The sequence below is a fragment of the Pseudomonas parafulva genome, assembly GCF_002021815.1.
GTDB classification, from domain to species: domain Bacteria; phylum Pseudomonadota; class Gammaproteobacteria; order Pseudomonadales; family Pseudomonadaceae; genus Aquipseudomonas; species Aquipseudomonas parafulva_B.
This window is the reverse complement of the sequence record NZ_CP019952.1, coordinates 4394826-4618973: the sequence shown is the minus strand read 5'-3', so window position 1 is coordinate 4618973 and position 224148 is coordinate 4394826. Positions and strand designations below refer to the sequence as shown.

The window sequence follows — 224148 nt, the reverse complement described above, 5'->3', positions numbered from 1 at the left end:
GGATCACGCGAATGTCGCGTGCCATGGCCATGGCCATTTTCTGGAAGTTCTCGGCTTGCGCCTCGGCCTTGGTTTCGAAGTTCATCTGGGTCAGCTTGCTGACGCCGTCCACCAGCTCGGCAACCGTCTCGCCAAACTGCTGGCTGAGGGCTTCCTTGGCAATGCCGGTGTCTTCGATCACGTCATGGAGCATGGCTGCCATCAGGCTTTGATGGTCCATGTGCATGTCGGCAAGGATGCTGGCCACGGCCAACGGGTGCGTTACGTAGGGCTCGCCACTGCGGCGACGTTGCCCATCGTGCGCTTGTTCTGCGTAGAAGTAGGCACGCCGTACCAGGTTGACCTGTTCGGGGCCCAGGTAAGTCGACAGCCGTTCGGCCAAGGCCTCTATACCCGGCATGGCTTAGCCTCCTGCCGAGATAGGGGGCCTTGCGCCTTGCGACGTCGACCGGGCATCAATCAGACAGCCTCGTTCGACTCGTCCTCGAACGCGGCAAAGACCGGATCCTCGGTGACAATTTCTTCAGCGGCGATGAATTCGTTGGTCACGATGCCTTCGGCGATTTCGCGCAGGGCAACGACGGTGGGCTTGTCGTTTTCCCACGCAACGCGTGGCTCTTTACCGCCGGTCGCCAGCTGGCGAGCGCGCTTGGTCGAGAGCATGACCAGCTCAAAACGGTTATCCACGTGTTCCAGGCAGTCTTCAACAGTTACGCGGGCCATGGTCTTCCTCAGTAGCAAATGCGGTAGGCGTGCAGCCCATTAGTGGGCAGGCGGACTCGATAGTATAAAAATTCACCAGCCAATAGGGAAGCGCTGTTTTGTCGAGCGCCGCCGTGCGGTGCGGTGCGAGTCATTCAGGTACTGCGGTGCATGCCCGCGTTTGCCAGGCCTGACGATACCTCTGGGACGCAGTGCAAGGACCGCCATAGACGCCTTGCAATGGCCCCGACAATAACCTCAGAGCATTGCGTCGCGCAACCGCGGGGTGAGCTCCTCGAAAAGGGTTTGGACCGAGCGCAGCGCGCGGCAGTCCGGTCGGGTCAAGAGCCACAACTGGGTGTCGCAACCTGGCAGCGGCCCGCTGAGTGCATCGACCCCTGGCAGGCTATGCACCATGTAGTCCGGCAGCGCTGCCACGCCCAGGCCAGCGGTGACCAGTTGGGCAATGGTGGACATGCTGCTGCACTGGTAGCGCGGGCTTAGGCCAGGGTGTTGCTGGTTGCGCCAGACCACCGTCGGATGGTCCTGCATGGCGTCATCCGGCGCGATCCATGGCACCGCGCTGGCGCTTTCACCGAGGCGGTCGCGCCACTGAGGTTGGCCACATATCACGTAGGACGTTGACCCCAGGTTGCGCCCCACCAGGTGTTCGGGAGGCGTGTTGGTCAAACGCAGGGCGATGTCTGCATCTCGCCGGCTGAGGTTGGCGAACACGTTTGAGGTGCCCATCTCCAGCGACAGCGCGGGGTAATTCTGCATGAAGTCGGCCAGTGCAGGCAGCAGCAGGCTGTGCATGACGGCCTCAGTGCAGGTCAGGCGCACGGTGCCGCTGACGACCTGTTCACCGCTGGTCATGGCAATGCGCGCCGCCTCGAGTGCTTGCTCGGCGCGCTCGGCCTGCTCGGCGAGGGCCTGTGCAGTATCGGTAGGCAAGTAGCCTTTGCGGCTCTTGACGAACAGAGCCGTGCCCAGCGCCGACTCCAGGCGGCGTATCGACCGGAAAACGGTCGATACGTCCACTTTGAGCAACTCGGCCGCCTTGGCCAGAGAGCGCCCGCGTTCCAACGCCAGAACCAGGGAAAGATCGGCATGGGTAATTTGATATTGCATTGGTGCACGCTCTCGTTGCCGAATTGCCAATTTCTGTTGCGTCAGAGCCATTTTATAGTGAAACGACCCCCGGGAATCAATGCGCCCGCTGCGGTTACCAATCCCCACGATGGGAAAGTGAAAACAACAACAGCTGCAACCATCGTCGCCTACCAGGCGCCAGCCGTCTCTCCACATCGCCGCAGCCCAGCAAAGGATGTACAGCCATGACGTCGGTAGCCCCGTGCGCCCGTTCCTCACGCGAGATGAATGACTTCCTGCAGGCACACCCCGACACCCAGTACGTCGACTTGCTGATTGCCGATATGAATGGAGTCGTGCGCGGCAAGCGCATCGAGCGGGCCAGCTTGCACAAGGTGTATGGGCGAGGCATCAACCTGCCGGCATCGCTGTTTGCGCTCGACATCAACGGCGCCACCGTAGAAAGCACCGGGCTGGGCCTGGATATGGGCGATGCCGATCGCATCTGCTACCCCATTGCCGATACGCTTGCGCACGAGCCCTGGCAGAAGCGTCCCACCGCCCAGTTGCTCATGACCATGCACGAACTGGACGGTCAGCCGTTCTTCGCTGATCCGCGCGAGGTCTTGCGTCAGGTCGTGAGCCGGTTCGACGCGCTGGGCCTGTCCCTGTGCGTTGCGTTGGCGCTCGAGTTCTACCTGATCGACCAGGACAACCTCAATGGGCGACCGCAGCCGCCGCGCTCGCCGTTATCCGGCAAGCGTGCCCATTCGACCCAGGCCTACTTCATCGACGACCTGGACGAGTACGCCGACTGTTTGCAGGACATTCTCGAAGCGGCAAAGGCCCAGGGCTTGCCGGTGGATGCCATCGTCAAGGAAAGCGCACCTGCGCAGTTCAAGGTCAATCTGCATCACGTGGCTGACCCTCTGAAAGCTTGTGATCAAGCGATCCTGCTCAAGCGCCTGATCAAGAACGTTGCCTACGACCACGAAATGGACACGACATTCATGGCCAAGCCCTATCCCGGCCAGGCGGGCAGTGGTCTACATGTTCACCTGTCGCTGGTGGAAAAACACAGCGGCAGGAACCTCTTTGCAAGCGAAGACCCAATGAGGTGCGACGCTCTGCGCCATGCTATCGGCGGCATGCTGCAGACGCTCCCTGCGTCCATGGCCTTCCTGTGCCCGAACATCAATTCGTATCGCAGGTTCGGCGCCCAGTTCAATGTGCCAAATGCCCCAGGCTGGGGCTTGGATAACCGTACCGTCGCCCTGCGTGTACCGACAGAAAACAGCCGAAGCACGCGCCTGGAACATCGCGTGGCAGGTGCAGACGCCAATCCCTACCTAATGCTTGCTGTGATTCTTGCTGGCGTTCACCATGGCCTGACCCACCAGATCGAGCCGCAGGCGCCCATTGAAGGCAATGCTTTCGAGCAACTGGAGCAGAGCCTTGCGAACAACCTGCGCGACGCGTTGCGTGCGCTGGAAGACAGTGACGTACTCAGGCAATACATCAGTGCGCACTACATCGATGTCTTCGTGGCCTGCAAGGACAGCGAGCTGGCCGAATTCGAGGCGTCGATTTCCGACCTCGAATACAACTGGTACCTGCACACGGTGTAGCGCCAAGGCGCCTGCATGAGGCCAGGGGAAGGTTTCGCAGCGGGCTCTGAGTGGGCAGGCCTTGGCGAGAGGCTTGTTAAAAACAATTCCAACATCTACGGCTGATACTCATGAGCGATTACACAGAAGCCGGCCGCCCACCCGATGTGGCGGCTGGCGAAAGCATCCAACAGGGTAGCAAGGGCCTGGCCAAGGGCCGATTGGGGCTGTTGGCCAGCGTGGTGCTGGGCATCTCCACCATTGCGCCGGTCTACACCCTTACCGGCGCCTTGGGCCCGACCGTGCGCGAGGTCGGGGCTCACCTGCCGGCGGTGTTCATCGTCGGGTTCCTGCCTATGCTGCTGGTCGCCCTGGGCTATCGCGAGCTGAATTCGGCCGAGCCGGACAGCGGTACGTCGTTCACCTGGTCGGCGCGAGCCTTCGGCCCGATGATCGGGTGGATCGGCGGTTGGGGGCTGGTGGTGGCGACTACTATCGTGCTGTCGAACCTGGCCGGTGTGGCGGTGGATTTCTTCTACCTGTTCCTCGGCCAGATCACGGGCAACCCTGAACTGGCGGCGCTTGCCGACAACTTGCTGATCAACATCGTGACCTGTTGCGTGTTCATTGCCTTGGCCGTATGGATCTGTTGCCGAGGCATGACCACGACCATGACCGTGCAGTACGGTCTGGTGGCGTTGCAACTGCTGGTACTGGTGGGCTTTGCCTTCGCAGCGTTCGGCGAAACAACGGCACCACCGCCTCTGGCGTTCGATTTCGCCTGGTTCAACCCGTTCGGGGTTGAATCCTTCTCGGCGTTCGCCGCCGGCCTATCGTTGTCGATCTTCATTTTCTGGGGCTGGGACGTATGCCTGACCGTCAGTGAAGAGTCGGTAGGCAGCGAAGAGGTTCCGGGCAAGGCAGCCACCTGGACCGTGCTGTTGATTCTGGGCCTGTACCTGCTGACGGCCATTGCCACCTTGCAGTTCGCCGGCATCAGCGAGTCGGGGCTGGGCCTGAATAACCCGCGCATCCAGGAAAACGTGTTCGCTCACCTGGCCGGCCCGGTCATGGGGCCGCTGGCAATCCTGATGTCCATCGCGGTACTGGCCAGCACTGCCGCTTCCTTGCAATCGACCTTCGTCTCGCCTGCGCGCACCCTGCTTGCCATGGGCTACTACGGGGCGGTACCGCAGAAGTTTGCCAAGGTCTGCCCGCGCTCACAGACGCCGCGTTACGCCACGATCTGCGCCGGGGTGGCCGCCGGACTTTTCTACGTCACCATGCGCACGCTCAGCGAGAACGTACTGGCCGACACCATCACCGCCCTGGGCATGATGATCTGCTTCTATTACTCACTCACGGCCTTCGCCTGCGTCTGGTATTTCCGCAGCAGCCTGTTCGGCAGCCTTCGGCATTTACTCATGCGCGGGCTGTGCCCTTTGGTGGGCGGGGTGATTCTGTCAGTGATCTTCGTGCGCACGGCCATAGACAGCGCCTCGCCGGACTTCGGCAGTGGCTCGCACGTGGGCGGGGTCGGGCTGGTGTTCGTGATCGCGGCGATCATCTCTGTCCTGGGGATCGTGTTGATGCTGATGTCCCGGCTGCGAGCCCCGGCCTACTTCCTGGGGGCTACGCTACGTCAGCACGCCACTTTGCCGTTGCAGGACTGACCAGGGCCAGGGCCTTGCCTAAGACGTGCTGAAGGTTATGCAAGGGCCTCCCAGGAGGCCCGTGCACATCAGCCGATCAACTGCTCGAGCAGTGCCCCATGACGGTGTTGCTGCTTCTTCAGGAGCAGCCGATTGGCACGGAACACGGCCTTCAAGTCCGCCAGTGCCGTATCGAAAACATCGTTGATGATCACGTAGTCGTACTCGTTGTAATGCACCATCTCGCTGACGGCCTCTTTCATGCGCCCAGCGATGATCGCGTCACTGTCCTGGCCTCGGCCATCAAGGCGCTCGCGCAATGCGGCCTGGCTTGGCGGCAGGATGAAGACCGACAGCGCCTGTGGCATCAGCTTGCGCACCTGCTGCGCGCCTTGCCAGTCGATTTCCAGGATCAGGTCGAAGCCTTGGTCCAGCGTCTGCTGCAGGGCGCTGCGCGAGGTGCCATAGAAGTTGCCGAACACCTCGGCATGCTCCAGAAAATCGCCCTGTTCGATCAGTGCCCTGAACGCATCATGCTCGACGAAGTGGTAGTTCACACCATGCTGCTCGCCAGGACGCATGGCGCGGGTAGTGTGCGAGACGGAAACACGGATCTGCTTGTCGTCCTGGGTCAGGGCGTTGACCAGGCTGGTCTTGCCGGCGCCGGACGGAGCGGAAACGATATAGAGGGTGCCGCTGGTGTGGTTCATGGTCGGTGTGGCCTTACTCGATATTCTGTACTTGTTCACGCATCTGTTCGATCAGTACCTTCAAATTGACCGCCGCCTGCGTGCTGCGGGGATCGAAGGCTTTGGAACCGAGCGTGTTGGCTTCGCGATTGAGTTCTTGCATCAGGAAATCCAGACGACGCCCGGCGGCACCTGCACCCTTGAGTACGCGTCGTACTTCGGCTACATGGGTGTCTAGGCGATCAAGCTCCTCGGCCACGTCGCTCTTCTGGGCCAGCAGGACCATTTCCTGTTCCAGGCGCTGCGGGTCGATTTCAACCTGAAGGTCGTTGAAGCGGTCCAGGATCTTCTGACGTTGCGCGGCCAGCATCTGCGGCACCAGCGCTCGCAGCGTCGTGACCTCTTCAGCCATGCTGTCCAGGCGCTCGTTGATCAGACGGGCCAGTTCCTGGCCTTCGCGCTGACGCCCGGCCTTGAGTTCGGCAAGCGCGTCGTTGAACAGTGCCATGGCCTGGGCATTGAGTGCCTGTGGGTCGCTGGCATCAGCGACCAATACGCCCGGCCAGGACAGCACTTCCAAGGGGTTGAGCGGCGCCGGCTGCTGGATCAACGCCGCCACTTGCTCGGCGGCGGCCACTAGCTGCGCAGCGCGCTCGCGGTCGACCTGCAACGGCTTGCCGCTGCTGTCCTCGTTCAGGCGCAGGGTGCACTCCACCTTTCCTCGGGAAAGGCCTTGGCGCAGGCCTTCACGCACGCCACCTTCAAGGTCGCGCAGGGCGTCGGGCAGGCGCAGGTGCGGCTCCAGGTAACGGTGGTTGACCGAGCGCAGCTCCCAGACCAGGGTGCCTTGGCTGCCGGCGCGCTCGACCCGTGCGAACGCGGTCATGCTGTGCACCATGGGGGTACCTCGCGTATAGGTTGGACATTGCAGCCTGCTGGCTGCGAGGCGCAGGATTGTAGCGCACTGGGGCCTTGCGGCCCAATGCGCCGCTGCGCCTGAGCGACGGACAGGACCGCCGCAAATGCAGGCGCGCTGGACCGTCAGCGACGATAGGCGTGTCCTCACTAGGCTACGGGCTCTATAATGCCTGCCAGATTCAATGTCCCAGTACAGGTATCCCAGATGAAACGTCCAAGTGGTCGCGCCGCCGATCAGCTCCGCTCGATCCGCATCACCCGCAACTACACCAAGCACGCCGAAGGGTCGGTACTGGTCGAGTTCGGTGACACGAAAGTCATCTGCACGGTCAGCGTGGAAAACGGCGTGCCGCGCTTTCTCAAAGGCCAGGGCCAAGGTTGGTTGACCGCCGAATATGGCATGCTGCCACGCTCGACGGGTGAACGTAACCAGCGCGAAGCCAGCCGTGGCAAGCAAGGTGGTCGCACGCTGGAGATCCAGCGCCTGATCGGCCGTTCATTGCGTGCGGCACTGGACATGAGCAAGCTCGGTGACATTACGCTTTACATCGATTGCGATGTCATCCAGGCCGATGGCGGCACCCGTACAGCCTCCATTACCGGTGCCATGGTTGCCGTCTGCGATGCCCTGGCCGTGATCAAGAAGCGTGGTGGCCTGAAGGCGGGCAATCCGCTCAAGCACATGATCGCCGCCGTGTCGGTGGGTATGTATCAGGGTGAAGCGGTGCTCGACCTGGACTACCTGGAGGACTCGGCAGCCGAAACCGACCTGAACGTGGTCATGACCAGCGCTGGCGGGTTCATCGAGGTGCAAGGTACGGCAGAAGGTGCGCCGTTCCAGCCAGAAGACTTCAACGCCATGCTTGCCCTGGCGCAGAAGGGCATGGACGAGATCTTCCAGCTGCAGCAAGCCGCGCTGGCAGACTGAACCTGATCAGGAGGGTGCAGGCATGACCGATCCGAATCTTTCGATCATCCCGCCCAGTGCCGAGGTCAGGCAGTGGGCGATGCTCTGCCACCTTTCCGCGCTCCTTGGCCTGGTGATCCCGCTCGGGCACCTGCTGGGGCCGTTGGTGCTGTGGCATCTGAAGCGCGAGCAGGACCCATTCATCGATGCGCAAGGCAAGGAAGCGCTGAATTTCCAGATCAGCGTGACCGTGGCAGGGTTCATCTGCCTCCTGCTGATATTCGTGGTGATCGGGCTGGTGCTGTTTGCCGTGCTGTCAGTGGCGGTGATGATTCTGATCGTCATTGCTGCGGTACGGGCCAACGAAGGCAAGCCTTACCGCTACCCCATGATCTGGCGACCGATCAAATAGCCAGGTGGGGCTGCAAGGCAGCCCCACTGGTTGCTCAGATGGTCAGCGTCCAGTCGTAGTCGACGATCAGCGGCGCATGCTGGGAGAAGCGCGGCTGGCGTGGCAAGCGCGCGTTGCGCACGAAGCGGCGCAGGCCGGGGGTAAGGATCTGGTAGTCGAACCGGTAGCCCAGGTTCAGCATTTCGGCCTGCTCGTTGTCCGGCCACCAGCTGTACTGGTCACCCTCACGGCTGACTTCTCGCAGGGCATCCACGTAACCCATCTCGCCGGTAATGGCATCCATCCAGGCACGCTCTGGCGGCAGGAAGCCCGGCGACTGCTGGCTGTCACGCCAGTTCTTGATGTCGAGCTTCTGCTGGGCCACATAGAACGAGCCGCAATAGATGTACTCGCGGCGCTTGCGACGCTGCTTGTCCAGGTACTTGGCGAAGTCGTCCATCAACTTGAATTTCTGGTTCAAGTCTTCATCCCCGTTCATGCCCGAAGGCAAGAGCAGGCTGGCAATACTGACTTTGTCGAAATCTGCTTGCAGGTAACGCCCGTAACGGTCGGCTGTCTCGAAGCCCAGGCCGGTGATGACTGCCTTGGGCTGCATGCGCGAATAAAGGGCCACACCACCTTGGGCAGGCACCTCCGCGTCGCAGGCATAAAGGAAATAGCCATCGAGCTGGAAAGCTGGGTCATCGAGTTCAAAGGCCGAGGCGCGGGTATCCTGAAGGCAGATGACGTCGGCATTCTGGGCCTGTAGCCAGCTGAGCAAACCACGCTCGGCCGCAGCCTGAATGCCATTAACGTTCACACTGATGATCCGCATAAATGGCCCCATAAATCTCGTGCGTGTATGATACCCGAGCTCAACCCATTTAGCTAAATCCGTGGTGTCCGGGACTTTCCATGCAGCCGTATCAGCGCGACTTCATCCGTTTTGCCATCGATCGCGGGGTCCTGCGTTTCGGTGAATTCACTCTCAAGTCCGGGCGTACCAGCCCGTACTTCTTCAACGCCGGCCTGTTCAACACAGGTTCGGCGCTGGCCGAGCTGGGGCGTTGCTACGCCGCCGCCATCGTTGACAGCAAGATCTCGTTCGACGTGCTGTTCGGCCCGGCCTACAAGGGTATTCCCCTGGCCGCGACCACTGCCGTCGCGCTGGCTGACCAGCATCGGCAAGACGTGCCCTGGTGCTTCAACCGCAAGGAAGCCAAGGACCACGGCGAAGGCGGCAGCCTGGTCGGTGCGCCCCTGGCAGGCGATGTGCTGATCATCGACGACGTGATCACTGCCGGTACCGCCATTCGCGAAGTCATGCAGATCATCAAGGCGCAGCAGGCCAACGCCGCTGGCGTGCTGATCGCATTGAATCGTGAAGAGCGTGGCAATGGTGAGCTCTCGGCCATCCAGGAGGTAGAGCGCGACTTCGGCATACCGGTGGTCAGTATCGTCTCGCTGACTCAGGTACTGGAGTTCCTGGCTGACGACCCGCAACTCAAGCAGCACCTGCCGGCGGTTGAGGCCTATCGGGCGCAGTACGGGATCTGACCCAGGGCCTTGAAGCGAAAAAGGCGACCTCGGTTTGAGGTCGCCTTTTTTTGTGTCGCCAGTTTGGCCCTGTTACCGGCTGCCGGCGACAGGGCCATGCAGGTCAGGAAAGCGACTTGTGGTTGGTGATCAAAGTACCTACGCCGCTGTCGGTGAAGATTTCCAGCAGCACCGCGTTCGGCACGCGGCCGTCGATGATGTGTGAGCTGTTCACGCCGCCTTGCACCGCATCCAGGGCGCATTTGATCTTCGGAAGCATGCCACCGTAGATGGTGCCGTCGGCGATCAGCTCGTTGACCTGCTCTGTGGTCAACCCGGTCAGGACCTGGCCCTGCTTGTCCATCAGTCCGGCGATGTTGGTCAGTAGCATCAGCTTCTCGGCCTGCAGCGCTTCGGCGACCTTGCCTGCTACCAGGTCGGCATTGATGTTGTAGGACTCGCCATTGATGCCGACGCCGATGGGGGCGATCACGGGAATGAAATCACCCTTGACCAGCATGTTCAGCAGGTCGGTGTTCACGCTCACCACTTCACCCACATGGCCGATGTCGATGATCTCGGCGGTGGTCATTTCCGGCGTCTGGCGGCTGACGGTGAGCTTGCGTGCACGGATCAGCTCCGCGTCCTTGCCGGTCAGGCCGATGGCGCTGCCGCCATGCCGGTTGATGAGGTTGACGATGTCCTTGTTGACCTGGCCGCCCAGTACCATTTCCACAACGTCCATGGTCGCCGAATCGGTCACGCGCATGCCGTCGATGAAATGGCTTTCGATGGAGAGACGCTTGAGCAGATCACCGATCTGCGGGCCGCCACCGTGCACCACCACCGGGTTGATGCCCACGGCCTTCATCAGCACGATGTCGCGGGCGAAGCCCGTCTTGAGCTCCTCGCTTTCCATCGCGTTGCCGCCGTACTTGATCACCAGCGTCTTGCCGACGAAGCGGCGAATGTAGGGCAAGGCTTCGGACAGCACTTCGGCTACGTGGGTGGCGGCATCGCGATCGAGGGTCATGCAGGGCTCCTGTGAGGGCCAGATAGTCGGTCAGAACGGCAGTTGCAGGTCAGGCTCTACCCGCAGCAACTGCGTGCGAAAAACATCCTTGATACGCTGCAACTCGGCCTCGCTGTCGGCCTCGAAACGCAGTACCAGAACCGGCGTGGTGTTTGAGGCACGCACCAGGCCCCAGCCCTGTGCATAGTCCACTCGCACACCGTCGATGGTGGTCAGGCGCGCGTCACCCCAATCGGCGTCGCGTTGCAGTGCATCAATGATGCTGAATTTACCTTCGTCGGTCACATCAATATTGAGTTCCGGCGTGGAAATATCGTTGGGGAACGCGGCGAACACGGTTTCGGCGCTCTGCTCGGTCTTGCTGAGGATTTCCAGCAGGCGCGCAGCGCTGTAGATGCCGTCGTCGAAACCGTACCAGCGCTCCTTGATGAAGATATGACCGCTCATCTCGCCTGCGAGCAAGGCGCCGGTCTGCTGCATCTTCTTCTTCATCAACGAATGACCGGTCTTCCACATCAGGGTACGACCGCCCAATCGTTCGATCAGGGGGATCAGGCGTCGGGTGCATTTGACGTCGAAGATGATTTCGGCGCCTGGGTTGCGAGCCAGGACATCCTGGGCAAACAGCATCAGCAAGCGGTCGGCGTAGATGATGCTGCCGGCCTCGGTTACCACACCGACGCGATCCGCGTCGCCGTCGAATGCCAGGCCGAGGTCCGCCCCCGTGCGCCTGACTGTGTCGATCAGCACCTGAAGGTTCTGCGCCTTGCTGGGGTCGGGGTGGTGGTTCGGGAAGTTGCCGTCCACTTCGCTGAACAGCGCAATCACCTCGCAGCCCAACGCTTCTATCAGTTGCGGTGCGATCACGCCAGCGACGCCATTGCCGCAGTCCACGACCACCTTGAGCTTTCTGGCCAGCCTCACGTCACTGACGATCCGCTGGAAATAGCGCTCCAGAATCGCTACCTGTTGCACATGCCCTGTGCCAAAGGTCAGGTCATTGGCCTGCAAGCGGCTCAGCAGCGCCTGGATCTGCTCGTTGGCCAGGGTGTCGCCGGCAATGACGATCTTGAAGCCGTTGTAGTCCGGGGGGTTGTGACTACCGGTGAGCATCACGCCCGACTTGCCGCCTAGTACGTGGGTGGCGTAGTACAGCGCCGGCGTGGGGACCAGACCGAGGTCGTTCACATGGCAGCCTGCCTCGACCAGGCCGCGGATCAGAGGCTCGACGAGCAGTGGGCCGGACAGGCGACCGTCGCGGCCCACGCTGACCTGGGGTTCGCCCATGGCCAGGCTCTGTGCGCCGACGGCGCGGCCTATCCAGTAGGCGGTATCGGCGTGCAGTGTCTTGCCGACGATGCCGCGGATGTCGTAAGCGCGAAAGATACCTGGCGGCAAGTGGGCGTGAACCGCCGGGGCCATGTCGTTCATCTGGAAAACCCCATCAGTCAGAAGCGCTCGGTTGCAGGCGCACGCAGAGCGCTTGGACGAAGGTTGCGGCCCGGAGTTCGCCATCCGTGGCGATTTCGCTCATGTCCGGTTCAACGGGTGCCGGAATGACCAAAGCCACCGGCGCCGCGCTGGCTCTGGTCGAACGACTCGACGATCTCGAATTGCGCCTGTACCACGGGCACGAGCACCAGCTGGGCGATACGCTCACCGACTGCGATGGTGAAGGTGGTGGTGCCGCGGTTCCAGCACGACACCATCAGCTCGCCCTGGTAATCCGAATCGATCAGCCCAACCAGGTTGCCCAGCACGATGCCATGCTTGTGGCCCAGGCCCGAGCGCGGCAGCACCAGTGCGGCAAGACCCGGGTCGCTGATATGGATGGACAGGCCTGTCGGAATCAGCACCGTCTGGCCGGGTTCGAGCACCGTGTCTTGCGCGAGCAGGGCGCGCAGGTCCAGGCCGGCAGACCCCGGCGTGGCGTATTGCGGCAACGGAAATTCGGTACCCAGGCGTGGGTCGAGGATCTTGGCTTGTAATGCGTGCATGTAACTTATTGAACCTGGTTGAGCCGTTCGGCGATGAAGGCAACCAGCTGGCGGGCGATCTTGCCCTTGCTGGTCTGCGCGAAGAGGGTCTGGTGCTGCTGGCGATCGATCACGGTCAAGGCGTTCTCTTCACTGTTGAAGCCGATGCTGGGGTTGGCCACATCGTTGGCGACGATCAGGTCGAGGTTTTTATCCTTGAGCTTGCGCGTGGCGTAATCGAGCAAGTGTTCGGTCTCGGCGGCGAAGCCGACACTGAAAGGGCGGTCGGTGCGACCGGCCAGGGTGGCAAGGATATCGGGATTGCGCACCATCTGCAGCAGCATGCCATCGCCAGTCGTGGGATCTTTCTTCAGTTTTTGTGGCGCTATCACCTCTGGGCGGTAGTCCGCCACCGCCGCCGACGCGATGAACAGGTCGCATGGCATGGCCGCCTCACAGGCCGCCAGCATGTCCCGCGCGCTGACCACGTCGATACGGCTGACCCGGTCGGGGGTAGGCAGGTGCACAGGGCCGGTCACGAGGGTCACCCGAGCCCCGGCTTCGGCGGCCGCCTCGGCTAGGGCAAAGCCCATCTTCCCGGAGCTATGATTGGTGATGTAGCGCACCGGATCGATGTTCTCCTGGGTGGGGCCGGCGGTGATCAGCACGTGCTTGCCGGTCAATGCCTGGCGCTTGAAGCTCTCGGCGGCGCACCAGGCCAGGTCGGTGGCCTCGAGCATGCGGCCCAGGCCTACGTCGCCACAGGCCTGGCTGCCCGAGGCAGGGCCGAACACCTGAATGCCGCGGCTCCTGAGCACTTGGAGGTTGGCCTGGGTGGCAGCGTCACGCCACATGGCCTGGTTCATGGCCGGGGCGACGGCAACGGTGGCATCGGTGGCCAGTACCAGGGTCGTCAATAGGTCATCGGCCATGCCCTGGGCCAGGCGTGCCATGAGGTCGGCGGTGGCTGGAGCGATCAGTACCAGGTCAGCCCATTTGGCCAGCTCGATATGGCCCATGGCCGCCTCTGCTGCCGGGTCGAGGAGGTCCAGGTGCACCGGGTGGCCGGACAGCGCCTGCAAGGTCAGCGGCGTGATGAATTCAGCGCCACCGCGGGTCATGACGACACGCACCTGGGCGCCGTGCTCCAGGAGTCGGCGGATCAGTTCGGCGCTCTTGTAGGCGGCGATGCCACCACCGACGCCAAGAACGATGCGCTTGCGATACAGCCGCTGCATAGGGTTGCCTTTTTCCAGTGAAAGCGGGCGGCGACAGGAACTGCGTGCGGCAGAGCGTCGCATGTACGAGGGCAAATAGATTAACACAGGGCCGAAATGGGCCGCAGCAGGGGCAGGGCAGCGATGAACATCAGGGAATGGCCGGCTCAGGATCGGCCAAGGGAAAAGCTACTGCAGCGTGGGGCGGGGGTGCTGTCTGACGCCGAACTGCTGGCTGTGCTGCTGGGGTCAGGCGTTGCAGGGCGCAACGTGCTCGACCTGGCGCGTGGCCTGTTGGTGCGCTTTGGCGGCTTACGGCCGTTTCTCGAGGCCGATCGGCGGGCGGTCTTGCGCGAGCCTGGCATAGGGGAGGTCAAATACGCACAGCTGCAGGCATTGCTGGAAATCGGTCGCCGCTACCTCAATGAAGGGATCACCCGCGCAGCGGCGTTGGAGGAACCCCAGGCCGTAAGGCGCTACCTCAAGGCCATGCTGCGCCATGAACCCAGCGAGGTGTTCGGTTGCCTGTTTCTGGACACCAAACACCGACCGTTGGCGTTCGAGATCCTGTTCAGGGGTACCATCGACCGAGCCAGTGTCTATCCGCGGGAAGTGGTGCGGCGTGCATTGATGCACAACGCCGCGGCGCTGATCCTCTGTCACAACCACCCTTCGGGCAACAGCGAACCCAGCAAAGAGGATGTGCACCTGACCCTTTCGCTCAAGCGTGGGCTGGCCTTGATCGATGTACGCGTGCTGGATCACATCATCATTGGCGACGGGGAGCCGCTGTCCATGGCCGAGCACGGGTGGGTCGTAGCTTAGGGCACGCCACCGCGAGCGCGGCGCAGTTCAGGATGACCTGTCATGACCGGGGGTAAGGGTGGCGCCTTCCCCGATCACCGCAACGCTCAAGCGTGATCGAGGCCTACTTGGTCACGCTCACTTTGCTGAAGTCCAGCCGGCCGAACGGGTTGACCTGATAACCCTCGACACCCTGACGCAGCAGGGCCGCCGCCGTCGGATGCGCCAATGGCACCCACAGCGCCTGCTGCTGGATCAGGGTCTGCGCCTGCTGGTACAGCCGGCTGCGCACGCTCTGATCATTGGTGGTGCGACCGGCACTGATCAGCTGATCCAGGCGATTGTCACAGAACCGCGCGAAGTTGGTCCCGGATTTGACCGCTGCACAGGAGAACTGCGGGGTGAGGAAGTTATCCGGGTCGCCGTTGTCGCCTGCCCAGCCCATGAACAGCAGGTCATGCTCGCCGGCCTTGGCGCGGCGGATGAGTTCGCCCCATTCGATCACCCGAATTTCAGCCTTGATGCCCACCTTGGCGAGATCAGCCTGCAGCATCTGCGCGCCCAGGCTAGGGTTGGGGTTGAGCAGGCTACCGGAAGGGCGTGTCCAGATCGTTGTGCTGAAGCCGTCCGCCAGACCGGCCTTGGCCAGCAGGGCCTTGGCTTTCTTCACATCCAGTGGGTAACCGGGCAGGTCCTTGGCATAGCTCCAGGTATTGGGCGGATACGGGCCATTGGCCGCAATCGCCGAGTCTTCGAAAACAGCTTTCACGTAGGCCTGTTTGTCGAAGGCCAGGTTGATGGCCTGGCGCACCTCTGGCTTGTCCAGTGGTGGGTGCTGGCTGTTGAGCGCGATGAATGCCGTCATGAACGCTGGCGTGCTGGCCACCTTGAGGCTGCTGTCCTGGCTGGCCTCGGCAATGTCCAGTGGCTTGGGCGACAGGGCTACCTGGCACTCGTTGCGCTTGAGTTTCTGCAGGCGCACGTTTGCATCGGTGGTGATGGCGAAGATCAGTGGGTCGACGGCTGGCTTGCCGGCAAAGTAGTCAGGGTTGGCGCGATAGCGCACCACCGCGTCCTTCTGGAACCGCTGGAAGACGAATGGCCCGGTGCCGATGGGTTGGCTGTTGAGTTTCTCGGGCGTGCCTGCCTTGAGCAACTTGTCGGCATATTCGGCTGAATAGATCGAGGCAAAGCCCATGCTCAGGGTGGCCAGGAAGGTCGCATCCGGGTGGGTAAGGGTAAAGCGCACGGTATTGGGCGCCGGCGCGTCGATCGTCTTGATCAGGCTGCCCAGTTGCAGCGACTGGGCATGGGGGTAGCCGCCGGGCGCTGTCTTGTGCCAGGCGTGAGCGGGGTAGAGCATGCGCTGGAAGCTGAACAATACGTCGTCGGCATTGAGCGTACGGCTGGGCTTGAAATAGGCAGTGGTATGGAATTTCACGTTGTCGCGCAGGGTGAAATCGTACACCAGGCCATCGGCCGACACCGTCCAGCTGGCGGCCAGGCTCGGCACCACCTTGCCTTTGCCTGCGTCGAATTCCACCAGGCGGTTCATCAGCACATCGGCCGTGGCATTGGTGGTGGTCAGCGAGTTGTACTGCACCACGTCGAAGCCTTCGGGGCTGGCTTCGCTGCAAACGCTCAGTGGCGCTGCCTGGGCTGCACCCACGGCAAGCAGGGAGGTGAACAATAAGGAAAGGGCGGCGGCACGCATGGTGGCTCCTTGGCTGTCAGTGGCCCATCTGCCAGTGCAGTCTGGAAAAGGCCTACCCTAGTGTGACTGCCAGAAAATGACCACACTCTTTTTTACAATATTGGCGACGAACGGTCGGCACCTGATAGGGCCTTCGGTCATGCTGCTCGCGGCGGTTCGCCTCGGCTCGAATGTTGATCAGGTATTGTTGCAATCGAGTCTTTCTGGTATAAAGCAGCGCTCTTTTCTAGGGGCTCGGCCTGTCGCATCAGCGAATCCGGTCGATAAGACCTCCAGAATCACGGCGCCTCGGCGCCAAAGACTGAGAGATTAAGCGGCCAACCCATGCCGGGTTGGGCATGTGGTTTTAGAGGGCTGAGTCATGTCGAGAGTCTGTCAAGTTACTGGTAAGGGTCCAGTAACCGGGAACAACATTTCCCACGCAAACAACAAAACCCGTCGTCGTTTCCTGCCAAACCTGCAGCACCACCGTTTCTGGGTTGAATCCGAGAAGCGTTTCGTGCGTCTGCGCGTTTCCGCCAAAGGCATGCGCATCATCGACAAGCGCGGCATCGATGCCGTACTGGTTGACATCCGTAAAGCTGGCGCCAAGGTTTAAGGGAGAGCATCATGCGTGAATTGATCCGTCTGGTTTCGAGTGCCGGTACCGGCCACTTCTACACCACCGACAAGAACAAGCGCACCACCCCGGACAAAATCGAGATCAAGAAATACGATCCCGTTGTTCGCAAGCACGTGGTGTACAAGGAAGCCAAGATCAAGTAATTGATCGGCGACCTGAAAAAAACCCGCCTCTGAAGAGAGGCGGGTTTTTTTATGTCTGGCCGAAAGGGTCAGCTGGCCAGGGATCACTTCTGCTCGAACAATGCATAGATCTTGCGGCAAGGCTCCAGCACTTCCCATGTCCCTTTGAATCCGGCGGGGATGACGAACCGATCACCCGCACGCAGCGTCTTGCTGGCGCCCTGTTCGTCGCGCAGCACCGACACGCCCTGCACGATTTCGCAGTACTCATGCTCGGTGTAGTTGACCTCCCACTGGCCCACTTCCCCCTCCCAGACGCCAGCGGCAAACTGCCCGCAGGGGCTTGCATAGTGGTTGTACACGGCCTGGTCCGGCTCGCCTTTGAGCACTTTTTCGGCTGCGGGGCGATAGCGCTCGGCCTCGGTAATGGCCTGGGCGAAGTCGATGATACTTTCGATACTCATAAAGAGGCTCCTGCATGTTCAATAAAATTAACATCACTGGGCGTTTGAGCTGATAGTGTCAAATATATTGATAGTTTGAAAGCGCTGGTTTAGGGTATCGCATGCCTGTGTGCGCCTGTCGCACGCCCGGACCCCGACAACGCCTGCAAGTCCTCAGTGCAGCGTTGCACCTAAACAAGAGGAGGAGTTTCGTATGACCACCCTGACTCGTGCAGACTGGGAACAACGTGCCCAGCAACTGAAGATCGAAGGCCGCGCCTTCATCAACGGCGAATACACCGATGCCGCATCCGGTGAAACCTTCGAGTGCCTGAGCCCGGTCGACGGACGCTTCCTGGCCAAGGTTGCCAGCTGCGACCTGGCCGACGCCAACCGCGCGGTCGAAAACGCCCGCGCGACCTTCAACTCGGGCGTATGGTCACAGCTGGCCCCAGCCAAGCGCAAGGCCATCCTGATCCGCTTCGCCGACTTGCTGCGCAAGAACGTCGAAGAGCTGGCGCTGCTCGAAACACTGGACATGGGCAAACCGATCGGTGACTCCTCCAGCATCGATATCCCAGGCGCTGCCAATGCCATTCACTGGACAGCCGAAGCCATCGACAAGGTGTACGACGAAGTCGCTCCGACGCCGCACGATCAACTGGGCCTGGTCACACGCGAGCCAGTGGGCGTGGTGGGTGCCATCGTTCCCTGGAACTTCCCGCTGCTGATGGCGAGCTGGAAGTTGGGCCCAGCGTTGGCTACGGGCAACTCGGTCGTGCTCAAACCTTCCGAGAAGTCGCCGCTGACCGCTATTCGCATCGCTCAGTTGGCAGTGGAAGCCGGTATCCCAGCAGGTGTGCTGAACGTGCTGCCTGGCTATGGCCACACCGTGGGCAAGGCCCTGGCCCTGCACATGGATGTCGACACCCTGGTATTCACCGGTTCGACCAAGATCGCCAAGCAGCTGATGGTGTATGCAGGCGAGTCGAACATGAAGCGCATCTGGCTGGAAGCCGGTGGCAAGAGCCCGAACATCGTCTTCGCCGACGCGCCAGACCTTGAGGCCGCCGCCCAGGCTGCTGCCAGCGCCATCGCCTTCAACCAGGGTGAAGTGTGCACCGCAGGTTCGCGCTTGCTGGTGGAGCGCTCGATCAAGGACACCTTCCTGCCCATGGTGGTCGAGGCCCTCAAGGCCTGGAAGCCCGGCAACCCGCTGGACCCGCAGACCACCGTGGGTGCACTGGTCGATACCCAGCAGATGAATACCGTGTTGTCGTACATCGAGGCGGGCCACAAGGACGGCGCCAAGCTGCTGACCGGCGGCAAGCGGACGCTGGAAGATACCGGCGGCACCTACGTCGAGCCGACCATCTTCGACGGCGTGACCAATGCCATGAAAATCGCCCAGGAGGAAATCTTCGGCCCGGTACTGTCCGTGATTGCCTTCGACACGGCCGAGGAGGCGGTTGCCATCGCCAACGACACACCCTATGGGTTGGCGGCGGGCATCTGGACTTCGGACATTTCCAAGGCGCACAGGACGGCCCGTGCCGTACGCGCCGGCAGTGTCTGGGTCAACCAATATGATGGCGGCGACATGACCGCGCCATTCGGTGGCTTCAAGCAGTCGGGTAACGGCCGTGACAAGTCGCTGCACGCGCTGGAGAAGTACACCGAGCTCAAGGCCACCTGGATCAAGCTGTAAGCCCAGCGGCCCCTCGGCAGGTCGGCTTCCAAGGCCCTGGCGCGCTTTCGCGAGCTGAGCCGGGACTGAGCAAGCTCGACTGCCAGGGGCCTGACATTCCAATACTGGCCGGGGCGGCGCATACCGTCCCGGCTTCGTCATTTCTGCCGTACAAGAATGCTGCCTGGGAGGCCGTCATGCGTTGGGGAACCTATTTTGCCGTGCTGGCATCGGTGCTGAGCGTCGGGCTCGCATTGGGTGTGAGCATGCCGTTGGTGTCCTTGCGTCTGGAAGCCTGGGGTTATGGCAGCTTCGCCATTGGCGTCATGGCCGCCATGCCTGCCCTGGGCGTGCTGGCCGGCGCTAGCCTGGCCAGCCGGCTTGCCGGGTGGGTGGGCGTGCCTGCGGCCATGCGCCTGTGCCTGTGGGGCGGGGCATTGTCCATTGGCCTGTTGGCCCTGCTGCCAAGCTATCCGCTTTGGCTGGTGCTGCGGCTGTTGATCGGCATGGCGTTGACCGTGGTGTTCGTGCTGGGTGAGAGCTGGATCAATCAACTGGTGGTCGAGCAGTGGCGCGGACGGCTGGTGGCTCTGTACGGGAGTAGCTATGCGCTGAGCCAACTGGCGGGTCCGTTGGTGCTGGGCATGCTGGGCTCGGATGACGACTTCGGCTTCTGGGCGGCGACCGGCCTGCTGCTGGTATCGCCCTTGCTGTTGCTGGGCCGCGGGGGCGCACCCTCTACAGAGGCTTGCAACGTCACCTTTGCCGACCTGTTCGCCTTCTGCAGAAGGCTGCCCGTAATCGCCTGGGCCATTGCGTTGTTCGCTTCGTTCGAAGCCATGATCCTGACCCTGCTGCCGGTGTACTGCCTGCAACAGGGCCTGAGCACGGCAATCGCGTTGTTCATGGTCAGTACGGTGGTGGTCGGCGATGCGGTGCTGCAGTTGCCCATTGGCGCACTGGCGGACCATATATCGCGGCGCGCGCTGTTCACCGGTTGCGCGCTGGCATTGTTGGGGTCGAGCCTTGCCATCCCCCTGCTGTTGCACACCTGGGCCATCTGGCCTGTGTGGGTATTGTTCGGCGCTAGCGCTGGGGGGTTGTTCACCTTATCGCTGGTGTTGATCGGCGAGCGCTATCGAGACGATGCCCTGGTGCGGGCCAATGCCCACGTGGCCCAGCTGTGGGGCATCGGTTGTCTGCTGGGGCCGTTGCTGGCCGGCGCAGGCAGCCAGTGGATCAGTGGGCATGCCTTGCCGCTGCTGATGGCAGCAGGCGCCGCTGGGCTGGTGGTGCTGACCCGGCGGCGCGGAGCGTTTGAGCCAGCGGCTGCGTGACGGTGCAGCGCTAGAGCATCTTTTCCAGCCCGACCGCCTTGCTGATCCAGGCATTGAATCGTCGCCACAGGCTACCAGGCTCTGACGTGAGCACCCGCCGCTGTCCGTCTTCCTCGGTCACCCAGACCAGCTTGCCGGCCACGAGCTCAGGCTGATAGCTCAGGGCCGGTGCCATGCCCTGCACCGCCAGTGCACGGGTGTATTCGGCAAGTTCGGGGCTGTCGACCAATACGCCGACTTCGGTGTTCCACAGCACCGAGCGTGGATCGAAATTGAACGAGCCAATGAACGTCTTGTGACGGTCGAACACGATCGCCTTGCTGTGGAGGCTGGAGTTGGAGCTGCCATGGAAACTCAGTTTGCCCGCGCTGGGATCTCCGGGCTGGCGGCGCATTTCATACAGCTTCACCCCGTGCTCCAGCAGCGCCTTGCGGTAAGGTGCATAACCGCCGTGTACGGCAGGCACATCGGTAGCCTCCAGTGAGTTGGTCAACAGCTTTACCGAAATACCCGCGTCGGCACTCTGGGTGAGGTAAAGCAGCCCCGGTTCGCCGGGTACGAAATAAGCGGAGACCAGAATCAGCTCGTGACGCACATCGCGCAGGTCGGGGCCGAGTTGTCGGGTCAGCAGTAGCTGTGGATCAGGCTCGTCATCGGCCAGCACCTTGCTGGGGGCGTCCCACAGCGCCTGGGCATGAGCCCAGATGAGTTCGTTGCGCCAGGTGTCCAGTCGCGGCTGGGATTGGTAGGCCATCAAGCGGTCGTACAAGACCTTGCGCCGGGTTCTGGCTTCGGCCAGCGAGACTTCCAGCCGATGGCGGCTGGTGCGCAGGTCGCTGGCATTGGGCTGGTGCCAGAGGAAATCGGTGATCGGGCGGCTCAGGGCGCTGTTCCAGTACTGATCGAAGCTGTGTCCCAACTGTTCTGCTATAGGGCCCACACCCAGCAGATCGATGTCGGTGAAGTTCAGGTTGGGCTCGGCATCGAAGTACTCGTCACCCAGGTTTCGCCCGCCGACGATGGCCATGCTGTTGTCCACCAGGAACAGCTTATTGTGCATGCGCCGGTGCTGACGCGACAGGTTGAGCAACCGGCCCATGGCGCGTGTGACCCCAGTGGCGCGCCCCAGGTGCAGGGGGTTGAACACACGGATCTGGATGTTCGAGTGAGCGGCGAGGGTGCCCATGATTGCATCCAGGCCGTCACTGGTGGTGTCGTCCAGCAGAATGCGCACGCGCACGCCCCGGTCGGCCGCCCGCAACAGCTCATGGACCAGGGCGCGGGTGCTGAGTCCGTCATGGACGATGTAGTACTGCACGTCGATGCTGGCCTGCGCATTGCGTATCAGCTCGGCGCGCGCCCGGAAAGCCTCGTTGCTGTTGGGGAGTAGGCGAAAGCCGGAACGGCCTTCATAAGGGGCTGCCTGGCGCAGCACCGAGCGGCCGAACGATGAGCCATCGGCGGGCAGGGCTTGACTGGTTTGGCGCGGCGTATCGACGCTGGCGCAGCCGCAGACGCCGAGCAGCAGCGTCAGCAGCAAGGGTAGGGCTCGCTGGAGTTTCAACGGTGGATCGTCCTGTGCAGCAGGGCTTTGGGATTGGACAGTGGAGGGCAACGCAAAGTTACGTCGCGATGATGTCCTCGTCCAGCAAGCGTTGGGCGGTCTCACCAACCTTGCGCACCGCCGCCTCGATTTGCGCAGTGGGCCTGGCGGCGAAGTTCATGCGCAGGCAGTGACGGAACTTGCCGGAAGCGGAAAAGATGCTGCCCACGGCCACTTGTACGCCTTGCTCCAACAAGGCGTGATTGAGCTGCAAGGTATCGAAATGTTCCGGCAATTCCACCCATAGCATGAAGCCGCCTTGCGGACGGCTTACGCGGGTGCCTTGCGGAAAATACCGGGTCACCCAGTCGCTCATCAATTCACGGCTGCGTTGGTACTGGCTGCGCATGCGCCGCACATGGGGTTGGTAATGCCCGTTGGCGATGAAGTCCGCCACCGCCAATTGAGGCTGACTGGCGGTGCTGCCCGTGCTGATGTACTTCATGTGCAGGACCCGCTCCAGGTAGCGCCCAGGCGCTACCCAACCGACGCGCAGGCCAGGGGCAAGCGTCTTGGAAAATGAACTGCACAACAGCACGCGGCCTTGCGTATCGAATGACTTGACCGTCCGTGGCCGAGGGTAGGTATAGGCCAGGTCACCGTAGACATCGTCCTCGAGAATGGCTACGTCGTAGCGCTGTGCAAGGTTCAACAGGGCCTTTTTACGAGCCTCAGGCATGATGTAGCCCAGCGGATTGTTGCAACTTGGGGTGATCTGGATGAGCTTGATCGGCCACTGCTCAAGGGCCAGTTCGAGCGCCTCGAGGCTGATGCCTGTCACCGGGTCTGTGGGGATCTCCAGCGCCTTCATGCCCAGGCCCTTGAGCGTCTGCATGGCGCCATGGAAGCTGGGCGAGTCCACCGCAACGATATCGCCAGGCTCGCACACGGCGCGGATGCTGCACGACAGGGCTTCGTGGCAGCCTGTCGTCACCACCAACTCAGAGGGCGAGAGCCTGCACCCAGAGTCCAGGGCCAGGCGTGCCACCTGTTCACGCAAGGCCAGGTTGCCGTGGATATTGTCGTAATACAGCCCGGGCATGTCCTGGCGACGGCTGAGCCTGGCGAGGCTGCGCAACAGCGGCTTGAGGGTAGGGCTCTCGATGTCCGGCATGCCCCGTCCAAGCTGTATCACACCCGGTTGCGGGGTACTGCGCACCAGCTCCAGAACCTGCTCCCATTGGGAAATGTCCACCGGGCGCTGGGCGGGCCGGCTGACCGCCGGCAAGGCCGGCAGGTGGCGATGGTCGCTCACGAAGTAGCCGGACTTTGGCCGTGGCGAGACCATGCCACTGTCTTCGAGCATGCGGTAGGCCTGCTGCACGGTGCTCAGGCTCACCCCGTGCTCCACGCTCAGTGCCCGCACCGATGGCAGCCGCTGGCCGGGCCGATAGAGGCCCTGTTCGATACGCGCGCCGAGTACCTCGGCAAGGTTCAGGTAGAGCGTCACGTCATACTCCTGAGCTGCGCCGGTCAACGCACCATACAGATTGGCAGAAAAGGCAGCATTCAGTTACCTGCAAGCCCGATCTGTATCCAAATAATAACGCTTTTTTGGATCTGTATTGTCAGGCCGTGCACCCGGCATGCTGTCCCCACATTGTCATCGAAAGGGAGACAGCAGCAATGGGAAGCTTGAGCGATGTGCGCATCGAACAGTCGGTAGGCGAAAAAGAGGCCCTGCAGCGAAGCAAAACCCACGCTGCGCCCCAGGCGTTGAGCCGCTGGCGGCTGATGCTGCGCCGCTGGCACACCCGCAGGGCGCTGTTACAGTTGAGCGACCATGAACTGCGCGATGTGGGTCTCAGCTGGCAAGAGGCGCGCTCAGAAGGCTGCAAGCCTTTCTGGAAGCCGTGACTGCTTTCACACCAGCTCCTTGAGCCTGTGCCACAGCATGCCCAATGCCAGTAAAGGTGAGCGCAAGTGCTTGCCGCCTGGGAACGTCATGTGTGGCACCTTGGCAAACAAGTCGAAACGCCCGCTTTGCTGGCCACTGATGGCTTCCCCGAGCAGGCGGGCGGCCAGGTGAGTAGCGTTCAGCCCGTGGCCTGCGTAGGCCTGGGCGTAGTACACGTTCGGCTTATCAGGCAGGCGGCCCACCTGGGGCAGGCGGTTGGCGCCGATCCCGATCATGCCGCCCCACTGGTAATCGATGCGTACGTCGGCCAGCTGAGGGAACACGCGCAGCATCTTGGGCCGCATGTAGGCGGCGATATCCTTTGGATCGCGCCCGGAATAATGGCAAGCGCCGCCGAACAGCAGCCGGTGATCTGCGCTCAGGCGGTAGTAGTCCAGCGCCACTCGCTGGTCGCACACGGCCATGTTCTGTGGCAACAGCGAGCGTGCACGCGCTTCACCCAGCGGCTCGGTGGCGATGAGGTAACTGCCGGCGGGCAATACCTTGCCGCCCAGCTCACCGTTCAAACCATTGAGGTAGGCGTTGCAGCACAGGACCAGCGTTTGCGCCCGGACCCGGCCCTGGGCGGTGTGTACCTGCACCTGCGGGCCATAGTCGATGCGGGTCACCTCGGACTGCTCGTGGAGTTTCACACCCAGGCGCGCGGCTGCCGCGGCTTCGCCCAACGCCAGGTTAAGGGGGTGCAAGTGGCCAGAGCCCATGTCCACCAGCCCGCCTGCATAGCGCTGCGAGCCCACCACATCGTGAATGTCATCCTTTGCGACCAGCCGCAGTTCGTGGGCGTAACCCAGGCTGCGTAAGTGTTCGGCCTCTTCGGCCAGGCCCGCCATTTGCGCCGGCTTGTTGGCCAGGTCGCAATAGCCCCAGGTCAAGTCGCAGGCGATGGCGTGCCGCGCTACACGATCGCGCACGATCTGCACGGCCTCCAGCCCCATCAGTTGCAAGTCGCGAACGCCCTGCTCGCCGATGACCGGCAGGAACTGCTCCAGACCATGGCCGACCCCGCGGATCAACTGCCCACCGTTGCGCCCACTGGCGCCCCAGCCGATCTTGCGCGCTTCGAGCAGGATCACCGAGAAGCCACGCTCGGCCAACTCCAGGGCCGTGTTCAAACCGGAGTAGCCACCACCGACGATGCACACATCGGCGGTGTGCTCGCCTTGCAGATAGGCATGATCAGGGTGAGGCGCGCTGCTGGCGGCGTAGTAAGAAGCGGCATGCTGCGCGCTGTGGATCATTGGACGAGTCCTAGTGCGTGGGCTGGAACGGGAGAATAAGCCGCAGGCCCAGGGCGGGCAACCGGCCTATAATGGGCGGACCTTTTCAACCTGTGCCTCGTCATGTCCTGCGACCGCCACAAGATCCACTTCCTGCGCGAACTCATCCCTTCGTTCGAATGCGAGCCTGGCTGCCATGACTGCTGCGGGCCGGTTACCACCTCGGCGCAAGAGATGGCTCGGCTGCCGCGCAAATCCCAGGCCGAACAGGACGCTGCCCTGGAGCGCCTGGACTGCGTGCATCTGGGGCCCCAGGGCTGCACGGTATATGAAGAGCGGCCACTGATCTGTCGCCTGTTCGGTACCACCCCACGACTGGCCTGCCCGCGTGGTCGTGGGCCCGAACCCATGATCGACCCTGCGGCCGAGCAACTGGTGCACCAGTTCATTGCCACCACCCGGCAAGTGCTGGTCTAGGCGTTTGCGGTAGGGCCCGGCGTCAGTCCGGGATCGGCAGGCAGAGACTTTCCTTCACCTCCTCCATCACGATGTAGCTTTTGGACTCACGCACGTGGGGCAGCTTGAGCAGGATGTCGCCAAGCAGCTTGCGATACGAAGCCATTTCCGAAATGCGCGCCTTGACCAGGTAGTCGAAGTCGCCGGAAACCAGGTGGCATTCGAGCACGTGCGGCAGCTTCAGGACTGCCCGGCGAAACTCCTCGAAGGTATCGCCAGACTTGTAGTCCAGGCTGATTTCCACGAAGACCAGCAGGCTGCCCTTGAGGTGCTGTGGGTTCAGGCGGGCGTTATAGCCCATGATGATGCCTTCACGTTCCAGCCGGCGCACGCGCTCGGTGCACGGCGTGGTGGAGAGGCCGACCTTCTCGCCCAGTTCGGTGAAGGAGATACGCCCGTCGCTCTGCAGGATGCGCAGGATGTTCCGGTCGATCTTGTCCAGCTCACGCTTACTTTGATGCTGGGTTCTCATAGGGGATGCCCCTCCGTAAAAGGCCATTGTGCCGAGAATTCTCGCCAATAATAGGCTTTTATATAGTGAATTGCACTGCTCTCGAATTCCTATACTTCGCCCATCAATGGCAGTCCAACAACACACCGCGGCAGGCCGCGAGGGGAAAGAAACGATGCGAGTTCTGGTACTTGGTAGCGGCGTGATCGGAACCGCCAGTGCCTATTACCTGGCCCGGCAAGGGTTCGAAGTGACGGTGGTGGACCGCCAGCCAGCGGTGGCCATGGAAACCAGCTTTGCCAACGCCGGCCAGATCTCGCCTGGCTATGCCTCGCCGTGGGCGGCGCCGGGGGTGCCTCTGAAAGCCGTTAAATGGCTGCTCGAGCGCCACGCTCCGCTTGCCATCAAGCTGACCGGTGACGTAGACCAGTACCTGTGGATGGCCCAGATGCTGCGCAACTGCACGGCCAACCGCTATGCCGTGAACAAGGAGCGCATGGTGCGGTTGTCCGAGTACAGCCGCGACTGCCTCGACGAACTGCGCGCCGAAACCGGCATTGCGTACGAGAATCGTAGCCTGGGCACCACCCAGCTGTTCCGCACCCAGGCCCAGGTCGATGCAGCTGCCAAGGATATCGCCGTGCTTGAGCAATCAGGCGTGCCTTATGAATTGCTCGACCGCGATGGCATCGCCCGCGTCGAACCTGCCCTGGCCAGTGTGAAGGGCATTCTCGCCGGCGCCCTGCGCCTACCCAACGACCAGACCGGCGATTGCCAGTTGTTCACCACCAAGCTGGCAGAAATGGCCCGCAACCTGGGCGTGGAGTTCCGCTTCGGGCAGGACATCCAGCGCCTGGATCATGCAGGTGACCGCATCAACGGTGTCTGGATCGATGGCAAGCTCGAAACCGCCGACCGCTATGTGCTGGCATTGGGCAGCTATTCGCCGCAGATGCTCAGGCCCCTGGGCATCAAGGCGCCGGTCTATCCGTTGAAGGGCTACTCCCTCACCGTACCCATCACCAACGGTGACATGGCGCCTGCCTCCACCATCCTCGACGAAACCTACAAGGTCGCCATCACCCGTTTCGACAACCGTATCCGTGTTGGAGGTATGGCTGAGATCGCCGGCTTCGACCTGTCGCTCAACCCCCGCCGACGTGAAACACTGGAGATGATCGTCAACGACCTTTATCCTCGCGGCGGTGATTTGAGCCAGGCCAGCTTCTGGACTGGGCTGCGTCCCGCGACGCCAGACGGTACCCCCATCGTGGGTGCAACCGCCTTCCGTAACCTGTTCCTCAATACAGGTCACGGCACGCTGGGCTGGACCATGGCCTGTGGCTCGGGTCGTCTGCTGGCTGACCTGATCGCGCGCAAGAAACCGCAGATCAGTGCAGAGGGGCTGGACATCTCGCGCTATGGCAGTAGCCGCGAAGTGGCCCGTCACGGGCATGGTTCGCCCGCTCATCAGCAGTAAGCCGTCCATTGGGGTATTCGCCGGTGACCTGCGAATGCCCCAGCTTCGATTTCAACCCGTATGACTTTTAAGGCAGCCGCATGCGCCCCGCCCGTGCCCTGATCGACCTCCAGGCCCTGCGCCACAATTACCGTCTCGCCCGCGAACTGACCGGTGCCAAGGCGCTTGCCGTGATCAAGGCCGACGCCTACGGCCATGGTGCTGTGCGCTGCGCGTTGGCGCTCGAGCCCGAAGCGGACGGGTTTGCCGTGGCCTGCATCGAGGAGGCGCTGGAGCTGCGTGCGGCCGGCATCAGGGGCCCGGTCCTGCTGCTGGAGGGCTTCTTCGAGGCCAGTGAGCTGCCGTTGATCGTCGAACATGACCTGTGGTGCGTCGTGCATTCGGCCTGGCAATTGGAGGCCATCGAGAAAAGCCCGCTGGCCAGCCCGCTCACCGTCTGGCTCAAGCTCGATACCGGCATGCACCGTGTAGGGCTGCATCCCAAGGACTATCGCGATGCCTATGAGCGCCTGCTGGCCTGCGGCAAGGTAGGGCGCATTGTGCTCATGAGCCATTTCGCCCGTGCCGATGAGCTGGGTGCGCAGGCCACGGCCGAGCAGATTGCCGTTTTCGAAACCGCACGCCAGGGCTTGGCAGCAGAATGCAGCCTGCGCAACTCTCCAGCCGTGCTGGGTTGGCCCCAGGCAGCCGGTGATTGGGTGCGCCCAGGGCTGATGCTCTATGGCGCAACGCCGTTCGATATGCCTCAAGCTCAGGCCCAACGCCTGCAGCCGGTCATGACACTGCAGTCGCGGGTCATCAGTGTGCGGGAGCTGCCGGCCGGCGAGCCGGTGGGTTACGGCGCCACGTTCGTCAGCACGCGGCCCACCCGTGTAGGCGTGGTCGCTATGGGCTACGCCGACGGTTACCCTCGCCAGGCGCCCAACGGTACGCCGGTCATGGTTGCTGGCAGCCGGGCCCCGCTCATCGGTCGCGTGTCGATGGACATGCTGAGCATCGACCTGACCGACGTGCCGCAGGCGACCGTCGGCAGCCCAGTCGAACTATGGGGCAAGCAGGTCCATGCCGCTGAGGTGGCGAGCCAGGCCGGTACCATTCCTTACCAGATCTTCTGCAATCTCAAGCGGGTACCCCGGGAATACATTGGGGACTAGGGCGTCAGGCGGGTGGTGTGTTGTAAATACTGAACGGCGTTGCCATGATATCGTTCACATCCACCCGCATAACCCGTCTCAGGAGGCTCCAGCTTTGGACGTCGGCGAACGACTGCAAGCCATCCGCACGCTCAAGGGCCTGTCTCAGCGTGAACTCGCCAAGCGCGCGGGGGTTACCAACAGCACCATCTCCATGATCGAGAAAAACAGTGTGAGCCCGTCGATCAGTTCGCTGCGCAAGGTACTGAGCGGCATTCCCATGTCCATGGTCGAGTTCTTTTCCGTGGAGCTCGAACCCGAGAGCCCTGCGCAGATCGTCTACAAAGCCCACGAACTGATCGACATCTCCGATGGTGCGGTGACCATGAAGCTGGTTGGCAAATCGCACCGCAACCGTGCCATCGCTTTTCTGACCGAGGTGTACCCGCCCGGCGCCGACACCGGTGCCGAAATGCTGACCCATGATGGCGAAGAGACTGGCATTCTGCTTGAAGGCCGCCTGGAATTGGTGGTCGGTACCGAGCTGTTCATTCTCGAAGCAGGCGACAGCTATTACTTCGAAAGCACCCGCCCGCACCGTTTTCGCAACCCGTTCGAACAGCCAGCACGCTTGATCAGCGCCGCCACCCCCTCGAACTTTTGATCCAGCGCAGTGCATTGACGCGTCAATACCCCTTTCCTGTGTAGGGTCGTTTCCCGGCTTCGGGCTTGCCGTTATACTTTTCGGCGCTCGAGGATCCGTGGCCGCGAGCATGATTAGCCACCATGAGGGTGTTCGCGTGAATCAAGTCAAGAAGATGCTGGCCATCCCGGCCGCCGTACTGGCCCTGTGGGCAATTACCGCTACCGCTGCGACCAATGACGATATCGCCAAGCGCCTGGAACCGGTCGGTAAGGTGTGTATCCAGGGCCAGGAATGCAAGGGCATGGCCGTGACCGCCAGCGCTGGCGCCGGGTCTGCCAGAACGCCCGACGACATCATCGCCAAGCATTGCACGGCCTGCCATGGCACGGGCCTGCTCGGCGCGCCGAAAGTTGGCGATAGCGCAGCCTGGAAGGAGCGTGCCGACCACCAGGGCGGGTTGGATGGCATCCTGGCCAAGGCCATCACGGGCATCAACGCCATGCCGCCCAAGGGCACCTGCGCGGATTGTTCGGATGATGAGCTAAAGGCCGCTATTGAGAAGATGTCTGGCCTGTAAGTTACTGCAATGTGCTGCGTAGCAGTCCCAGTCTTCTAGCTTCGCATCTTGCCTTGCCGGGGCCGCTTCGCGGCCCATCGCGGCGCGAGGCCGCTCCCACACGGGGGGCGCTGGCCCTTAGAGGCGGTGAAAGGCAGTTGCTCCTGCAATCGCGCTACTTCAGCCATCCCACGATCACAGGAGCGGCCTCGTGCCGCGATGGGCTGCGCAGCAGCCCCGGAGATGTGAGCACTATCGCTAATTGCCGGGGCCGCTCCTACAGGCACCGCGTACGCTTATACCTTCGCTGAGCCTGAAGGCCACCGAATTGTCGAGTGGCTGCCAGTGCTTGTCCAATTGTCTGCGCCTTCCGCTTCCCGCCCAGGCAACCAACCATTCCACCTGCCTGTCGAACCTCCTGAACCCAAGCACGAACCAGGAGGCCTCGATGCACCTCAGTTCCATCGACCAGGCCGTCGAACAGGTCCTGTCCCGCCTGCCAACCCATATCCACATGGGCCTGCCGCTGGGCCTGGGCAAACCCAATGCGTTCGTCAACGCACTTTATGCCCGCATCCGTGAGTTGCCCGAACGCCGTCTGACCATCTATACAGCCCTCTCCCTGGGGCGACCAGCGCTGGGTGATGGCTTGCAGCAACGCTTGCTCGAGCCCTTCGTCGAGCGCGTGTTCGGCGACTACGAAGAGCTTCACTATCTGGCCGACCTGCGCAATGACAGCCTGCCGCCGAACATTCGCGTAGAACAATTCTTCATGCAGCCCGGCAGCCTGCTTGCCAGTGAGTCGGCTCAACAGGATTACGTCAGCAGCAACTACAGCCATGCCGCGCGAGACATCAATGCCAAGGGTCTGAACCTCATCGCCCAGCTGGTGGCGGCTACGCCGGAGCGGCCTGTCCATCTGAGCCTGGCCTGCAACCCGGACATCACCCTGGACCTGTTACCCATGGTCGAACGCCGCCGTGCCGCCGGCGAGACCATCCTCATGCTGGGTCAGGTGCATGCGCAGCTGCCCTACATGCCCGGTGATGCCGAACTGCCAATGGATGCGTTCGACCTGTTGCTGGACGAAGCCGAGCAGCGCCAACTGTTTTCAACGCCCAACATGCCGGTCACCATACAGGACCACTGCATCGGCCTGCATGCCAGCAGCCTGGTGCGCGACGGCGGCACCCTGCAGATCGGGATTGGTGCCATGGGCGACGCGGTTGCCGCCGCGCTGCTCGCCCGCCAGAGCGATAACGTTGCCTACCGTGCAGCGCTCGACGGCCTTGGCGCGGGCACCACGCAGGCACTGATCGAGCGGGAAGGGGGGCTCGCGCCCTTCGAACAGGGGCTGTATGGCTGTAGCGAGATGTTCGTCAACGGGCTGTTGGCGCTGGCCGAGGCGGGCGTGCTGCGGCGTGCTGTGGATGACCGGGGAGTGATCCTGCACGGGGGGTTCTTCCTCGGCCCGCAAGCGTTCTACCAGCGCTTGCGCGACATGCCCCTTGAGCAGCGCGCACGGTTTGCCATGACCGGGATCAATTTCGTCAACGAGCTCTACGGTGACGAACAGCTCAAGCGTCGCCAGCGACAAGACGCACGCTTTATCAATACGGTGTTCGGCATGACCCTGCTCGGTGCGGGTGTGGCCGATCAGCTCGAAGACGGGCGAGTGTTGAGCGGGGTAGGTGGGCAGTACAACTTCGTCGCCCAAGGGCACGCGCTGGAAGGTGGCCGCTCGATACTGCTGCTGCGCAGTTGGCGCGAAGCGGGCGGCGAGGTGTCGTCGAACATCTTCTGGAACTACGGCCATTGCACCATTCCCCGCCACCTGCGCGATATCGTGGTGACCGAATATGGCATCGCCGACCTCAGGGGGCAGACCGACAGCGAGGTCATTGCGCGATTGCTTGCGGTGTGTGACGCCCGGTTCCAGCAGAGCCTGATCGTGCAGGCCAAAAACGCTGGCAAATTGGCGGAAGATTTTCAGCTCGACAGGCGTTTTGCCGATAACACGCCGCAGCGCCTGGCCGCGGTCCAGGCACAGCACCCACAGCTGTTCCCGGAATACCCCATGGGGACCGATTTCACGGTTGAAGAGCAGGACTTGCTACGGGCACTGAACTGGTTGAAAAGCAAGTTCAAGCTCAGCGAGGCGCTCGAACTGGGCAAGGCCACGCTGGAGGCGCCAGAGCCGCAAGGGTATGAGCGGCATCTGGCACGGATGCAACTTGACCAGCCTCAGGGGCTAAAAGAAGCGCTGTACCAACGGTTGCTGTTGGCGGGCCTGGCGGCGACTTGAAACCGGCAGGGGGCTGCCACGCAGCCCCCTGTGCCCGGATGCGAGCGAGCCGGTGCCGCATCACTCGATGAAGCTGACCACACCGCCTTCCAGCGATTTCACTCGCGCCAGCGACTCCACGCGATAGCCTTGGCGATCCAGCTCAGCGCGCCCGCCCTGGAACGATTTCTCGATCACGATCCCCAGGCCTACCACGGTCGCCCCGGCCTGCTTGATGATCGATATCAGCGCCTGGGACGCCTTGCCGTTGGCCAGGAAGTCATCCATCACCAGCACCCGATCGCTGCTGCTCAGGTGGCGCGGCGAAATGGCCACGGTGTTCTCGGTCTGCTTGGTGAACGAATACACAGAAGCCGTCAGCAGGTTTTCGGTGAGGGTCAGCGACTGGTGCTTGCGCGCGAAGATCACCGGCACGCCCAGCTTCAACCCGGTCATCACCGCAGGCGCGATGCCCGACGCCTCGATGGTGACGATCTTGGTCACGCCGGCATCGGCGAACAAGCGGGCGAACTCGTCACCGATCAGCTGCATCAGCGCCGGGTCGATCTGATGGTTGAGAAACGCATCGACTTTGAGAACCTGGTCGGAAAGCACGATGCCTTCTTCGCGAATCTTCTGATGCAGTGCTTCCACTATGGTATTCCTCGGAACAGAAATGGCCGCAAACAGCGGCAGTGTTTAAGAGTAATGGTTGATCAGCGTTTGAGCATCGCCCGGATGTCGGCCAGGGCATTGTTGCCGCGTGCGGCCTTGACCTCGACCGGTGCATCGTCCAGCCCTTCCCAGGACAGGTCTTCGGGGGGCAGTTCGTCGAGGAAGCGACTGGGCGTGCAGTCGATGATTTCCCCGTATTGCTTGCGTTTGGCGGCGAACGTGAACGCCAGCGTCTGGCGTGCGCGGGTAATACCCACATAAGCCAGGCGGCGCTCTTCCTCGATGGTGTCGGCCTCGATGCTGGAGCGGTGAGGCAGGATCTCCTCCTCCATGCCCATGATGAACACGTAGGGAAATTCCAGGCCCTTGGACGCGTGCAGGGTCATCATCTGCACACCGTCGGCGTTTTCTTCCTCTTCCTGCTGGCGCTCGAGCATGTCGCGCAGCACCAACTTGCCGATGGCGTCCTCAATGGTCATGTCACCCTCTTCGTCCTTCTCGAGGGTGTTCTTCAGCGCTTCGACCAGGAACCAGACATTGCTGATGCGAAACTCCGCGGCCTTGTCGCTGGCGGTCTGCTGGCGGATCCAGTTTTCGTAGTCGATGTCGCGGATCATTTCATGCAGGGCGGCTATGGGGTCGTCCAGCGCCACCTTGTGGCGCACACCGTCCAGCCAGTGCTTGAAGCGCTGCAAGCGCTCGGTGTAGCGCGCATCCAGGTGCTCGCCCAGGCCCAGTTCCTCACTGGCGGCATACATCGAAATGCCCCGGCCGGTGGCATAGTTGCCGAGCTTTTCCAAGGTGGTCGAGCCGATTTCCCGGCGCGGCACGTTGATGACACGTAGGTAGGCGTTGTCGTCGTCAGGGTTCACCAGCAGGCGCAGGTAGGCCATGAGGTCCTTGACTTCCTGACGGCCAAAGAAGCTGTTGCCGCCGGAAAGACGGTAAGGCACCTGGTGGTGCTGCAACTTCAGCTCGATCAGCTTGGCCTGGTAGTTGCCGCGGTACAGGATGGCGAAATCGCTGTAGGGACGGTTGGTACGCAGGTGCAGCGTGAGGATTTCCATCGCCACGCGCTCGGCCTCGGCATCCTCGTTCTTGCAACGTATCACCCGGATCTCATCGCCCACGCCCATCTCGCTCCACAGCTGTTTCTCGAACGCGTGCGGGTTGTTGGCGATCAGCACGTTGGCGCAGCGCAGGATGCGGCTGGTGGAACGGTAGTTCTGCTCCAGCATAACCACTTTCAGTGAGGGATAGTCCTCCTTGAGCAGCATCAGGTTCTCGGGGCGCGCGCCGCGCCAGGCATAGATCGACTGGTCGTCGTCGCCCACCACGGTGAACTGGTTGCGCATGCCGATCAGCATCTTCACCAGCAGATACTGGCTGGCGTTGGTGTCCTGGTATTCGTCCACCAACAGATAACGCACGCGATTCTGCCAGCGCTCGAGCACCTCGGGGTGTTCCTGGAACAACTTGACCGGTTGCAGGATCAGGTCGTCGAAGTCCACGGCGTTGAACGCCTTGAGCGTGCGCTGATAGTGGGTGTAAACGACCGCAGCGGTCTGCTCGCGCGGGTTGCGTGCTTTCTCCAGGGCCTCGGGAGGCAGGATCAGGTCGTTCTTCCAGGCACCGATCATGTTCTTGATTTCGTCGATGCCGTCGTCGCCGGAGTACTCCTTCTGCATGATGTCCGACAGTAGGGCTTTGATATCCGACTCGTCGAAGATCGAAAAACCAGGCTTGTAGCCCAGGCGTTCGTGCTCCTTGCGGATGATGTTCAGGCCCAGGTTGTGGAACGTGCAGACCGTCAGCCCTCGGCCTTCGCCCGGACGCAGCAGGCTGGCAACCCGCTCCTTCATCTCGCGGGCGGCCTTGTTGGTGAAGGTCATGGCCACGATGTACTGGGCGCGAATACCGCAGTTCTGGATGAGGTGGGCAATTTTGCGCGTAATGACGCTGGTCTTGCCCGAACCTGCACCGGCGAGCACCAAAAGAGGGCCGCCGACATAGTCACGGGCTTCCTGCTGCCGGGGATTGAGTCGGGACATGCTAGAAACCGGGGGTCGCCAGAAAATAGCCGCGCATTCTAACAGGCATGCGTGTTCATGGCGTGACCGTCTGACGTTCGAGTCAGACTTTCGAAACGATCATTAGCGCCGCTAATGCTTGCGCCTGAAAAAATCGTATTTGCTGGTCTGTCTGCTTTCGCGCAGGATGCACGACAAAATACGTCGGACCAGGCTGTTAAAAGGCGCGCTCACAAGTGAAAATCATTTCCATTAGATGCGCCGGTTTGTTCATCGGTCTACGTTGCATCGTCGAGCCTTAAGGAGCCGTCTTGTCCGCGCCTGTCGAACCTATGCGTTTGCTGCTGTTGGCCAGTGAGCCCGAGTGGGCGGCCTTGCTGCACGCGTGCATGCCTGCCTTGAAGGGCGCGGCCGTACTGCTCACGGCACCCGACTGGGATGCCGTCGACAGTCTGTTCAGCCGCGACCGGCAGGCCGTGGTGCTGACCACGCCAGCGTTGCAGCCAGCACCCGGTCGTTGTGAACTGCCGACCATCCTGCTGTTGCACAGCGAGCCAGAGGCGGCGCCCAGCGGCGTCAGCGACTGGCTAGTGAGCGACCAAGTCAATGTCGACAGCCTGCGTCGCTGCCTGCGCCACGTGCGCGAGCGAGGTGTACTGGTAGCCACCCTGCAACGCTTGGCCGAGCAAGACCCTTTGACCGGCATCGCCAACCGCCAGGGCTTCCAGGCCTTGCTGGCCACGCGCCTGGCCGACCATGACGGGCGCGGCGTCGCCCTAGGGCATCTGGACCTGGACAACTTTCGCCATGTCAATGACGCCCTGGGGCACCAGAGTGGGGATCGCCTTATCCTGCAGGTTGTACTACGTCTGAAGCATCAACTCGAAGCAGGCGACCAGCTGGCACGCCTGGGCAGTGACGAGTTCGCCTTGCTGATCGACACCCGCCGCGACCCAGGGCGTGCCGAGTGGATGGCCGAGCGCATCGTCGAGGCATTGGCCGAGCCCTACTGGGTCGATGGCGAAAGCCTGCTGCTCGGTTGCAGCCTGGGCCTGGCCCACGCCCGCGCCCAGAGTGGCGCCGACCCGCTGATGTGGCATGCGCACATCGCCATGCGTCAGGCCAAGGCCACCCAGGGCTGTACCTTCCATGTCTTCAACGAGCGCATCAATCGCCACGCACGCAGCCTGGCCGATCTCGAAAGCGAGCTGCGCCGGGCCTTGCGCCGTGACGAGCTGGAGCTTCACTATCAGCCGCGCTTGAACCTGGCTGATGGGCGGATCGTCGGTCTCGAAGCGCTGGTGCGCTGGCGCCACGCCGAACGGGGCTTGCTGCCGCCCAGTGAGTTCGTGCCATTGGCCGAGCAAAGCGGGCTGATCGTGCCGCTGGGTTACTGGGTCATCGCCCGTGCCCTGCGCGACATGCAGGCCCTGAACACACAGGGGCTTGCGCCGTTGCACATGGCGGTCAATCTCAGTTTCCGGCAGTTTCAGGACAGCCAGTTGCTGGCAACCTTGAGCCGGCTGATCGCCGAGTACGGTGTCGATGCCCACTGGCTGGAATTCGAGCTGACCGAAACGGCCGTGATGCGGCGCAATGAGCGGGTGCGGCAGACCATGGATGCACTGGGCCGCCTGGGCGTGCGCTTCTCGCTGGACGACTTTGGCACAGGGTTCTCTTCGTTCGTGCACCTCAACAGCCTGCCGATCACCTTGCTCAAGGTGGACCGCAGTTTCGTTGCGAAGATGGATATGCGCGAAGAGAACCGCAAGCTGGTGCATGCCATGATCAACCTGGCCCACAACCTCAACCTCGAAGTGGTGGCCGAGGGCGTCGAAAGCGAAGCGCAATTGGCCTTGCTGCGCGGGTTTGGCTGCAACCAGGTACAGGGTTTCCTGGTCAGCAAGCCCCTGCCGGTAGACGCGCTGATCCCGTTCCTGCTGCAGTCGTCACACCGCCAAGTGGGGGTTGCAGGCTAGCTGTCCGCCCCCTCTGGCCAATGCGCAAAGCCACCTCAATGGGTTGAAATCAGGCAGATGTGGCCGTTGCGGCGCGTGTTCCGGCGTGGCGCAACAGCCGCCGCATCCGCCATTCGAAGCCGAAGGTCAGCGCCACCGAGGCGCACGCCAGCCCCAAGGCCAGCCCCCACCAGACGCCCAGCGCGCCCCCGCCAAAGACGAAAGTGAACAACCAGGCGCTGGGTGCCCCGATGAGCCAGTAGCACACCAGCCCGATCAGGAACGTAGTCTTGGCGTCTTTCAGTCCACGAATAGAGCCCATGGCGATGGTCTGCACGCCATCGAACAGCTCGAACCAGGCGGCTACCATCAGCAGCTGGACCGCCAGCTGGAAGATGGCGGCAAATGCCGGGTCGGCCCTGTCGATAAACAGCCCTACCAATGCGTCTGGCAGCAACCAGAACAGCGCAGCGAAGGCGAACATCAGCATGGCCCCGAAGCCGATCCCCACCCGGCCAGCGCTGCGCGCGGCGAGCAAGTTGCCCGCACCGTAGTAATGGCCTACGCGCATGGTCACGGCATAGGACAGGCCAGTGGGCACCATGAAGGCGGTCGACACGATCTGCAGGGCGATTTGGTGCGCGCCCAACTCGGTACTGCCCAGTACGCCCATGCACAGCGCCGCAAAAGCGAACAGCCCTACTTCCACCATGTAGGTGCCGCCGATCGGCAGGCCCAGCCGCCACAGCTCGCCCAACGCTGGCAGCGATGGCCGCGACAGGCCCTTGCGCAGCGGGTAGGCGGCATAAGCCGGGTGCCAGCGGATGTACAGCGCCAGGGCAATGGCCATGCCCATCGAGACCACCGCAGTGACCAGGCCGATGCCCATCAGACCAAGCTTGGGCAGGCCGAACATGCCTTCGATCAGCGCAACGTTCAGCAAGTAGTTGAGTACGGTGCCTACCAGGCTGATGACCATCACCGGCGTAGAGCGGCCCAGGGCGCTAGTGAAGCCACGCAAGGCCATGAAGGTCAGGTAGCCCGGCAACGCCAGCGGCAGCAGGGTGAGAAACTCGGCCGCCGAGGCGACGTTGTCAGGCTGCTGCCCGAAAAGCAGCAGCACAGGTTCGAGGTTCCACAGCACCAGCGCCGCGAACAAGGCCAGGCCCCAGGCCAGCCACAGGCCGCTTTGCGCCAGCCGTGTGGCGCCCTCGATGTCATTGGCGCCTCGGCGGAAGGCTACAAGGGTGCCGACCGCCGCGATGACGCCCAGGCAGAAGATGGACACGAACGAATAGCCCGCCGCGCCCAACCCGCCACCGGCCAAGGCCTGCGGGCTGATGCGTGCCATCATCAGGGTGTCGGTCAGTACCATGAGCATGTGCGCCAGCTGCGAGGCGATCAGCGGGCCTGCCAAGCGCAGTAATGCCTTGAGCTCGTGGGTAGGTGCGACGTGCATGGATGTGATCCTTGGCGAAGACGGTGGCGGACGAAGGGCGATTCTGAGGCCTGGGTCAGCTTTTAACAAAAGGATAAATGCGATCATTGGCATGAGTTTTAATCATGGCGATATGATGCGCAGTTCGCCGTTTCTCCACTGAACAAGGAACCTCATGACCCGCAAGCTACCGCCCCTTTATGCGTTGCGTGCATTCGAAGCTACGGCGAGGTTGAACTCATTCACCCGTGCTGGCGAAGCGTTGTCCATTACCCAAAGCGCGGTCAGCCGGCACATTCGCACGCTGGAGGATCACTTTGCCTGCCGACTGTTCGTGCGCAGTGGCCGCAGCCTGCAACTGACCGAAGCTGCACGGGTACTGCTACCGGGTGTGCGCGAAGGCTTTGCCGCGCTTGAGCGTGCTTGTGACACGTTGCGCGGTGAAGACGAGATGCTGCGCATGAAGGCGCCGTCCACCCTGACCATGCGTTGGTTGCTGGCCCGGCTGAGCCGCTTCCGTCGGCTGCAACCTGGCAATGAAGTGCAACTGACCAGTGCCTGGATGGACGTCGACCATGTGGACTTCAACCAGGAACCTTTCGATTGCGCGGTGCTGCTGGGCGATGGGGTGTTCCCGGCGGAGTGGGAGGTACGCAAGCTGTTCCCCGAACTGCTGGTGCCGGTGGGTGCACCAGGGCTGTTGGATGACGGGCCCTGGACCGCGGCGCGCCTTGCGAGTAGCGAACTGCTGCACCCTACAATGGACAAGCGTGACTGGCGGGTATGGCTGGAGCGCCTGGGCCTGAGTAGCAGGGTTTCGCTCAAGGGCGGGCAGGTGTTCGACACGTTGGAACTGGGCATGATTGCAGCGGCCCGAGGCTACGGTGTTTCAATTGGTGACCTGATGATGGTGGCCGAAGATGTGGCGCAGGGGCGCATGAGCCTGCCATGGCCGACAGCAGTCCCCAGCGGCATGGACTACTACCTGGTATGGCCGCGGACCCGGCCGGGCGGCGAGCGCCTGCGCCGCCTCAGTGCCTTCCTGCAAGCCGAGGTGAATGCCATGGCGCTACCCGAGGTGGTGATCCTGCCAGCCCTTTGATTGCGAGCGCTATATCCCGGTCCGGCACTCAAGTATTCAGCGCCGACGCCGATCAGATGGCACCAGCGTCCCGGAAGAGGGCGCGCTTTCCGTCAAATAAAAGCGGGCGGTCAGCGTGATCAGGATGATCCCGGCCTCTTGCCAGGAGCTTGCCCATGCCTCAACCGCGTGCCCGGATTGCCTCGCAACTCGGTATCGCCCTCGCCATCGTGCTGGCGCTGGTGATTTCCGGCAGTACCCTTTTTGCCCTGCGTTCACTGGACGATGCCAACCTCGCTACGCGCCAGGCCCACCTGGCCAGTGAGGCGCGCTTGCTGGGCGACCAGCTTGACACGTTCCACGGCTCGCTCAAGGACAATACCCAGCGCTTGAGCGGCTTGTTCGAGCGACGCTTCGCATCAGGGCTGTCGCTGCATGCAGGGCAGACCGTGCAGGTAGCAGGGCAGGCAACGCCGGCCCTGTACCTGGGCGATCAGCTATTGAACAACGACTTCCAGCAAGTGGACGACTTCCAACAGATGACTGCCGGTATCGCCACGGTATTCGTGCGCAGTGGTGACGATTTCGTGCGCATCAGCACCAATTTGAAAAAACGGCAGCCGCGCCATCGGTACCCAGCTCGACCGCCAGCACCCCGCTTACGCCAAGTTACTGGCCGGGCAGATGTACGTTGGCCGTGCCGTGTTGTTCGACCGCAACTACATGACGCGCTATGTGCCGATGACCGACGGTAATGGCCGGGTGATCGCGGTGCTGTTCGTGGGTTTCGATTACACCGATGCGCAGAACGCGCAGTTCGCCAACCTCAAACGCTTGCGCATTGGCCAAACCGGTTCGTTGGCACTGCAGGATGAAAAGGGCCAGTGGCTGGTGCCGCCGGCCAATGCCGAGCAGCCGCTGTACAGCGCGACGGCGCCCTTCGCCGAAGGGCCTTGGACGGTGGTAGCGAGCATGCCCCTGGCGGAGATCCGCGAGGTAACCTGGAGCGTGGGGCTGCGCCTTGCCGTCGGCAGCGTGCTGGCCATGCTCATGGCCGTGGCTGCCACGCTCTGGTTGCTCAGGCGTAAGCTGCGCCCGCTGGATGATCTGGTACGGCAAGCACAAGCGCTCGGAGCGGGTGACCTGAACGCACGGCTGAACGTGACCAGCCACGATGAAATCGGACAGTTGGCGCGCAGCTTCAACACGATGGGTGAAGCCCTCTCGAACATGGTCGAGCACATCCGCAGTGCCTCCGAACAGGTCAGTACCCGCGCCCACTCGCTGTCAGGCCTGTCGGCTGGCGCCTGTGTGGGCATGGACCAGCAATCAGGCGAAATCACCAGCATGGCGGGCGCGGTGGAAGAGTTCAGCGCCACGTCCATGAACATCGCCGACAACATGGCTGGCACCGAGCGCATGGCCCGCGACAATGCGCAGCAGACCCGCGTGGGCCGCGGCGCCATGGACGAAGCATCGCACTCGCTCAAGCAGATTGCCGATGCCCTGGGTGACACAGCCACGGTCGTGAACAGCCTGGGTGCACGTTCGCAAGAGATCGGCAGCATCATAAGTGTCATCACCGCCATCGCTGAGCAGACCAATCTGTTGGCTTTGAATGCTGCCATCGAAGCGGCCCGTGCCGGTGAGCAGGGGCGTGGCTTTGCAGTGGTGGCTGACGAGGTGCGTGGGCTGGCAGCGCGAACCCGACAGGCCACCGATGAGATATCCGGCATGATCACCAGCATCCAGCAGCAGACCGGGCATGCCATCACCACGCTGGAGCAGAGTAACCAGCTGATGCAGGACGGCCTGGAGCGCAATGGCAAGGTCGCGCAGGCACTTGCCCGCATCGACGAACAAAGCCGTGCGGCGGGTGAGCAGTTTGCCGTGATCAGTATGGCGACCCAGGAGCAGAGCAGCACAGCGACCGTGCTGAGCCGCAATTTGCAGAGCATCGCCCAGGCCAACGGTGAGCAGCGCGAGGTGGCCAACGAGCTGGCATTAACAGCGCGGGAGCTGGAACGGTTGGCCGCGCAGTTGCGTCAGGAAGTGGACCGTTTCCGCTGACACGGTGGGGCACCCAAGTGCCCCTTCAACGTGTCGCTTTACAGCGATATCAGGTTCAGTGCCTGCGCGCACGCCTGCAGCGAGCGGCGCTCGCTTTGCGCATAGAGCGCCAGTTCATCCTGCACCTGCAGCCCCAGCGCCGCTTCGAAGGCCGCGCGGTTGGCGTTGCTGCCGTACTCGGCCCGGGCATCGTCGCCCAGGTTGGACTGGAAGATCCCTGCGGCGCTTACCGGCAAGAAATCTTCGTACACCAGTGCCTCGAAATGCACGTGGTCTGCGTCGATTAGCCCCTGCAGGGTAGTTGGCCTGCCTTGTTCACCGCGCGCGGCCAAGCCTTTCTCGGTCGCGAAGTAGCGAAAATACGCCAGGCCCTGCTCACGCATCTGCACCAGGTCGTCCGGGAAGGCGGCGAAGGTGTCTGTGAGCATCGCCATGTACTGTGCGGCATTGGCTTCGGCGGGTGCACCACCCAATGCGACGCGAGTCCTGTCGAGCAGCTTGTCATAGAGCTGGCGCCCCTTCGGCGTCAACGCCGCGCCACGTTGCTCGATTTCCCCAAAGCGCGCGGTGTGGCTACCTTCGCTACCGTGCTGACCGCAGAATACGACCTTTTCCTGCAAGGCCTTGAAGCTGGTCTGGCGCAGTAGAATGGGGTGGCGGCGGGGAGGGGGGCCTTCGACCACGGCCTTGGGCGTGATGCCCTTGGCCGGCATACCGAGCTGGATGGCATCAATGTCCAGGGTGCGCGGAGTGAGGTGATTGATGTGCGGGCCCTTGAACGCGACAACATCGGCAAGCAGGCGGTGCTGGTCGTGCAGCTGCTGGTACTGCTCGGCGGTGACGGTAGCGTCGCGGTGCCAGCGGAAGGTGTGCAGGGCTTCCTGTACGAAAGTCTGGGCATCTGCGGTATTCAAGCCGCCATCGCGTTCGCGCTGCTCGATCAGATGGAGTACGCGAGGGGTGAAGATCTGGCGTTTGGCCAGGATATCCTTGGCCATTTCCCGCAACTGCAGGTTGTCGATCAGCTCCAAGCGCAACAGCGAGGTGAAGACACGGAACGGGCTGACGTGCAGCGACTGCTCATGCACGGCACGGAACGCGGTGGAGTGCACCGGGACCCCAGCACTGCTGAGGTCGTAGTAGCCCACTGGCTGCATGCCCATGACCGCAAAAAGTCGCGCGATGGTCGCCAGCTCCTCGGCCGTACCCACGCGGATGGCACCATGGCGTTCATGGCCCAGCCGCTCGAGTTCCCCTGTCCAGCGCAGCGCCTGCGCCACTTCTGGTTGCTCGGCCATCACCTGCTGGTTGATTTCGCTCACCAGCGCCAGCAGCTTGCCGTACAACGGCACTTCCTGTTTGTACATGAGCGACATGGCGGCAGAAAACTGCGCACGGATGCTGTCGGGGCTGACGAAATCATGGGCGGGCATCGCTGGATTCCTGGTTAATGGCTGACCCTTACATGAAAGCGGGGAATGCACCCGGGCCACAAGCGAAAAAAAGTAGGCGTGTCATTCCTTTTTTGATCGACCTAGACAGGCGTAGGGTGCTCCTCCTGTCGAGGGCTTCATGCCTGCAGCTGCTCACCGATCCAATCCACCAGCGCCCGCACCTTGGGCACTTCCGCGGCATGTTCGGCATACGCCAGGTAGTGCGCGCCGGCACTGCGCATTGCATGATTCCAGGGCACGACCAGGCTGCCCTCGGCCAGCTCCTTCGCCACCAGGTAACGCGGCACCAGCGCCACCCCGCAACCGGCCTGGGCAGCGCTCAGGGCCATGTAGAACGTGTCGAAGCGCGGGCCGTGGTACGCGCTGACGCTTTGCAGGCCCTGCTCCAGGAACCATTCGTGCCAGGCTTCTGGCCGTGAAGTGCTTTGCAGCAACACCAGGTCGGTCAATGCCTCGGCACTCGGCAGGTCACGGCCTGCCAGCAGCTCTGGCGAACACACCGGCACGACTTCTTCACCGAACAGCTCGATGCAGCTGGCCCCCGGCCAGGTGCCCTGGCCGTAGAAGAACACGACGTCAGCCGAGCCCTGCAACAGTGAAAAGGGCTCCATTTCGTTGCGGATGTCCAAGTGAATGTTGCTGTGCCGCCGGCCGAAGCCCTTGAGGTGGGGGATCAGCCAGCGCACGCCGAAGCTTGGCTGCGTCGCGACCTTCAGGATCTCGGTCTGCTCCCCGTACGTCAGCACGTAGCGGCTGGACATATCGACCTGCGTGAGGATCTTGTTCACCTCGGCCAGATAGAGGCTGCCGGCTGGCGTGAGCTGTAAACGTCGGCGAATGCGCAGGAAAAGGTGGTGACGCAACAGGTCTTCGAGCTGCGCCACCTGCTTGCTGACCGCACTTTGGGTCAAATGCAGCTCTTCGGCGGCTCGGGTGAAGCTCAAGTGGCGGGCTGCAGCTTCAAAGCACTGCAGGGCGGTCATGGACGGCACCAGACGTTTTGACATAGCGTTCTCACGGGCTCAAATCATTACCTGACGGAATGATATGCGGAATAAAGGTCGTTTGTTGCGCTTAACTGATCGGATTAATACTGATCCACATCATATCCAACCTGTCTAGCCATGTAGGAGAACACCAATGGTTGCTGGATTGCTCGAGCGTCTGGGCGTTGCTGCCCAGGCTTACACCCAAGGCGATTACGCTGTACACACGCCAATCGACGGCAGCCAGATCGCTTCAGTGACGCTGCTCGGTCAAGCCGAGACCACCGCGCGTATCGAGCAGGCCCAGCAGGCGTTCGAGGCGTGGCGCAGCGTGCCTGCCCCACGCCGGGGTGAGCTGGTGCGCCTGTTCGGCGAAGTGTTGCGCGAGCACAAGGCAGACCTGGGTGAACTGGTTTCGATCGAAGCAGGCAAGATCACCCAGGAAGGCCTGGGCGAAGTGCAGGAAATGATCGACATCTGCGACTTTGCAGTGGGGCTGTCACGTCAGTTGTACGGCCTGACCATCGCTTCCGAGCGCCCTGGCCACCACATGCGCGAAAGCTGGCACCCGCTGGGTGTGGTCGGTGTGATCAGCGCGTTTAACTTCCCGGTGGCGGTCTGGTCCTGGAACACCGCCCTGGCTCTGGTGGCCGGCAATTCGGTGGTGTGGAAGCCCTCCGAGAAAACGCCATTGACCGCCCTGGCGTGCCAGGCGTTGTTCGACAAGGCGTTGAAAGCCTTCGGTGATGCGCCGGCAGGTCTTGCGCAGCTGGTCATCGGCGGCCGTGAAGCAGGCGAAGCCCTGGTCGATGACCCCCGCGTGGCCCTGGTGAGTGCCACCGGCAGCACGCGCATGGGCCGTGAAGTCGGGCCGCGTGTAGCGGCACGCTTTGGCCGCAGCATCCTGGAACTTGGCGGCAACAATGCAATGATCCTGGCACCTAGCGCCGACCTGGACCTGGCCGTGCGGGGTATTCTCTTCTCGGCAGTCGGCACTGCCGGGCAGCGCTGTACCACGCTGCGCCGCCTCATCGTGCACCGTTCGATCAAGGATGAAGTACTGGCTCGGGTCAAAGCCGCCTACGGCAAGGTGCGCATTGGTGACCCGCGCAAGGACAACCTGGTTGGGCCCCTGATCGACAAGGCCTCGTTCGATGCCATGCAAGGCGCCCTGGCCAAGGCTCGCGACGAAGGCGGCCAAGTGTTCGGGGGTGAGCGCCAGTTGGCCGACCAATATCCCAATGCCTATTACGTATCGCCTGCCATTGCCGAAATGCCTGGGCAAAGCGAGGTGGTGCGCCATGAAACGTTCGCGCCGATTCTCTATGTGCTGGCCTACGATGACTTCGACGAAGCCTTGCGCCTGAACAACGAGGTCCCCCAGGGCTTATCGTCCTGCATCTTCACCACCGACCTGCGCGAGGCTGAGCGTTTCCAGAGCGCGGCTGGCAGTGATTGCGGTATCGCCAACGTCAACATTGGCACCAGCGGTGCTGAAATCGGCGGGGCGTTCGGGGGTGAGAAGGAGACCGGTGGTGGCCGTGAATCCGGTTCCGATGCCTGGAAAGGCTACATGCGCCGTCAGACCAATACCGTGAACTACTCCCGTGAGTTGCCACTGGCGCAGGGCATCGTGTTCGACTGACTAGCGTGATTGTGTAGAACCAGGGGCACGCCCCTTGGTGGGCGACCAAGCCCGCCTCCATCGGGATCGGTGCATATGCCTCGATGCCTGGGGACGCGGGCTTGGCTGCGAAAGGCCGCACGGCGGTCTCGAACAAGAATAAATTGCGGGAGCCGGGCCATGTCCGAACTGCGTCAAGAATGCTTGTGGGAATGCGTCACCGTGCCAAGCGTGACCGTCCAGGCCCTGGCGGGGGAACACCACGCCGATGTCTGCGTGATCGGCGGCGGCATTACCGGGTTGTCAGCGGCCATTCACCTGCTCGAGCAGGGTAAGTCGGTGATCGTGCTGGAGGCCTGGAAGGTGGGCCACGGCGGCTCTGGCCGCAACGTCGGGCTGGTCAATGCCGGTACGTGGATTCGCCCGGACGACGTTGAAGCCACCCTGGGCCAGAAGCAAGGCAGCCGGTTGAATACGGTGCTGGGGCAGGCCCCGGCCGATGTGTTCGCCATGATCGAACGCCTGGGCATCGACTGTCAGGCACGGCACCAGGGCACCCTGCACATGGCACATAACGCCACCGGCATCGCCGATCTGCAGGCCCGCCACGAGCAGTGGCGACGGCGCGGTGCCGATGTCGAGCTGCTGACCGGCGCACAGTGCCAGGAATATTGCGGTACCGACAAGATCGCCGCCGCCTTGCTCGACCGCCGTGCCGGCACCATCAACCCGATGGGCTACACCCAGGGCCTGGCAGCTGCCGTGGTGCGCCTGGGCGGCAAGCTGTTCCAACAGTCCGCAGTTCAGGGCCTGACGCGCGAGGGTGACGGCTGGCGTGTGCAGACCGCACGCGGTTCGGTTCGCGCCGAGAAGGTGGTGATCTCCACGGGCGCCTACACCGAAGGGGACTGGAGCAACCTGCAAAAGCAGTTCTTCAAAGGCTACTACTACCAGGTCGCCTCCAAGCCATTGCAGGGCGCGCAGGCCGACAAGATACTCCCTCACGGCCAAGGCTCCTGGGATACCCGCACCGTGCTCAGCAGTATTCGCCGCGATGACCAGGGCCGTTTGCTGCTCGGCAGCCTGGGCCGGGTCGACAACAAGCCCGCGTGGTTCGTGCGCAGTTGGGCCGACCGTATCCAGCGTCACTACTATCCTGCGCTTGGCAAGGTCGAATGGGACATGCACTGGACCGGCTGCATCGACTTTACGCCCGACCACCTGATGCGTTTGTTCGAACCCGCCCCTGGGTTGGTGGCGGTCACCGGCTACAACGGGCGTGGCAATACCACCGGCACCGTCATTGGCCGGGCGTTCGCAGAGTTTCTGTCAAAAGGGGAAGCAGCCAGCCTGCCGATACCGTTCTCGACCATGAAAGGCGTGAGCGCGACGTCACTGCGCACGGCGTTCTATGAGTCCGGATTCTCGCTGTATCACGCCGGCCAGTGCCTGCGTGTGGTGCTGTGAGGCAACGCCCCACACCGGCAGGTGACGCGTCATTTGTGCAGCCAGCTCAAGAAACCGCCTTTCCTGATGGAAACAGGCTTGTGCAAGAGTAGCGATTCGCGACCCTGACGCCGGACGCGTTGCAGTTTGCTCAAGGCGGTCTGCACATCGCCATGTTGCTGCAGATACGCTTTGACCCGTTGCTTGTCGATGCGATACAGCAGGCAACTGGTCAAGGTTCTGAACTCCACCAGCGAGTCGTCTTCGTCAACGAGCCCGTCGATGCCCAGTACTTCACCTGGGCCCATGCGTCCGGCCTCCAGGCGCTTGCCATCCTCCAGCACCGCCGCCGATACGACGCCTCGCCCTATGATCAGCACGTGCTCGGACTGCTTGCCCACCTCCAGAATCGTCGTATCAGCCAGGTACTCGACGGCGGTCATGTGCTGGCTCAGTGTGTCACGCTCTTCATCACTCAGGGCGCGGAACACCCGTACCTCGTCCAGCACCTCCCGTTGACGACTGCGCGGCGGCATCGTCAGGTCCTGGTTCCAGAGCACCCCGTTCGCTTCCAGGTGCCGGTGGGCCAGGTCGAACAACTGGTTGCGCGTAGCGTTCTTGCCACTCATGTCGGCGATGAAACCGCTGGCTTCGTATTCCACCGAATCGAGCGTCGAGGTTTTCACGGCCACCTTGGAGGCGGGTGCGGAAAGAATCGCACGGGTACCGCGCAGCGCCTTTTCCAGCGCATCGAACACCTTGCCAGGGCGCACGCTGGCAGGCACGACCACGCTGATCGACACCCCATGCACATCAGCCGGACGGCTATGGTTGAGTAAGCGGGCCTTGGCAGCCACGGAGTTCGGGATGACCGCCAGGCTGCCGCTGCTGGTGAGCAGGCGGGTAGCGCGCCAGTCGATGTCCAGCACCTTGCCCTCCGTGCCATCGATGGAAATGGCGTCACCAATCTGATAGGGCCGCGTGGTGTTGAGCACGATGCCGCTGAACACGTCCGCCAGGGTGCTCTGCAAGGCCAGGCCGATAACGATGGCCATCACCCCCGATGTGGCCAGCAGCCCCTTGACGGGCAATTGCACTACATAGCCGGCCGCCGCCACCACGGCAGCGATGAAGATCAATGCGCCGAGCACATCCTGCAGCAAGCGTCCACCGTGGCTGCCGCGCGCCACCAACAACAGGCCGAAAACCACCGTGACGGTGCGCGCGCCAAACAGCCACCAGGCGATGGCAAGCACGGTGGCCAGCAAGTTGCGGGCAACGTCGGCGACCCAAGGGGCGGGCTGCAGCGGGCTCATACCCGCAGCCACCAGCACCAGGCTGAAAAGCAGGAACAGGGTCAGCCGCGTGGCTATTCGCCAGGCATGGCGCTGGGCCGGAATCAGGTGCCAAACGATCAGGTCAAGCAGCAACAGGGTGGTACCGAGCAGCAGTGGGGACGACTGGATGAACGCCAGCATGGTGGTCTCGGGGCAGGGATGGGCTGCGGGTAGTAATAGAGCAGGTTCATGCAGGAGGCAATGGGCACGGCGCTGCAGTTAATGGCGCTGAACCATCGTTCACAAAATAGAACGCTAAAGCCAAAAAACACTATCTACCGCCTAAAACTGGATGGTTTTAATCTTCTCCCATCAACGCGAAACACCCCACCTACTGCAAATCACGACTACTGGAGCAACCGCCATGACTCAATTCAAATACAACCGCCTGAACAAAGACGACGCTGCCGTTCTGCTGGTCGATCACCAGGCTGGGCTGCTGTCGCTGGTGCGCGATATCGAGCCCGACACCTTCAAGAACAATGTGCTGGCCCTGGCGGACCTGGCCAAGTTCTTCAACCTGCCGACCATCCTCACCACCAGCTTCGAGCAAGGCCCTAACGGCCCATTGGTGCCGGAGCTCAAGGCCCTGTTCCCGGACGCGCCTTACATCGCACGTCCTGGCCAGATCAACGCCTGGGACAACGAAGACTTCGTCAAGGCGGTCAAGGCCACTGGCAAGAAGCAACTGATCATCGCAGGTGTGGTCACCGAAGTGTGCGTGGCCTTCCCGGCCCTGGCCGCCCTGGAAGAGGCGTTCGAGGTGTTCGTGGTGACCGACGCGTCCGGCACTTTCAATGCCATGACCCGCGATGCCGCCCACGACCGCATGAGCCGTGCTGGCGCCCAGCTGATGACCTGGTTCGGCGTAGCCTGCGAACTGCACCGCGACTGGCGCAACGACGTCGAGGGCTTGGCCGCGCTGTGCTCCAACCATATCCCTGACTACCGCAACTTGATGACCAGCTACAACGCCTTCAACGCCAGCAAGTAACCCCACCGCCGCGGGCACCCCGGCCGGTGCCCGCAGGGCCGCACACCTCGATAACGTTCAGCCCGTCCCCTGTTGCCCAGCGGATGCGGGCAGGCTCAGCCCAAGGAATGCAGATGAACACCGCCGCCCAAGACAACCGCAATGTGGTTACCCTGGTGATCCAGCACAAGGTCCGCGCCGCGTCACTGAGCGACTACGAAGTGTGGCTCAAGCACGCGGTCGGCACCGCCCGCCGCCAGGCGGGGCACCTGGACGTCAACGTCATTCGACCCGACCAGGGCGGTCTACACTTCACCACCGTGGTCCGGTTCGCCAATGCCGAATTGTTGCAGGCGTGGGTCAATTCAGCAGAACGCCAGGCGATGATCCGGGACGTGCTGCCGCTGCTCGACGGTGGTGACAGCCCACAGGTCCATGAGGACCCGGAGTTCTGGTTCACCCCACCCGGCACCGGCGCCGTACCACCGCCGCGTTGGAAACAGGCGGTGCTGACGTACCTGGTGATCTGCCCGATGACGTTGGTGGTCCCGCACCTGCTGGTCCCGCTCTTCGAACGTTTTCCACAGCTGGCTGGGCCGGTCAGAGGCACCCTGATCGGTAACCTGTTCGTCATCCTGCCTGTGGTGTTCTACATCATGCCCTGGGTCACCCGCCGTTGCGCCCATTGGCTGCGCGGCTGAACAAGCCCTTTTCCACGTACCGCTAGGAGATACCGATATGAGCACGTTCCAAACGCGTGATGGCACCTCGATCTATTTCAAGGACTGGGGTACTGGCAAGCCGGTGCTGTTCAGCCATGGCTGGCCGCTGGATGCCGACATGTGGGACACGCAGATGGAGTACCTGGCCAGCCGCGGCTACCGGGCCATCGCCTTCGACCGCCGTGGCTTTGGTCGGTCGAGCCAGCCGTGGACCGGCTACGACTATGACACCTTCGCCGATGACATCGCGCAACTGATCGAGCACCTGGACCTGCATGAGGTCACCCTGGTGGGCTTTTCGATGGGAGGCGGTGATGTCAGCCGCTATATCGGTCGCCACGGTACCGGGCGGGTGGCCGGTCTGGTGCTGCTGGGAGCCGTGACGCCTGTGTTCGGCAAGCGCCCAGATAATCCGGACGGGGTGGATCTGTCGGTGTTCGAAGGGATCGAGGCCGGGTTGCGGGCCGACCGCGCTCAGTTCATCGCCGACTTCGCTGCCCCGTTTTACGGGCTTAACCAGGGCCAGCAGGTGTCCCAAGGCGTACAGACGCAGACCTTGAACATCGCGCTGCTGGCCTCGCTCAAGGCGACGTTGGACTGCGTGACGGCATTCTCGCAAACCGATTTCCGTCAGGACCTGACCCAGGTCGATGTGCCGACCTTGGTGATTCACGGCGATGCCGACCAGGTCGTGCCTTTCGAGACCACCGGCAAGCGCGCGGCGCAGCTGATCGCCGGCGCCGAGCTGAAAGTGTATGCCGGTGCGCCGCATGGGTTTGCTGTGACCCATGCGCAACAACTGAACGAAGACCTGCTGGCGTTTCTCCAGCGTTGAGCCAGACGGGCAGGCGGCGTCGCCACGCCGCCGCTGCGCCTGACGTATGAATTTGCTACCCATTCCAAGGAGGCCCCATGGGCGCTGATCTGATTCTGTTCAACGGCAAGCTGCACACCGTCGACCGCGAGAACCCCAACGCCACCGCCGTAGCCATCAAGGACGGTCGTTTCATCGCCGTGGGCAGCGATGCCGAGGCCATGGCCCACAAAGCAACGGCCACCCAGCTTGTGGACCTGCGCCAGCGCACCGTCATTCCCGGGCTCAACGACTCGCACCTGCACCTGATCCGCGGGGGCCTCAACTACAACCTGGAGCTGCGTTGGGAAGGGGTTCCGTCGGTGGCCGATGCCCTGCGCATGCTCAAGGACCAAGCCGCACGTACGCCGACCCCGCAATGGGTCAGGGTCGTGGGTGGCTGGAATGAGTTCCAGTTCGCCGAAAAACGCATGCCCACCCTTGAGGAAATCAACCAGGCTGCGCCTGATACCCCGGTGTTCCTGCTGCACCTGTACGACCGGGCATTACTCAATCGTGCAGCGCTCAAGGCTGTGGGCTATGACAAGACCACGCCCAATCCACCTGGGGGGGAAATCCAGCGTGACAAATTCGGCAACCCGACGGGCATGCTGATCGCGCGGCCGAATGCCATGATTCTCTACGCCACGCTGGCAAAAGGCCCCAAGCTGCCTCTCGAATACCAGGTCAACTCCACACGCCAGTTCATGCGCGAACTGAATCGATTGGGGCTGACCAGTGCCATCGATGCCGGTGGCGGCTACCAGAATTTCCCGGACGATTATTCGGTGATCCAGGAGCTGGCCGACAACGGTCAGCTGACGGTGCGCATCGCCTACAACCTGTTCACCCAGAAGCCCAAGGAAGAGCTGGACGATTTCCGCAAATGGACGGCCAGCGTCAAGTTGCACAGCGGCACCGATTTCCTGCGTCACAACGGTGCAGGCGAAATGCTGGTGTTCTCGGCTGCCGACTTCGAAGACTTCCTGGAACCGCGCCCGGACCTGCCGCAGACCATGGAGCAGGAACTGGAGCCGGTGGTGCGACACCTGGTCGAGCAACGCTGGCCGTTCCGCCTGCATGCGACCTATGACGAGTCGATCACGCGCATGCTCGATGTGTTCGAGAAGGTCAACCGCGACGTACCGTTCAATGGCTTGCCGTGGTTCTTCGACCATGCCGAAACCATCACGCCCCGCAACATCGAGCGGGTACGCGCCTTGGGTGGCGGCATTGCCATTCAGGACCGCATGGCCTTCCAGGGCGAGTATTTCGTCGACCGCTATGGCGCCCAAGCGGCGCAGCAGACGCCGCCGATCAAGCGCATGCTGGAGATGGGTGTGCCAGTAGGGGCGGGTACCGATGCGACCCGCGTGTCCAGCTACAACCCGTGGACTTCGCTGTACTGGCTGGTCAGCGGCAAGACCGTTGGCGGCATGGCGCTGTATCCCGAAGGACTGAGCCGGGACACGGCCTTGCAGCTGTTCACCCAGGGCAGTGCCTGGTTCTCCAGTGAGCAGGGCAAGAAGGGGCAGATCAAGGTCGGTCAGCTCGCCGACCTGGCGGCGCTGTCGCTGGATTTCTTCTCGGTGGAGGAAGAGGCGATCAAGGGTATCGAGTCGGTGCTCACCGTGGTGGACGGCAAGGTCGTGTACGGCGCCGCCGAGTTCGACACGTTAGGGCCACCCCAGGTGCCGGTGTTGCCTGAGTGGTCACCGGTCGCCAAGGTGCCTGGCCACTGGCGCGTGGGCACCCCCTCGCTGGTCGGCATGGCACACCAGTGCTCGGGCCCGTGCGGTGTCCACGCCCACAGCCATGAAAAGGCCCGGCATTCCAGCGTGCCGGTCAATGACTTCCAGGGGTTCTGGGGCGCGCTGGGTTGCTCGTGCTTTGCGTTCTAGGCCCGATTCTGAGGGCTGTGCAGCAGCCCCAGCATTTCAGATACAACGCGCAAGGTTTTGAACGGCTTAGCGTCCCATGGCGACATTCCGATAGACAGGTTGTGGGCCAAAGCATCCGGTTACCCGCAGCCGTTCACTGCCTTGTAACTGAAGCGGCGGGACAATGTCGCGCGCCCGCCATGAACCTTACCGGTTCGAACCTCAAGCCATGTCGCAAAGCGCAAATTCGTCCGCCAGGTGATCGATCAATGCACGCACCGAGGGCAGCAAGCCGCGTCGTGAGGGGAAGATCGCATGCACGATGCCACTGCGCGGGTACCAGCCTGGCAGCAACTCCACCAGGCGGCCTGCTGCCAGGTCGTCACGCACAGCCACGCGTGGCAGGTGCGCAATGCCGATACCCGCAACCACGAAGTGGCGCAGGGCAAACAGGTCGTCGGTGACCATGCGCGGCGTGTGCGGGATGACGATGCTCTGGTTGTTGTCACCGCCCTGGGACAGCTCCCAGTGATACTCCCGCTGGGCGCTGCCCCAATGCAGGCTGGGCAGCGCGCCCAGCAACTGAGGATCGAAACCGTCTGGCAATTGCGCCAGGTAGCAAGGATGGCCCACCAGACACTGGGTGCTGTCGCTCAGCACCTTCATCACCATGTCCGTGTTTTCCAGCGGCGGAAAACGAACACGCAGGGCGATGTCGAAGCCTTCATGCAAGAGATCGACGCGCCGGTTGGTGCTTTCGATGAACAGCTCCACCTGCGGGTACTTGAGCATGTAGCGCGTCAACATCGGCCCGACCCAGGCGTTGAGCAGGGTGGTCGGGCAACTGATACGCACCAGCCCTCGGGGCTCGCTGCGGTTGCGCTCGATGATCTCGGCAGCACCCTCGGCTTCGACGCGCATGGCCAGGCAACGGTTGTAATAGGCCTGGCCGATCTCGGTCAGTGCGAAGTGGCGGCTGGTGCGCTGCAGCAAGCGCACGCCCAGACGCTCTTCGAGGTCGGCAATGCGTCGGCTGAGTTTCGACTTGGGCATGTTCAGCGCCCGACCCGCCGGGGCGAAGCCACCGTGCTCGACCACTTGGGTGAAGTAGTAGAGTGAGTTGAGGTCTTCCAAGAATGCGTCTCCACAGAACCCGCCAAGGGCGGCCTGCGCAGTTTAACGTTCCTGGCGGCTGGATGGTGGATCTGGCGCTTGGGGCGCGGAGCGCGCTCGGGCCCGCCCCGGCCCGAGCGCCCGTGCTGGTTCAGTTCTGGACGCTTTGCACCGAGCCGCCATCGACCCGCAGGTTGCTGCCATTGATGAACGAAGCCCGCTCCGAAACCAGCAGCGCGATCGCGGCCGCGACCTCTTCAGGCTTGCCTCGACGCTTCTGCACGATGCCGGGCCGTTCCTCTTCCAGGAAGCTTTCGATGGCCTCCTCGAAGCTCACGCCTTTCTCTTCGGCGCGCTGTTTCATCATGCCATCGGTCATGTTGGTTTCGATGAAGGCCGGCGACACCGTGTTGCACAGCACCCCATGCGCCGCCTCTTTGTAGGACAGGTTCTTGATGAACGCGGCCAGTGCAGCCTTGGCGACGTTGTACACCGCCTCCTCCCAGTAAGGCTGCACGGCGTTCTCGGAGGTGATGCACACCAACCGTCCCCAGCCTCGCTTGCGCATCGCCGGAAGGGTGGCCCGCGCCACCCGCACGGCGGTGAAGAAGTCGGTATCCCAGGCTTCCTGGTAATCCTCGTCCTTCATTTCCAGCGGGTCACCCTTGGCGCCTGTTACCCCCGTGGTATGCACCACGATGTCCACCTGGCCAAAACGCTCTTCGGCTTGCCGGACCAAGTTGTTCACCTCGTCCTGGCGGGTCATGTCCGCCGCGATGAGCAATGGGTCACCACCCAACGCCTTGACGGCATCTTCGAGCTTACCTCGGTCGATATCCGTCAACACCAGCTTCACACCTTCCTCGGCCAGTAGGCGAGCGGTGGCCAGGCCAATACCGCCAGCTGCGCCGCTGATCAGGGCCACACGGTTTTTCAAACCTAAATCCATCAACGATCTCCCAGGGAAAGTTCAGCAGCGATAGGTCTTGCGAAATCAAGCATCGGCTCGGCCAATGCCTGAGGGGTCTGGTAAGGCATCAGGTGCCCCGCACCAGGCAGGGTAAGCACAGTGCTGTTAGGGAAGTGCGACAAGGTCGTCCGTTGCTGCTCTTGGGCGTCGGGCACCTGCTGGTCATCGGCGCCGCAGATCAGCAGGGCCGGATAGGGCAGCAGGCCGATGCGATCGCTCCAGTCCTCGCGGCTGCCGTGATCGACCCAGGCACGCCAGGCGTCGAGGTTGACGGCCTGGGCGTCGGCGATGGCGACTTCGCGCAGGGCATCGGGCAGCCTGTGGTAGCTCGAGTCGTCGACGAAGGCTTCGGCTTGCTCCCGGCTGGCGGTGTAGGCCCGTTGCTGGTCGCGGTCTTCATCGCTCATCGGCTGGGGGCCAGGGGGTGATGGGGCGACCAGGATCAGGCCCTGAAGGTAGTCCGGGCGGCGAGCGGCCAGCACGACCGCGACTTTTCCGGTCATCGAGTGGCCAACAAGGATGCAGTGCTTGAGCCCAAGCTCCCGGATGCTGGCATCGACCTGGTCGGCCATTTCGTCGACGGTATAGCCGGTGACGGCATTGGCATCGCCGTACCCGGGTGTGTTCAGGGCGACGCAAGCATGCGCTCGGTCCAGGTAAGGGAGGGTGGCGGACCATGTTCGGTGCGAGCCGCCCAGAAAATGCATCAACACGAAGGTAACGGGACCGCGGCCTTGCTGGCTGTATGGGAGCATCGAGCACCTGAAGTCGTTCGCTTTATAGATGGAAAGCGAAGCGGGTGGGGAAGTTCATTCAGGCGCTGCGGGCACTGGGCAGCATTGTTTCTGCGGGGTGGGCATCCAGGTTTCCTTTCAGCCACCCCCAGGACGGTACTGCAGGGCCTCGGCCAGATGCGCCCGGCCAATCGCCGTGCATCCCTCAAGGTCTGCCAGTGTCCTGGCGACCTTGAGCAATCGGTGTGCTGCTCGCAGCGACAGCGTCAGCCGTTCACAGGCGCCTTCCAGCCAAGCCTGATCAGGTGCTGCCAAGCTACAGTGCTGGCGCAGCCCGTCCAGGTCGAGGAATGCATTGGCGCACCCTTGCCGACGCTGTTGCACGTCCCGGGCGTGCGCGACCTGGAGGGCGACGTCGGCACTGCTTTGCCCGCAGGGCCGATTGTTGAGTGTGGTGCTCTCGCGCGCCACGGTCAGGTGCAAGTCGATCCGGTCCAGCAGCGGGCCTGACAGTTTATTGCGATAACGGGAGATTTGTTCGGTGCTGCAACGGCATCGCCCTGTGGGGTCGCCCAAGTAGCCGCAGGGGCAGGGGTTCATGGCGGCGACTAACTGAAAGCGGGCAGGGAAGCGCACTTTATCCCGCGCCCTGGCGATCACGATCTCGCCAGATTCCAAGGGTTCACGCAGCACTTCAAGTACCCGGCGCTCGAATTCGGGCAACTCGTCCAGAAACAGCACCCCGTGGTGGGCCAAGGTGATTTCCCCGGGCTGCGGCCGGCTTCCGCCACCCACCAGCGCAGGCCCGGAGGCGGAATGGTGAGGATGGCGAAACGGTCGCTGTGGCCAGCTGCTCAGCGGGGTGTGGCCGCTGACCGACTGGATGGCGGCGACTTCCAGGGCTTCATGCTCATCCAGCGGTGGCAGCAGGCCCGGCAGGCGGCTGGCCAACAAGGTTTTGCCAGTGCCCGGCGGCCCGGTGAAGAGCAGGTTGTGCGCCCCGGCAGCGGCCAGTAGCAGCGCGCGTTTGGCGGCCAGTTGCCCCTGCACCTCGCTCAGGTCGGGATAGGGGCGAGGGTCCAGGAGCAAGCCATTGGCGGCATAGGCAGGTAGCGGTACCTGCCCGTTCAGATGGGCCACCAGCTCCAATAGATGGCCGACGGCATACACCACCAAACCGCTGGCAAGGCTGGCTTCCTCGGCATTTTCACGGGGTACTACCAGCGCTCGGCCAGCCTCGCGTGCGGCGAGTGCTGCGGGCAAGACGCCCTGCACCGGCCGCAACGTGCCCGACAGCGCCAGCTCGCCCAGGCATTCGAGCTCGGTCAGGGCACCAACGGGCACCTGGGCGTCGGCCGCCAGGATGCCCAAGGCGATGGCCAGGTCATAGCGGCCACCGTCCTTGGGCAGGTCGGCGGGTGCGAGGTTTTGCGTGATGCGCCGCGCAGGGTAATTCAAGCCACTGTTGACGATGGCACTGCGCACGCGGTCCTTGCTTTCCTTGACCGTGGTTTCGGGCAAACCGACTAATGTGAGATGAGGCAAGCCATTGGCCAAATGGGTTTCGACGCTGACGGCCGGGGCCTGTACGCCTACCTGGGCGCGGCTGTGGACAAGGGCTAAAGACATGGGCGCTCCATTCGCTGCCAAGACCGCTTCCTGCGGATGGACCAAGCATAGCGAGCCAGGATGGCGGTGGGGGTACCAGTGTGCTTCTGATCATTTCCGCCTAAGTAGCGCCTGGAAATGGATCCAATAGCTTTGCGCAGCGACCTTCTTTGGCTTAGTGTTGTTCAAGCAAACCACCGATGCCATGGGATGGCACCGCTTCGACCTTGAAATGGACTTGAGGTATTGCGCTGTGCAAACGCTCACCCACACCCGTGAGGTTATTCGCGAACTGGTTCAGACCAATGCGTTCGTCGAGCTCAACCGCTATTTCGATTCCCTGGAGGCCCGCTGGCACCAAGCCCCTCCGGGCGAGTTCCCGGCTTACCTCTCAGCTGTCGAGCGCCATCTGCTGATCGACCCGGACCAGGGGGACAGGGCGCTGAGCCAGGTCCTTCGGGCCTGGATCGATGCCTGCCCCAGAGCCTATCACCCGCAGGTCGTCATGGGCTTCTATTGCCTCAACCGTGCCTGCCAGGTGGACCAGGGCGGCGCCCGCACACCGGCACGCTGGCTGGCGATAGAGCAAATGTGCGAAACCGCCACTGCCCATTTACTCAAAGCCCTGGCCCGTTCGGAGCGACCGGTTGCGGCCTCCATAGGCTTGCAGTTGCTCAGTGCCAGGTTCCGCGAGCCGGGCTGGCTGATGGAGCTGTTCAATGAACAGCCTGCCCGCTTCAGGCCCAGTGCACGTGCGGATGTAGAGGTGCAGGAGGCTGCGGCGCCGTATTTGGTCAGGCATGGGGTGATGCCCTTGGCCGAGCTGCCTCGGATGTTGCCCGATGGGCTCGCGCCGCGCACCGAGCGCCAGGAACCGCAGGCCTATTGGCTGAGCCAGGCATTGGCCGCACGGCCGGGCTGCTTCGAGGCCATCAAGGCCCATGCGTTGTATCTGTTGCAGGACCGGCGTGGGCAAGTCGAGTCCGTCGAGCGGTTGGTCAACACGCCGCCCTGCCGGGGCTGGAGCGAGCCGTTGCGCAATGCACTGCGATGGATGGCCGTCGAGGCACGCTTGAAACTTCCGAGTGCCGAGCGCCCAAGCGCCGTGGCCAAGTACCAGCAGTTGTTCGAAGACTGGGCTGTGCGACCACTGCGGCCCAGGGATACTGCCGTGATGCTGGCATGGCGCGGTGCCTTGCAGGCGAGCGTTTTGCGCGATCACGACAAGGCACTGGCCGATTTTACCCAGAGCCTTGCATGCCCTGCCGACCTGGGCGGCATCCAGGCGCTGGGGCCGCCGCTTCGGCATTTGGTCATCACGGCTTTGACGAGCACGCCCGCGCGCGAACAGGCATTGCTCAATACCGCGATCCTTCGCCTGAGCGATGGCCGCTCTCACGCCGCTGCCTGTGCGCTGCGGGCCGCGGGTCATCACTTTGGCTTGTGGGGCCTGGCGCGCAGCGGCGATCAAGCCAAGCGCTGGCTGGCGATTGCGATCAAGCGCCAGCGGGCGGGCCAGGCGCCGGGCCTGAAAATCCTGGAACTGTCCCGCTTGCTCTGGTCCTACGGTCGGCATGAGGTCGCCTACTTTTTGCTTCAGGGCGGCGCCGAGCAAGCCCTGTCAGGTGCGGCGTTGAGCCTGTTCGAACTGCACCAGGGTGAGTGGAACGATACCCCTGGGCGATATCTGGACCGTGAAGTGGCTGAGCAATGGTTGCTGCGCGCCGTTCAGACGGGCAGTCGCCAAGCCAAATACCGGTTGGCCTGCCTGCAGATGCAAGGGGGGACGAACTTTGGTGATCGAGACAAGGTGCTTGAGGTCAGGTGCCTGTTGATAGACGCCCTGGGCAATGCTCAGACCAATGCCTGCGCACGGTTGCACCTGGGCATATTGCTGCGCCAGTTTGGCCAGCCGCGTGAGCGAGCCGAGGCGGTCGCCTACTTGCTCAGCCTGGTGGAACACCCGGACAGCGCTATTGCGGCGCGTGCCAGTGCCGAGCTGGGGCTTGCCTGGATGCAGGGGCAAGGTACACGCAGGCAAAGCCGCTACGCAGCCATCGAGTGGGTGACCCACGCGGCGAGTCTGCGACCTGGCGACACTGCCATCGAAGACATTCACGCCGAAGTCCTCAATTCGCATAACAGGGTACGCACCCTGTTCACGCAATACGGTGCTGCATTGTTCCGGGGCACCCTACGCCCCAGCGAACTGCCGCCCAAACCTGGCCTGGATCGACCGGCCCGCAGGCTTGAAGCGCGCTGAAACCTGATAAGAGGCTGATTCACTCAGCCTAGGCGTCAGCGTTTAGCTTCCAGGCGCGCTTCGAGTTCGGCGACTTGTTTTTCCAGCGCCTCCAGGCGAGTCCGGGTGCGTGCCAGCACAACCATCTGACTATCGAATTCCTCGCGGCTGACCACGTCGAGCTTGCTCAAAGCGCCCTGCATCAGGGCCTTGAACTGGCTTTCCAGCTCGGCCCGAGGCTGGGTGTTGTCGCTGCTGAACAGGCGCGAGGCCTGGTCGCTCAGGGCATCGAGAAGGGCTTTGGGCGCGAGCATGAAGGTGTCCACCGGTGTCGGGAAATGGCGGCCAGTGTACCACGCACCCCGATGCCTCCAATGACAAGGCGGCGTTGCACATTTTTCGCGCAATGGCAGAGTCGGCCTCGCACCGTATGAGTGCACAGGCTGGGTAGTGGCGATGGGCCAAAGCCGTGCAATGTGACCAAAGGTCTGATTTTGCTGGCTTTCACAAACCTGGCAAGGTTTCTGCAAAGTGCTAAGCGAGCCATGCACTGATGCAGTTCCTTGTGACCAGGCAGTGCGCATGCCGACGACGCGTTACAAAAGGCAACCGCTGCGCTTAGACTTGAGACGGGTTTGTTTTCCTGGGGCAAGTCCACCAAATCGGGAGAGAGTTTCATGAAGCTAGTCACAGCCATCATCAAGCCGTTCAAGCTGGACGACGTGCGCGAGTCACTGTCGGAAATCGGCGTGCAGGGCATCACCGTCACCGAAGTCAAAGGCTTCGGGCGTCAAAAGGGTCACACCGAACTGTATCGCGGTGCCGAATACGTGGTCGATTTCCTGCCCAAGGTGAAGATCGATGTTGCCATCGATGACAAAGACCTGGATCGGGTAATCGAGGCCATCACCAAGGCTGCCAACACCGGCAAGATCGGTGACGGCAAGATCTTCGTGGTGAATCTGGAGCAGGCGATCCGCATCCGTACCGGCGAGACCGATACCGACGCGATCTAAGCAGCAACACAAGCCTCACCAAACCCAACGCCCCAGGAGAAAACAATATGACTCTGCGTAAGATCGCAGGGCTAGGAGCCCTATTGTCCTTCGTCATGCCAGGGCTTGCCCTTGCAGAGGAGGCCGCGCCAGCACTCAACTCCGGCGACACCGCCTGGATGCTCACCGCCACGGCGCTCGTGCTGTTCATGACCATCCCAGGCCTGGCGCTGTTCTATGGCGGCATGGTGCGCTCGAAAAACGTGTTGTCGGTGATGATGCAGTGCTTCGCCATCACTGGCTTGATGAGCATTCTCTGGGTCGTCTACGGGTACAGCATGGCCTTCGATACCACCGGTATGGAGAAGGGCGTTCTCAACTTCAATTCCTTCGTCGGCGGCTTCTCCAAGGCATTTCTCAGCGGCGTGACGCCTGACAGCCTGACCTCGGCCACGGCGCTGTTCCCCGAAGCGGTGTTCATCACCTTCCAGATGACGTTCGCCATCATCACACCGGCCTTGATCGTGGGCGCCTTCGCCGAGCGCATGAAGTTTTCGGCCATGCTGGTGTTCATGGGCATCTGGTTCACCCTCGTGTATGCGCCGATCGCCCATATGGTGTGGAGCGGTGACGGTGCCCTGATGTGGGACTGGGGCGTGCTGGACTTCGCGGGTGGCACCGTCGTGCACATCAATGCCGGTATCGCAGGCCTGGTCTGCTGCCTGGTGCTGGGCAAGCGCAAAGGCTACCCGACCACACCCATGGCACCGCACAACCTGGGCTACACGCTGATGGGCGCGGCCATGCTGTGGATCGGCTGGTTCGGTTTCAACGCGGGTTCGGCGGCTGCGGCCAACGGCACTGCAGGCATGGCCATGCTGGTCACCCAGATCGCCACGGCTGCTGCGGCGTTGGGCTGGATGTTTGCCGAATGGATCGGTCACGGTAAGCCCAGTGCGCTGGGTATCGCATCGGGCGTGGTCGCGGGCCTGGTCGCCATTACGCCGGCAGCGGGCACGGTGGGGCCGATGGGCGCCCTGGTCATCGGCCTCGCATCGGGCGTGATCTGCTACTTCTGCGCCACCAGCCTCAAGCGCAAGCTCGGCTACGACGACTCCTTGGACGCATTTGGCGTACACGGCATCGGCGGTATTGTCGGCGCCATTCTGACCGGTGTGTTCGCAGCCCCGGCGCTGGGCGGCTTCGGCGCGGTCACCGATATCGGCATGCAGGTCTGGGTGCAGGCCAAGGGCGTGATTTTCACCGTGGCCTACACCGCCATCGTCACCTACATCATCCTCAAGGTCCTGGACTTGGTGATGGGGCTTCGGGTCAACGAAGAAGAAGAAGCCGTTGGTCTGGATCTGGCGCAGCACAACGAACGCGGCTACAACCTGTAACAACGAAGCTGCAGAAATGTGCCCGGCTTGCCGGGCATTTTTTCGTCTTGTGGTTGGGGTCGGCCTGGGCAGGCGTCCGGGGCATGGGCTGGCATGTGGCTCACCTGCTGCCTTTTTTTGATCACTTGCCCAGTATTTTCAGGCGCGCAAACGGTTTATCCCGCCTGTTTGTGACACGGGTACAAAACTTACAAAAGTTGGGGCATTCATGGCGCTTTGCTTTTTCTGCGAGCGCGCTAGAATGCGCGCCGAAGGGTGTTGGATCATGCATTCATCACCCCTGCCAGCCTTTGCCAGGCTTGCTAAAAAAGCGCGTGGCCCAGCAGGGGTCACAGGTTTTGTGCGGCACTGCCACGTGCAGGCCCACCAGGGTACAGCCGTCCGTCAGATGTGTTGGCCCAAAGGCCGAGGTCGAACCCACGGCCAGTGGAATTTTCGCCAGGCGCTGCCGGTCTACGGCTGCACTGGTCTCTAACTAACCTGCTTTTGCACGTCATGAGGTAGAACATGAGCGACGACGATCTGGAAAATGATGACCTCGAGGTCGGTGATGAAGACGAGGCTGATGACGGCCTGGAAGCGGCTGCCGATGATGTTGCAGAAGACGCTGGCGACGACGACAGCAGTCCTGCACCCGCTGCCAAGGGCAAATCCAAGGCGGCTGTCTCGGTAGACGAGATGCCCAGCCTGGAAGCCAAGCAAAAGGAGCGCGATGCCCTGGCCAAGGCCATGGAAGAGTTCCTGTCGCGTGGTGGCAAGGTTCAGGAAGTCGAGGCCAATGTGGTCGCCGACCCACCCAAGAAGCCGGACAACAAATACGGCAGTCGCCCTATCTAAGCGATGCCCTCGAAAAACCCGCCGTCGCTGCGGGTTTTTTTATGCTTGGTTTGCGCGGCGAGGTGCTGTCGGCGAGGTCATTGCCAGCGAGCAAGCACCTCGTGCAGGTGCGACAGGCGCTGAATTTCGGCATCGGGCGCTTGTTCACCGACCCATGCCTTGGCCTGGGGGTTGAACCAGACAGCGCGCAGCCCGGCGCGCTGAGCACCGGCAATGTCATCGCGAGGATGATCGCCGACGTGCACCGCTTCGCTGGCAGGCACGCCGCTGCGCCGCAGGGCCTCTTCAAACGGGGCAGGGTCGGGCTTGCCGATACCCAGGTCCTCCGCGCACAAGGCGAAGCGGAAATAGTCGGCCAGCCCCAGCCGGCTGACATCGGCATTGCCATTGGTGATGACGCCCAGGGCGTAATGCTGGCTCAGCAATTCCAGCATCGGCTGGACTTCCGGGAAAATCTCGACCTTGTGCCTGGCCTGCAAGAACACCTCGAACCCCTGTTCGGCCAATTGTTGCGCCTGCGTCTGGCCGTAGCCTACATCTTCGAGGGCGCGGGTCAGCACGCGGCGGCGCAAGGCGCTGATACGGTGCTTGAGCTCGGGTTCTGCCAGGACGATCCGTTCACGGATGGCGAACAGATGTTCGACAGGCACGTCGCCCAGCAACGGGGCATTAGCTTGAAGCCAGTCGCGCAGCACAACCTCGGCACTGGCAATGACCGGCGCTGTGTCCCACAGAGTATCGTCGAGGTCGAAGGTGATCAGCTTGATGTTCATCAGTCGGTGCCTTTGCTGCGTTTGGCCCTGGGATGGGCGCTGTCGTACACCGTTGCCAGGTGCTGGAAATCCAGGTGCGTATAGATTTGCGTCGTGCCGATGTCGGCGTGTCCGAGCATTTCCTGTACAGCGCGCAAGTCCTGGGACGATTCCAGCACGTGGCTGGCGAAGGAATGGCGAAGCATGTGCGGATGCAAATGCTGGCCCAGCTCGCGTTCTCCGGCCACCCTGACCCGCTGTTGCACGGCGCGTGGGCTGATGCGATTGCCTTGCCGAGTGATGAATACGGCGCGATCCCTGGGGTTGCCGGCGCCACGCACGCGGTACCACGCCTGCAGCGCCTCCCGCGCCTTGCGCCCTACCGGCAGCACGCGGGCTTTGCCGCCTTTGCCCAGCACCTGTACCAGGCCACCGGCCAGGTCGACATGGTCGAGATCAAGGTTGGTCAGCTCCGAAAGGCGCAGGCCTGAGGAGTAGAACAATTCGAGGATGGCTTGATCGCGCAGGGCAATGAAATCATCGTCCACGCCGCCATCGAGCAGTTGCAAGGCACGGTCGGTGTCGAGCACCTTGGGCAATCGACGCTCCCCCTTGGGGGCGCTCAGGCCATTGGCAGGATCGTGCTGGCAGATCTTTTCGCGGTTGAGGTAACGGTACAGCCCTCGCACCGCCGATAGCAGCCTGGACAGACTGCGCGAAGACTGGCCCTGGTGATGCTGGCGCGCGATCAACTGGCGCAGGTGCTGAATCTGCAAGGCTTGCCAGCCCCCGATAGCCTGCTCGCTGCAGTAGGCCATGACCTTCTCCAGGTCCCGACGGTAGCCCACAAGCGTGTGCTCGGAAACCTGGCGCTCATTGCGCAGGTGTGCGCAGTAAGCCTCCAGCTGGCGCTCCATCAGCGCACCGGGCGCAGGCTTTGGCTGACGCGGGGGACCACACGGCCCAGCACCTCGGCGATATAGCTCAGGAACAGCGTGCCGACACTGCTCTTGTAATGCTGCGGGTCGCGGCTACCAATGGCCAGCACACCATGCAGCCCCTGGTGCTCCAGGGTCGCCACTGCGCTGGAGCCTACGTCGCGGCGTTGCTCCTCACCGAACAAAAACGCCAGCTCATGATCACGCAGGCTGCCGCTGACGGTCTTGCCGCTACCGAGCAGCGGGCCGATCGCTTGCTGGGCTTCGGCGTTGCTGACCCAGCGCCCCACGGGCGCCACGTTGTCGCCAAACAGGATCAGGCTGACGAAAGGCACCTGGAACTCCTGACGCAGGCTGTCCTCGACGACCATCACCACGTCTTCCAACGTGGTGGCGTCGAGCAAGTCCAGGATCAGGCGTCTGGTCTTGTCGAACAACCGATCGTTGTCACGGGCCACGTCCATCAACTGCGAAAGGCGGTGGCGCATCTCGATGTTGCGGTCGCGCAGCAACTTGAGCTGGCGCTCGACCAGGGAAACACTGTCACCGCGCTGATGTGGAATGTGCTGCTCGACCAGCAGCTCATCATGCTCGGTGAAGAAGGTCGGATGAGCACGCAGGTAAGCGACCACCGCTTCGGCATTGAGCTCAGCGGCCTGCTGGGGTATATCCTTGGGGTGATCGGTCATGACGGTTACTCGCTTAAAATCGAACCTGTCCTTCGTAGACGCGTACGGCTGGGCCGGTCATCACCACCGGCTTGCCTGGCCCGGCCCACTCGATATGCAAGCGCCCGCCCGGCAGGTCAAGGGAGACGGGCGAGTCCATCCAGCCCTGGCTGATGGCAGCCACGGCAGCTGCACAGGCCCCGGTACCACACGCCTGGGTTTCCCCAGCACCGCGCTCCCACACGCGCAAGTTGGCGCGGTGGCGGTCAATGACCTGCAGGAAGCCGGCATTGACGCGCTGGGGGAAGCGCGGGTGGTTTTCGATCTTCGGCCCCAGCTGATGCACAGGGGCACTGACCACGTCGTCCACGCGCAGTACGGCGTGAGGGTTGCCCATGGACACCGCTGCAATCGAATGCACCTGACCGTCCACCTCCAGCGGGTAGCTCACCGACTGCGCGTCGGCGACGAACGGGATGTCGGCAGGGACGAAGCGTGGCGGGCCCATGTCGACACTGACCTGGCCGTCGTTCTGCACGTCCAGCACGATGATGCCGCCCTTGGTTTCCACACGTATGCGCTTCTTGGCGGTCAGGCGCTTGTCGAGCACGAACCGCGCAAAGCAGCGTGCACCATTGCCACACTGTTCAACTTCGGAGCCGTCGGCATTGAAGATACGGTAGCGGAAATCGACTTCCGGGTTGTTTGGCGCCTCGACGATCAGCAACTGGTCAAAGCCGATGCCCGTGTGGCGATCGCCCCACTGCTTGGCGTGCTTGGGCTGGATGTGGGCATGCTGGCTTACCAGGTCCAGGACCATGAAGTCGTTGCCCAGCCCATGCATCTTGGTAAAACGCAGCAGCATGGGCTTACTCCGGCAGCAGGCTTTCGCCAGCGTACAATTCGGCGATGGTTTCGCGGCGGCGTACTTCGAAAGCCTGGTCGCCGTCGACCAGTATTTCCGCGCAACGGCCACGGGTGTTGTAGTTGGAGCTCATCACGAAACCATAGGCGCCTGCTGACTGAACGGCCAGCAGGTCACCTTCGGCAAGGTTCAGGACTCGGTCCTTGCCCAGGAAATCGCCGGTTTCGCAGATCGGACCGACCAGGTCATACGGACGACCTTCGCCCTCACGCGGCTTGACTGCACAGATGCCCATCCAGGCCTGGTACAGGGCTGGGCGAATCAAGTCGTTCATGGCCGCATCGATGATGGCGAAGTCCTTGTGTTCGGTGTGCTTGAGGTACTCCACACGGGTCAGCAGCACGCCAGCGTTGGCCACGATATAGCGCCCCGGCTCGAACACCAGTGCCAGGTCTCGATCGCCCAGGCGCGTGCGAATGGCCTGGATGTAATCGGCTACCAGCGGTGGTTCTTCGTCGCGGTAGCGCACGCCGACCCCGCCGCCCAGGTCCAGGTGGCGCAGGTGGATACCGCATTCTGCCAGGCGGTCGACCAGTACCAGCAAGCGGTCCAGCGCATCGAGGAAGGGCTCCACGGTGGTCAGCTGCGAACCGATATGGCAATCGACCCCGACTACGTCCAGGTTGGGCAACTGAGCGGCCCGCACGTAGATGGCCTCTGCATCGGCGATGGCGATGCCGAACTTGTTTTCCTTGAGCCCGGTGGAAATGTACGGGTGGGTACCTGCATCCACGTCCGGGTTGACCCGCAGCGAGACGGGCGCGACCTTGCCCATTTCGGCGGCCACCTGCTGCAAGCGCTCCAGCTCGTCGGTGGACTCGACGTTGAAGCAATGCACGCCCACTTCAAGCGCACGACGCATGTCTTCGCGGGTTTTGCCCACGCCGGAAAACACCACGCGGTCGGCGCGCCCGCCAGCAGCCAACACGCGCTCGAGTTCGCCACCTGAAACGATGTCGAAGCCTGCACCCATGCGCGCCAGTACATTGAGCACGCCCAGGTTCGAGTTGGCTTTGACGGCGAAGCAGACCAGGTGTTCACACCCTTGCAAGGCATCGGTGTAGCTGCGGTACTGGGCCTCGATGTGGGCGCGCGAATACACGTAGGTGGGGGTACCGTGCCGCTCGGCGATCGCCGACAGGGACACCCCTTCCGCGAACAGTTCACCGTCGCGGTAATTGAAGACGTTCATCCGATTCCCTTATTGCTCAGGCGACTGCTCAGGCTCGGACTGCAGCGTGTCTTGCTGCTCCTCGGTCTGTGCTGACTTGGCTTTGGTCTGGTGCTGGTGCGCCGAGTGGGCGTCTTTGCGGTCCTTGCCGTCATCGGGCAGGTACAGCGGGCCTTTCTGGCCGCATGCAGAAACGAGGCAGGCAACAGCGACCAGCGCCGCGAGGGAGGAAATCAGGCGCTTCATGGATGAAATCCTTAGAAAAATGCAGTATTGAGCCCGAGTATACCGAGCGACCGGCGGCTTGCCTATGCAAGTACCGGCCCGCCGGGCAGGCTATCCTTGGTGCCGACCTGCACCTGTTTGCCGTCAGGGCTGCATTGCGAGCGAAGTGGCCTGCAAGGACCCTGGCTAAACCTTTGCATTCATCGGCCAGCGCCCGTATCGTGCCCGGCTTGCCTGTCACGCCGCCAATTTCGAGGTTCCTGCAATGAGTTTGAGTGAAGCGCGTTTCCATGATCTGGTCGACGCTACCCAGCAGGCGCTGGAAGACCTGTTCGACGAAAGCGGGCTGGACCTGGACATGGAGAACTCCGCTGGGGTGCTTACCGTCAAGTTCGAAGGTGGAGCCCAGCTGATCTTCAGCCGCCAGGAGCCTTTGCGCCAGCTGTGGCTGGCCGATCGGTCAGGCGGCTTCCACTTTGACTATGACGAAGAGAGCGGCAAGTGGGTGTGCGAGAAGAGCGAAGAGCTGCTAGGTGAAATGCTTGAGCGCATCGTGTGGGAGCGAGCCGGCGAAAAGCTGGATTTCGACGACATCTGACATGAGCAATGCACCCGTTCGGCCCCCCAAGCCGCTTTACAGCAACGTCAGCCCAGCGGTGCCATCGCCGTGCATCAGCATCTGCCGCCTTGACGAGCAGCGCGTGTGCACCGGCTGTCATCGGCATGTGGAACATATCCGCGAATGGCGCTCTGCCGATGACGAGCGCCGTCGGCAGATCTGCCGCGAGGCCACTGCGCTTCGCGACCGTAAGGCACACTGATAGCAAGGGCTTGAGTATTTGCCCCGCTGTGGTAGTGTCGGGGCTTGCGTCGATGACGCCAAAGCATTCGAAAACCCCGCCTTTGGGCGTAATGCTGGTCACTTAGGGCTGCTGCGCAGCCCATCGCGGCACGAGGCCGCTCCTACAAAAGTCCCGTGAACCTGTCACGCGCACACTGTAGGAGCGGCCTTGTGCCGCGATGGGCTGCACAGCAGCCCCAACAATCTCAAGTGAACAGCACTACGCGCTCAGGGCGGGGTTTCGCTTTATCTGTGCATCGAAAAACTGCCTGTTCAAAGGAGTCTGACTGGATCATGAGCACCAAGCCTTCCCTTATCCTCACCCGTTTGGATGTACAACGTCTGGAGCGTCTGCTCGATAGCCTCGACGAAAGTACCCCTGGCGTGCTCGCGCTCAGCGGCGAGCTCGACCGTGCCGAGCAGGTGGTAGGTCATGATGAGGTACCGGCAGGTGTGGTGACCATGAATTCGCGCGTGCATTGCCGCGAGCAAGCCAGTGGCAAGGACTACCACCTGACCTTGGTCTACCCCAAGGATGCCGGGCCAGACGGCAAGGTCTCGGTCCTGGCGCCCATCGGCTGTGCCTTGCTCGGGTTGTCGGTGGGTGAGCAGATCGACTGGCCGGCGCCAGGGGGCAAGACCCTCAAGCTGGAGTTGCTGGAAGTCGAGTACCAGCCGGAAGCGGCGGGCGATTTCGACCTTTAGTGCTTGCAACGCACCGCTGGCGCGGCCAGTGCCTAAGCCTGGCTCGCCAGCACCTGCCGTAGCCCCTCATTCAAGGCCTGCTCAAGCGTCCGTTTGTAGTTCAGGTGGACCTGCGTCGTGGCATGGTGGCCATCGAGCAACCCGGAAACATCCAGATCGGTGATGTAGCACCGATACTGGCCCGCGTTTCGCCGTTGAGCGATGATTTTCCGGGCCACAACGCCATACAGGCTCGGCCCATGGTCGAGCTCGGAGAACTCCTGCTCTTCGCAGAACAAGGTCACGTGCGTGGCACCGTCGGCGTCGGCGTGAAGCATGGCCTGGACGTCGTAGTAGGGCTGCGCGTTCCCCGCATCCGGTGCCGCCCGCTGCTCCAGGCCCCGTGCCCTGCCTGATCCAGACCCGAGCAGCTGCGCGTACACGATGCCCAGGCGTGCTGCTTGCCTTGCACCATAAGGCACCTGCGCCTCGCGTCGTCGCAAGACCGATGCCAGAAAGCGTTGCAGCGGCAGCAGAAGATGAGGTTCGTCCTGCAACGGCACGCGCTCGTGCCACAAGGCGTTGCATTCATCCAGCACGTAGAGCTCGGCCCAGTTGTCGAATAGTCGATAGAAGACCTGAACGCAGTCGCGGCGGGCTTGCTCGAGCACAAGGCCCACATCGGTGTCCGCCAGGGCATTGGCGTCCAGATACACAGGGCTGTAGGTGCTGCGCGCCTGGCCCAGGAACGCGAGTAGCGCATCATGATCGTCCAGGCTTGTGAGGACGACCTTGCCCCCAAGCCACTCCAGCACATGAACCTGGTGCGCCACTTGCACCAGGTAACGGCCAGGGGCCTCCTGTTCGTGCAACTGCCGCGCGGTCTGGAAGAGCTCGGCGACACGCTGACTGATGGCCTGCGCCCGGTGCTGGGCAAAGCAGTGCGCCCGCACGTTGGGCCAGCCGCTTGCCTGTTTCGGCAGGTTGATGAAGTCGCGCAGGCATCGCATCAGCGCGTGCTCGCCGTCGTAGCGGTGTACCAGCACCTCGTTCCAGGAGCTGATCGTGACCTGGTCCACCGTCAATACCAGGTTTTCCCGCAGGCCACCGTAGCTGAGCGAGTCGGTACGTTCAGTGGTCAGCAGGATATCCAGTTCACGGTGGTGGGGCAGGGGATCGATGCCCACGTTGATCAGCAACAGCACATCGTCGGCAGCGCTTGGCTGCAATAGCCTCACCTCGCTGACGGCCAGCAGCGGCAACACGATGAGCTGCTGCAGGCTCGCGAGCAGGCCCTGCAATTCAGGCTCTTTCAGATCGCTGATGCCCGGATGAAGCGCCAGTCGTGTGTGGCTGTCTATCACGCCATTGCAATGGGCCCAGACCAACAGTTCCACAAGGTGCCAGCAGCGCTTGATCGGGTTGGCGAGTTCCATCTCATGGCCATGCAGGTTACCGCTGTAGAGTGCCCAGGGGTGGCTGCCTGGCGCTCTGCGGCTGGGTGATTGGGCCAACGTCACGGTTTGTTCGGCCAGGTCGCAAGCACGGTCGCCCTGGAGGATTTCCACCTTGTCTGCACGGCGTTCGAATGCCGCTTGCAGGCGCCGCCCCAACAAGCTGAGCTCGCGCAGGTCAGCGCGGCTGGTCGCGTCGTGAGCGCGTGCGAACTGCACCAGAAACCGGTAGCTGCGGCTGAGCTCGGCCACCCGTTCGCGGCGCTCCAGGGTAACCTGGTGCACCCCCCAGCCAGGGCGTCCATCGAGCATGGCCAGCTGCGCGCCTCCCCATCCCCATGCGTCGGTCAGGCTGCGCAGCAGGCGGCGTTGCCAGCCCTCGGCGCGCCCCTGTTCGCTGAGCTTGCCGTTCACTTTCAGGTACAAGCTGCGCCGCACCAGTTCCAACCGAGCCAGCTCACCGCGCTGTATCAGGTAGCGCTCGATCCGTCGGTAGACCATGACGTAAGGATCGAGACGGTCAAGGTCGAGCTGATTGGCGAACACCGCTTGCTTGTAGTCAAGGCTCAGGCACCGCACGGTGGGGTATTCGCTGGCATAGGCTTCGGCCAGCAGCAGTTTGAGCAAGGACTTGTGAGGGGCATCGATACCTTTGAACAGCTGCCAAAGCCCGGCGCCAATGAATTCGTGGCCTGGGATCTGCGCCAGGTGGCCCAGATCGAGCGCTTCCCCAGGGCGTACGAAACGCTTTGCCAGCAGGGCCTGGGCGTAGGCCGGGTAAGCGCACTCCTGATCGGGCGGCACCAACCACCACAGTGGCGTCCGACCTGCCAACCAGAGGGCCGTGCGGTAGAACTCGTCCAGCAGAAGATAATGCTGCGTGGTGCCGCAATCGTCGGTGCCGAGTTGGCCTGTGCGCTGGCCTTGAGCGAACGCCTGGGTGTCAATCAGGAAGAAATGCGTATCGGCGCCCTGGCTCGCGGCCCAGGTCTCCAGCAACTGGCATTTACGCTGCAGTGACTCCAACGCTTCGTGCTCCAGGTCGCTGGTATGGCATACCCACACATCGATGTCGCTGTCCTCAGCCTGGGCAAGCGTGCCCAGGCTGCCGATTAGAAACAGCCCGTCGATGGACCGTGCAGAGGTGTTGTCGCGGGCTTTGTAGCTGAAGGCACGTGCCAGGCGCTGGGCTTCGAATACCTGGTCGCCGCTTGGCTCGAAGTCGCAGATCCCTGCCGGCGTCATCGACGAAACATAGCCGGGCAATAACGGATGGTTCACATGGAACAGCACTGGCAGCACGGTCAGCACCTGCTGCTGGCGGGAGGGCAAACCGGCCATTGCCCGCTGCAGGCGGCCTGCGTTGATCTGTAGATAGCGCCCGCGCAAGGTGGCCAGCTGCTTACGGTCGATCCCGTTGTCCAGGTCCAGTTGGATCTCGTCGGGACAATTCATTTTGCGCTCATCAGTCCGCTGAAGCTGGGGCGAGTGTAGCCTGAACGATACGGCCCACGCAGGCTCATTGAGTACTGAGGCCATTTGCGCGAGTTCCTGCAACCTGTGGGGTAGTGCATCATGGCTGGCTAAATGACAACGTGAGGTAAATCATGCGTGTTTGGATCGATGCCGACGCGTGTCCAAAGGCCGCCAGGGACCTGATCGTCAAGTTCGCCCTCAAGCGCAAGTTCGAAGTGGTCATGGTCGCGGGTCAGGCGGTGGCCAAGCCAGCATTCGGCATCGTACAACTGATCGTGGTACCCAGCGGCATGGATGCGGCCGACGATTATCTCGTCGAGCATGCCGTGCCGGGTGAGTTGGTCGTCTGCAGCGACGTACCGCTGGCCGACCGGCTTGTGAAGAAAGGCGTAGCGGCGCTGGACCCGCGCGGGCGCGAGTTCGACGAGCGCAACATGGGCGAGCGCCTGGCTACGCGCAACCTGTTCACCGAACTGCGTGAACAGGGCCAGTCGGGCGGCGGGCAGGGGCCCTATGGGGATCGCGAAAAACAGGCGTTTGCCAATGCGCTGGACCGGATTATCACTCGGCTATCGGTGCGTTGATATCCAGTAGAGCGTCAACCACCCGGTCAGGCGCTCCAGCCGGGCAAGCGGAGCTTACTCGTGGGTCAGCTCCAGCACGCGATCAACCAGCTTGTAGATCCCGCTAGCGGCTTCGCTGATGGTCTTTGCCGACATGTAGGCGGGAGTGGTCACCAGTTTGCGCTGCGGGTCCTCGACGATGTCGTGCACGTCGCATTCTTCGTGGGTGCCGCCCATCTTGACGACGGCCTCAGCGGTATCGGCGTCGTTACCGATGGTGCAGACCACGCCAGGGCCATAGATCTTGGCAGCCAGTGCAGGCGAGATACAGATCAGGCCAACTGGCTTGCAGGCAGCGGCGAACGCCTCGGCCAACGCCAGGACATCCGGATTGACAGTGCAGTCTGCGCCTTTTACGGCAAAGTCCGAGAGGTTCTTGGCTGCGCCAAAGCCGCCCGGAACGATCAACGCGTCGAAGTCCTCGACGCGCGCCTCACGGATGTCTTTCACATCGCCACGCGCAATACGGGCAGATTCCACCAGCACGTTGCGCGACTCGGGCATCTCGTTGCCGGTCAGGTGGTCGATGACATGCATCTGCGCGATGTTCGGTGCAAAGCACTGCACCTGCGCGCCGCGTTGGTCCAGGCGCAGCAGGGTGATCACACTTTCGTGAATTTCTGCACCGTCATAAACGCCACAGCCAGAAAGAATCACCGCCACTTTTTTTGTCATGCTCATTACTCCAGGTCGAAGCGCTTGATACCCGTCAGGCTGGCAGCGCGGCGCAGTGCGGGATGGTCCATGTCTGTTGGAGTGTGCCGCGGTGCAGGTGTTCAGTCCTGGGACTCGCGCGCAGCCCGGCGCTCTGCCCGCAGCGTACGAAAGCGCCGGTGCAGCCACAGGCCTACGCCAAGCACCAGCAAGGCACCGAGTACCCACAGTTCGTAGCGCTTGATATTGCCCAGCAGGCCTTCGAGGATTGCGCCGAAATGATAGGCCGCAGCACCCAGGGCGATGGCCCAGATCGCGGCCCCGATGCCGTTGAGCAGCAGGTAGCGCCGCGGCGGATAGCCCGAGAGGCCGATTGCGACCGGCATTACCGTGCGAAGCCCGTAAACAAAGCGGAAGCTGAGCACCCAGATATCGGGATGGCGACGGATGTGGCCCAGGGCGCGGTCGCCCATTGCCTGCCAGCGGGGCTTGCGCGCCAGAATCTTGCGTCCATGGCGACGACCCATGAAATACCACAGCTGATCACCGGCATAGCTGCCCATGAATGCCACCAGGCATACCAGCTTGATGTCCATGTAATCGCGGAACGCAAGAAAGCCTGCAAGGACCAGAATGGTCTCGCCTTCGAAGAAGGTGCCTAGAAAAAGGGCAAAGTAGCCGAAATCCTGCAGGAATTGTTGGAGCATTTTCTGAGGTGCTGGCGAAATGAACGCGCAGCCTACCCCTTCGCGTGCGTTCGGGAAAGTGTCCAAATGTGTCTCGACGTGAACAGTGCCCGCCACCACAATGTCTGCAACCGTGTGCCATGGCTTGCCCTGGCGTGTAACACAGGCGTCATAATGGGCGCTTATCTTGCCGCTCAATTGATGATAGGGCGTTAACGTCCTCAGGACCGCCAGATGAATAACGAAGTGCTTCCCCCTGTCTTGATCAAGGATGCCAAGGAGCTTCCAGAGGAGCTGGTGCAGACCCCGCCTGATCTGCCACCCGGGTCCCAGGTCGCTGTAGAGCCTGCAGCGGAGCCAGCGACGCCCACGCCGGCCCCGGCACCGCCCATCGCCGTGCCCGGCCTGGACGATACCAGCCTGTACATTCATCGCGAACTGTCCCAACTGCAGTTCAACATCCGGGTACTGGAGCAGGCGCTGGATGAAAGCTACCCGCTGCTCGAACGCCTGAAGTTCTTGCTGATTTTCTCGAGCAACCTGGACGAGTTCTTCGAGATTCGTGTGGCTGGGCTTAAGAAACAGATCAATTTCGCCCGCGAGCAGGCCGGCGCCGACGGCTTGCAGCCGCACCAGGCCCTCACGCGCATCAGCGAACTGGTGCATATCGAGGTCGATCGCCAGTACGCGATTCTCAACGATGTATTGCTGCCAGAGCTGGAAAAACACCAGATTCGATTCATTCGTCGTCGTCACTGGACACCTAAGCTCAAGACATGGGTGCGTCGCTACTTCCGCGACGAGATCGCGCCCATCATCACCCCGATCGGCCTGGACCCTACCCACCCATTCCCGTTGCTGGTGAACAAGAGCCTGAACTTCATCGTCGAGCTCGAAGGCGTCGATGCCTTCGGCCGCGATTCAGGTCTGGCCATCATTCCGGCACCGCGGCTGCTGCCACGGGTCATTCGCGTGCCTGAGGAAGTGGGTGGCACCGGTGCGAACTATGTCTTCCTTTCGTCGATGATCCATGCCCACGCAGACGACCTGTTCCAGGGCATGAAGGTCAAGGGGTGCTACCAGTTCCGCCTGACCCGCAACGCCGACCTGGCGTTGGATTCCGAGGAAGTCGACGACCTGGCCCGGGCGCTTCGTGGCGAGCTGTTCTCGCGCCGCTATGGCGATGCCGTGCGCCTGGAAGTCGCCGATACGTGCCCCAAGCACCTGTCGGACTACCTGCTCAAGCAGTTCAGCCTGAGCGAAAGCGAGCTGTACCAGGTCAACGGGCCGGTCAACCTGACGCGGTTGTTCAGCATTACCGGGCTGGACAGCCATCCCGAGCTTCAATATGTGCCGTTCACCCCGGCCATCCCGAAGTTGCTGCAGAACGCCGACAATGTTTTCAGCGTGATCAGCAAGCAGGACATCCTGCTCATGCACCCCTTCGAGTCGTTCACGCCGGTCATCGACTTGTTGCGCCAGGCGGCCAAGGACCCGCACGTCCTGGCCGTACGCCAGACGCTGTACCGCTCCGGCGCCAACTCGGAAATCGTCGATGCGCTGGTCGATGCAGCGCGCAACGGCAAGGAAGTCACCGCAGTGATCGAACTGCGCGCACGCTTTGACGAGGAGTCCAACCTGCAGATGGCAAGCCGCCTGCAAGCAGCAGGCGCGGTGGTGATCTATGGCGTGGTCGGTTTCAAGACGCACGCCAAGATGATGTTGATCCTGCGCCGCGAGCAGGGCGAGATCGTACGCTATGCGCACCTGGGGACCGGCAACTACCACGCTGGCAACGCCCGTTTGTACACCGACTACAGCCTGCTCACCTCCGACGATGCGCTCACCGAAGACGTCGGCAAGCTGTTCAGCCAGTTGATCGGCATGGGCAAGACCCTGCGCATGAAGAAACTGATGCATGCGCCGTTCACCTTGAAAAAGGGCATGCTGGACATGATCGCCCGCGAAACCCAGTTCGCCTTGGACGGCAAGCCGGCGCATATCATCGCCAAATTCAACTCGCTGACCGATGCGAAGGTCATCAAGGCCTTGTACAAGGCCAGTCAATCGGGGGTGAAGATCGACTTGATCGTGCGTGGCATGTGCTGCCTGCGTCCAGGGATTCCAGGGGTTTCACATAACATCCAGGTGCGCTCGATCATCGGCCGCTTCCTGGAACACACCCGTGTGTTCTATTTCCTCAATGGCGGTGAAGAGCAGATCTACCTCTCCAGTGCCGACTGGATGGAGCGCAACCTCGACAAGCGGGTCGAGACCTGCTTCCCGGTCGAGGGCAAGAAGCTGCTGTTGCGGGTGAAGAAGGAACTGGAGGCGTACCTGACCGACAACACCCACGCCTGGACCCTTCAGCCAGACGGGCGCTATGTGCGCAGCAGTCCAACGGGTAACCAGAACCCGCGCAGTGCCCAGGCGACCCTGCTGGAGCGCCTGAGCAACCCGGTCCTTAACGTACGCTGAGGACGAAGCCGACCCGGGCCAGCCACTCCGCCTCGTTGGCGAAGTCGGCCTGGGTCAGCTGGTTCTGTTCGAGCCAACCTTCCGGGAATACCACTTCCAGGCGGTTGTCGGCCGCCTTGAGCTCGACTTTGGGCATCTGCTGCGTGCCCCGGATATGGTGGAACAGGATGGCGAAGCGCAGCAGCACGCACAGGCGCAGCAGCTTGACCCCTTCATCCCCCAGTTCGGCATAACGGTCCTTGGGAATGTTGCGGCGGTGGCCGCGCACCAGCAAGGCCATCATCTGCTGATCCTCGCGCGAGAAGCCTGCCAGGTCGGAGTGCTCGATCAGGTACGCGCCGTGCTTGTGGTAATGATAGTGGGCGATGTCCAGGCCGATCTCGTGGACCTTGGCTGCCCAACCCAGCAGGTCGCGCCAGTTGCCGTCCTGCAGGTCCCATGCCTCGGCCACCTGGTCGAAGGCATGCAGTGCCTTGCGCTCGACCCTGGCGGCCTGGCCTTGGTCGACGTGGTAGCGCTCCATCAGCGAGTTGAGGGTACGCTCGCGTACGTCCTCATGATGATGCCGTCCAAGCAGATCGAACAGCACACCTTCACGCAGCGCACCGTCGCAGTGGTCCATGCGCTGCAGCTCCAGGGCATCGAAGATCGCTTCGAGGATGGCCAGGCCCGCCGGGAAGATGGTGCGCCGATCCGGCTTGACCCCATCGAAGTCGATCCTGTCGACTTCGCCCAGCTTGAACAGCTTGCGCTTGACCCAGGCCAGCCCGTCGGCATTCACCTCACCATTGCCCAGGCCTGCGGACCTAATGGCGGCGCCGATGGCACGAATAGTGCCGGACGAGCCGATGGCTTCATCCCAGGTCAGGCGGTGCAGGGCATGCTCGATGCTCATCAGCTCAAGCCGGGCGGCCGTATACGCCTGTGCATATCGCGCCGGGGTGATCTTGCCGTCACGGAAATAGCGCTGGGTGAAGCTGACGCAGCCCATCTGCAAGCTCTCGCGCAACAGGGGCTCGAAGCGCTGGCCAATGATGAATTCGGTGCTGCCGCCGCCGATGTCCGCCACCAGGCGCTTGCCTGGGGTATCGGCCAGCGTGTGGGAAACGCCCAGGTAGATCAGGCGGGCCTCTTCGCGGCCTGAAATGACTTCCACCGGGTGGCCAAGGATGGCTTCGGCACGCTGGATGAAGATGTTGCGGTTGCGCGCTTCACGCAAGGCGTTTGTGCCGACGATGCGCACCGAGCCTGCGGGCATGCCGTTGATCAGCTGAGCGAAGCGCTTGAGGCACTCAAGGCCGCGCTCCATGGCTTCTTCACTGAGCTTGCGCTCCTCATCGATGCCGGCGGCCAGCTGTACCTTCTCGCCCTGCCGCTCGAGAATGCGGATTTCGGTGTGGTGGGCCTTGGCCACGACCATGTGGAAGCTGTTGGAGCCAAGGTCGATGGCGGCTATCAGGGACAGGTTCTTCGCGGTGGTATGCGGCATGATCTGGAAGTTCTCGGTCATTAACCTGGCAATCGTGCCACGATAGCAGGCTGGTCGCCAACGCGTGGCACCTGGCCTGCGCGGTGAGCTTGATATACGGCAATATGCCATTCGATTGGATGACGGCGATGTGACAGTTTCGATTCGAGTGCTCTTGCACAACTATAGTTACACTCAATCGTCTGCGGCTTCCTGTCGACCGCGGGGGCGGCTATGATGGGCAACGTTTTCCGTGCTTACGACCTTGGAGATTTCCATGAGCGACAAAATCAAACACGTCACCGACGCCACCTTCGATGCCGAAGTGCTTCAGGCTCAAGGCCCGGTGTTGGTCGACTACTGGGCTGAATGGTGCGGCCCGTGCAAGATGATCGCTCCGGTTCTGGACGACATCGCCACTACGTACGAAGGCAAGCTGGTCGTTGCCAAGCTGAACATCGACGAAAACCAGGAAACCCCAGCCAAGCACGGCGTGCGTGGTATCCCGACGCTGATGCTGTTCAAGAACGGCAACGTCGAAGCTACCAAGGTCGGCGCCTTGTCCAAATCGCAGCTGGCAGCGTTTCTCGACGCCCACCTGTGATGAAAAAGCCCCGCAAATGCGGGGCTTTTCTTTTCCAGAGCACTAGACGCACAAAAAAGCAAGTGTTACATTCGGCCTCGCACTGCTTCTTCAGTGCCCTCTACATGCCGTCGCCGAAGCATCCCCAATTCGAATCAGTACGCGATCCTTTCGCCATCTAGCGGCGCGGCTTCATTAAGCCAGAAGCTTAATTCTCCCTTCTTACATGATTACGTCATTCCCCTTATGAACCTGACTGAACTCAAGCAAAAGCCGATTACCGATCTTTTGGAAATGGCCGAACAAATGGGCATCGAGAACATGGCCCGTTCGCGCAAACAGGACGTGATTTTCTCCCTGCTGAAAAAGCATGCGAAAAGCGGCGAAGAGATCTCGGGTGACGGCGTGCTGGAGATTCTCCAGGATGGCTTCGGTTTCCTGCGTTCTGCTGATGCGTCCTACCTGGCCGGCCCTGACGATATCTACGTTTCGCCTAGCCAGATCCGCCGCTTCAACCTGCGTACCGGCGATACCATCGTTGGCAAGATCCGCCCGCCGAAGGAAGGGGAGCGTTACTTCGCCCTGTTGAAGGTCGATACCATCAACTTCGACCGGCCGGAAAACGCCAAGAACAAGATCCTGTTCGAAAACCTGACGCCGCTGTTCCCCAACAAGCGCCTGAAGATGGAGGCTGGCAACGGCTCCACCGAAGACCTGACCGGCCGTGTCATCGACCTGTGCGCCCCGATCGGCAAGGGCCAGCGTGGCCTGATCGTCGCCCCGCCCAAGGCGGGCAAGACCATCATGCTGCAGAACATCGCAGCCAACATCACCCGTAACAACCCTGAGTGCCACCTGATCGTTCTGCTGATCGACGAGCGCCCGGAAGAAGTGACCGAGATGCAGCGTACCGTACGCGGCGAAGTGGTTGCCTCTACCTTCGACGAGCCGCCAACCCGTCACGTGCAAGTGGCCGAAATGGTCATCGAGAAGGCCAAGCGCCTGGTCGAGCACAAGAAGGACGTGGTCATCCTGCTCGACTCCATCACCCGCTTGGCACGCGCCTACAACACGGTCATTCCAAGCTCGGGCAAAGTGCTGACCGGTGGTGTCGACGCCCACGCCCTGGAAAAGCCCAAGCGCTTCTTCGGGGCCGCCCGTAACATCGAGGAAGGCGGCTCGCTGACCATCATCGCCACCGCGCTGGTCGAAACCGGTTCGAAGATGGACGAGGTGATCTACGAGGAATTCAAGGGCACCGGTAACATGGAGCTGCCCCTGGACCGTCGTATCGCTGAAAAGCGTGTGTTCCCCGCCATCAACATCAACCGTTCGGGTACTCGCCGCGAAGAGCTGCTGACCGCTGACGACGAACTGCAACGCATGTGGATCCTGCGCAAGCTGTTGCACCCGATGGACGAGATCGCTGCCATCGAGTTCCTGGTCGACAAGCTCAAGCAGACCAAGACCAACGACGAGTTCTTCCTGTCGATGAAGCGCAAGTAAGCGTTTCAGGTCTGAATCGAACGGGGCCGCTTCGCAGCCCATCGCAGTCGGTCCGGTGCCCCGGACCGGCTGCGATGGGACGCGAAGCGGCCCTGATCAGTTTTGACCATTGCACGCTGAACGGCGCTACACTCTGAACCCCCGATCGATACGGCCAACACGAGGCTCATGCATGCAGTATCGCGACTTGCGCGACTTCATTCGTGGCCTGGAACAGCGCGGCGAGCTCAAGCGCATCCAGGTCCCGATCTCCCCAGTGCTGGAAATGACCGAGGTCTGCGATCGCACCCTGCGTGCCAAAGGCCCTGCGCTGTTGTTCGAAAAGCCGACCGGCTTCGACATTCCCGTACTGGGCAACCTGTTCGGTACGCCTGAACGGGTGGCCATGGGCATGGGTGCCGAGTCGGTCGATGAGCTGCGCGAGATCGGCAAGCTGCTGGCTTTTCTCAAAGAGCCTGAGCCTCCCAAAGGGCTCAAGGACGCCTGGTCCAAGCTGCCGATCTTCAAGAAAGTGGTGTCGATGGCGCCCAAGGTGGTCAAGGACGCCGTTTGCCAGGAAGTGGTGCTCGAAGGAGAGGACGTGGACCTTGGCGCATTGCCGATCCAGCATTGCTGGCCGGGCGATGTGGCACCGCTGATCACCTGGGGCCTGACCGTAACGCGCGGTCCGAACAAGGACCGCCAGAACCTGGGTATCTACCGGCAGCAGGTGATTGGTCGCAACAAAGTGATCATGCGATGGCTCAGCCACCGTGGTGGCGCCCTGGACTACCGTGAGTGGTGTGAAAAAAACCCTGGCCAGCCGTTCCCAGTGGCCGTGGCGTTGGGGGCAGACCCTGCCACTATCCTGGGTGCAGTGACCCCGGTTCCCGATACGCTTTCCGAATACGCCTTCGCGGGCCTGTTGCGGGGTAATCGCACCGAGCTGGTCAAGTGCCGCGGCAGCAATCTGCAGGTGCCGGCCACGGCCGAGATCATCCTCGAAGGGGTCATTCACCCGGGCGAGATGGCGCCTGAAGGCCCGTATGGGGACCATACCGGGTACTACAACGAAGTGGACAGTTTCCCGGTGTTCACCGTCGAGCGCATCACCCATCGGCAAAAGCCGATCTATCACAGCACCTACACCGGCCGGCCGCCGGATGAGCCGGCCATTCTCGGGGTGGCGCTGAACGAAGTGTTCGTGCCGATCCTGCAGAAGCAGTTCCCGGAAATCGTCGATTTCTACCTGCCGCCAGAGGGGTGCTCCTACCGCATGGCGGTGGTGACCATGAAGAAGCAGTACCCAGGGCATGCCAAGCGCGTGATGCTGGGTGTGTGGTCGTTCCTGCGACAGTTCATGTACACCAAGTTCGTTATCGTGACCGACGACGACATCAACGCCCGCGACTGGAACGACGTGATCTGGGCCATCACCACACGCATGGACCCCAAGCGTGATACGGTGATGATCGACAACACGCCGATCGACTACCTGGATTTTGCCTCTCCGGTGTCGGGCCTGGGATCGAAAATGGGCCTGGATGCCACGCACAAGTGGCCGGGCGAAACTACACGCGAGTGGGGGCGAGTCATCGTCAAGGACGAAGCCGTCACCCGGCGTATCGATGAGCTGTGGGATCAGTTGGGAATAGATTGATGCAGGTAACGTTGCAGCCGTCCGGAGCAGTGCTGACGCTAGAGCCCGGGGAACGGATCCTGGAAGGTGCGCGTCGGCTGGGTTATGACTGCCCCAACAGCTGCCGTAATGGCAACTGCCATGTCTGCGCTGCATTGCTGGTCGAAGGCAGCGTGCGCCAGAACGGAGAAGTCCGGGACCATGGCGAATTGTTCACCTGCATCGCCGAGCCGCTCGAGGATTGCATCCTGCTGTGGGACGGCGTGCTCGCCCTGGGCGAGCTGCCGGTGCGCAAGCTGACCTGCACGGTCAGTGAATGCCGTGAAGTGGGTGGCGACGTCTGGCGCGTGCGGCTGTTGGCCCCTGCGGGCAAGCCGCCGCGCTACCATGCTGGGCAGTATTTGATGATCGAACGCGAAGCGGGTAAGCCGGCCGCTTTTTCGCTGGCTTGCGCTCCCCATTCCGGACGCGAGCTTGAATTGCATGTACTGGCGCGCGAGCCCAGTGCCGTGCAGTTGATCGAGCAATTGCAGCGCGATCGCCTGGCTCGCATCGAAATGCCCTTTGGCGATACCCACCTGGCCGAACTGCCGGACGGGCCATTGGTGCTTATCGCCGCCGGTACCGGCATGGGCCAGATGCACAGCCTTGTGGAGCACTGCCGCGCTCAGGGCTTCAAGCACCCTGTTCACTTGTACTGGGGCGTACGACGCCCGGAAGACTTCTACCAGATCGAGCATTGGGATCAGTGGCTGAGTTTGCCTAACCTGTACCTGCACCAGGTGGTTAGCGACCTGTGCGGCTGGGAAGGCCGTTGCGGGATGCTGCACGAAGCGGTTTGCGAGGACATCCCCGACCTCAACAGCGTTCATGTGTACGCCAGTGGCTCGCCGAACATGATCTACGCAACGCTCGATGCACTGGTGGACGCTGGCATGGATGCGCACCGCATGCGTGCGGACGTGTTCGCCTACGCGCCTCGCGGCTGAGGAATTCCATCGCGGTGCGTGGCGCCCCTGTGGCTGCCCGCGCCACCCCGTAAGCAGGTAACGCGCTGCACGGCCGGTCGTCGGCGCCTGACGTGAAAATCACTGCATGCACTTGTTCAGCCCCTTGCCCTGACTTAGCTTATACACCGCCTGGCGCGACTGCCGTGAATGACTTGCCTGAGGGTTCTGGTCAACGACGCAGTGACAACGCATCAGGCTCGGTCACGTTACATGCTTTGTTAACAGGGAATCATAGCGGCAGCTTATGTCGGCGCTCGAACGGTCATCCTGGCAAGTCACATACCCCCCTTCGCTCGATTTTGGTCAGCAACTGACCCACGAGCAATTGCATCACTCCATGCAAGCCGCCATGTCCCGTCACCAGGGCGGGCCGGTGTGGCTGTTTGCCTATGGCTCTTTGATCTGGCGGCCCGAGTGCAGCGCGGTGGAGCGTCGACGTGCGCGGGTGCACGGTTACCACCGGGGCTTGTACCTGTGGTCGCACGAGCACCGTGGCACGCCCGAAACCCCAGGTTTGGTGTTTGGCCTGGATCGAGGCGGCTCGTGCAGCGGCTTTGCCTACAGGCTGGATGACGCGACACTCGATGCATCGCTGCGAGCCCTGTGGCAACGCGAAATGCCTTACCCCGCCTACCGCCCCCACTGGCTCAACTGTCGACTCGACGATGGCAGCAGGGTGCAGGCCCTGGGTTTCGTGTTGGAGCGGCACCTGCCTTGCTACGCGGGCAATCTGCCGGATAACGTGCTCAGCCACATACTGGCCAGCGCCAAAGGGCGTTATGGCACCACGCGCGATTACGTCGAGCAGACCCTTCATGCCCTGCGCAGCCACCATATGCCTGATCGCAACCTGGAAGCGCGCTTCAGGCGCTGTCACGATCTGCGCGAACGGTGATCACGCACGCGGCGGCACCACCACCAGCTTGCCGACCGCCTGGCGCTGGCCCAGCGTTTCGATGGCCGCACCCGCGTCGGCCAGGGCGTATGTCTGTGAAACGAGAGGCTTCAATTTGCCCTGCGCGTGCCAGGCAAACAGCTGCTTGAAGTTGGCCGCGTTATCCTCGGGTTGGCGCTGGGCAAACGCGCCCCAGAAGACGCCCAGTACCGCCGCCCCCTTGAGCAGCACAAGGTTGGCTGCCAATTGGGGAATGGTGCCGCTGGCAAAACCCACTACCAACAACCTACCGTTCCACGCCAGGCCCCTCACGGCGTGCTCGAACAGTTCGCCGCCCACCGGATCGTAAATCACATCCACACCTTTGCCATCGGTCAGGCGCTTGATGGCCTCGCGCAGATTGTCCTGGCTGTAGTCGATCAGGTCATCGGCCCCAGCGGCACGGGCCACCGCGAGCTTTTGCGCACTGCTGGCAGCCGCGATGACCCGCGCCCCCATGGCTTTGCCGATCTCGACCGCCGCCAGGCCCACCCCGCCGGACGCGCCCAATACCAGCAAGGTCTCGCCGGTTTGCAATCGACCGCGCTGGTGCAAGGCGTGCATCGAGGTGCCGTAGGTCATGCCGAATGCGGCGGCGGTGATGAAGTCCATGCTGGCTGGCACGGGCATTACGTTGGAGGCGGGCACTGCCACTTGCTCGGCAAAAGCACCCCAGCCGGTCAGTGCCATGACCCGGTCACCCACCTTGAAGGCGCCCACCTTGGCGCCGACGGCTGCGACCGTGCCCGCGGCCTCTCCACCCGGTGAGAAGGGCAAGGGCGGCTGAAACTGGTATTTACCTTCTATGATCAAGGTATCGGGAAAGTTGACCCCAGCCGCCTGCACGTTCAACAGCACTTCGTTGGGTTTGGGCGTTGGGCTGGGCACGTCTTCCAGGACCAGTTCGCGGGCCGGGCCCAGGTGCTTGCATAGCAGCGCTTTCATCGTGGCCTATTCCTTTGCGGGTAATGGCCGATAAGTGTAGGAGGGCCGCCAGTCGGGTCAACGAGCATGGCTTGTCCTGATGGGCCGGCATAAGCCCAGGCTTGGGTTTGAACGATGTGCTGGTTAAGCTGGCGCCACCTGAATAGAGGAGCGATTTCGTGAAAGCGTGGATATTGATGGTGTTGGCACTGGTGTTACCCGCCGCAGCCGTGGCCGAGGAGGGCAAGGAGGGTGCGCCCAAGGTGGCCTATATCACGCTGACGCCGCCGTTCGTGGGCAACTATGCGCTCGATGGTGGTCCGCGCTTGCGGGTGTTCAAGGCGGACGTCGCATTGCGAGTGACCGGGGATGAGGCCGCCAAGGCGGTACAGCATCATGAACCACTGATCCGCAACCAGCTCGTCGCACTGTTCACTCAACAGACCGTGGACAGCATGAGCAATGTGGAGGCCAAGGAGCATTTACGTCAGGAGGCCCTAAAGCAGGTTCAGCAGGTGATGGAGACCGAAGAGGGCAAGCCGATCGTCGAGGACCTGCTGTTCAACAACCTGATCGTCCAGTGAGCGGCTGACCCGGTTTTCGGTCAGCCACTCAAGGCTGGGGTTCAAGGGAATGCCGGAGCGGGGCAGGTGCCTCAAACCATCGCCAGGATGGCCGTCCACTGCTCGGCCGTGACCGGCATGACCGACAGGCGACTGCCTTTTTGTACCAGCGCCAGCTCGGCCAGGGCTGGCTGTTGTTTCAACCAGCCCAGCTCAAGCACGCGCGGCAGGGTCCGCACGTGGGCCACGTCTACCGCACTCCACGGGTTCTTGTCGGGCGTGGCCTTGGCATCGTGGTAAGGGCTCTGCGGGTCCAGCGCAGTGGGGTCCGGATAGGCTGCGCGGATGACCTTGGCAATGCCGGCGATGCCGGGTTGAGGGCAGCTGGAATGGTAGAAGAAGAACGTGTCCCCCTCGCTCATCGCACGCATAAAGTTGCGCGCCTGGTAATTGCGTACACCGTCCCAACGAGCTTCGCCAAGGTGAGCCAGGCCTTCAATCGACAGTTCGTCGGGCTCGGACTTCATCAGCCAATAGGCCATGTTGTTTGCTCCAGAAATGCTTTGAAATAACTCGTTCCATCAAACCGACGGCCGGTTGACGTCAACGTTTGCGTGGTGGCTCAGGTTGTCGGAGAATGCGCCCCGTTTGAGGTGCGATGCTCAGGTACTACCCAGAAGTCGCCGAGCACTGAACAGTTTGCCTGGGGGGCAATCGTCGATGAATCAACGTAAAAAGCCGGACCTGCTGTGGGTACTGGTGTTCATCTTTGGCTTGGGTGTGGTTACCACCGGTTATGCGCAGGGGATCTGGGAGCGCAAGCTGGATAACGCCTACCAGATGCCATACGAAGCTGGTCAGGCGCAACGCTGACCCTTCCCGGCACCGCTTAGCGCGGTGCCACGTACCAGTGACGATCCGAGACCGTTCCCTGCAAAGGCACGTCCCAACTGGCTTGTGCTAGCCGCTCGACCTTCTGGCACTCATGCGCCAAGCCTAGCAGCCGTGGTTTTTTCCAGGTCTGCCGACGGGCCAGGTAAGCCAGGCTGCGATCATAGAAGCCACCGCCCATGCCCAGTCGCCCTCCCGCGTCGTCGAAGCCCACCAGGGGCAGCAGAATCAGGTCCAGTGCCCACACCGGGCGTTGACGCCTGCGGTCGGTGGCCGGCTCAGGGATTCTGAAACGGTTGGGCGTGAGCTTCTCGCCCTTCTCGAATCGCTGAAACACCATGCGGGTGCGTGGCCACGCATGCAGCACCGGCAAGTACGTGCGCTTGCCGCGACGCTGCGCCTCGCGCAGCAACAGTGCAGGGTCGATTTCGCCGTCGTTGGGCAGGTATAAGGCGATATGCCTGGCCTTGCGAAAGAGTGGATGCTGTGCCAGCAGACGGTACAGGCCTGCAGCGGCCTGACGCTGCTGGGCGGGCGTGAGCGCCCGGCGCGCGTTGCGCAGGTGCCTGCGAAGTTGAGGGCGGGTGAGCGTCGCGGTGTCGGTCATGGCACGGGCGATCCGAGAAGTGCTGGCCATTGCTGTCGGCCAAAACGACTTGCCCGCCGAGTGGCGGGCAAAGGAATTCGGGCTCCCCGATAAGACCGCTATCGGTGTAGCCCTTGAACCCGAAAGTTCAAGGTGGAGATTGCAGGGGACATTAAGGCTTTCCGTCGAGCGGACATGCACACCTGCCCCAGCGTGCAACCCCCGTGGTTGTGCGTATCGGCTCAGGGACATAACCGACTGGCGCATCCACCAGGGAGTGGCGCCAGTATAACAACCTCAGTTTTTTTTGGTACCCGTCTCGTCGGACAGCGCCTGGTCGACCCGGTCCAGCAAATCGCGCACCTGCTCGCGCGTGGCCCCGCCGGCCGGAGCCGCGCTGCGGTCTTCCTGGCGATGGAGCATCTCGTGGGTAATGTTCAACGCCGCCATGACCGCGATGCGGTCGGCACCGATCACCTTGCCGCTGCTGCGAATCTCGCGCATCTTGCTGTCCAGGTAGTGAGCTGCACTGACCAGGTTGTTGCGCTCTTCGGGCGGGCAGATGATCGAGTATTCCTTGTCGAGGATCTGCACGGTGACGCTATTGCTTGAACTCATGAGTCTTGCTCCAGGGCCTTGAGACGCAAGATCATCGACTCGACCTTGCGCCTGGCGATCTCGTTCTTTTCGATGAGGTGGGCGCGCTCTTCGCGCCAGGACTTTTCCTGAGCTACTAGGAGTGCATTTTGCCGTTTAAGTTGCTCGACACGCTCGATCAGCAGCTCGAATCGGCTCATCAGGGCCTGCAGGTCGTTCTCTTGCGTGGGTTGCACTCGATTCGCTCCGTCATTGACTCATCTTGCGATGATGCCTCTCCCTGGGCCGTGACTGCCAGTGCCGATGGTCTTGGCGCGCCTGCCGGTGCTAGGATACAAGGCCTTCATTCTAGTCATTGCGCCCTCCGGCGCCTAGCAGCCCATGCCCAATACTCAATCGCCCTACGTTGCTTTCGCCATGCTGCTTTCCAGCAATGGCCACCCCGTCACACCCGCCGAACTGCACGGCCTGCTCATCGGCCGCAGCTGTGCGGGTGCCGGCTTCGATGCCGACGGCTGGCTGGCCGATGCGGCCCAGTTGCTGGAAACCGAACCGCAAGACGCTGTGCGCAATGCCCTGATCGGCCTGCAGGAAATGGTCAAGGGCGAGCTTACCAGCGACGACATGGCGATCGTGCTGCTGCTGCCGTCCGACGATGCTGCGCTGACCGATCGCGCCACCGCCCTGGGGCAGTGGTGCCAAGGCTTCATCACAGGCTTCGGCCTGAACGCCGGTGGCAAAGACCTGTCCATCGAGGCCAAGGAAGTGCTCCAGGACCTGGTGGCCATCTCCCAGGTGCAGGAAGCGCTGGAAGAATCCGAGGACGGCGAAAGCGATTACATGGAAGTGATGGAATACCTGCGCGTCGCGCCGTTGCTGCTGTTTTCCGAACTGGCCAAGCCCGCAGCGCCTGCGCCCAAGCCTTCTCTGCACTGAACGACGGGGTAGTCTGCCCATGAGCCGCATTCCCAAGGCCGAATATGCGCGCCGGCGCAAGGCGCTGATGGCGCAGATGGTTCCCAACAGCATTGCCATCCTGCCTGCCGCCGCCGTTGCCATCCGCAACCGTGATGTGGAGCACGTGTATCGCCAGGACAGCGACTTTCAATACCTCAGTGGTTTTCCCGAGCCCGAGGCGGTCATTGCGTTGATACCTGGCCGTGAGCATGGCGAATATGTGATGTTCTGCCGCGAGCGCAATCCTGAACGCGAGTTGTGGGACGGCTTGCGGGCCGGTCAGGAAGGTGCGGTGCGCGACTTCGGTGCTGACGATGCGTTTCCCATCGCCGACATTGACGAGATCCTGCCGGGCCTGATTGAAGGCCGCGAACGCGTCTACAGCGCCATGGGCAGCAATCCCGAGTTCGATCGCCGGCTGATGGACTGGATCAACGTGATCCGCTCCAAGGCCCGCCTCGGTGCACAGCCCCCGAACGAATTCGTTGCCCTGGATCACCTGCTGCACGACATGCGCCTGTATAAATCGGCGGCGGAAGTGAAAGTGATGCGCACGGCCGCCGAGATATCTGCCAAAGCCCATGTACGGGCGATGCAGGCTTGCCGCCCGGGCCTTCATGAGTACAGCCTGGAAGCCGAACTCGATTACGCCTTCCGCCAGGGCGGGGCAAAAATGCCGGCGTACGGGTCGATCGTCGCCGCAGGGCGCAATGGTTGCATCCTGCACTACCAGCAGAACGACGCGCCGCTCAAGGAGGGCGACCTGGTCCTGATCGACGCGGGCTGCGAAATCGATTGCTATGCCAGTGACATCACCCGCACCTTCCCCGTCAGCGGGCGGTTTTCACCGGAGCAGAAGGCGATCTATGAGCTGGTTCTCAGCGCCCAGGCAGCGGCGTTTGCCGAAATCGCCCCGGGCAAGCACTGGAACCATGCCCATGAAGCCACCGTGCGGGTGATCACCGAAGGGCTGGTTGAGCTGGGTCTGCTCAAGGGCGACGTGCAGGCGTTGATCGAGAGCGAGGCGTACCGGGCGTTCTACATGCACCGTGCCGGCCATTGGCTGGGCATGGATGTGCATGACGTGGGCGATTACAAGGTGGGCGGTGAGTGGCGGGTGCTCGAGCCAGGCATGGCCTTGACCGTCGAGCCCGGCATCTACATAGCAGCCGACAATGAAAGCGTGGCCAAGAAATGGCGCGGCATCGGCATTCGGATCGAGGATGATGTGGTGGTCACCAGGCAAGGCTGTGAAATCCTGACATCGGGCGTTCCCCGCACCGTCGCCGAGATCGAGGCGTTGATGCACGACGCGCGTCAGGCCAGCCTATGACCCAGGTGAATCTCGCGATCATCGGCGGCGGGCTGGTTGGGGCCAGCTTGGCGCTGACCCTGCAGGCAGGGGCCAAGGCGCGTGGTTGGAAAATCCTTCTCATTGAGCCCTTCGCCCCCGGCGACAGCTTCCAGCCTAGCTACGATGCGCGTTCTTCGGCGCTGTCGTTCGGTACCCGCCAGATCTACGATCGACTGGGCTTGTGGCCTGCCATCGAGCGGCGTGCCGAACCGATCGCCCAAATTCATGTCTCGGACCGGGGGCGCTTTGGTGCCACCCGCCTGGATGCGAGGGAAGAAGGCGTTCCGGCCTTGGGCTACGTGGTCGAGAATGCCTGGCTCGGGCAATGCCTGTGGCAGGGCCTGGACAGCGATGTGGTCAGTTGGCGCTGCCCGGCGGAAGTGACGTCGATGCAGGCTATCGAGGGCGGTTACCGTCTGCGCCTCAATGACGACACGCACATTGACTGCGACCTGGCGGTGCTGGCCGATGGTGGCCGCTCGGGCCTGCGTGAGCAACTGGGTATTCACGTCTGCCATACCCCTTACGAACAAAGCGCATTGATCGCCAACATCACCCCCGGCGAGCCTCACCGCGGGCAGGCCTTCGAGCGCTTCACCGAAGCCGGTCCCATGGCCTTGCTGCCGTTACCGGAAAACCGCTGCGCGCTGGTCTGGACACGGCAGGGCATGGATGCGCAGCGCCTGGCTGACATGGATGAGCGCAGTTTCCTGCGTGAATTGCAGGGCGTCTTCGGTTACCGCCTGGGCACCCTTCGGCAGGTAGGCGTACGGCATCTGTACCCGCTGTCGCTAATCGAGGCGCAGGAGCAGATCCGTCCCCACCTGGTCGTGCTAGGTAACGCTGCGCACAGCCTGCACCCCATCGCGGGGCAGGGATTCAACCTGTCACTGCGGGATGTGCAGTCCCTTGCCGAGGCGCTGCTTGCAGGGCCGCAACGGCCAGGTGAACTTGCGACCTTGCAGGCTTATGGCAAGCGCCAGCGCCTGGATCAAACGCTGACCATCGGGTTTTCCGATCAGGTGACGCGGCTGTTCGGCAGCGGCCAGCCTTTGCTCGCCGCAGGCCGTAACCTGGGTTTGCTGGGCCTTGACCTGCTGCCACCGGCCAAAAGCTGGTTCGCCCGTCAGGCCATGGGCCTGGGTACGCGTTCCGATGTACGGGGCAAGGCATGAACAACCCACGCAAACTGGCCCGGCGTGCGCGCGTCCTGCGCTGGATGCTGAACCTGTATCCGCCTTACCTGGGCGCAGGTATCCGTGTGCAGCACATTAGCCCTGACATGCGCAGCATCCGGGTGGCGATGAAGCTTACCCGCTGGAACCGCAACTACGTGGGCACCCAGTTCGGTGGCAGCCTCTACGCCATGGTCGACCCGTTCTACATGCTCTTGCTCATCGAACGGCTGGGGCGCGACTACATCGTCTGGGACAAGGCCGCCAGCATCGATTTCATCACCCCTGGCAAGGGCCCTGTGTATGCCGAGTTCCATGTCGATGACGCGCTGCTGGACGATATCCGCCAGCAGACCGCCACCGGCAAGAAATGCCTGCCCCGTTTGCAGGTCGATATCCGCGACGGCGCTGGTGAACTGGTGGCGCGGGTCGATAAAACCCTATACGTGCGGCTCAAGCCGCAAGCGAGGCTGGCGTAAGGCATGGAAACACGCGCAGATATTCTGATCGTAGGTGCTGGTATGGTCGGCAGCGCGCTGGCGCTCGCCTTGCGCCATAGCGGTCTGCAGGTGCTGCTGCTCGATGGCGGCCCCCTGGCAGTCAGGCCGTTCGACGCCAAGGCGCCGTTCGAGCCCAGGGTCAGTGCGTTGTCCGCGGCTAGCCAGCGTATTCTCGACCGCTTGGGCGCTTGGGAGGGCATTGCACGGCGGCGCGCGACGCCGTATTCCGATATGCAGGTTTGGGATGGCAGTGGCACTGGGCAGATTCACTTTTCCGCCACCAGCGTGCATGCGCAGGTGCTGGGCCATATCGTCGAGAACAAAGTGGTGCAGGATGCCTTGCTCGAACGCCTGCATGACAGCGACATCGGCCTGCTGCCCAATGCGCGCATGGAACAGCTGCGCCATTCCGGCGATGACTGGCTGATGACGCTGCACGACGGCCGGCAGCTGCGCGCACCGCTGGTCGTGGCTGCCGACGGTGCTCATTCTGCGGTTCGCCGCCTGGCTGGGTGTGAAACGCGCGAGTGGGATTACTTGCACCACGCCATCGTCACCAGCGTGCGTTGTGCCCAAAATCACCAAGCCACCGCCTGGCAACGCTTCACCGACGATGGCCCGCTCGCCTTCCTCCCTTTGACCCGAGACGGCAAGCAGGACTGGTGCTCGATCGTGTGGTCAACCACGCCGGTCGAGGCCGAGCGGCTGATGGCGCTGGATGAGCCAGCCTTCCTCAGGGCGCTGGAGCGTGCATTCGAGGGCCGCCTCGGAACGGTGATGCAAGCTGACCCGCGGCTGTGCGTACCCCTGCGCCAGCGGCATGCCAAGCGATACGTGGAAGCCGGCCTTGCGTTGATCGGTGATGCGGCCCACACCATTCATCCGCTGGCAGGGCAAGGGGTGAACCTGGGGTTCCTTGACGCGGCGGTACTGGCCGAAGTCCTGATGGACGCCTGCAAGCGGGGGGAAAGGCTGGCCGATGTCAAGGTGCTGAGCCGCTATGAGCGTCGACGCATGCCGCACAACCTGGCGCTGATGGCAGCCATGGAAGGATTCGAGCGGCTGTTCCAGGCCGACAAGTTGCCGCTGCGCTGGCTGCGCAACAGTGGCTTGAAGCTGGTCGAGCAGTTGCCGGAGGCAAAAGCCGTGTTCGTGCGCCAGGCGCTCGGCTTGAGTGGCGACTTGCCGGATCTTGCCAAGGCGTGAAGGCTGCTCAGGGCCTACTGTCGAGTATGGATACGTGGCGGACCCTGGCACATAGCAACATCCAGTAACGGCAATGGGGGTGAGGGTTCAAATGGGATTCACTACCATCTGCGCCTCTCTAATCGATCGAGGAGCGCCTTCCATGTTGCCACGCAAGTCCCTACTGGCCGCCCTGGCCCTGAGCGTTGTCGGTGGTACCGTGCAGGCAGCTGACGAGGTCGTGGTCTATTCCTCGCGTATCGACGAGCTGATCAAGCCAGTGTTCGACGCCTACACGGCCGAGACCGGGGTCAAGGTCAAGTTCATCACCGACAAGGAAGCCCCCCTGATGCAGCGCATCAAGGCCGAGGGCGAGCACGGTGTGGCGGATCTTCTGCTCACCGTCGACGCAGGCAACCTGTGGCAGGCTGAGCAGATGGGCATCCTGCAGCCGATCCGATCCGAGATCATCGAGCGCAACATCCCGCCTCAATACCGTGCCTCGTCCCACGGCTGGACCGGCCTGAGCCTGAGGGCGCGCACCATCATCTACTCCACCGAACGGGTCAAGCCGGCCGAGCTCAGCACCTATGAAGCCTTGGCCGACAAGCAGTGGGAAGGTCGGCTGTGCCTGCGCACGGCGAAGAAGGTGTACAACCAGTCCCTGACCGCCACCCTGATCGAAAGCCATGGTGAGGCGAAGGCCGAGCAGATCGTCAAGGGCTGGGTCAATAACCTCTCCACCGACGTGTTCTCGGATGACAACGCCGTGATCCAGGCCGTCGAGGCGGGTCAGTGCGACGTGGGTGTGGTGAACACCTACTATTACGGCCGGCTGCACAAGCAGAACCCCAACCTGCCGGTGAAGATCTTCTGGCCCAACCAGCAAGACCGTGGCGTGCACGTGAACCTCTCCGGCATCGGCCTGACCAAGCACGCGCCTCATCCTGAGGCCGCAATGAAGCTGGTCGAATGGATGACCGGTGAACAGGCGCAGAAGTTGTTCGCCGACCTCAATCAGGAATTTCCGGCCAACCCCCAGGTCAAGCCCTCTGACGAAGTCGCCGCGTGGGGCGACTTCAAGGCCGACAGCATTGCGGTGGAAGTGGCCGGCAAGCGGCAGGCCGAAGCCATCCGCCTGATGGACCGTGCTGGCTGGAACTGAGCGGCGCTCCCTGCCCGAGAGGCCTGCCGAGGCCTCTTCGTGGGTCCTGCAGCGACCCGTCATCGAGACATAACGTGCCCTACACCCACCGTCGTCGCTGGTACCTCCCCGTCACTCTGATCGCCGGCCTCGTGCTGCTGCCCCTGAGCGTGCTGCTGTTGTCGTGGCAGTCGATCGACCTGCAGATCTGGTCACACCTGCTCGACACGCAGATGGGGCGCTTGCTGGGCAACACCGTTACCTTGGTGGTGGGGGTCGGTCTGGGTGTCACCTTGCTCGGTGTCAGCCTGGCCTGGCTCACCAGCCTGTGCGAGTTTCCGGGCCGTCGCTGGCTGGATTGGGCGCTGATGTTGCCGTTCGCCATTCCGGCGTACGTCCTGGCCTTCGTCTTCGTAGGTTTGCTGGACTTCGCCGGCCCGGTGCAGAGTGCCCTGCGCGAGGCTTTCGGGCCCATGCGCCTGCCGCGGGTGCGCTCTACCGGCGGCGTGATCATCGTGCTGGTGCTGGTGTTCTATCCGTATGTCTACCTGCTGGCACGCACAGCGTTTCTTGCCCAGGGCAAAGGGTTGATGGAGGCCGCCCGGGTGTTGGGGCTCTCGCCCTGGCAGGCATTCTGGCGGGTGGCCCTGCCCATGGCCCGACCTGCCATCGGGGCGGGCATCGCCTTGGCCCTGATGGAAACCCTCGCCGACTTCGGCGCCGTGGCGGTCTTCAACTTCGACACGTTCACGACCGCCATCTACAAGACCTGGTATGGCTTCTTCAGCCTGTCCAGCGCTGCGCAATTGGCCAGTTTGCTGTTGCTGGCCGTCATGCTGGTGCTGTACGGCGAGCGCCGTGCGCGGGGCGCCAACCACAGCGCCAGTGAACGCCCCAGAGGCCAGGCGCTGTACCGCCTGCAGGGTGGCAAGGCCGTGCTGGCCAGCGGCTGGTGCCTGTTGGTCTTCGCCTGCGCATTCGTCATCCCTTTGCTGCAACTGCTGGTGTGGTTCTGGCAGCGCGGGCGCCACGATCTGGATGAGCGCTACATCGGCCTGGTGCTTCATACCCTATACCTGGGTGGCGTTGCAGCGCTGGTGACGGTCTGCGTGGCGCTGCTACTGGCCTTTGCCCGGCGCCAGGCGCCCATGCCGGGCATTCGCGTCGGTGTAGGGCTCGCCAACATGGGCTACGCCTTGCCCGGCTCGGTACTGGCGGTGTCGATCATGCTGGCCTTCAGCTACCTGGACAGCCAGGTCGTCGCGCCGCTGTCCAGCTGGCTGGGAGGCGCGGGCAGGCCATTGCTGCTGGGCAGCCTTGCAGCATTGCTGCTGGCCTATGTGATTCGTTTCATCGCCGTGGCCTACGGCCCGCTGGAGAGCAGCCTGGAACGGATTCGTCCCTCGTTGGCGCAGGCATCGCGCAGCCTGGGTGTGGGCGGGGTGCGGCTGTTCATCAAGGTGTACTTGCCGCTGCTGCTGCCAGGCGCACTGAGCGCGGCGTTGCTGGTGTTTGTCGATGTGCTCAAGGAGATGCCGGCTACCCTGCTGATGCGTCCTTTTGGCTGGGATACGCTGGCGGTACGGGTGTTCGAGATGACCAGCGAGGGTGAATGGGCGCGGGCGTCGCTGCCGGCATTGACGCTGGTGGTGGTCGGGCTGCTGCCGGTCATTGGCCTGATACGCCGCTCGGCGCGCAGGCCAGGCCATTCCTGCTAAGGGTGTCAGCTTGCGCCCTTGCCGCTACAATGCGCGGCACTCGCGCAGCAGGCAATCAAAACAACGCTGTTCACACAGCTGAAGGCCATGAGCCTTCCACTGCTGCCGCTTCGCCACGCCCGGAAGGAGAAACCCATGGGACAGCGCACGCTTTTGTACGACCTGCATCTGGCGCTTGGCGCCAAGACGGTCGATTTCGGTGGCTGGGACATGCCGCTGCACTATGGCTCGCAGGTCGATGAGCACCACCAGGTGCGCAGTGACTGTGGGGTCTTCGACGTGTCCCACATGACCGTCATTGATATCCGGGGCGATGCGGCCACGGCTTGGTTGCAGCGGCTGCTGGCCAATGATGTCGCCCGGCTCGATCAGGTTGGCAAGGCAGTCTACAGCCCGATGCTGCATGAGCAGGGCGGGGTGATCGATGACTTGATCGCCTACCGCACGGCGACCGGTTACCGCCTGGTCACCAACGCTGCCACCCGAGCCCGGGTGCTGGAGTGGCTGGACCAGCAGCGTGATGGGCTTGCCGTCGACGTTCAGGTTCGTCCGGACCTCGCCATTCTTGCCGTTCAGGGCCCGAACGCGCGCGAGAAGGTAGCTGCTTTGGTCAGTGCCTCGCGGGCCGCTCTGATACGCACGCTACGCCCCTTCGAAGGGGTGATGGACGGGGACTGGTTCATCGCGCGCACCGGCTATACCGGCGAAGATGGCCTGGAGTTGATCTTTCCGGGTGACCAGGCCGTGGCCTTTTTCAACGACCTGGTCGGCGCCGGTATCGCGCCCAGCGGCTTGGGGGCTCGCGACACGTTGCGGCTCGAAGCCGGCATGCATCTTTACGGGCAGGACATCGACGAGCAGCATACGCCGTTATCGTGCAACCTGGGCTGGAGCATCGCCTGGGAGCCGGCAAGCCGAAACTTCATCGGCCGCGCGGCACTGTTGGCGGAAATCGAGCGGGGCGTACAGGAAAAGCTCGTGGGTTTGGTACTGGAGGAGCGTGGTGTCCTGCGCGCCCACCAGGTGGTCCGTGTGGCGGGAATTGGCGAAGGAGAGATCACCAGTGGTAGTTTCTCACCTACGCTGAGCAAGTCCATTGCCCTGGCACGCGTGCCCATGGCCACGGGCGACCGGGCCGAAGTGGAAATTCGTGGCAAGTGGTACCCGGTGCGCGTGGTCAGGCCGACTTTCGTGCGCCACGGCAAGATCCTGATCTGATCCATCATCAAACGGCGGGCGTACCGCTGAGCCAATCGAGGAATTCAAGACATGAGCACTATCCCCGCCGAACTTCGTTTTGCCCAAAGCCATGAATGGGCCCGCCTGGAAGCCGACGGTACCGTCACGGTAGGCATCAGTGACCATGCGCAGGAAGCGCTAGGTGACGTGGTATTCGTCGAGCTGGCCGAAGTGGGCAAGGTGTTTGCCGCAGGCGACGCGGCCGGTGTCGTGGAGTCGGTCAAGGCCGCGTCCGACATCTACGCCCCGGTCGGTGGCGAAGTGATCGCGGTCAACGAGGCGTTGGCCGACAGCCCTGAACAACTAAACGAGCAGCCCTACGACGCATGGATCTTCAAGCTCAAGCCGAGCAGCCAGGCCGATCTGGAGAAACTGCTGGATGCGGCTGGCTACAAGGCCGCCATTGGCGAGTAAGCCGTCCTTGCGTCACCGGCAGAAAGCACTCGCAGCCAGGGGTTGAAGACCTCCCGGCGCGAGTTAGCCGGCGTTGAGGCCGGCGCTGTACCGATCAGTCGGCTATTGCATGCTTGGCCAGAATGGCATTGGCCAGCTCCATGTCAGACGCGTGAAGCCCTGGATGTTCCGCACGCACCTGCTTGATTGCCGACTCCAGGAATGGCCCACGGATGGCGCCTTCACTGGCTACGAAGCTGCCAGCATCATCCTGCGCCGCCATTACCAACTTGTGGTCACGCGAGGTCAGGTAGGTCGAGCCGGTGGTTGCACCGGAAGAGATCACATTACGCCAGAAGGAATCGGCCATGGCCGAGCCCACAGGCAGCGCGAGCAGGGCTGCGGCAGCGATGGCAGTGTTGAGACGCATGATGAGACACCTCGAAGGTGAGGGTTGAAGATGTGCGGTTGGATGCTCGCGAACCTGCCAAGTTCCTGGGCCTGCCGCTTCTGATCAGCTGCATGCACGCAGTACTTCGTCAGCCAGGGTTTGCCCACACGCAACCTTGGCCTCGCCGCAGCGGCGCAGGTCCACAAGGCCATCTGCCTGGGCCTGGCGTCGCAATTGCGCAAGGTCCGTATGAGGGCCGATCAGGGCACGCAGGTTGTCGCTGGGTTCGAGTAATTCGAACAAGCCGGTACGCCCATGAAAACCCGTGCCGCGGCACGTTCTGCAGCTGGCTGCGTCGCGCCCCTGGCACTGGCTGCACAGCGTGCGCACAAGGCGCTGGGCCATCACGGCAATCAATGTCGCTTTGATCAAGTAGTCAGCCACACCCAGTTCTTGCAGGCGGATGATCGCGGCACAGGCGTCGTTGGTGTGCAGGGTAGACAGCACCAGGTGCCCGGTAAGGGCGGCCTGCACGGCCACCCGTGCGGTGTCGGGGTCCCGTATTTCGCCGATCATGATGATGTCCGGATCCTGGCGCAGCATAGCGCGCACGCCGTTGGCAAAGCCCAGGTCCAGGGCCGGCTGCACCTGAAACTGGTTGAACCCGGGTTCGAGCCGTTCGATGGGGTCCTCGATGGTGCACAGGTTGACCTGCGGGGTGGCCAATAGCTTGAGGCTGGCGTACAGCGTGCTGGTCTTGCCTGAGCCCGTAGGCCCTGTGACCAGGATGATGCCCTGGCGCCGTTGCAGCAGGCCTTGCCATTGACCCAATTGCTGCCCCTGAAGACCGAGCCGATCAAAGCTCTCGTGCAGCTGCTGCGGGTCGAACAGGCGCAATACCAGTTTTTCACCAAAGGCAGTGGGCAGGGTCGACAAACGCAGCTCCACCTCGCTCCCGTTTGGCAGGCGGCTTTGCAGTCGGCCATCCTGAGGCCTGCGTTTTTCCGCGACGTCCATGCGCCCAAGGTGCTTCAGGCGGCTGATCAAGGCCACTGCGACTGCGGCGGGGAAAACATAGACGGTGTGCAACAGGCCATCGATGCGATAGCGCAAGTGGCCCTGGTCGCGGCGCGGCTCCAGATGGATGTCGCTGGCGCGCTGGTCGATCGCGTAGTGCAGCAGCCAGTCGACGATATGCACGATATGCGCGTCATCCGCGTTGGCCTGCGAGTGACGCTTGCCCAGCTCCAGCCACTGCTCGAGTTCGCCGAAGCGGTTCGATTGCTGGTGGTGCGCGCCCTTGACCGACTGCGCCAGGCGCTGGAAGGGTTCACCGGCCTGACGCATCTGCACAGGGCTTGCGAGCACTCGCCGCACGGTTCGTCCAAGGCTCAGGGCCAGATCGGCCTGCCAACGGCACTGATAGGGCTGTGCGCTGGCCACGGTGACGCTCGCCGCGTCAGCTGCCACGATGAGAATGCCGTGGCTCTGCGCAAAGGCTGGGGACACCAGCTCAGCCACCTGCTGCAGGTCGATTTGCAGCGGATCGATACGCAGATAGGGCAGGCCCGTCTTGGCAGCCAGCCATTGGCAAAGCCGATCCAGGTCCAGTACTTGCCCCGGATGGAGGCGGTCGGCAAGGTTGCAGGCGGCCACTTGCTCCAGCGGATGATCGGCAGGGTGATCGACGGCATGTTCAAGTACACGCACGCTATCGCTGGCGTGCAGGCGCTGGTCAATGAGCAAGGCTTCGAGCACCCGATGCAGATCGAGTGCCAGGGTATCGGGGTTGTGCATAAAGGCGTCCGTGCCTGATCAAGAAGACCCGATCAAGGCTAGTTCAGCCTCCGCCAAAGCCGAATCGAAAGGATGTCAGGGTTTTGCCTGAGGGCTATTCATGCTCATGTCAAAGCGCTGGCCGGTGCGCCGCTAGGCGTGCACTACCGACAGCTCTACACGGTGTTGCGGGGCCAAGTGCACGTCAGCCACACACACCATGTTGCGTAATTTCTGAGCGATCACTTCGGCGCGGTGCCAGCTCAAGCCGCCAATGCCGATATCGATGGCCAACCAGTCATCCTGTTGAGTGACCTGGACGCTATGCGGTGTGAGCATTTGCAAGGCGAACTGATTGAGCACCCGGCACAAGCTGTCGGGCTCGGCTTCGGCCTGCAAGCGATACAGCACAGTGGTGTGAGCATTGCTGTTGGCCCATACATCGGCACGCGGCAGTGAGTTCATGCGTCATCCTCTTTGAGTGCAGAAAGTTTTGCATGCCCGAGCCGGTATTATTTCGCTAAGATTCGACTAAATCAGTCTGTTCTTGCATAACTATGATCGATACAGGTCGATCTGGAGAATTGTTCATGCACAGCGCATTGGATGCCTACGACCGTCGTATCCTCGAGTTGCTACAAGAAGACGCTTCGCTGTCCAGCGCTCAGATCGCCGAACGCATTGGCTTGTCACAGTCGCCATGCTGGCGACGGATTCAACGGCTCAAAGAGGAAGGGGTGATTCGCGGGCAAGTCACCTTGCTGGACCGCAAGAAAATCGGGCTGAACACCCAGATATTCGCCGAAGTGAAATTGAATGCCCATGGCCGCTCGAATTTCACCGAGTTCACAGAGGCGATCCGCGGGTTTTCAGAGGTGCTCGAGTGCTACGTGCTGATGGGCTCGGTGGACTTCCTGCTGCGTATCGTCACCCCGGATATCGAGGCGTACGAACGGTTCTTCTTCGAAAAGCTGTCGAACGTGCCCGGTATTCAGGAGGTGAACTCGATCGTGGCCCTTTCGGAGATCAAGTCCACCACCAGCCTGCCGCTGTCGGGCTGAAGGCATCACGCTTTGAGCAGATGCTTCCAGCCACGGCTCTGATCGACGGCACGCGCCTGCTCGATGCGGGCTTCGAGCACCTCATCGCTGATCGGGTGCTCAGCCAGCTCGTGCAGTTTCTTCATGTCGCCGTACAGGCGGTCCATTTGTGGTGCATCCAGCACATGGCGGGCATGGTGCAGCCAGGCCATCACTTGCTCGATGCGCGGCAGTTGCTCTGCCAGGTCTTCGGGGCGCTGGGTGTATAGCGACAACTTCAGAGCGCGGCCTTCCTCGGCAATCAGGTGTGCCAGCCAGCTTGCCAGAAGCGCCTTGCCCTGGCGCTCGCCACGGCCCTTGCGCTCGGCAGCCCAGGCACGCGACAGCAGCCAACGCGAGGTTTCCAGGGAGAACTGGCCCCAGCGAGGATCATCCAGCTCTTCTGCGAACTGCTCGGGCGCAGCGCGGCGGATGTCTTCGTCACCGTTGCCGGCTTGCACCAGTGGACGCCAGTCTTCGAGCAGGGCATCCAGGCGCGCGCGCAGGTCACGGGTGGCAGCGCGGGGGGCGGCCTGGCCCAGGCTGGCAGTGATGGCGCGCAGCTCGATGAGGTTCTGCACCCAGTCCTGCAGCGACCGCCAGTGGCCGCTGTGGCGGTATTGCTCGGCCAGGCGCTGGCTGTTGCCCAGCAGTTGCCAGGCCAATGCAGTGTAGGCATCGTCCAAGGCCATGTCCGCTTCGAGGTCGGCGACGCTCAGATCCAGCTCGAAACGCTCGGGCTCCAGCAGGCGGTAGCCGCGCTCAGCCTTGCTGATATCGCAGGGCGTCAGCGCAACGCTTGCGGCCAGCTCGGCGGCCAGCTCCAGCAGCGCCGCAGGCTCACCTTCACGCAGCTCCAGTTCCAACTCGCAAATCGCTTCCTTGCGCTTGCCGGCAATCACGAAGCCCTGGTCCAGCGCAGCCTCGATCACCACCTTGGCCTTGCCACGGCCCCAGGCGATTTCGGCGTATTCGCGGGTGAAGTCGGTGGTGAACAACGGCTTGATGGTCTTCTTGTCCAGGTCGGCCAGTTGCACGGGCCAGCAGCTGTCATCCAGCTTCTTGAGGTCCAGCTTCACCTTGTCCAGTTGCCATTCGTGCTCGTTGCGCTCGGACAGGCCAGCCACGCTGGTGCCGCGACACTTGAGGGTCTGGATGACGGTATCGCCGTCACGGCGCAGGCGCAGGGCAACACGTGCCTCGGCCAGCGCGCGCTCAGGCGTGTCGAAATACTGGTTCAGCAGTTCGCGGGTCTGCCAGCCAGACTTGTTGCGCTTTTTCAGCAGCGGGTGCTCGCGCAGGGCGGCGAGGGTCTCGGGGCTGGCGCGCAGCTTGAGTTCGGTTTCTTTGGGCATTACAGGCTCGAAAGGGGGCGTGGTCGATGCAGAGTCTACAGCAGTAGGCCGTCAACGGTTTATTCCAGACGGCGGATGGTCCTATGATGGGCAATGCTTCCGAGGAGTACACGCATGCCGTTGCCGACGCTGAAAGACCAATTTGCCGCCTTGATCGCCGCGCCTTCGGTCAGTTGCACCCAGCCCTCGCTCGACCAGTCCAATCGTCAGGTCATCGACCTGCTGGCTACCTGGCTGGGTGATCTGGGTTTTTCCTGCGACATTCAGCAGGTGACTCCCGGCAAGTTCAACCTGCTGGCCAGCCGCGGCAGCGGCCCTGGCGGCCTGGTGCTGGCCGGCCACAGCGACACCGTGCCCTACGACGAGCAGCTCTGGAGCAGCGACCCCTTGAAGCTGACCGAAGTCGAGGGTCGCTGGGTGGGGCTCGGCAGTTGCGACATGAAGGGTTTTTTCGCACTGGTGATCGAGGCCGTCATTCCCTTGCTGCAGCACGACTTCAAGCAGCCGCTGCTGATTCTGGCCACCTGCGACGAGGAAAGCTCCATGTCTGGCGCCCGTGCATTGGCCGATGCTGGCCAGCCGCTGGGCCGCGCGGCGATCATCGGCGAGCCGACCGGACTGCGGCCGATCCGCATGCACAAAGGCATCCTCATGGATCGGATCGACATCCTCGGGCGCAGTGGTCATTCATCGGACCCAAGCCTTGGCCGCAGCGCCATGGATGCCATGCATGCGGTAATGGGCGAACTGATGGGCCTGCGCCAGCAATGGCAGAAGGTCTACAACAATCCACAATTCACGGTGCCTGCGCCGACCATGAACTTCGGTTGCATTCACGGTGGCGACAACCCCAACCGGATCTGCGGCCAGTGCGCGCTTGAGTTCGACCTGCGCCCATTGCCGGGCATGGACGTGGACCAGCTGCGCGCCGCCATCCGTGAAAAACTGGTTCCGGTGGCCGAGCGCCATGACGTGCGTATCGACTATGCGCCGCTGTTCCCCGAAGTGCCGCCGTTCGAACAGGCGGCCGACAGTGAACTCGTCCAGGTGGCAGAGCGGCTCACCGGCCACCGCGCCGAAGCGGTGGCATTCGGCACTGAAGCACCTTATCTTCAGCAGCTTGGCTGCCAGACCATCGTGCTCGGCCCTGGTGACATCGCCTGCGCACACCAGCCTGGCGAATACCTGGATATGTCACGTATCGAGCCGACCGTGCGTCTATTGCGTGACCTGATCGGGCACTATTGCCTGCATTAAACGTCCACCCCTTTCATTCGTTTCTGCCTAGAGGAGACCGCGCGTGACCGCAAGCCTGTTCCGACGATGATCCTGAACGCCCCTGTAACGCCGTTCTCCGTCCACTTATCCACAGGCCCTGTCATGCACGATTACGTCAACTGGCTACGCCACGCTTCTCCTTACATCAACGCCCACCGCGACTGCACCTTTGTGGTGATGCTTCCCGGCGATGGGGTTGAACACCCCAACTTCGGCAATATCGTCCACGACCTGGTGCTGCTGCACAGCCTTGGGGTGCGTCTGGTCCTGGTACACGGCTCTCGCCCTCAGATCGAGACCCGCCTGGCTGAACGTGGCCTGGCAGCGCACTACCACCACGGCTTGCGTATCACCGATGCCGCTACCCTGGATTGCGTGATCGACGCGGTAGGTGCGCTGCGCCTGGCTATCGAGGCGCGGTTGTCAATGGACATTGCCGCCTCGCCCATGCAGGGCTCGCGCCTGCGGGTGGCCTCCGGCAACCTAGTCACCGCGCGGCCGATCGGCGTGCTCGAAGGCGTGGATTTTCATCACACCGGCGAAGTGCGTCGGGTAGACCGCAAGGGCATCAGCCGCCTGCTCGACGAGCGCTCCATCGTGTTGCTCTCGCCGCTGGGCTATTCGCCAACCGGCGAGATCTTCAACCTTGCCTGCGAAGACGTGGCCACCCGTGCGGCCATCGAACTGGGCGCTGAGAAGTTGGTGCTGTTCGGCGCAGAACCTGGCCTGTTGGATGAACATGGCCGCCTGGTGCGCGAACTGCGCCCCCAACAGGTTGCGCCGCACTTGCAGCGCCTGGGCAGCGACTACCAGGCCGAGCTGCTCGATGCCGCTGCCCAGGCGTGCAAGGGCGGCGTGGCACGCAGCCACATCGTCAGCTATGCCGAGGACGGCGCGCTGCTGACCGAACTGTTCACCCGGGGCGGTGGCGGTACGCTGGTGTCCCAGGAGCAGTTCGAGATCGTACGAGAGGCCACCATCGAAGACGTCGGCGGCCTGCTCGACCTGATCAGCCCGCTGGAAGAACAAGGCATCCTGGTTCGCCGTTCACGTGAAGTGCTGGAGCGGGAAATCGAGCAGTTCAGCGTGGTGGAGCGCGAAGGCATGATCATCGCGTGCGCAGCGTTGTATCCGATTGCAGAGTCCGATGCGGGTGAGCTGGCATGCCTGGCGGTGAATCCGGAGTACCGCCATGGCGGGCGCGGGGATGAGCTGCTGGCGCGTATCGAAAGCCGGGCACGGGAGATGGGGTTGAGCACCCTGTTCGTGCTCACAACACGCACGGCGCATTGGTTCCGCGAACGCGGCTTCTCGCCCAGTGGCGTCGAGCGGCTGCCGGCGGCACGGGCTTCGCTGTACAACTTCCAGCGCAATTCGAAGATCTTCGAAAAGCCGCTGGGCTGAGGCGCTCTGCGCCTGCGTGCCTTAAATGAAAACGCCGCCTTGATGGGCGGCGTTCTGGTTTACACGGTGTGCAGATACCAGTTGTACTCGAGGTCGGAGATCGAATGTTCGAACTCCTCCAGCTCGCTTTCCTTGCACGCGACGAAGATGTCGATGTACTTCGGATCGATGTACTTGTTCAGGATTTCGCTGTCATCCAACTCGCGCAGCGCATCACGCAGGTTGTTCGGCAGGCTCTGTTCCAGCTGCTCGTACGAGTTGCCTTCGATAGGCTCCCCAGGCTCGACCTTGTTGGTCAGGCCATGGTGAACGCCTGCCAGCACGGCCGCCATCATCAGGTACGGGTTGGCATCGGCGCCAGCCACGCGGTGCTCAAGGCGCACAGCATCGGGCGAGCCGGTCGGTACGCGCAGCGCCACGGTGCGGTTGTCCAGACCCCAGCTTGGCGCATTGGGCACGTAGAACTGCGCGCCAAAGCGGCGATAGGAGTTGACGTTCGGGCACAGGAACGCCATGGACGCAGGCAGGGTCTCGAGCACACCGCCGACAGCGTGACGTAGCGCGGCGTTCTGCTCGGGATCCTCGCTGGTGAAGATGTTGTTGCCATCTTTGTCCAGCACGGAAATGTGTACATGCAGACCATTGCCTGCCTGCCCTGGGTAGGGCTTGGCCATGAAGGTGGTGTCCATTTCATGGTCGTAGGCGATGTTCTTGATCAGGCGCTTGAGCAGCACGGCGTAGTCGCACGCCTTGAGCGGGTCCGGCACATGGTGCAGGTTGACTTCGAACTGAGCCGGGGCGCTTTCCTTGACGATGGCATCGGCAGGAATACCCTGTTCCTTGGCCCCTTCGAGGATGTCCTGCAGGCAGTCGGCATACTCGTCCAGGTCATCGATCAGGTAGACCTGGGTCGATTGCGGACGCTTGCCGGAAATGGGCGAGCGCGGCGGCTGCGGACGGCCGTTCACGTTCTCCTGGTCGATCAGGTAGAACTCCAGCTCGAACGCGGCGCAGATGGTCAGGCCCATGTCGTCGAACTTGCTCACCACCTGGCGCAGCACTTCACGCGGGTCAGCGAAGAAAGGTTCGCCTTCGAGCTCGTGCATGGTCATCAGCAACTGGGCAGTGGGGCGTTTTTGCCACGGCTCGTTGGAGAGAGTGTCAGGGATCGGATAGCAGATGCGGTCTGCATCGCCGATGTCCAGGCCCAGCCCGGTGCTTTCGACGGTGGAGCCATTGATATCCAGTGCAAACAGGGAGGCCGGCAGGTTGATGCCTTTCTCGTAAACCTTGTGGAGGCTGGTGCGCTCTATGCGCTTGCCGCGCACCACACCATTCATATCTGCAATCAGAAGGTCAACGTAGAGAACCTCAGGATGTTCCTTAAGGAACGCGTTCGCTTCGTTAAGCTGAACGGCACGCGGGGGTACCGACATGATGCAACACCTTTGTTGTTAAAAATATCAATCAAGGGGGGCTTGCAGGACCAGTCAATCGAAAAGCCATACTGATGTCAAGCCAACCCCATGATGCCCTGAAATGGCACATCTACGGCAGATTTGCTGCATATCGGGGCACGGCATTATCCGCTATTTTTCTGGAAAAGCGCTATCGCGAGCACTGCGTCGTTTATTTTTTACGCAGGTGTTGTGTAAAAAAATGAACGGCGCTAAGCTCCGATTCAACCCAAAACAGAACAATACGAGGGTCTCATGGTCCGCCTGCCGCGACCTGGAAGCGCTGCCAATGCAGTGCAGTCAGGCTGTTCAGTCATGTTTGCCAGGCCTGCCAACCGCGTGGGGGCAGTGCTCGCAATAATTGACGTCTGGCATGCCCGGCCCCGCCTTCATGGCACCCCATCTCTACGCTTCGCTTCTTTCTGCCGTTACAAATCGCCTCGGGCACACGTGGTTTCAGTGTATCCACCGTCCGCCTGCGCGGGGGTTTTGCTTTAGCCATCCACTGCATCCAGAATCAAGGCGCGGACCACCTTACCTCCTGAGGTATTTATGAGTAACAACCTCGACCAGCTCACCGATTGGTTGAAAGAGCACAAGATCACCGAAGTCGAATGCCTGATCAGCGACTTGACCGGCATCACGCGCGGCAAGATTTCGCCTACCAACAAGTTCATCGCCGAGAAGGGCATGCGCCTGCCCGAGAGCGTGTTGCTGCAGACAGTGACCGGCGACTATGTCGACGACGACATCTATTACGAGCTGCTGGACCCTGCAGACATCGACATGATCTGCCGGCCTGACGAGAATGCCGTGTTCCTGGTGCCATGGGCCATCGAGCCGACCGCACAGGTCATCCACGATACATACGACAAGAAGGGCAACCCCGTAGAGCTGTCGCCGCGCAACGTGCTCAAGAAGGTGCTCAAGCTGTACGCTGACAAGGGTTGGCAGCCCATCGTCGCGCCCGAGATGGAGTTCTACCTGACCAAGCGCAGCGAAGACCCTGACTTCCCGCTGCAACCGCCGGTGGGCCGTTCGGGGCGGCCCGAAACCGGGCGCCAGTCCTTCTCCATCGAAGCTGCGAACGAATTCGACCCGCTGTTCGAGGATGTCTATGACTGGTGCGAATTGCAGCAGTTGGACCTCGACACGCTGATCCACGAAGACGGCACGGCGCAGATGGAAATCAACTTCCGTCACGGCGATGCCCTGCACCTGGCCGACCAGATCCTGGTGTTCAAGCGCACCATGCGCGAAGCGGCGCTCAAGCACAACGTGGCAGCCACCTTCATGGCCAAGCCCATGACCGGCGAGCCTGGCAGCGCGATGCACCTGCACCAGAGCGTGGTCGACGTAACCACCGGCAAGAATATCTTCAGCAATGAAGACGGCAGCATGAGCACGCTGTTTCTGAACCACATTGGCGGCCTGCAGAAATTCATTCCCGAAGCGCTGCCGCTGTTCGCGCCGAACGTGAACTCGTTCCGCCGCTTCCTTCCGGATACCTCGGCACCGGTGAACGTGGAGTGGGGCGAGGAAAATCGTACGGTAGGCCTGCGCGTGCCTGACGCCGGCCCGCAAAGCCGGCGCGTCGAAAACCGCCTGCCGGGTGCGGATGCCAACCCGTACTTGGCCATCGCCGCGAGCCTGCTGTGTGGCTACATCGGCATGGTCGAAGGTATCGAGGCCAGCGCCCCGGTCCAAGGGCGGGGTTACGAGCGCCGCAACCTGCGCCTGCCGCTGACCATCGAGGACGCCCTGGAGCGCATGGAAAACAGCCGCGCCCTGGAGCAGTACCTGGGCAAGAAATTCATCGCCGGCTACGTGGCCACCAAGCGTGCCGAGCACGAGAACTTCAAGCGCGTCATCAGTTCCTGGGAGCGTGAATTCCTGCTGTTCGCAGTTTGATCAACCTCGGCCCCGCAGGCGCGCGGCCGTCCGTCAACGGAGAAGCACATGAGCCTGAACAACCCGCAAACCCGTGAATGGCAAGCCCTCAGTGGCGAGCATCACCTCGCGCCTTTCAGCGACTACAAGCAGCTCAAGGACAAGGGGCCGCGCATTATCACCAAGGCGCAGGGCGTGCATTTGTGGGACAGCGAGGGGCACAAGATTCTCGACGGCATGGCTGGCCTGTGGTGCGTGGCCGTGGGGTATGGGCGTGAGGAGCTGGTTCAGGCGGCAGAGCGGCAGATGCGTGAGCTGCCCTACTACAACCTGTTCTTCCAGACCGCCCATCCTCCGGCGCTGGAGTTGGCCAAGGCGATCACCCAAGTGGCGCCCGAGGGCATGAGCCATGTGTTCTTCACCAGTTCAGGCTCCGAAGGCAACGACACGGTGCTGCGCATGGTTCGCCATTACTGGGCACTCAAGGGCAAACCGAGCAAGCAGACCCTGATCGGCCGGGTCAACGGTTATCACGGCTCCACCGTGGCCGGCGCCAGCCTGGGCGGCATGAGTGGCATGCACGAGCAAGGCGGCCTGCCCATCCCGGGCGTGGTGCACATCCCCCAGCCGTACTGGTATGGCGAGGGCGGTGACATGACACCGGAGGCGTTCGGGGTCTGGGCTGCGGAGCAACTGGAAAAGAAAATTCTCGAAGTCGGCGAGGACAACGTCGCAGCGTTCATCGCCGAGCCCATCCAGGGCGCAGGTGGCGTGATCATCCCGCCAGACACCTACTGGCCGAAGATCAAGGAAATTCTGGCCCGTTACGACATCCTCTTTGTGGCCGACGAAGTCATTTGCGGCTTCGGGCGAACAGGGCAGTGGTTCGGCTCGGATTTCTATGACCTCAAGCCCGATCTGATGACCATCGCCAAAGGCCTTACCTCCGGTTACATCCCCATGGGCGGTGTGATCGTGCGTGACAAGGTGGCCAAGGTGCTCAGCGAAGGTGGGGATTTCAATCACGGCTTCACCTATTCGGGGCATCCTGTGGCTGCCGCAGTGGGCCTGGAAAACCTGCGCATCCTGCGCGACGAACAAATCGTCGAGAAAGCGCGCACCGAAGCGGCACCGTATTTGCAAAAGCGTCTGCGTGAGTTGCAGGACCACCCGCTGGTGGGCGAGGTGCGCGGTGTTGGCCTGCTCGGCGCGATCGAGCTGGTCAAGGACAAGGCGACCCGCAGCCGTTTCGAAGGCAAGGGCGCGGGCATGATCTGCCGTAATTTCTGCTTCGACAATGGTCTGATCATGCGGGCTGTTGGCGACACGATGATCATCGCGCCACCTCTGGTCATCAGCCCGGCCGAGATCGACGAACTGGTGGAAAAGGCACGTAAATGCCTGGACCTGACGCTCGAAGCGATTCGCTGACAGCTAGCGATGTGACATTAAGTCGTTACAAGGGCCAGGTTTCCTTGAAACCGGGCCTTGTAACTTGCCAGACTAGCGGCTGCTTCAGTCGCCCACACGCGTGTACTGCGGGACCCGGCTTCTGAACGGATAGCTAATCGAACACTCTGGAGCATGACGCATGAAGAATATGGGCAAGACGTTGTTGGCCGCCGCGCTGATGGGCGCAGTGGTCGGGGCTGTACAGGCTGAAGACAAGGTACTGAACGTCTACAACTGGTCGGACTACATCGCTCCGGACACCATCGCCAAGTTCGAGAAAGAGTCGGGCATAAAGGTCAAGTACGACGTGTTCGACAGCAACGAAACCCTGGAGGCCAAGTTGCTGGCCGGCAAGTCCGGCTATGACATCGTGGTGCCTTCCAACAACTTCCTGGCCAAGCAGATCAAAGCTGGCGTCTACCAGGAACTCGATCGCACCAAGCTGCCCAACTGGAAGAACCTCGACGAGGACCTGCTCAAGGCCGTGGGCGATGCCAGTGACCCGGGCAACAAATACGCCTTCCCCTACATGTGGGGCTCGATCGGCATCGGCTACAACCCCGAGAAGGTCAAGGCCGCGCTGGGCGTGGACAAGATCGACTCCTGGGACGTGGTCTTCAAGCCAGAGAACATCGCCAAGCTCAAGAGCTGTGGCGTGAGCTTCCTTGATGCCCCAACCGAAATGCTGCCAGCTGCCCTGCATTACCTGGGCCTGCCGACCAACAGCACCAAGAAGGAAGACCTCAAGGCTGCCGAGGACCTGTTCCTCAAGATCCGTCCTTCGATCACCTACTTCCATTCCTCCAAGTACATTGGCGACCTGGCCAACGGCAACATCTGCCTGGCAGTCGGCTACTCGGGTGACCTGGAACAGTCCAAGACCCGCGCCCACGAGGCGGGGGACAAGGTCAAGCTGGACTACGTGATTCCGAAAGAAGGCGCCGGCACCTTCTATGACATGGTTGCCATGCCCAAGGATGCCGAGCACAAGGAAGCGGCCTACAAGTTCATGGACTTCCTGATGCAGCCGCAAGTCATGGCCGAAATCACCAATGCCGTGCGCTTCCCCAACGGCAACAAGGCCGCGACCGCCTTCGTGGACAAGGAAATCACCAGCGACCCAAGCATCTATCCGTCCGCTGAAGTGAAAAAGCAGCTGTACGCCATTGCCGCCCCTGAGGCAGCAGTGCAACGGGTGATTACCCGCAGCTGGACCAAGATCAAATCGGGCAAATAAGCCTGATGTAGCATTTTCGGGCCGGGTATTCCCGGTCCGAAACCAGTGAAAGGCAATTGAACATTGCGGCATCGAAGCTGCGAAGGTAAGTTGCGCGCCGGTTTTGCGTGTGCGGCAGCATTGTCGCTACCCAGACACTGATTGTGAGGACCACCCACTTGTCCAATTCTGTATTACGCAAGGCCATGATGGCTGCAGCGAGCCTGACGCTGGCATGCAGCGTCCAAGCGGCGCCTACGGTGCATTTCTACAACTGGTCCGACTATATCGGCCCTGATACCCTCGCGGGCTTCGAGAAAGCCACGGGCATCAAGCCGGTGCAGGATGTCTTCGATTCCAACGAGACCCTGGAAGGTAAGCTGCTGGCCGGCAGGACCGGCTATGACGTGGTCGTGCCTTCCAACCATTTCCTGGGCAAGCAGATCAAGGCGGGCGCTTTCCAGAAGCTCGACAAGACACTGCTACCCAATTACGCGAACCTTGATCCTGCGCTGATGAAGCGTCTGGAGAAGAACGATCCGGGCAACCTGTATGCCGTGCCTTACCTGTGGGGCACCAATGGTATCGGGTATAACGTCGACAAGGTCAAGGAGGCGCTTGGCGTCGATACCATCGATTCCTGGGCGGTGCTGTTCGAACCCGAGAACATGAAGAAGTTGTCCAAGTGCGGTGTGGCCTTCCTCGACTCGGCGGACGAAATGCTACCGGCCGTCCTCAACTACATGGGCCTGGATCCCAACAGCACCAACCCCAAGGATTACGCCAAGGCCGAGCAGAAGCTGCTGGCGGTGCGTCCCTACGTGACCTACTTCCATTCGTCCAAGTACATCACCGACCTTGCCAACGGCAACATCTGTGTCGCGGCGGGTTTCTCGGGTGATGTGTTCCAGGCCAAGGCCCGCGCCGAAGAGGCGAAGAAGGGCGTGAACCTGGCTTATGCCATTCCTAAAGAAGGCGGCAACCTCTGGTTCGACGTGCTGGCGATCCCCAAGGACGCCAGGAACGTGGAGCAGGCGCATGCCTTGATCAACTATTTGCTGAAACCTGAGGTTATCGCCCAGGTCAGTGATTACGTCGGTTATGCCAACCCTAACTCGAAGGCTGGCGACCTGATGGACCAGGCCGTGAGGACTGACGCTGCGGTCTATCCACCGCAGGATGTGCTGGACAAGATGTTCGTGAACTCAGAGCTGCCGCCCAAGGTGCAGCGCCTGATGACCCGCAGCTGGACCAAGGTCAAGTCGGGCAAGTAATCCACCTCACCCCGCGACCTGCCTGGCAGGCCGCGCGGGCACAAAAATCTTGTTGGGAGTTTCACTCATGGCAGTTGCCTCCGGCGCCTATAAGAAAGCCCTCGAGGGTGGCCAGCAACCCAAGCAGGTGCTGGTCAAGATCGACCGGGTCACGAAAAAATTCGACGAAACGGTAGCGGTGGACGATGTGTCCCTGGAAATCCGCAAGGGCGAAATCTTCGCCTTGCTCGGCGGTTCCGGCTCCGGTAAGTCGACCTTGCTGCGCATGCTGGCAGGCTTCGAACGCCCCACCGAAGGGCGCATCTTCCTGGACGGTGTGGACATCACCGACATGCCGCCCTACGAGCGGCCGATCAACATGATGTTCCAGTCCTACGCCCTGTTCCCGCACATGACCGTGGCGCAGAACATCGCCTTCGGCCTGCAGCAGGACCGCTTGCCCAAGGCCGAGGTCGACGCCCGCGTGGCCGAGATGCTCAAGCTGGTGCACATGACCCAGTACGCCAAGCGCAAACCGCATCAGCTCTCCGGTGGCCAGCGCCAGCGCGTGGCCTTGGCTCGCTCCCTGGCCAAGCGCCCCAAGCTGTTGCTGCTGGACGAGCCGATGGGCGCCCTGGACAAGAAGCTGCGTTCGCAGATGCAACTGGAGCTGGTGGAAATCATCGAGCGCGTCGGTGTGACCTGCGTGATGGTGACCCACGACCAGGAAGAGGCCATGACCATGGCCCAGCGCATTGCCATCATGCACCTGGGCTGGATCGCTCAGATCGGCTCGCCGGTGGATATCTACGAAACCCCGACCAGCCGCCTGGTCTGCGAATTCATCGGCAACGTCAACCTGTTCGATGCCGAGGTGATCGACGATGCCGAAGGTCATGCCCTGATCGCCTCGCCTGAACTTGAGCGCAAGATCTACGTCGGGCATGGTGTTTCCACCTCCGTGGAAGACAAGCACATCACCTATGCGCTGCGCCCGGAAAAGATGCTGGTCACCACTGTCCAGCCTGACTTCGAGTACAACTGGTCGCGCGGCAAGATCCATGACATCGCCTACCTGGGCGGTCATTCGGTGTTCTACGTCAAGCTACCCAGTGGCAAGGTGGTGCAGTCGTTCGTCGCCAACGCCGAGCGCCAAGGCGCGCGCCCTACGTGGGACGATGAAGTCTACGTATGGTGGGAAGACGACAGCGGCGTGGTACTGCGGTCATGAAGCTGCGCAAGCTCAAGCGAGCGTTCCGGCGCATCACCCCTGAGGGGCGGCACCTGGTGATCGGTGTTCCTTTCGTGTGGCTGTTCCTGTTCTTCATGCTGCCGTTCTTCATCGTCCTGAAGATCAGCTTCGCCGAAGCTGACGTGGCGATCCCGCCTTATACCGAGATCTACAGCTACGTCGAGGACAAGATCCAGTTGGTGCTCAACCTGGCCAACTACGGTTTGCTGACCGAGGACGACCTGTATATCTCGGCCTACCTGGGTTCGCTTAAGATGGCGTTCATCAGCACGCTGCTTTGCCTGCTGATCGGCTACCCGATGGCCTACGCCATCGCCAATGCCAAGAAGGAAACCCAGACCGTCCTGCTGCTGCTGATCATGATGCCGACCTGGACCGCGATCCTGATCCGCGTGTATGCCTGGATGGGCATTCTCAGCAACAACGGTTTGCTCAACGGCTTTCTGATGTGGACCGGGCTGATCGACCAGCCGCTGCAGATCCTGAACACCAACCTGGCGGTGTATATCGGCGTGGTCTATTCCTACCTGCCGTTCATGATCCTGCCCTTGTTCGCCAACCTGGTGAAGCATGACCCAAGCCTGCTCGAAGCGGCATCTGACCTGGGCTCGAGCACCTTCAACAGTTTCTGGAAAATCACCGTGCCGCTGTCGAAAAACGGCATCATCGCCGGTTGTATGCTGGTATTCATCCCCGTGGTGGGCGAATTCGTGATCCCCGAGCTGCTCGGCGGTCCGGAAACCCTGATGATCGGCAAGGTGTTGTGGCAGGAGTTCTTCAACAACCGTGACTGGCCGGTGGCCTCCGCGCTGGCGGTGGTGATGCTGGCGATCCTGATCGTGCCGATTCTGCTGTTCAACCGCAGCCAGGCCAAGGAAATGGAGGGCAGGGCATGAAGCGCTTCGGTTTTTCCAAGCTGATGCTGGTGTTCGGCTTGCTGTTCATTTACTTGCCGATGGTGATTCTGGTCATCTACTCGTTCAACGCCTCCAAGTTGGTGACGGTGTGGGGTGGGTGGTCGGTGAAGTGGTACGTCGGCCTGCTGGACAACACCCAGCTGATCGGCTCGGTGATGCGCTCGCTGGAAATTGCCTGCTACACGGCGGTGGCAGCGGTTGCGTTGGGCACCATGGCCGCTTTCGTGCTGACCCGGGTCACCCGCTTCCGCGGGCGCACCTTGTTCGGCGGCCTGGTCACTGCGCCGCTGGTGATGCCTGAAGTCATCACCGGTCTGTCGCTGTTGCTGCTGTTCGTGGCCATGGCGCAATTGATCGGTTGGCCGCAGGAGCGTGGCGTGGTCACCATCTGGATCGCCCACACCACCTTCTGTGCAGCCTATGTGGCGGTTGTCGTGTCGGCGCGGTTGCGTGAACTGGACCTGTCGATCGAGGAAGCGGCCATGGACCTGGGAGCCAAGCCGTGGAAGGTGTTCTTCCTGATCACCATCCCCATGATTGCGCCATCGCTGGCGGCCGGCGGCATGATGTCGTTCGCGCTGTCGCTCGATGACCTGGTGCTGGCAAGCTTCGTGTCCGGGCCAGGCTCGACCACGTTGCCCATGGAAGTGTTCTCGGCGGTGCGCCTGGGCGTGAAGCCGGAGATCAACGCCGTGGCCAGCCTGATTCTGCTGTCCGTCTCGTTGGTTACGTTCTTCGTCTGGTACTTCAGCCGCCGTGCCGAGGAGCGCCGCCGCAAGGCCATACAGCAAGCCATCGAAGAGGGCGCGGCGGCCAACGCCTCGCAGCCACAGGTACGGCGCCCGGCGCCGGTGGCGCCGATCTGATTGAGGCGTAGCTGCTCGCTTGCAGACGATCAGCTACGCCCGACCCAGCGCCCGTGATCTTGAGAGAATGCGGTACTGACACAATTGCTGGAGCTCGCTATACCTGACCTAACAAAGCCGCCCAGGGGCCTGAAGTAGGCAGGGCCTCTAGTACTCCAATAAGAATTATGGAACCCCGGCTTACCTGGCGAATCGCATGCATGAATCTTTTGCGCGCAAGAAAGGAGCCTCCATGACGTTGTCGCGTGTGCTGCTGGTCACCGGCTTGGGGGTGCTGGGCTTGCTCACGGGCTGCAGCAAGAGTGAGCCCGAAGGAACCCTGCCTCGCGTGGGGGTGCAGACTGTCCAATCTGCTGATTTCGCTGCCAGGGTGACCCTGACCGGTGATATCCAGGCGCGTGTGCAAACCGACCTTTCTTTCCGCGTAGGCGGCAAGATCATCTCGCGCGCGGTGGATGTGGGCGATCACGTCAAGGCCAAGCAGGTGCTGGCGCGGCTTGACCCCAAGGACCTGCAGAACAACGTCGCCTCGGCCAAGGCCGAGGTGTTCGCCGCCCAGGCGCGTGTAACCCAGACCCAAGCCGCCTTCGTCCGCCAGCAGAAACTGCTGCCCAAGGGCTATACCAGCCAAAGCGAATACGATGCTGCCCAGGCCTCGCTGCGCAGCAACCAGAGCGCCCTGAAGGCCGCACAGGCTCAGCTGGCGAACGCCAACGAGCAGTTGAGCTATACCGCGCTGGTATCAGAGGCCGATGGTGTGATCACCGAGCGCCAGGCCGAGGTAGGCCAAGTGGTGCAAGCGACCATGCCGATCTTCAGCCTGGCCCGGGATGGCGAGCGTGATGCGGTGTTCAACGTCTATGAGTCCCTGTTGGCAGGCACCCCGAGCGATGCCAGCGTGGTGGTCAGCCTGCTGGACGATCCCAAGGTACAAGCCCGTGGGGCGGTGAGGGAAATCACGCCCACCGTCTCGGCCCAGAGCGGTACGGTACAGGTCAAGGTCGGTCTGCAGGACGTTCCGCCTGCCATGCAGTTGGGCGCGCCCGTCACCGTGACCACGCAGGGGCGGGGCAAGCCGAGTGTCGAGCTGCCTTGGTCGGCACTGACCAAAGGCCTGAAGAAACCCGCCGTATGGATCGTGGGTGAGGGCGACAAGGTGCAGTTGCGGGAAGTCGAAGTGAGCCGCTACCTGACCGGCACCGTGGTCATCGGTAAGGGCCTCGACGGTGGCGAAGTCGTCGTGGTGACCGGCGGGCAGCTGCTGCACCCCGGCATGAAAGTTGAAAAAGTCCCCGCCAAAGCGCCGGAGAGCCCGCTATGAAGCCTTGGCTAACACTGATGTGTGCCGGTGTGTTGCTTGTCGGGTGCGGCAAGCAAGAGCAGCCGCCAGAGCCGGTTCGCCCCGTGCTGTCGGTAGTGGTGCAACCTCAGTTGCAGGCCCGCCTGGGCCGCTTTGCAGGCGTCATCGAAGCGCGCTACGAAAGTACCTTGGGCTTTCGCGTAGGCGGTCGCATCGCACGCCGTTGGCTGGACGTCGGTGCCCAGGTCAAAGCGGGCGATACGCTGGCCACGCTGGATCCGACCGACCAGCAAAACCAACTGCGTGCAGCTGAAGGCGACCTAGCCAGGGTGCAGGCGCAGTGGATCAACGCGCAGTCCGACGCCCGCCGGCAACAACAGTTGTACGACCGCGGCGTGGGTGCTCAGGCCCAGCTGGACATTGCCCAGACCAACCTGAAAACCGCCGGCGCCACGTTGGAGCAGGCCAGGTCCTCGGTCAGTCAGGCCCGTGATCAGCTCGGCTACACCACGCTGCGCAGCGATCATGCGGCGGTGATCACCGCTTGGCAGGCCGAGGCTGGGCAAACCGTCACCGCTGGGCAGGCGGTGGTCAAGCTGGCCAGGCCAGACGTGAAGGAAGCCGTGATCGACCTGCCCATTGGCATTGCCGAGCAGTTGGCCCCGGACCTGACCTTCACCGTTGCCTCGCAGCTCAACCCTGCCGTCAACACCACCGCCACCTTGCGCGAGCTCGAGCCCAAGGCCGATGCCACCACCCGCACCCGGCGTGCGCGGCTGACCTTGGCCAGTACCCCTGAAACCTTCCATCTGGGGACTGCCGTCAGCGTCACCCTCAGCTCGCAGGTTTCTCCGCGCAGCGAACTGCCGGCTAGCGCTCTGCTCGAGCGCGATGGCAAGACCCAGGTGTGGGTCGTCGAACCTCAACAGAAAACTGTCGCTTTGCGCGACGTGACCCTGATCGACCGAAACGAAGACCGCATCGTCGTCTCATCAGGCGTACAGCCTGGGGAGCGGGTGGTGATCGCCGGCGTCAATAGCCTCAAGCCTGGCCAGCAGGTCACCTTCGACGAGGATGCGCAATGAAAGGAAGCTTCAACCTGTCCGAATGGGCGCTCAAGCATCAGTCGTTCGTGTGGTACCTGATGTTCGTCGGCCTGCTCATGGGCATCTTTTCGTACTTCAACCTCGGCCGCGAAGAAGACCCGTCCTTCACCATCAAGACCATGGTGATCCAGACTCGCTGGCCTGGCGCTACCCAGGAGGAGACGCTGCTGCAGGTCACCGACCGGATCGAGAAGAAGCTCGAGGAGCTCGATTCGCTCGACTACACCAAGAGCTATACCCGGCCAGGTGAATCAACGGTGTTCGTCTACCTGCGCGACACCACCAAGGCAGACGAAATACCGCAGATCTGGTACCAGGTACGCAAGAAGATCCAGGACATTCGCGGCGATTTCCCCGAGGGCTTGCAGGGCCCTGGCTTCAACGATGAATTCGGCGACGTATTCGGTTCCATCTACGCTTTCACCGCCGACGGGCTGAGCCTGCGTCAGTTGCGTGATTATGTGGAGCGGGTGCGGGCCGAGGTCCGTGAAGTGCCCAATATCGGCAAAATCGAAATGGTCGGTATCCAGGACGAAGTGCTCTACCTGAACTTCTCCACCCGCAAGCTCGCTGCCTTGGGTATCGACCAGCGTCAGGTGATGCAGGCTTTGCAGACGCAGAACAGCGTGACGCCAGCGGGCGTGATCGAGGCCGGGCCGGAGCGTATCTCCGTACGGACCAGCGGGCAGTTCGCCTCGGAAAAGGACCTTGAGAACGTCAACCTGCGCATCAACAACCGCTTCTACCGCCTGGCAGATGTTGCTCAGGTCGAGCGCGGCTATGCCGATCCGCCTGCGCCAATGTTCCGCTACAACGGCAAGACGGCCCTGGGCCTTGCCATCGGCATGCAGAAGGGCGGCAACATCCAGGAGTTTGGCAAGGCCCTGAAGCAGACCATGCAGCGCATTACCAACGAGCTTCCGGTAGGCGTCGATGTGCACACGGTGTCCAACCAGGCCACAGTGGTGGAGAAGGCCGTCGGTGGCTTCACTAGCGCGCTGTTCGAGGCGGTGATCATCGTATTGGCCGTCAGCTTCGTCAGCCTTGGCGTACGTGCAGGCCTGGTGGTGGCGTGCTCGATCCCGCTGGTGCTGGCCATGGTGTTCGTGTTCATGGAATACAGCGGCATCACCATGCAGCGTATCTCGCTGGGTGCGTTGATCATTGCGCTGGGGCTGCTGGTCGATGACGCCATGATCACGGTGGAGGTCATGGTCACACGCCTTGAGATGGGCGAGAGCAAGCAGGATGCCGCGACGTTCGCCTATACCTCCACGGCCTTTCCCATGCTCACCGGTACGCTGGTGACCGTGGCCGGTTTCGTGCCGATCGGCCTGAACGCCAGTTCGGCCGGCGAATACACCTTTACGCTGTTCGCAGTCATTGCCGTGGCGCTGTTGGTGTCGTGGGTGGTCGCCGTGTTCTTCGCCCCCGTGCTGGGTGTGCACATTCTCAACGCCCGGAAGGTGAAGTCCCATGATGACAAGCCGGGCAAGGTGGCCCGGGCGTTCGAACAGGGTTTGTTGTGGAGCATGCGCCACCGCTGGTTGACCATCATCGGCACCGTGGTGCTGTTCGCCCTGGCAGTGTTCTGCATGCGCTTCGTACAGAACCAGTTCTTCCCTGCATCGGACCGTCCGGAAATCCTGGTCGATCTGAACCTGCCACAGAATGCGTCGATCCAGGAAACCCGCAAGGTGGTCGACCAGCTGGAGGCAACGCTCAAGGACGATGAGAGCATCGACCACTGGAGCACCTACATCGGCCAGGGTGCGGTGCGCTTCTACCTGCCATTGGACCAGCAGTTGCAGAACCCCTACTACGCGCAGTTGGTCATCGTGAGCAAAGGCCTGGAGGAGCGCGGTGAACTCATCGCCCGCCTGCAGAAGCGCCTGCGCGAGGATTTTGTGGGTATCGGCTCGAACGTCCAGTCGCTGGAAATGGGGCCTCCGGTGGGGCGGCCGATCCAGTACCGGGTCAGCGGCAAGGACATCGACCAGGTGCGCAAGCATGCCATCGAGCTGGCGACGCTGCTGGACAAGAACCCCAACATCGGCGAAATGATCTACGACTGGAACGAGCCGGGCAAAGTGCTGCGCATCGATATCGCCCAGGACAAGGCCCGTCAGCTGGGGTTGTCGTCGGAAGACGTGGCCAATGTGATGAACAGCATCGTCACCGGCGTACCCGTCACCCAAGTCAACGACGATATCTATCTGATCGATGTGGTGGCCCGCGCCGTGGACAGCGAGCGGGGCTCCCCCGATACGCTGCAAAACCTGCAGATCCTAACGCCCAATGGCACCTCGATCCCGCTGCTGGCGTTTGCCACCGTGCGCTACGAACAGGAGCAGCCCCTGGTCTGGCGCCGCGATCGCAAGCCGACGATCACACTCAAGGCCTCGGTCAACGGCGATATCCAGCCCACGGACCTGGTGGCCCAGCTCAAGCCGGATATCGACAAATTCGCTAGCCAGTTGCCCACCGGCTATGAGATTGCAACCGGCGGTACGGTGGAAGAGAGCGGCAAGGCCCAGGGGCCCATCGCCAAGGTGATCCCGCTGATGCTGTTCCTCATGGCCACGTTCCTGATGATCCAATTGCACAGTGTGAAGAAGCTGTTCCTGGTGATCAGCGTGGCGCCACTGGGGCTCATCGGCGTGGTGTTGGCGCTGGTGCCGACCGGCACGCCAATGGGCTTCGTGGCGATTCTGGGTATTTTGGCGCTGGCCGGCATCATCATTCGCAACTCGGTGATTCTGGTGACCCAAATCGATGAGTTCGAAGCCCAGGGATACTCGCCTTGGGACGCCGTGGTCGAGGCGACCAACCATCGTCGCCGGCCGATTCTGCTGACTGCTGCCGCCGCCAGCCTGGGCATGATCCCGATTGCCCGCGAGGTGTTCTGGGGCCCGATGGCCTACGCCATGATCGGCGGCATCATCGTGGCGACCTTGCTCACGCTGCTGTTCTTGCCGGCGCTGTATGTAGCGTCCTACAAGATTCGGGAGCCTCGTCAGGAAGGTTGAGGCGCGATACGCGTCGCTTGCCAGCTGGGCCGCAAAGCGGCCCCGATATTGCGCGCTACGAAGCTGAAACCCTGGGGCTGCTGCGCAGCCCATCGCGGCGCAAGGCCGCTCCCACACGGGGGGGCGCTGGACCCTAGATGCGGTGAAAGGCAGTTGCTTCCGCAATCGCACTACTTCAGCCATCCCACGATCACGGTAGGAGCGGCCTAGTGCCGCGATGGGCTGCGCAGCAGCCCCAGAGATGCTGGCCCTTAGATGCGGTGAAAGATAGTTGCTCCTACCTTGACCGTGTGATGACTGAATTACCGTGCCTGGGGGCCATGCCGAAGCAACTGCCTTGCACCGCCCCTGGAAGGCTAGCCGATCCCCCATGTGTGCGGCCTCGCCGGTCTGGCGACCCGGAGAGGTCGCTCCTTGTATCTACAATGGGGACCTGCACCCGCAGCTGTAGGCTTTGGCAGGTCGCTGCCGTGAGCCACGATCCCGAGGCCAGCGACTCTCCGTGTCATAGCCCGCTTTCAGGCGAGGGGTTGCTAGACGCGAGTACGCCACTGAGCGCGTGCGCAGCGCTAATGAATCCATGCAGAAAGGGCATCAAATAATCTTAAAAAAAGTTATATAAACATTCTTAAATAGTATTTTTAAGAATAATTCGCCCCCACTACTATTGCCCTCACGCCAGGCGCAAACTCTCATTCAAACCTCTGCCCGGCAATCTCACTCCAAGGAGAACGAGCATGAGTGCATCGCTGCGCAGTATCGACGGTCAGGACGAAGCCACCATCTTGCGTGAGATCCAGAGCGCGCTGCGCGATCTGCGCTTTGGCGCCGTGGAAATCACCGTGCACAACGCCCAGGTGGTACAGATCGAGCGCAAGGAGAAGTTCCGTCTGCAGCAGCCTGGCAACAAGTCCGGCTGAACACGCCCCACCTTCCAGAACTAGAAAAAATGCCAATCGGGAGCTTCACCATGTCCATCCGCCGTTATGCGCTTGCCGCTCTGGCCAGTGCTGTGTTTGCCGGTTCCGCCATCGCCAAGGATTACGAACTGCTGAACGTGTCTTACGACCCGACCCGCGAGCTGTATCAGCAGTACAACGCCGAGTTCATCAAGCACTGGCAGCAGGCCCATCCGGGCGACAAGGTGAAGATCCAGCAGTCCCATGGCGGCTCGGGCAAACAGGGCCGTGCGGTGATTGACGGTCTGCGCGCCGACGTGGTGACCCTGGCCTTGGCCGGGGACATCGACGAAATCGCCAAGCTCGGCAAGACCCTGCCGGAAAACTGGCAGACTCGCCTGCCGGACGCCAGCACCCCCTACACCTCGACCATCGTATTCCTGGTACGCAAGGGCAACCCCAAGGGCATCAAGGACTGGGGCGACCTGATCAAGAAGGACGTCTCGGTCATTACCCCAAACCCCAAGACTTCCGGGGGCGCGCGCTGGAACTTCCTCGCCGCTTGGGCCTATGGCCTGAAAACCGGCGGTAGCGAGGACAAGGCAAAAGCCTACGTGCAGGAGCTGTTCAAGCACGTGCCAGTACTGGACACCGGCGCCCGCGGCTCGACCATCACCTTCGTCAACAACGGTCAGGGCGATGTGCTGCTGGCCTGGGAAAACGAAGCCTTCCTGGCGTTGAAGGAGGACGGTGGGGCTGACAAGTTCGACATCGTCGTGCCATCGCTGTCGATTCTGGCCGAGCCGCCTGTGGCGGTAGTCGACAAGAATGCCGAGAAAAAGGGCAATACCGAAATCGCTACCGAGTACCTGAAACACCTTTACAGCCCGGCTGGGCAGAAGATTGCTGCCGAGAACTTCTACCGCCCGCGTGACGAGAAGGTGGCGGCTGAATTTGGCAAGCAGTTCCCCAAGCTGGACCTGGTGACCATCGACAAGGACTTCGGCGGCTGGAAGAGCGCACAGCCAAAATTCTTCAACGACGGCGGTGTGTTCGACCAGATCTATCAGGCACAGTAAGGGCCAAGGAATAACCCGAAATTCGGACGCCTATCACGGCCCGGGATGGTTCCCGGGCCACGTGCATTCAACCAGGGATCTCTATGTCACGTCGCATTTCCCCCGTCATACCCGGCTTCGGGCTGACGCTGGGATACACCTTGGTGTACCTCAGCCTGATTGTGCTGATACCGCTGGCGGCCATGTTCATCCATGCCTCACAGCTGACCTTCGAACAGTTCTGGACCATCATCAGCGCGCCGCGGGTCATCGCCGCGTTGAAGCTGAGCTTTGGCACCGCCCTGTTTGCCGCGATCATCAATGGCGTGATCGGGACGCTGCTGGCCTGGGTGCTGGTGCGTTATACCTTCCCCGGGCGCAAGATCATCGACGCGATGATCGATTTGCCCTTCGCCCTTCCAACGGCAGTGGCCGGCATCGCGCTCACCGCGCTGTACGCGCCGGCTGGCTGGGTCGGCCAATTCGCAACCGACCTGGGCTTCAAGATCGCCTACACCCCCCTGGGCATTACCCTGGCGCTGACGTTCGTCACCCTGCCGTTCGTGGTGCGCACGGTACAGCCAGTGCTGGCAGACATCCCACGCGAGGTCGAAGAAGCCGCTGCCTGCCTGGGCGCCAGACCGCTGCAGGTGTTTCGCCATGTGCTGGCCCCGGCCCTGCTGCCGGCCTGGCTCACCGGCTTTGCCCTGGCGTTCGCCCGTGGGGTGGGTGAATACGGATCGGTCATTTTCATCGCCGGCAACATGCCGATGAAAACCGAGATCCTGCCCTTGCTGATCATGGTCAAGCTCGACCAGTACGACTACACCGGCGCTACCGCCATCGGCGTGTTGATGCTGGTGGTTTCCTTCATCCTGCTGCTGCTGATCAACTTGTTGCAGCGCCGCATCGAAACCCCTTGAAGGAGGTCGGCATGTCCAGTTCTTCCCTGAATGCAACCGCCGCCGCCAACGCCGCCCGTCGCGGCAGCGCCACATCGCGGCGGCTGCTTATCGGCCTTGGCTGGCTGGTGTTTGCACTGTTTCTGCTGTTGCCGTTGGTCATCGTGGTTTCCCAGGCCCTGAAGAATGGGTTCGGTACCTTCTTCGAAGCCATCTTCGAACCCGACGCGTTGTCGGCCCTGAAGCTCACCCTGCTTGCCGTTGCCATTTCGGTGCCGCTGAACCTGGTGTTCGGCGTCAGCGCGGCATGGTGCGTGAGCAAGTACAACTTCCGCGGCAAAAGTATTCTGGTCACCCTGATCGACCTGCCGTTTTCAGTGTCGCCCGTGATCGCCGGCCTGGTCTACGTGCTCATGTTCGGCGCCCAGGGCCTGTTCGGGCCGTGGCTGCAGGATCACGACATCCAGATCGTCTTCGCCCTGCCGGGCATCGTCCTGGCCACCATCTTCGTGACGGTGCCGTTCGTGGCCCGCGAGCTGATTCCGCTGATGCAGGAGCAAGGCACCCAGGAAGAAGAAGCCGCCCGACTGCTTGGTGCCAATGGCTGGCAGATGTTCTGGCATGTGACGCTGCCCAACATCAAGTGGGGCCTGATCTATGGCGTGGTGTTGTGCACGGCACGGGCGATGGGGGAGTTTGGCGCAGTGTCGGTCGTTTCCGGGCATATTCGCGGTGTGACCAATACCTTGCCGCTGCATGTGGAAATTCTCTACAACGAGTACAACCACGTGGCGGCCTTCAGCGTGGCCAGCCTGTTGCTGATCCTGGCGCTCTTCATCCTGCTGCTCAAGCAGTGGAGCGAGAACCGTATTAACCGTCTGCGCCATAGCGCTGCGGAGGAATGATTCATGTCGATCGAAGTTCGTAACGTCAGCAAGCGTTTCAACAGTTTCCAGGCGCTCGATGGTATCAACCTGGACATCAACAGTGGTGAGCTGGTGGCGCTGCTGGGCCCGTCGGGCTGCGGCAAGACCACACTGCTGCGGATCATCGCCGGCCTGGAGACGCCGGATCAGGGCAACATCGTTTTTCATGGCGAGGACGTCTCCGGGCACGATGTACGCGATCGCAACGTCGGGTTCGTGTTTCAGCACTATGCGCTGTTCAGGCACATGACCGTATTCGACAACGTCGCCTTCGGCTTGCGCATGAAGCCCAAGGGTGAACGCCCGAGCGAAAGCAGCATTGCCCAGAAAGTGCACGAGCTGCTGAACATGGTGCAGCTCGATTGGCTGTCCGATCGTTATCCGGAGCAGTTGTCCGGCGGTCAGCGCCAGCGTATCGCCCTGGCCCGCGCCCTGGCAGTAGAGCCCAAGGTGTTGCTGCTGGACGAGCCCTTCGGTGCGCTGGACGCCAAGGTGCGCAAAGAGCTGCGCCGCTGGCTGGCCCGCTTGCACGAAGATATCAACCTGACCTCGGTATTCGTGACCCATGACCAGGAAGAGGCCATGGAAGTGGCTGACCGTATCGTGGTCATGAACAAGGGCGTGATCGAGCAGATTGGCTCGCCGGGCGAAGTGTACGAACAACCCGCCAACGATTTCGTCTACCACTTCCTGGGTGATTCCAACCGCCTGGCCTTGAGCGAAGGTCAGCATGTGCTGTTCCGTCCCCACGAAGTATCGTTGTCACGTCACGAAACCGAGGGCCACCATGCCGCCGAAGTCCGGGACATTCGCCCGCTGGGGGCCACCACGCGGGTGACTTTGAAAGTCGAGGGCCAAAGTGAGCTGATCGAAGCCGAGGTGGTCAAGGACCACGACAGCCTGACAGGGCTGGCCCGGGGCGAGACGTTGTTCTTCCGACCGAAGGTCTGGCAGAAACTGCCAGCCATTTAAGGCGATGGGTTTGGGGCGGATAAAGCGGTGTCGCCAGGAAACATCCGCCGGTTAGCTGCTTAAAGGTTATAAACAAATTTCTTTTTATTCCTTTAAGTATATATAGGCCGCTTTATACTGGGTTTCCAAGCACGCAAGCTACTGGAGACCCACTTCATGCGTAACGAATCAGTTCGCTACCTGATCATCCCAGGCTGGCAGGGATCGCCGGACAATCATTGGCAAAGCCACTGGCAGCGCACCCTGCCCAACAGCGCACGCGTGGAGCAGCGCGATTGGCTGACACCGCTCTGCCAGGACTGGGTAAAGGCGCTGGATACTGCCATTGCTGCCGAGCCCGACCCGGTTATCCTCATTGCCCATAGCCTGGGCTGCATCACGGTGGCGCATTGGGCCGAACAGGCCGCAGCCGGTCTGCTCGGTCGCGTGCGCGGCGCCTTGTTGGTAGCGCCAGCGGATGTCGAGCGACCAGGGTGTGCGCCGGCGCTGCGCAATTTTTCGCCCATCCCGCAGTCGGCGCTTCCCTTTCCAAGCCAGGTGGTCAGCTCGGACAACGATCCCGCTGTCAGCGTCCCGCGCGCTTTGCACATGGCCCAGCAGTGGGGAGCAGAAGCAGGGCTCTTGACCGGCGCCGGTCACATCAACGTGAAATCCGGGCATGAGTGCTGGGAGCAGGGATTCGCCTACCTGTATCGCCTGCAAGGCCGCATCGAACAACGCGCGCTGCGCCGCGCCTGAACGGCGTCCGTTTCCATCCGTCACACGCCCAGCCGCCGCAGGCCAGGGGCGGGAGCTCGTCATGACGTATCAGAATCCCTTCGGCCAGCCATTGCTGACATTCCCCGAACTCGACAAGAGCCCGCTGAGCATTCGCGCCAAGGCGCTGGTCTTCATCGATCCGCGCTCCCAGCGATTGCGCACGGAGCTGGAGCACTTGGCGCCGCTGCCGCTGCCGGTGCTGATCCGCGGTGAAACCGGCACCGGCAAGGAGTTGCTGGCCCGCCAGATTCACCGCGCCAGCGACCGCCCCGGCCTGTTCGTGTCGGTCAATTGCGCCGCCATCAGCCCAACCTATGCCGATGCAGAGCTGTTCGGCTATAGCGCCGGTAGCCATGGCGGCACCGCCAGCAGCCGCGCTGGCTGGTTCGGATCGGCCAACGGCGGCACGCTTTATCTGGACGAAATCGCCGACTTGCCCTCGGCCATTCAGGCCAAGCTGCTGGCGGCACTGGAAAACCGCGAAGTCACCCGCGTAGGCGCACACCAGGCGCAGCCGGTGGATGTGCGACTGGTGGCAGCCACGAGCATTGACCTGGGGCGGGTGGTGAAGGCAGGACGCTTCAGCGAGCGGTTGTATCAATACTTGCGCGAGGGCGCCCTTGAACTGCCGCCGCTGCGCGAGCGCCCGGGGGACATCCTGGCATTGGCGGAATACTTCGTTGGCATCTACAGCGGGCGTTTGCAGCGGCCCGTGCCGTTGATAAGCGAGGCTGCACAGCGCCTGCTCGAGCACCACCCTTGGACCGGCAATACCCGCGAGCTGGAAAACGTCATCCACTTCGCCTTGCTGGTCAATGACGGGCCCGAACTCCTGCCCGAAGACCTGGACCTGCCCAATACTCCACAGTAGAGGCGCTCATAAGCAAACGCGCTGGTGGCATTTTGCTTTTGGAATAAGCAGCGAAATAAAAGATATTGTTCCGGCATAAAAATTATCGGTATTGTCCGCTCCACGCCCAGGACCGCAGTGCCTCGGCCACCCCGTTCGCCATCGTCGATGGCTCAGATGCAGAACAAGGATCACCATGAAGAAGACCCTGCTGACCACCGCCCTGGCTGCTGCCCTGTCCTTCGCTGGCCTGGCCGGCGCCGCCGAGAAGCTGGTGGTTGCCGCAACGCCCATCCCGCACGCCGAGATCCTCGAGCTGATCAAGCCGACCCTGGCCAAGGAAGGTGTCGATCTGCAGATCAAAGTGTTCACCGACTACGTGCAACCCAACGTGCAGGTTGACCAGAAGCGTCTGGATGCCAACTACTTCCAGACTCTCCCGTACCTGCAGAGCTTCAACGAGGGCAAGGGCACCCACCTGGAGACCGTTGTCGGCGTCCACGTCGAGCCCTTCGGTGGCTACTCGAAGAAGGTCAAGAGCCTGGATGAGCTCAAGGAAGGCGCGACCGTCGCCATCCCTAACGAGGGCAGCAATAGCGGGCGTGCTCTGCTGCTGTTGCAGAAGGCAGGGCTGATTACCCTGAAGGATCCGAAAAATGCCCTGGCCACGCCGAAGGACATCGCCGAGAACCCTAAGAAGCTGAAGTTCCGCGAGCTGGAATCGGCAATGTTGCCCCGCGTGCTGGATCAGGTCGACCTGGACATGATCAACACCAACTATGCGCTGGAAGCGGGCCTGAACCCTGCCAAGGACGCCCTGGTCATCGAAGGCAGCGACTCGCCTTACGTCAACTTCCTCGTCGCACGTCCTGACAACAAGGACAGCGATGCCATCCAGAAGCTGGCCAAGGCGCTGACCAGCCCGGAAGTGAAGGCATTCATCGCCAAGAAGTATCAGGGTGCCGTGCTGCCTGCATTCTGACCAGCGCACCGCTGCCCAAACGCCGACGCCTTGTGTGTCGGCGTTTTCGTTTCAGGTATACCCCAAGACAATGCTGCCTGCGGCTGAGAGATTGAGCCCTGTGTGTGGTCCGATGATCAGCCTATCCCCGCTACGCGCATAGTTCTCATGAGGAGTTGCCATGTCCCTGAGCGAAAAACAGAAGATGCTCGCAGGCGAGCTCTACCTCGCCACCTGCCCTGAATTACAAGCCGAACAGGCCGCCAACAAACGGTGGATGCACCGCTATAACAACAGCGTCGAGCTGACGGCCGAGGCGCGGCATGCGTTGCTGGCCGAGCACTTTGGCCATGCAGGCGAAGGTGTCACGCTGCGTGCGCCTTTCTATTGCGACTACGGCTACAACATCCATGTGGGCCGCAATACCTTCATGAACTTCAATTGCGTAATCCTGGACGTGCTGCCTGTGCAGATCGGCGAGGACTGCCAGATCGGCCCGAACGTGCAGATCTACACGGCCGATCACCCGCTCGATCCACAGGTGCGGCGTACGGGCCTGGAAAGCGGGCGACCGGTCAGCATCGGCAATAACGTGTGGATCGGGGGCGGGGCCATCATCCTGCCGGGGGTGCGTATCGGTGATGACGCCGTGGTTGGCGCGGGCAGTGTCGTCACCCGCGATGTGCCACCTGGCGCGACGGTGGTGGGCAACCCGGCCCGCATACGTCAACCTGCCCAGGGGCAATAACAGCCGACTGCCAGGGTGTTGGAGGCGCTGACTGGGCGGCCTTCGAGTAGCGCGTTGAGTATCGGCTCGATGAAACTGTTGGCGGCGTTGCACACCGCACCTTCGCTGTAGGGGCCGAAATACGCCAGCTGCCCCTGGCGATCCCAGATGGCTACCGCAGGCGAGGCGGGCAGGTGCTCGCTGCCCGGTAGGTTGCCCAGTGGCTTGAGCCCGGCCAGGTCATCGGGCAGGTAGCCGCGCGTTCCGCGTTTTTGCAGGACGTGGAAGGTGACACCCCGGTCTTTGAAGCGCTGCATCAGGTCAGCCAGATGCTGCTGGTTGCCGACGTTGCACGGACAGGCCGGGTCCCAGAAGTGCACGACCCGAACCGGCCCAGGGCCGGCCAGTTCGCGGGGTAGCTGTAACCGGGCGCCGTCGAAGAATGTCGCCTGGTTGTCGAACGGTCGCACATAGCGAGCCTGGAAGGTTGTGTAGGCCTGCCAGATGAAGACCGCTCCGGCCACCAGGCCGAGCAGGGTGCCCAATAGTTTGAGGGTTGGCAGGTTCATGAAGGGCCGATGGCAGCTCCCGTAGGCAGTTCGAAGGTGGTGGCGGATGCAGCCAGCTTGCCACGGCGCGTCGATCAGCTGAATATCCCAAGTCAATACTTGCTTCACGCCGGATCCAGCCAATGCCCGCAAGCTTTCATCCAGACCTCCTGCGCACCAGCCTGGCCCCGCTGAGCGCGCGCGAACGCCTATCCACCCACGCGCAGGCTTATCAACGCTTCTACGGCCTCGACCTGCCGGTTCACAGCTGGCTTGGACGGTTTGCCGTTGCCGGTTTCGAGGTGGTCGCGCAGGTGTGGGCTCCGCTACAGCCTACGGCGACTTTGCTACTGCTGCACGGCTACTATGACCACATGGGACTGTACAGGCACCTGGTGGCCTGGGCATTGAAGCGCGGTTACGCCGTTGTCAGCTGCGATTTGCCGGGTCACGGCCTGTCCAGCGGTGAGCGTGCCAGCATTGATGACTTCGCCGTGTACCAGCAGGTGCTCCAAGGCTTGTTCGAACAGGCGCACAGCCTGCAACTGCCGCACCCTTGGCACCTGTGCGGGCAGAGTACGGGCGGGGCGATTGCCGTGGACCACTTGCTGCACAGTGCAGGAGCAAGTCCCGTCGATGGGCAGGTACTGCTGCTCGCCCCGCTGGTGCGGCCTTGTGCCTGGCACTGGTCGAAGCTCAGCTATCACGTGTTGCGCCATTTCGTGAACGGCATCGAGCGGCGGTTCACTGAAAACAGCACGGACCCTGCATTTCTGCCGTTTCTTGAAGCTGACCCGCTTCAGCCGCGGCGGCTCCCCACGGCATGGGTCGGGGCGCTGATCGACTGGATCAGACGCATCGAGGAGGCGCCTGTCAGCACTCGGCGTCCGGTGATCGTGCAGGGAGAGGCGGATGGCACGGTCGACTGGCCTTACAACCTTCGCGTGTTGAAGGCCAAGTTCGCCGAACCGCAGGTGCTCATGCTACCAGGGGCCCGTCATCACCTGGCCAACGAACTGCCTGCCATTCGACAGCGCTATTTCGACTTCATCGACCAGCACCTGGGCTGATCACTTCAGCTCGCCCGTGCTCTGGCCGACCGCCAGGCCGGCGCGAATGGCCGCCAGCGCTGCGCGGTAGTAGGCTTTGCCGTCGTTGGATTCGGCAAAGGTCGCGAATTCTTCGAGTTCTGCGTCCGTGAGGTCACGGTACACGTACAGCAAGGTGTTGTTCAGGTCCTGGCCTATCTGGTTCATCAGGCGTTGGCGCTGGCCGTCGAGCAGGCCTTGCGCCTGGCCACCGCCCAACAGCCCCGGAATCATGGCGCTCAGGCTGTCGGCGGCCATACCGGCAATGGCCAGGCTTACCTCCGCCCCCGCTTCCCGGGCAGGCAGGGCCTGGGCCAGGTGGCCAATGATCAACACGCGATCGTCGCTGGCCTGAATCTTGGGCAGGCCATCGGCATTTTTGGCCAATTCATCCTTGCGGGTCGCCCGCAGTTCGGCCGCGACGATCTTGCGGCCTAATGGCGACTGGAAAAAGGCCAGCGCCGGCGATGGGTTGGGTAATGCGGCGCGCAGTTGTGCAAGCGCACGACGGTCCACGGCCTGAGCCTGAAAACGCTGGTTGCTGTTGCTCACCAGTGCCTGGTAGACGGCAGGCGGCAAGCTGTTGCGGTAGCGCTGCTGGGCGGCGTTCAAGGCGTCGGTGAAATGAGCGCGTTGCTCGGGCCAGCCAGCGGTCTTGTACAGCTGATCCAGGTTGTCTGCCCAGACAGGCAACGTACAGCTCATCAGCAGAATCAGGGAAAACAGACGGCGCATTCAGGACTCCTGTCGGCAGATGGCTATTGTCTGTGGGGCGGCGTCGGTTTGTCGAGATATCCACGCGCTTCTCAGCCAAGTGGCGCTGGGCGCCGAGAGGGCGAATGGATATGATGCGCCATGCACATTTCCCCCCCACACCCGATGCTTGCGGCCGTCGTCGACGATCTGGCAACCCATGGCTGGTCCCAACAGGCACTGTTCCTGCCGGCGGACCTGGTCGGCGCGCTGGCGAACGAATGCCGACGCCGTTATGCCCAAGGGGAGCTTAACCCCGCAGGTATTGGACGGGGGCCGTCCCAAGAGGTGCGCGAGGCCATCCGTGGGGATCAGATTCAGTGGATCGATCCAGGCCAGGCACACGCCTGCGACCAGTACCTGGCAGCCATGGATCAACTGCGCCTGGCAATCAACCAAGGGCTTTTCCTGGGCCTGGAAGACTTCGAATGCCACTTTGCCCTTTATCCACCCGGCGCTTTCTACAAACGGCATCTGGACCGTTTTCGCGATGACGACCGGCGCATGGTGTCGGCCGTGTTCTACCTGAACGAAGACTGGACGCCCGCAGACGGTGGGCAGTTGCGCATGTTCCTGGCCGATGGGGTGGAGCACGATGTTCAGCCCGTCGCAGGGTGCCTGGTGGTCTTCCTGTCCGGCGAAGTCCCTCACGAGGTGCTGCCGGCCGGTCGTGAACGCCTGTCCTTGACTGGCTGGTTCAGACGCCGCGGCAATGACCCGTTCTGAACGGCCGTGCGTGCTGATCAGCGCGTGCCTCGTTTGACTGCGGCACGCTACTGAGTCGCTGCGGCCTGCTGCTCGTCGGCAAGCCACTTGTGTTCCAGTTCGGCCGTACGACCGCTGTCCTTCAGGCGTTGCAGCGCATTGTTCACGGCGCTTTCGAAGGCGGGGTTGTCCTTTTGGAACGGCACCACAAGCTGGTGCTTGCCAAAGGGCAGGCTGGTGTCGAGCGGGCTATCACCTTGCGCTATTGCCGTGACAGGCAGCAACGCGATGTCGTATTTGCCACTTTCGACGCCGGGCAGGGTTTGCGCCTCGGGTGTTTCGACGAATTCCACGCGCAGGTCGAGCTCTGAGGCCAGGGCCTGGCCGAACTCCACATCGAACCCTGTCAGGTGATCATCCTGCTTGAAAGCGTATGGCGCGTTGTCGCCCTGGACGGCGATACGCAGTTCACCGCGATCGGCGATTTCGTCCAGCAGCTCTGCCTGAGCCAATGGGCTGATCAGTACCGCCAGCAGTACCCCTATGGTCGAACGCATGAATGCCCCTTTTCGTTTACCCATGAATAACCGTCGCCATGGCTTTCTTCCTCGCCATGGTCGAGCGCAGCCTATGACCCTGAAGTCGCGGCATTGTTTGATGTGCAGCCTGGATTTTTTCGTGCTCGCCGCCCGCCGCCGTGGTGGGCCATAACGAAAAGGGAGGCCACCTGGGCCTCCCTCGATCCACGCTTGCTGCGTATTAGAACAGTACGCGCGAGCGGATGGTGCCCTTGACCTGTTGCAGCTTCTCCTGCGCCAGGTCCGAGTATTCGGCGTCGACGTCGATCACCACGTAGCCCACTTTCTCGTTGGTCTGCAGGAACTGACCCGAGATGTTGATGCCGTTTTCGGCAAACACCTTGTTGATTTCGCTGAGCACACCCGGAATGTTTTCGTGGATGTGCAGCAGGCGGTGCTTGCCAGGGTGAGCAGGCAGGGCCACTTCTGGGAAGTTGACCGACGACACCGAGGTGCCGTTGTCGCTGTACTTGACCAGCTTCTCGGCCACTTCCAGGCCGATGTTGGCCTGGGCCTCGGCAGTGGAGCCGCCGATGTGCGGCGTGAGGATCACGTTATCCAGGCCACGCAGCGGGCTTTCGAACTCTTCTTCGTTGGAACGTGGCTCGACCGGGAACACGTCGATGGCAGCGCCGATCAGGTGCTTGTCCTTGATGGCCGCGGCCAGGTGATCGAGTTCGACCACGGTGCCGCGGGCAGCGTTGATCAGGATGGCGCCTTTTTTCATCGCGCGGATTTCCTTCTCGCCGATCATCCACTGGGTGGAGGGCAGCTCAGGCACGTGCAGCGAGACGATATCGGCCAGGCCGAGCAATTCGTGCAGGCTGGTCACCTGGACAGCATTGCCCAGCGGCAGCTTGGTCAGCGGATCGAAGAAGTACACCTGCATGCCCAGGCTTTCGGCCAGTACAGACAGTTGGGTACCAATGGAGCCGTAACCGACGATGCCCAGCTTCTTGCCGCGAATCTCGAAGGAGTTGGCTGCGCTCTTGATCCAGCCGCCACGATGGCACGAGGCGTTCTTTTCCGGAATGCCGCGCAGCAGCAGGATGGCTTCGGCCAGCACCAGTTCGGCTACAGAACGGGTGTTGGAGTACGGTGCGTTGAACACTGCGATACCGCGCTGACGGGCAGCTTCCAGGTCGACCTGGTTGGTACCGATGCAGAAGCAACCGACGGCGACCAGTTTCTTGGCGCAGTCGAAGATTTCTTCGGTCAATTGGGTACGTGAGCGGATGCCGATGAAGTGCGCGTCGGCGATCTTTTCCTTCAACTCTGCTTCGGGCAACGAACCAGTGAGGTATTCGATGTTGGTGTAGCCGGCAGCCGTCAGGGTATCGACTGCGTTCTGGTGTACACCTTCAAGAAGAAGGAACCGGATCTTGCTCTTGTCGAGAGAAGTCTTGCTCATCTGCGTAAACCTGTATCCCGGAGAAAAGTGGCGAGGGTGATGCCAGGTGCCCGTGGGCAGCTCTAGCATGAACAGCGGGGGCGCTATGCTAGCATACGCGACACAATCTGAGCTTATCCCGACAGGTGAAGCGTGCTCAGGGTGACCATGAATAAAGCGAGAGTTCAGGCGATGACCCAGCCCGCTGTATTGGATGAGTTGAAGACCCTGGTCGACCCCGGCAAGGTGTTGACCGACCCCGAATCCCTGCAAGCCTATGGCAAGGACTGGACACGCCATTACCCGCCTGCGCCCAGCGCCATCGTCCTGCCCCGGACAATCGAGCAGGTGCAGGCCATCGTGCGCTGGGCCAATGCCCATCGTGTGGCGCTCGTGCCTTCCGGCGGGCGTACCGGGTTGTCCGCGGGCGCCGTGGCCGCCAACGGGGAGGTGGTGGTCGCCTTCGATTACATGAATCGCATCCTGGATTTCAACGCCTTCGACCGTACCGTGGTCTGCCAGCCAGGGGTCATTACCCAGCAGGTGCAGGCGTTCGCCGAGGAGCAGGGCCTGTATTACCCGGTGGACTTCGCCTCCAGTGGCTCCAGTCAGATAGGCGGCAACATCGGCACCAATGCCGGTGGCATCAAGGTGATCCGCTACGGCATGACCCGCAACTGGGTCGCGGGCCTCAAGGTGGTCACCGGCAGCGGCGAGTTGCTGGAATTGAACAAGGGCCTGATCAAAAACGCCACCGGCTACGACCTGCGCCAGCTGTTCATTGGCGCCGAAGGTACGCTGGGTTTCGTGGTCGAGGCCACCCTGCGCCTGGACCGCGCCCCACGCAACCTCACCGCCATGGTGTTGGGCACGCCTGATTTCGACTCGATCATGCCTGTACTGCACGCTTTCCAGGGCAGGTTGGACCTGACGGCGTTCGAGTTTTTCTCCGACAAGGGCCTGGCCAAGATCCTGGCGCGCGGTGACGTGCCTGCGCCCTTCGAAACGCCATGCCCGTTCTACGCCTTGCTGGAGTTCGAGGCCGGCACCGATGCGGTGGCCAACGAAGCCTTGGCTACCTTCGAACACTGTGTCGAGCAAGGTTGGGTGCTCGATGGCGTGATGAGCCAGAGCCAGACGCAGCTGAAGAATTTGTGGAAGCTGCGCGAATACCTGTCCGAAACCATTTCGCACTGGACACCGTACAAGAACGACATCTCCGTGACCGTCTCGAAAGTGCCGGCATTCCTGCGCGACATCGATGCCGTCGTCCAGGCGCATTACCCCCACTATGAGGTGATCTGGTACGGGCACATCGGTGACGGCAACCTGCACCTGAACATCCTCAAGCCCGAGCACATGAGCAAGGATGACTTCTTCGCGTCCTGCACCGAGGTCAACCAGTGGGTGTTCGAGATCGTCCAGCGCTACGACGGTTCGATCTCCGCCGAGCACGGTGTGGGCATGACCAAGCGCGATTACCTGGGCTACAGCAGGTCCCGTGAAGAAATCGCCTGCATGAAAGCAATCAAGGCCGTGTTCGACCCTGCGGGCATCATGAATCCGGGTAAGATCTTCGCACCTGAATAAAAAGCAGTATCCAGAGGAGTGGCCATGAACTACCAGCACCAGTATGCAGACGGCACGCGCATTCATTTTCCACTGGGCAAGGTGGTATGCATCGGGCGTAACTACGCCGAACATGCCAAGGAGCTGGATAATCCCATACCGACCGAACCCCTCCTGTTCATCAAACCGGGCAGTTGCGTGGTGCCGGCCGAGGGCGGTTTCAAGATTCCTGCCGAACGTGGGTCGGTGCATTACGAGGTGGAAATCGCGGTGTTGCTGGGCAAGTCGCTGTCCACGCGGCCGAGCCAGGAGGAGGTGCTCGATGCCATTTCCGGGTTTGCGCCGGCCTTGGACCTGACCCTGCGGGACGTGCAGGCCAAGCTCAAGGAAAAGGGCTTGCCTTGGGAGTTGGCCAAGTGTTTCGACGGCGCCTGCGTGTTGCCGCCCTTTGTGTCTGCCGCCAGCTTCGAAGACATCACGGCCATCCCGGTGCGCCTGACGGTCAACGGCGAAGTCCGCCAGGACGGCTCCAGTGCAATGATGCTCAACCCGATCGTGCCGATGATCCAGCACATGGCTGCGCAGTTTTCGCTGCAGGCCGGCGACGTCATCCTGACCGGCACACCAGCAGGCGTAGGCCCCTTCAACGTGGGCGATGACGTGGTCCTGGAGCTGCCAGGGGTTAGCCGGTTCGAGAGCCGGGTGCTCTAAACCAGTACCCACCTGATTTCTCGCAGATGATCCGCCTTGGCCAAGGCTCCGGTCAGGCGGCCCATCCCCGCGTCATCTGCGAATGGCCCTAGCGGGTTGACTGTTTTTTCACACGTCTTCTGGATAATGCGCAGACCTTCGCCTTTCTCCCCAGGACGTCTCGATGCAATCAAACGCCCCTGCCTCCTTCAAGCGCCCGTTCTACCTGCGCTGGCCGTTCGGCCTGGCCGTGGCAGTGATGATTGCCTATGGCGTGGCCTTCGCCATGCATTGGGACGATCGGGCAGCGCTGTGGGTCAAGGAAGGCTTCGAAAGCACGGCCGAGCGCAGTGAAAGCGTGTGGCTGCCGGACTACACGGTGGATATCGACGCCAAGCCCTTGCCGGAAATGGCCGACTACGAAGCATCGGACCTCACGTACAACCCCAGTACCCGCACGCTATTCGCCGTCATGGGCAAGCAACCCTTCCTCACCGAGCTGAACCTGGACGGCGACGTGCTGCGCAATATTCCCCTCAATGGCTGGGCAAACCCGGAAGGCGTCACCGTCATGGATGGCGGCTACCTAGCAATCACGGACGAGCGGCTGCATGACCTGACCGTGGTAAAAGTCGATGCCGCCACCACCGCGCTCAACCATGCGGACTTCCCCAGCCACGACCTGGGGGCGTCGCAAAATGGCAACAAGGGCTACGAAGCCGTGGTCTGGGACGCGTCGAAACAGCGGCTGGTCATCGGCGAGGAACGGCCGCCGCGCCTGTATGAATGGAAGTCCAATGGGCAAGGCCAACTGACGGGCGAAAAAACGCCGCTGCCCAGTGATTCGCTCGACCTGCGAAACCTGTCGGCATTGGGCATTGATCCGCGAACGGGGCACCTGCTGGCGCTGTCTGCCGATTCCAACATGCTGCTGGAACTGGATGAGCAGGGTGAACAGGTCAGCTTCATGACCTTGCTGGGGGGCTTTAATGGTCTGCAGCACACCATTCCTAGGGCCGAAGGCGTGGCAATGGATGACCAGGGCACCCTGTACATGGTCAGCGAACCGGCATTGTTCTATCGCTTCACCAAAGGGTAGGTTTTTCCTGCTATTTGCATGATGGCATTAAGCTTTATTTCAGTTGTTTGTGGTTAGATTCGCCATCCTCCGTCGAGTCTGCCTTCATGCACCGTTATTTGCGTCTGTCACTGGTCCCTGTCGTCCTATGCCTGCTGTTGCTGGGCTGGGTCGGGCAGGAATTTCGTCTGTTCGAACGTGCCTGGTTCAACCTCACCACGTGGTGGCAACCGGCCGAGCAAAGCATTGGCCTGAATCGCTACCAGGTGGTGGTCGAGGGGCGGCCAATCGAAGGGCTGGATGACGATGTCTCGGCGCTGACCTACGACCCTGACCGCAAAAGCCTGTTCACCGTGACCAACGCCCGCTCTGAGCTGATCGAGCTGTCGCTGGATGGGCGAATCCTGCGACGTATCGCGCTGCACGGTTTCGGTGACCCCGAGGCGGTGGAGTACATCGGTCCGAATAGCTACGTGATCACCGACGAGCGCCAACAGCGGCTGATCCGTGTGCGGCTCACCGACGACACCTTGTCACTGGATGCTGCCCAGGCAGAGCAATTGACCTTGGGCATCGGCCTTAACGGTAACAAGGGTTTCGAAGGGCTGGCCTTCGATTCGGTGGGCAAGCGGCTGTTCGTGGCCAAGGAGCGCGACCCGATGCTCATCTACGAAGTGCACGGGTTTCCTCATGACGATCCGCAACAACCCTATGCCGTGAACGTGGTCCAGGACCGCAAGCGCGATTCGCGCCTGTTCGTGCGCGATCTGTCGAGCCTGCAGTTCGACGAGCGTAGTGGGCACCTGCTGGCGCTGTCGGATGAATCGCGCCTGGTGCTGGAGCTGGATGTGCAGGGGCGGCCACTGAGCACCTTGTCATTGCGCAAAGGGTTCCAGGGGCTCAAAGCGACAGTCCCGCAGGCGGAGGGCATTGCGATGGACGAGGCCGGGACAATCTATATGGTCAGTGAGCCGAACCTGTTCTACGTATTCAAGCAGCCGGCGCCGTGACCTTGTCGGCGTTCGGCAAGCCCCGGTCGGCGCAACCGTACCCGGGCATGCCGGCTCGCATGGTTACTCGGCCTTCAGGCTTTTCACGCCCTCGGCAGTGCCCAGCAGCAGCAGGTCGGCAGGCCGTGCGGCGAACAGGCCATTGGTAACCACGCCCACGATGGCATTGATCTGGGCTTCCAGCGCTACCGGGTCGGCGATCTGCAGGTTGTACACGTCGAGGATAACGTTGCCGTTGTCCGTGATTACGCCTTCACGGTAAACCGGGTCGCCGCCAAGCTTTACCAGCTGACGAGCAACATGGCTGCGGGCCATCGGGATGACCTCCACCGGCAGCGGGAAGTTGCCCAGAACCGGTACCAGCTTGCTGCCATCGGCGATGCAGATGAACGTCTTAGCCACGGCAGCAACGATCTTTTCCCGGGTCAGGGCCGCGCCACCGCCTTTGATCAGGTTCAGGTGTTCGTCGCTTTCATCGGCGCCGTCCACATAGAACTCCAGCTCGCTGACGCTGTTGAGCTCGTAAACCGGGATGCCATGGCCCTTGAGGCGCTGGGCCGTGGCTTCGGAGCTGGCGACCGCGCCGTCGAAGGCCGTCTTGTGCTGCGCCAGGGCGTCGATGAAGAAATTGGCGGTCGAACCGGTGCCCACGCCAACGACGCTTTTGTCATCGAGCTTGGGCAGAATGAAGTCGACGGCAGCCTGGGCAACGGCCTGTTTGAGTTGGTCCTGGGTCATGCGGGCTCCGAGATGGGGCAGGGCGGATGTAAAGGCGACCAGTATAACGGCAAGCGCGGCTTGGCTGTGGTCGTCCGACGTAACGCTGGGGTAGACTCCGAGCCCTTGTCCCGCGGCCAGTGATGCTTTCCCGATGCTCGAACAGTACGTCAAGAAGATCCTCACCTCGCGCGTCTATGACGTTGCCGTCGAAACCCCCTTGCACAGCGCCGGGCAGTTGAGCAAACGCCTGGGCAACCAGATCCTGCTCAAGCGCGAAGACCTGCAGCCGGTGTTCTCGTTCAAGATCCGCGGGGCCTACAACAAGCTGGCGCAGTTGACCGCAGAAGAGCTGGCCCGCGGCGTGGTCACCGCCTCGGCTGGCAATCATGCCCAGGGGCTGGCCCTCGCCGCACGGGAAATGGGCATCAAGGCCACCATCGTGATGCCCAAGACCACGCCTGAAATCAAGATCGAAGGCGTGCGCTCGCGCGGCGGCAAAGTGGTCCTTCACGGTGATTCGTTCCCCGAGGCATTGGCCTATTCGCTGAAACTGGTCGATGAAAAAGGCTTCGTCTACATCCACCCCTACGATGATCCTCATACCATTGCTGGCCAGGGCACCGTGGCCATGGAAATCCTGCGCCAGCACCCCGGTCGGCTGGACGCGATTTTCGTGCCGGTCGGCGGCGGCGGCCTGATCGCCGGCATCGCCGCCTACGTGAAGTACCTGCGCCCGGAAATCAAGGTCATTGGCGTTGAGCCGGACGACTCCAACTGCCTGCAGGCCGCCATGGCCGCTGGTGAGCGGGTGGTGCTGCCGCAGGTAGGGTTGTTTGCCGATGGCGTGGCGGTGGCTCAGATTGGCCAGCACACCTTCGACATCTGCCGCCATCACGTGGACGAAGTCATCACCGTCAGCACCGACGAAATCTGCGCGGCGATCAAGGACATCTACGACGATACCCGTTCGATCACCGAGCCTGCGGGGGCACTGGGCGTGGCGGGCATCAAGCGATACGTGGAGATGTACGGGGTCAGCGGCCAGACACTGGTCGCCATCGATTCCGGGGCGAACGTCAATTTCGACCGCCTGCGCCATGTCGCGGAGCGGGCAGAACTGGGTGAAAAGCGCGAAGCCATCATCGCGGTCACCATCCCGGAGCGTCCCGGTAGCTTCAAGGCCTTCTGCGAGGCGGTGGGCAAGCGCCAGATCACCGAATTCAACTACCGCAAGCACACCTCCGATGAGGCGCACATCTTCGTGGGCGTGCAGACCCATCCGGAAAACGACCCCCGCGCGGCACTGGTGCAACAGTTGATCGACCAGGGCTTCCCGGTCACGGACCTGACCGACAATGAGCTGGCCAAATTGCACATTCGCCACATGGTGGGTGGGCACTCGGCCGGGGCGAGCGATGAAATGGTGCTGCGCTTCGAATTCCCCGAGCGGCCAGGGGCCCTGTTCAACTTCCTCGACAAACTGGGCGGGCGCTGGAACATCTCGATGTTCCACTACCGTAACCATGGTGCGGCAGATGGCCGTGTGGTGGCGGGGTTGCAGGTGCCTGAGGACGAGCGCCACCTGGTGCCGGCCGCGCTGGCCCAGATTGGCTACCCCTACTGGGATGAAACCCAAAACCCGGCCTACACGCTGTTCCTTGGCTGAACGGCTAAGCTCTTGCCCAGGGGGCGCGCCGCTTTGCAATGAACAGGCGGCGCAGCCTGGCGGGCTTTTCCGCTCGCAGCCCTTGTAACGCCACCGGCCCAGGACGAGTGACATGGAACACCTCAACACCCTCAAAGCCTTGCACGTGATCGGCACCGCACTGTTGTTGCTCGGTGCGCTGGGCGTGGCGATCTGGACGATGCGTGCCCGCCGGCAGGGCGACAGGGCGGTGTATGGCAGGCTGATGCAACGGCCCTTGGTCTTCGTCTGGCTGGTGATGGGTATCAGCCTGTTCAGCCTGCCGTTTACCGGCTGGTGGCTGGTGCACCTAGTAGGTTGGCCGCTGGGTCAGACCTGGCTACTGGCGTCGACTGCGCTGTATACCATGAGCGCGTTGGCCTGGGTATGGCTAGTCGTGCGCCTGAACCGGCTGCGCAGGACACCTGCACAGAGTATGCGGCTAACGCTGGCATTGGCCGTATTCAGTGCCGTGTGCCTGCTGTCCATCGCCGGGCTGATGGGCGCCAAGCCCGTCTGATCTTCGCCAAGGCATCCACTGATTGCCTGCCGGCAAAGCCTGGTTCACACACTTGCATAGCGCTGACGGTATATAAGCACCGCAGGCGCGTTGCTGCGCTCGCAGGCTTTGTGGAACAATGCGGTGACATGCGTTTGCGAGGTTGCTGCCGTGATCGACCCGGATGGTTTTCGCCCCAATGTCGGGATCATTCTCACGAATGATGCTGGGCAGGTGCTATGGGCTCGACGGATCAACCAGGATGCCTGGCAATTTCCACAGGGCGGTATCAACCCTGACGAGACGCCAGAAGATGCCCTGTACCGCGAGCTGAACGAAGAAGTTGGCCTTGAACGCGACGATGTGGAAATTCTTGCCTGCACCCGTGGTTGGTTGCGTTATCGTTTACCCCAGCGACTGGTGCGCACCCACAGCCAACCGTTGTGCATCGGCCAGAAACAGAAGTGGTTCCTGTTGCGTCTGATCAGCAATGAGCAACGGGTGCGCATGGACCTGACCGGCAAGCCGGAGTTCGATGGCTGGCGCTGGGTGAGCTACTGGTACCCGCTGGGCCAGGTTGTGACATTCAAGCGCGAGGTCTATCGGCGCGCCCTGAAAGAGCTAGCACCGCGTCTTTTGACGCGCGACTGACGACGGAGTTCGACCCCGAGCCATGCTCAATACGCTGCGCAAGATCGTCCAGGAAGTAAACTCCGCCAAAGATCTCAAGTCGGCGTTGGGGATCATTGTCTTGCGTGTCAAAGAGGCCATGGCCAGCCAGGTCTGCTCGGTCTACCTACTGGACCCGGAAACCAACCGGTTCGTGTTGATGGCCACCGAAGGGTTGAACAAGCGCTCGATCGGCAAAGTCAGCATGGCCCCCAACGAAGGCCTGGTGGGACTGGTAGGCACCCGCGAAGAACCTCTTAACCTCGAAGATGCCGCCGCGCACCCGCGCTACAGGTACTTCGCCGAGACCGGCGAGGAGCGCTTCGCCTCCTTCCTGGGCGCCCCGATCATTCACCACCGCCGCGTGGTGGGTGTGCTGGTCATTCAGCAGCGCGAGCGTCGCCAGTTCGATGAGGGCGAAGAAGCGTTTCTGGTGACCATGAGTGCGCAACTGGCTGGGGTGATCGCCCACGCCGAGGCCACTGGCTCGATTCGCGGTTTGGGTCGCCAGGGCAAAGGCATCCAGGAAGCGCGATTCGTCGGTGTGCCTGGCTCCCCTGGCGCTGCCGTAGGGCGGGCCGTGGTGATGCTGCCACCGGCCGACCTGGAAGTGGTCCCGGACAAGACGGTCGAGGACATCGACGCCGAACTGCACCTGTTCCATGCGGCCCTCGAAGGGGTGCGCGCCGACATGCGCAAGTTGTCGGCCAAGCTGGCCACTCAACTGCGTCCCGAAGAGCGGGCGTTATTCGATGTCTACCTGATGATGCTCGAGGACGCTGCCCTGGGCGGCGAGGTGCGCGAGGTCATCAAGACAGGTCAATGGGCGCAGGGCGCACTGCGCCAGGTGGTGGGCGAGCACGTCAACCGCTTCGAACTGATGGATGACGATTACCTGCGCGAGCGGGCCTCCGACGTCAAGGACCTGGGCCGACGCTTGCTCGCCTACCTGCAACAGGCACGCTCGCAGTCTTTGGTCTATGCCGACAACACTATTCTGGTCAGCGAAGAGCTGACCCCGGCCATGTTGGGCGAAGTGCCCGAAGGCAAGCTGGTGGGCCTGGTCTCGGTATTAGGCTCGGGCAACTCGCACGTGGCCATTCTGGCCCGCGCCATGGGCATTCCGACCGTCATGGGCCTGGTCGACCTGCCCTATTCGAAGGTCGATGGCATCGAGCTGATCGTCGATGGCTACAAAGGGGAGGTCTTTACCAACCCCAGCGAGGTGCTGCGCAAGCAGTACAGCGACGTGGTCGAGGAAGAGCGCCAGCTGGCCCAGGGCCTGGACGCCTTGCGCGAGCTGCCCTGCGTTACCCCTGACGGGCACCGCATGCCGCTGTGGGTCAATACCGGCCTGTTGGCCGACGTGGCCCGCGCCCAGCAGCGTGGCGCCGAAGGGGTAGGCCTGTACCGCACTGAAGTGCCGTTCATGATCAACCAGCGCTTCCCCAGCGAAAAAGAGCAGTTGGCGATTTACCGCGAACAACTGGCGGCTTTCCATCCACTGCCCGTGACCATGCGCACGCTGGACATCGGGGGCGACAAGGCGCTGTCCTACTTTCCGATCAAGGAAGAAAACCCCTTCCTGGGTTGGCGTGGCATTCGCGTCACACTCGACCACCCCGAGATCTTCCTGGTGCAGACGCGCGCCATGCTCAAGGCCAGCGAGGGCTTGAACAACCTGCGGATTCTGCTGCCGATGATTTCCGGCATTCACGAACTCGAGGAAGCGCTGCACCTGATTCACCGCGCCTGGGGCGAGGTGCGTGACGAGGGCACCGATGTGCCAATGCCGCCGGTGGGCGTGATGGTGGAAATCCCGGCCGCGGTGTACCAGACCCGAGAACTGGCGCGGCAAGTGGACTTCCTGTCGGTGGGTTCCAACGACCTTACCCAGTACCTGCTGGCTGTGGACCGTAACAACCCACGGGTGGCCGACCTCTACGACTACCTGCATCCAGCCGTACTGCAGGCGGTCAACACTGTGGTCCGTGATGCCCATGCCGAAGGCAAGCCGGTAAGTATCTGCGGCGAAATGGCGGGCGACCCGGCCGCTGCCATCCTGCTCATGGCCATGGGCTTCGACAGCCTGTCGATGAACGCCACTAACCTGCCGAAGGTGAAGTGGATGCTGCGCCAGGTGAACATGAGCAAGGCCAAGGAGCTGCTGCAAGAGGCGCTGAGCCATGACAACCCGCAGGTCATCCACAGCTCGCTGCAGCTGGCGCTGAAGAACCTCGGGCTTGCACGGATGATCGGGCCTGGGGCCAACAAGCCGCTCTGAGCGCCGCGTGTGCTGGCGCCTTAATAGTTGACCTGCGCACAAGGCCGGCCTGGGTGATCAAACCAAGCGTTTCACCTCCCCGACAAGGGACCCGAACGGGCCGAAGCTGCGTTCGATTAACTGCCTTTGTCCTCGATCATCGACGATCAGCACGGTACTGGCGCGTGTGCCGTAGTTCTGACTGGCGATGAACGCGCTCGACAACAGTTTTTCGGTTGCCAGGCCAACACCCGTTTCCGGCAACTGGGCGTCGGCTACAGGCTCGTCATCGGCCAGCAGTGCCAGCAGTTGCTCTGGATCGGGCTTTTCCAATAACCCCTCCAGGCGGCTGCGCGCCTTGACCAGTTTTGGCCATGGGGTATCAAGCTGCGCATTGGAAAGCCCGTACACCCCTGCCTCAAGCAGGCGTGGCGCTGCTTCCCTGGCGTTGACGTAACCCAGGGCATGGTCATTGCCGATGAGCAGGTTGAACCCTGAATACTGGTCGGCTCGGCTGGCCACCTGAGCCAGATACGCCTCCACGGTTTGCTCTCCCTTCAGAAAAGCGGCCACCAACTCGCCACGCGAACGCGATCCCAGTGCCTGCCTGGGGTCGCGGATATTGGTCAACGCGGCGAAACGTCCCTGCGGGCCGATCCCCAGCCAAGTCCCGCCAGCCTCCAGGTCCCTACCGGCGTACACCTGCGGCGCCTCTTCCCACGGTGCCAACGCCAGGGTAGGGCGGGCGTAGAACTCATCACGGTTGGCCGCCACGATCAGGGGCAGGGCATGCCCTGGCCGCCACGCGAATACGATCAGGCACATTCTTCGGGTCCTGTGTTTTCTTCCACTGTACCCAGGCAGCGGGACAGATCCAACCTGACACAGACTTCACTAGAGCCGCGAACCCAGCTTCCGTTACCATGCCGGATTGATTTCTCGGGGAAGCCGAATGGAATTCGTGCTCTATCTGGTATTAGGTGCATGTGCGGGGGTGCTGGCCGGCCTGTTCGGCGTGGGCGGGGGCATCATCATCGTGCCTGTGCTCGTGTTCAGCTTCACATTGCAGGGCTTTGACGCCTCGGTGTTGACGCACCTAGCGGTAGGCACATCCCTGGCCTCCATCGTCTTCACCTCCATCAACGCCGTGCTCGAGCATCACCGCAAAGGCGCGGTGCAATGGCCGATCTTTGCCTGGATGACCTTGGGGATCCTGCTGGGTGCTGGTGTCGGGGCCAAGACGGCGTCGCTGATCCAGGGGCCCATGCTGCAGAAGATCATTGGCGTCTTCGCCTTGGTGATTGCCGCGCAGATGGCACTGGACCTCAAGCCCAAGGCCAGCCGCGGTGTGCCCGGCAAGGCTGCACGGGTGGCAGCGGGTGGCGTAATCGGCTGGGCGTCGGCCATTTTCGGCATCGGTGGCGGCTCGCTGACTGTACCCTTCCTGACCTGGCGCAGCCTGCCCATGCAGCAGGCCGTGGCGACGTCGTCAGCGTGTGGCCTGCCCATTGCGATCGCCAGTGCAGCGGGTTTCATGGTGCTGGGCTGGCATGAACCCCAGCTGCCGCCGCACAGCGTCGGTTACATCTACCTGCCGGCGATGGTCGGCATCGCCGTGACCAGCATGTTTTTCGCACGTTACGGGGCGCGGCTGGCTCACAGACTGTCACCGCGCCTGTTGAAGCGCCTGTTTGCGGCCCTGTTGTTCTGTGTAGGCCTGAGCTTTCTGATTTGAATCGAGAGGATGTTAAATGCTGCCTTACCCGCAGATAGACCCCGTGGCACTGGCCATCGGACCGCTGAAAATCCATTGGTACGGCCTGATGTACCTGATCGGCATTGGCGGGGCCTGGTTACTGGCCACCCGCCGCCTCAACCGGTTCGACCCTACCTGGAGCCGCGAAAAGCTTTCCGACCTGGTCTTCTGGCTGTCGATGGGCGTGATCGTAGGGGGACGTTTGGGCTATGTGCTGTTCTACGACCTGCACGCGTACCTGGCCAACCCGACGTTGATCTTCGAGGTCTGGAAAGGCGGCATGTCGTTCCACGGCGGTTTCATTGGCGTGATGCTGGCTGCACTGTGGTTCGGCAAGCGCAACAACAAGTCGTTCTTCGAACTCATGGACTTCGTCGCCCCGCTGGTGCCGATCGGCCTGGGTGCCGGGCGTATCGGCAATTTCATCAATGCTGAACTGTGGGGCAAACCGACCGATGTGCCATGGGCGATGACCTTCCCGCCGTTCAGCGACCCGGCGCAGTTGCCGCGCCACCCTTCGCAGCTGTATCAGTTCGCCCTCGAAGGCGTGGCACTGTTCGTGATTCTCTGGCTGTACTCGCGCAAACCCCGGCCAACCATGGCAGTTTCCGGAATGTTCGCGTTGTTCTACGGTATTTTCCGTTTCATCGTCGAGTTCGTGCGGGTGCCGGATGCCCAGCTCGGTTACCTGGCGTGGGGATGGCTGACCATGGGTCAGATTCTGTGCATCCCCATGATCGTGGCTGGCCTTGGGCTCATCTGGTGGGCTTATAATCGCAAGCCTACGGCGACACCCGCCTGATCACTCTCCCGGCAGGGGCGATCCCCTGCCGTCTAGCTACAGGTAAGCCATGAAACAGTATCTGGACCTGGTCCGCGACGTTATCGAAAACGGCACGTTGCAGGAAAACCGTACCGGCATCCGCACCATCAGCCTGCCAGGGGCGATGCTGCGCTTCGACCTGCAGAAGGGCTTCCCCGCTATCACCACGCGCAAGCTCGCGTTCAAGTCGGCCATCGGCGAAATGGTGGGCTTCCTGCGCGGGGTTCGCAATGCCGGCCAATTCCGTGAGTTGGGTTGCAAGGTCTGGGACCAGAACGCCAACGAAAATGCCCAGTGGTTGGCCAACCCGTTCCGCCAGGGCCATGACGACCTGGGCGAGATCTACGGGGTACAGTGGCGGCAATGGCCGGGCTACAAGCGCATCGCCCTGAGCAATCAGGCCGCGATCGAGATGGCGGAAAAGGCCGGCTTCCGGCAGATTGCCCAGGATGAAGAGGGTGGCGTGGCGTTTGTCATCCTCTACAAGGCCATCGATCAGGTCCGCCAGTGCCTGGACACCATCGCCAACGATCCTGGCAGCCGACGCATCCTGTTCCACGGCTGGAACTGCGCCCAGCTGGATGAAATGGCCCTGCCGCCTTGTCACTTGCTCTACCAGTTCCACCCCAACGTGGAAACGCGCGAGCTTTCACTGACGCTTTACATCCGCTCCAACGACCTTGGCCTTTTATCGGACGTAGGGAAAAGCGCACAGTACGCGCTCCTAGCCTAAAAAAATTTACCTTTCTTCCTACTATTTCTTGACCTTGACAAGCTGCACATTCTGCATAGGATGGGCGGCCTTCGAAGCAGAGGTAGTCAGTGAAGGTAGTAGTCACAAGAGATCGGCTGGTGGAGCTCCAAGGCTCGCTGGTCAACGAAGATGGGCCGCTGGTCGATGGCCAGGTGGCAGTCACAGGGGTGGGGCTTTTTGACTCCGAGGAGAGGCTGGTGCCCCTCGCGAGTGAGTACCTTTCATACGCCATTCGGCACAAAAAATTAGCAGACACATCTGCTCAGACCTATGGCCAGAACATCGGCTATTCGCTCGATTGGTTCAAGACTCAGCCAAACTTTGCGTCGGCTTCATACGATGAAATCCTACTAGCCGTAACTAAGAACACTATTGGGCGGTACTTTGCCTACCTGCGTGAAGTAGAGGGCCTCAGTTCAACAACTATCAGGAACAGGGATAGTTGTTTGATGGCTCTATACAGTGACTTCTTGTGCGTGGCTAGTAAACATAAACCAGCCAGGAGGCAGGATAATCCTTATGCGGGTGGGTTCATCTCGCCTACTCCTAAGCGTGAACTTGTTATTCCCTGCTCGCTCCAAGACTTAAAGCATCTTATCAAGTCTACTCCTTATGAGCGAGAGCGTGCTGTAATTCAGTTCATTTTTGACAGTGGGCTGCGCCGCAGCGAAGTTGGTCGTGTGACTTTAGGTGCAGTCAATCATGCCCTCAACTTCGCTCGCTCCCAATTCTACTCGGATGATATTGAGGAGGCGCTTCCTCCAGAATACTGCCCTCTTACTATTGATGGCAGTAAGGGGCCTGGTGGCGAGTATAAGCCAAGAATTTCTATTGTTAGCCGGGCAACCCTTGAGCGCATTAGGGCCTATCATTCAACGCCGCTGTATCGGAAGTATGCTCGTCAGTACGAAAGTCCTGAGCATACCCCGTGTTTCTTTAATGCTGATGGTAAGCCTTACAATGCGGATGCTGTGAGCAAGCTTCTAGAGCGCCTTTCAGAGCGAGCCGTAAAGAAAAAACTGATTGATCGTTCTATCTCCCCGCATAAGTTGCGCCATGGAAACGCTTATGCCATTTTAAGTAGTCCGGATCTCGGTAAAGACTACTTGGGTCGCCTTGCTGTGGCTCAGCGGCATCTTGGGCACTCCAGAGATAAAATCACCGAAATTTACACGCAGATTCCACACGAGATCTTTAGTTTGCTATCCCCTGATGGCGAGGTAACCACTCGCGCTAAAAACATGCAGGATCTTTCTGCTGAGACCACACTCAAAATCCGCCTGGGGGATATGAAATGAGCATCTTTGAATCTGCTGTTGAAACAATGCATGTCCTCACTTGGCTCGATGAGGTCGAGAAAGATCCACTGGGCTATTACAAAGTAGAGTTCGCGGACAATGATAGCGGGCGCTTTGCGTCCCTTATGCTGAGTCCTTCCTACGTCTCTAGCTATGGCCTTGATGTGTCCTCGGAGACATTTGAGATCGCCGAGAACAAGCTCATTTTGAACATGCTGGTTGATGGCTTGATCGAACAGGGCGAAGCCGCGACAGCTACGAATTGGCGCCTTAAGTTGCTGGGTTGGTACAGGTCTTTGAGCAGCGAGCAGAAGCTCACACTTCCGATTTTTGGCAATCAACTGAGCATGAAGCGTGGCCTCAAGCTTGTGCCCGAATTGGCATCGATCCAATCGGCAATGAGTGCCTATCCAACTGTTCGCCGTGCTTATGACGAAATCAATGACGACCTTCAAAAGCTTGGTGTTATTTCGGGTGCGTATCAGACCGTACACGAGCGGATTGACAGTAAAGAGAAGTTTGAGCCAGTAGAGCATGGTCTTGTGGATTTCAAGCGCCTCAAAGCGCTTCCACTGGACTGCACGGACGACTACGAACGCCCCGGCCCTGGTAGGCCATTTCAAAGCATTAAGCACGCCTTTGCCTCTGCATCACTTAAGGCTGCGAGCGATTCGGGTCTGAGCAACTATTTGGAGACGTTCAAATGGGTGGCGAAGTTTTTCGTCGAACTTGGCCTAACAGGCATGGAATCTATTGGCGATATTCTCGATCCGTTTGTTCTACCTCGTTTTCGCTCACATTTGGAACAGCGGGTGATCACGGGAGATTTATCCCCAAATCACGCTAACACTTTGATGAGCTCTTTCCGTAAGACGCTTGGTACAGTGTCTAGCGTCAAAGGATACGACGGGTCTAGCTTTATTAACTCCCCAGGCTTTGATGCTAATCGTGTGACTGACACCTATCGTCCATACTCTGTGGATGAGCGTCTACGTATCTCGCAGAGTGTTGACGAGGATATCCTGCTCAACAACCGTCTGGCACAGCCCTACGTGCAGTCTGGTGTTGGTGTGGATCCCGTTGGCACTGACGGGCTGTTGAAGCATGGCCAGGGAACTCTCGAAAACGCTCGATGGATTTTTGAGAACAAGTTCGGTTGCTCAAGTCTCGGCTTCACCGCTGATGAGTCTGATCCATATGTAAGGGCTTATCTGAGTATCCTCACTCGTGCCGATATTGGTATCCGAGATGTCATGCAAAGCTGGGGCGTTCACCACATTGTCGATTCTGCTGTGATCACGCCTTATATCGTTAAGCTTGCACAGATCACCGGCCTCAACGCCGACTCACTCAGACTGATGAACCTGGATGACTATGTGAAAGAGCATGAGCTCACGCTTCGGCCATGTCTCCGGTATTGGAAGGAGCGCTCGGACGGCGGAAAGGTCATGCACCTCGACTTGTTCGATGCGGAGATCACATGGCTCACCACATCACAATCCAAAGAGGTGGCGAAGATCTTTGAGGAAGTGAAGTTCCTTACAGCTGGTATTCGGAAAAATGCACCGGCTGAAGCCAAGAAAAGGCTGTTCATCTGGGAGTCGAGCGCGCCTGCCAGCTATAGAAAGATCAAGGCCCTTTCGACATCCAAAATTGCAGTGATGTCTGTGCTTTTCGGAGCCTATGCGAAGCGTAAAGGACTCCTCGATGACTCTGGGGTGCCTCTGAGCCTCAGCGCATCCCGCCTTCGCCCAAGCTTCATCAGCGAGCTTGTGGAGCGAGATGTCACGATTCGTGAGATTCAGCTCATTCTTGGTCACAAGCATGTGGAAACTACCATGGCTTACCTTGATCGCATGGATTTCAACGCCATGGCCCGCGCCAAGCTTACCGTCGCTCTTAGCCAGGTTCACGAATCGGCTATGGAGCCTGAAATGCACAAGCGCCAAGTGGTTCCGGAAAAGAAGGTTGAGCTCATTGAGGCGGTGAATGTCGGAGCACCGAGGGTCGTCTTCAAAACTCCTCTTGCTAGCTGTGCCAACATCATGAACCCACCCGAATTTGTGAAGAAGCTCAGCTCTTACGTTCCGGGTAGTCCTTGCTCCATGTACAACATGTGCCTTGGCTGTGCCAATGTGATGCTGACCGCATCGGATCTGCCGCAGCTATTTGCCATGGAGCGGGATTATCTGAAGCTTGCAGAAGTTTCTCGCATCATGGATACGCCATATGGACGTGTCGTGAGAGAAAACCTGACCTTGCTCAACAAGATTCTGAGTGAGAATACTTCGGAGTTTTCTTTAGAGGAACTAGCTGAAGGCCGACGGCTGGCGGAGTTTGTTGATACCACGATTTTGGTTGATGGGGTGGGCCTGTGAGCATGGAACAGTTTAGCTTCGCGTCATTGTTGATGTTCTCGGAGTTTCGCTCGACTGTGAGCCGAATTCAGGCATTCCTCTCTGAAGAGGCGCAGCCCGATTGGGATCAGGAAGCGCTTAATTTTTTGGCCTATCTGAAAAGCCTCAAAGTTTCTCAGCTTTCGCTTTTCCTGCATGGGGAATGGGACTTCAATGCAGACTATCCAAACGCTTCGCGATACGTCAGGGGTTCGAAGCTTCAGATCAATTTCACGAGGCACGAAAATATTCCAGATCTGGCTATTCTGGAGCTCAAGGCTGCTTTCATCGTGTATTGGAAGGCCCTTAGCGCCGTTCCGGATGATGACAATCCGATGAAGGTCAACCAGCCCCTTTCCAAGCCTAATACGGTTATTAGCATCTTCGAGAGTGGCTTGCGATTCTTGGACAAGCTCTACGCCGTCGCTGCAGATGAGCTTGGTAAGGAACATGTTGAGATTGGCATGGCATCACTCGTGAGCCTGCCTGCACATTTCTATGCAACGGCAGCTAGAACCTACGATTACGTGTTTGATGAAAACCTGCTGAAGTTTTTCAAGGTGCTTCACTCAGTCCATCTTGAGCAGAATGTTTTCGGATCTCCTCTGCCCCGAGTTGATCTCACAACCCTCGAGTGGAAGATGCTCGGCGGCACCCTTAGGCCTGAGTCGGAAAAGGTGAAGAAGAAACAGGTCTTGGAAAATAAGGTCTTTGAAATTTCTTCGCTCAAAGCATCTTTCGCTATTGTTGACTTTCTTGAGGCAATGGGGGGCGAGGTTGTAGACAAAGCATCCCTCAAGAGGAAGATTGAAAAAGGTTACCACGAGGCAGATAATCACGGAGTGAATCCGCTTAAGTTCAATATTTATACTCGCAGTCGGCTCGCTGCCAAGGGGTTCTCGCATGACCAGATAATGGATGTGCTTGGTGACTCTGCCGCCGCCTCTATGGGTAACTATTTATTGTACAATGCTAGAACAGCTCTTAACAAATACAAGGATGAGACAGGTTCTGGCTTTGGTGACGAGTTTAGGAAGTACCTTAGCTCCGTCTGTTACGCCTGCCATTATATTATTGGCCAATACACGGGTATGCGTCCCTCCGAGCTGGCTGAGTTGTTGACGGATTCCTGCGTGCAGTTCGACGGGCGTTTTTGGTTGCTACGAAGTGCGGTTACCAAACATGAGGAGAATTTAGTCGAGCTATTTGACGACTTTTGGATCGCGATCCCTATTGTGCGAGATGCCGTGCGTGTCTGCGCCTGGATGAAAAAATTCAAAAACAACGACTACGTGTACTCCAGTATGGACACTGTTCCTTGGGGAGAGAAGTCCGTATCTCTTTCGCGCAGCGGTGTTCAGCACACTATCGACGGTTTCTTCCAGAAGAACCTGCCTCCTGAGGTACACGCTAAACTGGACTTCAACCCATATATGTTGCGGCACACCCTGGCTCATCAGTTGTACCGTGCCGATTTGGGCCTTCCGTTCATCTCTCACCAGCTGAAGCACTTCGGGGAGATCGTTGGGGTTAGCCGCTCTGAACGATACAGCAAGACAACTCTTAGCTACGGCGAGCTAGCGGATAAGATGGCCTCGGGTGGGGGGCGTGGCTCCCAGGCAGAGTCTCTGCGGCACCAAGCTGAGAAGGAGAGCAACCAGCACCGTTTTGATCCTGATGGCAACTACGCAGGTGTTAATGCTCAAGCGCATAAGGAGCGACTACAGCGGGTATTCCAAGGGTATATGGCGGCTGGGTATACCAAGGACGAGATCTTTGAGGCAATGACAAAGCAACACATTGCTGTGATCAGCGTTGGTCAGGGTTTCTGCTACGGAGGCAAATCTGAGGAGTTCGATAGCTCCATTCCGTGTGTCGGTAGTCTTCGCTGCAACCCAAACCGCTGCAAAAACGCCATCGTCAGCAAGGCCAACGCGCCAAGCTGGCGGGAGGTGTATTACCAGAACAAGGCCCTGCTGGGTAATCCAGATTTCGCCTATAACCATGTGCAGATCAAAGCTGCGATGGAGGAAGCCTATGGGGTTCTTCAACTGCTCGGGGAGGAGCTCTGATGTCTGAGCCAAAGGCTTTTGACCAGAAAAATAAAGATGACTTTGACCGGTATACGGAGCTGTTGTCTAAGGGAGTGCATGAGATCGCTATTAACGACTCTCTCAAGGCCACCGTAGCTGAACTGAGCCGAATTACTGGCGTGCATCGCAATACTATCCGGATGCGTGTATGGCCCCTACAGAAGCTTGAGACCATCAAGGAAAATCGCCAGATTGAAGCCTTGCGAAAACAAGTCTCAAAAAATAAACCGGCAGATCCAGTTAAGGTTCTGACGGAGAAACTCGAGTCAGCTCGAGTGGAGGTTTTACATTGGTTTGGCCAGTCCAATAAATCGGAAGACCAAGCCGAAGAAAATCTTCGGCTTTATACGGATATGAAAAAATCAAGGGATACATACCGCAGCCTTCTGGCGGATGCTAATGAGCGCTTGTTGGCCTCGCAGGCAGAAATTGATAGACTTAGGCAGGTAATCAGTATCCTGGAAGCTGCCCAGGCGGAGAAGAGTGCATGAAAAGCTATCTGGATCTACTGACAGATGTTTTGGAGAACGGGTCGGTCAAAGGTGACCGAACTGGGACTGGTACTATTAGTGTTTTTGGGCGTCAGTATCGACATGACCTGTCTAAAGGCTTCCCGCTTCTTACTACCAAGAAGTTGCACTTCAAAAGTATTGTTAATGAGTTGATTTGGTTCCTCAGTGGGGATACCAATATCAAATGGCTCAATGAAAATGGCGTCAAGATTTGGAATGAGTGGGCTACCGAAGAAGGTGACCTGGGCCCTGTTTATGGTAAGCAGTGGACTGCTTGGCCAACCAAAGATGGCGGCACGATCAATCAGATTGACTACGTCGTAAATGCCCTGAAGACCAATCCGAACAGTCGCCGTATCTTGTTCCACGGCTGGAACGTTGAGTACCTGCCCGACGAGAAGGTGAGTCCGCAGGAGAATGCTGAGAACGGCAAGATGGCCCTTCCTCCGTGCCACCTGCTCTATCAGTTCTACGTTGTCGACAACAAGCTGTCAGCGCACCTGTTCATTCGCTCGTCTGATAGCTTCCTCGGCCTGCCCTATAACACGGCCTCACTGGCATGCCTGACCCATATGCTGGCTCAGCAGTGCGATATGGGCGTTGGTGAAATTGTGATCTCGCTGAGTGACGTTCACATCTACTCCAATCATATGGAGCAGGTGAAAACCCAGATTGCTCGCGAGCCCCGCAAGTTGCCTGAGTTGAAGCTGCTGCGTAAGCCGGAATCGATCTACGATTACAAATTCGAGGACTTCGAATTGGTCGGTTACGATCCGCATCCGCACATCGCTGCGCCTGTATCTATCTGATTAGTTTCGAAGGCAACACCGGAGACCGGCCTCAAGGCCGGTTTTTCGTGCGAGTCCGATGAGCGCATCGTCAGAACGCTGCACCTAGATGCCTTATGATTTCCACGTCAGCAACCATAGGGTGCATTCGCTTGAAAATCCTTTCTCGACTTTGGAACTGGCTCAGCCCCGACCTCCGCCCTGATTGGGAGAAGCAGCGTGAGCGTGAGTTCGTCGAAGCGGTGAACAGCCTCAAGACGCTCAGGGTGACGCCGGAGGGTGGCATGGCCATCGATCCTGAGGAAATTCGTGAGCAGGTCATTGAGTCGCGGGAGCGCCTGAAGCACTTCGTCCGCAAGTCATGACCTGCAGAACCTCTAGGATCGATAAACCGTATCGGCGCCCGCGCAACGCTTGGCGCAGTATGGGAAGTGCCCTCGGTGAAGCACTCAGCTGTTATTCACCAACATGCCACATGCGCCCAACCGTGCTACTCGGCAATCCCAGCTTCTTGCAGACCTCGGCCTGAGAGAGGCCTGCTTCCTTCAACTCTCGTATCGCCCTGAGCTTCTCAGCCGCAGCTGCCTGCCGTGGTGGAGGCAGCTTCTGCGGTTCGGCGGGCAGCGTCTCATCTAGAAGACCCTGGATCTGCAACTCTGCGAGGGTCTCGATCAAGGCTGTACGCGGCGTTTTACCTTCATTCGCTGCGGCAAGCAGCGTAAAGAACGACAGCGGCGTGACGCCTAGGGCATCTGCTAGATCGGAGGTGAGGTCGACCGTGGCCGAGGTCGTCGATGCCTCCAAGCGGCTGATGTGGGCCTGGTCAGCCTGTTTTTGAAGGTCGGACTGCGATAAGCCCCTCCGAATTCTAAGCCACTGCAACGTTGCTGCGTATGCCTTCCGCAAGGACATCCAGGCAGCCCTCCCCTAAAAGGAGACGGTATGCCGGGTTTGATCGTTCCCATTCAAATGTATATAGTCATGGAATTGGGAATTAGGCCTCTGGCCCAGGGTGCAGAGCGCCCGTGCGTGGGTGCCTGTGGATATTTTTGGGCAGCCCTGAGGAGCCTCAATTGATGGGTAATTCCCCGGAGCGTGAAGAGCTCCCGGAAGGTGAGGTCTCGTCTGCCGGCACGTTGTTGCCGAGGGCAGAGATCGAGGCGATGGTCGCTGAGCGGTTTCCTAGAAAGGCCTACTGCCTGGTTGAGGACTGGATCCTCTTCCACGTGGACGAGCCACCTGAGTCGTTGGCCAGGGTGCGATCTTTAGGCCTTGAGCCGATCTTCATGTACGCCCACTGCGTCATCTATGACGAGCAGGGCCGATTCCCCTCAGGGGGATGGGTGCGCTCGACGTTGTGCAAGACGTTCGATGGCGTATGCATGTTTGAAACGCGCAACACGGTCTACGTGCTCATGGGGCAAGGACGCGAGATCACTGCGACGCTGAAGGCAATTTTCGCTCTATGTTAATCGCAGGTTCCGCCTGGCGGGCTTGCCCTGATGAGATTCACGATGTTCCGCATTAGCACGCAAGACCAAGCTGGCCCGGTAGGCATGTTTGGGGACGGTCTGGCTCATTTCCATGCCGTCACCCGATCTCTGGCCACTCACTGGTATCACGTCAGCCTCAAGCGCCGGCATGAGGATCGGTTCGTTGCCTACGAGGAGATGCTCAACGATGAGATGCGCCTCGTCGAGCTGTTGGTAGCGCAAGACGAGAGCCTGGTGGTGCAGGAAGTCCAAGCCGTCACCCCATCCTGGATGAACAAGGATGGCTGTTGGAAGATGGAGAAGCTCACGTCGCTCTCGATGGGACACAACCAGGCTGGTGTGGCCGTCTGTATTCTGGAAGTAGAAGGTGGTGCTGTGTACGTCGATACGCATGAGGCTGGTTTCGGTGCCGACTCCCTGAACGACGTCAAAGAGCTGTACCGACGCGGTATGGCTCAGGCCAGTGCTGCAGCAGAGCCTTGGAGGGCGTAGGCGTGGCGAAGGACAACACGGTGAAGGTGGACTACCACGTGAAGCGCTACTCGGACTTCGACCTGTTGCGTATTGCTCGAGCTGTAGGCCAAGGGTACGAAGACGACATCACTGCGTTTTTGGTGAATGTCCACATTCATCGACTCAGTGCCGTTGGCGTCGTCTTCGGACATGTGCGGCAAGGGCCTCATGGTCGATTCGCCGATGGGCACCTGATTCAGACATCCGACATCGTGGCTATCAAAAAGGAAGGTAAGTTCTGGGTGATCACGACCATGAACTCCAAGTACGTGGTAGCTACTTTCCGCCGCGATGGTGGACGCCGGAGCCTGAGGGATTTTTGCCGCCTTGTTGGAGACCGTTTCCCCAATACACAGCTGCACTGATTTAGATCGAGCCTGAGCACGCCAAGGTGTGCCCAAGGCCTCCCCCTGCCTGAAATTTGGGCCCGAGCAAGGAGCTGTAAGTGTTTATTAAGTTTGAATACCTGAAATTTTCTGGCTGCCTGGAAGACATACGAGTTTTTGAGAGCTTCTCAGATAATGTGCAAGTCATCATGAAAATAGATGACGTTCTCATTCCTAATTTTCGGATGCCTACTCGTATCTACGAAGATCTGGAAAATGGCGGACAGTACGAGTTTTACGGGCTTGTTCAGAAATCTAAGAATAAACAAAAAAATACAGGCTTTATATACGCCGCAAAGACCGCTAGCGGGAAAGTGCTCGAGCAGCCTAGCCTAAAGTACACCTCCCAGCTGGGTATTTGGGCGAATGGAGCGGTGATCTCAGCAGTGGCCTTTGTTTTGGCATGGGTAGCTTTGTTCTTTGGATTAGGCACCCTGGTTGATGGGTATCATTATAGTTCTGTAAATGGATTTGCTGAGTATGCGGGTGATGTGACGCGTTATGCATTCGCTCTTGCTTGTATGATTGCAGCGTTTTTTGTGGGAGTAGGGATAAATCTGTTCTACAAAACAACGGTATTGGACACCTGGCAGTCGATTGCACCTGCAAAGCTTGTTGAGCGGTTCAGCAAAATGCATCGCTGACCATTGGGCGAGCCCTCCTTCAGAGGGGCGGCTGTCGTAAACCGTGCCCGGCTTGCCGGTCACGGCCCTCCGGGCTTCCATCCTCACGCCTGCGGCCATCCTTGGCCTGCGCGCTCCGCTTGCCTTTTGGTGTCAAACCCCTTGTTTATAGGGCTTGTAACGTAGTTTTTGGAATGTAACATTGGCGTTGTTACATTCCAGGAAATGCGTTACAGCAATTGTCTTAGAAGTCGAGTCGCTTCACCTCGTCAAAGATTTTTTGGGCAAGCTTGACCTGAGATGGTTAAGACATTCTTCGACAATTTCTGTAATCTGGCCCGATCATAGCCCCCAAGGAACACCCCCCCCATGTCTCGTCTTGCAGAATTCCGCCGCCTTGAACTCCAGCTTGCTCAGCAGCTCGCAGAATTGGAAGCGATGAAAAATGACGGTGCAATCCAGGCTGAAATGGAGTTTGAAAACAAACTCCGTGCCCTGCTTGGTGAGTACGGTTTCAGCCTGCGTGAGGTGATCAGCATTCTTGATCCTCAAGCTCGCGCTCGTGCCGCTGCTCCAGTCTCTCCAGAGAAAGCGACTCGCAAGCCACGTGAAGTGAAGACTTACAAGAACCCGCATAACGGCGAACTGATCCAGACCAAGGGCGGCAACCACGCCATCCTCAAGGCCTGGAAAGCCGAGCATGGCGCCGAGACCGTGGAGTCGTGGCGTCAGTAATCTCCGCACCTTGGCGGAGTGGCTACGATCCGCAGCCTTAGTGTCCGGCGACAAAACCTCTCTGAGAAAAAGACCTCTTTAACGACAACCTAAACCCCGTTGTGGAGAGCCGGAGACCCCGAGCAGTAATTTGAACCGCCACGGTTGGCGGTTTTTTTCGCCCGTGACTCCTGCTCTTACCCCGGCACCGTGAGGCCAAGAGTGTCATTGCTGCTCCAAGATTACTCAGGAAATGTTCTTTCAGCGTGACCCCGAGTGACAGCTTAATGAACCGCCTTGTATGGCTGTGTTTTTCGCTAGCTCTTGGCGTTAGCGAATCAGGCTCACTAATAAATACTTCATCAGCGCTGGGCTAGCGGGAATGGCCTGGTAACGCTTCCCGATATGGGCCTGGCATGAGTGCTGCCGTTCAAACTCTCCCGATCTCTAACGCTTAGCTGGTTTAGGCGGTAAGTTCTTCTCGATCACAGACTTGTCTATACGATGATCTCTAATGATCTGGTTTATCGACTTTAGAATTGGTGTGAACCCTTTGAATTCAATGTTTGCGCGGTCGGCTTTTACGATTTTCTGTGCAAACGTGTTTTTGCTGTATGTGTTCTTATTAGGAGCTTTGCTCAAGATTTCGAAAGTTTTGTTTTCCCAGGGGGTCTGTAGCACTTTGGCTGGGAAAAAATCTTCCATCATGGTCGGATGACCATCTTTTCTTAATGGGGTCAAAACGACAGACAGGTTTTGGGCGATATAGTAAGTGGTTTGAGATTTGTCTAGGATGGTTCCCTTGCCATTGGGAATAGTATATCGATTTCCGGTGACTTCTTTGATCACTTTGAATATTGGATCAGAACCGCTGTCGTTATCCACGACTATAATGGTTGGGCTTAAAGGCGGGTGTGCTTTATACTTCCCGCAATTTTTTGCATATGAACGAATGAATGCAGCGAGATCAGCTGAGCCTCCATTCAGATCTAGTGCTCTATGCGTCAGATCTGAATAGTTGATGAACCGGACTCTTAGCGCTGGCTTTCCATCCTTATTGGCCTTGCAGAGTCGTGGAAACTTTTCCATTAGCGACTTCATGGCACATGTAAGGTAAACATTATCTGTTTTGCCTTCGCACAGAATTGTAGGCAGCGGCGAAGCGTAGAAATTCTTGTAAAATAAGAAGTCCGCATGAATTTTTTCAAGGCTGGTTTTCTTGAAGGACTCGATTTTTACGTTATTGTTGTCTGCGATTTTCTTGCGGTTAAACTGATCAACCATGTATATGAAGCTGAACAACCCGTCAAGCGATTCTAGCTGGGTAAAGTCCCTGATCATTGGGTCTTTTGCTTTTTCCACTCCTGCCGCTTCGTCCTTGATCAGGTAGTAACCTTTATTAAAAAGGTGATGCGCCATGGCTCGAGCGGTTCGTCGAACCTCCGCAGGAGTATTAGTAACTTGGTTAACGACCAGGCCGGTCACAGACTGTCTATTGGTACGGTACTGCATGCGAGTCTTGCTGTGATTGAGCTCGAATCCGTTTTTTTGGATTATTTTCGTCAGCGACGGGCCCGCAGTCCAAGAGTTCTCTCCATCGACAGATGAGGCTATCTCTTCAGGAAAATTTTTTTTGTTGGTTGAGAAGGTTAAGTCATCCGCGTAGCGTGAATACGAACAACCATTTCTCTTCGCCAACTGGACAAGCCTTAAATCCAACAAGTGACCAATTAGATTGGATGCGACCGGTGAAGTCGGGCTGCCTTGCGGAAGTTTGTCTTCATGGCACATTATCTGCGCTAGGACGGTGGCCACTTTAGGGTTGAGCTTGAAGTCCTTGTTGCTGATTAAAAAACCGCGAATCCGGCCCATGTGAATAGAATCGAAGAAACCCTCAAGGTCTACGTTAAACACGTATCTCCTTTTTTTGTGGGTTTCAGCATTTGTGATGATCGAAAGTCCTGCTTTGAATCCGTGAGAAATCGCCCCGCGAACCTGGCCTGCGTTCTCGATGGTAGCTAAGCATTTATCCAAAAGTATTTTGACTTGCTTCTGAAGGGCCTTCAATTCATCGCAAGGAGCGCAGATTTGACGTGGAGAGCCATTGCTCTTAGGGATTGTGAACTGCGTATATTTCACAGGCCTTTTGTACACTAGGTACGATAAAGCGCTTGGCGTATAATTAAGGATTGCTGCCAAGTCATGAAGAGAAGCGGCTTTTTGAAGCTGATGCAGTTCCGACATGAAACATCCTTGTTTGAAACGGAAGCTTACAGGCACTCATATGCGTCCCGGCAGGGTATTCCGAAGCGCCCAGTTGTGAGTCACGTCGAAGCAATCTCCGACACGATGGTTTCAAATGCCGACGAAACGCGGCAAAAAATCTGCCTGTAAGCTTCACAGCAAAAGTATCGTGCCATCATACTGATATTGTCAATAGCTTAGCACTATCCAGGGTTGTATCCCGTCCCGCCATTAGATTCCCATGAATGGAGCTCATTCACCTAGCTTTTCGAAGGCAGTGCCCCCTAGGGGAAAAGGATAAGCCACAAATTCGATGCACCACTGAGGCTAAGTGCAACTTTCCTCGTTTTGGTGATTCTAGGCGTTCGAATAGCTGATTCCTATACCACAGCGCTTGGTCGTCGTGTACTGCCGTCCGAGGGTATCGTCGCCCTAGATAAGGGCGTCTACAAGATGTGGTTCGTCCGCAGCTACAAGGGGCACAATCCGACCATAGTGCTTCTGGTCAACGCCCTGGAGACCATGGGTGCCGGCTTGCCATCGGCGATGGCGGCGCACCTGGTGCACACTGATCGCCCCTTCATCTCTATCTGCGGCAACGGCGGCTTTATGATGAACATCCAAGAGCTGGAAACGGCTGTGCCCCTGGGCATCCACATCACGGTAGTGCTCCAGTATCAACATTACTCGGTTCAGTCAGCCAGTCGTCTGGGTAGGCCAGAATTTGCTCATCGCCCTATTGCACAAGCCCCCGAGTGGACTATGGTGGGATGACGCCAATCTAATACTAAAGTCGTAGGAGGGATGCATGCGCATACGTGGTGAGGTTTTTTGGGGTTGGGCTGATCCGACGCTTCACCACCGGTCTCACGACGAGACGTTGGACGATGGAACGACCATAGATGTACAGGTGCGACTGTCGCGGACAGGTGGCACCCAGATGTTTATCGGCGTATACGCCGGCTGTGGAATGGCTCTCCACGAAGAGGCATTTGATTCGCGACCTGGAGAGTCGATGACAAGAGCCTTGGCTTGGGGAGTGGGACGCGCAAGGCGTATCACGACAGAACACCAACCCGTTCAAACCTACGTGGCCTGAGTGAAATCTTCTAAGGATGATGGTCGCTTGGGGATTGGTCTCCAGCGGCCAGCTTCTCTGTAAGCTCGACCAACCGTCAGTCTAGTGCCAGCCGCTTTAGTCTTAGTCTTATCATTCGTTCTATCCCATCAGTCGGAGACTGAAATGAACGGGCCAAGGCAGGAATACCTGACGCCGGAGAACGTGCTTGAGGAAGAGCTCACTGAAGAGCGACTCCTGAGTTCACACCTGATCTTTGTGCTAGCCACGCTCAACGTGGAGGGGGGCCGCCGAGTCATCGAGCAGACGCCCTATGTGTCAGAGCGATGTCGCAAAGAAGCCCAAGACTACCTGGACGATTTGGTCTTCTACGGTGAGGTCTGAGATCCGACCGATCAGGACTCATCATGATCACTCGCGGGTAGAGCTGACTCCAAGGTATGCGGCAAGGTAAAAAGCCAGCGAGATGCATGTGAGCTCCGCCACGAGATCAGGTGCGCCGAACGGCATATGGATTGGCTTGTCACTCCACTCCAGAGGAGTCTTGGGCAGCCCTGTAGCGCTGAATGTTCTGGCCTAGGACGTCGGGGTAATCGCCTCGGCGGCTTTGATCGATCATGGCCGCATCAATCGTCTTCCAATCGATGTCGACGAAAGCATCCTTGATGTTCTCAAACCATTTCCAGTACGAATCAACTCCAGCCAGATAACGCCGGAATTTCGGCGTCTCAGCCATGATCACTATGGTGTATTGCTGAAGCTCGTACCGGAGAGGCTCTTTTACTGGTGGGTCAACTATTCCCCATACGGGCGTAGTCAGCGTTTTTGTAGACCAGCCAACCACACCCATTGTGATCTTGAATCCATTTGTGTTCAGCTCGATGAGCCTGTCATCACCTATAGTTTTTGCAACCAGCGTTGTGCCTTTGGGCACCTGGATGTCCTCATCCGGGATCAAATGCCCAAACGGGTTAGTCCCTAGTGCTGCTCGTACAGTTGTACCTTTCAACGTATCGAAAGGGCTATCAGTGCCCATTATGAGCTTCCCGGCAGGGTTACCGCCGTATACCCCTCCCAACCTCACTGTTTCACCATCCCAATGTCCTTTGAGGGTGAGGATCAGCTGCTTCATGATTGCGTACTGAAGGAAATCGGGAGCCTGGGCTTTTTCAACGAGCATTGCCGAGCCAAATGCCGAGCTTCTCGAATCGAGACCGTTAAACAAATGGCCCAGGCTATCCCAGTAAGGGTGATACGCGGGCCCGGCCATGAACCCACCCAGTGCGTTGTCGCGGAAGAGTGTCAGCGTGTAAAAACTTTGCTTCTTTTCCTGTTTGAAAATTGGACTGACCGCCGTGCTAGCCAAGGCTACAGCACCCAGCAGGGTCGCGATTTGCGTAGCGCTACTGGGCAGGTCTGGATTCAGCCAAAGCAGGATCGCCAGCACTATGGCGGCAAGCACGAAAAGCAAAATGACGATCCTCATGGTTAGCTCCATCTCCCATGTCTCCTAGGTCTGATGCCGGTCATCATGATGCGGGTAAGCGAGATTGACCAGATCTCCGCAAACCGTTTAACTGTACATATATACAGTTAGAGCATTCATAAATGTTGACGTTCCTCGGCCTCATTGACTCCAGCAGCACGGAGCTACCGCTTTACTCGTTTCGAGTGCCTGCAGGCTGAATGGTGAAGAGCTAGAGATCGGGGGGGGGAGGCAACGCTCGCCGACCGCTTCACGCACTTGGAATCAAGAGGCCCGCCCCAATATCTGACCATGCACCTCCATCAACCGAGCCTGGGAGTCCTTATGCAAGCCGTCATCTCTTTTACCCAAATAGTTGAACAGATAGCGTCTGATGCCTTTGCAGCAGCTATCGCTACCAAAAATGGTCTGAATGCTTCTCGCGATCTGTATCACCTTCAAATGGCCATCCGCGAACACGGCGAAGAGGCTGTGGTTTTGGAAACAGCAAGAGTCCTGCAGGCCCGCTACCGTTGCAGCTTCGCGGAAGCTTCTGTAGATGCTGGTAACCGCGTTCGTGCAGCGCTGGAGCTGGTTTCGGGTGTCGATACCTTTCAGACCGTGCGCAACAACCTCAATCGCCCCTAGCGTTTAAAGCGATGGTGTCTGCTCAAATGTCGCGGACACCATCGCCTATAACACACTGGTTTGGAATGTTTGCTGCCGAACGTATCGTTTCTGTTCCTCGACTGCGATGTTGGACTGGTCTGTAATGCATCTGTGACAGCGCTGAGCTGGGGCCTAGGTTCTGCGACGATAGTTGCCTCAGTAATTCGCTTAGCTGGAGGGATAGCCCTGGCGAAAGGGAGAGATCGTGAAAAGAGATCTGAGCAAGATGCTGATGCCCGACCATCCGCTGTACACCGAGGCTGTGGAAGCGCTGAAGGCCTACCATCAGGCCGAAGCTGATGGGGTCGTGGGGATGGAGTTGGAGCGTCTGCGGTTGATGGCGGAGCATCGTTTTCAAGCCGTCACTGATTACCAGCTACGAGCCCTGGGTGGGCCCGTTGGGATAGGTCATTAGCAGGAGAAAGCCCAGCGAGCTGGGCAAGCGAGCTTCCTCCAGGCGGCTCTTAAGCTGCTCTCGATCCAAACTCCTTGAGCCAATCATTCAAAGCAGTCACATCGGTCTCGAAGACGTCGAGCTCCAAGGCGTTGCTTGGCAGCTCATCCGACTGTGAGTGCTCAAAGACTGAGTACCTGGTCATCAAGTCGTCGATGAATACACAATCCGCGTTGGTGACCTTGGCAACCTTGTGAAGCTTGTTCTGGGTGTTGATCGCACGCCGGAATCGACCGATCACATCTGCAAGCAGGATGAACTCCACTGTGCGCTCTACGATAATCCGGAAGTCGCTACAGGCGCTTTTGGCGTGGATCTCGTAGGCGTCCACGTCGGCGTCCGCCTGTATTTTTTTCAATCGTGTGATCGTATGGTCTATGAGTCCACGAACTGCTTTCTCGGGTTTCAAGTCTCTGGCACTTTGGGCCGCCACGATTCCCGCGCACTTGTCCATCCGCCGAAGTGAAGTGATCGTCGGTTTCACGGTGGGCATTTCTGGCATCTTGCTCCACTTGTCAGTCACCGCTTCTACCAGGGCCACCAGCGAAAGCCGGTGCGTGAAGATGATGACCTGCCTTGTGGCCGCTAGCGTGACTAAGCGCTCGACGACCTTCTCCTCAAAATCTTGATCAAGGGATGAGATCGGGTCATCGAAGATGAAGGGGGCCAGCTGGTTCGAGCCGGTGGTATCGGCGAGGAACGCGGCGAGCGATGCGATCCGGGTTTCACCCTCGCTCAAGATAAATTCTGGCCCATGAGTGCCATGAGCTCCCACCAGGTTCAGGCCGAATGTGATTTTACCTTTACCGCCTGATTTGCTTTGTGGCGCGACGGGGATGCGCTTGCCACCCAGTAGCCTTAGCTCGTCGATGAACCGAGCCTGGTAACCTGCATCTAGTTCGATTTTACCGAGCTCGGTCTTTTTGATCGTGAGCTGAGACGTTGAAGCCGAACGACTGGATTTTTCCAGCTCAGCAACTGATGTCAGCCTGGCTTTCTCTGCGAGGATTGATGCTCTGTTTTGCGCGAGCCATTGCTTCATTTGAAGCTGTAGAACACGGTGCTGCATTTTTTGTCGATTTTCATCCTTCAGGAGGGCTGACAGATTCTGTTCTTCCTCATTCAGCGCCTCGGATTTCGTCTTGATGGCAGCACTGATTTGAGTCCAGTCAAATTCTTGAACGTCAGCTATCTGCTGACCCAGGCCGATGTGCTCCGAGCGAGCTTTGAGTTGGCCATATGAGGCAATAGCTTCAGCTTCTTCGAAGCCGAGCGTCGACAGCTGCACGACCCAACCCGCTTGGGCGGGCAAGACAGGAAGCCGGGCTTTCCGTTCGCTGAAGCCAGTCTCCGCTGTTTTGGCTGCTGTCTCGAGCCCATGCGTAACGAACCCTTCAAATTCGGTCATTCGCGTCTTCGCAGCTGCGTCTAGCTGCTGATGGCAGAGCACACAACGTGAGTCAGCCGATGTATTCGGAAACGCCTCTTGTGGATAGGCCATGGTGGTGGAGTAGGCACGTGCCTGCTCCCACATCTGCTGCCATGTCGTGCTACCGATCCCATCCAGCTCAGCCTTTCCAAATACTGCAGTGGCAGCTTCCTCACTGGTTTTTCGCGCCTGGACAGCGTTTGTTTTCAACTGTGACAGCTCAAGGGCTGCCTCTTCGGAAAGGCCATCCATTAGAGAATTCATCGTTTTTTCGATGCTCGAGAGCGCCGTTTTTTCTTTTCCAATGGCTAGCAGGCGACCAGCAATATCCTTCTCAGCGAGCAAGCCTTCGCTCTCGATTCGCTCGCGGTCGAGTGCCTCTGGGTAGAGGCATTCTTTATCAATGCTTGCAGCCGATGTCGTGCTCTTTAGGCCGGTGAGCCACTTGGCTTCGGCTGTTCCCTTCAGCGTTTCAGGGATCGCGGGAAGAGCTTTTTTAAGCGATTCCTTTTCTGCATCCAATTTCATACGAACGGCATCTGCCGTTGCGATCAGCGCCGAGACGAATTTCATTCGGCTGGGTTCGTAGCATGCCTCTGTCTGGCCCATGTATAGCTGGGCTGACTTGGTATCGAATACTTGGGCATGGCGCAGGGCTACATGGGGCCCGCTCGGAACGTCCCAGTGGACAAGATCTTCTTTGCCATCGACCGAAATTTTGAACTGGGCACGACATTCGGTGGGAGTAGGGTCGAAAACGTTGCTGCGGATTTCGTCCTTGGATCGTGATCCACAGATCTGCTTTAACAGCCGGGCATAGCCGCTTTTGCCCGTTCCGTTCTGCCCGTAAATCACAGTGAGATTGCTGCTGCCCATAGGAAGCTTTGCGCCGGCCTTGATGGCGTTCAGACCGTGCACTTCCAGAATTTCATCGATTCGCAGCATAGGCTTGTTGGCTGCTTCAGAGAGAGTGCCAGGAACAACCGTGAGGAAGCCTGGATCAGTTACTCCCTTCGCCTCGAGCTTGCAGAGCCGTACCAGTTCGTCGGTCTCTGCGTCGTTCGGACGCCGTTTGGAGTTGATCATTAAGCGGGCTGCTGTTTGCAGCCACTTAGGCCGAGTGCTCAGCCAGATTTCAAAATCGTCAGCCGCAACCGGCCCAGCTTCAATCGTAGACATAGCTCCTCCCCAATAGCCTAAAATCAGTAAGCGTAGGCGGGGTGTGGCATATTGCTATTGATTGGCCTGCAAGCTGATTGCAAAAGATTTCCAAACTGTCCCAAACTGAAGCCGACCTTCTCACCAGTCAGGGGACGTTCTTTAACTGAACATGCTGGTGATGATTCTGGCGTCCAGCAGGGCGTGGTGAGGCAGTTCCTCCCCATCATTCTTCGCGGTCAGGGTCGTGGCATCGATGGGGAAGTTCCTGACGTTCTGGGGCCATTTCCCATCGTGATAGGCGAGCTCGCAAAACAGCTCCCAGTCGTAGGCAGGTGCGTCAGTGACAATCTCGAGCTCTTCTTCGTAGGTTGCCAGAAACCGCAGGAGCGCCGCTCTGGCCTCGATGACCGGCATGGCGTACTCACCACCCCACAACTGCGGCAGTACGATCTCTCTCACGAAATCACTGCAGTCTTCTTCTCGCCACGCGTCGAGGAGTTCAACGTAGAATTCCCGGTCATCCTCGGCGACCAGCGCCAAGGAGATGAGCTTGGCCTGTTGGCTGAGCTCGGTGAATTCGCAGTCCAGAAAGAGTCTCACAGTCGAATATCCTCTATGCCTAGCAAACGCCTATCCCTCGGCCAGGAGCCCCTGCTTTGGGAGATTGCCCTCGAACACTATGGCCCTGAGCTACTGCTCGAGTTCGTCGTTGAGCTGTGGGGCACTTTTGACTACCCGGAGCATGCCACGGTTGATCATCTGTCCACGGCTACGTTGGGCCACCAAGTGTTGAATCTACTGAAAATTGCCCAAGGCAGAGTCGGTGCATTCGTACCGCTACGTGATGCAATACCTGGCACTGTCACGCTGTACTCACGACACGCCAGTGATTTGGCCGATGGGCTCATGGCTCGACTGCCGATGAACCAGCTCACTCACAGGACGAAGGGAGACCGCATCGATGATGAAATGGGCATATGAGGTGATGCTGGTTACAAACCGAGGTGCTGCGTGATGACCGACGACCAGCTGCGCAAACTCGAAGTTGCGAAGCGCAGAGCCTTGTGGGCCCTTGCCGAGCAGAAGCCTGGCGACCCCGCCGCTGTGAAGGTGTTGGTGGAGCTCGATGAGGTTGATCAGGCTCTCGAGGGCTTGGTGACGGGTCGTGAGATTTCGAGCCAGGAGCTCATGGCAGCCGTCACAACTCAGTACCACAACGGCATTCGCCTAGTCGTTGATGACAGTATTCCAGAGCCATGGCGTCAGCGCTTTAGGGCAGCGAGTGTGGGATCCACTCGCCTGGCTGCGGGGGCGTACTTCCTCGACTTCGAGAAATTTGTTCTGGCCTGGCAGAGAGAGCTTGAGCATCTGAACGCACACCGTTCCAGCCGGCAGGGTAGGTGCTCGAAGTGAAGAGGACGATTCTGGGAATGGCCGACGCAGGAGAGCCGCTACTACGGTAAGCCCTCCAAGCGATCCGTGACCATCAGCAGGCTGTGGGCGAGGGGCAACCAGCCGATGTGGTGGAGCGGCTTCGCATCGAGGCGGAGCACCTTTATCAAACCGTCATCGATTACCAGTTGCACAAGGTTGGCACGCTTGGTGAGGCCCTGCACTAAACAGCGAACGATGCAGGATGATGCTTGTGCCTTAATCCTACTGCAGTGGCAAAGTTAACGGTTTTGAACATGGTTTAGTCGGCGAACCGCTGCTGCCGCATGCTCATAAGGTCATGGCCAGATTCACGCACACATGGTCTGTATGACAGTAGCCAAGCGGTTTGCCGTTTTGAATTTACTGTTGCAGGTAGCGAATCTCAAATCGGGTTGCTCTGGGAGTTGAAGTTGCCGGAAACATTATCGATGCAACCCGGATCTGATCAGGGATCACCGAACCGTTCCTCGCATTCGTTTCACTGCTCAAGAAGCACAGATCTTATGGAGTGCGAGATCAGGCATTGGCCGATCACAGGAAAACCTTGAAGGCAAGGTAAAATCTTAGGCTTTCAATCCCCACGTTATTGCGTACTGGAATTCTAACGCCGAAACCTGACATCTTCTGCGGTCTCCGCTCTGTAGACGCTTGGAAATCCACCCTCAGGTCGTTGGAGGCGTTGGTAGCTACTCATCAGCCAGCGCTGTCGCATTTCTATGCGCAGAATTGCCCAATGAGGGGCAGAGGTGGTTCGCAGTGCAGCCTAGCGATGGCATAATGCCTCCACTCAAGACAGGAGGTTTTATGGATATCACAAAAATAACATTGGTGGAGTTTTTTGTTTGGGCTTTTGGAGGGGTTGGAGCGTCATATTTGTTTTATGTGCTTGCACTTAAAAAAAACAATTCTGGTGTTGATGCTCCAAGCAAAGCCTACAGCATAGAGGGAGACGGAAACGCTATAAATGAAGTATCTAATGGCTCCGGTAACTCACAGGCTACTGTGTCAGTAAATGTTTATGCTTCAGAGAGTGGTAAAGACAATCCAGTAGGGGCTGGGGGGGCGGAGTCAAAGACTGAAGTTAGCCTGGAGAGAAAGAAAAATAATACCAGGATTCTATTCATTGATGATGAGACTACTTTCAAGCTCGTTAAAATTTTGAAAAAGTCTGGGTGGGTGCATACTAAGCTGGTTAAAGATATCGATAGTCTAGATCAAGCTGAGGTTTACCAGGCCGACATGATTTTTGTAGATATTCAGGGGGTAGGAGTCGAGCTTGGTTTTTCAGAGCAAGGTCTAGGATTGGCTTCTGCACTTAAGCGTAAGTATCCTGAGAAAAAAATCATTATTTATTCGGCGGAACAAACAGGTGATAGATTTCACAGGGCATTGAGAGAAGTAGACGACTTTTTACCCAAGGATGCAGATCCTTACCAATTCCAGTCAATTGTCGAGCAGTATGCGAAGGGATGAGCATGCAGTATTATAGAATAACTAATGGTGCGGGTGTTGTTTGTGATACTTTGCCATCTGGCTATCTTGAATTCTACGCAGGGCTATCTGAGGCCAGCAAGAAGGTAAAGATTTTCGAGATTGAATATCGAATAGGAATTTATCGTAAGCAAGATGTCACGATTTATGTTGCTACCTGTGATGGGGATTTGATTAAAAGCACAAGATTGTTTTTCAAGCAAGTTGAATTTCTGTTTAATTGCATGGCGGGTATACAGAAAATTCATTCTGAGATTGCCGCTGATTCGCGAGTGCAAGCTAATAGAATGATTCATAATCTAGTTACGCTTAATGCACATAACCTCCAGGAGGTTTATTCGATCATACCGCAAGAGGTCATGGAGGATAAAAAACGTGGTGGGTGGAAAGATCGGATAACAGAGTGTGTCGCTAGTGATAGTTATGATGCTTCATTGTCTCTAGTGAGAATTGCGAAAAATTGCTTGAAGATGAAGGTGGAAATATCTGTTTATAATACTTTATCTAATGGGGATGTAAAATTAGCTCTAAAGCGGCATTCAATTCATCGCATTTTAATGAATGTTTTTTACGTGTTCTTTCCGGATTTCACTGACAACGAGGTTGTGGTGAAAGTCGGAGAGTGTAATGAGTTTATTGAGTGTGATTATGAAACATTGCAGGTTGCGCTATATCATTTGGCTGAAAATGCGGTAAAGTACATTCGGCGAAAATCAGAGTTGGTAGTAAATGTATCAAAAAATTCATTTGGTCAGGTGGAGGTTTTGTTTCGCATGAATAGCCTTCAGATCAAGCCAGAAGAGCTAGAGTTGATTTTCGATGAAGGGTATTCTGGGTACTACTCAAGAAAAATCTTGAAGTCGGGTCATGGTATTGGGTTGGCTAGAGTTAAAGAGTTGCTTGGGTATAACAAGGCGACTATAGAGGTGATTCCTGACTTCTCTACAGCCGCCCCGTTTAGTACCATGCAAGATCTTATTTATCAAGATAATGTATTTAGGATTTTGTTTGCACGATCTAGTGTTGCGGTTAAATGATTTTTTATTGCTAGATCAATCGCGTTTCTGGTGGCTGAGTAATTAGCTGGCAGGCTGCTCAAGGGTGGTACGGGGTTTTTAAGTCCTGTGCCATTTCCTAATGGGTGGCCACAACTTTATTGTGGGGCTTCCATTCAAGAGTGGAGCGTGACAAGGGTTATAAAAATCATGTCTGTCTTTGCTATTAATCGAGATGATGCCTAGGGTAAAATATAGATATAAGTGAATTCTCGATTTTTTCAGATGAACTATAAGCAATTCGCTTAGCTTGACCGTAGGCTCGCCTAAGGAGCGGGCTTCCAGAGCCGCCTCTAGAATCTCACAGAACTCGTAAAGGTGCTCGATAACCATCTCGACACTATTCCGATCTCAATGCTTGGCACTGAGCAGAAAAAAACGTCGGGCGAGAGTACAGGTGTACTCTTTGTGTATCCGGGTACTCCTTTGTGCCCAATTGGTGCAAACGACACCTTGGACATGGGCCAAATGAATCCATGTCTACGCTCATGCCGCAGCACCGCCGTAATGCACCCAGAATGGAACACTACGCCCGTTTTTGTGGGGCAATGATCCCAAGTGGGATCATTATAAGCAGCGTTGATCTGGCGTTTTCCGGAGGCAAGCGGAGCGCGCCGGCCATTGCCGGAGGCGTGAGGATGGAAGCTCAGTAAGGCCGGAACATGGTGAAGCCACGGTGCGGTTAACGACAGCTGTCCCCGCAGGGTCGAGCCACTAGCGTTCTGAACTGACGGGCATGCACGCCAAGCACCAAATCTGCGGATTCAGAAAAGCCCTGAACCCAACGCTGCGTCTAGCCTGCAGTGCTGCAGCAATCATGATTTTTCGCATTTTTTGCGGATATTTTCACCCCGCTACCTGGCTGGCAAACAGGCCATTTCCTCGAGTCATTTGACTTCAGGCGGCTCAAGCTTGCAGACCGGGTTTCCATTCCTGGTGATCACGAATGAACGGCCTTCCTGCAGGAGCCTCATGAGCCGCCTGAAGCGCCTTCTTGCCTGCGTTAAGCTGAGCACCTGCATCTAGACCTCTTCCTATTTTTGCATCACTTCAGCGACGTCCTCGAGTCGTACTCTGCCGGAGCCGGTTTGGCGGTTTGCGATGTGGCATTTAGGCCGGCTCAGCAGGTGCCTCAGTGCTCTCTTCTTCGTCCCCTGGTGCATCCTCGACAATGAGGCGAGCTTCAAAGCCTGGATACGCTGCGTTGACGTCGTCGAGTATGCGGTTTACCAAATGCAATGCGTCGTCAATTGTGGGCTCCAGCATCCGGTGGAACGGCAGGGGGATACGATGGAATCGATGCAAAGGGTTAAGGCAGTGAGTGAAGTTCGTGTCACGCATCGCGCCCCATTGGCCGTGGACGAATCCGGAAGCCCACCCGTAGTAGCGGTCGTAGTCTTCCTTCGTCCCAGACTCCTCTGCCAGGCGGCGAAGATCTTTTCCGCACCAATGGCCTAGGTCGATCTCCACGTATTCTTGGAAGTAGTCTTCGTTCGCCAGCGCCTCAAGCGTTTCCAAGGTAACGAATTGAGGCTTTTGCCCAGACATTTCCTCATGCTTCAACAAGGCTAGCTTGGCCTGGCCGGCGCCATAAGATCGGAATTTCTTCCACATCTCGTCGGTGCCGTTTCGAACAAGATAGGCTAGGGATATCCGGCATTCTGTGAGCGAGCGGAGCAGCAGGCGGCCTGTGATTGCTGAGCTCATAGGCCCCATGCTCATCTCGGCGAGACACGCCAGCGCGTAGAAACCGAAGCCGAAGGCGCCATCATGCTTGGGATTCAAGCCAGATGTGCTAAGAGACGAGTACCAGTGCTCAAGAAGAGCCTCTCGAACGTCATTGATGGCCTTTGATAAAGCCAGCGGGTCGTGACTAGCGCGGCCTCTCGATTTCAGGGGGGCGGGCAGGCAAACGGTACGCTCAAGCATGTAGGCCCAAAATGCCTCGGGCCACAGATTGGGCGCTTGATCTGGCTTCAGAGTAGCAACCGCCATTTCCATTGACCGAATTGAGGGGCGGACGGATCTCATTTCGCCACGGTACGGATACTCAATGAGCTCTTGTACTCGCTCCCTTAGTCCTTCGAAAACATGCAGCTCGCCCAGCCCGATCTTGAAAAGAACACTCAACCAACGCACATCCGTAGCTTCTTGTGATTGATGGTCGAACGTTTTGAGTACCGCCTGCCCCAAGGTCTGCCAATCATCATCTACAGGATCAGTGTCCAGTGCCGCCTTCCACCACTGCAGTCCCGGAAGGCTGTCGAGGAGCAAAAGCGGACGTAGTGCCTGCAGGCCAGCGTGACAACGGAGCACCCGAGCCACCAATGCGTTGAATAGCTCTCTAGGCTGATTTGGCAAGTCAGCATGGCGAAGTGTCCAGCCGCGAGCTTGCTTGGGCTCTGCACCCTGGTGGGGCTCATCATCCTGTCGATACTTAAGACCTATTCCAGCAATGTCTCGGAAGACCTCAATCGCCTCTTTTCGAGGGATCACGGTGATGACTAGGCATGCCCACAACATGTCTGGAAGACGATCATTTGCCCAAGAGGAAAAGCTCATGCCGGGTAGCTGCATGAACGGAGGAACCAAGGCTTTTCCTACCTTCTTGTGTCCGGCCAGAGGGGTGGTGATCTTGCCGGGGCGATGCATTTTTTTCTTTTTCTTCGACATGAATTCCTCCTTGGTTGCCTGTCCACCGCTTCGAGTTGATTAATACAATCAATTCGGGGTGAAGCGTAAAGCGAAGCGGAGCTGAGTTCAGATCAAACAGCCTGTTTCACACTTCTGATCTCACGATTCAAAATCAAGCGGCTCCTCTGTCTCGCTCTTGTCTGTGTCCCGTTTCCAGTGATGGATCTGGGGTTTCCCCTTGCTGTGCCAGACGATGCCTTCAGAGCGGCGCCAAGACGCATGGTGGTTACCTCCATCAGGCCAAGCTCCTCGCTCGGTGACGAACACCCATATGCAAGAGAGACCATCTTCCTCAAGGAAGGTGTTGAACAGATCTTGGTCAATGAAGGCGTGTGAGCCGTCATCTCTGCTCTGCCCACTGACGAAGAGAGGAGTGCCGGAGGCGCCAACGTAAATATTCGGGTTTGCGTGATCTGGTCTCAGACCGAGGCGTTTGGCCAACCAGGGCGCGGGTATCAGGGCATGGGCGCCGTCCGTCAGCGAGGCGTCCAGGTGTGACTCCCAGTGGTAGCGGAAGCAAGGATAAGCAACCTCGACCTCACCGATGTTGTAAAAATCCATGATTGACCACTGCTCCTGATCCCAAGTCGAGCGCCAAGGGGCCTCCAGAAGATAGCCATTGTCAGTTGAGTTGCGCGTCGACCAGTTGTCCACCCGGATCTCTTTCTGCAGGCGGATGTACTTTATGAGCGCCTCTTGGTCTTCGTGCCTAACAATTACGGGCAACAGAAAACGCCACTCCTGCTTTCTTTGGCCATGCTCGCGGTCGGATTTGTCCTTGTAACGTTCTGTCTCCGAGCGATGCTCGTGCAGAACCACCCAGTCCTGGCCAGCCAAATCCTTCCTGACCAAAAGGTTAGGCATGTTTGTCGCGGGATTCTCCTCAAACGGCCACTTGCCAAGCTCTGCCTCGGAAGTCTCTCGCATGCTGATCTCGCATCTCGCAATAGAGTCTTCGGGCTTGGTAAGAAGCTCGGCAGGAAGCAGGATCGTGGGATCAATGTCACGGTGGAAGCCGATGTCGAGTGGCCCTGCATATTGGCGCGACCCGTGGAGGGCTCGTTCCGACATCCATTTATTGTCAGCAAGGCTGCACAGGAGCTCATCCAGAGCTAGCCACTGGTACTTCTTGCCAATCCGTTCGACGAGAGGCCGGTCTCGGCTGTAGTCATGCCGCCTGCTTCGGTCGTTGGGGAAGAGCTTTTTCGTCCACCCAAGAGCATAGGCTCGTTTAGCAACCCAGAGTTGGGCAGCGGCTATGTCGATATGCGGCACAGGGTCTGGCCGGCCATCTTCATTGTTGAAACGTGGTTTGTACTCCTTGCGATACCGGGCTTTCTCCTTTGTGCTCAATCTCATCAGAAGCAGCTTTTCGCAGTCCCTGAAGTGTTCTGAGTAGTCTTTTGCAGCTTTACCCTTCCGACGCATGGCGAGATCTCGGAAGCGATTGGGCGCGAAGGTACGCATCAGCTCCAGGAGCTCAACACGTATAGGGCAATGATCTATGACTTCTTGCTCGAAGACTTCATACCGTTCAGTCGGAGTGAGAGGTTCAGCCTTGCTCAGGGACACATTCGCAAATGAGCTAACGCGCGGGCGTATCTCGTAGCATCCAAAATCACCTCCCCACTGAGAGCAAGAGTCTTGTATTTGGGAGTCGCCCGCTCGATTGGCCGCTTTTTCCAGCGCTTCCTCAGTAACTGCCAGGCGAATTGCCTTGGAAGTATAGGGCGGCCTTGATTGCAGCATGTCTACAGTGCTGGGCAGGTGGCCTCTGGCGTGTGCAAGCTCAATGATTCCGAAAGCAGCATCTCTGAGCAGAATGGATGCAGTAACATCTTCACGATTGAATACGGTCTCGTAAGCAACGCCAGCAAATTCACGTAGAATTTTCTCGTCATGTCTAATGCAGCACGCACCATAAGCGGCTGTGTGGAGGCGCTCTAGTACATAGAGGTCGTCGACTTCGTAGAAGGCTTGAGAAAGCTTCGCATAGAGGGATAGGTTGTGAATCATCAAGGACGTAAGCGCCTTGGTTGATTTATCACGCAGCTCGCGGTTCGAACTCGCGAGGAACCACGTGAGAGTGATCGCGCAGAGGTGCTGAACTTCCGGATCAGTACGTTCATTTTGCTCAAAGGCGCTCCACTCGATCAGTCTCCGTGCGGTATCACCTTCGCCTAAGGGAAGCTCGTTAATAAGTACAGTCCAGTGAGCATCCCGATTTGCCATGCTTAGGTTGATTAGTTTTTTGTGAAGCACCTTGGCATTCCACGGGTGCCCCACATTCGCACTTACCTGGACAACTATATCGAAGTGTTCCTCTTCAGCCTTAACGAACGCCTCGAATATTTCCAGGGTGCGTTCAGTAAATGAGTCGTTATTCCTCCATCTTAGGCTTTCGATGAATGCGTTGCCAACGGCGTAATCATCAGCCCAAACTCCAATGTCTCCAGGTAGGAGATCAAGTAATTCTTGATCAAATAGCTCAGGCAGCTGCACAGAAAGTGCGTCTGTAAGCCCGGCCCATTCGCCGTGAATACTTTCTCCATCGTGGATAAATTGAAGTGTGCCAGCTCGCAAGGCTTCCGATGGGTCATCAACTTCCTTCAGAAGGCCAGAAGCCATTAAATAGTCTTGAAGGCGTTGGAAGCTGAAGCGAACTATATCATCCGGGACTGCGAACGGATCAGCATCCCAGCCTCTGGGATTAGGGTCTAGTCTAAAAAGTCCGTTTCTCTGAAGGGCCTCGAACCAAGTTATCCCAGGGGGAGTAGGATATGCGTGGAACTTTTCTCCAACGATTCGAATTGCATCAATGTGAGGTACGAAGTCTCGCCTATGGGTAGCCATATAAGCAGCAATCGCAGCGAGTGCCTGGTTTGTGGGTATGACCAGTTCGTCGCTGCCATCTCTTCCTACACCCATGTTCCGGGCAATGCTTTTTGTGTAGAAGGAGAATACCTGCTTCGTACCCACAAGTCCCTTGGGGAAATGTTTGAGGCCTTCTAGCTTCAGAGCGACACAAGCGCTGCGCAGGAAGAGTGGATTGACAAACTCTGCTGCCAGCCATGGGGTATTAGGTTGGGAGATCCCACGACCACCCAAGTAGACCCTCGCTGCGCGTGATTGCTCTTCCTTAGTTTCGAATCCTTGAATTCGAAACGATGGAATCGTCTCCTCTAACGATTTAGGGATGACATAAGGCTTGTATTCGGTTCTGCAACTGAACACGAGTAGGAGATTGGCGTGGCGCTCAACCCTAGCGATGAATTCTGCTAGCTCATTACGCCAAAGTGCCAGCCCTGCCCCTTCATTGACCGCATCTACTAGGATGAGACCGCGCTTACCGCTGGCATCGGCTGCCGCGCTCAGAGCCTGCAGTAAAGCATCGGGGTTGATCTTATCTATACCGAGCCGCCTGGATATCTGAGTCCAAATATTTTCTGCAGTTAAGTGCTGGCCAAGGATCAAGAAGACAGGCCGGCCTTCTGTTATGGCGCTTTCGGCGATGCTCCCTAAAAGATGTGATTTCCCTGTTCCAGCTTTTCCATATATGAGAATACTGCGTTGGTATTCGGCGGAGAAATGGCGCTTTTGTATATAAGATCTGAAAGTATAAGCTACATCACTAAGTTTTCTAAGTGTGTGGTCGGCTGAGTCCAGCGCAGAAAATCCAGACTTTGGCTGCTCCGGCATCGACTCACGCAATTTCCACACGGCTAGTTCTAAGTCATGGACGTTATCCGAGATATTCTCAACGCTTTGTATGACTTCCCTTAGAGGCCAGTTTCTCCAGGCGTCGGTTGTGAATTGCTGAGATAGACTTTCGAGCGAACCAATTTCCTGCTCAATTTTTTCTATTTGGTCGACCTGGCCACTTAAGGTTTTTCCAACGGATTTGAGTTGAGCTGCGGCGTAAATTTTGGCGATCTGTTCTTGGATCTCTGTGATGATGCTGGGGTCGCGTAACGCTATTCGAAATACCCGCTCTATCCCGACTTCAACATGGTCTTCAGGGTGATATCTTTCATCCAGCGACTTAATGGCCAAAGCGATGTGGTCAGAGAACCAACGGGCCGAGAACTCAAAATCACCAAACCAGAAGCGGCGGAGGCCTTCTGCTGATGGATGGGCTAGCCGATCAGTGATATCCGAGGCTGTCCAAACAATGAATTCTATGCTTTTACCTGGCGCAACGAGTTCAGTCCATTTAGCTTTTCGTGCGTTCCAAGACTGCCAGCCAGTATTGCCACGACCTTGTTTTCCGGTTTTGTCAGTAAGATCACATGGGAGCGCAATGACGTACTTGGTCAGCTCTGGGTGAGCCTTTAGAGCGGTCTCTACAGAGTCATCGATGTTTGCCCAATTTATTTCTCGAGACTTTGTATAGTATTTGGCTTGATATCCGATCTCGCTCCCGTCATCGAGCAACCAATATGCCTCGATTCCCCCGTCCCCGCCGGCACCTTCTATTCGCCTGAATTCCGCGTCAGCGGCTGGCCTTTCTCGTCGAGCCAGTTGGCAGATGAGTTCTTCGAAGGCGAGGCGCTGTCCTGATTCCATGCCCCTGATGCGTGTGTAATCCATGCGGGTGTCCGTAGCGAGAAACTGGAGGAGTGATAGCAAATTGCCTGGTCGAGTGTATCCGTTTTGAGGGGACGCGGGTGCTTGCACAAACTGCTGCAAAGAGGGGGATTTAGGTGGGGGCAAAGCGATCCGGCTGACCACAGCTCTGGCCTAGGCCGCGTGAGGCGTGGGCTGGACGAAATTGAGGGTTAAACCTTGCTAAGTGCTTGATTTTATAAGCGTACTGTGCAATTATAATCCTGCACATGGCAAGATTGCCTGATATGGCTAGATTTTGTTTTGAAATGTGCAGTTGTGCGGTAGGAAGAAGCCACTGGGTACACCATTCAACCTCACCGAAGGAGCGGCATTGCTGGCGCTGTTCGGCCGGCTGACCGGCTACACGCCGCGCTGGTTCACCTATTTCATCGGCGACGCCCATGTGTACGAGAACCACCTGGACATGCTCAGCGAGCAGCTCAAGCGCGAGCCGCTGGAAGCGCCCAAACTGGTGATAAGCGATCGGGTCCCGGCGTTCGCCGACACAGGCAAGTACGAGCCGCAGTGGCTTGAGCAGATCGAGCCGAGTGATTTCTGGCTCGAAGGGTATGAGCATCATGCCCCGATGACGGCGCCGATGGCGGTCTGAGGGATCCCTTTCATACCCCCAGTGTACGATCCCCACAGGAGCGGCCTAGCCGGGACGCTCCTACCCGAAATCCGCTAGCCCTTGGATGCGGCGCAAGACCATTGTTCCGGCAGGCTAGTCACGCCCACTAATGCCCATGGCTACGCCCAACATGTGAATGCTCGATGTCTGGCACCGTCACAGCGCCGTTGGTTTCTAGCTGCTGCAAAATGGCGCATTGCGCGCCTTCCTCGTTACACCGTCTTCGCAAATCCATCAGTTGCGCCTGTAATGCCACCAACCCATCGAGCCGGGCCTGGACGTGCTCGATATGCTCGTCGATCAAGGCATTCACGCTGCCGCACGAGGCCTGAGGGCTGTCACGCAGCTGCAGCAGGCTGCGGATTTCATCGAGCGTCATGTCCAGCGTGCGGCAGTTGCGTATGAATGTCAGGCGCTCGACATGCTCTTGGGTATACATCCGGTAATTGCCCTCGCTGCGCGCAGGCTCAGGCAGGAGCTTTTCGCGTTCGTAGTAACGAATGGTCTCCACAGCGCAGTCCGTCGCCTTGGCAAGGTCGCCGATCTTCATGTTGAAAACTCCTGGCATTCGCTTGACCCTATAGTGGCTACAGGGTGTTCACTTGGCAACAGACTCAATTAAGGATGACCCATGAACAAGTCTGTCAGCCCTGAACACACGCATCATCATGAGCACAATCATGACCATGCCCATGACGACGTGCGCCATGGCGATCAGGGTCATACCTGTTGCAGCACGCAGGCCGCGCCTGCCCACGTGCAGTTGACGTCCATTCCCAGCGAGCAGGCCCAGCTCAGCCGTTTCCGTATCGATGCCATGGATTGTCCGACCGAGCAGACGCTGATCCAGGACAAACTGGGCAAGATGGCTGGCATCGAGGCGCTGGAATTCAACCTCATCAGTCGCATCCTGGGGGTCAGGCACACGCTCGATGGCACGTCCGACATCGAACGGGCCATCGACAGCCTGGGGATGAAAGCCGAGCCGCTCGTGGGTGATGCGGACAGCGCTACCGTGCCAGCGCCGCCGCGCCAGCAGGGTTGGTGGCCGCTGGCGCTGTCCGGCCTGGCAGCCCTGGGCGCCGAAATCGTGCACTTCGCCCAGCTCGCGCCGCAATGGCTGGTGGCCGCGCTGGCACTGGCGGCGATCCTGGGTTGTGGTCTGGGTACCTACAAGAAGGGCTGGATTGCGCTAAAAAACCGCAACCTCAACATCAACGCCCTCATGAGCATCGCGGTCACCGGTGCGTTGCTGATCGGCCAATGGCCGGAAGCAGCCATGGTGATGGTGCTCTTTACCGTGGCCGAACTGATCGAAGCCCGCTCGCTGGACCGTGCACGCAATGCCATTGGCGGGCTCATGCAGTTGGCACCGGACATGGCGACCGTGCAACAGGCCGACGGCCAATGGCGCGAAATGGACGTACGTGAAGTCGTTGTCGGCGCGACGATGCGCGTACGGCCAGGCGAGCGTATCGGGCTCGATGGCCAGGTGATCAGCGGGCAGTCCAGCGTCGATCAGTCCCCGATAACCGGTGAAAGCCTGCCGGTGGAGAAGGGCCTGGGCGACAAGGTCTTCGCCGGCACCATCAACCAGGCAGGTGCCCTGGAAATCAAAGCCACCGCCGTGGCCGGTCAGTCCACACTGGCTCGCATCATCAAGGCCGTCGAGCAGGCGCAAGGGGCGCGGGCGCCAACCCAGCGCTTCGTCGACCGGTTTTCGCGGATCTATACGCCGGCGGTGCTGGCCCTTGCGCTGGCCGTGGCGATCGTCCCGCCGCTTCTGCTGGACGGCACCTGGTTCGACTGGGTGTATCGTGCGCTTGTGCTGCTGGTAGTGGCATGTCCCTGTGCACTGGTGATCTCGACCCCCGTCACCATCGTCAGTGGCCTGGCGGCTGCGGCGCGCAAAGGCATCCTGATCAAGGGCGGGGTGTACCTCGAAGGCGGGCGCCACCTGGACTTTCTGGCCCTGGACAAGACCGGCACGATCACCCACGGCAAGCCGGTCCAGACAGACTTCAAGGCCCTGCAACCGGCGTTCGAGCATCGTGCGCAGGCCCTGGCATCGAGCTTGGCTGCACGCTCCGATCACCCCGTGTCGCGAGCGATAGCCCAGTTCGGCCAGGACAACGACCTGCCCCACAGTGAGGTCCGGGATTTCACCGCGCTCGCGGGCCGTGGCGTGCGTGGCACCATCGAGGGTGAGGTGTTGCACCTGGGCAACCATCGCCTGGTCGAGGAGCTGGGGCTGTGTTCACCCGAACTGGAAGTCCAGCTCGATGCCTTGGAACAGCAGGGCAAGACGGTGGTGTTGCTGCTCAACGCATCAGGCCCCCTGGCATTGTTTGCGGTGGCCGATACCGTCAAGCAAAGCAGCCGGCAAGCCATTGCCGAGCTTCATGCACTGGGCATCCAGACAGCCATGCTGACCGGTGACAACCCGCACACCGCCGCGGCCATCGCGCGTACGGTAGGCATTGATCGGGCCGAAGGTAACCTTCTGCCAGCCGACAAGCTCAGTAGCATCCAGGCGCTGTACGACCAAGGTCATCGCGTCGGCATGGTCGGGGACGGCATCAACGACGCGCCGGCGCTGGCCAGGGCCGAAATCGGCTTCGCCATGGCGGCGGCTGGCACCGACACTGCCATCGAAACGGCCGATGTGGCGCTGATGGACGATGACCTGCGCAAGATCCCTGCGTTCATCAGGCTGTCGCGGCACACCGCAGCGATCCTCAAGCAAAATATCGTGCTGGCCTTGGCGATCAAGGCGATTTTCCTGGGCATTACCTTCGCCGGGCTGGCCACCATGTGGATGGCCGTATTCGCCGATATGGGCGTGAGCCTGCTGGTGGTGTTCAACGGTCTGCGCTTGTTGCGCAAGTGACCACCGCCTGAAAGGCCAGGCCTAGAGTTGCTGCACCAGCGCTTCGAGCTGCTCCTGACGCTGGGCCTGGTTCGGTTTAGCACCTGGGTTGAGCGTGGACCATTGCGGGTGCGCGCGAGCCCGCACCAGCGGTTCGGGCAGCTTGCCCTGACGCCAGGTCTTTTCATCCAAGGGGCCCAGGCGAATACTGTCCTGAGCGGCGTGCCCACGGTGGTCCAGTGCCACCATCAGCTGTTGCTGACGCAAGGCTAGCAAGCGCAGGACGGTATCGTCGACGGTCAGCTCGCGTTTGCCCTTGAGCTTGCCCATCAGGCGCGCGCCATAGCCGCGTGCCGTCTGCAGGGCGCCGCCGGCGATGGCCCCGGCCAAGGCGGCGACGCCCAGGGTAAGCCCACCTGCCAGCAGGTCCACGCCGGCCCCGGCCGCCGCGCCTGCCGCTACACCGCCGCCTACACGCACTCCAAGCTGCCTCAGGGTTTCAGGATTGAACAGATCGTCCCCCCAGCGCCCGTCCAGCAACGGCAGGTCGCTGGCATGCGCGTCGTCGCGCCGGAACGCATAGAGCTTGAGCAGAGCCTCCACGCAGCGCTGTTCGCGCTGGCGCACGGCCTGGTGGAGCGCCTCGATGGCCTGTGCCTGGGCAGAAGGATCACCTTCCACGCTGCGACGACAGGCGGCGCAGTCCAGCAGCAATTCGGCGATCAGGCGTTTGCCACCTTGCTGGCGGGCCACCCGTTGGGCCTGCTGATCGTCGATCAGGCGCTGCAAGCTAGGGCGTGCATCTTCCAGCAGCAGGGCGAGGCTCTCATACAGGCGGCGCTCGCCATCTTCTGGTGGGGCTACGGTGTCGAATCTCACTAATGCATGAAGCCCAAGCCGGGCGAGGGCTTGACGCCACTGCGGTTCGCGATGCTGGGGGCTGGAGACAAAGTTGAGCACCGGCAGAAGTGGCTTGCCACAGCTGGCCAGCACGTCGAGTTCGTCACGGTACTTGGCCAGCACCGGCTCGCGGGCGTCGATGACATAGAGCCCGGCATCGCTTGCCAGCAGCTGGCGCAGCACCTTGGCCTCCTGCTCGAAGCGCTGGCGCGCCTCGCTGCCCTGCAGAAAGCGCTCCAGCCGCGCCGGGCCATCCAGGCGCTCGCCAGGGCGTTCGAGACGTTCGAGGTAGTCGAGCAGGGCGATGGCGTCTTCCAGGCCCGGTGTGTCGTAGAGCTCCAGCAGAGGCTCCCCGTCCACGGACAAGCGAGCCCCTTCCACATGGCGTGTGGTGCTGGGGCGATGCGAGACCTCCCCGAAACCGACGTCACGCGTGAGGGTGCGTAGCAGCGAGGTCTTGCCCACGTTGGTGTGGCCTACCACGGCCAGCTTCAAGGGCTCAGTCATGACCGTGCTCCAACCAAGCCAACGGTAAAGTGTCAGCATGAGGGAGCCCCAGGCGATCCAGGGCTTCACGCCAGTCATTCAGGCGCCGTTCGTCGCGAAGCTGATCAGCGACAGCAGGCAACAGCCAGATACGCGTACTGCCTGCATTGCGCGCCAGCTCGGCAAGCAAGGCCAGGCTACCGCGGTCCGGCGAGCGCTCAGGGTCGAGGGCAATGGCCAGGCGCGCGGGTGGAAAACGCCCCAGTTGCTCAAGCAGACGATGCCGCGACTCCCGGCTGTCCAGCACACCGGCATCAGCGACATTGGCGGGCAATGACGGCGGCCAAGGGCGCTGATCATCCAGCTCGACGCCGACCAGCAGTGCGCCGGCATTTTCAATGAGTGACGGCTGAGCCTTGAATTGCGGCAGTGTGTCGGGCGCATCGTCCTGCACGCCCAGGCGCTCGCTGTTGGGCATCAGCCTGTCGCGCAGCGGCATGTAGCCTGGCAGGTTCGTGTCCAGCGCCAGGCGTTGGCGCCCTTGCTGCCAGCGCCACAGGCACACGCCAGCCAGGAGCAGACGCGGCAGCACGCCATAGACCACTACCACGCCCAGCAGCCAGCTGGCCCATGCCTGGCGCGTCATGGCCAGGGCCGGTGCGGTGTCACCGCTGGCCCGAATCATGGCCGGGTCAGGTACCGCAAAGCCCAGCAGCGCGGGCAGGGCGCCCAGGGCCTGGGTCATGGCGATGAAAGGCTCGGCCGCCAGCAACGTGGTTTCCCAGACGAATCCATAGCGCCGGGTGGCCAGCAATGTCAGGAGCACACCCACCGCGCTCAGCATGGCCGCCACCCACAGGCTGTGGACCAGCAAACCCAGCAACCAACGGCCCAGGCGTTGGCGTTGCAGCAGCACCAGCAGGGCCGGCGCCAGGTGGGCGGCACGGGCGTCGCGGGCAAAGCGTTCGCTCAACCACAGCCAAAGCCGCCCCAGCAGCGCGCCGTGCTCACCGCTCAGGAACAAGCCGATCAACCAGCCCAGGAACATGACCAGGTTCAGCCCCAGCAGGCTGCCCAGCGCCCAGAACACATTCACCGGCCGCTGCCCGTCACCCAGTGCGGCCAACGCCAGGCCGCCGCCACTGAGCACGGCCATCAACACCATCGCCACCAGCGCCAGGCGTGCCCCTTGCTTCCAACGCCGCAACGCGGCGGTCAAGCCGTCGCGTTCGGCCAGCAGCAGCGCGCGGGTCTCGATGCGCAGGGCCAGGCTGCCGCCTTGCTGGCGGGCACGGCGGTTCGCTTCCTGGTCCTCGAGAGGGCCGGCATGTTCTTCGCGCAGGCGTATCGCCTCGGTGAGCCAGCGCTTGTCCAGCAAAGAAGGTGCAGTCACAGGGTGTTCCATTGCACAGGTCGTGGCAGCAGCATAACTCACCCGCGCGGTGCTATTCTCGCCGGCATGAAGACATTACTGCCCTTAAGCCTGATCGTGGCCTGCGCCGACAACCGCGTGATAGGCATCGACAATTCCATGCCCTGGCATTTGCCGGGGGACTTCAAGTATTTCAAGGCCACCACCTTGGGCAAGCCCATCATCATGGGCCGCAAGACCTGGGACTCGCTGGGACGGCCGCTGCCTGGGCGGTTGAATATCGTGGTCAGCAGGCAGCCCGGGCTAGAACTGGCCGGTGCCGAAGTTTTCGCTTCGCTGGAAGACGCGCTGGTGCGGGCTGATCAGTGGGCGCGCGAGCAAGGTGTCGACGAGCTGATGCTGATCGGTGGTGCGCAGCTCTACGGGCAGGCGCTGGAGCAAGGACTCGTCAGCCGGATGTACGTGACGCGGGTCGAGCTGTCGCCCAAGGGCGATGCCTGGTTCCCGGATTTCGATCGCAAGCAGTGGACGCTACTGTCCAGTCAGGCGCAGGCTGAGGAAGGTAAGCCGTTGTATCACTTCGAGGTGTGGGACAAGGCCTGACGCCTGACGCCTGTTGCGCGAGGAAAGGGCCGCGCCGTGCGGCCCCCCGTGAACTCAGGTATGGCTTAATGCTGCGTGTTCATCATCGGCCAGTACCTGCTTGTCGGTTTCCTTGAGCAGCTGGCTGGTTACCACGCCAGCCGTCATCGAACCGTTCACGTTCAACGCCGTACGGCCCATGTCGATCAGCGGCTCCACCGAAATCAGCAGGGCCACCAGCTCCACCGGCAAGCCCATGGCCGGCAGCACGATCAGCGCGGCGAAGGTAGCGCCGCCGCCAACTCCGGCCACACCGGCCGAACTGAGCGTGACGATGGCCACCAACGTGGCGATCCATAGCGGATCGAAGGTGTCGATGCCAACCGCTGGCGCGACCATCACCGCCAACATGGCAGGGTAAAGCCCGGCACAGCCATTCTGACCGATGGTGGTCCCGAATGAGGCGCTGAAGCTGGCGATAGACTGCGGCACGCCCAGGCGACGCGTCTGGGCCTCGATGTTCAGCTGTCTTGGCAATAAAAAACCGGCGCTCGAAGCGCCGGTTCTCGTCATGCTAGATGGGTATCACAGCCCTTCGAGCATCGCCTTGTTGCGCACGGCACCTTTGTCGGCACTGGTCGCCAACAGGGCGTAGGCCTTCAAGGCTGTCGTCACCTTGCGCGGGCGTACCTCAGCCGGTTTCCAGCCCTTCTTGTCCTGCTCGGCGCGGCGCTCGGCCAGCTCGTCATCGCTCACCAGCAGGTTGATCGAGCGGTTGGGGATATCGATCAGGACTTTGTCGCCGTCGCGCACCAGGCCGATGGCGCCGCCTGCTGCCGCTTCCGGCGAGGCATGACCGATGGACAGGCCCGAGGTGCCTCCCGAGAATCGGCCGTCGGTGAGCAGGGCGCACGCCTTGCCCAGGCCCTTGGACTTGAGGTACGACGTGGGATACAGCATTTCCTGCATGCCCGGGCCACCTTTCGGGCCTTCGTAGCGGATGATCACGATGTCGCCGGCCTTCACTTCGTCGGCGAGGATGCCACGCACGGCGCTGTCCTGGCTTTCGAAGATCTTGGCCGTGCCTTCGAACACGTGGATCGATTCGTCGACACCGGCGGTTTTCACCACGCAGCCGTCCAGGGCAATGTTGCCGTACAGCACGGCCAAACCACCTTCTTGTGAATACGCGTGCTCGAAGCTGCGGATGCAGCCGTTCTCGCGGTCGTCATCCAGGGTTTCCCAACGCGTCGACTGGCTGAACGCGGTCTGGGTCGGGATGCCGGCTGGGCCAGCCTTGAAGAAGGTATGCACTTCCTCGTCGTCGGTCTGGGTGATGTCCCACTTGGCGATGGCTTCTTCCATGCTGCGGCTATGCACGGTGGGCAGGTCGGTGTGCAGCAGGCCGCCACGGGCCAGCGAGCCCAGGATGCTGAAGATACCGCCGGCGCGGTGCACGTCCTCCATGTGGTACTTCTGGATGTTGGGCGCCACCTTGCACAGCTGCGGCACCTTGCGCGACAGACGATCGATGTCGCGCAGGTCGAATGCCACTTCGCCTTCCTGCGCCGCAGCCAGCAGGTGCAGGATGGTGTTGGTCGACCCCCCCATGGCGATGTCCAGCATCATGGCGTTCTCGAACGCCTTGAAGTTGGCGATGCTGCGCGGCAGGACCGATGCGTCGTTCTCGCCGTAGTACCGCTTGCACAGCTCGACGATGGTGCGGCCGGCCGTCAGGAACAACTGCTCGCGGTCCGAGTGGGTGGCCAGGGTGGAACCGTTGCCCGGTAGGGCCAGGCCCAAGGCCTCGGTCAGGCAGTTCATCGAGTTGGCGGTGAACATGCCAGAGCACGAGCCGCAGGTAGGGCAGGCGCTGCGCTCGTATTCGGCGACCTTTTCATCGGAGGCCGTGCTGTCGGCGGCGATGACCATGGCGTCGACCAAGTCCAGGCCATGGCTGGCCAGCTTGGTCTTGCCGGCTTCCATCGGGCCGCCGGAGACGAAGATCACCGGAATGTTCAGGCGCAAGGCGGCCATCAGCATGCCGGGGGTGATCTTGTCGCAGTTGGAGATGCAGACGATGGCATCGGCACAGTGCGCGTTGACCATGTACTCCACCGCGTCGGCGATGATTTCACGGCTGGGCAGCGAGTACAGCATGCCGTCGTGACCCATGGCGATGCCGTCATCGACCGCGATGGTGTTGAATTCCTTGGCCACGCCACCGGCGCGCTCGATCTCGCGAGCGACCAGCTGGCCCAGATCCTTGAGGTGCACATGGCCCGGCACGAACTGGGTGAAGGAGTTGGCAATGGCGATGATCGGCTTCTTGAAGTCTTCGTCCTTCATGCCGGTGGCACGCCACAGGGCGCGTGCACCTGCCATGTTGCGGCCGTGGGTGGAAGTCTTGGAACGGTAATCAGGCATGAAACACTCCTGGCGGCTTAATCAGGTCACAGAAAGGGGAGTGAGCTTCTCTTGTCCTCTGTACCGCAGGCCGGTTGCCACTGGCACGGATGGGGCCGAAGACCGCGCGGGATCGCCGCGTGCTTGGCCAGAGCTCATAAACCCGCCGGGGGATGACTGGCGATGAATAGCCCGATTCTACACCGCTGGCGCCGGGAAGGCATGACGATGTGCCCGAGCGGCGGTTTTGGGCGAAAAACCGAAGTTGTAGGAACCGTCTGAAACGATCCGTGTGAGGCTGACCTGCGCCTGACTTGCCATTATCATTCGGCCGCCGCATGTGCGGCTTGACGAGATAACCCTCAATGGACCTTCCCAGTTACCGGTTCGTCACGAACTGCAACCTGGCACTGAGCGCGCCGCCGCCAGGGCTGCCGAGGGCTTGAGTCTGCGAGGCTGAAGCCTGCAGGCGCCTGGTCGGCGCCTGGAGAACTTCATGCAAAACCCTATCGATAAAACCATCGCTGTTGGTGCCGTCGACGCTGCGCTCGACGCGCAACGGCGGCAAACCACCGAAAGCTTCCACAAAGGCGCCTCCATCACCAATACCATCGGTGACCTGCGGCACGCGACCCTCGGATTGCTGTACCGCAAGCGGGTGTTGTGGCTGGTGCTGCTGGTGTTCGGCAACCTGTTCTCAGGGGCAGGCATCGCGGCCTTCGAAGAAACCATTGCCGCGCATATCGCCCTGGTGTTCTTTCTGCCACTGCTGGTCGACAGCGGCGGCAATGCAGGCTCCCAGTCGGCAACCCTCATGGTCAGGGGCCTGGCCACAGGCGAAGTCACGCTGAGCGACTGGGGGCGAATGCTGGGGCGCGAATTTGGCGTCGCGCTGCTGCTGGGCTGCACCATGGCGGTAGCCGTGGCATCGCTTGGGCTGTTGCGTGGCGGCCCGCAGATCGCCTTGATCGTGGCCAGCAGCATGGTGGTGATCGTGCTGGTCGGCAGCCTGATCGGCATGAGCCTGCCGTTTCTGCTGAGCCGGCTCAAGCTGGACCCCGCCACGGCCAGCGGGCCATTGATCACGTCCATTGCCGACGCAGCAGGCGTGTTGGTGTACTTCGGTATCGCGACCCAGGTGCTTGAACTCTGAAACGATCGGGGGCCACCCAGGCCCCCGTCATGGCTCAGCTGTTGGGCAGTAACCGGCAGGTGATGCTCTTGATGTAGCGGGTTTCGCCAATCGCCGGGTGCACCGGATGGTCAGGGCCCTGACCACCGCGCTCGAGCAGCTGCATGTTGCGGTCCAGGTGACGGGCACTGGTCAGCAGGATGTTGTGCAGATCGTCTTCGGGCAGGTGCATCGAGCAAGAAGCACTGACCAGAATGCCATCCTTGTTCAGCATGCGCATGGCCTGCTCGTTGAGCCTGCGGTAAGCCGCCTCGCCGTTCTTCAGGTCTTTCTTGCGCTTGATGAAGGCGGGCGGGTCGGCAATGATCACGTCGAAGCGCTCCTCGGCTGCCTTGAGTTCGCGCAAGGCTTCGAAGACGTCGCCCTCGACGCAGGTCAGCTTCTCACCAATACCGTTGAGCGCGGCGTTGCGCTCAACGCCATCCAGGGCAAAGCCCGATGCATCGACGCAGAACACTTCGCTGGCGCCGAAGGCACCCGCCTGCACACCCCAACCGCCGATGTAGCTGAACAGGTCGAGTACGCGCTTGCCCTGAACATAGGGGGCCAAGCGTGCACGGTTCATGCGGTGGTCATAGAACCAGCCGGTTTTCTGGCCTTCACGGACCGGGGCTTCGAAACGAACACCGTTTTCTTCCAGCGGAACCCAATCCGGGACTTCACCGTAAACGGTTTCGACATAGCGCTGCAGGCCTTCGGCATCACGGGCCGCCGAATCGTTCTTGAACAGGATGCCGCTTGGCTTGAGCACCTGGACCAGCGCCGCGATCACCTCATCCTTGTGCGCTTCCATGGTTGCCGATGCCAGTTGCACCACCAGGATGTCGAAGAAGCGATCGACGACCAGCCCCGGCAGCCAATCGGAATCGCCATAGACGAGGCGATAGCATGGCTTGTCGAACAGGCGCTCGCGCAGTGACAAGGCCACGTTCAGGCGGTGCACCAGCAGTGACTTGTCCAGTGGCAGCTTGACGTCGCGTGACAGCAAGCGGGCGCAGATCAGGTTATTGGGGCTCAGGGCAACGATGCCCAGTGGCTTGCCGTTGGCGGCTTCGAGCACGGCTTGCTGGCCGGCCTGCAAGCCTTGCAGCGGGGTGGTGGCAACGTCTACCTCGTTGCTGTAGACCCACAGATGGCCTGCGCGCAGGCGGCGGTCGGCATTGGCTTTGAGGCGAAGGCTGGGCAGGGACATGACGTCGCTCCGGAAAAAAGAGCGGGAGTATAACCCCTACCCAACCTTAATGCTGAGCGCCAGCTGTCAGGACGACAGGGCCTGGATCAGTGCCTTGTTGAAGGCAGGGATGTCATCGGGCTGCCGGCTGCTGATCAGGTTCCCGTCAACCACTACTTCTTCGTCGACCCACTCGGCGCCAGCGTTGCGCAGGTCATCCTGCAGGGTCTTGAAGCTGGTCATGCGCTTGCCCTGGGTCAAGCCGCTCGAAATCAGCAACCAGCCGCCGTGGCAGATCACGGCAATCGGTTTGCCGGCCGCGTCATGGCTTTTGACGATTTTCTGCGCGCCTTCAACCAGGCGGATGGTGTCCGAGTTCTGTACGCCGCCTGGCAGGACCACGGCATCGTAGAGTTCGCTGGCGCTGTCGAAGGTGCCGTCGACCTTGAATTCGTCCGCGGGCTCGTCGTGGTTCCAGCCGCGCACCGTGCCTTGCTTCTCGCTCAGCACGTGCACCTGGGCGCCCGCCTGCTGCAGGGCGTCACGCGGGCCTGTCAATTCCACCTGCTCGAAGCCATCAGTCACCAGGATAGCCACGCGCTTGCCGTTCAGTTCAGTACCCATGGGCCTTGCTCCTTTACTTGATGAATATGAGAAACAGGCCCACCCGCGCTCATGAAAGTTCAAGTTCACTGATCCAGCGGTTAGTTCTGTGGGGTGCATCGCGGTAGAATCGGCAGTCCCATACGAGTGTGCACGCATGTCCCAAGAACTCACCGCCGAACAGATCCAGCAAGCCTTGCAAGGCATCACCATTCCGCCGCAGCCGCAGATCATGGTCGATTTGCAGTTCGAGCAGTACATGCCTGACCCGGACCTGGAAACCATCGCCAAACTGATCGCTCAGGACCCCGGGTTGTCGGGGGCCTTGCTCAAGCTGGTCAACTCGGCGCACTTTGGCCTGTCCAACAAGATTGGCTCGATCCAGCGTGCGGTGAATTTGCTGGGTAGTCGTTCGATCATCAACCTGATCAACGCGCAGTCGATCAAGGGTGAAATGAGCGATGAAACCATCGTCACCCTTAACCGGTTCTGGGATACCGCGCAGGATGTGGCAATGACCTGTCTGACGCTGGCCAAGCGCACGGGTATCCAGCCCGCCGACGAAGCCTATACCCTCGGGCTGTTCCACGATTGCGGCGTTCCGCTGATGCTCAAGCGCTTCCCCACGTACATGGATGTGCTCGAAGAGGCCTATGCAAAAACCAACGAGCAGACCCGCGTGGTGGACACCGAGAACCGCGCCTTCAACACCAATCATGCCGTCGTCGGCTATTTCACGGCCAAGTCCTGGCGCCTGCCCGAACACCTGACCGGCGCCATCGCCAACCACCACAACGCGCTGGCAGTGTTTCGCGATGACAGCGCCCGCAACAACCAAAGCCAGATGAAAAACCTGTTGGCGGTGCTCAAGATGGCCGAGCACATCTGTGCCTCCTACCGGGTATTGGGCAACCAGACGGTGGATCAGGAATGGAACGTAGTGGGGCCGCTGGTGCTCGATTACATAGGCTTGTCGGAATACGACTTCGATAACCTCAAACAGAACATCCGAGAACTAGGTGGGCACTGATACATGCCTGAGTTACCCGAGGTAGAGACCACCCGGCGCGGCATTGCACCGCATGTCGAAGGTCAGCGCGTCAGCCGCGTGGTCGTGCGTGACCGCCGCTTGCGCTGGCCGATCCCGGAGGACCTGGACGTGCGGCTCTCCGGGCAACGCATCGTCACGGTCGAACGCCGGGCCAAGTACCTGCTGATCAATGCCGAAGTAGGGACCCTGATCAGCCACTTGGGCATGTCGGGCAATCTACGGCTGGTGGAGGCGGGCTTGCCGGCTGGCAAGCACGAGCACGTGGACATCGAGCTCGAATCCGGTCTGATGCTGCGCTACACCGACCCGCGCCGCTTTGGCGCCATGCTCTGGAGCCAGGACCCGCTCAATCATGCGTTGCTGCTGCGACTTGGCCCCGAGCCACTGACCGACCTGTTTGACGGTGAGCGACTGTTCCAGCTGTCCCGCGGTCGGTCGATGGCGGTCAAGCCCTTCATCATGGACAACGCCGTGGTCGTTGGCGTAGGCAACATCTATGCGACCGAAGCGCTGTTCGCTGCCGGCATCGATCCGCGCCGCGCGGCCGGTGGCATTTCGCGGGCGCGTTACCTGAAGCTGGCCATCGAGATCAAGCGCGTGCTGGCGGCGGCCATCGAGCTGGGCGGCACCACGCTGCGCGATTTCATCGGCGGTGACGGCCAGCCAGGGTATTTCCAGCAGACACTGTTCGCCTACGGGCGCGGCGGCTTGCCCTGCAAGGTATGTAGCACCGAACTACGGGATGTGAAGCTGGGTCAACGCGCCAGCGTGTTCTGCCCGCGCTGCCAGCGCTGAGGCCTTGCGCGCTTCGGGATGATCGCCACGGAGGAGCAAGGCGCGGGCATGCCGATGGCCGGCAGCGTCAGGCCTTGCCGGTGATCTTCAGGTACTTGGCCATCAGCTGCTCTTGGCTTTCCGGGTGCGCCTCATCCAGCGGGATGCAGTCGACCGGGCAGACCTGTTGGCACTGCGGCTCGTCGTAATGACCCACGCACTGGGTGCACAGGTTGGGGTCGATCACGTAGATCTCTTCGCCTTGGGAGATGGCCTCGTTGGGGCACTCGGGTTCGCAGACGTCGCAGTTGATGCAATCGTCGGTGATGATCAGGGACATGGGGGCTCCGGCCGGGGCTCAACGCCCGGGCATGTTCAACGCAATGGGCACAATTGTGCCGCATTCGCGCCTGCAGTGCACGCAGGCGCGACGATCTGGAACAGCGGCTTTATTTCTTGAAGCGCTCAGTCAGCGCATCGGCCACGGCCGGGTGCACAAATTTGCTGATATCGCCCCCCAGTGCGGCGATTTCGCGAACCAGGGTCGACGAGATGAACGAGTACCGCTCTGACGGCGTAAGAAACAGGCTCTCGACGTCGGGGGCCAGTTGACGGTTCATGTTCGCCAGCTGGAACTCGTATTCGAAGTCCGACACTGCACGCAAACCACGAAGGAACACATTGGCACCTTGCTCCTTGGCGAAATGCGCCAGCAGCGAGGAAAAGCCGATGACTTCGACATTGGGCAGGTGCCTGGTGACCTCACGGGCCAGCTCCACGCGTTGTTCCAGCGGGAACAAAGGGTTTTTCTTGGGGCTGGCGGCCACTGCAATGATCACGGTGTCGAACAGCCGCGAGGCGCGCTCGACCAGATCGCCATGGCCTTTGGTAATGGGGTCGAAAGTACCCGGGTACAACACTCGGTTCATCGCGTCATCCTGGCTGGAGTGCGTTGGGGAGTCGGATGGTAGCGCAGCGACTGCGCCCGGCCAAGTCATGCGGCCGGCCAAGGCACTATACTTTGGGCCAGCCGATGGTGCGAGGCCGCAGCGCTTGGGTACCGTGCAACACCTCGGCAATACCTCGTACCATGGCGGTTTTCACTGCTCCGTATACAGGAAGCTGGACATGGCCCGGCCCATCAAGACCCGCGAGAGAATCGTCCAGAGCAGCCTCGAGCTGTTCAATCAGTCGGGCGAGCGCAGCGTCAGCACCAACCATATCGCGGCGCATCTGGGCATCTCACCCGGCAATCTGTATTACCACTTCCCCAACAAGCAGGCGATTATTGCGGTTTTGTTCGGCCATTACGAAGCGCACGTAGACAGCTTTCTGCGCCCGCCGCAGGGGCGCCCGCTGGCGGTGCAGGACAAGCGGTTCTACCTGCAGGCACTGCTGGCTGCGATGTGGAACTACCGTTTTCTGCACCGCGATCTGGAGCATCTGCTGGGCAGCGATGCTGAGCTGGCAGCCCGTTATCGACGCTTCTCCGCACGCTGCATGCGTCAGGGCAAGGCCATTTACCGCGGTTTCGTCGAGGCGGGTATCCTGGCGATGAACCCCGCGCAGCAGGAGTCGCTGACCATCAACGCCTGGATCGTGCTCACCTCATGGGTGCGCTTTCTCAGCACGACCCGGGAGCATGCAGCGCACCTGGGTGAAGAAGCGTTCAAGCGGGGCGTGTATCAAGTGCTGGCCCTTGAGCTGGGGTTCGTCACCGAGCCTGCGCGCAATGCGGTGCAAGCCTTGTGCCGCGAGTTTCACGTACCGTTCATTCAGGCGCTTGAGCACTAGCGCCAGGGCCTGGGATTACATCGATCAGGAGATTGTCATGTCACTTGCGCAGTTGATCACCCCGCAGCAGTTGGCTGAGCGGCTGGATTCACCAAACCTTGTCATTCTCGACTGTCGCTTCGCCCTTGAGGATGTGGATTACGGTCAGCGCAGTTACGCCCTGGGTCATATCGAAGGGGCGCACTTTGCCGACCTTGAACGAGACTTCAGCGGCTCGGTCAGCAAGGGAGTGACAGGGCGTCACCCGCTGCCCGATCCAGAAAAGCTGGTAGCCCGCCTGCGCGAATGGGGCGTGGATAACGAGAGCGAAGTGGTGCTGTACGACGACGGTACCGGCGCCTATGCCGCGCGAGGTTGGTGGCTGCTGGCCTGGCTGGGCAAACGCAGTGGCGTTGCCCTCCTGGACGGCGGCCTGACCGCCTGGCACGCCGCGCACCTGCCATTGAGCCTGGACCCCCCGGCCCGGCGCGAAGGCAACTTCAGCGGCCAGCCCGATGATGCGATGTTGATCGATGCCGATGGCCTGGATCAGCGCCTGGACAGCGCAGACCTGACCCTGCTGGATGCGCGCGCATTGCCACGTTTTCGTGGCGACATGGAACCCATCGACCCAGTGGCAGGGCATATCCCTGGAGCACGCTGCGCCGCTTTCACCGAAAACCTTGGCAGCGATGGCCGTTTTCTGCCGCCCGAGCAACTCAGACAACGTTTCGAGCAGCAACTGCAGGGGCGTGCGCCTGAGCAACTGGTTGCGTACTGTGGTTCGGGGGTAACGGCGTGTCATAACCTGTTCGCGTTGGCGTTGGCAGGCTACCCGCTCGGCAAACTGTATGCAGGCTCATGGAGTGAATGGATCACCCGCCCTGAGCATGCAGTGGCAACGGGCGATCAGTAAGCCGTCCTCTGCATACCTTCGCGCAACCACTGCGGAATCCGGCGCTCCAGGTAATAGCCCGGTTTTCGCAGGCTGCCGTCGACGAACCCGACGTGGCCGCCATGGGCGTGCAACTCCAGCTCGGTCCCCGGGGCCAGCTCGTTTGCCGTTGGTAAGCTCAGGGGCGAGACGAAGGGGTCGTCGCTGGCCTGGATGATCAGGGTCCGGGTACGGTTCTGACCCAGGTAGAAGCCACTTGAAGCGCGGCGATAATAGTCGTGCACATCCTGAAAACCATTCAGCGGTGCAGTGACCTTGGCGTCGAAATCCCAGAACGTGCGCAAGCCGCGCAGTGGCCCGAGCTGCTCCAGCTTCGCCAGACGTTCTGGGTGGCCTTGGTCTTTGAACAAGCGCTGCTTGATCTGCACGTAGGCGAGCATTTCGCGCATGAAATGTGCCTGGTACACCTTCGAAAACCCTAGGCCGATACGATCGGCACACTGGTCCAGGCGAAAAGGCACGGAGACGGCAACTGCTGCCTGCAACTGGCTGTCGTCACCCTGTTCGCCCAGGTATTTAAGCAGGACATTGCCTCCCAGGGAGTAGCCGACCGCGGACAGGGGGGCCAGGGGCCTTTTGGCGCGCAAGTGGCTGATGATTTCAGCCAGATCCTCGCTGGCGCCAGAGTGGTAGCTGCGCGGCAGCAGGTTCGGCTCCCCAGAACAGCCCCGCCAGTTCGCTGCAACGCTGGCCCAGCCCAGTGCGTGCAGCGCCTGTTGCAGGCCTTTGACATAGGGTGAGCCCGATGACCCCGTCAACCCATGAAGCACTAGCACCAGCGGCGCATGGGGCTGGTGCGGGCCATGCCAGTCGAGGTCGATGAAATCCCCGTCCGCCAGCCAGATGCGTTCGCGGTCGCGTTGCAGCACTGGGATTTTGCGCCAGAGGGGACCCCACAATGTTTGCAGGTGGGGGTTGGAAAGGCCTTTGGCAGGATGAAACAGGGCGCTGGAGCTTGGCATGCTGGGTAACTCGTGATGTGCCCGGCTAGAGTGCCATGAAACAGCGCCTGTATCAGCTCTCACTGACTCGCCTGTGCTCCTGCTCGCCTATCGCTGTGCTGGCTCCGGCGTAGGCAAGGGGGACTGCTCGGCGTCGGGGCCGAGGGTGACGAATACCTGAGGTGCGTTGCGCCACCACACCTGCGCTACTTCACGAAGGTGGGCAGGGGTCAATGAAGCAAGCCTGTCCAGATGGGTGGTCAGGTAATCGGCGGGCAGGCCCTGATGACTGTGCGTGGCCAATGTCGCTGCCAGCTTTGCGCTGTCGGCCAGTTCCCGGTGCAGCCGAGCAGCGATCTGGTTAACGGCCATGTCGCACTCCACCTGAGTTGGTCCAAGTTCATGGAGGCAATCCAGCATGCCTGCGACAAGGGCATGTGAAGCTTCCCGGTATTGCGGGGCGACGTCCCAGTGTACGTGCAACAGTGCTCCCGCATCCAAGTGCCTCAGTTTGGTAGTGACCGTGTAGGTCAGCCCTCGCACATGGCGCAGTTCCTGAGGCAAGCGCGCCTCGTAGTTGCCGCCAAGAATCTCGGTCAGCAACTCCAGTGCAGCATAGACCGGGGCGTTGGGTAGCACGGGGATGGCCAGGGTCAGCATTGCCTGAGTTGCACTGCCAGGGTGCGCAATATGGCGTGACAGAGGCGACTGCTCACCTAACATGGACGGTGGTTGCGATGCCCACTGCTGCGGCAAATCACGTATCAGGTCATTGACCAGCTGTTCCGCCTCGTCTCGGCTCAGGTCGCCAACCAGTCCTATAGCGAGGTTACTGGCCGAGTAAGCCTTTGCATGAAAGGCCCGCACCTGATCAGTGGTCAAGGGGCCGATGATTGCTGCATCGGCGTGCGAAGCGTACGGATGGCCGCTGAATACATGACCGGTGGTCGTATTGATCAGGCGTGCCAGCGGATTGAGGTTTTGCCGGCCTTGGTAGAGCGCTATTCGATCACGTATCTTCGCCACGTCCTCTGCGCGAAACGCTGGGCGGGCCAGCATCTGCGCCAGCGTTTGCGAAACAGCTCGCAGCAAGCCGGGTGTGCTTAGGCACCTTAGCGTGATCGTGGCTTTGTCTTCGCTCAACGAGCGTCCCACGATGGCGCCCCTTGCAGCCATGTGCTCGGCAAACTGCGCCGCACTGAGGGTTTCGGTACCCTGATCAAGGCTGTAGAGCGTCAGCGCAGCCAGCCCTGGGTGATCGCCATCAAGAGCGCTACCTGCCCGGAATCGCAGCACCAGATCAATCATGGGCCGATCGTGCGCAGCTATGAAACTGACCTTCGTACCTTGCGCCGTCTCCCATCGCTCAGCCGTGGCCAGGAGGGCAGGAGGCTGGTCGAGCTCGACCGTTTGGGTCGAGGTCAGCCTTGCCATCGCTTGACGCGCAGCATCGATGGCAGGCCCCTGGCACAGCACAGGTGCTGCTTGGCGTATCTGATCGTCGGTCATGCTTGCGCTCCTGGTAAAAGAGAGGTGGTGGTCAGCCGCTCACGGCCCAGATAAGTGCGCGCTACCTGCTGCACCTGAGCGCTATCGATGATCGAGATCAGGCGCGCATGTTCGTCGATCAGGGTTGCTGGCTGCCCTGTCGCGGCCATGGCGCCGATTTGTGAGGCTTGGGCAATTGGGCTGTCGAGAGAGAAAAGCTGGCGGGCGAGCAATCGCAGTTTTATCCGCTGCAACTGCTCGTCGGACAAGGCTTCGGTATGCAGGCGTGCTATCTGCTTGTAGATAGCATCAGCAGCTTGTTCGAGGGTCGCATTCAGCGTGTTCACATAGGCTGAGAAGGTGATTACGGTGTCGCCACGTACGAGGAGGTCGTAGGTTGCGGCAACGCCTGTCAGCAGACCCCGGCCCCTGACAAGTTCGGCATACAACCAAGCGCTGGAGCCCTCGGCCAGTACTTCACAGATCAGTTCGAGGGTCTTGCTCGTGAGTGCATTGATGGCTGTGGCACAGCTGGGGACGTTGAAGGACATCAACAGACCATGGCTAAGCCCCGGCAAGCTGACGGTCTGGCTGCGTTCAGCCAATGGCGCGTCTGAGCGAGGAAAAGGCGAGTCTGTCAGCTGGCCGCGCTCCACGTGCGCAAAGTACCTTTCGACCTGCTGTTTCAACGTTTCCAGTTCTACGTTGCCCACCACGACGAGCGTGGCGTTGTTAGGCCGGTAATGGGTGATGTACCACTGCCGCAGCGTTGGAAGGTCGATGTTCTGTAGATCCACCGGCGAGCCGAAGCTTGGGGTGGCATAAGGGCTGCTGCCGTGTGCCAAAGCCAAGTGACGGTCGTAGGCTTGCTGGACGGGCTGGGCGTCTACCTTCAGGCGTCGTTCGTCAGCGATTGCCTTGGCGCCTCGTGCCAACTCGGGCAACCCGAATGTGGCTGTGGTCATGGCATCTGCCAACAGTTCGAGCGCAACGGGCAGGCGCGATGCAGGCAGCAGCATGTCGAAAGAGGTGGCGTCGAGGTGAGTACTGGCATTGGCCTGTCCCGCAAGGCGGGCAACGACTTTGGCGTACTGCCCAGGCTCCAGCTTGCGGCTGCCTTCGAATATGACGTGTTCGAGCAAGTGCGAGAGGTTGGTCTGCCCTGCCGGCTCATGGCGGGTACCGACGTTGTACCAGAGCTGGACGGCGGCGAGGGCATTTCGGCTCTGCTGCCTTAGGTAGACGGACAGACCGTTTTCAAGCGTGAAATGCTGGAGAGGGGAGGGGCTGGCGCTTGTAAGAGAGGCAAGCGCCGCCGAGACATCATCGGCCAGTGAAGGCGCAGAGAGTGATACGGTCATGCTGAGGTGCTCGGGTGGCTAGAGACCCGAGCAGCATCAGTCAATGCAAGACCTGGCCTGCGCTATATAACTAGCCCCGTTGCCACAGCGCGTAGTACACCTGTCCGGTTTTTTTCTCCCGGTGCAGGCGCCAGTTGGCAGGCAACTGCAAGGTCGATGGAGCCGCTTCGCTCTCGGTGTATACCCATGCTTGCTCGCTCAGCCACTGGTGCTGTTCAAGCAGATTGCAGGTGTCTGCCAGCAACTGTTGATGGAAGGGTGGATCAAGGAACACCAGGTCGAACTGCTTTTTTGCAGGGCCTTGCAGATAACGCAAGGCATCGGTCTGCAGGATCTGCCCCCGTGGGCAGCGCAGGAGCTCGAGGTTGTTCTTGAGGTTGGCGATGGCCGCAGGATTGCTGTCCAGCGCCACGGCATCCTCAGCCCCGCGAGACAGGGCCTCCAGCACCAAGGCTCCGCTGCCGGTGAAGGCATCGAGCACGTGCGCGCCCTCGATGTAGGGTGCCAGCCAGTTGAAAACCGTCTCGCGTACCCGGTCAGGCGTAGGGCGCAAGCCCTCGCCGTCGGGCACGGCCAGGCGACGGCTGCGCCATTGGCCCGCGATGATACGCAGGTGGCCCTGGCCCTTGCTCTGGCCCGGTTGCTGGCGAGCGGGAGGGTTGGATCTTGGCATTAGTGCTCCGGTACCCCGAGCGGTTGCCCGGAGGGTTTATCAGTGGGGGCTGGCAGTGGCTTCTGCGGCACCTTCGGGCCAACCGTGACGATGACCAGCTTGTCGGCAGACAGGTGCTTGTTCATGGCGTCTTTAACCTGTTCGACGGTCAGGGCCTGGGACTGCTGCATGAAATCTTCCAGCCAGCTCAATGGCAGGTTGTAGAAGCCGATGGCGCCCAGTTGGCCGACAATGCTGGCATTGCTGGCATTGGAGAGCGGGAAGCTTCCGGCCAGCTCGCGCTTGGCATCGTCCAGTTCTTGCTGGGTAGGACCGCTGCGCAGGTAGTCGGCCAGAATACCCTGAACCAGCTTCAATGTCCCTTCGCTGAGCTCGGCGCGGGTTTGCAGGTTGATCATGAACGGGCCGCGCACTTGCATTGGGCTGAAGGCCGAATAGACACCGTAGGTCAGGCCGCGCTTTTCCCGCACCTCGCTCATCAGCCGCGTCCCGAACGCGCCGCCACCCAGGATCTGATTGCCCAGTGACAGGGCTGGCCAATCCTTGTCCTGGCGATCGATACCCAGCTCTGCGAGCATCAGGTGGGTCTGCTGAGACGGAAACTCGATGTGGGTGAAGCCTGCCTTGGGCTCCGTCGGTTGGGCTGGAGCAGGCAAGGCCGGGCCTTTGGGCAGACCGGCTGAAACCTGCGCGGCAATTGCCTCGGCTTCGCTGCGGTTCAGGTCACCCACCAGTGCGATGACGGCATTGCCAGGCGTGTAGGCCTTGGCGTGAAACGCTCGCAACTGCTCCAGGGTAATGCCAGTGATGCTTTGCGGTGTTCCATCGCTGGGATGCGCATAAGGGTGTTCGCCGTACAGGTTGGCGAACAGCGTCTTGCCTGCGAGCTTGCCGGGGTTCTGCTTGTCGTATTCGAAGCCGGCCAGCATCTGGTTCTTGAGCCGTTTGAGCGCATCCTCCGGGAAGGTGGGCTTGCCTGTGACTTCGGTAAACAGCTTCAAGGCCTGGTCGCGCTTGTCCTTGGCACTGAGGCTACGTAGCGAGGCGACGGCCATGTCGCGGTACGAGCCGTTACCGAAATCTGCGCCCAGGCCCTCGAAGCCCTGGGCGATGGCCGTCACATCCTTGCCCTGTACGCCTTCGTTGAGCATGGCGTTGGTCAGCGCCGCCAGGCCTGGTGTGTCACCGTCCTGGCTGCTGCCGGCAGCGAAGGTCACGCGCAGGTCGAACATCGGAAGCTCGCGGGCCTCGACGAACAGCACCCGCGCGCCTTCAGCCGTGTTCCAGTGCTGGATGTTCAACTGGCGGGTGGTGGGCGCCTTGCCATCAAGCTCGGCCAGGGACTGTAGAGTGTTGGCCTGCCGGGCTTGTGCATTGCCAGCCTTGGCAGCGTCCTGGGCCAGTGCCGGTACGGCCAGCGCAGCCGTCAATGCCCAGGTACAGATACCCGTAGCCAGCCAGTGGGGGCGGTGCAAGCGACGGTCACTCATGAGCGGACTCCTCGGGCAGAACATGGGCAACGCTCAGGCGTTCGCGGGTGAAATAGGTACGGGCAGCTTGCTGGATGTCCTGAGGGGTAACGCGCTTGAGTTCGTCCAGCTCGCTGTCGATCAGCTTCCAAGACAGCCCGACGGTTTCCAGCTGGCCGATGGTGGTTGCCTGACTGCTGATTGAGTCGCGGTCATACACCAGCCCGGCGATGACCTGGGCGCGCACGCGCTCGAGCTCTTCTGCCGTGGGCGGAGTAGTCTTGAGTTCATCCAGCAGTTGCCAGATGCCCTTTTCTACGTCTGCCAGGGTTTTTTGCTTCTGCACGTTGGGTGTGGCTGAAATGAGGAACAGGCTGTCGCCGCGCGTGAAGGCGTTGTAGCTGGACGAGGCGCCGGCCACCAGTTCCTGCCCGCGCTCCAGTCGTGCGGGCATGCGTGCGCTGTAGCCGCCGTCGAGCAAGGCCGAGATCAGACGTAAGGCATGCACCGTGCGAGGATCCTTGGCCGTGGGCAGGCCGGGTACGTTGAAGCCGTAGATCAGGCTTGGCAGCTGGGTGCGCACGTGCAGGGTCAACTGACGCTGGCCGGGCTCAGCCAGCTCCAGCGGCAGCTTGGCCGCAGGTGTGTCCCGGCGAGGGATAGCGCCGAAGTACTTCTGGGCCAGGCCCTTGACTTCCTCGGCGGTGACATCGCCCACCACCACGAGCGTGGCGTTGTTGGGCGCGTACCAGGAGGTGTACCAGTGGCGCAGCTCCTCGACCTTCATGCGCTCCAGGTCGGCCATCCAGCCGATGGTCGGGGTGTGGTAGCCACTGGCCGGGTAGGCCATGGCCCGAAACAGCTCGAACGCCTTGGCATTGGGCTGGTCATCGGTGCGCAGGCGGCGCTCTTCCTTGATGACCTCGATTTCACGGCTGAACTCGTCGGCTGGCAGACGCAGGCTGGCCAGCCGATCGGCCTCCAGCTCGAAGGCAACCGGCAAGCGATCACGCGCCAGCACTTGGTAGTAGGCGGTGTAGTCGTCGCTGGTGAACGCGTTCTCTTCGGCGCCCAGGTCCCGCAGGATACGCGAGGCTTCGCCGGGGCCGACCTTGGCACTGCCCTTGAACATCATGTGCTCGAGCGCATGGGAAAGGCCGGTCTGGCCAGGCGTCTCGTAGCTGGAGCCGACCTTGTACCAGATTTGCGAGACCACCACTGGCGCGCGATGGTCTTCGCGCACGACCACTTTGAGGCCGTTATCCAGGATGAATTCGTGGGTGGGTTGCACATCGGCGGCGAAGGCCGCAAGCGGGAGGCACAGCGTGCCGAGCAACAGGCCAGCGGCGCGGCGGGCTAGAGCATTCATACGGTGTTTAACCTGTTCGGCGGCCCGCTGGGTTTAGCGTCGGCAGGCCAGGAGGTGCTAGGATACTGATCCGGTTGCCTGGCGACCATGCCTGTCGCCGTTCTGGCCTGCAGGACATCAAGACAAAACGTTGCGCATGAACCAGCCGGCTTCTAGATAGTCTGTTCTGCGTAGAAAGAATTCCTGATGCGCCCTAGCGGGCCATCGCTACCCTGAGATAGCCGTCTTCCATGTTTGGTTCCAACGACGACAAAAAAGCGCCGGCCGAGGCTGGCGAGAAGAAAGGCCTGTTCGGCTGGTTCCGCAAGAAGCCGCAGCCACCTGCGCAAGCGGACGTGCCGGCGGAAAAATCCCCAGCTGTCGAAGCGCCCGCACTAGCTGATTCCGAGCGAGCGGAGGTGCCTGCGCCGCTGGACGAGCACGCCGCTGCGGCCCCGGTCGTTGCGCCGCGTGCGGAGCCTATACCCCCTGCTCCCGTGACGGCTGAGCCCTTGCCAGAGGTCGCCGTGCCCGAGGCACCGGCGCCGGTAGTCGATCCTGCACCGCACGTGCCCGCGCCTGTTCAAGCGGTCGCGCCTGAAGCCGAAATCCCTGCCCCCGTGAGCAACCTGGTGCTGCCGGTTGCAGAAGAACCCGTGGCGCTGGTGCCCGATCTGCAAGCCAAGGCGCCACCGGTCATTCCGGATCGCCCGGCGCCTGCGCCAGCGGTCCAGCCCATTGCAGAGCCGCCCAAGGTCGATCTGCACGTCGAGGCCGAGGCTGCCCCGCCCGTCGAGGCCGCCCAGGCCGAGCCTGTGAAAGCAGGCTTTTTCGCCCGCCTCAAGCAGGGATTGTCGAAAACCAGCGCCAGCATTGGCGAAGGCATGGCCAGCCTGTTCCTGGGCAAGAAAGTCATCGACGACGACTTGCTCGACGAGATCGAGACTCGCCTGCTGACCGCCGACGTCGGGGTGGAGGCCACGTCCACCATCGTTCAGAACCTGACGCAGAAGGTGGCTCGCAAGCAGCTGGCCGACGCCGATGCGCTGTACAAGTCCTTGCAGGAAGAACTGGCCGCGTTGCTCAGGCCTGTCGAGCAGCCGCTGGTCGTGGCGGCGCAGAACAAGCCTTATGTGATCCTGGTGGTAGGCGTCAATGGCGCTGGCAAGACCACCACCATCGGCAAGCTGGCCAAGAAGCTGCAAATGGAAGGCAAGAAAGTGATGCTCGCTGCAGGCGACACCTTCCGGGCCGCGGCGGTCGAGCAATTGCAGGTGTGGGGTGAGCGTAACCGCATCCCGGTGATCGCGCAGCACACCGGCGCCGACTCCGCCTCGGTGATCTTCGACGCGGTGCAGGCAGCCAAGGCCAGGGGCGTGGATGTGCTGATCGCCGATACCGCCGGGCGCCTGCACACCAAGGACAACCTGATGGAGGAGCTGAAGAAGGTCCGTCGCGTCATTGGCAAGCTCGATCCCGATGCACCGCACGAAGTGCTGCTGGTGCTCGACGCCGGTACTGGCCAGAACGCCATCAGCCAGGCCAAGTATTTCCACCAGAGCGTGGAGCTGACCGGCCTTGCGCTCACCAAGCTCGACGGTACCGCCAAGGGGGGTGTCATCTTCGCCTTGGCCAAGCAATTCAAGCTGCCTATCCGGTTCATCGGTGTTGGTGAAGGGATCGATGACCTGCGCACCTTCGAGGCCGAGCCGTTCGTCAAGGCCCTGTTCGCCGAGCGAGACTGACCATGATTCGATTCGAACAGGTTGCCAAGCGCTACCCCAACGGCCACGTGGGGCTGCACGAGCTGAGTTTCCGGGCGCGTCGGGGCGAATTCCTGTTCGTCACCGGGCACTCGGGCGCAGGTAAAAGTACGCTGCTGCGCCTGCTGCTGGCCATGGAGCGTCCTACCAGCGGCAAACTGATGCTGGCCGGGCAGGACCTGGGCCAGATCAGCAATTCGCAGATCCCGTTTCTGCGCCGCCAGATAGGCGTGGTGTTCCAGAACCACCAGTTGCTGTTCGACCGCACGGTCTTCAACAACATTGCCTTGCCCCTGCAGATACTGGGCTTGTCCAAGGCCGAGATCGCCAAGCGCGTGGACTCGGCGCTGGAGCGGGTGTCTCTGGTCGACAAAGGCGAGCTGTACCCTGCCGACCTGTCGACCGGCCAGCAGCAGCGCGTGGGTATCGCCCGCGCCATTGTGCACCAGCCAGCCCTGCTGCTGGCCGACGAGCCAACGGGTAACCTGGACCCGCGCCTGGCTGCGGAAATCATGGGGGTGTTCGAGGACATCAACCGATTGGGCACAACGGTCTTGATCGCCAGCCACGACCTGGCCCTGATCGCGCGCATGCGTCACCGCATGCTCACCTTGCAGCGCGGGCGTCTGATCGGCGACGGGGAGGCCGGACAATGAGTACGACACGATCACCGAAAGTCTCCGAGCGCGTCGCGCCTAAACCTGCCGACCCACAGCCTGCGAAGAAACGTGGCGCAGGCTCCGACGATGACGGTCCGGACCTGCGATCGCTCATGCATGCCTGGCTCGAGAGCCATCGCGCCAGCCTGGCGGATAGCTTACGGCGACTGGGCAAGCAGCCCATTGGCAGCTTCTTCACGTGCATGGTGATGGCCGTGGCGCTGAGCATGCCCATGGGGCTGTCGTTGTTGCTCAAGAACATCGAGCAGTTGGGCGGGTCCTGGCAGCGCGCCGCGCAGATATCCCTGTACCTCAAGCTCGATGCCAGCAGCCGTGACGGCGAGGCGTTGCGCGATGAAATCAAGGGCATGCCTGGCGTAGCAGAGGCGCAGTATGTCAGTCGCGAGCAGGCGCTGCAGGAGTTCCAGCAGCAATCGGGCCTGGGCGAGGCGCTGCGTGAGTTGCCCGACAACCCACTGCCCGGCGTGGTCGTGGTGACCCCGACCGAAGTCGACAAGCCGGCCTTGGAAGCGTTGCGTCAGCGCCTGTCGGAGTTGCCGCGCGTCGATGTAGCGCAGCTGGACCTGGTGTGGGTCGAGCGGCTGGCGGCCATCCTCAAGCTTGGGGACCGGTTCGTTTTCGGGCTGGCCGTCATGCTCATTTCTGCGCTGCTTTTAGTAATTGGCAACACAATTCGTCTACATATCGAGAACCGCCGTGTCGAGATCGAAGTGATCAAGCTGGTGGGGGGCACCGATGCGTACGTACGCCGGCCTTTCCTGTACATGGGGGCCTTGTACGGCCTGGGCGCGGGCCTGTTGGCCTGGGCCATCCTGGCGTTTGGCCTAGGGTGGCTGAACGAGGCCGTGGTGAGCCTGTCCGGTCTGTATGGCAGCGATTTCGCCTTGGGTGGCGTACCTGCCTCCGATGGTCTGTCGCTCTTGATCGGAGCGGTGCTGTTGGGGTATATCGGTGCATGGATTGCAGTCGCCCGCCACTTGAACGAGCTGGCGCCGCGATAGTTTTTATTGGCCAGCATTGGCCTGGGCGTGCCCGTTGGAACTTGTACCTGGGCCCCAGGTCTATGTAGGCAGCGCCTGAAAAGCGCGAGTTCAGTAAGTCGGAGGTTCTTGAATGACCACATCGTTGCAACCTGCGTATGCCCTGGTCCCCGGTGCAAACCTGGAGTCCTACGTGCATACGGTCAACAGCATCCCGCTGCTGACTGTCGAGCAGGAGCGTGATCTGGCTGAGCGTCTCTATTACGAGCAGGACCTCGAAGCTGCTCGGCAGATGGTAATGGCCCACCTGCGGTTCGTCGTGCATATCGCCCGTAGCTATGCCGGTTATGGGCTGGCCCAGGCCGACCTGATCCAGGAAGGCAACGTTGGCCTGATGAAGGCCGTCAAGCGCTTCAACCCTGAAATGGGCGTGCGCCTGGTGTCGTTCGCCGTGCACTGGATCAAGGCCGAGATTCACGAGTTCATCCTGCGCAACTGGCGTATCGTCAAGGTGGCGACCACCAAGGCCCAGCGCAAGCTGTTCTTCAACCTGCGCAGCCAGAAAAAGCGTCTGGCCTGGTTGAATAACGACGAAGTGCACCGGGTTGCCGAAAGCCTGGGGGTCGAGCCTCGTGAAGTCCGCGAGATGGAAAGCCGTCTGAGCGGTCACGACATGGCGTTCGATCCGGCAGCCGAAGCCGATGACGACAGTGCCTTCCAGTCGCCTGCGCATTACCTGGAAGACCACCGTTACGACCCGGCAGTACAGCTTGAAGATGCAGACTGGAGCGACAACTCCACCAGCAACCTTCATGAGGCCTTGCAGGGTCTGGATGACCGTAGCCGGGATATTCTGTACCAGCGCTGGTTGGCCGAAGAGAAAGCTACCCTGCATGAGCTGGCCGAGAAATACAGCGTGTCGGCCGAGCGTATTCGCCAGTTGGAGAAGAACGCGATGAACAAGGTCAAGGCCTTGATCGCAGCCTGATCGTTCTCTGTTCGACAAGAAAGCCGCTGCCCCGCAAAGGAACAGCGGCTTTTTCATGTCTGCCCTGTACGCGGTGCCAGGCTCAGGGCCTGCGTGATGTGTCCAATTGCATCAAGTAGCTTGGCCCACCCAGCTGGCTCATCTGGCGGCGAATCCAGCCAGCACGGCTGGCCACGTAGGTGCTTGGCTTCCCAGCATTCCACTTGAGAGGGCTGGGCAGCACCGCGGCCAGTTGCGCGGCTTGTTGCCGGCTGAGTCGACTGGCCTCCACACCAAAGTGATGGCGAGCGGCTGCCTGGGCGCCGAACACACCCTGGCCCCACTCGGCACTGTTCAGGTAGACCTCAAGAATGCGCTGCTTGGTCCAGAACAGCTCGATCAAGCCGGTGAACCATGCTTCCAGCCCCTTGCGCAGCCAGCTGCGCCCCGGCCACAGGAACAGATTCTTGGCCACCTGTTGGGTCAGGGTGCTGGCCCCGCGCACGCTACCGCCACGCTCGTTGAAAGCCAGGGCTGCCTGGATGGCGGGTATGTCGAACCCCCAATGGCTGGCGAACTTCTGGTCTTCGCCAGCGATGACCGCCACCTTGAGGTCATCGGAGATATGGTCCCAACCCACCCATTCGCGCTGCAGATCAATCGGTTCGCCGCTCACCCACGATTGCACCTTGCGCTCGAGCATCAACGCCGTACCGGGCGGGGGCACCCAGCGAAACACCAAAACCAGCACGATACTGACGGCAGCAAACCAGAGCAGGGCGCGCAGAAGACGTCGGAGAAGGTTTCGCAGCATAGGGTGGCTTGGCCGGACGTTTGGGAAGGGCCATTATACAGACCCGATTGGAGGAGTCGTCTCATGCTTCGCAGCTTCCTGATGCTTGCCGCTTTTTTCGGCTTTACCGGCGTGGCCCTGGGCGCCTTTGCAGCCCACGGCCTGAAAAATCGACTCAGCGCTGACTACCTGGCTATCTTCCACACCGGTGTCACCTACCAACTGGTTCACGCGCTGGCGCTGTTTGGCGTGGCATTGCTGGCGGTCCATCTGCCTGGTCGGCTGGTGGGTTGGGCGGGTTATCTGTTCGTGCTGGGTATCGTGCTGTTCTCCGGCAGCCTGTATCTGCTGACGCTGACCGGCATCAGCAAGCTGGGCATGATCACGCCCATCGGTGGCCTGTGCTTCCTGGCAGGGTGGCTTTGCCTTGGGCTCGCCGCGTGGCGACTGGGCTGACTGCCCAGTCCACATTAACGACTAATGGCGTGCGGTGGCCTTGGGTTGCGCGGCCTTTCGGCGCTAGAATGCGGGCCCCAAAGAACAATGGTGGCCGTGAGCATGCGTATCCAACTGAACGGTGAACCCTACGAATTGCCTGCTGGCGAAAGCGTCGCCGGGCTACTGGCACGCCTTGAGCTGGCTGGCCGCCGCGTGGCGGTAGAGCTGAATCAGGACATCGTGCCGCGCAGTCAGCATGTCACCACCGCGCTGAGCGATGGCGACCAGGTCGAAGTGGTGCACGCGATTGGCGGCGGCTGACCGCTGTCGGCAACCCAACGGCAGGCCCCGCAACCTTTTCCCGAGGAACAACGATGAGCAACGTTCGCAGCGACAAGCCCTTCACCCTGGCCGGGCGTACCTTCCAGTCGCGCCTGCTGGTAGGCACCGGCAAGTACCGTGACATGGAGCAAACCCGCCAGGCCATCGAGGCCTCGGGTGCCGAGATCGTGACTGTCGCGGTGCGCCGCACGAACATTGGTCAGAACCCGGGCGAGCCGAACCTGCTGGACGTACTGCCACCGGACCGCTACACCATTCTGCCCAATACTGCCGGCTGCTATGACGCCGTCGAAGCGGTGCGTACCTGCCGCCTGGCCCGGGAGCTGCTCGATGGGCATAACCTGGTCAAGCTGGAAGTGCTGGCCGACCAGAAAACCCTGTTCCCCAACGTAATCGAAACCCTCAAGGCCGCCGAGGTGCTCGTCAAGGATGGCTTCGACGTGATGGTCTACACCAGCGACGACCCGATCATCGCCCGCCAACTGGCCGAAGCCGGCTGTATCGCCGTCATGCCCCTGGCTGGCCTGATCGGTACAGGGCTTGGCATCTGCAACCCCTACAACCTGCAGATCATCCTCGAAGAATCCAAAGTACCGGTGCTGGTGGATGCTGGCGTAGGCACTGCCTCCGACGCCACCATCGCCATGGAAATGGGCTGCGAGGCGGTGCTGATGAACTCGGCCATCGCCCATGCCCAGCAACCGGTATTGATGGCCGAGGCCATGAAGCACGCCATCGTGGCGGGTCGCATGGCGTACCTGGCCGGTCGCATGCCCAAGAAACTCTATGCCAGCGCCTCTTCGCCGCTGGATGGTCTGATCAAGTAAGAGCCCCTGATGACTGATTCGCAAGATCTGCCGAACGCCGCCGACGGCGACGCCCGCCCAAAACGCCGCATCAAGAGCTTCGTGATGCGTGCCGGGCGCATGACCGAAGGCCAGCAGCGCGGCCTGGACCAGGGTGGGCCGCTGTACATCCTGCCGCTGGCGGACAGCCCGGTCGACTACGACCAGGTCTTCGGCCGCTCGGCACCGCGCACGCTGGAAATCGGCTTCGGCATGGGTCATTCCCTTCTGGAAATGGCCGCCGCTGCGCCTGAGCAGGACTTCATCGGTGTCGAGGTCCATCGCCCAGGCGTAGGGGCGCTGCTCAATGGCGTGCTCACCCAAGGGCTGACCAACTTGCGGGTATACGATTGCGATGCCATCGAGGTATTGAACCGTTGCGTGGCCGACGACAGCCTTGACCGCCTGATGCTGTTCTTCCCTGACCCTTGGCACAAGGCGCGCCACCACAAGCGCCGCATTGTCCAGCTGGCGTTCGCCGAGTTGGTACGGCGCAAGCTCAAGCCCGGCGGCGTGTTTCACATGGCCACGGATTGGGAACCCTATGCCGAGTACATGCTGGAAGTGATGAATGCAGCCCCTGGCTATCGCAATCAAGCAGCGGACGGTACCTACGTGCCGCGCCCGACCGAGCGGCCGATCACCAAGTTCGAACGCCGCGGCGAGCGCTTGGGCCATGGTGTCTGGGACCTGAAATTCGAAAAGACCGCGTGACCCGCTAAGCCTGACGCTGTGCGGATGGACAAAAAGCTGCCTTGCAAGCGCTAGTATTTGGGGCCACGGCGCGGCCCCAGCGATCTTGATGAACAGCATCATTCTGCAAGGTCGGTTTTTGAGTGCCGACAACCACGGGGGCTAACGCCAGGGCGTTACGTAAAAGGCGGCCGGACTGCTACAGCTTCAGCCGCGACGGTCCGCCACCACGCCGATCAGCGCCAGGACCACCAGCAGCACAGGCGCCAACGCGTAGTTGTTGAACTGGCTCAGCCCCTTCAAAACCCAGGGTGTGGCGTAGATCAAGGCCGCGCCGCTGCCGATCATCACCAGCAATGCCATCAGCGGCACCCGCAGGGCCCCTGTCAGCCCGCCCAGGCGCTGCTCGGCCCAGGCCTTGATGTCCGTCCCGAACAGCACCAGCAGACAGCCTACCAACGCCAGAGAAATCTCCGACAAGTTGCTGCGGCTCCAGCGGGAAATCGTCGCGAGCAGGTCGAGTACCAGATCCATGGGTCATCCTTAGGTCAAGAAATACTGCAGCAAGTCATTGAGGAACAGTTGGCCCCTGGGCGTTGCCACCAGTCGATCCGGTTCGACCTGCAAAAGCCCCCTTTGTTCTGCCAGGCGACGGGCTTGGGCGAGCCGTGCGAGCGGCAACCCGGTGCGGTCGGTGAACAGCTGCGCTTCCACACCCTGGGTCAGGCGCAGCGCGTTCATCAGGAACTCGAAGGGCAGCTCGTCCTCGGGCAACTGTTTTTCGCCGGCCTTGAACGGTTTGGCCAGGTTCAGGTAGTCCTTGGGCAGCCGGGTTTTCCAGGTGCGTACGATACGGCCGTCCGCATAGGTGAGCTTGCCATGGGCCCCGGCACCAATGCCGATGAAGTCTCCGAAGCGCCAGTAGTTGAGGTTGTGGCGGGCAGCGCGCTCGGGCTGAGCGTAGGCAGACACCTCGTACTGGCCGAACCCATTGGCCGCCATCAGGCCCTGGCCGGCTTCCTGGATGTCCCAGAGGATATCGTCCTCGGGCAGCTCGGGCGGCTGGTTCCAGAATACGGTGTTGGGCTCTACCGTCAGTTGATACCAGGACAGGTGCGTGGGCCCGAGCTCGATTGCCTGACGCAGATCGCCCAGGGCGTCGTCCATCGATTGGTCGGGCAAGCCATGCATCAGGTCCATGTTGAAGTTGTCGAAGCCTGCGGCCCTTGCCATGCCAGCAGCGCGGATCGCCTCCTCGCCGTTGTGGATGCGGCCCAGCGCTTGCAGCTTGGCGGGTTGGAAACTCTGCACGCCAATGGACAGGCGGTTGATGCCGGTCTGGCGATAGGCCTTGAACTTGTCCTGTTCGAACGTTCCCGGGTTGGCTTCCAGGGTGATCTCAATGTCCGAAGCGAATGGGATGCGTTGCTCGACGCCGCGCAGCAACCGGCCCAGGGCATCGGCACTGAACAGGCTTGGTGTGCCACCACCGAAGAAGATCGAGGTGATGACGCGGCCCTGGACTGCGGCCAGTTCCTGGTCAAGGTCGGTCAGCAGCGCCGCAACGTAGGCCGCTTCGGGCAGCTCAGGCCCCGCGGCATGGGAGTTGAAGTCGCAGTAGGGGCATTTGCGCACGCACCACGGGATGTGGATGTACAACGCCAACGGCGGCAACTGGCTGATGCCCGGCGCCTGGATGAGCGACGACGTCAGGGTCATGCCAGGCCCAGACGTTGACGCAGCAGTGCCATGGCGCGGGCACGGTGGCTGATCTGATTCTTGTCAGCCGGGGTCAGGTCGGCGCTTGAGCAATCACGTTCTGGCACCCAGAACAGTGGGTCGTAGCCAAACCCGTGTTCGCCGCTTGCCTTGAGCAGGATGCGACCATGCCACAGGCCTTCGCACAGGATTGGCAACGGATCATCGGCGTGCCGTACCAGCGCCAATACACAGACGAACTGCGCACCGCGCTCGGCCTCGGGTACGTGCTTCAGTGCGTCGAGCAACTTGGCGTTGTTGGCGGCATCGCCTTGGCCGTCGGCATAACGCGCTGAGTAGATGCCAGGTGCACCTCCCAGGTAATCCACGGCCAGACCGGAATCGTCCGCCAAGGCGGGCAGCCCGGAAATGCGCGCGGCATTGCGGGCTTTCAAGATGGCGTTCTCAACGAACGAGAGGCCGGTTTCTTCCGGCTCGACCTGGCTGAATTCGCCAATCGATCGCAATTGCACGGATTGACCGAGCATCGCCTGCAGTTCCTTGAGTTTGCCGGCGTTATGGCTGGCCAATACGAGTTGCTGGAAATTCATCATTCGCCTGGGAAAACGTCCTGGTTGAAGCTGAAGGAGTGACTGACACCACCGGCTTGGACACCTAGCTCGAAGACGACGGTCTCAGGGTGTTCGATCTTGAATTGGGCGACGTAAGACGCGGTGCCGTGGTCGGTGACCTGCTTGAAGGCCAGGGGCTGCTTGCGCCCGGTCAGGTCCTTGACCGCGCCGCTGACCACGGCCGTGATGGGTTTGCCGGCTCTGAGTACGGTGAGGCTGAGCACGCCCTGGTGACGGCTGCGGACCAGGCCTGTGGCCGCTGCGACCTGCGGGGTGAGCATGCTTGAGGTAAACGCGCCGTAGTGCACCGTGATATCGCCAAATACCTCTTTGCGAGCAGCGCGTGCAGTATCGGCTGCCAGTGCTGGCATTGCCAGACACAGGCTGATCAAAAGCAGGGCAAGGCGACGCATGGTGCAGATTCTCCTGGGTCAGACCGCGAGTTGATGTGCCTGCGGGCCGGGGCTGCTGACGCGGTAGATACCGATTTCGCCCAGAAGGTTAGGCCACAGCCGGCCGCCCAGACCGTTGCGGTGCATATGATCCACCGCCAGCCGGTCCAGCACCTTGGCCTTGCGCTCGTGGACCAGCTCTTCGAAGTCGGCGAAGGTGCAGAAGTGGATGTTAGGGGTGTTGTACCAGGTGTACGGCATGAAGTCCGAGACGGGCATGCGGCCTTTGGTCGCCAGGTACCACCGGCAGCGCCAGTGACCGAAGTTGGGGAAGGTGATGATGCACTGGCGACCGACGCGCAGCATTTCGTCCAGGATGCGGTCGGGGTACTCCACCGCCTGCAAGGCCTGGGTCATGATCACCACATCGAAACTGTCGCTGGCGAAATTGCCCAGGCCTTTGTCCAGGTCCTGCTCGATGACGTTCACGCCCTTGGCCACGCAGGCGGCGATATTGTCCCCGTCGATTTCGAGGCCGTAGCCGGTGACCTGCTTGCGGTCGCGCAGCGAAGCCAGCAGCTCGCCGGTACCACAGCCCAGGTCCAGTACCCGGCTGCCGGCGGGAATCCAGTCGTGGATGATTTCCAGATCGGCTCTCATGCTGTCCTCAGAGGGTAATGCGGTTCATGTAGTTCGAGAAACCCTGCATGTAGCGAGGCGTGGGAATCAGGAAGGCATCGTGGCCGTAGGGCGAGTCGATTTCCAGGTAGCAGACGTTCTTGCGCGCCGCCATCAGAGCATCGACGATTTCCCGCGAGCGGGCCGGCGAGAAGCGCCAGTCGGTAGTGAACGACATGATGCAGTAGTTGGCCTTGACATGGGCCAGGGTCGCGGCCAGATCGCCATTGTGCGCCGCCGCCGGGTCGAAGTAGTCCAGTGCCTTGGTCATCAGCAGGTACGTGTTGGCATCGAAGCGCCCGGAGAATTCTTCGCCCTGGTAGCGCAGGTAGCTTTCGACCTGGAACTCCACACTGTGGAAGTCGTAGTTGAGCTTGTCACTCTTGAGCTCGCGGCCGAATTTCTCACCCATCGAGTCATCCGACAGGTAGGTGATATGCCCGACCATGCGTGCCAGCATCAAGCCCCGCTTGGGAATCACGCCCTGATCCTGGAACGAGCCGCCATGGAACTCGGGGTCGGTGAGAATGGCCTGGCGCGCCACCTCGTTGAACGCGATGTTCTGCGCGGACAGCTTGGGCGCCGAGGCGATATCGATACAGTGGCGCACGCGCTCGGGATAGCTGATGGTCCATTGCAGCGCTTGCATGCCGCCCAGGCTGCCACCCACCACGGCGGCCCACTGCGCGATGCCCAGGCGCTCTGCCAGGCGGACCTGGCTGTGAACCCAGTCTTCGACGGTCAGGATTGGGAAGTCGGCGCCATAGGCCTTGCCAGTGGCCGGGTTGATGCTGCTTGGCCCGGTGCTGCCATTGCAGCCGCCCAGGTTGTTCAGGCTGACCACGAAGAAGCGGTTGGTGTCGATGGGCTTGCCTGGGCCGATGCAGCTGTCCCACCAACCCGGCTTGCGGTCAGTGGCAGCGTGGTAGCCCGCGGCATGGTGGTGCCCAGACAGGGCATGGCAGATCAGTACTGCATTGCTCGCGCTGGCGTTCAGCGTGCCATAGGTTTCGTAGACCAGCTCGTAGCTGCTCAGCGAACGGCCGCAGGCCAGAGCCAGCGGCTCGTCGAACCGGGCGGTCTGGGGTACGACCAGACCGACGGAATCTTCTGGAAAGACAGTGGACATCGACCCTGCTCACGCTTGACGGAGGCGTAAGTCTAAAGAGCACCACCCCCAGCGGCAAGCGCAGGCTTGTCGCCAGGGTGCTGCCGGGTCAGATCATCCGCCACAGCTCCTGCGGCATGCCAGCGTAGGCAGCCAGTGGTGGCATGACGAACGACTGGATGACCTGAATGGCCAGGAACGCAAAAATCGGCGAAATATCCAAGCCCCCCAGGTTTGGCACGATACGGCGGAACGGCGCCAGCACCGGCTCGCTGATCTGATACGCAAGCTCGGCCGCCGGGTTGTGACTGTTGGGCGCTATCCAGGAAACGATCACCATGACGATCATTGCCACCCAGAAGATTTTCAGGAACAGCGAGGTGATGCCGATAATGGCCCACAACAGCAGGTGCAGCACATCACCGAAGGTGCCGTAGGTCACCATCAGCACGAACCCCATCAGCAGGGCCTGGATGAGCACGGCCAGCAGCAGCGATGAGGTATCCAGCCCGGCGATGCTGGGTACGATCCGGCGGATCGGCTTGAGCAGCGGTTGGGTCGCGCGCACCGTGAACTGGCTGAGCGGGTTGTAGAAGTTGGCCTTGACCAGTTGCAGCACAAAGCGCAACAGGACGATCACCAAGTACAGGCTGACCAGTGTTTGCACCACGAAAATCGCGGCGCCGGACAGTGCATTCATTTGAAACTCCTTATTTGCCCAGTTGCTCGGCCAGCTCAGCAGAGCGTGTGGCTGCAGCGTGCAGCGCCTGCTCCACGATGGCCTCGAAACCACTGGCCTGGAACGATTTGATAGCGGCTTCGGTGGTGCCGGCAGGTGATGTCACGCGGCGGCGCAATTCGGCGGCGTCCACATCGCTGGCAACCGCCATGCGGGCGGCGCCCAACGCCGTGTGCAAGGTCAGCTCGGTGGCGGTCTCCCGAGGCAGGCCGAGCTTCTCGCCCGCCGCAGTCATGGCCTCGATCAGCAGGAAGAAATACGCAGGGCCGCTACCGGAGACGGCGGTCACTGCATCCAGTTGCTGCTCCTGTTCGAGCCAGAGCGCCGTCCCTACCGCCGACAACAGTTGCTCGGCCTGCTGGCGTTGCTCGGCCGTGACTTCGGCTGTGGCGTACAGGCCACTGACGCCCTGGCGCAGCAGCGACGGCGTGTTGGGCATGCAGCGCACTATCGGGTGGCTGCCCACCCAGCTCTGCAGGCTGGCGCAGGTGATGCCCGCAGCGATGGACACGATCAGCTGGCCTTCCTTCAGGTCATCGCGCAAGGCCTGGCACACGGTCTTCATCACCTGCGGCTTGACCGCCAGCACGATCACATCGGCGCCTTCGATGGCCTGTGCATTGTGCTCGAAGGTTTCGATGCCCTGTTCGGCCTGGAGGCGAGTACGGGTTTCGGCACCGGGGTCGCTGGCGCGAATGTGCGTCGCCTCCACGCCCTGGGCACGCAGACCACCGATCAGGCTTGCGGCCATGTTGCCGGCGCCGATAAAGGCAATACGTGTCTTGCTCATGTCAGGTCCTTGTTAGGAAAAGTGAGTTAAGCATGTCATCAAGCGTTGCCGTAGTCGCGGGCACCAAACAAGGCGGTGCCGATACGGACCCAGGTCGCGCCTTGAGCAATTGCCGCTTCCAGGTCATGGCTCATGCCCATGGACAGGGTGTCCAGGCCCAGCCCGAGCGCGTCCTGTAACTGGCGCAGCTGGGCGAACGCTGCTTCCTGGGCGTTACGATCATCGGTAGGTTCGGGGATTGCCATCAGCCCACGCAAACGCAGGTTGGGTAGGGCAGCCACGGCCTCCACCAGTGCGGGCAGTTGCGCGGGTGCGCAACCGGCCTTGCTGGCCTCACCGCTGACGTTCACCTGAAGGCAGATGTTGAGCGGCGCCAGGCCAACTGGGCGCTGTTCTGAAAGGCGTTGGGCGATTTTCAGGCGATCCACGGAATGCACCCAGTCGAAATGCTCGGCAATGGCCTTGGTCTTGTTCGACTGAATAGGGCCAATGAAGTGCCAGGTCAGAGGCAGGTCGATGAGTTGCTGTTGTTTAGTCAGCGCCTCTTGTAGGTAGTTTTCCCCGAAATCCTGCACGCCTGCGACGTGGAGTTCGCGTATGGCGGCGGCCGGCTTGGTTTTGCTGACGGCCAGCAACCGGACGTCGGCGGGATTACGCCCGGCAGCCTGGGCACCCCGGTTGATGCGGTCGCGAATCGAGGAAAGGTTGTCTGCTAGGGTGGACATAGATCGAGGCCGGCAGCTGAAGTTTCGCCGCATTTTACCTGGTTGAAGGCAGATGGGGAGTCTCATGGATGTGACAGACCTGCTGGCGCTTGCTTTGAAGGCAGGTGCCAGCGACCTGCACCTGGCTGCAGGCCAGGCGCCGACAGTGCGCGTGCATGGCGTGCTGCAACGCCTGCCCGTGCCGATGGCAACGCCGGATGGATTGATGCGAAGCATGGAAACGTTGCTCGACGCCGACCCGTATCGACAGTGGGTCGCCGGTCACGACCTGGACCTGGCACTGGAGCTGCCCGCGCTTGGGCGGTTTCGCGTGAACCTGTTCAGGCAGATGAACGGCCCTGCGCTCACGTTCCGCTTGATCCCCGCGCGGCTCGCCTGCGCCGAATCGCTCGGCCTGGGCGAGATTGCCCAAACCATTGGCCAATACCGTGACGGTCTGGTGCTCATAGGTGGGCCGACGGGCAGTGGCAAGACGAGCACGTTGGCAGCCCTGCTCGATCAGATGAGCCGCGAGCGCGCGCTGCACATCGTCACCCTCGAGGATCCGATCGAGGTCGTCCATGCCAGCCATCAGGGTGTGGTCAACCAACGTGAGGTCGGCCGAGATTGCTGCAGCTTTGCCCAAGGCCTGCGCAGTGCGTTGCGTCAGGACCCCGACGTGATCGTGCTGGGCGAGTTGAGGGACCTGGAAACCATTCGTCTTGCACTGCGTGCCGCCGAAACAGGTCATCTGGTACTGGCAACCGTTCATACACGCTCAGCGGTGAACAGCATCGACCGGGTAGTAGAGGTATTCCCTGCGCAGGGAAAGGCATGGGTGCGCGCGATGCTGGCAGACTCGCTGCGAGTGGTAGTGGCGCAAGTGCTGGTTGGCCGCCGGGGCGGTGGGAGGGTCGCGGCGCGAGAAGTGCTGGTGGTGACGGATGCTGTCCGCAATCTGATCCGCGAAGGGCGCATGGCCCAGCTCCATTCGGCGATGCAGACCGGCGCGGCAGAGGGTATGCAAACCTTGGACGGGGCCATGAGGCAACTTCGAGCGCGCGGGCTGCTCGCCGAGTGATGCAACCAGGGCCGCTACCCACCACCTAGGGTTGGCAGCGGAGCGGCCCTCCACGGGGTTGCTATGAGGCAGGGTTAACGCTTGGCCAGGCTAAGCTGTTGCTTTTCCTTGGGCAGTACGCGTTTGGCGACCACGTAGTGTTTCTGCCAATAGGGCTTGCTCAAGTTATCGATGCTCACCCGCTTGCCGCGACGCGGCGCATGAATGAAGCGGTCATTGCCCAGGTAGATGGCAACATGGTTGACGCGCCGGCTCTTGATGTTGAAGAAGATCAGGTCGCCCGGCTTGAGATCGCTTTTGGCAACCTTGGTGCCGTGACCGCTGGCCATGGCGCTGGAAGTGCGAGGCAGGTTGACCTCAGCCACGTCGTTGAAGGCGTAGCGAACCAGGCCGCTGCAATCGAACCCTTTTTTCGGGCTGGTACCGCCCCAAACATAAGGGGTGCCGAGCATGTTCACGGCACGATCGAGCACGGCGCTGCTTTGCTTGCTCGAAGCAGCCGCCACCGTCTTGCCACGCGACTTATTGGCAGCGTTGCCAGGGCGGGCGTGCAGGGTGGTCTGTTTGATGGGCGTGCGCTTTACCGATGCGTTGGTGGTGTAACCGGTAAAGCCGTTGGGAAGACGTTGCTCACGGTTGGTGGCGTGGGCGGCCAGGGGCAATAGTAGGCAGAGGGTCAGCCATGTCTTGATCAAAGGCGGCATAGATGAAGCTCTTATGAATAGTTGTGTGTTGGGCGCGCAACTTTATAACAGCTTTTTGATCAAATTTTGATCCGCTGGTCGATTCTTGCTTACCATCCGTCGGCCTTGGCGGAAAAAGTCACAACTTTTTTTAGAAAATTTAATCAGCAACCCACGAGGGCCATGCATGAACACTTATCAACAGGGCGCGCCCTTCCACGACACCCACAGCAAGGTGATCGGCTACTTGCTGTGGATTTTCGGCTTTACCGGCTCGCACCGTTTCTATTACGGCAAGCCCATCACCGGGACGATCTGGTTCTTCACCTTCGGGCTGCTGGGCATTGGCTGGCTCATCGACCTGTTCCTGATCCCGGCCATGGACCGCGAAGCCGACCTGCGTTTCCACTCTGGCCGAATCGACTACAACATCGCCTGGATACTGCTGACCTTCCTGGGCATCTTCGGCCTGCACCGCCTTTATCAAGGCAAGTGGATCACCGCCATCATCTACTTCTGCACGGGCGGGTTGTTCCTGGTGGGCGTTCTGTATGACTTCTGGACGTTGAACGGGCAGGTGTCCGAGCGCAATGCCGGCCAGCGCTGACCGTTAGAAACGCTGGCGCGGCCTGGCCAGGCCGCGCCAGCCTGTGGGCACTGACTGCTATTGGCGGGTCTGACGCTGTTGCAGCAGCAGGTTACTGAAGCCCGCGCCGGCCAATTGCTTCTGGGCGACGGTCAACTGCTCGCGGTTGCTGAACGGCCCGACCAGCACCCGGTACCAGGTTTCGTCCTTCACCGTGCCGGACTCCACTTTCACGCTCTGCCCCAGCAGGATGATCTGCGCGCGCACCTTGTCGGCATCGGCCTGCTTGCGGAACGAGCCTGCCTGGAGGAAGAACTGCGTGGTTGCCGCCGGCTTGATCACCGGAGGGGCAGGCGGTGGTGTCTGGCCCAGCAATGCAGCTTGGGCGCGTGCGGTGTCGATCTTGGCGGCCTCTGCCGGGGTCACTGGGGTGACCGGCTGGGCTGGCACAGGTGGCGTCTTCTCGGGCACTGCCTCAGGCGGCACGATGACTTCCGACTCCGGCAGCAAGGTGTAGAAGTCGTACTTGGGCTTTACCGGCTGTTGCGGGGTGGCCTGGGTCGACTTCCCGGCTTCGACCGTCTTTTCGGTTTTCTGCTGTTCGGGCTTGGTGCGTTTGATATCGCCGCCACCGGGTTCGAGCTTCATCAGAAACACGATGAACGCACCGATGGTCAGGCCGACTGCCAGCCATACCCAGCCGGGCATGGGCTGCTTGGCGGGCGCCGTCTGACGACTGGCGCCACGTTTGGGGGCAGGTTTCTTCTTGGCAGCCACCTTACATGCGCTCCAGAGTTTCCAGGCCGAGCAGTTGCAGACCTTGCTTGAGGGTGCGCCCGGTCAGCGCTGCCAGACGTAGGCGGCTTTGTTGCTGCTCGGGCGTCTCGGCAGCCAGGATCGGGCAATTTTCGTAGAAGCTGGAGAACAGGCCTGCCAGGTCGTACAGGTAGCTGCACAAGACGTGTGGCGTGCCCTTGTCGGCTACGTTGTTGAGAATTTCCCCGAACTGGGCCAGGCGCGCGGCCAGGTCCTGCTCGTGAGGCGCTTGCAGCACGATAGTGCCTTCGACTTCGTCAAAGCCCTTGCCCAGCTTGCGGAACACCCCGGCCACACGGGTGTAGGCGTACAGCAGGTAGGGGGCCGTATTGCCTTCGAAGTTGAGCATCAACTCGAAGTTGAAGCTGTAGTCGCTGGTACGGTGCTTGGACAGGTCGGCATATTTCACCGCACCGATACCCACCACCTCACCGATGCGACGCAGGTCGTCTTCGGGCAGGCCTGGATTTTTTTCCTTCACCAGCGCATACGCACGGTCCTTGGCTTCGTTGAGCAGGTCGATCAACTTGACCGTGCCGCCGTCACGGGTCTTGAACGGGCGGCCGTCGGCGCCGTTCATGGTGCCAAAGCCCATGTGCTCCATCTGCATCGGGTGCCCGAGGAAGCCGGCGCGGCGAGCGACTTCGAATACCTGGTTGAAGTGCAGCGCCTGGCGTTGGTCGACGAAATAGAGGGCGCGATCTGCCTTGAGCACATTGCTGCGGTAGCGCACCGCGGCAAGGTCCGTGGTCGCGTACAGGTAGCCACCATCGGCCTTCTGCACGATCACGGGCAGCGGTTCGCCTTCGCTGTTCTTGAACTCCTCCAGGAACACGCACTGGGCACCCTGGTCTTCGACCAACAGGCCCTTGGCCTTGAGTTCGGCGACGACATTGGCCAGGTCATCGTTGTAGGCGCTTTCGCCCATGACGTCGGCCATGGTCAGCTTGACGTTGAGCAGTTCGTAGGTCTTCTGGCAGTGCGACAGCGAGATGTCCTTGAACCGTGTCCACAGGGCCAGGCAGTCAGGGTCACCCGCCTGCAGCTTGACCACCAACCCGCGCGCGCGCGTGGCGAAGGCTTCGGATTCGTCGAAGCGCTTCTTGGCCGCACGGTAGAAGTTTTCCAGGTCGGAGAGTTCGTCGCTGGTGATGGGGTTTTCTTCGAGGTATGCCAGCAGCATGCCGAACTGGGTGCCCCAGTCGCCTACGTGGTTCTGGCGGATCACCTGGTCACCCAGGAACTCGAGTACCCGCGCCACGCTGTCGCCGATGATGGTCGAGCGCAGGTGACCAACGTGCATTTCCTTGGCGAGGTTCGGCGCCGACAGGTCGACCACCACCTTCTGCGCAGGGCCAGCCTTGCGCGCGCCAAGCCGAGGATCGTCAAGCGCTGCGTCCAGGCGGGCGGCCAATGCAGCGGTGTTTTGGAAGAAGTTCAGAAAGCCCGGACCTGCGATCTCGACCTTGCTGATGTCGGCGCTGGCCGGCAGGGCCTGGATCAGTTTTTCGGCCAGGTCACGCGGCTTCATGCCGGCCGGCTTGGCCAGCATCATGGCAATGTTGCTGGCGAAATCGCCGTGGGTCTTGTCCCTGGCGTTTTCCACCTGGATCGCCGGCGACAGCCCGTCAGGCAACACACCGTCGTTGACGAGTTGGGTGAGGGCTTGCTGGATCAGCTGGCGAATGGTGTCTTTCATAGGAATCTCTTTTCGACCGCAAGCGCGGCGGGCGCCTGGATGCGCTGGTGGAAAAACTGGGCATTATCCGTGGCTGGGCGCGCGTTGCCAACCTTTGGCAGGCACGTGGCCAGGCACGGGGCAACTTGAAAGCCTTCGCTGGGTCCTGATGCAGCCTCGCCGCGCGCGGCGTGGCGCTTCAAACGTGCCTTCAGTAAAGATCCACCGGGTCGACGTCTATCGACCAGCGTACCTGGCGCCCGCTTGGCAGTTGCTCCAGCACCAGTAGCCAGGCGCTGATGAGGCGGTGCAGAGGGGCACGGGTACTGGCCTGCAGCAACAGTTGTGCGCGAAAGCGCCCCGCTCGGCGCTCCATGGGCGCCGGTACCGGGCCAAGCAGTTCGATGCCGGGCAGGCGCTGCTGCGCCATCAGGCGCTCGGCCGCTGTGCAGGCTTCATCCAGAAACGCCTCGGCCTGCCCCGGCTTGTGCGCTTCGGCGCGCAACAGGGCCAAGTGCGAAAAGGGCGGCAAACCGGCGGCGCGGCGTTCGTCGAGCGCCTGTTTGGCGAAGGCAAAATAGCCCTGCTCGGTCAGTTGAACCAGTAAAGGGTGGTCAGCCAAGTGCGTCTGGATGATGACCTTGCCGGGCTCTTCCGCCCGTCCTGCACGGCCAGCGACCTGTACGATCAATTGGGCCATGCGTTCACTGGCGCGGAAGTCCCCGGAAAACAGACCGCCATCGGCATCGAGAATGGCAACCAGCGTTACCCGGGGGAAGTGATGCCCTTTGGCGAGCATCTGCGTGCCGACCAACAGGCTTGGCTGGCCGCGTTGAATGGTTGTGAACAGTTGGTGCATCGCGTCCTTGCGCGAGGTGCTGTCGCGGTCCACGCGCAGCACGGGATAATCCGGGAACAACACCTTCAGGCGCTCTTCGGCGCGCTCGGTGCCGGCCCCGACAGGGCGCAGGTCCACGTGCTTGCATTGTGGGCAGTGATGCGGCAGCCGCTCGTCGTAGCCGCAGTGGTGGCAGCGCAGCACGCCGGAGCGCTGGTGAACCGTCATGCGCGCATCGCACCGCGGGCATTCGGACAGCCAGCCGCAGTCGTGGCATAGCAGGGTAGGCGCGAAGCCACGGCGATTGAGGAACACCAGTACCTGTTGTCCCGCCTCTAGGGTCTGGCCAATGGCCTGCTGCAGGGGGCCGCTGATGCCGCTGTCCAGCGGCAGGCTTTTCACGTCCAGGCGCAACATGCGTGGTGCACGCGCACCGCCTGCGCGCTGGGTCATGTGCAGCAGGCGGTAGCGGCCGCTCACGGCGTTGTGCAGGGTTTCCAGGGAGGGCGTGGCCGAGCCAAGCACGATCGGCACGTTCTCCTGATGCGCGCGCACCAGCGCCAGATCCCTGGCGTGGTAGCGCAGGCCCTCCTGCTGCTTATAAGAGCCGTCGTGTTCCTCGTCGATGATGATCAGGCCCGGGTTCTTCATGGGCGTGAACAAGGCCGAGCGTGTGCCGATGATGATGTCTGCCTCGCCGTCACGCGCCGCCAGCCAGGCATCGAGGCGCTCACGGTCGCTGACGTTCGAGTGCACGAGGGCAATGCGGGCGTTGAAGCGCTGCTCGAAACGCGCCAGTGTCTGCGGCCCCAGGTTGATCTCCGGGATCAATACCAGGGCTTGCTTGCCTGCTTCGAGCGTTTCACGAATCAGTTGCAGGTAAACCTCGGTCTTGCCGCTTCCTGTGACGCCCGCCAGCAGAAAAGCGCCGAACTGCCCGAAACCGCCGAGCACGGCATCGAAGGCATCACGCTGTTCTTCGTTCAGGGGCAATTCCGACTGCGCCAGCCAATGCTCACGCCGTTCGGCCGGGCGCTGACGGCGTATTTCTACGCACACCAGCTCTTTGGCCAACAGCAGGTCAAGGCTGTCCTTGTTGAGGTTGAGCTTCGACAGCACGCTGTGGGCCACCCCATGCGGGTGCTGAGCCAGGGTCTTGAGCGCATCGCGTTGGCGAGGTGCACGCGCGATGCGCGGGTCTTCAAGGCGAGCGCCCGGCGCTGCGTGCCAGAAACGTTCCTGGCGCATCTCGGCAGGTTCACCCTGACGCAGCAGGGTAGGAAGCGCCCAGCTCAAGGTGTCACCCAAGCTGTGCTGGTAGTACTGGGCGGTCCACAGGCACAGCTTGAACAGCGAGGCTGGAATGGGCGATACCGGGTCGAGCAGGGCGCTTGCTGGCTTGAGTTTGTCAGCCGGCACCTCGCTTTCGGCACACACTTCTACCAGGACACCGATCATCTCGCGCCGCCCGAACGGCACGCGCAGGCGCATGCCAGGCATCCATGTCTGGTTCGCCATGCCGACCGGCGCCTTGTAGTCGAACAGGCGGCGCAGCGGGGAGGGCAGGGCAAGGCGCAGGATGACGTCGGGCACGCTAAAGGTCTCGGGGGGCGTTTCAGAACTGGCGAGCCTAGCAGACGACGGTCGGTACAAGCGACAACTTGCGCTGGCGCCATGCTCTGGTATTATTTGCCGCCTAATTACGTGCGGTATTCAACAATTGGTGTTGGGTGGCGGCACGCAGCTCGAGGAAGTGACCATGAAAGCTGATATCCATCCGAACTACGAAGCAGTTGCTGTCACCTGCAGCTGCGGCAACAAATTCGAAACCCGTTCGACCCTGGGCGATACCCTGTCGATCGACGTATGCAACCTGTGCCACCCTTTCTACACCGGTAAGCAGAAAGTCCTGGACACCGGCGGCCGCGTACAGAAGTTCGCCGATCGCTTCGGCATGTTCGGTGCCAAGAAAGGCTGATGTGCGTGGCGAACCCTTCGGGTTTCGCAGCGTTGCAGAGAAAAGCGCCCCTTGTGGGCGCTTTTTTTATGCTCGTTTGCTGGGCATCCCAGGCGCTGGCTTTCTGCCCGCCCCCGGCACGTGCGCAATGGGTCGCCGTACGGCATGTGGTCGATGGCGACACCGTGCGCTTGGTCGATGGCCGCAGTGTGCGTCTGATCGGGATCAATGCCCCCGAAATCGGCCGCAAGGGGCAAGCGGATGAGCCTTTTGCCCAGGCTGCCCGAAAACGCTTGCAAGCATTGATCAAGGCCAGTGACGGGCGCGTTGGCTTGGTACGCGGTAAGGAAGCCAAAGACCGGTACGGTCGCACGCTGGCCCACCTGTACAGCCGTGAGGGGCGTAACTTTGAGGCGCAGCTGCTCAGCGAAGGCCTTGCATACCGCATCGCCTTCGCACCCAATACTGAGCTCAGCCGCTGCCAGCAAAGTGCCGAGTCAGTTGCGCGTCAGGCGGCTGTCGGTGTGTGGAAGCGCTCACCGGTGGTGCCCGCCCATGCAGTGCGCAAGCCAGGTTTTGCGCTGGCGTCAGGCCGCGTCACCGCCATCGAACGGAGCCGCGCGGGCATTCGAGTGACCCTCGACAGCGCCGTGACGCTTCATATACCCGCTCGTCTGCGCCGTGCATTCCCCACAGGTTTCTTCGATAACCTCAAGGGGCAAAAGGTCGAGGCCAGGGGTTGGATTCGCAGTGCATCACGTAAGGCTTCCTACACGTCGGGTCAGCGACGCTGGCAGCTGACCCTCACAGACGTCAGCATGCTCGACCGTGTGCAGAGATAAAAGATGTAGACATTTCTACAGCAGATTGTACACACTGAAGCCTGCATGCCCCGTGGGTTGTAGCATAAAGTCTTAGGCTAGAGGCCTTGACACGAGTGACCGGCCAGTCTTGTGACGGCTGGACTCTTTGCGTATCCTCGGCGGTCCGTCAGAACAGCCAATAGCGGAATGCCCAACATGTCAGACCTGAAAACCGCCGCTCTCGAATATCACGCTCACCCTCGTCCAGGGAAACTGAGCGTCGAGCTCTCCAAGCCCACCGCCACCGCCCGCGACCTCGCCTTGGCTTACAGCCCAGGTGTGGCAGAGCCTGTGCGCGAGATCGGTCGTGATCCGGAGCTGGCCTACAAGTACACCGGCAAAGGCAACCTGGTTGCCGTGATTTCCGATGGTACTGCCATTCTCGGTCTTGGCGATCTGGGTCCGCTGGCGTCCAAGCCTGTCATGGAAGGCAAGGGTGTTCTGTTCAAGCGTTTCGCCGGTATCGACGTGTTCGACATCGAAGTCGAGTCCGAGAGCCCGCAGGCGTTC

Annotated in this window: 212 protein-coding genes, 1 other RNA gene and 7 pseudogenes (2 of these 220 running past the window's edge); 129 read left to right on the top strand and 91 right to left on the bottom strand. The window is 60.8% G+C overall.

Translation table 11 applies throughout. The annotated features are described in order from the left end of the window. From spoT to B2J77_RS20890, 3 genes are all read right to left on the bottom strand, one after another. On the bottom strand, window positions 1-400 hold the 5' portion of the coding sequence (spoT, locus tag B2J77_RS20900) for a bifunctional GTP diphosphokinase/guanosine-3',5'-bis pyrophosphate 3'-pyrophosphohydrolase (protein ID WP_058638829.1). The gene continues 1709 nt to the left of window position 1, outside the view; only the first 400 of its 2109 coding nucleotides appear in the window; the start codon lies at window positions 398-400; its stop codon lies beyond the left edge, outside the window. Between the two features lie 59 nt (window positions 401-459). Continuing rightward, entirely contained in the window at window positions 460-723 is a 264-nt protein-coding gene (gene rpoZ / locus B2J77_RS20895; protein WP_012312123.1) for a DNA-directed RNA polymerase subunit omega, read from the bottom strand. Window positions 724-960: 237 nt separating this feature from the next. After that, entirely contained in the window at window positions 961-1833 is an 873-nt protein-coding gene (locus B2J77_RS20890) for a LysR family transcriptional regulator (RefSeq protein WP_078479351.1), read from the bottom strand. Between the two features lie 206 nt (window positions 1834-2039). On the opposite strand from B2J77_RS20890, the gene B2J77_RS20885 reads away from it, so the two are divergent. After that, the gene (locus B2J77_RS20885; protein WP_078479350.1) at window positions 2040-3422 is read left to right on the top strand and encodes a glutamine synthetase family protein; all 1383 of its coding nucleotides are present in this window, start codon (window positions 2040-2042) and stop codon (window positions 3420-3422) included. Between the two features lie 110 nt (window positions 3423-3532). Further along, complete coding sequence (locus B2J77_RS20880; RefSeq protein WP_058638832.1) at window positions 3533-5074, top strand: APC family permease; 1542 nt, start codon at window positions 3533-3535, stop codon at window positions 5072-5074. A 68-nt stretch (window positions 5075-5142) separates the two neighbouring features. Here B2J77_RS20880 and gmk read toward each other — a convergent pair whose 3' ends face one another. Next, window positions 5143-5763 carry a guanylate kinase gene (gene gmk / locus B2J77_RS20875; RefSeq protein WP_058638833.1) on the bottom strand — a complete coding sequence of 207 codons (621 nt, stop codon included), beginning with the start codon at window positions 5761-5763 and terminating at the stop codon, window positions 5143-5145. 13 nt (window positions 5764-5776) lie between these two features. Beyond that, complete coding sequence (locus tag B2J77_RS20870) at window positions 5777-6640, bottom strand: YicC/YloC family endoribonuclease (protein ID WP_058638834.1); 864 nt, start codon at window positions 6638-6640, stop codon at window positions 5777-5779. A gap of 225 nt (window positions 6641-6865) precedes the next feature. Here B2J77_RS20870 and rph point away from each other — a divergent pair, with 225 nt between their 5' ends. Then, window positions 6866-7588, top strand: a complete 723-nt coding sequence (rph, locus tag B2J77_RS20865) for a ribonuclease PH (protein WP_023532860.1) — start codon at window positions 6866-6868, stop codon at window positions 7586-7588. Window positions 7589-7610: 22 nt separating this feature from the next. Further along, the gene (locus tag B2J77_RS20860) at window positions 7611-7979 is read left to right on the top strand and encodes a DUF4870 domain-containing protein (protein ID WP_023532399.1); all 369 of its coding nucleotides are present in this window, start codon (window positions 7611-7613) and stop codon (window positions 7977-7979) included. A 34-nt stretch (window positions 7980-8013) separates the two neighbouring features. Here B2J77_RS20860 and B2J77_RS20855 read toward each other — a convergent pair whose 3' ends face one another. Further along, complete coding sequence (locus B2J77_RS20855) at window positions 8014-8793, bottom strand: exodeoxyribonuclease III (RefSeq protein WP_023532406.1); 780 nt, start codon at window positions 8791-8793, stop codon at window positions 8014-8016. Between the two features lie 80 nt (window positions 8794-8873). On the opposite strand from B2J77_RS20855, the gene pyrE reads away from it, so the two are divergent. Further along, the gene (pyrE, locus tag B2J77_RS20850) at window positions 8874-9515 is read left to right on the top strand and encodes an orotate phosphoribosyltransferase (protein WP_058602773.1); all 642 of its coding nucleotides are present in this window, start codon (window positions 8874-8876) and stop codon (window positions 9513-9515) included. Window positions 9516-9618: 103 nt separating this feature from the next. Here the strand turns inward: pyrE and argB are convergent, their stop codons facing one another. The 4 genes from argB to coaBC form a co-directional block, all read right to left on the bottom strand. Continuing rightward, the gene (gene argB / locus B2J77_RS20845) at window positions 9619-10527 is read right to left on the bottom strand and encodes an acetylglutamate kinase (protein ID WP_023532327.1); all 909 of its coding nucleotides are present in this window, start codon (window positions 10525-10527) and stop codon (window positions 9619-9621) included. A 30-nt stretch (window positions 10528-10557) separates the two neighbouring features. Further along, window positions 10558-11949, bottom strand: a complete 1392-nt coding sequence (locus B2J77_RS20840; protein ID WP_416231930.1) for a phosphomannomutase/phosphoglucomutase — start codon at window positions 11947-11949, stop codon at window positions 10558-10560. Between the two features lie 119 nt (window positions 11950-12068). Continuing rightward, the gene (gene dut / locus B2J77_RS20835; protein ID WP_058638836.1) at window positions 12069-12524 is read right to left on the bottom strand and encodes a dUTP diphosphatase; all 456 of its coding nucleotides are present in this window, start codon (window positions 12522-12524) and stop codon (window positions 12069-12071) included. A 5-nt stretch (window positions 12525-12529) separates the two neighbouring features. Next, on the bottom strand, window positions 12530-13741 hold the full coding sequence (gene coaBC / locus B2J77_RS20830; RefSeq protein ID WP_023532606.1) for a bifunctional phosphopantothenoylcysteine decarboxylase/phosphopantothenate--cysteine ligase CoaBC: 1212 nt from the start codon (window positions 13739-13741) through the stop codon (window positions 12530-12532). Window positions 13742-13864: 123 nt separating this feature from the next. Here coaBC and radC point away from each other — a divergent pair, with 123 nt between their 5' ends. Continuing rightward, window positions 13865-14545 (top strand): RadC family protein, encoded by a 681-nt coding sequence (gene radC / locus B2J77_RS20825; protein ID WP_078479348.1) that lies wholly within the window; start codon window positions 13865-13867, stop codon window positions 14543-14545. 103 nt (window positions 14546-14648) lie between these two features. Here radC and B2J77_RS20820 read toward each other — a convergent pair whose 3' ends face one another. Next, window positions 14649-16238 carry an ABC transporter substrate-binding protein gene (locus B2J77_RS20820; protein WP_058602777.1) on the bottom strand — a complete coding sequence of 530 codons (1590 nt, stop codon included), beginning with the start codon at window positions 16236-16238 and terminating at the stop codon, window positions 14649-14651. A 361-nt stretch (window positions 16239-16599) separates the two neighbouring features. On the opposite strand from B2J77_RS20820, the gene rpmB reads away from it, so the two are divergent. After that, window positions 16600-16836, top strand: coding sequence for a 50S ribosomal protein L28 (gene rpmB / locus B2J77_RS20815; RefSeq protein ID WP_003253504.1), 237 nt, complete (start codon window positions 16600-16602; stop codon window positions 16834-16836). 11 nt (window positions 16837-16847) lie between these two features. Then, complete coding sequence (gene rpmG / locus B2J77_RS20810) at window positions 16848-17003, top strand: 50S ribosomal protein L33 (protein WP_003253507.1); 156 nt, start codon at window positions 16848-16850, stop codon at window positions 17001-17003. An 83-nt stretch (window positions 17004-17086) separates the two neighbouring features. Here rpmG and B2J77_RS20805 read toward each other — a convergent pair whose 3' ends face one another. Next, complete coding sequence (locus tag B2J77_RS20805; RefSeq protein WP_058638837.1) at window positions 17087-17446, bottom strand: cupin domain-containing protein; 360 nt, start codon at window positions 17444-17446, stop codon at window positions 17087-17089. 193 nt (window positions 17447-17639) lie between these two features. Between B2J77_RS20805 and B2J77_RS20800 the strand changes: the two genes are divergently transcribed. Continuing rightward, complete coding sequence (locus B2J77_RS20800; RefSeq protein WP_078479347.1) at window positions 17640-19133, top strand: aldehyde dehydrogenase; 1494 nt, start codon at window positions 17640-17642, stop codon at window positions 19131-19133. A gap of 176 nt (window positions 19134-19309) precedes the next feature. Continuing rightward, window positions 19310-20449 (top strand): MFS transporter, encoded by a 1140-nt coding sequence (locus B2J77_RS20795; RefSeq protein ID WP_078479346.1) that lies wholly within the window; start codon window positions 19310-19312, stop codon window positions 20447-20449. A gap of 10 nt (window positions 20450-20459) precedes the next feature. Here the strand turns inward: B2J77_RS20795 and B2J77_RS20790 are convergent, their stop codons facing one another. Beyond that, window positions 20460-22013 (bottom strand): phospholipase D family protein, encoded by a 1554-nt coding sequence (locus tag B2J77_RS20790; RefSeq protein WP_058638840.1) that lies wholly within the window; start codon window positions 22011-22013, stop codon window positions 20460-20462. 58 nt (window positions 22014-22071) lie between these two features. Further along, complete coding sequence (locus B2J77_RS20785; RefSeq protein ID WP_058638841.1) at window positions 22072-23502, bottom strand: PLP-dependent aminotransferase family protein; 1431 nt, start codon at window positions 23500-23502, stop codon at window positions 22072-22074. 176 nt (window positions 23503-23678) lie between these two features. On the opposite strand from B2J77_RS20785, the gene B2J77_RS20780 reads away from it, so the two are divergent. After that, on the top strand, window positions 23679-23909 hold the full coding sequence (locus B2J77_RS20780; RefSeq protein ID WP_078479345.1) for a DUF1127 domain-containing protein: 231 nt from the start codon (window positions 23679-23681) through the stop codon (window positions 23907-23909). Window positions 23910-23915: 6 nt separating this feature from the next. On the opposite strand, the gene B2J77_RS20775 is transcribed toward B2J77_RS20780, so the two are convergent. Next, a complete protein-coding gene (locus B2J77_RS20775) occupies window positions 23916-25208 on the bottom strand; it encodes an NAD(P)/FAD-dependent oxidoreductase (RefSeq protein ID WP_078479344.1) in 1293 nt (430 codons plus the stop codon). A 102-nt stretch (window positions 25209-25310) separates the two neighbouring features. Here B2J77_RS20775 and B2J77_RS20770 point away from each other — a divergent pair, with 102 nt between their 5' ends. Then, a complete protein-coding gene (locus B2J77_RS20770; RefSeq protein ID WP_023532519.1) occupies window positions 25311-25664 on the top strand; it encodes a YkgJ family cysteine cluster protein in 354 nt (117 codons plus the stop codon). 22 nt (window positions 25665-25686) lie between these two features. Here the strand turns inward: B2J77_RS20770 and dadR are convergent, their stop codons facing one another. Then, window positions 25687-26175: a transcriptional regulator DadR gene (dadR, locus tag B2J77_RS20765; protein ID WP_039581953.1), complete on the bottom strand. Its 489-nt coding sequence runs from the start codon at window positions 26173-26175 to the stop codon at window positions 25687-25689. Window positions 26176-26329: 154 nt separating this feature from the next. Here dadR and dadA point away from each other — a divergent pair, with 154 nt between their 5' ends. The 5 genes from dadA (at window position 26330) to B2J77_RS20735 (ending at window position 32274) form a co-directional block, all read left to right on the top strand. Continuing rightward, the gene (gene dadA / locus B2J77_RS20760) at window positions 26330-27634 is read left to right on the top strand and encodes a D-amino acid dehydrogenase (RefSeq protein WP_078479343.1); all 1305 of its coding nucleotides are present in this window, start codon (window positions 26330-26332) and stop codon (window positions 27632-27634) included. 80 nt (window positions 27635-27714) lie between these two features. Beyond that, complete coding sequence (gene alr / locus B2J77_RS20755) at window positions 27715-28788, top strand: alanine racemase (RefSeq protein ID WP_078479342.1); 1074 nt, start codon at window positions 27715-27717, stop codon at window positions 28786-28788. A gap of 94 nt (window positions 28789-28882) precedes the next feature. Beyond that, complete coding sequence (locus B2J77_RS20750) at window positions 28883-29431, top strand: cupin domain-containing protein (RefSeq protein WP_023532512.1); 549 nt, start codon at window positions 28883-28885, stop codon at window positions 29429-29431. Window positions 29432-29540: 109 nt separating this feature from the next. After that, window positions 29541-29990 (top strand): c-type cytochrome, encoded by a 450-nt coding sequence (locus B2J77_RS20745; RefSeq protein ID WP_228385158.1) that lies wholly within the window; start codon window positions 29541-29543, stop codon window positions 29988-29990. 427 nt (window positions 29991-30417) lie between these two features. After that, window positions 30418-32274 carry an acetyl-CoA hydrolase/transferase C-terminal domain-containing protein gene (locus B2J77_RS20735; protein WP_058638845.1) on the top strand — a complete coding sequence of 619 codons (1857 nt, stop codon included), beginning with the start codon at window positions 30418-30420 and terminating at the stop codon, window positions 32272-32274. A gap of 60 nt (window positions 32275-32334) precedes the next feature. Here the strand turns inward: B2J77_RS20735 and xpt are convergent, their stop codons facing one another. Both xpt and rep read right to left on the bottom strand, forming a co-directional pair. Next, a complete protein-coding gene (gene xpt, locus B2J77_RS20730; RefSeq protein ID WP_023532789.1) occupies window positions 32335-32907 on the bottom strand; it encodes a xanthine phosphoribosyltransferase in 573 nt (190 codons plus the stop codon). Between the two features lie 62 nt (window positions 32908-32969). Next, entirely contained in the window at window positions 32970-34979 is a 2010-nt protein-coding gene (rep, locus tag B2J77_RS20725; protein ID WP_058638846.1) for a DNA helicase Rep, read from the bottom strand. A gap of 290 nt (window positions 34980-35269) precedes the next feature. Between rep and B2J77_RS20720 the strand changes: the two genes are divergently transcribed. Further along, a complete protein-coding gene (locus B2J77_RS20720) occupies window positions 35270-36937 on the top strand; it encodes a putative bifunctional diguanylate cyclase/phosphodiesterase (protein ID WP_058638847.1) in 1668 nt (555 codons plus the stop codon). A gap of 49 nt (window positions 36938-36986) precedes the next feature. Here the strand turns inward: B2J77_RS20720 and B2J77_RS20715 are convergent, their stop codons facing one another. After that, window positions 36987-38375, bottom strand: a complete 1389-nt coding sequence (locus tag B2J77_RS20715) for a NorM family multidrug efflux MATE transporter (RefSeq protein WP_058638848.1) — start codon at window positions 38373-38375, stop codon at window positions 36987-36989. 154 nt (window positions 38376-38529) lie between these two features. On the opposite strand from B2J77_RS20715, the gene B2J77_RS20710 reads away from it, so the two are divergent. From B2J77_RS20710 to B2J77_RS21980, 3 genes and pseudogenes are all read left to right on the top strand, one after another. Next, window positions 38530-39456, top strand: coding sequence for a LysR substrate-binding domain-containing protein (locus B2J77_RS20710; RefSeq protein ID WP_058602791.1), 927 nt, complete (start codon window positions 38530-38532; stop codon window positions 39454-39456). Between the two features lie 155 nt (window positions 39457-39611). After that, window positions 39612-40296 (top strand): annotated as a pseudogene (locus B2J77_RS21985) (Cache 3/Cache 2 fusion domain-containing protein); the annotation flags it as partial. Window positions 40297-40407: 111 nt separating this feature from the next. Next, on the top strand, window positions 40408-41505 hold the full coding sequence (locus B2J77_RS21980) for a methyl-accepting chemotaxis protein (protein WP_416231929.1): 1098 nt from the start codon (window positions 40408-40410) through the stop codon (window positions 41503-41505). Window positions 41506-41543: 38 nt separating this feature from the next. Here B2J77_RS21980 and B2J77_RS20700 read toward each other — a convergent pair whose 3' ends face one another. Together B2J77_RS20700 and B2J77_RS20695 are read right to left on the bottom strand one after the other, a co-directional pair. Beyond that, complete coding sequence (locus B2J77_RS20700; RefSeq protein WP_078479340.1) at window positions 41544-42938, bottom strand: VOC family protein; 1395 nt, start codon at window positions 42936-42938, stop codon at window positions 41544-41546. Between the two features lie 137 nt (window positions 42939-43075). Beyond that, window positions 43076-43966 (bottom strand): LysR family transcriptional regulator, encoded by an 891-nt coding sequence (locus B2J77_RS20695; RefSeq protein WP_058602794.1) that lies wholly within the window; start codon window positions 43964-43966, stop codon window positions 43076-43078. A gap of 133 nt (window positions 43967-44099) precedes the next feature. Here B2J77_RS20695 and B2J77_RS20690 point away from each other — a divergent pair, with 133 nt between their 5' ends. Both B2J77_RS20690 and B2J77_RS20685 read left to right on the top strand, forming a co-directional pair. Next, a complete protein-coding gene (locus tag B2J77_RS20690) occupies window positions 44100-45590 on the top strand; it encodes an aldehyde dehydrogenase family protein (protein ID WP_058638851.1) in 1491 nt (496 codons plus the stop codon). Window positions 45591-45749: 159 nt separating this feature from the next. After that, window positions 45750-47036, top strand: coding sequence for an NAD(P)/FAD-dependent oxidoreductase (locus B2J77_RS20685; RefSeq protein ID WP_058602796.1), 1287 nt, complete (start codon window positions 45750-45752; stop codon window positions 47034-47036). A gap of 29 nt (window positions 47037-47065) precedes the next feature. Here B2J77_RS20685 and B2J77_RS20680 read toward each other — a convergent pair whose 3' ends face one another. After that, window positions 47066-48493, bottom strand: a complete 1428-nt coding sequence (locus B2J77_RS20680) for a mechanosensitive ion channel family protein (RefSeq protein ID WP_078479339.1) — start codon at window positions 48491-48493, stop codon at window positions 47066-47068. A 223-nt stretch (window positions 48494-48716) separates the two neighbouring features. Between B2J77_RS20680 and ycaC the strand changes: the two genes are divergently transcribed. The 4 genes from ycaC to B2J77_RS20660 all read left to right on the top strand — a co-directional run bounded on the left by ycaC (window position 48717) and on the right by B2J77_RS20660 (window position 52801). Next, window positions 48717-49346, top strand: coding sequence for an isochorismate family cysteine hydrolase YcaC (ycaC, locus tag B2J77_RS20675; RefSeq protein ID WP_023532859.1), 630 nt, complete (start codon window positions 48717-48719; stop codon window positions 49344-49346). A gap of 113 nt (window positions 49347-49459) precedes the next feature. Beyond that, entirely contained in the window at window positions 49460-50026 is a 567-nt protein-coding gene (locus B2J77_RS20670; RefSeq protein ID WP_078479338.1) for an antibiotic biosynthesis monooxygenase, read from the top strand. Window positions 50027-50063: 37 nt separating this feature from the next. Then, complete coding sequence (locus tag B2J77_RS20665; RefSeq protein ID WP_058638855.1) at window positions 50064-50882, top strand: alpha/beta fold hydrolase; 819 nt, start codon at window positions 50064-50066, stop codon at window positions 50880-50882. Between the two features lie 77 nt (window positions 50883-50959). Beyond that, window positions 50960-52801, top strand: coding sequence for an amidohydrolase (locus tag B2J77_RS20660; protein WP_058602800.1), 1842 nt, complete (start codon window positions 50960-50962; stop codon window positions 52799-52801). Window positions 52802-53002: 201 nt separating this feature from the next. On the opposite strand, the gene B2J77_RS20655 is transcribed toward B2J77_RS20660, so the two are convergent. From B2J77_RS20655 to B2J77_RS20640, 4 genes are all read right to left on the bottom strand, one after another. Then, window positions 53003-53914 (bottom strand): LysR substrate-binding domain-containing protein, encoded by a 912-nt coding sequence (locus tag B2J77_RS20655; protein ID WP_078479337.1) that lies wholly within the window; start codon window positions 53912-53914, stop codon window positions 53003-53005. Window positions 53915-54044: 130 nt separating this feature from the next. Continuing rightward, window positions 54045-54842: an SDR family NAD(P)-dependent oxidoreductase gene (locus B2J77_RS20650; protein ID WP_058638857.1), complete on the bottom strand. Its 798-nt coding sequence runs from the start codon at window positions 54840-54842 to the stop codon at window positions 54045-54047. Beyond that, complete coding sequence (locus B2J77_RS20645; RefSeq protein ID WP_058638858.1) at window positions 54842-55618, bottom strand: alpha/beta fold hydrolase; 777 nt, start codon at window positions 55616-55618, stop codon at window positions 54842-54844. The genes B2J77_RS20650 and B2J77_RS20645 overlap by 1 nt, the downstream gene beginning before the upstream one ends. A gap of 117 nt (window positions 55619-55735) precedes the next feature. Continuing rightward, window positions 55736-57226: a YifB family Mg chelatase-like AAA ATPase gene (locus B2J77_RS20640; protein WP_058638859.1), complete on the bottom strand. Its 1491-nt coding sequence runs from the start codon at window positions 57224-57226 to the stop codon at window positions 55736-55738. A 232-nt stretch (window positions 57227-57458) separates the two neighbouring features. On the opposite strand from B2J77_RS20640, the gene B2J77_RS20635 reads away from it, so the two are divergent. Beyond that, on the top strand, window positions 57459-59468 hold the full coding sequence (locus tag B2J77_RS20635; RefSeq protein ID WP_078479464.1) for a DUF4034 domain-containing protein: 2010 nt from the start codon (window positions 57459-57461) through the stop codon (window positions 59466-59468). Window positions 59469-59503: 35 nt separating this feature from the next. Here B2J77_RS20635 and B2J77_RS20630 read toward each other — a convergent pair whose 3' ends face one another. Further along, window positions 59504-59761 carry an accessory factor UbiK family protein gene (locus B2J77_RS20630; RefSeq protein WP_058602805.1) on the bottom strand — a complete coding sequence of 86 codons (258 nt, stop codon included), beginning with the start codon at window positions 59759-59761 and terminating at the stop codon, window positions 59504-59506. Window positions 59762-60124: 363 nt separating this feature from the next. Between B2J77_RS20630 and glnK the strand changes: the two genes are divergently transcribed. From glnK to sutA, 3 genes are all read left to right on the top strand, one after another. Next, window positions 60125-60463, top strand: coding sequence for a P-II family nitrogen regulator (gene glnK, locus B2J77_RS20625; RefSeq protein ID WP_002555808.1), 339 nt, complete (start codon window positions 60125-60127; stop codon window positions 60461-60463). 47 nt (window positions 60464-60510) lie between these two features. After that, a complete protein-coding gene (locus B2J77_RS20620) occupies window positions 60511-61842 on the top strand; it encodes an ammonium transporter (RefSeq protein ID WP_058602806.1) in 1332 nt (443 codons plus the stop codon). Between the two features lie 507 nt (window positions 61843-62349). Continuing rightward, window positions 62350-62679, top strand: coding sequence for a transcriptional regulator SutA (gene sutA, locus B2J77_RS20615; RefSeq protein WP_023532471.1), 330 nt, complete (start codon window positions 62350-62352; stop codon window positions 62677-62679). 77 nt (window positions 62680-62756) lie between these two features. Here sutA and B2J77_RS20610 read toward each other — a convergent pair whose 3' ends face one another. The 6 genes from B2J77_RS20610 to lptM are packed head-to-tail and all read right to left on the bottom strand — an operon-like array spanning window position 62757 to window position 67379. Further along, window positions 62757-63452 carry an HAD family hydrolase gene (locus tag B2J77_RS20610; RefSeq protein WP_058602807.1) on the bottom strand — a complete coding sequence of 232 codons (696 nt, stop codon included), beginning with the start codon at window positions 63450-63452 and terminating at the stop codon, window positions 62757-62759. Then, window positions 63452-64348: a tyrosine recombinase XerC gene (xerC, locus tag B2J77_RS20605; protein ID WP_058602808.1), complete on the bottom strand. Its 897-nt coding sequence runs from the start codon at window positions 64346-64348 to the stop codon at window positions 63452-63454. The genes B2J77_RS20610 and xerC overlap by 1 nt, the downstream gene beginning before the upstream one ends. Further along, complete coding sequence (locus B2J77_RS20600) at window positions 64348-65058, bottom strand: DUF484 family protein (RefSeq protein WP_078479336.1); 711 nt, start codon at window positions 65056-65058, stop codon at window positions 64348-64350. Before B2J77_RS20600 ends, xerC begins: the two co-directional genes overlap by 1 nt. Window positions 65059-65071: 13 nt before the next feature. Beyond that, entirely contained in the window at window positions 65072-65902 is an 831-nt protein-coding gene (dapF, locus tag B2J77_RS20595) for a diaminopimelate epimerase (RefSeq protein ID WP_078479335.1), read from the bottom strand. A 4-nt stretch (window positions 65903-65906) separates the two neighbouring features. Next, window positions 65907-67154: a diaminopimelate decarboxylase gene (lysA, locus tag B2J77_RS20590; RefSeq protein ID WP_058638863.1), complete on the bottom strand. Its 1248-nt coding sequence runs from the start codon at window positions 67152-67154 to the stop codon at window positions 65907-65909. Between the two features lie 9 nt (window positions 67155-67163). Then, complete coding sequence (gene lptM / locus B2J77_RS20585) at window positions 67164-67379, bottom strand: LPS translocon maturation chaperone LptM (RefSeq protein WP_058638864.1); 216 nt, start codon at window positions 67377-67379, stop codon at window positions 67164-67166. A gap of 244 nt (window positions 67380-67623) precedes the next feature. Here lptM and cyaY point away from each other — a divergent pair, with 244 nt between their 5' ends. From cyaY to rnk, 3 genes are all read left to right on the top strand, one after another. Then, a complete protein-coding gene (gene cyaY / locus B2J77_RS20575; RefSeq protein ID WP_023532439.1) occupies window positions 67624-67956 on the top strand; it encodes an iron donor protein CyaY in 333 nt (110 codons plus the stop codon). A 1-nt stretch (window position 67957) separates the two neighbouring features. Continuing rightward, window positions 67958-68179, top strand: a complete 222-nt coding sequence (locus B2J77_RS20570; RefSeq protein ID WP_058602813.1) for a DUF1289 domain-containing protein — start codon at window positions 67958-67960, stop codon at window positions 68177-68179. Between the two features lie 314 nt (window positions 68180-68493). Further along, complete coding sequence (rnk, locus tag B2J77_RS20565; protein ID WP_058638197.1) at window positions 68494-68904, top strand: nucleoside diphosphate kinase regulator; 411 nt, start codon at window positions 68494-68496, stop codon at window positions 68902-68904. A gap of 32 nt (window positions 68905-68936) precedes the next feature. On the opposite strand, the gene B2J77_RS20560 is transcribed toward rnk, so the two are convergent. After that, a complete protein-coding gene (locus B2J77_RS20560) occupies window positions 68937-71792 on the bottom strand; it encodes a class I adenylate cyclase (protein ID WP_078479463.1) in 2856 nt (951 codons plus the stop codon). Window positions 71793-71944: 152 nt separating this feature from the next. Between B2J77_RS20560 and B2J77_RS20555 the strand changes: the two genes are divergently transcribed. Continuing rightward, window positions 71945-72397, top strand: a complete 453-nt coding sequence (locus B2J77_RS20555; RefSeq protein WP_058638196.1) for a YaiI/YqxD family protein — start codon at window positions 71945-71947, stop codon at window positions 72395-72397. A 54-nt stretch (window positions 72398-72451) separates the two neighbouring features. Here B2J77_RS20555 and elbB read toward each other — a convergent pair whose 3' ends face one another. Both elbB and B2J77_RS20545 read right to left on the bottom strand, forming a co-directional pair. Then, on the bottom strand, window positions 72452-73111 hold the full coding sequence (gene elbB, locus B2J77_RS20550; RefSeq protein ID WP_058638195.1) for an isoprenoid biosynthesis glyoxalase ElbB: 660 nt from the start codon (window positions 73109-73111) through the stop codon (window positions 72452-72454). Between the two features lie 101 nt (window positions 73112-73212). After that, window positions 73213-73797: a DedA family protein gene (locus B2J77_RS20545; protein WP_023532679.1), complete on the bottom strand. Its 585-nt coding sequence runs from the start codon at window positions 73795-73797 to the stop codon at window positions 73213-73215. Between the two features lie 213 nt (window positions 73798-74010). Between B2J77_RS20545 and ppk1 the strand changes: the two genes are divergently transcribed. Beyond that, window positions 74011-76254: a polyphosphate kinase 1 gene (ppk1, locus tag B2J77_RS20540; RefSeq protein WP_078479333.1), complete on the top strand. Its 2244-nt coding sequence runs from the start codon at window positions 74011-74013 to the stop codon at window positions 76252-76254. Here ppk1 and ppx read toward each other — a convergent pair. After that, window positions 76241-77743: an exopolyphosphatase gene (gene ppx, locus B2J77_RS20535; RefSeq protein WP_058638203.1), complete on the bottom strand. Its 1503-nt coding sequence runs from the start codon at window positions 77741-77743 to the stop codon at window positions 76241-76243. The genes ppk1 and ppx overlap by 14 nt on opposite strands. Before the next feature lie 256 nt (window positions 77744-77999). Here ppx and trxA point away from each other — a divergent pair, with 256 nt between their 5' ends. From trxA to B2J77_RS20510, 5 genes are all read left to right on the top strand, one after another. Then, complete coding sequence (gene trxA, locus B2J77_RS20530) at window positions 78000-78326, top strand: thioredoxin TrxA (protein ID WP_058602819.1); 327 nt, start codon at window positions 78000-78002, stop codon at window positions 78324-78326. A gap of 225 nt (window positions 78327-78551) precedes the next feature. Further along, window positions 78552-79811 carry a transcription termination factor Rho gene (rho, locus tag B2J77_RS20525; protein WP_023532437.1) on the top strand — a complete coding sequence of 420 codons (1260 nt, stop codon included), beginning with the start codon at window positions 78552-78554 and terminating at the stop codon, window positions 79809-79811. Window positions 79812-79983: 172 nt separating this feature from the next. Next, window positions 79984-81450, top strand: coding sequence for a 4-hydroxy-3-polyprenylbenzoate decarboxylase (gene ubiD / locus B2J77_RS20520; RefSeq protein ID WP_023532812.1), 1467 nt, complete (start codon window positions 79984-79986; stop codon window positions 81448-81450). Continuing rightward, the gene (locus B2J77_RS20515) at window positions 81450-82418 is read left to right on the top strand and encodes a CDP-6-deoxy-delta-3,4-glucoseen reductase (protein ID WP_058638194.1); all 969 of its coding nucleotides are present in this window, start codon (window positions 81450-81452) and stop codon (window positions 82416-82418) included. Before ubiD ends, B2J77_RS20515 begins: the two co-directional genes overlap by 1 nt. A gap of 265 nt (window positions 82419-82683) precedes the next feature. After that, window positions 82684-83334, top strand: coding sequence for a gamma-glutamylcyclotransferase (locus B2J77_RS20510; RefSeq protein ID WP_058602821.1), 651 nt, complete (start codon window positions 82684-82686; stop codon window positions 83332-83334). Here the strand turns inward: B2J77_RS20510 and B2J77_RS20505 are convergent, their stop codons facing one another. After that, on the bottom strand, window positions 83335-84318 hold the full coding sequence (locus B2J77_RS20505) for an NADPH:quinone oxidoreductase family protein (RefSeq protein WP_058638193.1): 984 nt from the start codon (window positions 84316-84318) through the stop codon (window positions 83335-83337). 158 nt (window positions 84319-84476) lie between these two features. On the opposite strand from B2J77_RS20505, the gene B2J77_RS20500 reads away from it, so the two are divergent. Beyond that, window positions 84477-84881 carry a flagellar basal body-associated protein FliL gene (locus B2J77_RS20500; RefSeq protein WP_058638192.1) on the top strand — a complete coding sequence of 135 codons (405 nt, stop codon included), beginning with the start codon at window positions 84477-84479 and terminating at the stop codon, window positions 84879-84881. A 71-nt stretch (window positions 84882-84952) separates the two neighbouring features. Here B2J77_RS20500 and B2J77_RS20495 read toward each other — a convergent pair whose 3' ends face one another. Beyond that, complete coding sequence (locus B2J77_RS20495; RefSeq protein WP_058638191.1) at window positions 84953-85402, bottom strand: EVE domain-containing protein; 450 nt, start codon at window positions 85400-85402, stop codon at window positions 84953-84955. Between the two features lie 178 nt (window positions 85403-85580). Here B2J77_RS20495 and B2J77_RS21560 point away from each other — a divergent pair, with 178 nt between their 5' ends. Beyond that, a complete protein-coding gene (locus tag B2J77_RS21560; RefSeq protein WP_023532702.1) occupies window positions 85581-85733 on the top strand; it encodes a hypothetical protein in 153 nt (50 codons plus the stop codon). Window positions 85734-85749: 16 nt separating this feature from the next. Here B2J77_RS21560 and B2J77_RS20490 read toward each other — a convergent pair whose 3' ends face one another. The 4 genes from B2J77_RS20490 to B2J77_RS20475 all read right to left on the bottom strand — a co-directional run bounded on the left by B2J77_RS20490 (window position 85750) and on the right by B2J77_RS20475 (window position 87134). Beyond that, window positions 85750-86358 (bottom strand): 5-formyltetrahydrofolate cyclo-ligase, encoded by a 609-nt coding sequence (locus tag B2J77_RS20490; RefSeq protein ID WP_058602825.1) that lies wholly within the window; start codon window positions 86356-86358, stop codon window positions 85750-85752. A 79-nt stretch (window positions 86359-86437) separates the two neighbouring features. After that, a non-coding RNA gene (gene ssrS, locus B2J77_RS20485) (6S RNA) lies at window positions 86438-86617 on the bottom strand. Between the two features lie 17 nt (window positions 86618-86634). Next, window positions 86635-86955, bottom strand: a complete 321-nt coding sequence (locus B2J77_RS20480; RefSeq protein WP_023532287.1) for a cell division protein ZapA — start codon at window positions 86953-86955, stop codon at window positions 86635-86637. After that, complete coding sequence (locus tag B2J77_RS20475) at window positions 86952-87134, bottom strand: TIGR02449 family protein (protein WP_033693939.1); 183 nt, start codon at window positions 87132-87134, stop codon at window positions 86952-86954. Before B2J77_RS20475 ends, B2J77_RS20480 begins: the two co-directional genes overlap by 4 nt. Window positions 87135-87315: 181 nt before the next feature. Between B2J77_RS20475 and B2J77_RS20470 the strand changes: the two genes are divergently transcribed. The 9 genes from B2J77_RS20470 to gcvH all read left to right on the top strand — a co-directional run bounded on the left by B2J77_RS20470 (window position 87316) and on the right by gcvH (window position 96620). Next, window positions 87316-87870 (top strand): YecA family protein, encoded by a 555-nt coding sequence (locus tag B2J77_RS20470; RefSeq protein WP_027913422.1) that lies wholly within the window; start codon window positions 87316-87318, stop codon window positions 87868-87870. Window positions 87871-87889: 19 nt separating this feature from the next. Further along, on the top strand, window positions 87890-89224 hold the full coding sequence (gene pepP, locus B2J77_RS20465) for a Xaa-Pro aminopeptidase (RefSeq protein WP_058602826.1): 1335 nt from the start codon (window positions 87890-87892) through the stop codon (window positions 89222-89224). Next, complete coding sequence (gene ubiH / locus B2J77_RS20460; RefSeq protein WP_078479332.1) at window positions 89221-90420, top strand: 2-octaprenyl-6-methoxyphenyl hydroxylase; 1200 nt, start codon at window positions 89221-89223, stop codon at window positions 90418-90420. Before pepP ends, ubiH begins: the two co-directional genes overlap by 4 nt. Beyond that, window positions 90417-90899 carry a DUF4442 domain-containing protein gene (locus B2J77_RS20455; RefSeq protein ID WP_058638188.1) on the top strand — a complete coding sequence of 161 codons (483 nt, stop codon included), beginning with the start codon at window positions 90417-90419 and terminating at the stop codon, window positions 90897-90899. Before ubiH ends, B2J77_RS20455 begins: the two co-directional genes overlap by 4 nt. Window positions 90900-90902: 3 nt before the next feature. Next, window positions 90903-92126 carry a 2-octaprenyl-3-methyl-6-methoxy-1,4-benzoquinol hydroxylase gene (locus tag B2J77_RS20450; RefSeq protein WP_078479331.1) on the top strand — a complete coding sequence of 408 codons (1224 nt, stop codon included), beginning with the start codon at window positions 90903-90905 and terminating at the stop codon, window positions 92124-92126. Between the two features lie 142 nt (window positions 92127-92268). Beyond that, the gene (locus tag B2J77_RS20445; RefSeq protein WP_058638186.1) at window positions 92269-93270 is read left to right on the top strand and encodes an extracellular solute-binding protein; all 1002 of its coding nucleotides are present in this window, start codon (window positions 92269-92271) and stop codon (window positions 93268-93270) included. Window positions 93271-93344: 74 nt separating this feature from the next. Further along, window positions 93345-94967, top strand: coding sequence for an ABC transporter permease (locus B2J77_RS20440; RefSeq protein WP_058638185.1), 1623 nt, complete (start codon window positions 93345-93347; stop codon window positions 94965-94967). Between the two features lie 135 nt (window positions 94968-95102). Further along, window positions 95103-96185, top strand: a complete 1083-nt coding sequence (gene gcvT, locus B2J77_RS20435; protein ID WP_078479330.1) for a glycine cleavage system aminomethyltransferase GcvT — start codon at window positions 95103-95105, stop codon at window positions 96183-96185. A gap of 51 nt (window positions 96186-96236) precedes the next feature. Further along, on the top strand, window positions 96237-96620 hold the full coding sequence (gcvH, locus tag B2J77_RS20430) for a glycine cleavage system protein GcvH (RefSeq protein WP_058638183.1): 384 nt from the start codon (window positions 96237-96239) through the stop codon (window positions 96618-96620). Between the two features lie 94 nt (window positions 96621-96714). Here the strand turns inward: gcvH and B2J77_RS20425 are convergent, their stop codons facing one another. The 3 genes from B2J77_RS20425 to B2J77_RS20415 all read right to left on the bottom strand — a co-directional run bounded on the left by B2J77_RS20425 (window position 96715) and on the right by B2J77_RS20415 (window position 99231). Further along, window positions 96715-97029: a DUF2388 domain-containing protein gene (locus tag B2J77_RS20425; protein ID WP_058638182.1), complete on the bottom strand. Its 315-nt coding sequence runs from the start codon at window positions 97027-97029 to the stop codon at window positions 96715-96717. Between the two features lie 84 nt (window positions 97030-97113). After that, a complete protein-coding gene (locus B2J77_RS20420) occupies window positions 97114-98787 on the bottom strand; it encodes a GspE/PulE family protein (RefSeq protein WP_058638181.1) in 1674 nt (557 codons plus the stop codon). 132 nt (window positions 98788-98919) lie between these two features. Continuing rightward, window positions 98920-99231 carry a hypothetical protein gene (locus tag B2J77_RS20415; protein ID WP_078479329.1) on the bottom strand — a complete coding sequence of 104 codons (312 nt, stop codon included), beginning with the start codon at window positions 99229-99231 and terminating at the stop codon, window positions 98920-98922. A gap of 125 nt (window positions 99232-99356) precedes the next feature. Between B2J77_RS20415 and B2J77_RS20410 the strand changes: the two genes are divergently transcribed. Next, complete coding sequence (locus tag B2J77_RS20410) at window positions 99357-99827, top strand: Lrp/AsnC family transcriptional regulator (RefSeq protein WP_027913434.1); 471 nt, start codon at window positions 99357-99359, stop codon at window positions 99825-99827. Between the two features lie 5 nt (window positions 99828-99832). Here the strand turns inward: B2J77_RS20410 and B2J77_RS20405 are convergent, their stop codons facing one another. Beyond that, window positions 99833-101200, bottom strand: coding sequence for a CYTH domain-containing protein (locus tag B2J77_RS20405; RefSeq protein WP_078479328.1), 1368 nt, complete (start codon window positions 101198-101200; stop codon window positions 99833-99835). A gap of 114 nt (window positions 101201-101314) precedes the next feature. On the opposite strand from B2J77_RS20405, the gene argE reads away from it, so the two are divergent. Both argE and argA read left to right on the top strand, forming a co-directional pair. After that, the gene (gene argE / locus B2J77_RS20400) at window positions 101315-102457 is read left to right on the top strand and encodes an acetylornithine deacetylase (protein ID WP_058638178.1); all 1143 of its coding nucleotides are present in this window, start codon (window positions 101315-101317) and stop codon (window positions 102455-102457) included. Window positions 102458-102580: 123 nt separating this feature from the next. Next, entirely contained in the window at window positions 102581-103882 is a 1302-nt protein-coding gene (argA, locus tag B2J77_RS20395; protein ID WP_058602839.1) for an amino-acid N-acetyltransferase, read from the top strand. Window positions 103883-103941: 59 nt separating this feature from the next. Here the strand turns inward: argA and B2J77_RS20390 are convergent, their stop codons facing one another. Further along, window positions 103942-105318: a glutamine synthetase family protein gene (locus tag B2J77_RS20390; RefSeq protein WP_023532636.1), complete on the bottom strand. Its 1377-nt coding sequence runs from the start codon at window positions 105316-105318 to the stop codon at window positions 103942-103944. Between the two features lie 573 nt (window positions 105319-105891). Here B2J77_RS20390 and B2J77_RS20380 point away from each other — a divergent pair. The 19 genes from B2J77_RS20380 (at window position 105892) to B2J77_RS20290 (ending at window position 127695) form a co-directional block, all read left to right on the top strand. Next, a complete protein-coding gene (locus B2J77_RS20380) occupies window positions 105892-107250 on the top strand; it encodes a glutamine synthetase family protein (protein WP_058602841.1) in 1359 nt (452 codons plus the stop codon). Between the two features lie 48 nt (window positions 107251-107298). After that, a complete protein-coding gene (locus B2J77_RS20375; protein ID WP_058602842.1) occupies window positions 107299-108660 on the top strand; it encodes an aspartate aminotransferase family protein in 1362 nt (453 codons plus the stop codon). A 160-nt stretch (window positions 108661-108820) separates the two neighbouring features. After that, complete coding sequence (locus B2J77_RS20370; protein ID WP_058638177.1) at window positions 108821-109918, top strand: polyamine ABC transporter substrate-binding protein; 1098 nt, start codon at window positions 108821-108823, stop codon at window positions 109916-109918. A 158-nt stretch (window positions 109919-110076) separates the two neighbouring features. After that, window positions 110077-111171 carry a polyamine ABC transporter substrate-binding protein gene (locus tag B2J77_RS20365; protein ID WP_078479327.1) on the top strand — a complete coding sequence of 365 codons (1095 nt, stop codon included), beginning with the start codon at window positions 110077-110079 and terminating at the stop codon, window positions 111169-111171. A gap of 67 nt (window positions 111172-111238) precedes the next feature. Beyond that, window positions 111239-112381: a polyamine ABC transporter ATP-binding protein gene (gene potA / locus B2J77_RS20360; RefSeq protein ID WP_058602845.1), complete on the top strand. Its 1143-nt coding sequence runs from the start codon at window positions 111239-111241 to the stop codon at window positions 112379-112381. Beyond that, window positions 112378-113298, top strand: coding sequence for an ABC transporter permease subunit (locus B2J77_RS20355; RefSeq protein ID WP_058638175.1), 921 nt, complete (start codon window positions 112378-112380; stop codon window positions 113296-113298). The genes potA and B2J77_RS20355 overlap by 4 nt, the downstream gene beginning before the upstream one ends. Continuing rightward, complete coding sequence (locus tag B2J77_RS20350; protein WP_023532426.1) at window positions 113295-114185, top strand: ABC transporter permease subunit; 891 nt, start codon at window positions 113295-113297, stop codon at window positions 114183-114185. Before B2J77_RS20355 ends, B2J77_RS20350 begins: the two co-directional genes overlap by 4 nt. Before the next feature lie 232 nt (window positions 114186-114417). Next, window positions 114418-115506, top strand: coding sequence for an efflux RND transporter periplasmic adaptor subunit (locus tag B2J77_RS20345; RefSeq protein ID WP_078479326.1), 1089 nt, complete (start codon window positions 114418-114420; stop codon window positions 115504-115506). After that, window positions 115503-116570 (top strand): efflux RND transporter periplasmic adaptor subunit, encoded by a 1068-nt coding sequence (locus B2J77_RS20340; protein ID WP_058638173.1) that lies wholly within the window; start codon window positions 115503-115505, stop codon window positions 116568-116570. Before B2J77_RS20345 ends, B2J77_RS20340 begins: the two co-directional genes overlap by 4 nt. Further along, the gene (locus tag B2J77_RS20335; RefSeq protein WP_078479325.1) at window positions 116567-119620 is read left to right on the top strand and encodes an efflux RND transporter permease subunit; all 3054 of its coding nucleotides are present in this window, start codon (window positions 116567-116569) and stop codon (window positions 119618-119620) included. Before B2J77_RS20340 ends, B2J77_RS20335 begins: the two co-directional genes overlap by 4 nt. A 737-nt stretch (window positions 119621-120357) precedes the next feature. Next, window positions 120358-120540 carry a sulfur starvation response protein OscA gene (gene oscA, locus B2J77_RS20330; protein WP_016489716.1) on the top strand — a complete coding sequence of 61 codons (183 nt, stop codon included), beginning with the start codon at window positions 120358-120360 and terminating at the stop codon, window positions 120538-120540. Between the two features lie 50 nt (window positions 120541-120590). Next, window positions 120591-121598 carry a sulfate ABC transporter substrate-binding protein gene (locus tag B2J77_RS20325; RefSeq protein ID WP_058602850.1) on the top strand — a complete coding sequence of 336 codons (1008 nt, stop codon included), beginning with the start codon at window positions 120591-120593 and terminating at the stop codon, window positions 121596-121598. An 83-nt stretch (window positions 121599-121681) separates the two neighbouring features. Continuing rightward, window positions 121682-122500, top strand: a complete 819-nt coding sequence (gene cysT / locus B2J77_RS20320) for a sulfate ABC transporter permease subunit CysT (RefSeq protein WP_058602851.1) — start codon at window positions 121682-121684, stop codon at window positions 122498-122500. Between the two features lie 11 nt (window positions 122501-122511). Continuing rightward, window positions 122512-123384, top strand: a complete 873-nt coding sequence (cysW, locus tag B2J77_RS20315; protein WP_058602852.1) for a sulfate ABC transporter permease subunit CysW — start codon at window positions 122512-122514, stop codon at window positions 123382-123384. 3 nt (window positions 123385-123387) lie between these two features. Beyond that, window positions 123388-124377: a sulfate/molybdate ABC transporter ATP-binding protein gene (locus B2J77_RS20310; RefSeq protein WP_058602853.1), complete on the top strand. Its 990-nt coding sequence runs from the start codon at window positions 123388-123390 to the stop codon at window positions 124375-124377. 156 nt (window positions 124378-124533) lie between these two features. After that, window positions 124534-125115 carry an alpha/beta hydrolase gene (locus B2J77_RS20305; RefSeq protein ID WP_058638169.1) on the top strand — a complete coding sequence of 194 codons (582 nt, stop codon included), beginning with the start codon at window positions 124534-124536 and terminating at the stop codon, window positions 125113-125115. Window positions 125116-125176: 61 nt separating this feature from the next. Further along, window positions 125177-126007 (top strand): sigma 54-interacting transcriptional regulator, encoded by an 831-nt coding sequence (locus B2J77_RS20300; protein ID WP_058638168.1) that lies wholly within the window; start codon window positions 125177-125179, stop codon window positions 126005-126007. A 175-nt stretch (window positions 126008-126182) separates the two neighbouring features. Then, complete coding sequence (locus B2J77_RS20295; protein WP_058602856.1) at window positions 126183-126968, top strand: MetQ/NlpA family ABC transporter substrate-binding protein; 786 nt, start codon at window positions 126183-126185, stop codon at window positions 126966-126968. Between the two features lie 160 nt (window positions 126969-127128). Then, window positions 127129-127695, top strand: coding sequence for a sugar O-acetyltransferase (locus B2J77_RS20290; RefSeq protein WP_078479324.1), 567 nt, complete (start codon window positions 127129-127131; stop codon window positions 127693-127695). On the opposite strand, the gene B2J77_RS20285 is transcribed toward B2J77_RS20290, so the two are convergent. Continuing rightward, entirely contained in the window at window positions 127674-128243 is a 570-nt protein-coding gene (locus B2J77_RS20285) for a DUF6436 domain-containing protein (protein ID WP_058603077.1), read from the bottom strand. The genes B2J77_RS20290 and B2J77_RS20285 overlap by 22 nt on opposite strands. A gap of 122 nt (window positions 128244-128365) precedes the next feature. Here B2J77_RS20285 and B2J77_RS20280 point away from each other — a divergent pair, with 122 nt between their 5' ends. Beyond that, complete coding sequence (locus B2J77_RS20280; protein ID WP_078479323.1) at window positions 128366-129292, top strand: alpha/beta hydrolase; 927 nt, start codon at window positions 128366-128368, stop codon at window positions 129290-129292. On the opposite strand, the gene B2J77_RS20275 is transcribed toward B2J77_RS20280, so the two are convergent. After that, complete coding sequence (locus B2J77_RS20275; RefSeq protein ID WP_058638164.1) at window positions 129293-130045, bottom strand: DUF2059 domain-containing protein; 753 nt, start codon at window positions 130043-130045, stop codon at window positions 129293-129295. Between the two features lie 120 nt (window positions 130046-130165). Here B2J77_RS20275 and B2J77_RS20270 point away from each other — a divergent pair, with 120 nt between their 5' ends. After that, a complete protein-coding gene (locus B2J77_RS20270; protein WP_058638163.1) occupies window positions 130166-130789 on the top strand; it encodes a 2OG-Fe(II) oxygenase in 624 nt (207 codons plus the stop codon). Between the two features lie 47 nt (window positions 130790-130836). Here the strand turns inward: B2J77_RS20270 and B2J77_RS20265 are convergent, their stop codons facing one another. Then, on the bottom strand, window positions 130837-131325 hold the full coding sequence (locus B2J77_RS20265; RefSeq protein WP_058638162.1) for a substrate-binding periplasmic protein: 489 nt from the start codon (window positions 131323-131325) through the stop codon (window positions 130837-130839). A 202-nt stretch (window positions 131326-131527) separates the two neighbouring features. Next, window positions 131528-132757 (bottom strand): phosphoglycerate dehydrogenase, encoded by a 1230-nt coding sequence (gene serA / locus B2J77_RS20260; protein WP_078479322.1) that lies wholly within the window; start codon window positions 132755-132757, stop codon window positions 131528-131530. A 171-nt stretch (window positions 132758-132928) separates the two neighbouring features. Here serA and B2J77_RS20255 point away from each other — a divergent pair, with 171 nt between their 5' ends. The 4 genes from B2J77_RS20255 (at window position 132929) to B2J77_RS20240 (ending at window position 137083) form a co-directional block, all read left to right on the top strand. After that, on the top strand, window positions 132929-134326 hold the full coding sequence (locus tag B2J77_RS20255; RefSeq protein ID WP_078479321.1) for an FAD-binding oxidoreductase: 1398 nt from the start codon (window positions 132929-132931) through the stop codon (window positions 134324-134326). 24 nt (window positions 134327-134350) lie between these two features. Further along, complete coding sequence (locus tag B2J77_RS20250) at window positions 134351-135016, top strand: fumarylacetoacetate hydrolase family protein (protein WP_058602864.1); 666 nt, start codon at window positions 134351-134353, stop codon at window positions 135014-135016. Window positions 135017-135179: 163 nt separating this feature from the next. Then, window positions 135180-136094, top strand: a complete 915-nt coding sequence (locus B2J77_RS20245; protein ID WP_078479320.1) for an SdiA-regulated domain-containing protein — start codon at window positions 135180-135182, stop codon at window positions 136092-136094. A gap of 86 nt (window positions 136095-136180) precedes the next feature. Further along, window positions 136181-137083, top strand: a complete 903-nt coding sequence (locus B2J77_RS20240) for an SdiA-regulated domain-containing protein (protein WP_078479319.1) — start codon at window positions 136181-136183, stop codon at window positions 137081-137083. Window positions 137084-137146: 63 nt separating this feature from the next. On the opposite strand, the gene rpiA is transcribed toward B2J77_RS20240, so the two are convergent. After that, window positions 137147-137821: a ribose-5-phosphate isomerase RpiA gene (gene rpiA / locus B2J77_RS20235; RefSeq protein ID WP_078479318.1), complete on the bottom strand. Its 675-nt coding sequence runs from the start codon at window positions 137819-137821 to the stop codon at window positions 137147-137149. A 133-nt stretch (window positions 137822-137954) separates the two neighbouring features. Between rpiA and ilvA the strand changes: the two genes are divergently transcribed. The 4 genes from ilvA (at window position 137955) to ptsP (ending at window position 142939) form a co-directional block, all read left to right on the top strand. Further along, window positions 137955-139469, top strand: coding sequence for a threonine ammonia-lyase, biosynthetic (ilvA, locus tag B2J77_RS20230; protein ID WP_058638157.1), 1515 nt, complete (start codon window positions 137955-137957; stop codon window positions 139467-139469). A gap of 112 nt (window positions 139470-139581) precedes the next feature. Further along, window positions 139582-140007, top strand: coding sequence for a DUF2269 family protein (locus tag B2J77_RS20225; RefSeq protein ID WP_058638156.1), 426 nt, complete (start codon window positions 139582-139584; stop codon window positions 140005-140007). Window positions 140008-140157: 150 nt separating this feature from the next. Beyond that, window positions 140158-140637 carry an RNA pyrophosphohydrolase gene (locus B2J77_RS20220; RefSeq protein WP_023532670.1) on the top strand — a complete coding sequence of 160 codons (480 nt, stop codon included), beginning with the start codon at window positions 140158-140160 and terminating at the stop codon, window positions 140635-140637. Between the two features lie 22 nt (window positions 140638-140659). Beyond that, entirely contained in the window at window positions 140660-142939 is a 2280-nt protein-coding gene (gene ptsP, locus B2J77_RS20215) for a phosphoenolpyruvate--protein phosphotransferase (protein ID WP_023532652.1), read from the top strand. A 57-nt stretch (window positions 142940-142996) separates the two neighbouring features. On the opposite strand, the gene B2J77_RS20210 is transcribed toward ptsP, so the two are convergent. After that, a complete protein-coding gene (locus B2J77_RS20210) occupies window positions 142997-143743 on the bottom strand; it encodes an NRDE family protein (protein WP_078479317.1) in 747 nt (248 codons plus the stop codon). A gap of 127 nt (window positions 143744-143870) precedes the next feature. Between B2J77_RS20210 and B2J77_RS20205 the strand changes: the two genes are divergently transcribed. From B2J77_RS20205 to B2J77_RS20165, 9 genes and pseudogenes are all read left to right on the top strand, one after another. Next, window positions 143871-144653, top strand: coding sequence for a sulfite exporter TauE/SafE family protein (locus B2J77_RS20205; RefSeq protein ID WP_058638154.1), 783 nt, complete (start codon window positions 143871-143873; stop codon window positions 144651-144653). 16 nt (window positions 144654-144669) lie between these two features. Then, window positions 144670-145476, top strand: coding sequence for a prolipoprotein diacylglyceryl transferase (lgt, locus tag B2J77_RS20200; RefSeq protein WP_078479316.1), 807 nt, complete (start codon window positions 144670-144672; stop codon window positions 145474-145476). A gap of 49 nt (window positions 145477-145525) precedes the next feature. Next, window positions 145526-146227 (top strand): annotated as a pseudogene (locus B2J77_RS20195) (thymidylate synthase); the annotation flags it as partial. 92 nt (window positions 146228-146319) lie between these two features. Next, on the top strand, window positions 146320-147549 hold the full coding sequence (locus B2J77_RS20190) for a tyrosine-type recombinase/integrase (RefSeq protein WP_078479314.1): 1230 nt from the start codon (window positions 146320-146322) through the stop codon (window positions 147547-147549). After that, window positions 147546-149927, top strand: a complete 2382-nt coding sequence (locus B2J77_RS20185) for a tyrosine-type recombinase/integrase (RefSeq protein ID WP_078479313.1) — start codon at window positions 147546-147548, stop codon at window positions 149925-149927. Before B2J77_RS20190 ends, B2J77_RS20185 begins: the two co-directional genes overlap by 4 nt. A gap of 2 nt (window positions 149928-149929) precedes the next feature. Further along, the gene (locus B2J77_RS20180; RefSeq protein ID WP_078479312.1) at window positions 149930-152017 is read left to right on the top strand and encodes a site-specific integrase; all 2088 of its coding nucleotides are present in this window, start codon (window positions 149930-149932) and stop codon (window positions 152015-152017) included. Further along, a complete protein-coding gene (locus B2J77_RS20175; RefSeq protein WP_012054010.1) occupies window positions 152017-152529 on the top strand; it encodes a hypothetical protein in 513 nt (170 codons plus the stop codon). Before B2J77_RS20180 ends, B2J77_RS20175 begins: the two co-directional genes overlap by 1 nt. Continuing rightward, on the top strand, window positions 152526-153359 hold the full coding sequence (locus B2J77_RS20170; RefSeq protein ID WP_078479311.1) for a thymidylate synthase: 834 nt from the start codon (window positions 152526-152528) through the stop codon (window positions 153357-153359). The genes B2J77_RS20175 and B2J77_RS20170 overlap by 4 nt, the downstream gene beginning before the upstream one ends. A 131-nt stretch (window positions 153360-153490) precedes the next feature. After that, window positions 153491-153703 carry a hypothetical protein gene (locus B2J77_RS20165; protein ID WP_228385157.1) on the top strand — a complete coding sequence of 71 codons (213 nt, stop codon included), beginning with the start codon at window positions 153491-153493 and terminating at the stop codon, window positions 153701-153703. Window positions 153704-153794: 91 nt separating this feature from the next. Here B2J77_RS20165 and B2J77_RS20160 read toward each other — a convergent pair whose 3' ends face one another. After that, a complete protein-coding gene (locus tag B2J77_RS20160) occupies window positions 153795-154250 on the bottom strand; it encodes a helix-turn-helix transcriptional regulator (RefSeq protein WP_078479309.1) in 456 nt (151 codons plus the stop codon). Between the two features lie 164 nt (window positions 154251-154414). Here B2J77_RS20160 and B2J77_RS20155 point away from each other — a divergent pair, with 164 nt between their 5' ends. The 5 genes from B2J77_RS20155 to B2J77_RS20135 all read left to right on the top strand — a co-directional run bounded on the left by B2J77_RS20155 (window position 154415) and on the right by B2J77_RS20135 (window position 157088). Further along, window positions 154415-154810: a DUF6957 family protein gene (locus B2J77_RS20155; RefSeq protein WP_078479308.1), complete on the top strand. Its 396-nt coding sequence runs from the start codon at window positions 154415-154417 to the stop codon at window positions 154808-154810. Window positions 154811-154852: 42 nt separating this feature from the next. After that, window positions 154853-155323, top strand: coding sequence for a hypothetical protein (locus tag B2J77_RS20150; RefSeq protein WP_078479307.1), 471 nt, complete (start codon window positions 154853-154855; stop codon window positions 155321-155323). A gap of 2 nt (window positions 155324-155325) precedes the next feature. Beyond that, a complete protein-coding gene (locus B2J77_RS20145) occupies window positions 155326-155709 on the top strand; it encodes a hypothetical protein (RefSeq protein WP_078479306.1) in 384 nt (127 codons plus the stop codon). Between the two features lie 80 nt (window positions 155710-155789). Further along, complete coding sequence (locus tag B2J77_RS20140) at window positions 155790-156374, top strand: hypothetical protein (RefSeq protein ID WP_078479305.1); 585 nt, start codon at window positions 155790-155792, stop codon at window positions 156372-156374. Between the two features lie 348 nt (window positions 156375-156722). Next, window positions 156723-157088 (top strand): histone-like nucleoid-structuring protein, MvaT/MvaU family, encoded by a 366-nt coding sequence (locus B2J77_RS20135; RefSeq protein ID WP_078479304.1) that lies wholly within the window; start codon window positions 156723-156725, stop codon window positions 157086-157088. 426 nt (window positions 157089-157514) lie between these two features. Here B2J77_RS20135 and B2J77_RS20130 read toward each other — a convergent pair whose 3' ends face one another. Continuing rightward, window positions 157515-159311, bottom strand: coding sequence for a retron Ec67 family RNA-directed DNA polymerase/endonuclease (locus tag B2J77_RS20130; protein ID WP_078479303.1), 1797 nt, complete (start codon window positions 159309-159311; stop codon window positions 157515-157517). Window positions 159312-159710: 399 nt separating this feature from the next. On the opposite strand from B2J77_RS20130, the pseudogene B2J77_RS20125 reads away from it, so the two are divergent. The 3 genes and pseudogenes from B2J77_RS20125 to B2J77_RS20115 all read left to right on the top strand — a co-directional run. Then, a pseudogene (locus tag B2J77_RS20125) lies at window positions 159711-159983 on the top strand (thiamine pyrophosphate-dependent enzyme); the annotation flags it as partial. Window positions 159984-160119: 136 nt separating this feature from the next. Then, window positions 160120-160410 carry a hypothetical protein gene (locus B2J77_RS21695; RefSeq protein WP_078479301.1) on the top strand — a complete coding sequence of 97 codons (291 nt, stop codon included), beginning with the start codon at window positions 160120-160122 and terminating at the stop codon, window positions 160408-160410. 144 nt (window positions 160411-160554) lie between these two features. Further along, entirely contained in the window at window positions 160555-160773 is a 219-nt protein-coding gene (locus B2J77_RS20115; protein WP_078479300.1) for a hypothetical protein, read from the top strand. A 139-nt stretch (window positions 160774-160912) separates the two neighbouring features. Here the strand turns inward: B2J77_RS20115 and B2J77_RS20110 are convergent, their stop codons facing one another. Next, window positions 160913-161875 (bottom strand): hypothetical protein, encoded by a 963-nt coding sequence (locus B2J77_RS20110; RefSeq protein WP_153302526.1) that lies wholly within the window; start codon window positions 161873-161875, stop codon window positions 160913-160915. A 324-nt stretch (window positions 161876-162199) separates the two neighbouring features. Here B2J77_RS20110 and B2J77_RS20105 point away from each other — a divergent pair, with 324 nt between their 5' ends. Further along, window positions 162200-162502, top strand: coding sequence for a hypothetical protein (locus tag B2J77_RS20105; protein ID WP_078479298.1), 303 nt, complete (start codon window positions 162200-162202; stop codon window positions 162500-162502). A gap of 226 nt (window positions 162503-162728) precedes the next feature. Further along, window positions 162729-162938, top strand: a complete 210-nt coding sequence (locus B2J77_RS20100; protein WP_078479297.1) for a hypothetical protein — start codon at window positions 162729-162731, stop codon at window positions 162936-162938. Window positions 162939-162987: 49 nt separating this feature from the next. On the opposite strand, the gene B2J77_RS20095 is transcribed toward B2J77_RS20100, so the two are convergent. Both B2J77_RS20095 and B2J77_RS20090 read right to left on the bottom strand, forming a co-directional pair. Continuing rightward, entirely contained in the window at window positions 162988-165585 is a 2598-nt protein-coding gene (locus B2J77_RS20095; RefSeq protein ID WP_078479296.1) for an AAA family ATPase, read from the bottom strand. A 141-nt stretch (window positions 165586-165726) separates the two neighbouring features. Continuing rightward, complete coding sequence (locus B2J77_RS20090; protein ID WP_078479295.1) at window positions 165727-166167, bottom strand: 3'-5' exoribonuclease; 441 nt, start codon at window positions 166165-166167, stop codon at window positions 165727-165729. A 15-nt stretch (window positions 166168-166182) separates the two neighbouring features. Here B2J77_RS20090 and B2J77_RS20085 point away from each other — a divergent pair, with 15 nt between their 5' ends. The 5 genes and pseudogenes from B2J77_RS20085 to B2J77_RS20065 all read left to right on the top strand — a co-directional run bounded on the left by B2J77_RS20085 (window position 166183) and on the right by B2J77_RS20065 (window position 169529). Next, window positions 166183-166548 (top strand): hypothetical protein, encoded by a 366-nt coding sequence (locus tag B2J77_RS20085; protein WP_078479294.1) that lies wholly within the window; start codon window positions 166183-166185, stop codon window positions 166546-166548. 33 nt (window positions 166549-166581) lie between these two features. Beyond that, window positions 166582-166980, top strand: a complete 399-nt coding sequence (locus B2J77_RS20080) for a hypothetical protein (RefSeq protein ID WP_078479293.1) — start codon at window positions 166582-166584, stop codon at window positions 166978-166980. A 17-nt stretch (window positions 166981-166997) separates the two neighbouring features. Beyond that, window positions 166998-167186, top strand: a pseudogene (locus B2J77_RS21690) (hypothetical protein). 619 nt (window positions 167187-167805) lie between these two features. Further along, window positions 167806-168474: a response regulator gene (locus B2J77_RS20070; protein ID WP_078479292.1), complete on the top strand. Its 669-nt coding sequence runs from the start codon at window positions 167806-167808 to the stop codon at window positions 168472-168474. Window positions 168475-168476: 2 nt separating this feature from the next. Then, a complete protein-coding gene (locus B2J77_RS20065) occupies window positions 168477-169529 on the top strand; it encodes an ATP-binding protein (RefSeq protein ID WP_078479291.1) in 1053 nt (350 codons plus the stop codon). 905 nt (window positions 169530-170434) lie between these two features. Here the strand turns inward: B2J77_RS20065 and B2J77_RS20060 are convergent. The 3 genes from B2J77_RS20060 to B2J77_RS20050 all read right to left on the bottom strand — a co-directional run bounded on the left by B2J77_RS20060 (window position 170435) and on the right by B2J77_RS20050 (window position 176831). After that, window positions 170435-170569, bottom strand: a complete 135-nt coding sequence (locus B2J77_RS20060) for a type II toxin-antitoxin system Phd/YefM family antitoxin (RefSeq protein ID WP_078479290.1) — start codon at window positions 170567-170569, stop codon at window positions 170435-170437. 88 nt (window positions 170570-170657) lie between these two features. Continuing rightward, window positions 170658-172220: a DUF5677 domain-containing protein gene (locus B2J77_RS20055; protein ID WP_078479289.1), complete on the bottom strand. Its 1563-nt coding sequence runs from the start codon at window positions 172218-172220 to the stop codon at window positions 170658-170660. Window positions 172221-172340: 120 nt separating this feature from the next. Beyond that, window positions 172341-176831: an AAA family ATPase gene (locus B2J77_RS20050; protein ID WP_078479288.1), complete on the bottom strand. Its 4491-nt coding sequence runs from the start codon at window positions 176829-176831 to the stop codon at window positions 172341-172343. A gap of 313 nt (window positions 176832-177144) precedes the next feature. Here B2J77_RS20050 and B2J77_RS20045 point away from each other — a divergent pair. After that, window positions 177145-177459: pseudogene (locus B2J77_RS20045) on the top strand (thymidylate synthase); the annotation flags it as partial. A 127-nt stretch (window positions 177460-177586) separates the two neighbouring features. Here B2J77_RS20045 and cadR read toward each other — a convergent pair. Beyond that, complete coding sequence (cadR, locus tag B2J77_RS20040; RefSeq protein WP_058638152.1) at window positions 177587-178030, bottom strand: Cd(II)/Pb(II)-responsive transcriptional regulator; 444 nt, start codon at window positions 178028-178030, stop codon at window positions 177587-177589. A gap of 81 nt (window positions 178031-178111) precedes the next feature. Here cadR and B2J77_RS20035 point away from each other — a divergent pair, with 81 nt between their 5' ends. After that, window positions 178112-180370 carry a heavy metal translocating P-type ATPase gene (locus B2J77_RS20035; protein ID WP_078479287.1) on the top strand — a complete coding sequence of 753 codons (2259 nt, stop codon included), beginning with the start codon at window positions 178112-178114 and terminating at the stop codon, window positions 180368-180370. Between the two features lie 21 nt (window positions 180371-180391). On the opposite strand, the gene B2J77_RS20030 is transcribed toward B2J77_RS20035, so the two are convergent. Beyond that, window positions 180392-181756: a GTPase/DUF3482 domain-containing protein gene (locus B2J77_RS20030; protein WP_058638150.1), complete on the bottom strand. Its 1365-nt coding sequence runs from the start codon at window positions 181754-181756 to the stop codon at window positions 180392-180394. Beyond that, complete coding sequence (locus B2J77_RS20025; protein ID WP_078479286.1) at window positions 181749-183140, bottom strand: DUF2868 domain-containing protein; 1392 nt, start codon at window positions 183138-183140, stop codon at window positions 181749-181751. Before B2J77_RS20025 ends, B2J77_RS20030 begins: the two co-directional genes overlap by 8 nt. A gap of 54 nt (window positions 183141-183194) precedes the next feature. On the opposite strand from B2J77_RS20025, the gene B2J77_RS20020 reads away from it, so the two are divergent. Next, the gene (locus B2J77_RS20020; RefSeq protein WP_058638148.1) at window positions 183195-183710 is read left to right on the top strand and encodes a dihydrofolate reductase; all 516 of its coding nucleotides are present in this window, start codon (window positions 183195-183197) and stop codon (window positions 183708-183710) included. 54 nt (window positions 183711-183764) lie between these two features. Here B2J77_RS20020 and B2J77_RS20015 read toward each other — a convergent pair. Together B2J77_RS20015 and ilvD are read right to left on the bottom strand one after the other, a co-directional pair. Then, window positions 183765-184253: pseudogene (locus B2J77_RS20015) on the bottom strand (cation:dicarboxylate symporter family transporter); the annotation flags it as partial. Window positions 184254-184274: 21 nt separating this feature from the next. Further along, on the bottom strand, window positions 184275-186116 hold the full coding sequence (gene ilvD, locus B2J77_RS20010; RefSeq protein WP_078479285.1) for a dihydroxy-acid dehydratase: 1842 nt from the start codon (window positions 186114-186116) through the stop codon (window positions 184275-184277). A 475-nt stretch (window positions 186117-186591) separates the two neighbouring features. On the opposite strand from ilvD, the gene B2J77_RS20005 reads away from it, so the two are divergent. Beyond that, window positions 186592-187248, top strand: a complete 657-nt coding sequence (locus tag B2J77_RS20005; RefSeq protein WP_078479284.1) for a magnesium transporter — start codon at window positions 186592-186594, stop codon at window positions 187246-187248. Between the two features lie 34 nt (window positions 187249-187282). Here B2J77_RS20005 and B2J77_RS20000 read toward each other — a convergent pair whose 3' ends face one another. Together B2J77_RS20000 and B2J77_RS19995 are read right to left on the bottom strand one after the other, a co-directional pair. Further along, entirely contained in the window at window positions 187283-188479 is a 1197-nt protein-coding gene (locus tag B2J77_RS20000; RefSeq protein ID WP_058638144.1) for a class I SAM-dependent rRNA methyltransferase, read from the bottom strand. Between the two features lie 66 nt (window positions 188480-188545). Beyond that, window positions 188546-189082, bottom strand: a complete 537-nt coding sequence (locus tag B2J77_RS19995) for a type 1 glutamine amidotransferase domain-containing protein (RefSeq protein ID WP_058638143.1) — start codon at window positions 189080-189082, stop codon at window positions 188546-188548. 190 nt (window positions 189083-189272) lie between these two features. Here B2J77_RS19995 and B2J77_RS19990 point away from each other — a divergent pair, with 190 nt between their 5' ends. Continuing rightward, window positions 189273-190091 (top strand): HDOD domain-containing protein, encoded by an 819-nt coding sequence (locus B2J77_RS19990; RefSeq protein ID WP_178091246.1) that lies wholly within the window; start codon window positions 189273-189275, stop codon window positions 190089-190091. 3 nt (window positions 190092-190094) lie between these two features. Next, window positions 190095-190907 carry a bifunctional DNA-formamidopyrimidine glycosylase/DNA-(apurinic or apyrimidinic site) lyase gene (gene mutM / locus B2J77_RS19985; RefSeq protein ID WP_058602884.1) on the top strand — a complete coding sequence of 271 codons (813 nt, stop codon included), beginning with the start codon at window positions 190095-190097 and terminating at the stop codon, window positions 190905-190907. 67 nt (window positions 190908-190974) lie between these two features. Here the strand turns inward: mutM and B2J77_RS19980 are convergent, their stop codons facing one another. Continuing rightward, on the bottom strand, window positions 190975-191226 hold the full coding sequence (locus B2J77_RS19980) for a YfhL family 4Fe-4S dicluster ferredoxin (protein ID WP_058602885.1): 252 nt from the start codon (window positions 191224-191226) through the stop codon (window positions 190975-190977). 109 nt (window positions 191227-191335) lie between these two features. Beyond that, window positions 191336-191815, bottom strand: a complete 480-nt coding sequence (gene coaD, locus B2J77_RS19975) for a pantetheine-phosphate adenylyltransferase (protein ID WP_023532462.1) — start codon at window positions 191813-191815, stop codon at window positions 191336-191338. Between the two features lie 199 nt (window positions 191816-192014). Between coaD and B2J77_RS19970 the strand changes: the two genes are divergently transcribed. Both B2J77_RS19970 and B2J77_RS19965 read left to right on the top strand, forming a co-directional pair. Then, complete coding sequence (locus B2J77_RS19970) at window positions 192015-192680, top strand: TetR/AcrR family transcriptional regulator (RefSeq protein ID WP_058638142.1); 666 nt, start codon at window positions 192015-192017, stop codon at window positions 192678-192680. Window positions 192681-192717: 37 nt separating this feature from the next. Then, a complete protein-coding gene (locus tag B2J77_RS19965) occupies window positions 192718-193575 on the top strand; it encodes a sulfurtransferase (protein WP_058638141.1) in 858 nt (285 codons plus the stop codon). Here the strand turns inward: B2J77_RS19965 and B2J77_RS19960 are convergent. From B2J77_RS19960 to B2J77_RS19935, 6 genes are all read right to left on the bottom strand, one after another. Further along, window positions 193569-194576: a hydrolase gene (locus B2J77_RS19960; protein ID WP_058638140.1), complete on the bottom strand. Its 1008-nt coding sequence runs from the start codon at window positions 194574-194576 to the stop codon at window positions 193569-193571. The genes B2J77_RS19965 and B2J77_RS19960 overlap by 7 nt on opposite strands. A gap of 87 nt (window positions 194577-194663) precedes the next feature. Next, on the bottom strand, window positions 194664-196064 hold the full coding sequence (locus tag B2J77_RS19955; protein WP_058638139.1) for a M16 family metallopeptidase: 1401 nt from the start codon (window positions 196062-196064) through the stop codon (window positions 194664-194666). Further along, window positions 196061-197404, bottom strand: a complete 1344-nt coding sequence (locus B2J77_RS19950) for a M16 family metallopeptidase (protein WP_058638138.1) — start codon at window positions 197402-197404, stop codon at window positions 196061-196063. The genes B2J77_RS19955 and B2J77_RS19950 overlap by 4 nt, the downstream gene beginning before the upstream one ends. 70 nt (window positions 197405-197474) lie before the next feature. Further along, window positions 197475-198077, bottom strand: a complete 603-nt coding sequence (rsmD, locus tag B2J77_RS19945) for a 16S rRNA (guanine(966)-N(2))-methyltransferase RsmD (protein ID WP_058638137.1) — start codon at window positions 198075-198077, stop codon at window positions 197475-197477. Beyond that, entirely contained in the window at window positions 198077-199567 is a 1491-nt protein-coding gene (locus B2J77_RS19940) for a M16 family metallopeptidase (RefSeq protein ID WP_078479283.1), read from the bottom strand. The genes rsmD and B2J77_RS19940 overlap by 1 nt, the downstream gene beginning before the upstream one ends. After that, on the bottom strand, window positions 199560-200915 hold the full coding sequence (locus B2J77_RS19935) for a M16 family metallopeptidase (RefSeq protein ID WP_058602893.1): 1356 nt from the start codon (window positions 200913-200915) through the stop codon (window positions 199560-199562). The genes B2J77_RS19940 and B2J77_RS19935 overlap by 8 nt, the downstream gene beginning before the upstream one ends. Before the next feature lie 230 nt (window positions 200916-201145). Here B2J77_RS19935 and ftsY point away from each other — a divergent pair, with 230 nt between their 5' ends. The 4 genes from ftsY to rpoH all read left to right on the top strand — a co-directional run bounded on the left by ftsY (window position 201146) and on the right by rpoH (window position 205305). Then, the gene (gene ftsY / locus B2J77_RS19925; protein WP_078479282.1) at window positions 201146-202639 is read left to right on the top strand and encodes a signal recognition particle-docking protein FtsY; all 1494 of its coding nucleotides are present in this window, start codon (window positions 201146-201148) and stop codon (window positions 202637-202639) included. A 2-nt stretch (window positions 202640-202641) separates the two neighbouring features. Beyond that, window positions 202642-203313, top strand: a complete 672-nt coding sequence (gene ftsE, locus B2J77_RS19920) for a cell division ATP-binding protein FtsE (RefSeq protein WP_023532835.1) — start codon at window positions 202642-202644, stop codon at window positions 203311-203313. Then, window positions 203310-204338: a permease-like cell division protein FtsX gene (ftsX, locus tag B2J77_RS19915; RefSeq protein WP_058602895.1), complete on the top strand. Its 1029-nt coding sequence runs from the start codon at window positions 203310-203312 to the stop codon at window positions 204336-204338. Before ftsE ends, ftsX begins: the two co-directional genes overlap by 4 nt. Before the next feature lie 112 nt (window positions 204339-204450). Beyond that, on the top strand, window positions 204451-205305 hold the full coding sequence (gene rpoH / locus B2J77_RS19910; protein WP_023532728.1) for an RNA polymerase sigma factor RpoH: 855 nt from the start codon (window positions 204451-204453) through the stop codon (window positions 205303-205305). 82 nt (window positions 205306-205387) lie between these two features. Here rpoH and mtgA read toward each other — a convergent pair whose 3' ends face one another. Continuing rightward, window positions 205388-206098 carry a monofunctional biosynthetic peptidoglycan transglycosylase gene (gene mtgA / locus B2J77_RS19905; RefSeq protein WP_078479281.1) on the bottom strand — a complete coding sequence of 237 codons (711 nt, stop codon included), beginning with the start codon at window positions 206096-206098 and terminating at the stop codon, window positions 205388-205390. A 63-nt stretch (window positions 206099-206161) separates the two neighbouring features. Between mtgA and B2J77_RS19900 the strand changes: the two genes are divergently transcribed. The 4 genes from B2J77_RS19900 (at window position 206162) to trmB (ending at window position 208416) form a co-directional block, all read left to right on the top strand. Then, window positions 206162-206533, top strand: coding sequence for a DUF423 domain-containing protein (locus B2J77_RS19900; protein ID WP_027913492.1), 372 nt, complete (start codon window positions 206162-206164; stop codon window positions 206531-206533). 102 nt (window positions 206534-206635) lie between these two features. Further along, on the top strand, window positions 206636-206836 hold the full coding sequence (gene thiS, locus B2J77_RS19895) for a sulfur carrier protein ThiS (RefSeq protein WP_058603078.1): 201 nt from the start codon (window positions 206636-206638) through the stop codon (window positions 206834-206836). A 53-nt stretch (window positions 206837-206889) separates the two neighbouring features. Continuing rightward, on the top strand, window positions 206890-207684 hold the full coding sequence (locus B2J77_RS19890; RefSeq protein ID WP_023532295.1) for a thiazole synthase: 795 nt from the start codon (window positions 206890-206892) through the stop codon (window positions 207682-207684). A 9-nt stretch (window positions 207685-207693) separates the two neighbouring features. Beyond that, a complete protein-coding gene (gene trmB, locus B2J77_RS19885) occupies window positions 207694-208416 on the top strand; it encodes a tRNA (guanosine(46)-N7)-methyltransferase TrmB (RefSeq protein ID WP_078479280.1) in 723 nt (240 codons plus the stop codon). 186 nt (window positions 208417-208602) lie between these two features. Here the strand turns inward: trmB and B2J77_RS19880 are convergent, their stop codons facing one another. The 9 genes and pseudogenes from B2J77_RS19880 to B2J77_RS19840 form a co-directional block, all read right to left on the bottom strand. After that, on the bottom strand, window positions 208603-208929 hold the full coding sequence (locus tag B2J77_RS19880; protein WP_023532330.1) for a DUF3392 domain-containing protein: 327 nt from the start codon (window positions 208927-208929) through the stop codon (window positions 208603-208605). Between the two features lie 9 nt (window positions 208930-208938). Continuing rightward, window positions 208939-210075 (bottom strand): annotated as a pseudogene (gene hemW, locus B2J77_RS19875) (radical SAM family heme chaperone HemW); the annotation flags it as partial. Between the two features lie 35 nt (window positions 210076-210110). Continuing rightward, a complete protein-coding gene (rdgB, locus tag B2J77_RS19870) occupies window positions 210111-210707 on the bottom strand; it encodes an RdgB/HAM1 family non-canonical purine NTP pyrophosphatase (protein WP_058602900.1) in 597 nt (198 codons plus the stop codon). After that, window positions 210704-211138: a DUF4426 domain-containing protein gene (locus B2J77_RS19865; protein ID WP_078479279.1), complete on the bottom strand. Its 435-nt coding sequence runs from the start codon at window positions 211136-211138 to the stop codon at window positions 210704-210706. The genes rdgB and B2J77_RS19865 overlap by 4 nt, the downstream gene beginning before the upstream one ends. Before the next feature lie 18 nt (window positions 211139-211156). Further along, the gene (gene metW / locus B2J77_RS19860) at window positions 211157-211777 is read right to left on the bottom strand and encodes a methionine biosynthesis protein MetW (protein ID WP_058638129.1); all 621 of its coding nucleotides are present in this window, start codon (window positions 211775-211777) and stop codon (window positions 211157-211159) included. 7 nt (window positions 211778-211784) lie between these two features. Beyond that, on the bottom strand, window positions 211785-212924 hold the full coding sequence (gene metX / locus B2J77_RS19855; protein WP_058602903.1) for a homoserine O-succinyltransferase MetX: 1140 nt from the start codon (window positions 212922-212924) through the stop codon (window positions 211785-211787). A gap of 88 nt (window positions 212925-213012) precedes the next feature. Next, complete coding sequence (locus B2J77_RS19850; protein ID WP_058638128.1) at window positions 213013-213603, bottom strand: YggT family protein; 591 nt, start codon at window positions 213601-213603, stop codon at window positions 213013-213015. Between the two features lie 10 nt (window positions 213604-213613). Continuing rightward, entirely contained in the window at window positions 213614-214432 is an 819-nt protein-coding gene (gene proC / locus B2J77_RS19845) for a pyrroline-5-carboxylate reductase (RefSeq protein WP_058638127.1), read from the bottom strand. 38 nt (window positions 214433-214470) lie between these two features. Then, a complete protein-coding gene (locus B2J77_RS19840) occupies window positions 214471-215157 on the bottom strand; it encodes a YggS family pyridoxal phosphate-dependent enzyme (RefSeq protein ID WP_058638126.1) in 687 nt (228 codons plus the stop codon). 64 nt (window positions 215158-215221) lie between these two features. Here B2J77_RS19840 and B2J77_RS19835 point away from each other — a divergent pair, with 64 nt between their 5' ends. Further along, window positions 215222-216217 (top strand): type IV pilus twitching motility protein PilT, encoded by a 996-nt coding sequence (locus tag B2J77_RS19835; protein WP_078479278.1) that lies wholly within the window; start codon window positions 215222-215224, stop codon window positions 216215-216217. A gap of 74 nt (window positions 216218-216291) precedes the next feature. Here the strand turns inward: B2J77_RS19835 and B2J77_RS19830 are convergent, their stop codons facing one another. Next, window positions 216292-216921 (bottom strand): C40 family peptidase, encoded by a 630-nt coding sequence (locus tag B2J77_RS19830; protein ID WP_058638124.1) that lies wholly within the window; start codon window positions 216919-216921, stop codon window positions 216292-216294. A 166-nt stretch (window positions 216922-217087) separates the two neighbouring features. Between B2J77_RS19830 and B2J77_RS19825 the strand changes: the two genes are divergently transcribed. Beyond that, window positions 217088-217507 carry an NINE protein gene (locus B2J77_RS19825; protein ID WP_023532338.1) on the top strand — a complete coding sequence of 140 codons (420 nt, stop codon included), beginning with the start codon at window positions 217088-217090 and terminating at the stop codon, window positions 217505-217507. A gap of 57 nt (window positions 217508-217564) precedes the next feature. Here the strand turns inward: B2J77_RS19825 and B2J77_RS19820 are convergent, their stop codons facing one another. The 3 genes from B2J77_RS19820 to B2J77_RS19810 all read right to left on the bottom strand — a co-directional run bounded on the left by B2J77_RS19820 (window position 217565) and on the right by B2J77_RS19810 (window position 222411). After that, window positions 217565-218263 (bottom strand): SPOR domain-containing protein, encoded by a 699-nt coding sequence (locus B2J77_RS19820; RefSeq protein ID WP_023532748.1) that lies wholly within the window; start codon window positions 218261-218263, stop codon window positions 217565-217567. A 1-nt stretch (window position 218264) separates the two neighbouring features. Beyond that, window positions 218265-220001, bottom strand: coding sequence for an arginine--tRNA ligase (gene argS / locus B2J77_RS19815; protein ID WP_058602910.1), 1737 nt, complete (start codon window positions 219999-220001; stop codon window positions 218265-218267). A 190-nt stretch (window positions 220002-220191) separates the two neighbouring features. Next, window positions 220192-222411 carry a primosomal protein N' gene (locus tag B2J77_RS19810; protein WP_078479277.1) on the bottom strand — a complete coding sequence of 740 codons (2220 nt, stop codon included), beginning with the start codon at window positions 222409-222411 and terminating at the stop codon, window positions 220192-220194. Between the two features lie 166 nt (window positions 222412-222577). On the opposite strand from B2J77_RS19810, the gene rpmE reads away from it, so the two are divergent. From rpmE to B2J77_RS19795, 3 genes are all read left to right on the top strand, one after another. Continuing rightward, window positions 222578-222796, top strand: coding sequence for a 50S ribosomal protein L31 (gene rpmE, locus B2J77_RS19805; RefSeq protein WP_023532368.1), 219 nt, complete (start codon window positions 222578-222580; stop codon window positions 222794-222796). Then, window positions 222796-223617 (top strand): thermonuclease family protein, encoded by an 822-nt coding sequence (locus B2J77_RS19800; protein ID WP_078479276.1) that lies wholly within the window; start codon window positions 222796-222798, stop codon window positions 223615-223617. Before rpmE ends, B2J77_RS19800 begins: the two co-directional genes overlap by 1 nt. Window positions 223618-223794: 177 nt before the next feature. Beyond that, a protein-coding gene (locus B2J77_RS19795; protein WP_023532374.1) for a malic enzyme-like NAD(P)-binding protein crosses the window boundary here: on the top strand, window positions 223795-224148 show its beginning. Its footprint extends 915 nt past the window's final position; 354 of the gene's 1269 nt are visible here — the first part of the coding sequence; the start codon lies at window positions 223795-223797; its stop codon lies off the right edge, out of view.

What these genes read in the sequence shown, in the direction of transcription:
- metW (WP_058638129.1), bottom strand. Translation starts at nt 211,777, where the DNA reads ATGAGAGCCGATCTGGAAATCATCCACGACTGGATTCCCGCCGGCAGC.
- B2J77_RS20280 (WP_078479323.1), top strand. Translation starts at nt 128,366, where the DNA reads ATGCCCGCAAGCTTTCATCCAGACCTCCTGCGCACCAGCCTGGCCCCG.
- B2J77_RS20055 (WP_078479289.1), bottom strand. Translation starts at nt 172,220, where the DNA reads ATGTCGAAGAAAAAGAAAAAAATGCATCGCCCCGGCAAGATCACCACC.
- B2J77_RS20780 (WP_078479345.1), top strand. Translation starts at nt 23,679, where the DNA reads ATGGGAAGCTTGAGCGATGTGCGCATCGAACAGTCGGTAGGCGAAAAA.
- B2J77_RS20085 (WP_078479294.1), top strand. Translation starts at nt 166,183, where the DNA reads ATGCCTAGCAAACGCCTATCCCTCGGCCAGGAGCCCCTGCTTTGGGAG.
- alr (WP_078479342.1), top strand. Translation starts at nt 27,715, where the DNA reads ATGCGCCCCGCCCGTGCCCTGATCGACCTCCAGGCCCTGCGCCACAAT.
- B2J77_RS20250 (WP_058602864.1), top strand. Translation starts at nt 134,351, where the DNA reads ATGAACTACCAGCACCAGTATGCAGACGGCACGCGCATTCATTTTCCA.
- B2J77_RS20795 (WP_078479346.1), top strand. Translation starts at nt 19,310, where the DNA reads ATGCGTTGGGGAACCTATTTTGCCGTGCTGGCATCGGTGCTGAGCGTC.
- B2J77_RS19890 (WP_023532295.1), top strand. Translation starts at nt 206,890, where the DNA reads ATGAGCAACGTTCGCAGCGACAAGCCCTTCACCCTGGCCGGGCGTACC.
- B2J77_RS20685 (WP_058602796.1), top strand. Translation starts at nt 45,750, where the DNA reads ATGTCCGAACTGCGTCAAGAATGCTTGTGGGAATGCGTCACCGTGCCA.
- radC (WP_078479348.1), top strand. Translation starts at nt 13,865, where the DNA reads ATGAACATCAGGGAATGGCCGGCTCAGGATCGGCCAAGGGAAAAGCTA.
- B2J77_RS20820 (WP_058602777.1), bottom strand. Translation starts at nt 16,238, where the DNA reads ATGCGTGCCGCCGCCCTTTCCTTATTGTTCACCTCCCTGCTTGCCGTG.
- B2J77_RS20695 (WP_058602794.1), bottom strand. Translation starts at nt 43,966, where the DNA reads ATGTCAAAACGTCTGGTGCCGTCCATGACCGCCCTGCAGTGCTTTGAA.
- B2J77_RS20020 (WP_058638148.1), top strand. Translation starts at nt 183,195, where the DNA reads ATGAAGACATTACTGCCCTTAAGCCTGATCGTGGCCTGCGCCGACAAC.
- lgt (WP_078479316.1), top strand. Translation starts at nt 144,670, where the DNA reads ATGCTGCCTTACCCGCAGATAGACCCCGTGGCACTGGCCATCGGACCG.
- B2J77_RS21695 (WP_078479301.1), top strand. Translation starts at nt 160,120, where the DNA reads ATGCGCATACGTGGTGAGGTTTTTTGGGGTTGGGCTGATCCGACGCTT.
- dadR (WP_039581953.1), bottom strand. Translation starts at nt 26,175, where the DNA reads ATGAGAACCCAGCATCAAAGTAAGCGTGAGCTGGACAAGATCGACCGG.
- rph (WP_023532860.1), top strand. Translation starts at nt 6,866, where the DNA reads ATGAAACGTCCAAGTGGTCGCGCCGCCGATCAGCTCCGCTCGATCCGC.
- B2J77_RS20735 (WP_058638845.1), top strand. Translation starts at nt 30,418, where the DNA reads ATGCACCTCAGTTCCATCGACCAGGCCGTCGAACAGGTCCTGTCCCGC.
- B2J77_RS20000 (WP_058638144.1), bottom strand. Translation starts at nt 188,479, where the DNA reads ATGTCCCTGCCCAGCCTTCGCCTCAAAGCCAATGCCGACCGCCGCCTG.
- B2J77_RS20205 (WP_058638154.1), top strand. Translation starts at nt 143,871, where the DNA reads ATGGAATTCGTGCTCTATCTGGTATTAGGTGCATGTGCGGGGGTGCTG.
- B2J77_RS20350 (WP_023532426.1), top strand. Translation starts at nt 113,295, where the DNA reads ATGAAGCGCTTCGGTTTTTCCAAGCTGATGCTGGTGTTCGGCTTGCTG.
- oscA (WP_016489716.1), top strand. Translation starts at nt 120,358, where the DNA reads ATGAGTGCATCGCTGCGCAGTATCGACGGTCAGGACGAAGCCACCATC.
- ilvA (WP_058638157.1), top strand. Translation starts at nt 137,955, where the DNA reads ATGCTCGAACAGTACGTCAAGAAGATCCTCACCTCGCGCGTCTATGAC.
- B2J77_RS20070 (WP_078479292.1), top strand. Translation starts at nt 167,806, where the DNA reads ATGGATATCACAAAAATAACATTGGTGGAGTTTTTTGTTTGGGCTTTT.
- argB (WP_023532327.1), bottom strand. Translation starts at nt 10,527, where the DNA reads ATGACCCTCGATCGCGATGCCGCCACCCACGTAGCCGAAGTGCTGTCC.
- B2J77_RS20325 (WP_058602850.1), top strand. Translation starts at nt 120,591, where the DNA reads ATGTCCATCCGCCGTTATGCGCTTGCCGCTCTGGCCAGTGCTGTGTTT.
- lptM (WP_058638864.1), bottom strand. Translation starts at nt 67,379, where the DNA reads ATGAAGCGCCTGATTTCCTCCCTCGCGGCGCTGGTCGCTGTTGCCTGC.
- B2J77_RS20410 (WP_027913434.1), top strand. Translation starts at nt 99,357, where the DNA reads ATGCACAGCGCATTGGATGCCTACGACCGTCGTATCCTCGAGTTGCTA.
- trmB (WP_078479280.1), top strand. Translation starts at nt 207,694, where the DNA reads ATGACTGATTCGCAAGATCTGCCGAACGCCGCCGACGGCGACGCCCGC.
- B2J77_RS20445 (WP_058638186.1), top strand. Translation starts at nt 92,269, where the DNA reads ATGTTGCCACGCAAGTCCCTACTGGCCGCCCTGGCCCTGAGCGTTGTC.
- B2J77_RS20420 (WP_058638181.1), bottom strand. Translation starts at nt 98,787, where the DNA reads ATGCACAACCCCGATACCCTGGCACTCGATCTGCATCGGGTGCTCGAA.
- B2J77_RS20775 (WP_078479344.1), bottom strand. Translation starts at nt 25,208, where the DNA reads ATGATCCACAGCGCGCAGCATGCCGCTTCTTACTACGCCGCCAGCAGC.
- coaBC (WP_023532606.1), bottom strand. Translation starts at nt 13,741, where the DNA reads ATGCAGCGGCTGTATCGCAAGCGCATCGTTCTTGGCGTCGGTGGTGGC.
- B2J77_RS20340 (WP_058638173.1), top strand. Translation starts at nt 115,503, where the DNA reads ATGAAGCCTTGGCTAACACTGATGTGTGCCGGTGTGTTGCTTGTCGGG.
- B2J77_RS20380 (WP_058602841.1), top strand. Translation starts at nt 105,892, where the DNA reads ATGAGTAACAACCTCGACCAGCTCACCGATTGGTTGAAAGAGCACAAG.
- B2J77_RS20555 (WP_058638196.1), top strand. Translation starts at nt 71,945, where the DNA reads ATGCGTGTTTGGATCGATGCCGACGCGTGTCCAAAGGCCGCCAGGGAC.
- B2J77_RS20095 (WP_078479296.1), bottom strand. Translation starts at nt 165,585, where the DNA reads ATGTCTACGATTGAAGCTGGGCCGGTTGCGGCTGACGATTTTGAAATC.
- B2J77_RS20035 (WP_078479287.1), top strand. Translation starts at nt 178,112, where the DNA reads ATGAACAAGTCTGTCAGCCCTGAACACACGCATCATCATGAGCACAAT.
- metX (WP_058602903.1), bottom strand. Translation starts at nt 212,924, where the DNA reads ATGTCCACTGTCTTTCCAGAAGATTCCGTCGGTCTGGTCGTACCCCAG.
- B2J77_RS20620 (WP_058602806.1), top strand. Translation starts at nt 60,511, where the DNA reads ATGACTCTGCGTAAGATCGCAGGGCTAGGAGCCCTATTGTCCTTCGTC.
- B2J77_RS20065 (WP_078479291.1), top strand. Translation starts at nt 168,477, where the DNA reads ATGCAGTATTATAGAATAACTAATGGTGCGGGTGTTGTTTGTGATACT.
- ycaC (WP_023532859.1), top strand. Translation starts at nt 48,717, where the DNA reads ATGACTCAATTCAAATACAACCGCCTGAACAAAGACGACGCTGCCGTT.
- B2J77_RS20885 (WP_078479350.1), top strand. Translation starts at nt 2,040, where the DNA reads ATGACGTCGGTAGCCCCGTGCGCCCGTTCCTCACGCGAGATGAATGAC.
- B2J77_RS19995 (WP_058638143.1), bottom strand. Translation starts at nt 189,082, where the DNA reads ATGGGTACTGAACTGAACGGCAAGCGCGTGGCTATCCTGGTGACTGAT.
- B2J77_RS20680 (WP_078479339.1), bottom strand. Translation starts at nt 48,493, where the DNA reads ATGCTGGCGTTCATCCAGTCGTCCCCACTGCTGCTCGGTACCACCCTG.
- B2J77_RS20545 (WP_023532679.1), bottom strand. Translation starts at nt 73,797, where the DNA reads ATGCTCCAACAATTCCTGCAGGATTTCGGCTACTTTGCCCTTTTTCTA.
- rpoZ (WP_012312123.1), bottom strand. Translation starts at nt 723, where the DNA reads ATGGCCCGCGTAACTGTTGAAGACTGCCTGGAACACGTGGATAACCGT.
- B2J77_RS20005 (WP_078479284.1), top strand. Translation starts at nt 186,592, where the DNA reads ATGCAAAACCCTATCGATAAAACCATCGCTGTTGGTGCCGTCGACGCT.
- B2J77_RS21980 (WP_416231929.1), top strand. Translation starts at nt 40,408, where the DNA reads ATGCCCCTGGCGGAGATCCGCGAGGTAACCTGGAGCGTGGGGCTGCGC.
- B2J77_RS20375 (WP_058602842.1), top strand. Translation starts at nt 107,299, where the DNA reads ATGAGCCTGAACAACCCGCAAACCCGTGAATGGCAAGCCCTCAGTGGC.
- ppx (WP_058638203.1), bottom strand. Translation starts at nt 77,743, where the DNA reads ATGCCGCATACCACCGCGAAGAACCTGTCCCTGATAGCCGCCATCGAC.
- rnk (WP_058638197.1), top strand. Translation starts at nt 68,494, where the DNA reads ATGAGCACCAAGCCTTCCCTTATCCTCACCCGTTTGGATGTACAACGT.
- B2J77_RS20255 (WP_078479321.1), top strand. Translation starts at nt 132,929, where the DNA reads ATGACCCAGCCCGCTGTATTGGATGAGTTGAAGACCCTGGTCGACCCC.
- rdgB (WP_058602900.1), bottom strand. Translation starts at nt 210,707, where the DNA reads ATGATGAATTTCCAGCAACTCGTATTGGCCAGCCATAACGCCGGCAAA.
- gcvH (WP_058638183.1), top strand. Translation starts at nt 96,237, where the DNA reads ATGAGCACTATCCCCGCCGAACTTCGTTTTGCCCAAAGCCATGAATGG.
- sutA (WP_023532471.1), top strand. Translation starts at nt 62,350, where the DNA reads ATGAGCGACGACGATCTGGAAAATGATGACCTCGAGGTCGGTGATGAA.
- B2J77_RS19865 (WP_078479279.1), bottom strand. Translation starts at nt 211,138, where the DNA reads ATGCGTCGCCTTGCCCTGCTTTTGATCAGCCTGTGTCTGGCAATGCCA.
- glnK (WP_002555808.1), top strand. Translation starts at nt 60,125, where the DNA reads ATGAAGCTAGTCACAGCCATCATCAAGCCGTTCAAGCTGGACGACGTG.
- rpmB (WP_003253504.1), top strand. Translation starts at nt 16,600, where the DNA reads ATGTCGAGAGTCTGTCAAGTTACTGGTAAGGGTCCAGTAACCGGGAAC.
- ilvD (WP_078479285.1), bottom strand. Translation starts at nt 186,116, where the DNA reads ATGCCTGATTACCGTTCCAAGACTTCCACCCACGGCCGCAACATGGCA.
- serA (WP_078479322.1), bottom strand. Translation starts at nt 132,757, where the DNA reads ATGAGCAAGACTTCTCTCGACAAGAGCAAGATCCGGTTCCTTCTTCTT.
- B2J77_RS19965 (WP_058638141.1), top strand. Translation starts at nt 192,718, where the DNA reads ATGTCACTTGCGCAGTTGATCACCCCGCAGCAGTTGGCTGAGCGGCTG.
- B2J77_RS20690 (WP_058638851.1), top strand. Translation starts at nt 44,100, where the DNA reads ATGGTTGCTGGATTGCTCGAGCGTCTGGGCGTTGCTGCCCAGGCTTAC.
- B2J77_RS20860 (WP_023532399.1), top strand. Translation starts at nt 7,611, where the DNA reads ATGACCGATCCGAATCTTTCGATCATCCCGCCCAGTGCCGAGGTCAGG.
- lysA (WP_058638863.1), bottom strand. Translation starts at nt 67,154, where the DNA reads ATGAACGTCTTCAATTACCGCGACGGTGAACTGTTCGCGGAAGGGGTG.
- B2J77_RS20025 (WP_078479286.1), bottom strand. Translation starts at nt 183,140, where the DNA reads ATGGAACACCCTGTGACTGCACCTTCTTTGCTGGACAAGCGCTGGCTC.
- B2J77_RS20300 (WP_058638168.1), top strand. Translation starts at nt 125,177, where the DNA reads ATGACGTATCAGAATCCCTTCGGCCAGCCATTGCTGACATTCCCCGAA.
- B2J77_RS20770 (WP_023532519.1), top strand. Translation starts at nt 25,311, where the DNA reads ATGTCCTGCGACCGCCACAAGATCCACTTCCTGCGCGAACTCATCCCT.
- B2J77_RS20510 (WP_058602821.1), top strand. Translation starts at nt 82,684, where the DNA reads ATGTCGGCGCTCGAACGGTCATCCTGGCAAGTCACATACCCCCCTTCG.
- B2J77_RS20455 (WP_058638188.1), top strand. Translation starts at nt 90,417, where the DNA reads ATGAACAACCCACGCAAACTGGCCCGGCGTGCGCGCGTCCTGCGCTGG.
- B2J77_RS19825 (WP_023532338.1), top strand. Translation starts at nt 217,088, where the DNA reads ATGAACACTTATCAACAGGGCGCGCCCTTCCACGACACCCACAGCAAG.
- B2J77_RS20570 (WP_058602813.1), top strand. Translation starts at nt 67,958, where the DNA reads ATGAGCAATGCACCCGTTCGGCCCCCCAAGCCGCTTTACAGCAACGTC.
- B2J77_RS20870 (WP_058638834.1), bottom strand. Translation starts at nt 6,640, where the DNA reads ATGGTGCACAGCATGACCGCGTTCGCACGGGTCGAGCGCGCCGGCAGC.
- cyaY (WP_023532439.1), top strand. Translation starts at nt 67,624, where the DNA reads ATGAGTTTGAGTGAAGCGCGTTTCCATGATCTGGTCGACGCTACCCAG.
- B2J77_RS20880 (WP_058638832.1), top strand. Translation starts at nt 3,533, where the DNA reads ATGAGCGATTACACAGAAGCCGGCCGCCCACCCGATGTGGCGGCTGGC.
- B2J77_RS19970 (WP_058638142.1), top strand. Translation starts at nt 192,015, where the DNA reads ATGGCCCGGCCCATCAAGACCCGCGAGAGAATCGTCCAGAGCAGCCTC.
- B2J77_RS19935 (WP_058602893.1), bottom strand. Translation starts at nt 200,915, where the DNA reads ATGAATGCTCTAGCCCGCCGCGCCGCTGGCCTGTTGCTCGGCACGCTG.
- B2J77_RS20335 (WP_078479325.1), top strand. Translation starts at nt 116,567, where the DNA reads ATGAAAGGAAGCTTCAACCTGTCCGAATGGGCGCTCAAGCATCAGTCG.
- B2J77_RS20130 (WP_078479303.1), bottom strand. Translation starts at nt 159,311, where the DNA reads ATGTCGGAACTGCATCAGCTTCAAAAAGCCGCTTCTCTTCATGACTTG.
- B2J77_RS20645 (WP_058638858.1), bottom strand. Translation starts at nt 55,618, where the DNA reads ATGCTCCCATACAGCCAGCAAGGCCGCGGTCCCGTTACCTTCGTGTTG.
- rpiA (WP_078479318.1), bottom strand. Translation starts at nt 137,821, where the DNA reads ATGACCCAGGACCAACTCAAACAGGCCGTTGCCCAGGCTGCCGTCGAC.
- B2J77_RS20805 (WP_058638837.1), bottom strand. Translation starts at nt 17,446, where the DNA reads ATGAGTATCGAAAGTATCATCGACTTCGCCCAGGCCATTACCGAGGCC.
- B2J77_RS19980 (WP_058602885.1), bottom strand. Translation starts at nt 191,226, where the DNA reads ATGTCCCTGATCATCACCGACGATTGCATCAACTGCGACGTCTGCGAA.
- B2J77_RS20800 (WP_078479347.1), top strand. Translation starts at nt 17,640, where the DNA reads ATGACCACCCTGACTCGTGCAGACTGGGAACAACGTGCCCAGCAACTG.
- potA (WP_058602845.1), top strand. Translation starts at nt 111,239, where the DNA reads ATGGCAGTTGCCTCCGGCGCCTATAAGAAAGCCCTCGAGGGTGGCCAG.
- B2J77_RS20295 (WP_058602856.1), top strand. Translation starts at nt 126,183, where the DNA reads ATGAAGAAGACCCTGCTGACCACCGCCCTGGCTGCTGCCCTGTCCTTC.
- mtgA (WP_078479281.1), bottom strand. Translation starts at nt 206,098, where the DNA reads ATGCTGCGAAACCTTCTCCGACGTCTTCTGCGCGCCCTGCTCTGGTTT.
- argA (WP_058602839.1), top strand. Translation starts at nt 102,581, where the DNA reads ATGCACGATTACGTCAACTGGCTACGCCACGCTTCTCCTTACATCAAC.
- proC (WP_058638127.1), bottom strand. Translation starts at nt 214,432, where the DNA reads ATGAGCAAGACACGTATTGCCTTTATCGGCGCCGGCAACATGGCCGCA.
- B2J77_RS20275 (WP_058638164.1), bottom strand. Translation starts at nt 130,045, where the DNA reads ATGCGCCGTCTGTTTTCCCTGATTCTGCTGATGAGCTGTACGTTGCCT.
- B2J77_RS20425 (WP_058638182.1), bottom strand. Translation starts at nt 97,029, where the DNA reads ATGCGTCTCAACACTGCCATCGCTGCCGCAGCCCTGCTCGCGCTGCCT.
- B2J77_RS20030 (WP_058638150.1), bottom strand. Translation starts at nt 181,756, where the DNA reads ATGACTGAGCCCTTGAAGCTGGCCGTGGTAGGCCACACCAACGTGGGC.
- B2J77_RS20105 (WP_078479298.1), top strand. Translation starts at nt 162,200, where the DNA reads ATGCAAGCCGTCATCTCTTTTACCCAAATAGTTGAACAGATAGCGTCT.
- B2J77_RS20600 (WP_078479336.1), bottom strand. Translation starts at nt 65,058, where the DNA reads ATGACCGATCACCCCAAGGATATACCCCAGCAGGCCGCTGAGCTCAAT.
- B2J77_RS20390 (WP_023532636.1), bottom strand. Translation starts at nt 105,318, where the DNA reads ATGTCGGTACCCCCGCGTGCCGTTCAGCTTAACGAAGCGAACGCGTTC.
- B2J77_RS20700 (WP_078479340.1), bottom strand. Translation starts at nt 42,938, where the DNA reads ATGCCCGCCCATGATTTCGTCAGCCCCGACAGCATCCGTGCGCAGTTT.
- gmk (WP_058638833.1), bottom strand. Translation starts at nt 5,763, where the DNA reads ATGAACCACACCAGCGGCACCCTCTATATCGTTTCCGCTCCGTCCGGC.
- B2J77_RS20840 (WP_416231930.1), bottom strand. Translation starts at nt 11,949, where the DNA reads ATGGCCCCGGCGGTTCACGCCCACTTGCCGCCAGGTATCTTTCGCGCT.
- B2J77_RS20175 (WP_012054010.1), top strand. Translation starts at nt 152,017, where the DNA reads ATGTCTGAGCCAAAGGCTTTTGACCAGAAAAATAAAGATGACTTTGAC.
- B2J77_RS20855 (WP_023532406.1), bottom strand. Translation starts at nt 8,793, where the DNA reads ATGCGGATCATCAGTGTGAACGTTAATGGCATTCAGGCTGCGGCCGAG.
- xerC (WP_058602808.1), bottom strand. Translation starts at nt 64,348, where the DNA reads ATGGAGCGCCAGCTGGAGGCTTACTGCGCACACCTGCGCAATGAGCGC.
- dadA (WP_078479343.1), top strand. Translation starts at nt 26,330, where the DNA reads ATGCGAGTTCTGGTACTTGGTAGCGGCGTGATCGGAACCGCCAGTGCC.
- ubiH (WP_078479332.1), top strand. Translation starts at nt 89,221, where the DNA reads ATGACCCAGGTGAATCTCGCGATCATCGGCGGCGGGCTGGTTGGGGCC.
- B2J77_RS19840 (WP_058638126.1), bottom strand. Translation starts at nt 215,157, where the DNA reads ATGTCCACCCTAGCAGACAACCTTTCCTCGATTCGCGACCGCATCAAC.
- B2J77_RS20405 (WP_078479328.1), bottom strand. Translation starts at nt 101,200, where the DNA reads ATGCCCAAAGAAACCGAACTCAAGCTGCGCGCCAGCCCCGAGACCCTC.
- B2J77_RS20490 (WP_058602825.1), bottom strand. Translation starts at nt 86,358, where the DNA reads ATGACCGACACCGCGACGCTCACCCGCCCTCAACTTCGCAGGCACCTG.
- B2J77_RS20450 (WP_078479331.1), top strand. Translation starts at nt 90,903, where the DNA reads ATGGAAACACGCGCAGATATTCTGATCGTAGGTGCTGGTATGGTCGGC.
- ubiD (WP_023532812.1), top strand. Translation starts at nt 79,984, where the DNA reads ATGCAGTATCGCGACTTGCGCGACTTCATTCGTGGCCTGGAACAGCGC.
- B2J77_RS20370 (WP_058638177.1), top strand. Translation starts at nt 108,821, where the DNA reads ATGAAGAATATGGGCAAGACGTTGTTGGCCGCCGCGCTGATGGGCGCA.
- B2J77_RS21560 (WP_023532702.1), top strand. Translation starts at nt 85,581, where the DNA reads ATGAATCAACGTAAAAAGCCGGACCTGCTGTGGGTACTGGTGTTCATC.
- B2J77_RS20630 (WP_058602805.1), bottom strand. Translation starts at nt 59,761, where the DNA reads ATGCTCGCGCCCAAAGCCCTTCTCGATGCCCTGAGCGACCAGGCCTCG.
- elbB (WP_058638195.1), bottom strand. Translation starts at nt 73,111, where the DNA reads ATGACAAAAAAAGTGGCGGTGATTCTTTCTGGCTGTGGCGTTTATGAC.
- B2J77_RS20135 (WP_078479304.1), top strand. Translation starts at nt 156,723, where the DNA reads ATGTCTCGTCTTGCAGAATTCCGCCGCCTTGAACTCCAGCTTGCTCAG.
- B2J77_RS20270 (WP_058638163.1), top strand. Translation starts at nt 130,166, where the DNA reads ATGCACATTTCCCCCCCACACCCGATGCTTGCGGCCGTCGTCGACGAT.
- argE (WP_058638178.1), top strand. Translation starts at nt 101,315, where the DNA reads ATGCCGTTGCCGACGCTGAAAGACCAATTTGCCGCCTTGATCGCCGCG.
- coaD (WP_023532462.1), bottom strand. Translation starts at nt 191,815, where the DNA reads ATGAACCGAGTGTTGTACCCGGGTACTTTCGACCCCATTACCAAAGGC.
- B2J77_RS20480 (WP_023532287.1), bottom strand. Translation starts at nt 86,955, where the DNA reads ATGAGTTCAAGCAATAGCGTCACCGTGCAGATCCTCGACAAGGAATAC.
- B2J77_RS19950 (WP_058638138.1), bottom strand. Translation starts at nt 197,404, where the DNA reads ATGACCGTATCACTCTCTGCGCCTTCACTGGCCGATGATGTCTCGGCG.
- B2J77_RS20610 (WP_058602807.1), bottom strand. Translation starts at nt 63,452, where the DNA reads ATGAACATCAAGCTGATCACCTTCGACCTCGACGATACTCTGTGGGAC.
- B2J77_RS20160 (WP_078479309.1), bottom strand. Translation starts at nt 154,250, where the DNA reads ATGTCCTTGCGGAAGGCATACGCAGCAACGTTGCAGTGGCTTAGAATT.
- dut (WP_058638836.1), bottom strand. Translation starts at nt 12,524, where the DNA reads ATGCACGCATTACAAGCCAAGATCCTCGACCCACGCCTGGGTACCGAA.
- B2J77_RS20060 (WP_078479290.1), bottom strand. Translation starts at nt 170,569, where the DNA reads ATGCAGGTGCTCAGCTTAACGCAGGCAAGAAGGCGCTTCAGGCGGCTC.
- B2J77_RS20305 (WP_058638169.1), top strand. Translation starts at nt 124,534, where the DNA reads ATGCGTAACGAATCAGTTCGCTACCTGATCATCCCAGGCTGGCAGGGA.
- B2J77_RS20310 (WP_058602853.1), top strand. Translation starts at nt 123,388, where the DNA reads ATGTCGATCGAAGTTCGTAACGTCAGCAAGCGTTTCAACAGTTTCCAG.
- B2J77_RS20180 (WP_078479312.1), top strand. Translation starts at nt 149,930, where the DNA reads ATGGAACAGTTTAGCTTCGCGTCATTGTTGATGTTCTCGGAGTTTCGC.
- dapF (WP_078479335.1), bottom strand. Translation starts at nt 65,902, where the DNA reads ATGCTGCTGCGTTTTACCAAGATGCATGGGCTGGGCAACGACTTCATG.
- B2J77_RS20050 (WP_078479288.1), bottom strand. Translation starts at nt 176,831, where the DNA reads ATGGATTACACACGCATCAGGGGCATGGAATCAGGACAGCGCCTCGCC.
- gcvT (WP_078479330.1), top strand. Translation starts at nt 95,103, where the DNA reads ATGGGACAGCGCACGCTTTTGTACGACCTGCATCTGGCGCTTGGCGCC.
- B2J77_RS19960 (WP_058638140.1), bottom strand. Translation starts at nt 194,576, where the DNA reads ATGCCAAGCTCCAGCGCCCTGTTTCATCCTGCCAAAGGCCTTTCCAAC.
- pepP (WP_058602826.1), top strand. Translation starts at nt 87,890, where the DNA reads ATGAGCCGCATTCCCAAGGCCGAATATGCGCGCCGGCGCAAGGCGCTG.
- B2J77_RS19880 (WP_023532330.1), bottom strand. Translation starts at nt 208,929, where the DNA reads ATGGATCTGGTACTCGACCTGCTCGCGACGATTTCCCGCTGGAGCCGC.
- rpmE (WP_023532368.1), top strand. Translation starts at nt 222,578, where the DNA reads ATGAAAGCTGATATCCATCCGAACTACGAAGCAGTTGCTGTCACCTGC.
- trxA (WP_058602819.1), top strand. Translation starts at nt 78,000, where the DNA reads ATGAGCGACAAAATCAAACACGTCACCGACGCCACCTTCGATGCCGAA.
- B2J77_RS19800 (WP_078479276.1), top strand. Translation starts at nt 222,796, where the DNA reads ATGTGCGTGGCGAACCCTTCGGGTTTCGCAGCGTTGCAGAGAAAAGCG.
- B2J77_RS20495 (WP_058638191.1), bottom strand. Translation starts at nt 85,402, where the DNA reads ATGGCCTATTGGCTGATGAAGTCCGAGCCCGACGAACTGTCGATTGAA.
- ftsE (WP_023532835.1), top strand. Translation starts at nt 202,642, where the DNA reads ATGATTCGATTCGAACAGGTTGCCAAGCGCTACCCCAACGGCCACGTG.
- B2J77_RS20415 (WP_078479329.1), bottom strand. Translation starts at nt 99,231, where the DNA reads ATGAACTCACTGCCGCGTGCCGATGTATGGGCCAACAGCAATGCTCAC.
- rho (WP_023532437.1), top strand. Translation starts at nt 78,552, where the DNA reads ATGAACCTGACTGAACTCAAGCAAAAGCCGATTACCGATCTTTTGGAA.
- rsmD (WP_058638137.1), bottom strand. Translation starts at nt 198,077, where the DNA reads ATGCCAAGATCCAACCCTCCCGCTCGCCAGCAACCGGGCCAGAGCAAG.
- B2J77_RS20170 (WP_078479311.1), top strand. Translation starts at nt 152,526, where the DNA reads ATGAAAAGCTATCTGGATCTACTGACAGATGTTTTGGAGAACGGGTCG.
- mutM (WP_058602884.1), top strand. Translation starts at nt 190,095, where the DNA reads ATGCCTGAGTTACCCGAGGTAGAGACCACCCGGCGCGGCATTGCACCG.
- B2J77_RS20225 (WP_058638156.1), top strand. Translation starts at nt 139,582, where the DNA reads ATGGAACACCTCAACACCCTCAAAGCCTTGCACGTGATCGGCACCGCA.
- B2J77_RS19955 (WP_058638139.1), bottom strand. Translation starts at nt 196,064, where the DNA reads ATGACCGACGATCAGATACGCCAAGCAGCACCTGTGCTGTGCCAGGGG.
- pyrE (WP_058602773.1), top strand. Translation starts at nt 8,874, where the DNA reads ATGCAGCCGTATCAGCGCGACTTCATCCGTTTTGCCATCGATCGCGGG.
- B2J77_RS20515 (WP_058638194.1), top strand. Translation starts at nt 81,450, where the DNA reads ATGCAGGTAACGTTGCAGCCGTCCGGAGCAGTGCTGACGCTAGAGCCC.
- B2J77_RS20745 (WP_228385158.1), top strand. Translation starts at nt 29,541, where the DNA reads ATGATTAGCCACCATGAGGGTGTTCGCGTGAATCAAGTCAAGAAGATG.
- B2J77_RS20115 (WP_078479300.1), top strand. Translation starts at nt 160,555, where the DNA reads ATGAACGGGCCAAGGCAGGAATACCTGACGCCGGAGAACGTGCTTGAG.
- B2J77_RS20240 (WP_078479319.1), top strand. Translation starts at nt 136,181, where the DNA reads ATGCACCGTTATTTGCGTCTGTCACTGGTCCCTGTCGTCCTATGCCTG.
- rep (WP_058638846.1), bottom strand. Translation starts at nt 34,979, where the DNA reads ATGTCCCGACTCAATCCCCGGCAGCAGGAAGCCCGTGACTATGTCGGC.
- cysW (WP_058602852.1), top strand. Translation starts at nt 122,512, where the DNA reads ATGTCCAGTTCTTCCCTGAATGCAACCGCCGCCGCCAACGCCGCCCGT.
- B2J77_RS20290 (WP_078479324.1), top strand. Translation starts at nt 127,129, where the DNA reads ATGTCCCTGAGCGAAAAACAGAAGATGCTCGCAGGCGAGCTCTACCTC.
- ppk1 (WP_078479333.1), top strand. Translation starts at nt 74,011, where the DNA reads ATGAATAACGAAGTGCTTCCCCCTGTCTTGATCAAGGATGCCAAGGAG.
- B2J77_RS20345 (WP_078479326.1), top strand. Translation starts at nt 114,418, where the DNA reads ATGACGTTGTCGCGTGTGCTGCTGGTCACCGGCTTGGGGGTGCTGGGC.
- cysT (WP_058602851.1), top strand. Translation starts at nt 121,682, where the DNA reads ATGTCACGTCGCATTTCCCCCGTCATACCCGGCTTCGGGCTGACGCTG.
- ftsX (WP_058602895.1), top strand. Translation starts at nt 203,310, where the DNA reads ATGAGTACGACACGATCACCGAAAGTCTCCGAGCGCGTCGCGCCTAAA.
- B2J77_RS19900 (WP_027913492.1), top strand. Translation starts at nt 206,162, where the DNA reads ATGCTTCGCAGCTTCCTGATGCTTGCCGCTTTTTTCGGCTTTACCGGC.
- B2J77_RS20640 (WP_058638859.1), bottom strand. Translation starts at nt 57,226, where the DNA reads ATGTCTTTAGCCCTTGTCCACAGCCGCGCCCAGGTAGGCGTACAGGCC.
- B2J77_RS20890 (WP_078479351.1), bottom strand. Translation starts at nt 1,833, where the DNA reads ATGCAATATCAAATTACCCATGCCGATCTTTCCCTGGTTCTGGCGTTG.
- B2J77_RS20660 (WP_058602800.1), top strand. Translation starts at nt 50,960, where the DNA reads ATGGGCGCTGATCTGATTCTGTTCAACGGCAAGCTGCACACCGTCGAC.
- B2J77_RS20185 (WP_078479313.1), top strand. Translation starts at nt 147,546, where the DNA reads ATGAGCATCTTTGAATCTGCTGTTGAAACAATGCATGTCCTCACTTGG.
- B2J77_RS20080 (WP_078479293.1), top strand. Translation starts at nt 166,582, where the DNA reads ATGACCGACGACCAGCTGCGCAAACTCGAAGTTGCGAAGCGCAGAGCC.
- B2J77_RS20670 (WP_078479338.1), top strand. Translation starts at nt 49,460, where the DNA reads ATGAACACCGCCGCCCAAGACAACCGCAATGTGGTTACCCTGGTGATC.
- ftsY (WP_078479282.1), top strand. Translation starts at nt 201,146, where the DNA reads ATGTTTGGTTCCAACGACGACAAAAAAGCGCCGGCCGAGGCTGGCGAG.
- B2J77_RS20710 (WP_058602791.1), top strand. Translation starts at nt 38,530, where the DNA reads ATGACCCGCAAGCTACCGCCCCTTTATGCGTTGCGTGCATTCGAAGCT.
- B2J77_RS19940 (WP_078479283.1), bottom strand. Translation starts at nt 199,567, where the DNA reads ATGAGTGACCGTCGCTTGCACCGCCCCCACTGGCTGGCTACGGGTATC.
- thiS (WP_058603078.1), top strand. Translation starts at nt 206,636, where the DNA reads ATGCGTATCCAACTGAACGGTGAACCCTACGAATTGCCTGCTGGCGAA.
- B2J77_RS20265 (WP_058638162.1), bottom strand. Translation starts at nt 131,325, where the DNA reads ATGCGTTCGACCATAGGGGTACTGCTGGCGGTACTGATCAGCCCATTG.
- B2J77_RS20285 (WP_058603077.1), bottom strand. Translation starts at nt 128,243, where the DNA reads ATGAACCTGCCAACCCTCAAACTATTGGGCACCCTGCTCGGCCTGGTG.
- rpmG (WP_003253507.1), top strand. Translation starts at nt 16,848, where the DNA reads ATGCGTGAATTGATCCGTCTGGTTTCGAGTGCCGGTACCGGCCACTTC.
- cadR (WP_058638152.1), bottom strand. Translation starts at nt 178,030, where the DNA reads ATGAAGATCGGCGACCTTGCCAAGGCGACGGACTGCGCTGTGGAGACC.
- B2J77_RS20110 (WP_153302526.1), bottom strand. Translation starts at nt 161,875, where the DNA reads ATGAGGATCGTCATTTTGCTTTTCGTGCTTGCCGCCATAGTGCTGGCG.
- B2J77_RS19830 (WP_058638124.1), bottom strand. Translation starts at nt 216,921, where the DNA reads ATGCCGCCTTTGATCAAGACATGGCTGACCCTCTGCCTACTATTGCCC.
- rpoH (WP_023532728.1), top strand. Translation starts at nt 204,451, where the DNA reads ATGACCACATCGTTGCAACCTGCGTATGCCCTGGTCCCCGGTGCAAAC.
- B2J77_RS20665 (WP_058638855.1), top strand. Translation starts at nt 50,064, where the DNA reads ATGAGCACGTTCCAAACGCGTGATGGCACCTCGATCTATTTCAAGGAC.
- B2J77_RS20355 (WP_058638175.1), top strand. Translation starts at nt 112,378, where the DNA reads ATGAAGCTGCGCAAGCTCAAGCGAGCGTTCCGGCGCATCACCCCTGAG.
- B2J77_RS20150 (WP_078479307.1), top strand. Translation starts at nt 154,853, where the DNA reads ATGTTCCGCATTAGCACGCAAGACCAAGCTGGCCCGGTAGGCATGTTT.
- B2J77_RS20475 (WP_033693939.1), bottom strand. Translation starts at nt 87,134, where the DNA reads ATGAGCCGATTCGAGCTGCTGATCGAGCGTGTCGAGCAACTTAAACGG.
- B2J77_RS20210 (WP_078479317.1), bottom strand. Translation starts at nt 143,743, where the DNA reads ATGTGCCTGATCGTATTCGCGTGGCGGCCAGGGCATGCCCTGCCCCTG.
- argS (WP_058602910.1), bottom strand. Translation starts at nt 220,001, where the DNA reads ATGAAAGACACCATTCGCCAGCTGATCCAGCAAGCCCTCACCCAACTC.
- B2J77_RS20715 (WP_058638848.1), bottom strand. Translation starts at nt 38,375, where the DNA reads ATGCACGTCGCACCTACCCACGAGCTCAAGGCATTACTGCGCTTGGCA.
- B2J77_RS20560 (WP_078479463.1), bottom strand. Translation starts at nt 71,792, where the DNA reads ATGAATTGTCCCGACGAGATCCAACTGGACCTGGACAACGGGATCGAC.
- B2J77_RS20650 (WP_058638857.1), bottom strand. Translation starts at nt 54,842, where the DNA reads ATGGATTTAGGTTTGAAAAACCGTGTGGCCCTGATCAGCGGCGCAGCT.
- B2J77_RS19835 (WP_078479278.1), top strand. Translation starts at nt 215,222, where the DNA reads ATGGATGTGACAGACCTGCTGGCGCTTGCTTTGAAGGCAGGTGCCAGC.
- B2J77_RS19850 (WP_058638128.1), bottom strand. Translation starts at nt 213,603, where the DNA reads ATGAATGCACTGTCCGGCGCCGCGATTTTCGTGGTGCAAACACTGGTC.
- B2J77_RS20505 (WP_058638193.1), bottom strand. Translation starts at nt 84,318, where the DNA reads ATGAAAGCGCTGCTATGCAAGCACCTGGGCCCGGCCCGCGAACTGGTC.
- B2J77_RS20245 (WP_078479320.1), top strand. Translation starts at nt 135,180, where the DNA reads ATGCAATCAAACGCCCCTGCCTCCTTCAAGCGCCCGTTCTACCTGCGC.
- B2J77_RS20155 (WP_078479308.1), top strand. Translation starts at nt 154,415, where the DNA reads ATGGGTAATTCCCCGGAGCGTGAAGAGCTCCCGGAAGGTGAGGTCTCG.
- B2J77_RS20470 (WP_027913422.1), top strand. Translation starts at nt 87,316, where the DNA reads ATGCCCAATACTCAATCGCCCTACGTTGCTTTCGCCATGCTGCTTTCC.
- ptsP (WP_023532652.1), top strand. Translation starts at nt 140,660, where the DNA reads ATGCTCAATACGCTGCGCAAGATCGTCCAGGAAGTAAACTCCGCCAAA.